This window comes from Pseudovibrio sp. Alg231-02, assembly GCF_900143565.1.
Taxonomy (GTDB): domain Bacteria; phylum Pseudomonadota; class Alphaproteobacteria; order Rhizobiales; family Stappiaceae; genus Pseudovibrio.
This window is the reverse complement of sequence record NZ_FREX01000001.1, coordinates 807,402-1,035,133: the sequence shown is the minus strand read 5'-3', so window position 1 is coordinate 1,035,133 and position 227,732 is coordinate 807,402. Positions and strand designations below refer to the sequence as shown.

The 227,732-nt window shown below is 52.1% G+C and carries 219 protein-coding genes and 2 tRNA genes (2 of these 221 cut by a window edge); 126 read left to right on the top strand and 95 right to left on the bottom strand.

Annotation, left to right across the window (positions count from 1 at the left end):
* Positions 1 to 76, bottom strand: the beginning of a protein-coding gene (locus DHN43_RS04550) for a glycerophosphodiester phosphodiesterase family protein (RefSeq protein ID WP_108817848.1). 1,145 nt of this gene lie to the left of the window's left edge; the window shows 76 of its 1,221 coding nt (coding positions 1-76); the start codon lies at positions 74 to 76; the stop codon falls past the left edge of the window.
* Between the two features lie 304 nt (positions 77 to 380).
* Here DHN43_RS04550 and DHN43_RS04545 point away from each other — a divergent pair, with 304 nt between their 5' ends.
* Positions 381 to 1,859, top strand: coding sequence for an AMP nucleosidase (locus tag DHN43_RS04545; RefSeq protein ID WP_063293848.1), 1,479 nt, complete (start codon positions 381 to 383; stop codon positions 1,857 to 1,859).
* Positions 1,860 to 1,923: 64 nt separating this feature from the next.
* On the opposite strand, the gene mutY is transcribed toward DHN43_RS04545, so the two are convergent.
* Complete coding sequence (gene mutY / locus DHN43_RS04540) at positions 1,924 to 2,976, bottom strand: A/G-specific adenine glycosylase (protein ID WP_108817847.1); 1,053 nt, start codon at positions 2,974 to 2,976, stop codon at positions 1,924 to 1,926.
* 137 nt (positions 2,977 to 3,113) lie between these two features.
* Here mutY and DHN43_RS04535 point away from each other — a divergent pair, with 137 nt between their 5' ends.
* Positions 3,114 to 3,650 (top strand): DUF721 domain-containing protein, encoded by a 537-nt coding sequence (locus DHN43_RS04535; RefSeq protein ID WP_082826820.1) that lies wholly within the window; start codon positions 3,114 to 3,116, stop codon positions 3,648 to 3,650.
* A gap of 35 nt (positions 3,651 to 3,685) precedes the next feature.
* Here DHN43_RS04535 and DHN43_RS04530 read toward each other — a convergent pair whose 3' ends face one another.
* Positions 3,686 to 4,177 (bottom strand): hypothetical protein, encoded by a 492-nt coding sequence (locus DHN43_RS04530; protein ID WP_159096785.1) that lies wholly within the window; start codon positions 4,175 to 4,177, stop codon positions 3,686 to 3,688.
* 509 nt (positions 4,178 to 4,686) lie between these two features.
* On the opposite strand from DHN43_RS04530, the gene DHN43_RS04525 reads away from it, so the two are divergent.
* From DHN43_RS04525 to DHN43_RS04495, 7 genes are all read left to right on the top strand, one after another.
* Entirely contained in the window at positions 4,687 to 5,328 is a 642-nt protein-coding gene (locus DHN43_RS04525) for a DsbA family protein (protein ID WP_057462890.1), read from the top strand.
* Between the two features lie 93 nt (positions 5,329 to 5,421).
* Entirely contained in the window at positions 5,422 to 8,880 is a 3,459-nt protein-coding gene (gene smc / locus DHN43_RS04520) for a chromosome segregation protein SMC (protein WP_108817845.1), read from the top strand.
* Between the two features lie 196 nt (positions 8,881 to 9,076).
* A complete protein-coding gene (locus DHN43_RS04515; protein WP_108817844.1) occupies positions 9,077 to 9,451 on the top strand; it encodes an AtpZ/AtpI family protein in 375 nt (124 codons plus the stop codon).
* A 52-nt stretch (positions 9,452 to 9,503) separates the two neighbouring features.
* Complete coding sequence (locus tag DHN43_RS04510; RefSeq protein WP_063287232.1) at positions 9,504 to 10,271, top strand: F0F1 ATP synthase subunit A; 768 nt, start codon at positions 9,504 to 9,506, stop codon at positions 10,269 to 10,271.
* A gap of 73 nt (positions 10,272 to 10,344) precedes the next feature.
* Entirely contained in the window at positions 10,345 to 10,572 is a 228-nt protein-coding gene (locus tag DHN43_RS04505) for a F0F1 ATP synthase subunit C (RefSeq protein WP_008549639.1), read from the top strand.
* Positions 10,573 to 10,672: 100 nt separating this feature from the next.
* Entirely contained in the window at positions 10,673 to 11,224 is a 552-nt protein-coding gene (locus DHN43_RS04500; protein ID WP_063302419.1) for a F0F1 ATP synthase subunit B, read from the top strand.
* An 11-nt stretch (positions 11,225 to 11,235) separates the two neighbouring features.
* Positions 11,236 to 11,721, top strand: coding sequence for a F0F1 ATP synthase subunit B family protein (locus DHN43_RS04495; protein WP_057462886.1), 486 nt, complete (start codon positions 11,236 to 11,238; stop codon positions 11,719 to 11,721).
* A 100-nt stretch (positions 11,722 to 11,821) separates the two neighbouring features.
* Here the strand turns inward: DHN43_RS04495 and DHN43_RS04490 are convergent, their stop codons facing one another.
* Positions 11,822 to 12,808: a hypothetical protein gene (locus tag DHN43_RS04490; protein ID WP_208994820.1), complete on the bottom strand. Its 987-nt coding sequence runs from the start codon at positions 12,806 to 12,808 to the stop codon at positions 11,822 to 11,824.
* A gap of 418 nt (positions 12,809 to 13,226) precedes the next feature.
* Here DHN43_RS04490 and DHN43_RS04485 point away from each other — a divergent pair, with 418 nt between their 5' ends.
* Positions 13,227 to 13,490: a hypothetical protein gene (locus DHN43_RS04485; protein ID WP_208981728.1), complete on the top strand. Its 264-nt coding sequence runs from the start codon at positions 13,227 to 13,229 to the stop codon at positions 13,488 to 13,490.
* 76 nt (positions 13,491 to 13,566) lie between these two features.
* Here the strand turns inward: DHN43_RS04485 and DHN43_RS04480 are convergent, their stop codons facing one another.
* From DHN43_RS04480 to DHN43_RS04470, 3 genes are read right to left on the bottom strand one after another with little or no spacing between them, the layout of a single operon-like run.
* Positions 13,567 to 14,628: an FRG domain-containing protein gene (locus DHN43_RS04480; protein ID WP_159096784.1), complete on the bottom strand. Its 1,062-nt coding sequence runs from the start codon at positions 14,626 to 14,628 to the stop codon at positions 13,567 to 13,569.
* A gap of 44 nt (positions 14,629 to 14,672) precedes the next feature.
* Positions 14,673 to 15,326, bottom strand: a complete 654-nt coding sequence (locus DHN43_RS04475; protein ID WP_108817842.1) for a ribonuclease HII — start codon at positions 15,324 to 15,326, stop codon at positions 14,673 to 14,675.
* A 53-nt stretch (positions 15,327 to 15,379) separates the two neighbouring features.
* Positions 15,380 to 16,507, bottom strand: a complete 1,128-nt coding sequence (locus DHN43_RS04470) for a PA0069 family radical SAM protein (RefSeq protein WP_108817841.1) — start codon at positions 16,505 to 16,507, stop codon at positions 15,380 to 15,382.
* Between the two features lie 113 nt (positions 16,508 to 16,620).
* Here DHN43_RS04470 and DHN43_RS04465 point away from each other — a divergent pair, with 113 nt between their 5' ends.
* The 4 genes from DHN43_RS04465 to DHN43_RS04450 all read left to right on the top strand — a co-directional run bounded on the left by DHN43_RS04465 (position 16,621) and on the right by DHN43_RS04450 (position 20,976).
* Entirely contained in the window at positions 16,621 to 17,214 is a 594-nt protein-coding gene (locus DHN43_RS04465) for a glycosyltransferase (protein ID WP_108817840.1), read from the top strand.
* Positions 17,215 to 17,237: 23 nt separating this feature from the next.
* Positions 17,238 to 17,918, top strand: a complete 681-nt coding sequence (locus tag DHN43_RS04460; protein ID WP_108817839.1) for a ceramidase domain-containing protein — start codon at positions 17,238 to 17,240, stop codon at positions 17,916 to 17,918.
* A 118-nt stretch (positions 17,919 to 18,036) separates the two neighbouring features.
* Positions 18,037 to 20,361: an NADP-dependent malic enzyme gene (locus DHN43_RS04455; protein ID WP_063293763.1), complete on the top strand. Its 2,325-nt coding sequence runs from the start codon at positions 18,037 to 18,039 to the stop codon at positions 20,359 to 20,361.
* Positions 20,362 to 20,481: 120 nt separating this feature from the next.
* Positions 20,482 to 20,976 carry an Mpo1 family 2-hydroxy fatty acid dioxygenase gene (locus DHN43_RS04450; protein WP_057464857.1) on the top strand — a complete coding sequence of 165 codons (495 nt, stop codon included), beginning with the start codon at positions 20,482 to 20,484 and terminating at the stop codon, positions 20,974 to 20,976.
* 24 nt (positions 20,977 to 21,000) lie between these two features.
* Here the strand turns inward: DHN43_RS04450 and DHN43_RS27170 are convergent, their stop codons facing one another.
* On the bottom strand, positions 21,001 to 21,171 hold the full coding sequence (locus tag DHN43_RS27170; RefSeq protein ID WP_162531840.1) for a hypothetical protein: 171 nt from the start codon (positions 21,169 to 21,171) through the stop codon (positions 21,001 to 21,003).
* Positions 21,172 to 21,279: 108 nt separating this feature from the next.
* Here DHN43_RS27170 and DHN43_RS04445 point away from each other — a divergent pair, with 108 nt between their 5' ends.
* Entirely contained in the window at positions 21,280 to 22,191 is a 912-nt protein-coding gene (locus DHN43_RS04445; protein ID WP_057464858.1) for a LysR substrate-binding domain-containing protein, read from the top strand.
* A 62-nt stretch (positions 22,192 to 22,253) separates the two neighbouring features.
* On the opposite strand, the gene glyS is transcribed toward DHN43_RS04445, so the two are convergent.
* From glyS to DHN43_RS04430, 3 genes are all read right to left on the bottom strand, one after another.
* Positions 22,254 to 24,491, bottom strand: coding sequence for a glycine--tRNA ligase subunit beta (gene glyS / locus DHN43_RS04440; protein ID WP_108817838.1), 2,238 nt, complete (start codon positions 24,489 to 24,491; stop codon positions 22,254 to 22,256).
* 205 nt (positions 24,492 to 24,696) lie between these two features.
* Complete coding sequence (locus DHN43_RS04435; protein WP_108817837.1) at positions 24,697 to 26,973, bottom strand: beta-glucosidase; 2,277 nt, start codon at positions 26,971 to 26,973, stop codon at positions 24,697 to 24,699.
* A 247-nt stretch (positions 26,974 to 27,220) separates the two neighbouring features.
* Positions 27,221 to 28,177, bottom strand: a complete 957-nt coding sequence (locus DHN43_RS04430; RefSeq protein ID WP_208994819.1) for a glycine--tRNA ligase subunit alpha — start codon at positions 28,175 to 28,177, stop codon at positions 27,221 to 27,223.
* A 291-nt stretch (positions 28,178 to 28,468) separates the two neighbouring features.
* On the opposite strand from DHN43_RS04430, the gene DHN43_RS04425 reads away from it, so the two are divergent.
* Complete coding sequence (locus DHN43_RS04425; protein WP_108817836.1) at positions 28,469 to 30,094, top strand: FAD-binding protein; 1,626 nt, start codon at positions 28,469 to 28,471, stop codon at positions 30,092 to 30,094.
* A gap of 86 nt (positions 30,095 to 30,180) precedes the next feature.
* Here DHN43_RS04425 and DHN43_RS04420 read toward each other — a convergent pair whose 3' ends face one another.
* The 3 genes from DHN43_RS04420 to DHN43_RS04410 form a co-directional block, all read right to left on the bottom strand.
* The gene (locus tag DHN43_RS04420) at positions 30,181 to 30,381 is read right to left on the bottom strand and encodes a hypothetical protein (protein ID WP_208860103.1); all 201 of its coding nucleotides are present in this window, start codon (positions 30,379 to 30,381) and stop codon (positions 30,181 to 30,183) included.
* 72 nt (positions 30,382 to 30,453) lie between these two features.
* The gene (locus DHN43_RS04415) at positions 30,454 to 31,314 is read right to left on the bottom strand and encodes a S49 family peptidase (protein ID WP_108818005.1); all 861 of its coding nucleotides are present in this window, start codon (positions 31,312 to 31,314) and stop codon (positions 30,454 to 30,456) included.
* A 195-nt stretch (positions 31,315 to 31,509) separates the two neighbouring features.
* Positions 31,510 to 32,511 (bottom strand): uracil-DNA glycosylase, encoded by a 1,002-nt coding sequence (locus DHN43_RS04410; RefSeq protein WP_208994818.1) that lies wholly within the window; start codon positions 32,509 to 32,511, stop codon positions 31,510 to 31,512.
* 390 nt (positions 32,512 to 32,901) lie between these two features.
* Here DHN43_RS04410 and DHN43_RS04405 point away from each other — a divergent pair, with 390 nt between their 5' ends.
* Positions 32,902 to 34,581: an electron transfer flavoprotein-ubiquinone oxidoreductase gene (locus tag DHN43_RS04405; RefSeq protein ID WP_108817834.1), complete on the top strand. Its 1,680-nt coding sequence runs from the start codon at positions 32,902 to 32,904 to the stop codon at positions 34,579 to 34,581.
* A gap of 77 nt (positions 34,582 to 34,658) precedes the next feature.
* Here the strand turns inward: DHN43_RS04405 and nadC are convergent, their stop codons facing one another.
* From nadC to DHN43_RS04385, 4 genes are all read right to left on the bottom strand, one after another.
* On the bottom strand, positions 34,659 to 35,525 hold the full coding sequence (gene nadC, locus DHN43_RS04400; RefSeq protein ID WP_108817833.1) for a carboxylating nicotinate-nucleotide diphosphorylase: 867 nt from the start codon (positions 35,523 to 35,525) through the stop codon (positions 34,659 to 34,661).
* Positions 35,522 to 37,156, bottom strand: a complete 1,635-nt coding sequence (locus DHN43_RS04395) for an L-aspartate oxidase (protein ID WP_108817832.1) — start codon at positions 37,154 to 37,156, stop codon at positions 35,522 to 35,524. The genes nadC and DHN43_RS04395 overlap by 4 nt, the downstream gene beginning before the upstream one ends.
* Positions 37,157 to 37,263: 107 nt before the next feature.
* Positions 37,264 to 38,385 carry a quinolinate synthase NadA gene (nadA, locus tag DHN43_RS04390; protein ID WP_108817831.1) on the bottom strand — a complete coding sequence of 374 codons (1,122 nt, stop codon included), beginning with the start codon at positions 38,383 to 38,385 and terminating at the stop codon, positions 37,264 to 37,266.
* 313 nt (positions 38,386 to 38,698) lie between these two features.
* A complete protein-coding gene (locus DHN43_RS04385) occupies positions 38,699 to 39,391 on the bottom strand; it encodes a hypothetical protein (protein ID WP_108817830.1) in 693 nt (230 codons plus the stop codon).
* A gap of 318 nt (positions 39,392 to 39,709) precedes the next feature.
* On the opposite strand from DHN43_RS04385, the gene DHN43_RS04380 reads away from it, so the two are divergent.
* Together DHN43_RS04380 and acuI are read left to right on the top strand one after the other, a co-directional pair.
* Positions 39,710 to 40,972 (top strand): MFS transporter, encoded by a 1,263-nt coding sequence (locus DHN43_RS04380; RefSeq protein WP_108817829.1) that lies wholly within the window; start codon positions 39,710 to 39,712, stop codon positions 40,970 to 40,972.
* Positions 40,973 to 41,079: 107 nt separating this feature from the next.
* Positions 41,080 to 42,099 (top strand): acrylyl-CoA reductase (NADPH), encoded by a 1,020-nt coding sequence (gene acuI / locus DHN43_RS04375; protein WP_108817828.1) that lies wholly within the window; start codon positions 41,080 to 41,082, stop codon positions 42,097 to 42,099.
* 114 nt (positions 42,100 to 42,213) lie between these two features.
* Here acuI and DHN43_RS04370 read toward each other — a convergent pair whose 3' ends face one another.
* The 5 genes from DHN43_RS04370 to ygfZ all read right to left on the bottom strand — a co-directional run bounded on the left by DHN43_RS04370 (position 42,214) and on the right by ygfZ (position 47,084).
* On the bottom strand, positions 42,214 to 43,371 hold the full coding sequence (locus tag DHN43_RS04370; protein WP_108817827.1) for a cell wall hydrolase: 1,158 nt from the start codon (positions 43,369 to 43,371) through the stop codon (positions 42,214 to 42,216).
* A gap of 508 nt (positions 43,372 to 43,879) precedes the next feature.
* Entirely contained in the window at positions 43,880 to 44,905 is a 1,026-nt protein-coding gene (locus DHN43_RS04365) for an NUDIX hydrolase (RefSeq protein WP_108817826.1), read from the bottom strand.
* A 20-nt stretch (positions 44,906 to 44,925) separates the two neighbouring features.
* Positions 44,926 to 45,450 (bottom strand): tyrosine phosphatase family protein, encoded by a 525-nt coding sequence (locus DHN43_RS04360; RefSeq protein WP_108817825.1) that lies wholly within the window; start codon positions 45,448 to 45,450, stop codon positions 44,926 to 44,928.
* Entirely contained in the window at positions 45,450 to 46,091 is a 642-nt protein-coding gene (locus tag DHN43_RS04355) for a YfbR-like 5'-deoxynucleotidase (protein ID WP_108817824.1), read from the bottom strand. The genes DHN43_RS04360 and DHN43_RS04355 overlap by 1 nt, the downstream gene beginning before the upstream one ends.
* A 150-nt stretch (positions 46,092 to 46,241) precedes the next feature.
* Positions 46,242 to 47,084: a CAF17-like 4Fe-4S cluster assembly/insertion protein YgfZ gene (gene ygfZ, locus DHN43_RS04350; protein ID WP_108817823.1), complete on the bottom strand. Its 843-nt coding sequence runs from the start codon at positions 47,082 to 47,084 to the stop codon at positions 46,242 to 46,244.
* 322 nt (positions 47,085 to 47,406) lie between these two features.
* Here ygfZ and DHN43_RS04345 point away from each other — a divergent pair, with 322 nt between their 5' ends.
* Positions 47,407 to 48,669: a DUF3419 family protein gene (locus DHN43_RS04345; protein ID WP_108817822.1), complete on the top strand. Its 1,263-nt coding sequence runs from the start codon at positions 47,407 to 47,409 to the stop codon at positions 48,667 to 48,669.
* 28 nt (positions 48,670 to 48,697) lie between these two features.
* Positions 48,698 to 49,438 (top strand): class I SAM-dependent methyltransferase, encoded by a 741-nt coding sequence (locus tag DHN43_RS04340; protein WP_108817821.1) that lies wholly within the window; start codon positions 48,698 to 48,700, stop codon positions 49,436 to 49,438.
* 64 nt (positions 49,439 to 49,502) lie between these two features.
* Here the strand turns inward: DHN43_RS04340 and DHN43_RS04335 are convergent, their stop codons facing one another.
* On the bottom strand, positions 49,503 to 50,168 hold the full coding sequence (locus DHN43_RS04335) for a hypothetical protein (RefSeq protein WP_208981731.1): 666 nt from the start codon (positions 50,166 to 50,168) through the stop codon (positions 49,503 to 49,505).
* Between the two features lie 170 nt (positions 50,169 to 50,338).
* On the opposite strand from DHN43_RS04335, the gene DHN43_RS04330 reads away from it, so the two are divergent.
* Positions 50,339 to 50,971, top strand: coding sequence for a LysE family translocator (locus tag DHN43_RS04330; RefSeq protein WP_208980490.1), 633 nt, complete (start codon positions 50,339 to 50,341; stop codon positions 50,969 to 50,971).
* A 116-nt stretch (positions 50,972 to 51,087) separates the two neighbouring features.
* Here the strand turns inward: DHN43_RS04330 and DHN43_RS04325 are convergent, their stop codons facing one another.
* The 4 genes from DHN43_RS04325 to DHN43_RS04310 form a co-directional block, all read right to left on the bottom strand.
* Entirely contained in the window at positions 51,088 to 51,363 is a 276-nt protein-coding gene (locus DHN43_RS04325) for a hypothetical protein (RefSeq protein WP_014284380.1), read from the bottom strand.
* A 263-nt stretch (positions 51,364 to 51,626) separates the two neighbouring features.
* Positions 51,627 to 52,106 carry a TIGR02301 family protein gene (locus DHN43_RS04320; RefSeq protein WP_063293782.1) on the bottom strand — a complete coding sequence of 160 codons (480 nt, stop codon included), beginning with the start codon at positions 52,104 to 52,106 and terminating at the stop codon, positions 51,627 to 51,629.
* Positions 52,107 to 52,338: 232 nt separating this feature from the next.
* Positions 52,339 to 52,752 (bottom strand): NUDIX hydrolase, encoded by a 414-nt coding sequence (locus tag DHN43_RS04315; protein WP_108817820.1) that lies wholly within the window; start codon positions 52,750 to 52,752, stop codon positions 52,339 to 52,341.
* Positions 52,749 to 53,258 carry a hypothetical protein gene (locus DHN43_RS04310; RefSeq protein ID WP_057464878.1) on the bottom strand — a complete coding sequence of 170 codons (510 nt, stop codon included), beginning with the start codon at positions 53,256 to 53,258 and terminating at the stop codon, positions 52,749 to 52,751. The genes DHN43_RS04315 and DHN43_RS04310 overlap by 4 nt, the downstream gene beginning before the upstream one ends.
* An 86-nt stretch (positions 53,259 to 53,344) precedes the next feature.
* Here DHN43_RS04310 and DHN43_RS04305 point away from each other — a divergent pair, with 86 nt between their 5' ends.
* The gene (locus DHN43_RS04305) at positions 53,345 to 54,112 is read left to right on the top strand and encodes an SOS response-associated peptidase (RefSeq protein WP_108817819.1); all 768 of its coding nucleotides are present in this window, start codon (positions 53,345 to 53,347) and stop codon (positions 54,110 to 54,112) included.
* A gap of 52 nt (positions 54,113 to 54,164) precedes the next feature.
* On the top strand, positions 54,165 to 54,938 hold the full coding sequence (fabG, locus tag DHN43_RS04300; RefSeq protein ID WP_108817818.1) for a 3-oxoacyl-ACP reductase FabG: 774 nt from the start codon (positions 54,165 to 54,167) through the stop codon (positions 54,936 to 54,938).
* A 3-nt stretch (positions 54,939 to 54,941) separates the two neighbouring features.
* On the opposite strand, the gene DHN43_RS04295 is transcribed toward fabG, so the two are convergent.
* Positions 54,942 to 56,354: an FAD-binding oxidoreductase gene (locus DHN43_RS04295; protein ID WP_108817817.1), complete on the bottom strand. Its 1,413-nt coding sequence runs from the start codon at positions 56,352 to 56,354 to the stop codon at positions 54,942 to 54,944.
* Between the two features lie 174 nt (positions 56,355 to 56,528).
* Between DHN43_RS04295 and fabI the strand changes: the two genes are divergently transcribed.
* The 9 genes from fabI (at position 56,529) to DHN43_RS04245 (ending at position 65,561) form a co-directional block, all read left to right on the top strand.
* Positions 56,529 to 57,341: an enoyl-ACP reductase FabI gene (gene fabI / locus DHN43_RS04290; protein ID WP_057464882.1), complete on the top strand. Its 813-nt coding sequence runs from the start codon at positions 56,529 to 56,531 to the stop codon at positions 57,339 to 57,341.
* Positions 57,342 to 57,538: 197 nt separating this feature from the next.
* Positions 57,539 to 58,165, top strand: a complete 627-nt coding sequence (locus tag DHN43_RS04285; RefSeq protein ID WP_057464883.1) for a histidine phosphatase family protein — start codon at positions 57,539 to 57,541, stop codon at positions 58,163 to 58,165.
* A gap of 350 nt (positions 58,166 to 58,515) precedes the next feature.
* Positions 58,516 to 59,835, top strand: coding sequence for an enoyl ACP reductase FabMG family protein (locus tag DHN43_RS04280; RefSeq protein WP_108817816.1), 1,320 nt, complete (start codon positions 58,516 to 58,518; stop codon positions 59,833 to 59,835).
* Positions 59,836 to 60,190: 355 nt separating this feature from the next.
* Positions 60,191 to 61,282 carry a chorismate synthase gene (gene aroC, locus DHN43_RS04275; protein WP_057464885.1) on the top strand — a complete coding sequence of 364 codons (1,092 nt, stop codon included), beginning with the start codon at positions 60,191 to 60,193 and terminating at the stop codon, positions 61,280 to 61,282.
* Positions 61,283 to 61,395: 113 nt separating this feature from the next.
* Entirely contained in the window at positions 61,396 to 61,641 is a 246-nt protein-coding gene (locus tag DHN43_RS04270; RefSeq protein ID WP_108817815.1) for a hypothetical protein, read from the top strand.
* Positions 61,634 to 62,002 carry a hypothetical protein gene (locus tag DHN43_RS04265; RefSeq protein WP_108817814.1) on the top strand — a complete coding sequence of 123 codons (369 nt, stop codon included), beginning with the start codon at positions 61,634 to 61,636 and terminating at the stop codon, positions 62,000 to 62,002. The genes DHN43_RS04270 and DHN43_RS04265 overlap by 8 nt, the downstream gene beginning before the upstream one ends.
* A gap of 758 nt (positions 62,003 to 62,760) precedes the next feature.
* Positions 62,761 to 64,080, top strand: a complete 1,320-nt coding sequence (ribB, locus tag DHN43_RS04255) for a 3,4-dihydroxy-2-butanone-4-phosphate synthase (protein WP_057464887.1) — start codon at positions 62,761 to 62,763, stop codon at positions 64,078 to 64,080.
* A gap of 39 nt (positions 64,081 to 64,119) precedes the next feature.
* Positions 64,120 to 64,668, top strand: a complete 549-nt coding sequence (locus DHN43_RS04250) for a hypothetical protein (protein ID WP_208994816.1) — start codon at positions 64,120 to 64,122, stop codon at positions 64,666 to 64,668.
* A 155-nt stretch (positions 64,669 to 64,823) separates the two neighbouring features.
* Positions 64,824 to 65,561 carry a class I SAM-dependent methyltransferase gene (locus DHN43_RS04245; RefSeq protein ID WP_108817811.1) on the top strand — a complete coding sequence of 246 codons (738 nt, stop codon included), beginning with the start codon at positions 64,824 to 64,826 and terminating at the stop codon, positions 65,559 to 65,561.
* A 12-nt stretch (positions 65,562 to 65,573) separates the two neighbouring features.
* Here DHN43_RS04245 and DHN43_RS04240 read toward each other — a convergent pair whose 3' ends face one another.
* The 3 genes from DHN43_RS04240 to DHN43_RS04230 form a co-directional block, all read right to left on the bottom strand.
* Entirely contained in the window at positions 65,574 to 65,864 is a 291-nt protein-coding gene (locus DHN43_RS04240; protein WP_108817810.1) for a DUF1330 domain-containing protein, read from the bottom strand.
* A gap of 53 nt (positions 65,865 to 65,917) precedes the next feature.
* The gene (locus DHN43_RS04235; protein ID WP_208994815.1) at positions 65,918 to 66,253 is read right to left on the bottom strand and encodes a hypothetical protein; all 336 of its coding nucleotides are present in this window, start codon (positions 66,251 to 66,253) and stop codon (positions 65,918 to 65,920) included.
* A gap of 140 nt (positions 66,254 to 66,393) precedes the next feature.
* Entirely contained in the window at positions 66,394 to 67,659 is a 1,266-nt protein-coding gene (locus DHN43_RS04230; protein ID WP_108817809.1) for a class I SAM-dependent RNA methyltransferase, read from the bottom strand.
* Between the two features lie 356 nt (positions 67,660 to 68,015).
* On the opposite strand from DHN43_RS04230, the gene DHN43_RS04225 reads away from it, so the two are divergent.
* The gene (locus tag DHN43_RS04225) at positions 68,016 to 70,082 is read left to right on the top strand and encodes a methyl-accepting chemotaxis protein (protein WP_108817808.1); all 2,067 of its coding nucleotides are present in this window, start codon (positions 68,016 to 68,018) and stop codon (positions 70,080 to 70,082) included.
* A gap of 67 nt (positions 70,083 to 70,149) precedes the next feature.
* Here DHN43_RS04225 and DHN43_RS04220 read toward each other — a convergent pair whose 3' ends face one another.
* The 10 genes from DHN43_RS04220 to DHN43_RS04180 form a co-directional block, all read right to left on the bottom strand.
* A complete protein-coding gene (locus DHN43_RS04220; protein WP_108817807.1) occupies positions 70,150 to 70,884 on the bottom strand; it encodes a TlyA family RNA methyltransferase in 735 nt (244 codons plus the stop codon).
* 34 nt (positions 70,885 to 70,918) lie between these two features.
* Positions 70,919 to 71,065: a hypothetical protein gene (locus DHN43_RS27165; protein WP_164845264.1), complete on the bottom strand. Its 147-nt coding sequence runs from the start codon at positions 71,063 to 71,065 to the stop codon at positions 70,919 to 70,921.
* Positions 71,066 to 71,112: 47 nt separating this feature from the next.
* Complete coding sequence (locus DHN43_RS04215) at positions 71,113 to 71,718, bottom strand: SCO family protein (protein ID WP_063293796.1); 606 nt, start codon at positions 71,716 to 71,718, stop codon at positions 71,113 to 71,115.
* A gap of 29 nt (positions 71,719 to 71,747) precedes the next feature.
* Positions 71,748 to 72,221 carry a copper chaperone PCu(A)C gene (locus DHN43_RS04210; protein ID WP_208988769.1) on the bottom strand — a complete coding sequence of 158 codons (474 nt, stop codon included), beginning with the start codon at positions 72,219 to 72,221 and terminating at the stop codon, positions 71,748 to 71,750.
* An 85-nt stretch (positions 72,222 to 72,306) separates the two neighbouring features.
* The gene (locus DHN43_RS04205; protein ID WP_108817805.1) at positions 72,307 to 72,720 is read right to left on the bottom strand and encodes a hypothetical protein; all 414 of its coding nucleotides are present in this window, start codon (positions 72,718 to 72,720) and stop codon (positions 72,307 to 72,309) included.
* Between the two features lie 38 nt (positions 72,721 to 72,758).
* Positions 72,759 to 74,144: an MFS transporter gene (locus DHN43_RS04200; protein ID WP_057465021.1), complete on the bottom strand. Its 1,386-nt coding sequence runs from the start codon at positions 74,142 to 74,144 to the stop codon at positions 72,759 to 72,761.
* A gap of 128 nt (positions 74,145 to 74,272) precedes the next feature.
* A complete protein-coding gene (gene dxs / locus DHN43_RS04195; RefSeq protein ID WP_108817804.1) occupies positions 74,273 to 76,174 on the bottom strand; it encodes a 1-deoxy-D-xylulose-5-phosphate synthase in 1,902 nt (633 codons plus the stop codon).
* Between the two features lie 779 nt (positions 76,175 to 76,953).
* On the bottom strand, positions 76,954 to 77,208 hold the full coding sequence (locus DHN43_RS04190; protein WP_208985567.1) for an exodeoxyribonuclease VII small subunit: 255 nt from the start codon (positions 77,206 to 77,208) through the stop codon (positions 76,954 to 76,956).
* Positions 77,209 to 77,245: 37 nt separating this feature from the next.
* A complete protein-coding gene (locus DHN43_RS04185) occupies positions 77,246 to 78,166 on the bottom strand; it encodes a histone deacetylase family protein (RefSeq protein ID WP_108818004.1) in 921 nt (306 codons plus the stop codon).
* Positions 78,167 to 78,809: 643 nt separating this feature from the next.
* Entirely contained in the window at positions 78,810 to 79,799 is a 990-nt protein-coding gene (locus tag DHN43_RS04180) for an L-threonylcarbamoyladenylate synthase (protein ID WP_108817803.1), read from the bottom strand.
* Positions 79,800 to 80,120: 321 nt separating this feature from the next.
* Here DHN43_RS04180 and DHN43_RS04175 point away from each other — a divergent pair, with 321 nt between their 5' ends.
* The 3 genes from DHN43_RS04175 (at position 80,121) to DHN43_RS04165 (ending at position 83,630) form a co-directional block, all read left to right on the top strand.
* Positions 80,121 to 81,899 (top strand): acyl-CoA dehydrogenase, encoded by a 1,779-nt coding sequence (locus DHN43_RS04175; protein ID WP_108817802.1) that lies wholly within the window; start codon positions 80,121 to 80,123, stop codon positions 81,897 to 81,899.
* A gap of 71 nt (positions 81,900 to 81,970) precedes the next feature.
* Complete coding sequence (locus tag DHN43_RS04170) at positions 81,971 to 82,708, top strand: crotonase/enoyl-CoA hydratase family protein (protein WP_108817801.1); 738 nt, start codon at positions 81,971 to 81,973, stop codon at positions 82,706 to 82,708.
* A 55-nt stretch (positions 82,709 to 82,763) separates the two neighbouring features.
* Entirely contained in the window at positions 82,764 to 83,630 is an 867-nt protein-coding gene (locus DHN43_RS04165; RefSeq protein WP_057464897.1) for an SDR family oxidoreductase, read from the top strand.
* Positions 83,631 to 83,718: 88 nt separating this feature from the next.
* Here DHN43_RS04165 and DHN43_RS04160 read toward each other — a convergent pair whose 3' ends face one another.
* Positions 83,719 to 84,708 carry a DnaJ C-terminal domain-containing protein gene (locus DHN43_RS04160; protein ID WP_063302392.1) on the bottom strand — a complete coding sequence of 330 codons (990 nt, stop codon included), beginning with the start codon at positions 84,706 to 84,708 and terminating at the stop codon, positions 83,719 to 83,721.
* 170 nt (positions 84,709 to 84,878) lie between these two features.
* Entirely contained in the window at positions 84,879 to 85,367 is a 489-nt protein-coding gene (locus DHN43_RS04155; RefSeq protein WP_108817800.1) for an RT0821/Lpp0805 family surface protein, read from the bottom strand.
* A gap of 99 nt (positions 85,368 to 85,466) precedes the next feature.
* On the opposite strand from DHN43_RS04155, the gene pdxH reads away from it, so the two are divergent.
* Positions 85,467 to 86,093 carry a pyridoxamine 5'-phosphate oxidase gene (gene pdxH / locus DHN43_RS04150; RefSeq protein ID WP_373456179.1) on the top strand — a complete coding sequence of 209 codons (627 nt, stop codon included), beginning with the start codon at positions 85,467 to 85,469 and terminating at the stop codon, positions 86,091 to 86,093.
* 368 nt (positions 86,094 to 86,461) lie between these two features.
* Here the strand turns inward: pdxH and DHN43_RS27160 are convergent, their stop codons facing one another.
* The gene (locus tag DHN43_RS27160; RefSeq protein WP_167550269.1) at positions 86,462 to 86,632 is read right to left on the bottom strand and encodes a hypothetical protein; all 171 of its coding nucleotides are present in this window, start codon (positions 86,630 to 86,632) and stop codon (positions 86,462 to 86,464) included.
* A gap of 568 nt (positions 86,633 to 87,200) precedes the next feature.
* Here DHN43_RS27160 and DHN43_RS04145 point away from each other — a divergent pair.
* Positions 87,201 to 87,926 carry an HAD family hydrolase gene (locus DHN43_RS04145; protein ID WP_208994813.1) on the top strand — a complete coding sequence of 242 codons (726 nt, stop codon included), beginning with the start codon at positions 87,201 to 87,203 and terminating at the stop codon, positions 87,924 to 87,926.
* A gap of 192 nt (positions 87,927 to 88,118) precedes the next feature.
* Positions 88,119 to 89,054 (top strand): DUF1499 domain-containing protein, encoded by a 936-nt coding sequence (locus DHN43_RS04140; RefSeq protein ID WP_108817798.1) that lies wholly within the window; start codon positions 88,119 to 88,121, stop codon positions 89,052 to 89,054.
* A 306-nt stretch (positions 89,055 to 89,360) separates the two neighbouring features.
* Here DHN43_RS04140 and DHN43_RS04135 read toward each other — a convergent pair whose 3' ends face one another.
* Both DHN43_RS04135 and DHN43_RS04130 read right to left on the bottom strand, forming a co-directional pair.
* Complete coding sequence (locus DHN43_RS04135; RefSeq protein ID WP_108817797.1) at positions 89,361 to 90,554, bottom strand: MalY/PatB family protein; 1,194 nt, start codon at positions 90,552 to 90,554, stop codon at positions 89,361 to 89,363.
* 62 nt (positions 90,555 to 90,616) lie between these two features.
* Positions 90,617 to 91,534, bottom strand: a complete 918-nt coding sequence (locus DHN43_RS04130; protein WP_108817796.1) for an MBL fold metallo-hydrolase — start codon at positions 91,532 to 91,534, stop codon at positions 90,617 to 90,619.
* A gap of 340 nt (positions 91,535 to 91,874) precedes the next feature.
* Here DHN43_RS04130 and DHN43_RS04125 point away from each other — a divergent pair, with 340 nt between their 5' ends.
* The 10 genes from DHN43_RS04125 (at position 91,875) to DHN43_RS04075 (ending at position 101,947) form a co-directional block, all read left to right on the top strand.
* Positions 91,875 to 92,843, top strand: a complete 969-nt coding sequence (locus tag DHN43_RS04125) for a metal ABC transporter solute-binding protein, Zn/Mn family (protein ID WP_057464903.1) — start codon at positions 91,875 to 91,877, stop codon at positions 92,841 to 92,843.
* A gap of 1 nt (position 92,844) precedes the next feature.
* The gene (locus tag DHN43_RS04120; RefSeq protein ID WP_108817795.1) at positions 92,845 to 93,669 is read left to right on the top strand and encodes a metal ABC transporter ATP-binding protein; all 825 of its coding nucleotides are present in this window, start codon (positions 92,845 to 92,847) and stop codon (positions 93,667 to 93,669) included.
* 9 nt (positions 93,670 to 93,678) lie between these two features.
* Entirely contained in the window at positions 93,679 to 94,914 is a 1,236-nt protein-coding gene (locus DHN43_RS04115) for a metal ABC transporter permease (RefSeq protein ID WP_063293806.1), read from the top strand.
* Positions 94,914 to 95,855 carry a metal ABC transporter permease gene (locus DHN43_RS04110; protein WP_063317897.1) on the top strand — a complete coding sequence of 314 codons (942 nt, stop codon included), beginning with the start codon at positions 94,914 to 94,916 and terminating at the stop codon, positions 95,853 to 95,855. Before DHN43_RS04115 ends, DHN43_RS04110 begins: the two co-directional genes overlap by 1 nt.
* Positions 95,856 to 96,157: 302 nt before the next feature.
* Entirely contained in the window at positions 96,158 to 97,285 is a 1,128-nt protein-coding gene (locus tag DHN43_RS04105; RefSeq protein WP_063287289.1) for an extracellular solute-binding protein, read from the top strand.
* Positions 97,286 to 97,462: 177 nt separating this feature from the next.
* A complete protein-coding gene (locus DHN43_RS04095; RefSeq protein ID WP_057464909.1) occupies positions 97,463 to 98,548 on the top strand; it encodes an ABC transporter ATP-binding protein in 1,086 nt (361 codons plus the stop codon).
* Positions 98,541 to 99,827, top strand: a complete 1,287-nt coding sequence (locus DHN43_RS27360) for an ABC transporter permease subunit (protein ID WP_244306642.1) — start codon at positions 98,541 to 98,543, stop codon at positions 99,825 to 99,827. The genes DHN43_RS04095 and DHN43_RS27360 overlap by 8 nt, the downstream gene beginning before the upstream one ends.
* Positions 99,824 to 100,663: an ABC transporter permease gene (locus DHN43_RS04085; protein ID WP_063306593.1), complete on the top strand. Its 840-nt coding sequence runs from the start codon at positions 99,824 to 99,826 to the stop codon at positions 100,661 to 100,663. The genes DHN43_RS27360 and DHN43_RS04085 overlap by 4 nt, the downstream gene beginning before the upstream one ends.
* Before the next feature lie 18 nt (positions 100,664 to 100,681).
* Positions 100,682 to 101,170 carry an SRPBCC family protein gene (locus DHN43_RS04080; protein ID WP_108817793.1) on the top strand — a complete coding sequence of 163 codons (489 nt, stop codon included), beginning with the start codon at positions 100,682 to 100,684 and terminating at the stop codon, positions 101,168 to 101,170.
* Positions 101,171 to 101,230: 60 nt separating this feature from the next.
* On the top strand, positions 101,231 to 101,947 hold the full coding sequence (locus DHN43_RS04075) for a hypothetical protein (protein ID WP_108817792.1): 717 nt from the start codon (positions 101,231 to 101,233) through the stop codon (positions 101,945 to 101,947).
* A gap of 20 nt (positions 101,948 to 101,967) precedes the next feature.
* Here the strand turns inward: DHN43_RS04075 and DHN43_RS04070 are convergent, their stop codons facing one another.
* The gene (locus tag DHN43_RS04070; protein ID WP_108817791.1) at positions 101,968 to 102,549 is read right to left on the bottom strand and encodes a tetratricopeptide repeat protein; all 582 of its coding nucleotides are present in this window, start codon (positions 102,547 to 102,549) and stop codon (positions 101,968 to 101,970) included.
* A 588-nt stretch (positions 102,550 to 103,137) separates the two neighbouring features.
* Here DHN43_RS04070 and DHN43_RS04065 point away from each other — a divergent pair.
* The 8 genes from DHN43_RS04065 (at position 103,138) to DHN43_RS04030 (ending at position 112,009) form a co-directional block, all read left to right on the top strand.
* Positions 103,138 to 104,505 carry an ATP-binding protein gene (locus DHN43_RS04065; RefSeq protein WP_057464913.1) on the top strand — a complete coding sequence of 456 codons (1,368 nt, stop codon included), beginning with the start codon at positions 103,138 to 103,140 and terminating at the stop codon, positions 104,503 to 104,505.
* Between the two features lie 261 nt (positions 104,506 to 104,766).
* Positions 104,767 to 105,786, top strand: coding sequence for a PstS family phosphate ABC transporter substrate-binding protein (locus DHN43_RS04060; RefSeq protein ID WP_108817790.1), 1,020 nt, complete (start codon positions 104,767 to 104,769; stop codon positions 105,784 to 105,786).
* 89 nt (positions 105,787 to 105,875) lie between these two features.
* Positions 105,876 to 107,264, top strand: a complete 1,389-nt coding sequence (pstC, locus tag DHN43_RS04055) for a phosphate ABC transporter permease subunit PstC (RefSeq protein WP_108817789.1) — start codon at positions 105,876 to 105,878, stop codon at positions 107,262 to 107,264.
* Positions 107,257 to 109,104, top strand: a complete 1,848-nt coding sequence (gene pstA, locus DHN43_RS04050; RefSeq protein WP_108817788.1) for a phosphate ABC transporter permease PstA — start codon at positions 107,257 to 107,259, stop codon at positions 109,102 to 109,104. The genes pstC and pstA overlap by 8 nt, the downstream gene beginning before the upstream one ends.
* 64 nt (positions 109,105 to 109,168) lie before the next feature.
* Entirely contained in the window at positions 109,169 to 109,960 is a 792-nt protein-coding gene (pstB, locus tag DHN43_RS04045) for a phosphate ABC transporter ATP-binding protein PstB (RefSeq protein ID WP_373456178.1), read from the top strand.
* A 33-nt stretch (positions 109,961 to 109,993) separates the two neighbouring features.
* Positions 109,994 to 110,698: a phosphate signaling complex protein PhoU gene (gene phoU / locus DHN43_RS04040; protein ID WP_057464916.1), complete on the top strand. Its 705-nt coding sequence runs from the start codon at positions 109,994 to 109,996 to the stop codon at positions 110,696 to 110,698.
* 73 nt (positions 110,699 to 110,771) lie between these two features.
* Positions 110,772 to 111,467 carry a phosphate regulon transcriptional regulator PhoB gene (gene phoB, locus DHN43_RS04035; RefSeq protein WP_063287300.1) on the top strand — a complete coding sequence of 232 codons (696 nt, stop codon included), beginning with the start codon at positions 110,772 to 110,774 and terminating at the stop codon, positions 111,465 to 111,467.
* Between the two features lie 77 nt (positions 111,468 to 111,544).
* The gene (locus DHN43_RS04030) at positions 111,545 to 112,009 is read left to right on the top strand and encodes a GNAT family N-acetyltransferase (RefSeq protein ID WP_108817787.1); all 465 of its coding nucleotides are present in this window, start codon (positions 111,545 to 111,547) and stop codon (positions 112,007 to 112,009) included.
* A 99-nt stretch (positions 112,010 to 112,108) separates the two neighbouring features.
* On the opposite strand, the gene DHN43_RS04025 is transcribed toward DHN43_RS04030, so the two are convergent.
* Positions 112,109 to 112,669: a GcrA family cell cycle regulator gene (locus tag DHN43_RS04025; RefSeq protein ID WP_057464919.1), complete on the bottom strand. Its 561-nt coding sequence runs from the start codon at positions 112,667 to 112,669 to the stop codon at positions 112,109 to 112,111.
* An 803-nt stretch (positions 112,670 to 113,472) separates the two neighbouring features.
* Here DHN43_RS04025 and DHN43_RS04020 point away from each other — a divergent pair.
* The 3 genes from DHN43_RS04020 to DHN43_RS04010 all read left to right on the top strand — a co-directional run bounded on the left by DHN43_RS04020 (position 113,473) and on the right by DHN43_RS04010 (position 116,663).
* Positions 113,473 to 114,675 carry an aspartate aminotransferase family protein gene (locus DHN43_RS04020; RefSeq protein WP_063293817.1) on the top strand — a complete coding sequence of 401 codons (1,203 nt, stop codon included), beginning with the start codon at positions 113,473 to 113,475 and terminating at the stop codon, positions 114,673 to 114,675.
* Positions 114,672 to 115,610, top strand: coding sequence for an ornithine carbamoyltransferase (argF, locus tag DHN43_RS04015; RefSeq protein ID WP_057464921.1), 939 nt, complete (start codon positions 114,672 to 114,674; stop codon positions 115,608 to 115,610). The genes DHN43_RS04020 and argF overlap by 4 nt, the downstream gene beginning before the upstream one ends.
* A 66-nt stretch (positions 115,611 to 115,676) precedes the next feature.
* A complete protein-coding gene (locus DHN43_RS04010) occupies positions 115,677 to 116,663 on the top strand; it encodes an Hsp33 family molecular chaperone (RefSeq protein WP_108817786.1) in 987 nt (328 codons plus the stop codon).
* 209 nt (positions 116,664 to 116,872) lie between these two features.
* Here DHN43_RS04010 and DHN43_RS04005 read toward each other — a convergent pair whose 3' ends face one another.
* The gene (locus DHN43_RS04005) at positions 116,873 to 118,222 is read right to left on the bottom strand and encodes an anti-phage deoxyguanosine triphosphatase (protein ID WP_108818002.1); all 1,350 of its coding nucleotides are present in this window, start codon (positions 118,220 to 118,222) and stop codon (positions 116,873 to 116,875) included.
* A gap of 67 nt (positions 118,223 to 118,289) precedes the next feature.
* Entirely contained in the window at positions 118,290 to 118,940 is a 651-nt protein-coding gene (locus tag DHN43_RS04000) for an alpha/beta family hydrolase (protein ID WP_057464923.1), read from the bottom strand.
* Positions 118,941 to 119,072: 132 nt separating this feature from the next.
* Between DHN43_RS04000 and DHN43_RS03995 the strand changes: the two genes are divergently transcribed.
* Positions 119,073 to 119,918 carry a sterol desaturase family protein gene (locus DHN43_RS03995; protein ID WP_108817785.1) on the top strand — a complete coding sequence of 282 codons (846 nt, stop codon included), beginning with the start codon at positions 119,073 to 119,075 and terminating at the stop codon, positions 119,916 to 119,918.
* Here the strand turns inward: DHN43_RS03995 and DHN43_RS03990 are convergent, their stop codons facing one another.
* Positions 119,919 to 120,791: a transporter substrate-binding domain-containing protein gene (locus tag DHN43_RS03990; RefSeq protein ID WP_057464925.1), complete on the bottom strand. Its 873-nt coding sequence runs from the start codon at positions 120,789 to 120,791 to the stop codon at positions 119,919 to 119,921.
* A gap of 139 nt (positions 120,792 to 120,930) precedes the next feature.
* Between DHN43_RS03990 and DHN43_RS03985 the strand changes: the two genes are divergently transcribed.
* A complete protein-coding gene (locus tag DHN43_RS03985) occupies positions 120,931 to 123,066 on the top strand; it encodes a glycosyltransferase family 2 protein (protein ID WP_208994812.1) in 2,136 nt (711 codons plus the stop codon).
* A 19-nt stretch (positions 123,067 to 123,085) separates the two neighbouring features.
* On the opposite strand, the gene DHN43_RS03980 is transcribed toward DHN43_RS03985, so the two are convergent.
* Positions 123,086 to 123,529: a DUF1810 domain-containing protein gene (locus tag DHN43_RS03980; protein ID WP_108817783.1), complete on the bottom strand. Its 444-nt coding sequence runs from the start codon at positions 123,527 to 123,529 to the stop codon at positions 123,086 to 123,088.
* 266 nt (positions 123,530 to 123,795) lie between these two features.
* Here DHN43_RS03980 and DHN43_RS03975 point away from each other — a divergent pair, with 266 nt between their 5' ends.
* From DHN43_RS03975 to apaG, 4 genes are all read left to right on the top strand, one after another.
* Positions 123,796 to 124,614 (top strand): ion transporter, encoded by an 819-nt coding sequence (locus DHN43_RS03975; RefSeq protein ID WP_063293855.1) that lies wholly within the window; start codon positions 123,796 to 123,798, stop codon positions 124,612 to 124,614.
* A gap of 559 nt (positions 124,615 to 125,173) precedes the next feature.
* Positions 125,174 to 125,974, top strand: a complete 801-nt coding sequence (locus tag DHN43_RS03970) for an ion transporter (RefSeq protein WP_063287308.1) — start codon at positions 125,174 to 125,176, stop codon at positions 125,972 to 125,974.
* 153 nt (positions 125,975 to 126,127) lie between these two features.
* A complete protein-coding gene (locus tag DHN43_RS03965; RefSeq protein WP_108817782.1) occupies positions 126,128 to 126,754 on the top strand; it encodes a CDP-alcohol phosphatidyltransferase family protein in 627 nt (208 codons plus the stop codon).
* 108 nt (positions 126,755 to 126,862) lie between these two features.
* Positions 126,863 to 127,255, top strand: a complete 393-nt coding sequence (gene apaG / locus DHN43_RS03960; protein ID WP_057465027.1) for a Co2+/Mg2+ efflux protein ApaG — start codon at positions 126,863 to 126,865, stop codon at positions 127,253 to 127,255.
* A 78-nt stretch (positions 127,256 to 127,333) separates the two neighbouring features.
* On the opposite strand, the gene DHN43_RS03955 is transcribed toward apaG, so the two are convergent.
* Positions 127,334 to 127,747 (bottom strand): tellurite resistance TerB family protein, encoded by a 414-nt coding sequence (locus tag DHN43_RS03955; protein WP_063310090.1) that lies wholly within the window; start codon positions 127,745 to 127,747, stop codon positions 127,334 to 127,336.
* A 266-nt stretch (positions 127,748 to 128,013) separates the two neighbouring features.
* Here DHN43_RS03955 and DHN43_RS03950 point away from each other — a divergent pair, with 266 nt between their 5' ends.
* Positions 128,014 to 129,675 (top strand): lysine--tRNA ligase, encoded by a 1,662-nt coding sequence (locus tag DHN43_RS03950; protein WP_108817781.1) that lies wholly within the window; start codon positions 128,014 to 128,016, stop codon positions 129,673 to 129,675.
* Positions 129,676 to 129,709: 34 nt separating this feature from the next.
* A complete protein-coding gene (locus DHN43_RS03945; protein ID WP_108817780.1) occupies positions 129,710 to 130,486 on the top strand; it encodes an SGNH/GDSL hydrolase family protein in 777 nt (258 codons plus the stop codon).
* Here the strand turns inward: DHN43_RS03945 and DHN43_RS03940 are convergent.
* Genes DHN43_RS03940 through DHN43_RS03930 form a run of 3 tightly spaced genes read right to left on the bottom strand, consistent with a single transcriptional unit; the run spans position 130,424 to position 132,994 of the window.
* Complete coding sequence (locus DHN43_RS03940) at positions 130,424 to 131,593, bottom strand: calcium:proton antiporter (RefSeq protein ID WP_108817779.1); 1,170 nt, start codon at positions 131,591 to 131,593, stop codon at positions 130,424 to 130,426. The genes DHN43_RS03945 and DHN43_RS03940 overlap by 63 nt on opposite strands.
* 36 nt (positions 131,594 to 131,629) lie before the next feature.
* On the bottom strand, positions 131,630 to 132,526 hold the full coding sequence (locus tag DHN43_RS03935) for a thermonuclease family protein (RefSeq protein ID WP_108817778.1): 897 nt from the start codon (positions 132,524 to 132,526) through the stop codon (positions 131,630 to 131,632).
* Positions 132,527 to 132,541: 15 nt separating this feature from the next.
* Positions 132,542 to 132,994 (bottom strand): S24 family peptidase, encoded by a 453-nt coding sequence (locus DHN43_RS03930; protein ID WP_208994811.1) that lies wholly within the window; start codon positions 132,992 to 132,994, stop codon positions 132,542 to 132,544.
* A gap of 404 nt (positions 132,995 to 133,398) precedes the next feature.
* On the opposite strand from DHN43_RS03930, the gene DHN43_RS03925 reads away from it, so the two are divergent.
* The 4 genes from DHN43_RS03925 (at position 133,399) to DHN43_RS03910 (ending at position 136,827) form a co-directional block, all read left to right on the top strand.
* Positions 133,399 to 133,740, top strand: coding sequence for a DUF952 domain-containing protein (locus DHN43_RS03925; protein WP_108817776.1), 342 nt, complete (start codon positions 133,399 to 133,401; stop codon positions 133,738 to 133,740).
* Positions 133,741 to 134,847, top strand: coding sequence for a quinone-dependent dihydroorotate dehydrogenase (locus tag DHN43_RS03920; RefSeq protein WP_108817775.1), 1,107 nt, complete (start codon positions 133,741 to 133,743; stop codon positions 134,845 to 134,847). It begins immediately after the preceding gene.
* 214 nt (positions 134,848 to 135,061) lie between these two features.
* Entirely contained in the window at positions 135,062 to 135,661 is a 600-nt protein-coding gene (gene wrbA, locus DHN43_RS03915) for an NAD(P)H:quinone oxidoreductase (RefSeq protein ID WP_108817774.1), read from the top strand.
* A gap of 128 nt (positions 135,662 to 135,789) precedes the next feature.
* A complete protein-coding gene (locus DHN43_RS03910; RefSeq protein ID WP_108817773.1) occupies positions 135,790 to 136,827 on the top strand; it encodes a zinc-dependent alcohol dehydrogenase family protein in 1,038 nt (345 codons plus the stop codon).
* A gap of 73 nt (positions 136,828 to 136,900) precedes the next feature.
* Here DHN43_RS03910 and DHN43_RS03905 read toward each other — a convergent pair whose 3' ends face one another.
* The gene (locus DHN43_RS03905) at positions 136,901 to 138,232 is read right to left on the bottom strand and encodes an MATE family efflux transporter (RefSeq protein WP_108817772.1); all 1,332 of its coding nucleotides are present in this window, start codon (positions 138,230 to 138,232) and stop codon (positions 136,901 to 136,903) included.
* A 282-nt stretch (positions 138,233 to 138,514) separates the two neighbouring features.
* Between DHN43_RS03905 and DHN43_RS03900 the strand changes: the two genes are divergently transcribed.
* Both DHN43_RS03900 and DHN43_RS03895 read left to right on the top strand, forming a co-directional pair.
* Positions 138,515 to 139,354: a histone deacetylase family protein gene (locus DHN43_RS03900; protein ID WP_108818001.1), complete on the top strand. Its 840-nt coding sequence runs from the start codon at positions 138,515 to 138,517 to the stop codon at positions 139,352 to 139,354.
* Between the two features lie 157 nt (positions 139,355 to 139,511).
* Complete coding sequence (locus tag DHN43_RS03895; RefSeq protein ID WP_108817771.1) at positions 139,512 to 140,075, top strand: TetR/AcrR family transcriptional regulator; 564 nt, start codon at positions 139,512 to 139,514, stop codon at positions 140,073 to 140,075.
* A gap of 26 nt (positions 140,076 to 140,101) precedes the next feature.
* Here the strand turns inward: DHN43_RS03895 and DHN43_RS03890 are convergent, their stop codons facing one another.
* A complete protein-coding gene (locus DHN43_RS03890; RefSeq protein WP_057464942.1) occupies positions 140,102 to 140,374 on the bottom strand; it encodes a DUF6460 domain-containing protein in 273 nt (90 codons plus the stop codon).
* Positions 140,375 to 140,566: 192 nt separating this feature from the next.
* Between DHN43_RS03890 and DHN43_RS03885 the strand changes: the two genes are divergently transcribed.
* Both DHN43_RS03885 and DHN43_RS03880 read left to right on the top strand, forming a co-directional pair.
* Positions 140,567 to 142,009 carry a GNAT family N-acetyltransferase gene (locus DHN43_RS03885; RefSeq protein WP_208994809.1) on the top strand — a complete coding sequence of 481 codons (1,443 nt, stop codon included), beginning with the start codon at positions 140,567 to 140,569 and terminating at the stop codon, positions 142,007 to 142,009.
* A 56-nt stretch (positions 142,010 to 142,065) separates the two neighbouring features.
* Positions 142,066 to 142,527: a GNAT family N-acetyltransferase gene (locus DHN43_RS03880; RefSeq protein WP_108817770.1), complete on the top strand. Its 462-nt coding sequence runs from the start codon at positions 142,066 to 142,068 to the stop codon at positions 142,525 to 142,527.
* A gap of 80 nt (positions 142,528 to 142,607) precedes the next feature.
* Here the strand turns inward: DHN43_RS03880 and DHN43_RS03875 are convergent, their stop codons facing one another.
* The 5 genes from DHN43_RS03875 to DHN43_RS03855 form a co-directional block, all read right to left on the bottom strand.
* The gene (locus tag DHN43_RS03875; protein WP_108817769.1) at positions 142,608 to 144,821 is read right to left on the bottom strand and encodes a 3-hydroxyacyl-CoA dehydrogenase NAD-binding domain-containing protein; all 2,214 of its coding nucleotides are present in this window, start codon (positions 144,819 to 144,821) and stop codon (positions 142,608 to 142,610) included.
* Positions 144,822 to 144,835: 14 nt separating this feature from the next.
* The gene (locus tag DHN43_RS03870; protein WP_063292170.1) at positions 144,836 to 146,044 is read right to left on the bottom strand and encodes an acetyl-CoA C-acetyltransferase; all 1,209 of its coding nucleotides are present in this window, start codon (positions 146,042 to 146,044) and stop codon (positions 144,836 to 144,838) included.
* Between the two features lie 21 nt (positions 146,045 to 146,065).
* The gene (locus DHN43_RS03865) at positions 146,066 to 146,704 is read right to left on the bottom strand and encodes a glutathione S-transferase family protein (protein ID WP_057464945.1); all 639 of its coding nucleotides are present in this window, start codon (positions 146,702 to 146,704) and stop codon (positions 146,066 to 146,068) included.
* Between the two features lie 100 nt (positions 146,705 to 146,804).
* Positions 146,805 to 148,601, bottom strand: coding sequence for an acyl-CoA dehydrogenase C-terminal domain-containing protein (locus DHN43_RS03860; protein ID WP_108817768.1), 1,797 nt, complete (start codon positions 148,599 to 148,601; stop codon positions 146,805 to 146,807).
* A 245-nt stretch (positions 148,602 to 148,846) separates the two neighbouring features.
* On the bottom strand, positions 148,847 to 149,527 hold the full coding sequence (locus tag DHN43_RS03855) for an ArsR/SmtB family transcription factor (protein WP_199914767.1): 681 nt from the start codon (positions 149,525 to 149,527) through the stop codon (positions 148,847 to 148,849).
* 135 nt (positions 149,528 to 149,662) lie between these two features.
* Between DHN43_RS03855 and DHN43_RS03850 the strand changes: the two genes are divergently transcribed.
* Positions 149,663 to 149,983: an NIPSNAP family protein gene (locus DHN43_RS03850; RefSeq protein ID WP_108817766.1), complete on the top strand. Its 321-nt coding sequence runs from the start codon at positions 149,663 to 149,665 to the stop codon at positions 149,981 to 149,983.
* 29 nt (positions 149,984 to 150,012) lie between these two features.
* On the top strand, positions 150,013 to 150,321 hold the full coding sequence (locus tag DHN43_RS03845) for an antibiotic biosynthesis monooxygenase family protein (RefSeq protein WP_108817765.1): 309 nt from the start codon (positions 150,013 to 150,015) through the stop codon (positions 150,319 to 150,321).
* A gap of 139 nt (positions 150,322 to 150,460) precedes the next feature.
* Here the strand turns inward: DHN43_RS03845 and DHN43_RS03840 are convergent, their stop codons facing one another.
* The gene (locus DHN43_RS03840) at positions 150,461 to 150,907 is read right to left on the bottom strand and encodes a MerR family transcriptional regulator (RefSeq protein ID WP_057464950.1); all 447 of its coding nucleotides are present in this window, start codon (positions 150,905 to 150,907) and stop codon (positions 150,461 to 150,463) included.
* 477 nt (positions 150,908 to 151,384) lie between these two features.
* Between DHN43_RS03840 and DHN43_RS03835 the strand changes: the two genes are divergently transcribed.
* The 3 genes from DHN43_RS03835 (at position 151,385) to DHN43_RS03825 (ending at position 157,849) form a co-directional block, all read left to right on the top strand.
* Positions 151,385 to 155,980 (top strand): peptidoglycan-binding protein, encoded by a 4,596-nt coding sequence (locus DHN43_RS03835; RefSeq protein ID WP_108817764.1) that lies wholly within the window; start codon positions 151,385 to 151,387, stop codon positions 155,978 to 155,980.
* A gap of 157 nt (positions 155,981 to 156,137) precedes the next feature.
* The gene (locus DHN43_RS03830) at positions 156,138 to 157,067 is read left to right on the top strand and encodes a sulfite exporter TauE/SafE family protein (protein WP_057465030.1); all 930 of its coding nucleotides are present in this window, start codon (positions 156,138 to 156,140) and stop codon (positions 157,065 to 157,067) included.
* Positions 157,064 to 157,849, top strand: a complete 786-nt coding sequence (locus tag DHN43_RS03825) for a TIGR02186 family protein (RefSeq protein ID WP_063287329.1) — start codon at positions 157,064 to 157,066, stop codon at positions 157,847 to 157,849. Before DHN43_RS03830 ends, DHN43_RS03825 begins: the two co-directional genes overlap by 4 nt.
* Before the next feature lie 65 nt (positions 157,850 to 157,914).
* Here the strand turns inward: DHN43_RS03825 and pdeM are convergent, their stop codons facing one another.
* Together pdeM and DHN43_RS03815 are read right to left on the bottom strand one after the other, a co-directional pair.
* Positions 157,915 to 158,586, bottom strand: coding sequence for a ligase-associated DNA damage response endonuclease PdeM (gene pdeM / locus DHN43_RS03820; RefSeq protein WP_199914777.1), 672 nt, complete (start codon positions 158,584 to 158,586; stop codon positions 157,915 to 157,917).
* Positions 158,587 to 158,654: 68 nt separating this feature from the next.
* The gene (locus DHN43_RS03815) at positions 158,655 to 161,183 is read right to left on the bottom strand and encodes a ligase-associated DNA damage response DEXH box helicase (RefSeq protein ID WP_108817763.1); all 2,529 of its coding nucleotides are present in this window, start codon (positions 161,181 to 161,183) and stop codon (positions 158,655 to 158,657) included.
* A gap of 350 nt (positions 161,184 to 161,533) precedes the next feature.
* Between DHN43_RS03815 and DHN43_RS03810 the strand changes: the two genes are divergently transcribed.
* The 3 genes from DHN43_RS03810 (at position 161,534) to DHN43_RS03800 (ending at position 163,519) form a co-directional block, all read left to right on the top strand.
* On the top strand, positions 161,534 to 161,926 hold the full coding sequence (locus DHN43_RS03810; RefSeq protein WP_057464953.1) for a DUF4440 domain-containing protein: 393 nt from the start codon (positions 161,534 to 161,536) through the stop codon (positions 161,924 to 161,926).
* Positions 161,927 to 162,227: 301 nt separating this feature from the next.
* Complete coding sequence (locus tag DHN43_RS03805) at positions 162,228 to 162,851, top strand: 2-hydroxychromene-2-carboxylate isomerase (protein ID WP_108817762.1); 624 nt, start codon at positions 162,228 to 162,230, stop codon at positions 162,849 to 162,851.
* A gap of 143 nt (positions 162,852 to 162,994) precedes the next feature.
* Entirely contained in the window at positions 162,995 to 163,519 is a 525-nt protein-coding gene (locus tag DHN43_RS03800; protein WP_108817761.1) for a hypothetical protein, read from the top strand.
* A 62-nt stretch (positions 163,520 to 163,581) separates the two neighbouring features.
* On the opposite strand, the gene DHN43_RS03795 is transcribed toward DHN43_RS03800, so the two are convergent.
* Complete coding sequence (locus DHN43_RS03795) at positions 163,582 to 164,451, bottom strand: acyl-CoA thioesterase (protein WP_057464956.1); 870 nt, start codon at positions 164,449 to 164,451, stop codon at positions 163,582 to 163,584.
* Between the two features lie 69 nt (positions 164,452 to 164,520).
* On the bottom strand, positions 164,521 to 165,486 hold the full coding sequence (locus DHN43_RS03790) for an alpha/beta hydrolase (protein WP_199914766.1): 966 nt from the start codon (positions 165,484 to 165,486) through the stop codon (positions 164,521 to 164,523).
* Positions 165,487 to 165,690: 204 nt separating this feature from the next.
* Here DHN43_RS03790 and DHN43_RS03785 point away from each other — a divergent pair, with 204 nt between their 5' ends.
* Positions 165,691 to 166,095 (top strand): secondary thiamine-phosphate synthase enzyme YjbQ, encoded by a 405-nt coding sequence (locus DHN43_RS03785; protein WP_199914776.1) that lies wholly within the window; start codon positions 165,691 to 165,693, stop codon positions 166,093 to 166,095.
* Positions 166,096 to 166,108: 13 nt separating this feature from the next.
* Here DHN43_RS03785 and DHN43_RS03780 read toward each other — a convergent pair whose 3' ends face one another.
* From DHN43_RS03780 to DHN43_RS03770, 3 genes are all read right to left on the bottom strand, one after another.
* Positions 166,109 to 166,471, bottom strand: a complete 363-nt coding sequence (locus DHN43_RS03780; RefSeq protein ID WP_108817759.1) for a hypothetical protein — start codon at positions 166,469 to 166,471, stop codon at positions 166,109 to 166,111.
* A 147-nt stretch (positions 166,472 to 166,618) separates the two neighbouring features.
* Positions 166,619 to 168,331: a sodium:solute symporter family transporter gene (locus DHN43_RS03775; protein ID WP_108817758.1), complete on the bottom strand. Its 1,713-nt coding sequence runs from the start codon at positions 168,329 to 168,331 to the stop codon at positions 166,619 to 166,621.
* Entirely contained in the window at positions 168,328 to 168,624 is a 297-nt protein-coding gene (locus DHN43_RS03770; RefSeq protein WP_208994808.1) for a hypothetical protein, read from the bottom strand. The genes DHN43_RS03775 and DHN43_RS03770 overlap by 4 nt, the downstream gene beginning before the upstream one ends.
* 473 nt (positions 168,625 to 169,097) lie before the next feature.
* Here DHN43_RS03770 and DHN43_RS03765 point away from each other — a divergent pair, with 473 nt between their 5' ends.
* The gene (locus DHN43_RS03765; protein ID WP_014284470.1) at positions 169,098 to 169,772 is read left to right on the top strand and encodes a response regulator; all 675 of its coding nucleotides are present in this window, start codon (positions 169,098 to 169,100) and stop codon (positions 169,770 to 169,772) included.
* A gap of 85 nt (positions 169,773 to 169,857) precedes the next feature.
* Here DHN43_RS03765 and DHN43_RS03760 read toward each other — a convergent pair whose 3' ends face one another.
* Complete coding sequence (locus tag DHN43_RS03760; protein ID WP_208994807.1) at positions 169,858 to 173,391, bottom strand: PAS domain-containing hybrid sensor histidine kinase/response regulator; 3,534 nt, start codon at positions 173,389 to 173,391, stop codon at positions 169,858 to 169,860.
* Between the two features lie 160 nt (positions 173,392 to 173,551).
* On the opposite strand from DHN43_RS03760, the gene DHN43_RS03755 reads away from it, so the two are divergent.
* The 5 genes from DHN43_RS03755 (at position 173,552) to DHN43_RS03735 (ending at position 178,035) form a co-directional block, all read left to right on the top strand.
* The gene (locus tag DHN43_RS03755) at positions 173,552 to 174,277 is read left to right on the top strand and encodes a hypothetical protein (RefSeq protein ID WP_063292159.1); all 726 of its coding nucleotides are present in this window, start codon (positions 173,552 to 173,554) and stop codon (positions 174,275 to 174,277) included.
* 533 nt (positions 174,278 to 174,810) lie between these two features.
* Positions 174,811 to 175,917, top strand: a complete 1,107-nt coding sequence (locus DHN43_RS03750) for a two-component system sensor histidine kinase NtrB (protein WP_057464962.1) — start codon at positions 174,811 to 174,813, stop codon at positions 175,915 to 175,917.
* Between the two features lie 52 nt (positions 175,918 to 175,969).
* On the top strand, positions 175,970 to 176,572 hold the full coding sequence (locus DHN43_RS03745) for a response regulator transcription factor (RefSeq protein ID WP_181952038.1): 603 nt from the start codon (positions 175,970 to 175,972) through the stop codon (positions 176,570 to 176,572).
* 172 nt (positions 176,573 to 176,744) lie between these two features.
* The gene (locus DHN43_RS03740; RefSeq protein ID WP_057464964.1) at positions 176,745 to 177,080 is read left to right on the top strand and encodes a response regulator; all 336 of its coding nucleotides are present in this window, start codon (positions 176,745 to 176,747) and stop codon (positions 177,078 to 177,080) included.
* Positions 177,081 to 177,315: 235 nt separating this feature from the next.
* Entirely contained in the window at positions 177,316 to 178,035 is a 720-nt protein-coding gene (locus tag DHN43_RS03735; protein WP_063287338.1) for a Crp/Fnr family transcriptional regulator, read from the top strand.
* Between the two features lie 151 nt (positions 178,036 to 178,186).
* On the opposite strand, the gene hemN is transcribed toward DHN43_RS03735, so the two are convergent.
* Entirely contained in the window at positions 178,187 to 179,536 is a 1,350-nt protein-coding gene (hemN, locus tag DHN43_RS03730) for an oxygen-independent coproporphyrinogen III oxidase (RefSeq protein ID WP_108817757.1), read from the bottom strand.
* A 215-nt stretch (positions 179,537 to 179,751) separates the two neighbouring features.
* On the opposite strand from hemN, the gene DHN43_RS03725 reads away from it, so the two are divergent.
* From DHN43_RS03725 to ccoS, 9 genes are all read left to right on the top strand, one after another.
* Positions 179,752 to 180,864, top strand: coding sequence for an AbrB family transcriptional regulator (locus DHN43_RS03725; RefSeq protein ID WP_108817756.1), 1,113 nt, complete (start codon positions 179,752 to 179,754; stop codon positions 180,862 to 180,864).
* Positions 180,865 to 181,223: 359 nt separating this feature from the next.
* Positions 181,224 to 182,879: a cytochrome-c oxidase, cbb3-type subunit I gene (ccoN, locus tag DHN43_RS03720; RefSeq protein WP_108817755.1), complete on the top strand. Its 1,656-nt coding sequence runs from the start codon at positions 181,224 to 181,226 to the stop codon at positions 182,877 to 182,879.
* Between the two features lie 14 nt (positions 182,880 to 182,893).
* Positions 182,894 to 183,628 carry a cytochrome-c oxidase, cbb3-type subunit II gene (gene ccoO, locus DHN43_RS03715; RefSeq protein WP_108817754.1) on the top strand — a complete coding sequence of 245 codons (735 nt, stop codon included), beginning with the start codon at positions 182,894 to 182,896 and terminating at the stop codon, positions 183,626 to 183,628.
* Between the two features lie 10 nt (positions 183,629 to 183,638).
* Positions 183,639 to 183,797, top strand: a complete 159-nt coding sequence (locus tag DHN43_RS03710) for a cbb3-type cytochrome c oxidase subunit 3 (protein ID WP_037037069.1) — start codon at positions 183,639 to 183,641, stop codon at positions 183,795 to 183,797.
* Entirely contained in the window at positions 183,797 to 184,672 is an 876-nt protein-coding gene (gene ccoP / locus DHN43_RS03705; protein ID WP_108817753.1) for a cytochrome-c oxidase, cbb3-type subunit III, read from the top strand. The genes DHN43_RS03710 and ccoP overlap by 1 nt, the downstream gene beginning before the upstream one ends.
* A gap of 171 nt (positions 184,673 to 184,843) precedes the next feature.
* The gene (gene ccoG / locus DHN43_RS03700) at positions 184,844 to 186,244 is read left to right on the top strand and encodes a cytochrome c oxidase accessory protein CcoG (RefSeq protein ID WP_108817996.1); all 1,401 of its coding nucleotides are present in this window, start codon (positions 184,844 to 184,846) and stop codon (positions 186,242 to 186,244) included.
* 123 nt (positions 186,245 to 186,367) lie between these two features.
* Positions 186,368 to 186,895 carry a FixH family protein gene (locus tag DHN43_RS03695; RefSeq protein ID WP_108817752.1) on the top strand — a complete coding sequence of 176 codons (528 nt, stop codon included), beginning with the start codon at positions 186,368 to 186,370 and terminating at the stop codon, positions 186,893 to 186,895.
* Between the two features lie 12 nt (positions 186,896 to 186,907).
* Positions 186,908 to 189,127 (top strand): cation-translocating P-type ATPase, encoded by a 2,220-nt coding sequence (locus DHN43_RS03690; RefSeq protein ID WP_108817751.1) that lies wholly within the window; start codon positions 186,908 to 186,910, stop codon positions 189,125 to 189,127.
* An 8-nt stretch (positions 189,128 to 189,135) separates the two neighbouring features.
* Complete coding sequence (gene ccoS / locus DHN43_RS03685) at positions 189,136 to 189,324, top strand: cbb3-type cytochrome oxidase assembly protein CcoS (protein ID WP_057464974.1); 189 nt, start codon at positions 189,136 to 189,138, stop codon at positions 189,322 to 189,324.
* Positions 189,325 to 189,480: 156 nt separating this feature from the next.
* Here ccoS and hemA read toward each other — a convergent pair whose 3' ends face one another.
* A complete protein-coding gene (hemA, locus tag DHN43_RS03680) occupies positions 189,481 to 190,758 on the bottom strand; it encodes a 5-aminolevulinate synthase (protein WP_057464975.1) in 1,278 nt (425 codons plus the stop codon).
* A 301-nt stretch (positions 190,759 to 191,059) separates the two neighbouring features.
* Between hemA and DHN43_RS03675 the strand changes: the two genes are divergently transcribed.
* A complete protein-coding gene (locus tag DHN43_RS03675) occupies positions 191,060 to 191,569 on the top strand; it encodes a response regulator (RefSeq protein WP_082597066.1) in 510 nt (169 codons plus the stop codon).
* Between the two features lie 79 nt (positions 191,570 to 191,648).
* Here the strand turns inward: DHN43_RS03675 and DHN43_RS03670 are convergent, their stop codons facing one another.
* From DHN43_RS03670 to DHN43_RS03660, 3 genes are all read right to left on the bottom strand, one after another.
* Complete coding sequence (locus DHN43_RS03670; protein WP_057464977.1) at positions 191,649 to 191,831, bottom strand: hypothetical protein; 183 nt, start codon at positions 191,829 to 191,831, stop codon at positions 191,649 to 191,651.
* A gap of 527 nt (positions 191,832 to 192,358) precedes the next feature.
* Positions 192,359 to 192,433: transfer RNA gene (locus tag DHN43_RS03665), tRNA-Thr, on the bottom strand.
* Positions 192,434 to 192,465: 32 nt separating this feature from the next.
* Positions 192,466 to 192,540: transfer RNA gene (locus DHN43_RS03660), tRNA-Thr, on the bottom strand.
* A 190-nt stretch (positions 192,541 to 192,730) separates the two neighbouring features.
* Here DHN43_RS03660 and DHN43_RS03655 point away from each other — a divergent pair.
* From DHN43_RS03655 to DHN43_RS03620, 8 genes are all read left to right on the top strand, one after another.
* Positions 192,731 to 192,946 (top strand): hypothetical protein, encoded by a 216-nt coding sequence (locus DHN43_RS03655; RefSeq protein WP_108817749.1) that lies wholly within the window; start codon positions 192,731 to 192,733, stop codon positions 192,944 to 192,946.
* 304 nt (positions 192,947 to 193,250) lie between these two features.
* Positions 193,251 to 194,540, top strand: coding sequence for a UDP-N-acetylglucosamine 1-carboxyvinyltransferase (murA, locus tag DHN43_RS03650; protein ID WP_063302329.1), 1,290 nt, complete (start codon positions 193,251 to 193,253; stop codon positions 194,538 to 194,540).
* Between the two features lie 206 nt (positions 194,541 to 194,746).
* On the top strand, positions 194,747 to 195,193 hold the full coding sequence (locus DHN43_RS03645; protein WP_057464980.1) for a DUF2948 family protein: 447 nt from the start codon (positions 194,747 to 194,749) through the stop codon (positions 195,191 to 195,193).
* 126 nt (positions 195,194 to 195,319) lie between these two features.
* On the top strand, positions 195,320 to 196,615 hold the full coding sequence (gene hisD / locus DHN43_RS03640) for a histidinol dehydrogenase (RefSeq protein WP_108817748.1): 1,296 nt from the start codon (positions 195,320 to 195,322) through the stop codon (positions 196,613 to 196,615).
* Positions 196,616 to 196,646: 31 nt separating this feature from the next.
* Positions 196,647 to 197,156 carry a UPF0262 family protein gene (locus DHN43_RS03635; protein WP_057464982.1) on the top strand — a complete coding sequence of 170 codons (510 nt, stop codon included), beginning with the start codon at positions 196,647 to 196,649 and terminating at the stop codon, positions 197,154 to 197,156.
* Between the two features lie 2 nt (positions 197,157 to 197,158).
* On the top strand, positions 197,159 to 197,590 hold the full coding sequence (locus DHN43_RS03630; protein ID WP_208980475.1) for an arsenate-mycothiol transferase ArsC: 432 nt from the start codon (positions 197,159 to 197,161) through the stop codon (positions 197,588 to 197,590).
* 172 nt (positions 197,591 to 197,762) lie between these two features.
* Positions 197,763 to 197,981 (top strand): translation initiation factor IF-1, encoded by a 219-nt coding sequence (gene infA, locus DHN43_RS03625; protein ID WP_008549604.1) that lies wholly within the window; start codon positions 197,763 to 197,765, stop codon positions 197,979 to 197,981.
* A 77-nt stretch (positions 197,982 to 198,058) separates the two neighbouring features.
* The gene (locus tag DHN43_RS03620; protein ID WP_057464983.1) at positions 198,059 to 198,694 is read left to right on the top strand and encodes a Maf family nucleotide pyrophosphatase; all 636 of its coding nucleotides are present in this window, start codon (positions 198,059 to 198,061) and stop codon (positions 198,692 to 198,694) included.
* 11 nt (positions 198,695 to 198,705) lie between these two features.
* On the opposite strand, the gene DHN43_RS03615 is transcribed toward DHN43_RS03620, so the two are convergent.
* The gene (locus DHN43_RS03615) at positions 198,706 to 199,065 is read right to left on the bottom strand and encodes a hypothetical protein (RefSeq protein WP_057464984.1); all 360 of its coding nucleotides are present in this window, start codon (positions 199,063 to 199,065) and stop codon (positions 198,706 to 198,708) included.
* Positions 199,065 to 199,463, bottom strand: a complete 399-nt coding sequence (locus DHN43_RS27155) for a hypothetical protein (protein WP_199914781.1) — start codon at positions 199,461 to 199,463, stop codon at positions 199,065 to 199,067. The genes DHN43_RS03615 and DHN43_RS27155 overlap by 1 nt, the downstream gene beginning before the upstream one ends.
* On the opposite strand from DHN43_RS27155, the gene yacG reads away from it, so the two are divergent.
* From yacG to paaE, 8 genes are all read left to right on the top strand, one after another.
* Positions 199,448 to 199,645, top strand: coding sequence for a DNA gyrase inhibitor YacG (gene yacG / locus DHN43_RS03610; protein WP_108817747.1), 198 nt, complete (start codon positions 199,448 to 199,450; stop codon positions 199,643 to 199,645). The genes DHN43_RS27155 and yacG overlap by 16 nt on opposite strands.
* A 344-nt stretch (positions 199,646 to 199,989) precedes the next feature.
* Complete coding sequence (locus tag DHN43_RS03605) at positions 199,990 to 201,588, top strand: bifunctional metallophosphatase/5'-nucleotidase (protein WP_063301749.1); 1,599 nt, start codon at positions 199,990 to 199,992, stop codon at positions 201,586 to 201,588.
* Positions 201,589 to 201,745: 157 nt separating this feature from the next.
* Positions 201,746 to 202,636 carry a PaaX family transcriptional regulator gene (locus DHN43_RS03600; protein WP_108817995.1) on the top strand — a complete coding sequence of 297 codons (891 nt, stop codon included), beginning with the start codon at positions 201,746 to 201,748 and terminating at the stop codon, positions 202,634 to 202,636.
* A gap of 129 nt (positions 202,637 to 202,765) precedes the next feature.
* A complete protein-coding gene (paaA, locus tag DHN43_RS03595; RefSeq protein WP_108817746.1) occupies positions 202,766 to 203,749 on the top strand; it encodes a 1,2-phenylacetyl-CoA epoxidase subunit PaaA in 984 nt (327 codons plus the stop codon).
* A gap of 13 nt (positions 203,750 to 203,762) precedes the next feature.
* Positions 203,763 to 204,050 carry a 1,2-phenylacetyl-CoA epoxidase subunit PaaB gene (gene paaB, locus DHN43_RS03590; RefSeq protein WP_054664467.1) on the top strand — a complete coding sequence of 96 codons (288 nt, stop codon included), beginning with the start codon at positions 203,763 to 203,765 and terminating at the stop codon, positions 204,048 to 204,050.
* A 7-nt stretch (positions 204,051 to 204,057) separates the two neighbouring features.
* The gene (gene paaC / locus DHN43_RS03585; RefSeq protein WP_084404674.1) at positions 204,058 to 204,816 is read left to right on the top strand and encodes a 1,2-phenylacetyl-CoA epoxidase subunit PaaC; all 759 of its coding nucleotides are present in this window, start codon (positions 204,058 to 204,060) and stop codon (positions 204,814 to 204,816) included.
* A gap of 14 nt (positions 204,817 to 204,830) precedes the next feature.
* Positions 204,831 to 205,340 (top strand): 1,2-phenylacetyl-CoA epoxidase subunit PaaD, encoded by a 510-nt coding sequence (gene paaD, locus DHN43_RS03580; protein ID WP_063301752.1) that lies wholly within the window; start codon positions 204,831 to 204,833, stop codon positions 205,338 to 205,340.
* Positions 205,341 to 205,383: 43 nt separating this feature from the next.
* Positions 205,384 to 206,466 (top strand): 1,2-phenylacetyl-CoA epoxidase subunit PaaE, encoded by a 1,083-nt coding sequence (gene paaE, locus DHN43_RS03575; RefSeq protein ID WP_108817745.1) that lies wholly within the window; start codon positions 205,384 to 205,386, stop codon positions 206,464 to 206,466.
* A 94-nt stretch (positions 206,467 to 206,560) separates the two neighbouring features.
* Here paaE and DHN43_RS03570 read toward each other — a convergent pair whose 3' ends face one another.
* Positions 206,561 to 206,986 (bottom strand): PACE efflux transporter, encoded by a 426-nt coding sequence (locus DHN43_RS03570; RefSeq protein WP_082830970.1) that lies wholly within the window; start codon positions 206,984 to 206,986, stop codon positions 206,561 to 206,563.
* 102 nt (positions 206,987 to 207,088) lie between these two features.
* Here DHN43_RS03570 and DHN43_RS03565 point away from each other — a divergent pair, with 102 nt between their 5' ends.
* The 3 genes from DHN43_RS03565 (at position 207,089) to DHN43_RS03555 (ending at position 209,017) form a co-directional block, all read left to right on the top strand.
* Entirely contained in the window at positions 207,089 to 207,586 is a 498-nt protein-coding gene (locus tag DHN43_RS03565) for a MarR family winged helix-turn-helix transcriptional regulator (protein ID WP_063302323.1), read from the top strand.
* Positions 207,587 to 207,597: 11 nt separating this feature from the next.
* Positions 207,598 to 208,080: a GNAT family N-acetyltransferase gene (locus DHN43_RS03560; RefSeq protein WP_108817744.1), complete on the top strand. Its 483-nt coding sequence runs from the start codon at positions 207,598 to 207,600 to the stop codon at positions 208,078 to 208,080.
* Between the two features lie 223 nt (positions 208,081 to 208,303).
* A complete protein-coding gene (locus tag DHN43_RS03555; protein WP_108817743.1) occupies positions 208,304 to 209,017 on the top strand; it encodes a DNA helicase in 714 nt (237 codons plus the stop codon).
* A 79-nt stretch (positions 209,018 to 209,096) separates the two neighbouring features.
* Here DHN43_RS03555 and DHN43_RS03550 read toward each other — a convergent pair whose 3' ends face one another.
* The gene (locus DHN43_RS03550) at positions 209,097 to 209,714 is read right to left on the bottom strand and encodes a glutathione S-transferase family protein (protein WP_108817742.1); all 618 of its coding nucleotides are present in this window, start codon (positions 209,712 to 209,714) and stop codon (positions 209,097 to 209,099) included.
* A gap of 102 nt (positions 209,715 to 209,816) precedes the next feature.
* The gene (locus DHN43_RS03545; RefSeq protein WP_108817741.1) at positions 209,817 to 210,719 is read right to left on the bottom strand and encodes a LysR family transcriptional regulator; all 903 of its coding nucleotides are present in this window, start codon (positions 210,717 to 210,719) and stop codon (positions 209,817 to 209,819) included.
* A 141-nt stretch (positions 210,720 to 210,860) separates the two neighbouring features.
* On the opposite strand from DHN43_RS03545, the gene DHN43_RS03540 reads away from it, so the two are divergent.
* Positions 210,861 to 211,436 (top strand): cytochrome b, encoded by a 576-nt coding sequence (locus DHN43_RS03540; protein WP_108817740.1) that lies wholly within the window; start codon positions 210,861 to 210,863, stop codon positions 211,434 to 211,436.
* Positions 211,437 to 211,493: 57 nt separating this feature from the next.
* Here the strand turns inward: DHN43_RS03540 and DHN43_RS03535 are convergent, their stop codons facing one another.
* Positions 211,494 to 212,042, bottom strand: a complete 549-nt coding sequence (locus DHN43_RS03535; RefSeq protein WP_108817739.1) for a sugar O-acetyltransferase — start codon at positions 212,040 to 212,042, stop codon at positions 211,494 to 211,496.
* Between the two features lie 201 nt (positions 212,043 to 212,243).
* Between DHN43_RS03535 and DHN43_RS03530 the strand changes: the two genes are divergently transcribed.
* The gene (locus DHN43_RS03530; RefSeq protein WP_063317942.1) at positions 212,244 to 212,783 is read left to right on the top strand and encodes a hypothetical protein; all 540 of its coding nucleotides are present in this window, start codon (positions 212,244 to 212,246) and stop codon (positions 212,781 to 212,783) included.
* A gap of 26 nt (positions 212,784 to 212,809) precedes the next feature.
* Here DHN43_RS03530 and DHN43_RS03525 read toward each other — a convergent pair whose 3' ends face one another.
* Positions 212,810 to 213,439: an NAD(P)-dependent oxidoreductase gene (locus DHN43_RS03525; RefSeq protein ID WP_108817738.1), complete on the bottom strand. Its 630-nt coding sequence runs from the start codon at positions 213,437 to 213,439 to the stop codon at positions 212,810 to 212,812.
* Between the two features lie 68 nt (positions 213,440 to 213,507).
* Here DHN43_RS03525 and DHN43_RS03520 point away from each other — a divergent pair, with 68 nt between their 5' ends.
* Positions 213,508 to 214,095, top strand: a complete 588-nt coding sequence (locus DHN43_RS03520) for a TetR/AcrR family transcriptional regulator (RefSeq protein WP_108817737.1) — start codon at positions 213,508 to 213,510, stop codon at positions 214,093 to 214,095.
* A 16-nt stretch (positions 214,096 to 214,111) separates the two neighbouring features.
* Here DHN43_RS03520 and DHN43_RS03515 read toward each other — a convergent pair whose 3' ends face one another.
* The 4 genes from DHN43_RS03515 to paaG are packed head-to-tail and all read right to left on the bottom strand — an operon-like array spanning position 214,112 to position 217,332.
* Positions 214,112 to 214,723: a TetR/AcrR family transcriptional regulator gene (locus DHN43_RS03515; protein WP_108817736.1), complete on the bottom strand. Its 612-nt coding sequence runs from the start codon at positions 214,721 to 214,723 to the stop codon at positions 214,112 to 214,114.
* Positions 214,724 to 214,737: 14 nt separating this feature from the next.
* The gene (gene paaK / locus DHN43_RS03510; RefSeq protein WP_063310041.1) at positions 214,738 to 216,051 is read right to left on the bottom strand and encodes a phenylacetate--CoA ligase PaaK; all 1,314 of its coding nucleotides are present in this window, start codon (positions 216,049 to 216,051) and stop codon (positions 214,738 to 214,740) included.
* A gap of 34 nt (positions 216,052 to 216,085) precedes the next feature.
* Complete coding sequence (gene paaI, locus DHN43_RS03505; RefSeq protein ID WP_057465005.1) at positions 216,086 to 216,517, bottom strand: hydroxyphenylacetyl-CoA thioesterase PaaI; 432 nt, start codon at positions 216,515 to 216,517, stop codon at positions 216,086 to 216,088.
* Positions 216,517 to 217,332, bottom strand: coding sequence for a 2-(1,2-epoxy-1,2-dihydrophenyl)acetyl-CoA isomerase PaaG (gene paaG / locus DHN43_RS03500; RefSeq protein ID WP_208980473.1), 816 nt, complete (start codon positions 217,330 to 217,332; stop codon positions 216,517 to 216,519). Before paaG ends, paaI begins: the two co-directional genes overlap by 1 nt.
* A gap of 367 nt (positions 217,333 to 217,699) precedes the next feature.
* Between paaG and paaN the strand changes: the two genes are divergently transcribed.
* The gene (gene paaN, locus DHN43_RS03490) at positions 217,700 to 219,364 is read left to right on the top strand and encodes a phenylacetic acid degradation protein PaaN (RefSeq protein ID WP_108817734.1); all 1,665 of its coding nucleotides are present in this window, start codon (positions 217,700 to 217,702) and stop codon (positions 219,362 to 219,364) included.
* 75 nt (positions 219,365 to 219,439) lie between these two features.
* Here paaN and iolG read toward each other — a convergent pair whose 3' ends face one another.
* The 6 genes from iolG to DHN43_RS03460 form a co-directional block, all read right to left on the bottom strand.
* Positions 219,440 to 220,432, bottom strand: a complete 993-nt coding sequence (iolG, locus tag DHN43_RS03485; RefSeq protein WP_063306639.1) for an inositol 2-dehydrogenase — start codon at positions 220,430 to 220,432, stop codon at positions 219,440 to 219,442.
* A gap of 132 nt (positions 220,433 to 220,564) precedes the next feature.
* Positions 220,565 to 221,389: a 5-deoxy-glucuronate isomerase gene (gene iolB, locus DHN43_RS03480; RefSeq protein WP_057465008.1), complete on the bottom strand. Its 825-nt coding sequence runs from the start codon at positions 221,387 to 221,389 to the stop codon at positions 220,565 to 220,567.
* A complete protein-coding gene (gene iolE / locus DHN43_RS03475; protein WP_108817733.1) occupies positions 221,386 to 222,294 on the bottom strand; it encodes a myo-inosose-2 dehydratase in 909 nt (302 codons plus the stop codon). Before iolE ends, iolB begins: the two co-directional genes overlap by 4 nt.
* 5 nt (positions 222,295 to 222,299) lie before the next feature.
* Entirely contained in the window at positions 222,300 to 224,132 is a 1,833-nt protein-coding gene (gene iolD, locus DHN43_RS03470; protein WP_108817732.1) for a 3D-(3,5/4)-trihydroxycyclohexane-1,2-dione acylhydrolase (decyclizing), read from the bottom strand.
* The gene (locus tag DHN43_RS03465; protein ID WP_199914765.1) at positions 224,129 to 226,069 is read right to left on the bottom strand and encodes a bifunctional 5-dehydro-2-deoxygluconokinase/5-dehydro-2-deoxyphosphogluconate aldolase; all 1,941 of its coding nucleotides are present in this window, start codon (positions 226,067 to 226,069) and stop codon (positions 224,129 to 224,131) included. The genes iolD and DHN43_RS03465 overlap by 4 nt, the downstream gene beginning before the upstream one ends.
* A gap of 142 nt (positions 226,070 to 226,211) precedes the next feature.
* Positions 226,212 to 227,063, bottom strand: coding sequence for a MurR/RpiR family transcriptional regulator (locus tag DHN43_RS03460; protein WP_063287371.1), 852 nt, complete (start codon positions 227,061 to 227,063; stop codon positions 226,212 to 226,214).
* Positions 227,064 to 227,405: 342 nt separating this feature from the next.
* Between DHN43_RS03460 and DHN43_RS03455 the strand changes: the two genes are divergently transcribed.
* Positions 227,406 to 227,732, top strand: partial view of a sugar ABC transporter substrate-binding protein gene (locus tag DHN43_RS03455; RefSeq protein WP_057465012.1) — the beginning only. 600 nt of this gene lie beyond the right edge of the window; only the first 327 of its 927 coding nucleotides appear in the window; its start codon is at positions 227,406 to 227,408; its stop codon lies beyond the right edge, outside the window.

Sequence of the window (227,732 nt, the reverse complement as noted above, 5' to 3'; positions counted from 1 at the left end):
ACTGGGCAGCTTGTGCGCTCACAGTAAGGCAGGTGCCAGCCACCAAACCAAGCGCAGCAGTACGAACAAAGTGCATAAAAAGATCCCTCCCGATCATCTGAAGCGTAGTCCTGCAAAGTGCCTCTAGAACTCGCCCATGCAATTTTCGGGATAGTTTTACAGAATAAACTGAAGGAGATAAGGGTAAATATGTAGCTATGAATCTCAATTCTGTGTGCAGAGCTGAATCTGACGCTGCGTGAAAATATCCTCACTCACTAAAAAATAAACCATATTTGTCCGCAGTTTGTCTTGACCCTGTCGTAAACATCCCTCAGATATATAGTGACACGAAAGAGGAGAAACCGAACGTGTCGACTATATCCGATAGCGACGTTGTGATGGAAAGCCGTTCCATCCGTACGCCTGAGACAATTCCCCCACAATCCTTTAAAGATGCCAGTGAAGCTGTTGCGCACCTGATCTATCTGTTTGATCGGGCGACTGACTTTCTACGTGAGAATTTTAAAGAGGCTGCACAGGGCAGCATGTCGGAAACCCGGGTCAGAGCATTTTACCCGGAACTGCGATTTGAAGTTTCCAGCCACATCCGCGTTGATACGCGCCTGTCCTATGGCTTTGTGGCAAGGCCTGGCAAATATAAGACCACAGTCACCCGGCCAGATCTTTTTAAGAACTACCTGGAACATCAGATTGATCTCCTGATCAAAAACCACGGCCTTGAAGTGGTGATCGCTGAAAGTGATCAGCCGATCCCGTTGCATTTTGCATTTTATGATGGCGCACACGTGGAAGGCGCTTTGCCATCCAGCGAAGAGCGCCCGCTGCGTGATGTGTTTGATGTGCCGGATCTTGCCGTCATGGATGATGCCATCTCCAATGGCACCTACCGTTCAAAAGATGGCTTTGAGCCGCTGGCGCCGTTTACGGCTCCGCGCGTGGATTATTCCCTGCATCGCTTGCAGCACTACACTGCAACCGCGCCGCGCTATTTCCAAAACTTCGTGCTCTTCACAAACTATCAGTTCTATATTGATGGCTTTGCGCAGATGGCAAAAGAGCTGATCAATGATCCGGAGAGCGGTTATGTGGCCTTTGTCGAGCCGGGCAATCTCATCACCTATGCAGGTGATAAAGAACCGCGCGAAGGTGTGGCCCCGCCGCGCCTGCCACAAATGCCAGCCTATCACCTGCTGCGGGAGGACAACTCCGGCATCACCATGGTGAACATCGGTGTTGGCCCGTCCAATGCAAAAACCATCACCGACCACATTGCAGTGCTTCGTCCACATGCCTGGTTGATGCTCGGCCACTGCGCTGGGCTCAGAAGCAGCCAGCAGCTCGGTGATTACGTACTGGCTCATGGTTATGTGCGTGAAGACAAGGTGCTGGATGCCGACCTGCCAACATGGGTTCCCATCCCGCCTCTGGCAGAAGTACAGGTCGCGCTGGAAGATGCCGTTGAAAAGACCACCGGTTACAGCGGCTATGACCTGAAGCGTGTAATGCGCACAGGAACCGTAGCCTCCATCGATAACCGCAACTGGGAACTGCGCGACCACCGCGAGCCAGTGCAGCGTTTCTCCCAGTCCCGTGCGATCGCGCTGGATATGGAATCCGCAACCATTGCTGCCAACGGCTTCCGCTTCCGCGTTCCCTATGGAACCTTGCTCTGCGTATCAGACAAGCCGCTGCATGGGGAGTTGAAGCTGCCCGGCATGGCGACAGACTTCTACCGGACGCAAGTGAACCAGCATCTGGAAATTGGTGTGAAGACCATGGAGGTCCTTAGGGAAATGCCGTTGGAACGGCTCCACTCTCGCAAACTCCGCAGCTTCATGGAAACCGCATTCCAATAAGCACCAATCAGCATTTGTAGAAACAAGAAAAGCCGGGCTCCAGACTCGGCTTTTTGCTGCGCACTTAAATCACACCGCCGGCCTTCAGCGCTTTCATCATCACCGTTGGCAGGGCCTCCCCCTCAAGCTCATCTGGTGCTGACCACCAATATCCATCAGGTTCATCGTAATGAGCGGGCGCCTGTGCCTGCCAGACGCTCATTTCTAGATGGAAGTGCGTGAAGGTGTGCTTCACATCCTTCGGCGTACGCACCCAATCCGCAGTGATCGGAGCATGTGAGAGGTCTTCCATCGCTGCATCATCCGCCCAGTGGGTGGTGATGGGCTCACTCATGCCTGCAAGCAGTCCTTTATCTTCGCGTTTGCGCAGAAGAACGCGGCCACGTGCATCGCTGAGCAGAAAGGCCATGCCACGTCGTGTCGGTTTCACCTTCTTAGGGGCTTTGCGTGGCAGCGTGTCCGCAATGCCTTGCTTGCGACCCTCACAAACATCCATCCACGGGCAGATGCCACAGGCCGGAGACTTCGGCGTGCAGATCGTGGCGCCAAGGTCCATGATGGCCTGCGCAAAGTCGCCGGGCCGGTCATGTGGAGTCACTTCAGCCATCAACGGCTTCACTTCAGCTTTGAGAGCAGGGAGCTCGGTCAGCAATGCATGGCGGCGGGATAGAACCCTCTCCACATTGCCATCAACCACAGCAGCATGGCGCCCAAAGGCTATCGTGGAGATTGCAGCTGCCGTGTAAGGACCGATGCCGGGGAGCTTTAAAAGCCGCTCTTCTTCCTCAGGAAAACGCCCATTGTGATGCAATTGGACAAATTTTGCACACTTATACAGATTTCTTGCACGGGAATAATAACCAAGCCCAGCCCACGCTTTTAGGATGTCTTCTTCCTCCGCATTGGCCATATCAGCAAGTGTTGGCCATGTCTTTATGAAGAGATTGAAGTAGTTTTTCACTGCCGCAACAGTAGTCTGCTGAAGCATGATTTCTGAGAGCCAGACATGGTAAGGGTCTGGTTTTACACCGGAAAGTATATCAGCAGGAGCTGTTCGCCATGGCAGTTGGCGAGAATTTCTGTCATACCAGTAAAGAACAACTAGATTATCTTGCATGGTTTTGTGGGTTAACCTTGGTTTTGATCCCTAAATAATTGGGGTTCCCTTGGTAATTCATGGTACCGCGGAAAACGGGACTGAATTAAGACTAATATAAAGCAATGGTCATATATGTGCCTTAATCTAATGGCGTGATGAAGACGATGAAAGCAACTGCGCAAAATCGGGTTTCCAGGAGATCAAGCCATCAGCTAAACGAGCTGATTGGTAAGACCATGCACCCTGTCGCGCGCAAGCGCGGATTTGCCAGTGCCGACCTTCTCACCGCCTGGCCAGAACTTGTCGGGAAGAAGTATCACGGAAAAGTACAGCCCGGTAGGCTTGTTTGGCCAAGAGCCAAAAGCTCTGAGGGAGAGCCGGTTGCAGAACCTGCAACACTTCTTGTTCATGCGGATGGCTCCACTGCTTTGTTCTTCACGCATGAAGCTCCACAACTGCGAGATCGGATAAACGCCTTTTTAGGCTGGAATGCGGTTGGCCGCATCAAGGTTGTGCAGCGTCCGGCGCTCAGAACCAAAAAGATCACACCAAAACCGCTTCGTGAGCTGTCAGAAATTGAAAACCGCCGCATTGAGCAAAAGGTTGCGTCAGTCTCTGATGAGCGGCTGAAGAATGCGCTGGAAAAGCTCGGCAAGAACCTCATTGCCCGCACACCTGCAAGCAACTCCTGATCCATCCTTAAAGACCTGCAGTTCTGAATGAGTGATTACTGGCTGACCACCAGATCATGCCCCTTTGCGGTATATCCTAGCAAAAGGTCAGGGCGCTCCATCAAAAGATAGGCTGTCGTTGTTTCCTGCGCATTCCGCAGCTCAATGGTATCACCATTCACCGCCCACGCCGTCACGCTGCTCAGCTCTTCATTGGTGCAGCCGCTTGTTGCTGCATGTCCGTTTGGAAAACTGCTGGTCACCGCTGGTGTCACAACAGCGGCGCCTGACGGGGTCTTGCTAAACTGAACCCGACAAGGAGCTGAGCTGTTTCCGCTGCCCTCGCTGACGACCCAGTTCGTAGAGGTAAGTGCGCCCAAATCTGCCGTGCCTGTATAAATTGTATTGGATGTTGCAGGTATAGCAGTCGTTTCAATCGTCGTTTCTTGAGTAGTTGTAGGTATAGCTTCGACGAAATCTTCAGATACAGAGGCTTGGCAGGCAATCAGTGGTGTGATGAGAAGCATTAAGGTAGTCAAGCGCTTCATAATGTATCCGTATATCTTGTTAGAGAGTTCTATAAATATTTAATAACTCATTAATGAGGCAAAAACAAAACAACACGAGAAATTATTGTTGTTTTCCATGCATAAATTCTGTGGGTATGTATTAGCAGTGCAAATTTAATCATAGTGAATATCTTGGAACGCTCTCTGCCCGTTTACCGCGAAATGGCAGAACCCCTTTGTTTTAAACGAAGAAAATCGTTTTCTCGCCTAACGTATGCGTCAATCCGGCTGCCTTACCAAAATTTAATATGACTACTCAGGATATTCGGTAGCATCCGACAAGTATTTGCCATAGTTTCCTGAAAACCAATTGTTGCTGGAAAGCGAGCTGTGGGCATGGCTGTATTCTGCGGATGTTCACCAGTTTGTGATCAATGGCTCTTGGGTTGGAGTGGTTATACTCCAGACCAGATGCTGGCTGTCTTTATGGCGATAAACGCGCCGGGTCAGCCAACAGGGCAACACATTTTAACTTGGGATAGAAAAACGTGACACTCTCTCGCCGTAAGTTTCTTGAGCGCACCAGTGCTCTTACAGCCGCTTCTCTTGCCTTTGCCGCTATGCCAACTGTTGCCTCTGCACAGACCTATTCCGAGGCAGACCTGAATAAGGTTGGCCCGTTGGGTGATAAGGTTATCGGCCAGGCAGACGCTCCCGTCACTGTCATTGAATATGCCTCTTTGACATGTGGTCACTGCGCCAACTTCCACAACACCACATATAAAGAGCTGAAGAAGAAATACATCGACACCGGCAAAGTGCGTTTCATCTTCCGTGAATTCCCGCTGGATACAGTCGCCGCAGCTGGCTTTATGCTTGCGCGCTGTGCACCGGAAGACAAATACTTCGACATTATGTCTCTGATGTTCGAACAGCAGCGCAGCTGGGCATTCACCAATGATCCATACAGCGCCCTGTTGAATATGGGCAAGCAGCTCGGTTTCACTGAAGAAGCTGTAAAGGCTTGCTTGACGAATCAGGAAATACTAGACGGAGTAACCGAAGTTCGTGACTACGGCTCAGACACGCTGGGTGTAGATTCAACACCGACCTTCTTTATCAACGGTGAAAAAGTAAGCGGAGCGCTCTCTCTTGAGGAGTTCAGCAAGTACGTGGATAAGAATCTGTAAGACAAGCGGGCAGCCCTCAGGGCTGAATCTCCTGCTCGCAGATCTATGCGCGTATGATCGCTTACACCCTGTTGTAAGAGTAGGGGGCGCTCCATGAAGTTTCAGCGCCTCCGTGTCCTTGGGTTCAAATCTTTTGTTGAACCTATGGAGTTTGTCATTGAAGACGGCCTGACAGGCGTTGTCGGGCCCAATGGCTGCGGAAAGTCCAATCTTGTAGAAGCGCTGCGCTGGGTTATGGGAGAGAGCTCCTATAAGAACATGCGCGCCTCCGGAATGGATGATGTAATTTTCTCGGGCAGCCTCAACCGCCCGGCGCGTAACACAGCCGAAGTGACGCTCTTTCTCGACAACCAAGATCGAACAGCACCCACTGGATATAACGACAGTGACACGCTGGAAGTCACCCGCCGTATCGAGCGTGAAGCTGGCTCTGTCTATAAGATCAACGGCAAAGACGCTCGTGCAAGAGACGTACAGTTGCTGTTTGCCGACGCCTCCACTGGTGCGCGCTCACCGGCAATGGTGCGACAGGGGCAAATCGGCGAGCTGATTTCGTCCAAACCAACCTCGCGTAGAAAGATTCTGGAAGAAGCCGCAGGTATCTCCGGTCTACACAGCCGCCGGAAAGAAGCAGAAATCCGCCTGCGGGCTGCTGAAACCAATCTGGAGCGATTGGAAGATGTGGTTGTTCAGATTGAGGGGCAACTCGACGGCCTGAAGCGGCAGGCAAGACAAGCCACCCGCTACCGCAACCTCTCTTCAGAAATTCGCAAAGCCGAAGCAACGATCCTGTATCTGCGCTGGCAGGAAACAACAGCCGCGCTGGACGCAGCCCGCAAGCAATATGCGGATGCTGAGATCGGAATGCGGGACATCGCAGGCCTGCAGGCGTCTACAGCGAAAGAGCAAGCACTTGCCGCCCATGAAATTCCAAAGCTCAGAGAAGCCGCAGGCGGCGCCGCTGCCGCGCTCCAGCATCTGATTATCGCGAAAAACGATCTTGAGTCAGAAGACCGCCGGATTAAGGAAAAGCTGTTGGACCTTCAGGCGCGTCTTGCTCAGATGGAGCAGGACATCGACCGTGAAGCCCAGCTTGCCAGCGAAAACACCAGTCATCTGGAAGAGCTGGAAGAGGAAAAACAAGAACTCCTCGAAGCTGCCGAGACTTTGGACGAGCGGGCGGCTGAAGCCGAAGAACTGGTGTTGATCGCAGAAGACAATCTCGATGCCAGCGAGATGAAACACTCGCGGATCACACAGGATCACGCCAGCCTTCTCGCCAAGCACACCCAGCTCGACAATCAGATCTCAGGCATTCGCCAGAAGAGCGCCCGCTTTAAAGAAGAGGCAGACCGCTTCAAAGGCCAGCTTGAAGCTGTTGAGGCAGATATTAAAGCGGCCAGTGGCCCAAGCGATAAGCGCGAAGAGCTGGAAATGGCTCTGGAAGAACTGGCAGAAGCAGAAGAAACCGCAGTCGAAGCTGAAGAGACACTGGCAACGGCGCGCGAAACGGAAAACAACTGCCGCACTCCATTGAATGAAGCACATTCAGCTCTTTCCAGATATGAGACAGAAGCCAAGACACTGCAGGCCGTCCTCTCTGCTGGCCAAAGCGGAGACTGGACACCCGCTGTAGACCGCATGAGCGTAAACCCGGGATTGGAAACAGCGCTGGGTGCCGCCTTGGGCGAAGACCTTGATGCTGCAATGGAAGAAGATGCTCCCGTTCATTGGAGCCTGAATGCGGGGGCGGGCAGTGATCCTGCCCTTCCAGCAGGTGCAGCACCACTTTCCGAATATGTGCAGGCGCCCAATGAGCTGGCACGCCGTCTTGCTCAGGTTGGGCTGATTGAGGCTGAACACGGCTCAGCTTTGCGCAAAGAGCTGAAAGTTGGCCAGCGACTGGTCAGCAAGCAAGGGGATCTGTGGCGCTGGGATGGTTTGATCATCGCAGCAGACGCACCAACACCAGCTGCACAACGTCTTGCACAAAGAAACCGCTTGGCGGAACTGGAAGACCTTGTCGAACAGACGAGGGATCTGGTGGAAGAAAAGAAAGAAGCGCTGGAAACCGCGACCGAGCATCGACGTCAAGCCGAAGTTACTGAGCAGGATATGCGTCAGAAACTGCGTCTGGAGCAATCTCGCATTGTCGCCTTGCGGGAAGAGCTCGCGACTGCTGAGCGTGCCTTAACAGAATTGTCTGTTCGTAAAACAACGCTTGAAGAACAGCTCCGCCGCGCAAATGAAGATTATGAAGAGACTGCAGCCTCGCTCGAAGAAGCCGAGAGCGCTCTGGAAGAGCTGCCGGATATTGCAGGCGTAACAGCTGAACTGGAAAGCGCGTCCAAAGATGTTTCCACCTGCCGCAGCAAACTGGCAGAGGCCAAAGGAGCCACCGATGCGCTGAAGCGGGAAGGGGAGCTGCGTGCGCGGCGCCTTGAAACCATCGAACGCGACAGACAGAATTGGGTTCAGCGCGCGCAAAACGCAGACAAGCAAATCTCCGTCCTGCGCCAGCGCCGCGATGATGCCGCAGAAGAACGTCTCATTCTGTTGGAGAGCCCGGAGGAGATCGAGCTCAAACGTCAGGACCTGATGAATGGCCTCACATCTGCAGAGAGTGCACGCAAAGCAGCTGATGACAAACTCGCGGAAGGTGAAAAGCGCCAGCTGATAGCCGACCAGAAGGCCCGTGAAGCCATGGAAGGCTTATCTGGCGCTCGCGAGCGCAAGGTCCGTGCCGAAGAGCGCCTTGAAGCAGCCAAAGAGCGCCGCCTGGAAATTGAGCGCCGCGTGGATGAGGTGCTGGAAGTCAATGTCTCTCGTCTGCATGAGATGGCCGGCCTGTCACCAGATGCGCCTTTGCCGGATGCCGAAGGCGCCGAACGCAAGCTTGATCGTTTGAAGGCTGAGCGGGAACGTCTTGGAGGCGTAAACCTGCGTGCCGATGAGGAAATGCAGGAAATTACGGAGCAGCGAGACACGCTGATCACCGAAAGAGACGACCTGATTGAGGCCATCAGGAAGTTGCGCACAGGAATCATGAACCTGAACAAGGAAGCGCGAGAGCGGCTCTTGAGCTCTTTTGATCAGGTCAACGACCACTTCAAGCGTTTATTCACACACTTGTTCGGCGGCGGAACGGCAGAGCTGAAACTGGTGGATGCGGAAGACCCTCTCGATGCTGGTTTGGAGATCTTTGCACGCCCTCCGGGCAAGAAGCCCCAGACCATGACACTGCTTTCAGGTGGTGAGCAGGCCCTCACCGCCATGGCGCTCATATTCGCAGTTTTCCTTACAAATCCTGCCCCAATCTGTGTTCTGGATGAGGTTGACGCTCCGTTGGACGATGCCAATGTTGAGCGTTATTGTGCTTTGCTGGAGGATATGGCGCAGAACACGGCAACGCGTTTCACCGTCATCACACACAACCCGATTACCATGGCGCGCATGTCCAGATTGTTCGGTGTAACCATGGCTGAAAGAGGGGTCTCACAGCTCGTTTCGGTAGATCTTGAGACGGCTGAACGATTCACCGAACCGGCCTAAAATAGGGTACAATACGGCCTTGAAAGTATCCTTTATACGTATTCTCTGTTAGAAACTCTGGAAACCCTTTAGATATCAGTTATTTAGCTTAAGTAGCTCTAACCTTGACAGTGCAGATCACGAGCATTATGGTGCCCCCGACTTTCAGGGGCATCCATGTCTTTGAACTATCTGCCGGTATCTAGGAAGAATGAACATGTCTCCCGATGAGAATAAGCAGAGTGAAAAAGACATGAAAGAAACTGATCGTCACCTGTCTGAGCGGCTAGAAAAGCTCGGCAAAACGTTGGATACACGCTTGGACGAAGCCTCTGCTAAAGAGGAACCGAACAAGACCAGCGCGATGTCAGGCTTGTCACAGGCTTGGAAGATGTCTTCCGAGTTTATTGCCGCTATCTTTGTCGGGGGGGCACTCGGCTGGATGGCGGATAGCTGGATCGGGACCAAGCCGTGGGGGATGATAATTCTCCTTATGCTTGGCTTTGTTGCGGGAATATTAAACGTCCTTCGGGAGGCGGGCAAAGTCGCCGGTCCTGAAAGACGGATGAATTCCGGCAAGAAGCAGGACTAACTAATTCATCGCGCTCTTGCGCTCGTAAATTGGCACTTCAGGGGTACTACCTGTGGCTGGAAATTCAGGCAACGCGATCGATCCGATCCACCAGTTTCATATCTCCAAGATCTTTCCTGTGGAGATTGGCGGTGTTGATTTCTCCTTTACCAACGCTTCCTTGTTCATGGTTGTCACCGTCGCTGTAGCGACCTTGTTCCTCGTTCTGTCTACCAACAGACGTGGTCTGGTCCCAAGCCGCGCTCAACTCATGGCGGAAATGTCCTACGAGTTTGTTGCTGCCACATTGCGAGGATCAGCAGGCAATGACGGAATGCGGTTCTTCCCGCTCGTCTTCTCCCTGTTCATGTTCGTATTCGTTGCAAACATGCTCGGGATGTTCCCATACTTCTTCACCGTTACAAGTCAGATCATCGTGACATTTGCACTCGCAATTCTCGTGATTGGCACTGTAACGATCTACGGTTTCTTCAAGCACGGTGCAGGCTTCCTTAAGCTGTTCGTCCCAAGTGGCGTTCCTGCTGGGGTTATTCCTCTGGTCTCCGCGATTGAAGTTATCTCTTTCCTTTCACGTCCAGTTAGCTTGTCCGTTCGTTTGTTCGCAAACATGCTTGCTGGTCACATCACTCTGAAGGTTTTTGCAGGTTTTGTTGTCATGCTCACCGGCTTCGGTGCAGTTGGCATCGCATCTGCGATCCTGCCTCTGATACTCACAGTTGCCATCACGGCTCTTGAGTTCCTCGTGGCATTCCTTCAGGCCTACGTCTTTACCGTTCTTACGTGCATGTATCTTGCAGATGCGCTCCATCCGAGCCACTAAGTAACGTGTAGAATCCGGGTTTCAAACCCAAAACAAAGTCATAGACGAATTTGCTAGTTTAGGAGCACTTGTCATGGAAGCAGAAGCAGCAAAATACATCGGTGCCGGTATCGCATGCCTTGGTATGGGTGGTGCAGCTCTCGGTCTTGGTAACATCTTCGGCAACTTCCTTGCCGGCGCACTGCGCAACCCATCTGCTGCAGATGGACAGTTTGGCCGCCTCATCCTCGGCTTTGCTGTGACCGAAGCTCTCGGCATCTTCTCCCTTCTCGTCGCACTTCTGCTGCTGTTCGCAGTATAATCGACGACAACGATTAGAGCGTTTTATGATGACGGTTCCTCATGGTAGGGACCGTCTCTAAAATCATAAAACGTTACGAAGAGCGTTCACGGAGAAGTTGATGTCGAATACTCAAGGCAACCTGAATACAACTGCCGAAGTTGGCATTGTAGAGGAGGGCGGTAGCTTTCCTCCGTTCGACAGCACGACTTACCCGTCTCAGCTGTTGTGGTTGGTTCTTTCCTTCGGCGTTTTCTACTGGGTAATGTCGAAAGTGGTCCTCCCACGCATCGGCGGTATCCTTGAAGATCGTCGCGATCGCATCGCAGGTGATATGGCAGAAGCATCCCGTCTCAAACAAGAGACAGATGAAGCCATTGCATCCTACGAAAGTGCTCTAGCTGAAGCGCGCAAAAAAGCCACTACCATGGCTCATGATGCACGTTCTAAGGTGAAAGCAGAAACAGAAAGCGCCCGCGCAGCGGCTGAAGAGCAGCTGGCAGCCAAGCTTTCCGAATCTGAACAGAGCATTTCCAAGATCACAGCTGAAAGCCTGTCTCATGTTGGCGAAATCGCCGCCGAGACAACAGGCGAGCTTGTAAAGGCACTTATCGGTGGCCGTGCTCCAGCGAAAGCTGAAGTTGCCAAAGCCGTTGATGCTGCACTTAAGTAAGGGGTGACAGAATGTTCGATGCAAGCCTTTGGGCACTCGTTGGTCTCATCCTCTTCTTTGCCCTGCTGTGGTACCTGAAAGTACCTGGCAAGGTTGGTGCAATGCTTGACCAGCAAGCGGACAACATCAAGCAAGAGCTTGAAGGCGCCCGTAAGCTGCGTGAAGAAGCTCAGGCTCTGATGGCCGAGTACCAGCGCAAGCGTAAAGAGGCTGAAGCGGAAGCAGATCAGATTGTTGCTGACGCAAAAGTTGAAGCTGATCGTCTGGCTGAAGAAGCCAAGGCAGCTCTCGAAGAGATGATTGCACGTCGCACCAAAGCAGCCGAAGCGAAAATCGCTCAGGCTGAAGCAAATGCGATTGCACAGGTTCGCTCCCGTGCTGCAGATGTTGCAGTTCAGGCAGCTGAAACCATCGTCGCTTCCAGCACTGCCAAAGAAGAAATTCAGGATAAAGTGCTCAAGCAGAGCATCAAACAGGTTTCTGAAAACCTGAATTGATCCTCAGAATTTCTGACAAGAATATCAAAAAAGGCTCCCGAATTTCGGGAGCCTTTTTCTTTGTCTAAACATTACTTGGCTTCAGCGTCCTGATAACAAACTAGACATGCCATTCAGCAAGTCCCAACCGCTCTGAGGTGTCGATTTTAATTGGCAATGGGCTGTCATCCGGCTGGTGCATCAAAACAACGTCCGCTTCCGTGCAGTGCGTCAACAATGCAATGATGCTGCCTGAGCTGAACGCATCAGCGTGTATGGTGTTCCCGGGCACCAGAATACCGCTGCCATGTGGAACAAGGAAGTTTGTGAGAGCAAACTGATCTTCTTCAAGCTGCGTCCCTACAGTGATCACAATCTCACTCTGTTCAGAAGCTGGCATGAACACATGCGGGAAGTCGTGCGTTTCAATAAAGAAGCCATTCGCAACATCCAGCCGGTATTGTGGGTAGGCCTTGCCGAACTCATACTCAACGGCATTGAGGTTTCCATCAAACTTCAGCGGAACAGTCTGTCCCTCATCAAAGATTTTGACACCAAAGGCCGCTGCGATGTCATCCCTGTTTGGACTGATTGGCGTCACAAGTGGAATATCGAGGCTCGTCTCAGCAGAGGCAAACAACCCGCTTGCGCCAAACACATTTCCAGGCGCAGGCACCTGCACGGTTGAAGCATCCAGCCATCTGCCCTGCGTTTGCAGATATGATCCATCCGGCAAATTCGCGATGTCAGCAGGGGAGGCAGTAACTGACTTGTGTGTTCCGGCTGTTTCCTGAGCTGGTGAGGCGCTGGTTAGGAACGGGGCTTTAGCAGACAACACTGCATCTCTGCCGCCTTCCACGACGTTGTGAAGCGCGTTTGTCGTCATTCCGAGTTTGTCATTCACCATGCGATGCACAGAGACCGCAGCAAGACTGGAATCCACTTGCCGCTCCGGAATAGCAGGATTGTATTTTACGTTGATACCAAGATCTCCAAGATGACGTTCCTTATACGTCTCTTGCAGATCAGCAAGCTTGGCAGTGTTTTGAACCGCCTGTGGTTGGACTGGGAGGGTCTCGTTCCGCACGGCACCTGTGATAGCTGGCATTTCAATGCTCCTGAATTTAGAGTTGCAATGCCGCCATGATGTGAGCTGTTACGCCTCTGGGTTGTGTTAAAATGCACTCAGAGGCGAGTAAGTGCCGCTAGGTCATTCAACTCTGCGTTATAATGCGAGAGCATTGGAAAAGCCTGTGTGCTTGAGTTCAACGCAAGAACTCCTCTTTTTAATTAGCTCTGACGGCTAGTCGATATCATCGCTGACAGTACGAAACACACATTTCCATGCACAATTCTAAGCGATCACATGAACACCAATAGTGGCGTCCCTAAAAGAAGTGCCGACCTCCCACGAATTGCGGAAAATTCTGCCGCGAGGGCTAAATGAGTACTTTAAGAACGCCAGTTTCCTGCACTTTTTAGTGGCATATATATTGCTTTATTGAATTCTGAATTTTGCTTAATTTATGAGTTTTGACCAAATGATGAGCCACGCTAATTTTTCACTCGCCAAACCACTCACTTCTGTTCGCATTGAGGTTGATGAAGGAAGGCAAGTCAACGCCGAAGAAGCGCGCAGTTTTATTAGGTTGGCAAATGCGGAGATAGATAAATTCTACACGAAGGGCGCACCAATCAAAATATCCACGAGCGGATCATCGGCGGAGATGATCGACATACAGCGTTTACTTCTGCAAACGCAGGAAACTTGGCAAAAGCACTTTGGATAAGCTGCGGACAGCTCTGAAATCCTTTTAGTTCAGCTAAGTCATGTCGCACTCTTTCTGACTTCGGAGAGATGCGTGGCTAAATTGTCTCCAAGTTTACCCCTACTGCGAGGCTGTCGAGTTTGCTTTGTACGTGCTTCAATGTGATGGTGTCGTTTACAGCTTGAACGCAACCTTCAAAGCCAGGAAACAGCTTTGCAGAATCCATATTATGCTGCTTCAAAATACGAAGTAGCTTTGGAACTTCCAAAATGGGGAGAGTCACACACTCCAAAATCATTTGGAGGCGATCTGCATTGCTAAGATCCTTATGCACTTCCAAGAAACGATGGCAGCAGAGTATTGCTTCATCAAGAGGCAGGTTTACTTTGTCTAAGTGTGCCCATTTTTCATTCATGATGTGTGGTTGGTGTAATGTAAATGCACCGAGCTGCGCGACGATATTTTTGTTACTTTGTGTCGGAGGTTCAACAAAGTCGATATCAAATGGCATCGCTTTACGTGAGTATTCATTCTTTAGACAAGCCATTGCATTTTTAGAAATCGACTTAGCTCGGTCTCTGTTCAGTACCCAAACATGAATTTGTTGAAATGATAGTTCTTTTAAAAAGTTGTCATCGGCTCTTGCTCTAGGCTGCCCTTCTCTTAGCAGCTCATTAAGTATATTTAACGCGCCTGAAGCGGCAAACGTCATGGCAGCTCCAGAAGAGCGTGTCCAATCTAGTAGCCTGGTTTTCATCCCGTAATGCTGTGCTAAGGCAATCAATTCGCGTAGATTTTCATTTGGAAACCAAGGCGATAAGTTCGTACAAGAGTTCTCGTCAGCCTCCATAAGGCTGCGATGAACTTCACTAGGAACTCTAGGCAGATCTAACCCCAACTCTGTCGCCCTACGATAGAATTCAATAAGGATTGCTAGTTCTTTGTTGCCACGAAATGGTTTTACGTTGTCAAACCACGGCATAGCATCAGGGCGTAAAGCAGATGGAATAAGTTTGAAAGAGGCGTCTTTATGTCCTCTAAAAAGTAAACGACCTTCTTGGTCTGGATCTGCAGTCTGACGTTTGATGAGATAATCGTAAAATTCTTGAGCAGTAAGGGTTGGTTGAGTACGGACAATAGATTTAAGATCAGATTTCATGAAAAAGACCTGCTTCTTTAAGTACAATAATATGATGTCTTTTCTTACCCCTCAATCATCTCCCGAATAGGTCGGAAGGAACAGCGGTGAAGCGGGGTTACGCCGTGTGCTGCCAGTGCTTCCTGATGCTGTTTGGTGCCGTAGCCTTTGTGTTTGGCAAAGCCGTACTCCGGGAAGTACCTGTCCATCTTCACCATCAGACGGTCTCTCGTCACCTTGGCAACGATGGAAGCAGCTGAGATGGCGAGGCAGCGGCCATCACCCTTGATCAGCGCTTGCCCTTCCTGCGGCAGGTGATGGGGCACATCTTTGCCATCAATGAAGAACCGTTTCACCGGAACATTCAGCGAGCGGGCGCAAGTGCGCATACCTTGCAGCGTTGCTTCTCGAATGTTGATCCGGTCAACGGTCCGCGCGCTTTGCACGCACACACTCACATCAGCCATCTCAAGGATCTGCTCAAAGAGCTCCTCGCGCTTGGCCTCGGTCAACTTCTTGGAATCGTTCAGTCCCTCTGGCAGGTTGTCGTAGTCAAGGCTGGCAGCAGCAACCACCACAGGGCCAGCCCATGGTCCGCGCCCGGCTTCATCAATACCGGCAAACCGCCCTTGCAGGTCTTGCTCAACAGAGCGCTCAAAGCGCAGGTCAGGAGCATCAGGAAAGGCGATATCAAAGAGGGAGTTTGCAAAATACGACATGCCCCTCATTGCCATGCAGCCCAGCAGCTTTCAAGCATCAAAACACGCCTCGTCTACAGCAATGAAAGCTGCACACCGCCGCAAGTTGGTTTGATGAAATGGTCACAGGACAACTTCATTGAGCGCGAGGATAAACCCTTGCTCTTGCACGCCAGCTGAAAGCGCTTTGCCAGCTGGTCAGCGTAAGGACCTTTACCCTTGAAGCGCTGCGTCCACTGAGCGTCATAGTCTTTTCCATCACGCATGGAACGCAAAAGGCTCAGCACACGCCGGTAACTGCCCGGAGCTTCCCGCAAAAGCCATTCCTTGAAGAGTTCAGAAACCTCGCGAGGAAGACGCAGCAAAATGTAACTGGCCTCTGTCGCACCATGCTCCTTACAAACCTCAAGAATGCTCTCAAGTTCATGATCCGTCAGTCCAGGAATGATCGGAGCTGCCAGCACAGCGGTTGGAATACCCGCATCAGACAGTGCCTTGATCGCTTGCAAACGGCGAGGCGGCGTTGACGCGCGCGGTTCAAGGCTCCGCGCGATCTTCCGGTCCAGCGTGGTCACAGAAATTGCAACCTTTGCCAGATTACGCTCTGCCATTTCGCTGAGAATATCGATGTCCCGCATGACCAGCGCGGACTTGGTGACAATGGTCACCGGATGGCCCGTCTTGTTCAAAACCTCCAGAACATCGCGCATGATTTTGTGCGTACGTTCAATCGGCTGATAGGGATCAGTGTTGGTGCCAATCGCTATGGGTTTGGGTTGATAAGAGGATGCACCCAGCTCCCGCTCGAGCACCTGTGCTGCATTGGGCTTGGCAAACAAGCGGCTTTCAAAATCCAGCCCTGGCGACAGGCCCATATACGCATGGGTTGGCCGCGCAAAGCAGTAGATGCAGCCATGCTCACAGCCCCGATACGGATTGATTGAGCGATCAAAAGGTAGGTCAGGAGAGCTGTTCTTGGTTATCACATGCCGTGCAGTTTCAATCTGCACTTCTGTCTTGATCGGAGGAAGTTCATCAATTGTTCCCCAGCCGTCATCCATCAGTTCCCGGCTTTCCGCCTCAAACCGGCCAGCCTTGTTGGAATGTGCCGCACGGCCCCGACCTGTCATGTTGACCGGAAGCGAAGATCCCAAAGGATCAGTGGCCTCAGTTTCGGCCCTGTGATTTTGTGCAGTTGACATGGGGCATGCACTTTCATCTTCTTATGAGAACATAAGTGGAACATTGCTCAAAATATCTGGATTTGCAAGCCTTTACTTTCCAAAGCTAAGGCAAATCACTGTAAGCTGTTGGAATGATTAGCGCACTTATTCCCACCTATAACAGCGAGCACCGGCTGGTGCTCACCCTGTCCGCTCTGGTCCCGGCTTCCGCAGAAGGCATCCTGAAAGAAGTTATTATCACCGACGAAGGCTCATCTGATGGGACAGAGATCGTCGCGGATGCCAGCGGTGCGGATTTCGTCAGCACCACCACAAAATCTGGCTCCGCTCTGGCCGAAGGGCTCAAACGGTGCACCCGTTCCAACTGGGTTTTGCTCATCCAACCCGGCGCTATTCTGCAAGCGGGCTGGCAGGCAGAAGCCGCATCCTTCATAGAGCGCGCGGAGCGGGTCGGAACTGAGCAGAATCTGGTCGGTGTGTTTCCCAGTCGAACAGAAGAATTCGGCACTGTGGCACAATTCAAGCAGAAACTTATCACCCTCAGGCATCGCTTGCTGAAAGCGTCATGCCACCAGCTCCCCATGCTGATCTACAAAGACCACCTGCAACAAGCTCTGGCGAACGAGTCAGGAGTGAACCGGCAGGCTCAGCTCCAGAAGGTTTTGAGGGCTAGCCGGGTCCATTGGTTGAACGGTACAGTGATCTTTCAACATACGGCGAGATAACGCGGTACCAGCTTGGAGGGCTCATGGATTGGAATCGACACCTGAACCAATACTGCGAGCGCACCTCCGCTGCATTCTGGTCTGAGCCACTCAATGCAGTGAGCAACGCTGCTTTTATCATTGCAGCGCTGATTGCTCTTCAATTCTGGTTGAACGCACGTAGCAACGCAAAAAAAACGCATTCAACGCAAACCAACGCACAAGATAACGCAGCTTTGGTTCTCATTGCTCTGTTGACCATAATTGGGATCGGGTCGTTCCTGTTCCACACCTTCGCAACCTTCTGGTCTATGCTGGCTGATGTCATCCCGATTGCGATCTTCATGCTGGTTTACTTCTACCTTGCCACGCGTCGATATATGGGTGCCAACCTCTTGATATCACTGAGCGCAACGCTGCTCTTCTTTGGGGCAATGGCATTTGGCCCAAGGCTGTTTGAGGGGATACTCGGATCCACCGCTGGCTACTCCCCGGCACTCCTCGCAATCCTGCTTTTTGCATGCCTGACCCGTAGCAAAAACAGGCAAACATCCAACGCTCTGTTAGCCGCAGGCGTGGTCTTCGCACTTTCTATGAGTTTCCGGATTTTGGACGAACCAATTTGCTCGATTTTGCCAGTTGGAACACATTCCTTGTGGCATATTTTGAATGCAATTGTTTTGCTTATTCTAATTCGCGCATTTATACGCTTTAAGACGTATTGAGATACTGCAAAATCCTAGGCGATGGTCTAGGTTTTGCAAAACTGCGACATCTGAACCGGAAGTCATAGTGATTCCCGGTGGCGAGCCGCTCATTCACTCGGTCAGGCAAGAATAGACGATGACGGACAAAAAACGCCCTACCTCCGGCGAACTCGATGAACAAGCGCTCTTTTACCATGAGTATCCGCGCGCGGGTAAATTGGAAATTCAGGCAACTAAGCCATTGGGGAACCAGCGAGATTTGGCGCTTGCCTATTCTCCGGGCGTGGCAGCTCCGTGTTTGGCAATCCATAAGGATGAGTCAAAAGCGGCTGACTATACCGCACGTCAAAACCTTGTTGGTGTCATCTCCAATGGTACCGCGGTTCTGGGTTTAGGCGCGATTGGTCCTCTGGCATCCAAGCCGGTGATGGAAGGTAAGGCTGTCCTCTTCAAAAAGTTCGCTGGCATTGATGTATTCGACATCGAAGTCGACGAGACCAACGTTGATAAGTTCGTTGATGCAGTTGGCGTTTTGGAGCCAACCTTCGGCGGCATCAACCTGGAAGACATTAAAGCGCCAGAGTGTTTCCAGATCGAGAAACGCCTGCGCGAAAGAATGAATATCCCGGTTTTCCATGATGATCAGCACGGTACCGCGATCATCGTGTCAGCTGCGGTGCGCAATGGCATGGAGCTCTCCGGTAAAAAGCTGGATGAGATTAAAGTCGTTGCTTCCGGTGCGGGCGCTGCAGCGCTGGCCTGTCTTAACCTGCTGGTGTCCTCCGGTGTAAAGCGTGAGAATATCTGGGTTTCTGACATTGAGGGCGTTGTTTATGAGGGCCGCGAAGCCCTTATGGATGAATGGAAATCCGTGTTCGCGCAGAAAACCGACAAGCGCACGCTGGATGATATCATCGAAGGCGCTGACGTCTTCATCGGCTTGTCAGCAGCTGGTGTGCTGAAGCCGGAGATGGTCGCCAAGATGGCAAAACGCCCCTTGGTGATGGGCCTTGCCAACCCGAACCCGGAAATTATGCCGGAAGATGCACTGGCTGTTCGTGACGATGTGGTCATGTGTACAGGCCGTTCGGATTACCCGAACCAGGTGAATAACGTCCTCTGCTTCCCATACATCTTCCGCGGTGCTCTGGATGTTGGAGCAACGGCCATCAACGAAGAAATGAAGCTGGCTGCTGTTGAGGCAATTGCTGCTCTGGCACGGGAAGAACCAACCGATGTGGTGGCCAAAGCCTACGGCGGTGTCACCCACACATTCGGCCCGAACTACCTCATTCCATCCCCGTTCGATAACCGCTTGATCCTGCGCATTGCTCCTGCTGTTGCAAAAGCTGCCATGGAAACTGGCATCGCAACCCGCCCGATCGAAGACTTCGACGCCTACATGGATAAGCTGAACCGCTTCGTGTTCCGCTCCGGTATGGTGATGAAGCCAATCATTGCACAGGCAAAGGCAGATAAGCAGCGCGTTATCTACGCTGATGGTGAAGACGAACGTGTGCTGCGCGCCGCTCAGGTGGTGCTGGAAGAGGGCCTCGCAACACCAATCCTCATTGGTCGTCCGCAGGTTCTGGAAAACCGCTGTGAGCGCTTCGGCCTGCGCATTCGCCCGGGCACAGATTTTGAGTTTGTGAACCCGGAAGACGATCCACGCTACCGTTCCTATGTTGATACACTGGTGCAACTGGTTGGCCGTAAAGGCGTAACGCCGGAAGCTGCCAGAACGATGGTGCGTACAAACTCCACTGTCATTGGTGCACTGGCGTTGCATAGAGAAGAAGCTGATGCGCTGATCACAGGCCTCGAAGGCCGCTTTGACAAGCATCTGCGTGACATCAACAACATCATTGGTTGTTCCGAAGGTGTAACGGATTTCTCAACGCTCTCACTGCTGATCAACTCCAGCGGCGCGTACTTCCTTGCAGATACTTATGTCACTGAGTGTCCATCTGCTGAAGAGATCGCAGAGATAACACATCTGGCGTCTGAGCAGATCAAGCGCTTCGGCATCACACCGCGTGTTGCGCTGCTGTCCCACTCCAACTTCGGCTCCCGTCCGTCAGAAACCTCCAACAAGATGCGGGAAGCCCTGCAGATGGTTTGGAAACAGCTGCCAGAGCTGGAAGCTGAAGGTGAAATGCATGGTGATGCTGCGTTGAAGCCGGAAATCCTGAAACGCTACATGCCAGATGCGCATATCTCCGGTCCTGCCAACCTGCTGGTGTTCCCAACTCTGGACGCCTCCAACATCGCATTGAACCTCATCAAGGCAATGACAGACGCGCTTCATGTTGGTCCAATTTTGCTGGGCGCGAAGAAAACCGCTCACATCATCACGCCATCCGTGACCTCACGCGGCATCGTAAATATGACAGCACTTTCAGCTGTTGATGCACAATGTCGTAAGCAGAATGCAGGCGTTTGCCTGGCACCACATAGCTAAAACAACTCCTTCGGCGGGCACTGGTTAATATGCCCGCCGAAGTTTTGTCAGCTTGAAAATACCTTCCCCTTACGGCATGCTGATTGCATTGATACCGCTTGATATTACGGGGAGGGTAGTATGAGCTTTTCAGAAGCAACCGGGCGTCGCATTGATCGCCTGCTGGGCGAGTACGGCGAAAGCCACCAAAATCACAAAAACAAAGCCATTCACTGGATCTGTGTGCCGGTCATTTTCTGGACGGTAACCGCACTGCTGTGGTCTGTTCCAACACCGATCGGGTTGTCGAACATCTCACCGTGGCTGAACTGGTGCACGATCGGCCTGGGGCTATCGATCATCTACTACCTGTCATTGTCCATCACGCTGGCAATCGGCATGGCCGTTTTCTCAGCATTGATGATCTGGATTAACATGACTTATCAGCAGTTTGGGCTTGGCATCCCACTCTGGCAGACAGCATTGGCAGTGTTTGTGATTGCTTGGGTCGGCCAGTTTATCGGCCATCATATTGAGGGGAAAAAGCCGTCTTTCTTTAAAGATCTGCAGTTCCTGTTGGTTGGACCTGCCTGGCTCATGCATTTCATTTTTAAAAAGATTGGCATCCCGTATTGAGGGACAAAATAAAAAACGCTGCTCTTAAGGCAGCGTTTTTTCTGGGTTGATGTAAACATCACCAATTTCGCGCGTATCCATCCGCTGAAGAGCAGGGTGTGAAAGTGGGTCAGCACAATAAGGCTTTGAGCCTGCAGCTGCTTTGGTCTTTCTGGGGGATTTGCCGCGCAACAGATCTTTAAAAAGATTTTTCATTGTCATTTCCTTTGTGACTTGATGGAGCGACAATGCGTCAATTGCATTGCAAGTGCTATCTGGAATAACTAAACCCCGGTTTAGATTTACTGCTCGGAACTGTCCTCGATGAAAAATCTCAATCAAGTCAGCCTCGCTGGCCTTCGCGTTGTTGAAGCTGTCGGGCGCCTGGGCTCCCTGAAAAATGCGGCTGAAGAGTTGGGCATTACGTCCGGCGCCGTCAGCCAGCAACTGCACAAAACCGAGCATCAGCTGGGCCGCCCGCTGTTCACTCGAGAGACAGGCGGATTGAAGCTGACAAGCCTTGGTGCCGAGATTTGTCACGAGCTCACATCGGGCCTGAAGCAAATCTCAGAGGCTGTCGCATTGGCAGACCGGGACAGAGAAGAAAGCCTCTTTCTATCTGTAGCTCCGCTGTTGGCTGAGAAATGGCTGGTCTGGCGCCTGAGCAGCTTCATGAAAGCCAATCCGGACATCAACCTCAGGCTGGATGCCAACGACCAGTTGGTAAACCTCAATCACTCCGATGTAGACGCCTGTGTCCGCGTCCATAAACGAGCACCTGATGATGTTTACTCAGAGCGCCTGTGTGAGCACTTCATCTATCCGGTCTGCTCTCCTGAGATCGCGGAACGCCTCAAAGAGCCACGGGATCTTCTGAATGAAGTGATCATCCGCGACTATAACTCCTATTACCGTTGGAGCGACTGGCTGGCCCCGTTTGGTCTCAAAGAAAGCCAGCTTCCAAGAGGTCATGGCTTCTCCAACGCATCGCTCTGCATGGATGCTGCAATTGCAGGCCACGGCGTGTTCTTGGGCTGGGATACGCTGGTCGCCAATGCTGTGAAGCAGGGTCAGTTGAAGATTCCGTTCGGTCACCGCTGTTCAACAGGGCGATCCTACTGGTTCATCTGCAGGGAAGGGGCCTTGCGCAGTCCTAGTGTTCGCAAGCTTCGGGATTGGCTGAAAGAAGAAATCGCACAAACAGCGGTTGAATACGAAAAAGCTGTCAAAGTCTAATCAAATAAAAAGCCCGGAAACTCAGCAAAGTTCCGGGCTTTAAAGTGTCTTATGGTGTTAGCTTAGCCAGCGATCTTTGAGAAATCAGCGACCTGATGAACAGCTGCACGAATTTCAGACAGGATCTTCAGTCGGTTCTCGCGAACCTCCGGCTTTTCAGCATTCACGTGGATGTCGTCAAAGAAGCCGTCAACTGGGCCGCGCAGTTTGGCAAGAGCAGCCATTGCAGCGGAGAAGTCAGCAGCATCAAGCAACGGTTTGATTTCAACCAGAACGCTATCCAGCGCAGCTGCCAGGTCTTTTTCTGCCTGTTCTTCCAGCAGAGCAGCATCAGGCTTGCCCGTAAAGGCCTTGCCGTCCTTCTTCTCTTCCGCACGCAGAATGTTTGCAGCACGCTTGTAACCTGCCAGCAGGTTGACGCCGTCTTCGCTGCCCAGCAATCCAGCAAGAGCTTCTGCCTGCTTCACGATCAGATTGATATCATCCTGACCACCACGAGCCAGAACCGCGTCAACCAGATCATGACGCACGCCTTTGTCTTTCAGAACCACCTTCATGCGGTCTGCGAAGAAGCTGAGCAGATCATCAATCAGACCTGATTCCAGAGAGGTCTCAGGGATCTTGTCGGAAACGTTTGCCAGCACCACGTCAGCTGCTTTGGAAACCATGGAGAAGATGTCTTTAACAACGCCTTCGCCGGTTTTGCCTTTGCCGATGAATGGAAGATCGGAGAGCGCACTTTCACCGCGTGCAGCTGCAATGTCTGCAAGGTTGCGGCGCAGGCTCTGAACCAGAACATCACGCAGTGGCAGGCGCAGGTCGTTCTCCAACACTAGGCGGATAACACCCAAAGCAGCACGGCGCAGCGCAAATGGATCTTTGGATCCAGTTGGCTTCTCGTCGACTGCCCAGAAGCCAGCAAGAATGTCCAGTTTGTCTGCCAAAGCAACAGCGATGGAAACAGGTGATACTGGTACATCATCAGACGCGCCAGCTGGCTTGTAGTGATCTTCAATCGCCTGAGAAACAGCAGCATCTTCGCCCTGTGCTTCTGCATAGTAGCGACCCATCAAGCCTTGCAGCTCAGGGAACTCGAAAACCATTGCAGAAACGAGGTCAGCTTTCGCAAGACGTGCAGCACGCTTGGTCTGCTCGATATCAGCACCAACAAGTGGAGCGATTTCCGCAGCAAGACGCTCAAGGCGATCAACACGGGCAGCTACAGTACCGAGCTTCTCGTGGAACACGATGTCCTGCAGCTTGGAGACGTTGCTCTCCAGCTTGGTCTTAAGGTCCGTTTCCCAAAAGAATTTGGCGTCGGAAAGGCGTGCAGAAACAACCTTTTCGTTACCAGCAATAATCTTGGTACCACCATCCTTTGCAACGATATTTGTAGTCAATGCAAACTTGTTGGAGAGGCGAGATGTTGCTGGATCGCTCAGCACGAAGTTCTTCTGGTTCACCTTAATGGTGAGCTGAATGACTTCGTCAGGCAGCTGAAGGAAGCTCTCATCGTAGGAACCGATAAGCACGGTCGGCCACTCGTTGAGGCCGGATACTTCGTCAAGAAGGCCAGCATCTTCAACCAGTTCAAGACCAAGCGCCATAGCCGCGTTTTTCGCATCTACATCGATGATGTCTTTGCGGCGGTCCGCATCAAGCACAACCTTGGCAGCTTCCAGCTTGGACATATAGTCTTCCAGACGGCGCACTTCGATTGCCTCAGGTGCCATAAAGCGGTGACCATAGGTGGTCTGGCCTGATTTGATACCATCAACTTCAAACGGAATAACTTCTGGCTCTTCAGTCTCTGGGCCAAAGGTACAAACGATTGAGTGCAGCGGGCGAACCCAGCGCAAGCTGCCAGAACCCCAGCGCTGAGATTTCGGCCAAGGGAAGTTGCGAATGATGTCTGGCATCACGTCAGCAACAATATCCTCGGTCTTCCGACCTGGCTTTTCGATAACAGCGACGTAAAAATCACCCTTTTTCGGGTCATTTTGAATTTCAGCGTCGTCAATAGAAGAAAGGCCTGCGCCACGCAGGAATCCGGCCAATGCTTTCTCAGGCGAGCCAACGCGAGGGCCCTTCCGCTCTTCACGGGTTGCTTTGGAGCCTGCAAGCAAGCCAGCAATGTGCAGTGTCAGGCGGCGTGGAGTGGCATAAGCCTTCGCGCCTTCATAGGTTACACCTGCATCAACAAGAGCATTGGTCAGGAGGGATTTCAAATCCTCAGCCGCACGACGCTGCATGCGGGCAGGAATTTCCTCGCTAAAGAGTTCGAGGAGAAGATCTGGCATTGGTGAACGACGCCTTTAACTGGTCAATCAATCGCGAATTTCTAAGGTGGATAGTGCCTAGCAATACTCAAGGGCATTGTCACCCCCAATAGGCAGCGCGGAACCGTAATTGAGCAAAAAACATCAGCCGGGCACAACCAATCAACAGGGGTGTGAACAGCTGCCTTGCATCAGACTTTGTAGTGCTGAGATAATCTAAGCCCGTCTACGCAGGTTCCTCAGTAGTTTCATTGAGTTCACCAAACAGGTCGAGTTCCAGTCGCAGGCTGTTGGGATCCTGACTAGAGCTGCCCACAACCACTTCGTAGACGATGCGCTCAACCACCATCTGGTTGCGTTCACTATCAAATATCGCAAGCTCCTCAATCGGGATGGAGACAGTCACCTGCCTGCTTTCACCTGCTGGAATACGAAGACGCTGGAAGCCCTTCAGCTCCTGTTTAGCGCGTTCTACTGCGGACCCTTTAGGGGCAATATAAACTTGCGAAACGTCTTCCGCCTCAACCTGCCCGATATTGGCGATGGAGAACTGAACGTCAATGCTACCAGTAAGGAGCTCATCAGGAGGTGTAACAACAAGTTCCGAATAATGGAATTGAGAGTAGCTCAGACCAAACCCGAATGGATACGCTGGTGTAACATCATCTTTGTCCAGTTTTCTGTATCCATGCCAAAGGTCATAGATCACTTTACGCGCATTGCGATCAAAGTCAGGCAGGTCACTCTCTCGCCTTGGGATGACAAACGGCAGCTTGCCACTGGGGGAGACTTCGCCGGATAGAATGCGGGCAAGTGCAGTTCCTCCCTCCATCCCTGGATACCAATGCAGCAAGATGGCAGCAGGCTTATCCTGCCATTCGTTCATCAAAATAGTGCCGCCCCCCATAACAACCACGACACAGTTGGAATTTGCGGCACAGACCTGCTTGATCAATTCGACATCGTGCGGAGGCAGACGAAGGCTCTGCCTGTCGCCGGAACCATAACCGTCTTCAACTCCTCCGGACTCTTGAGGTTTGCCCGCAGAACCTCCACCACCAAATGCGCGTAAAAACTGAGAGGCAATCTTCGCTTCTTCGCGGTTCCGAGGTTGAGGAAGAACTTCATGAAAGCGTGCTGCCAGATCAGCGGAAACCCATTCACCTTCACGGCTGTGGTCATTCCCAACCACCAGCACAATTGCATCTGCTCGTTTTGCGATCTGGAGGGCACGATTGATGTTCTGGCCTCTGTCCTGCCAGATGTCGATCTTGTGTTTGTAGTAGGAACGAAGGCCTGCGAGCGGCGTGGTTATATGTGTCGGCTGTGTATCACTCGTTCCTTTGTCGCCTGTATTGGCGACACTCGCCAAACGCCCAATAACACCAATACTTTGAATGTCCTTAAGAGGTAGAAATCCACCTTCGTTCTTCAGGAGCACAGTCGACTTCTCAGCGGCCTCCTGCGCAACAGATCTAAATTCAGCGCAGCCAACGCGGGTCTTCTCATAACGGCCTTTCCGCAGCACTCTGAGCTGTTGCAGAATAAGCCTGTAACAGGCGTCATCCAATGCTGCCTCGGAGATCTCTCCATCATCGATCAGCTCTGACAGGTGCTGGTGAAAGTGCAGTTGGAACGGCATCTCCAGATCCATGCCGGCAAGAGCAGCCTCCCTCGCATTGCGTATGCCGAACAGGAAGTCACTCAGCACAAACCCCTTAAACCCCCAATCTGTTTTCAGCAGTTGGGTGAGAAGCTCTTTGTTGTGTCCGCAAAGCTCGCCATTGATGGAGCTGTAGGACGTCATGACAGCCGCAGCACCTGCCTCAACCGCCTTCCTGAAGTGAGGAAGATACACCTCATAGAGTGCTCGCTGTCCCACTGTAACATTGAGGGAAAGCTTGGAGTGTTCCATGGATGCCAGAGCAAAGTTTTTGATGCATGCCATGCCATGTTGCTGAACACCGCGAACGAGGGCTGAGCCCATTGCGCCGATCAGGAAGCTGTCTTCACCATAAGATTCCTGTGCTCGTCCCCATGCCGGATGGCGCATCAGGTTAAGTGGCACGCCCCCAAACAACGTGCCACCAAAGGCGCGCATCTCATATCCAATGATTGCGCCAATCCGTTCTTCCAACTCAGGGTCAAAGGTTGCCGCTCTTGCTATCACTGTAGGAAACGTTGTGGCGCCCTTCAGCACGATCCCGCGTGAGCCTTCTGTGTAATGAACACCCGGCAAGTGATGCTCTGGCAACGCCCCCGCTGCCCACGGACCTGATTGAGAGCCGCTCTTCATCATCTCCCGAACGCCCGGCCAGAAGGCCTGATCACCGTCTCGCATGGCCAGTTTGTCATCACGGCTCAACCGCGAAACAATCGCATTGGCGATCTGCTCATCACTCAGGTTTTGCGTGGAGGAAGGTTGAGCAGTCATCTCAGGTGGAGGGACGGAAGAGGCTGCTGCAGTGCCATCTTCATGCGCTTCGGTACTTTCGACAGTCATGGAACAGAGAACTCCGCGAATGCACCCCAATTTGGATCAGCGCATAGATACGCAGGCAGCTGGCAATGGGGGAGTGATTTGCAAATCAAACAGGATATCGCTTTAAAAATATCCGTTTGATTGCAGTCCTGAAAACCTACTGATTATCAGCAGGCATCTTTCAAGGAGTCGTAGGGCAGAGAAGTGACAACAAAAAATGCCGAGGCATTTCTGCCCCGGCACTAAGAATTCATCATGTTGACTGGGACTAGCCTTTGTAGCCCACACCACCAGCTTCGGTCTGCAGGAAGGCTGCACCACAAGCTTTGGAAAGTTCACGCACACGCAGAATATAGCTCTGCCGCTCAGTTACGGAAATGACACCGCGCGCATCAAGCAGGTTGAACACGTGGGAACATTTAAGCGCTTGGTCATAAGCAGGCATAACAACCTTCTGCAGGCCATCGCCAGCTTTCTCCATCGCTTCTGCGCTTGCTACCAGCAGGCGCTTACACTCGCGCTCATGATCCGCAAAGTGGCGGAACAGCATTTCAGTGTCGGAATGCTCGAAGTTATGACGGGAATATTCCTGCTCGGCCTGCAAGAACACATCGCCATACGTGACCTTCTCGTCGCCTTCAAGGCCATTGAAGTTCAAGTCGTAAACATTGTCGACACCCTGAACATACATGGCAATGCGCTCAAGACCGTAAGTCAACTCACCAGCAACTGGCTTACATTCAAAACCAGCTACTTGTTGGAAGTATGTGAACTGAGAAACTTCCATGCCGTCACACCAGCATTCCCAACCAAGACCCCATGCGCCAAGTGTCGGGTTCTCCCAATCATCCTCAACGAAGCGAATGTCATGGATTTCTGTATCAATGCCGATTGCACGCAAGGAAGCCAGATACAGCTCCTGAAGGTTCGCAGGAGAAGGCTTCAGCATAACCTGAAACTGATAGTAGTGCTGCAAGCGCATTGGATTTTCGCCATAGCGACCATCGGTAGGACGGCGAGATGGCTGGACATACGCCACTTTCCATGGACGAGGTCCGAGCGAACGCAGTGTTGTTGATGGATGGGATGTGCCCGCGCCGACTTCCATGTCATATGGCTGCACAATAACGCAGCCCTGATCGGCCCAGAATCTCTGGAGAGTCATGAGGAGACCCTGAAAGGACTTGGTTGGCTGCATATGTGCCGGAACGGCTTCACTAGACATGGGAGTGTTTCCTGAAAATCCAAAATGTACTGCACCGAAACGGCGCAAAATCCAAGTTGAGGCACAGGTGCCACGTCAAACAGGGAAGGTCAAGCATTCCTGAAAAATCAAAGATATTTTGTGAAAAAGACGGGGAGTAAGGCGGATTACTCTTCTCATGCTCATTTCCGGAATCGCAGCTGTGTTTCGGCGCAGGCCCATACCCCACAATATCAGGGATATTGAGCCCGGGAAAAAGCTTATTTAGTGGCAGGGTCATTGTAGTCTGCATAAAAGCTGGAGAGCGTACCGATGGTGATGTCCCGCCTGCCTGTTCTGAGTGATCGTCAAGGATTTGACCGCCGCTGGTATGCGCCAAGTCTGAAACGCGTCTACGCCCCTGCCTCAGCTGCAGAAGTAACAGCCGCTTGGAGAGAGGTGATTGCGTCAGGAGCAAAAGCAGGCGAACTGCAAATCACCTGTGGTCGCCACTGCTATGAGAACTTCGTCTACAATGCGGGCACAAAATACATCATCGATCTGACCGGGCTACGCGGTGTGGGCAGTGATCCAAACTACGGGTATTACATCGATGTCGGCTTTGGAAACTGGGATATGTATCGCATGTTCAACAACATGTTTGATACCACACTACCAGCAGGCAGCTGCTATTCAGTCGGACTAGGCGGGCACATCACTGGCGGAGGGTATGGTCTCTTTTCCCGCGCATTTGGATTGACCGTTGATTACCTGTCTGCAGTGGACGTGGTGATCATGCCTCAAGGGGCTCCAACGCCTGAACTCTATGAGAAAGTTTCTCCCGTGAACCACCCGGATCTGTTCTGGGCGGTCTGTGGCGGTGGCGGAGGAAACTTCGGCATTATCACCCGCTACTATTTCCAGGACACTCCGAAAGCACCGCAATATCTTTACACCACCGCGTTTTCATTTGATTGGCAGGATGAAAATGGAAACCTGCTCATCACAGAACCTGTCCTCAGGCAACTGCTGGACATCTTCACCCGGTTCTCACAGGAAGGGCAGGACGGAGACAAATCCAAGTGGCCCAGCTTTGGCATATTCCATGCGAACCATCTTGCTGCTGGGAAAATGGTTTTCGCATCCTATTATTTTGATGCCCCATCACTCGGGGTTCAAGGTCAGGAGTATGAGGCCTATCTGAATGACAGGATCAAGGATCAAAAAAGAACACTGGGCGAGATAACAAGACTATCAACCGAGCCGGGTCCCATAAACGGACATCCATGGCACGGCACTGCAAAGGCTATCAGTCCTGTGAGTGCAACGGCCCAGCTTCGCCGTTTTACGTTTCTGGAAGGCGTTCAAAACACAAATGGTTCTGGCCCAAATCAGTTTGGAAAATACAAATCAGCTTATATGAAGAAAGGCTTCACTGACGACATGGTCGCCGCGCTTCATGAACATCTGCAGAAGGTCCCGGATGGAGTGTCATTGAGCGATATGAGCCAGAGCCTGTGCCAGATTGACAGTTACGGCTGTGCAATAAATCAGGTCTCCAGCACAGCAACGCCAATCGCACAACGCAGCTCAATCATGAAACTGCAATACCAAACCTATTGGGATAATGATGCGGCAATTGGACAAGATAACAAGCAGCTTGAGAAAGCCCATGTTGGCTGGATCAACGAAATGTATGCTGACGTTTATGCCAAATATGACGGTTTTCCTGATCCACGAAACGATCCGGACGACATTGTCGACGGTTGTTACTTCAACTATCCAGATTCATGTTTGGGAGTAAATGGGGAGAACTCACCGGGCATAGATCATGCCATGTATCTCTATTTTCTGGAAAATTACGATATAGGTCCGGCAGATCGAAACCTGCGGACAATAAAATCAAACTGGAATCCGCAAAACTGGTTTGCTAGCGCGCAGTCTATTCCTGTTAAATAGGGAATACGTGCAATATTACCACGACGCCAGGCCCGCAGACCAAACGTCATGCGGGCACCTGTCAGTCAAAGACTAGAGCACGGCTCTTAGTAGTTGCTTACAGGGCGGTATTTGCCAGTGGCCGGATCTTCAACCAGACGCGTATATGCTGGGTCAACCGGACGCTTGCGAGCAGTTGCATAGGCAGGCTGTTTCTTGAATGCCATATTGGAAATTTCTTTCTTTACGGCTTTGTAAAGAGCATATCCACCTGCAATCAAAGCAACAGTTCCTAATACCTCAGTCATCTGCATTTTCCTTCCATCACTTATGTGAAGCATTGTTATTTCTGGCAATTTAGGCAATCCTATGGAGATTACTTAAAGACCAAACTTTGCCCAAAGGCTTTTTTCTTCCAGGGTCGCAAGTGTAGCAGCAGGCAATGTGCCAGCAGCCTCATTCAGACCTCCCTGAAGGTTCGCACCGGGAATAAAGCGGCTAAGAAAGCGCTTTTTGGTGCCAACAAATTTCACTTTGGTTTCTTTGCCGTACCGTTCATGGATCGTGGAGTGAAGATCGCCCAGACCATCTACGAGGCCCAGATCACGCGCTTTGGCTCCAGTCCAAAACAAGCCGGAAAATAGGTTTTCGTCATCGCTCAGCACGTCACCGCGGCGGCTCTTCACCATGTCGATGAACATCTCATGGATTTCGTGCTGCAATGTTTTGAGGTGCTCAATGTCCTCTTTTATTTCCGGTGAGAACGGGTCCAGTGTGACCTTCTTGTCTCCACTTGCATAAACACGGCGCTGAACGCCGGTTTTCTCCAGAAGCTCCGTAAAGCCAAACCCGGCAGATACGACACCGATGGATCCAACGATAGAGGACGGATCAACAATGATGTCATCACCAGCCAGTGCAATCATGTAGCCGCCAGATGCAGCAACATCTTCTACAAAAACAAGGATTTGCTTATTGTTTTCATCAGCCAGCTGACGAATGCGTTTGAAGATGAGATGAGACTGAACCGGCGAACCGCCAGGTGAGTTGATGGACAAGGCAACAGCCGGAGCTTCTTTAAAGCTGAAAGCTATTTCTAGCGCGTCTTCAACACTGCTCAGGTTCAAACCTGATTTCAATGGAGATGCAGCACCAATAGCACCATGCAAACGGACGACGGGTACGATAGGTCTTACTTTGCCCAATTTGCCCGGAAGGTAGCTGCGCAGCTTGTTCAACAACTCAAAATTCTCCTTTGCGTCGATAACTTGTATGTCGTTGGGGTAACCAACTTCATCCAATATAGGCAGCAATCATCAGGAGAGAAGAGCTTTTGCCAAAAGAAATGGCAATTTACGCAATAAAACGCAACAGTGTGATCCTCATAACAAATCTACACCTTGAGAACTCAGAGAGCCTCATCAAAACAGTGGGGATTACTCGGTTGTTTCAAGCTCGGCACGAATCTGGAGCATGTCTCGCCAAGCATATCTTTTCTCAGCAGGACTGCGCAAAAGATAAGCAGGGTGATAAGTCGCAATCGCCTTGCGTTGAGTGCCGTCGCCGCCATAGCTCAGCCACTTCCCGCGCAGCTTGCGTATGCCATCACGGGCACCACTGAGCGTCTTGGCAGAGGCCGCCCCGAGGAAAACAACAATCTCCGGATCAACCAGCTCAATCTGCCGCTGAATGAACGGACGGCAAATTTCCGTTTCATGCGGAGTAGGGGTGCGGTTTCCCGGTGGACGCCATGGAACCACGTTGGCAATGTAAACCATGGAACGATCAAGTCCGGCAGCTTTCAACATCCGGTCCAGCAGATGACCCGAACGCCCCACAAACGGCACGCCCTGAATGTCCTCTTCGCGTCCCGGAGCTTCCCCAACAAACATGATGCGTGCTTTGGAACTTCCATCCCCAAACACAAGGTTCTTTGCTGTCAGTCGCAGATTACAGCCCTCAAACCCTGCAAGGATTTTCCGTAGCTCATCAAGTGACTGCGCCGAACCTGCGGCGGTTCTGGCCGAACCAACTGTTTCCGCATTCGGAATAACAGCATTCGCGTCTGTCTCCGCAGTTGGTGTAGACGTCGTAATAGCCGCTTCCTTGGCAGCGCGCTGCCGTTCCAGAATCTTCTTCGCTTCCTGCTTGGCATCTGCGGAGACGCCATTCTCGCGCAGGTTACGTGCCATTTCAGCAGGTGAAACACTGAGATTTTTGGACTGTGACGGCGCTGGCTCTGGTGCGCTGAACGAGCTGACTGGAGCGATGTTCTGCTGCGGAGCAGGGCGGCTCTGCACCTGCTTTTCCATCTGGCTCTGAGTTTGCGCAAAGCGGTCCACTGGAGCATCTTCCAACGCACAGTCGACGCCGACGGCGCTTAAAAACTCCAGATAAGCCTCCAGCTCGGCGGCATTTGCGACAGGAACTTCAGACATAGCCATTTACTAGTTGTGGCACACAGGTCGGCACAGGCGAAAGGGAATAACTCTTTTGCAATGCACCATGGATGGGCAGCAGCCCAGTCCGCCCTATATTCATTATGAAAGCGCAACTGTCCAATAGAAAAACGAGAATGGGCTAACTCAGTGGGGAACAGTGTAAAGTGGTTCACGTTAACTTGGGGAAATTACAATAATTCCTTAAGGTGTAGATAGTTTTTTTGCTGGGGTACCTGACGGAATGCACCTTAAAACGCATTGCGCTATAGTATCCGCTCAATTACACAGAGACTAAATAAAGTTTTGACACTTGAGGTGCTGGAAAATAATGCGCTGCCACATCATTTGACGCGAAATGAAGTGGATAAAGTGTAGAGGGAGAATAATATGTCTGAAGGGGAAACTCTGGCAGAGCGCGAATCCATGGAATTCGACGTTGTGATTGTAGGCGGAGGTCCTGCAGGTCTATCAGCGGCAATCCGGATTAAGCAGCAGGCTGCGGAGAAGGGAGAGGAAATCTCCGTCGTCGTGCTCGAAAAGGGCTCTGAAGTTGGCGCTCATATTCTGTCTGGTGCTGTGATTGATCCAATTGGCATTGATCGCTTGATCCCTGACTGGCGTGAAGACGAGAGTGCTCCGATCAAGACACCTGTCACAGCAGACCATTTCAATCTGCTTGGCCCTGCGGGTTCCCTTCGTCTGCCAAACTTCCTGATGCCGAAGCTCATGAACAACCACGGCAATTACATTGTGTCTCTGGGCAATGTCTGTCGCTGGCTTGCAGAAAGAGCAGAAGCGCTCGGCGTGGAAATCTATCCAGGCTTCGCAGCAGCTGAAGTGCTTTACGACGATTCCGGCAAGGTGATCGGCGTTGCAACGGGTGATATGGGCGTTGCGCGTGATGGATCTCACAAAGACGGCTACATGCGTGGTATGGCGCTGCTCGGCAAGTACACGTTGATCGCCGAAGGTGTCCGTGGCTCGCTTGCAAAGACGCTGGTAGACAAGTTTGATCTTGATCGCGACAGTGATCATCCGAAATTCGGTATTGGTATCAAAGAGCTGTGGGAAGTAGACCCATCCAAGCATAAACCGGGTCTGGTTCAGCACTCCATGGGTTGGCCGTTGGACGGTAAAACCCAGGGCGGGTCTTTCCTCTACCATCTGGAAGACAATCAGGTTGCTGTTGGGTTTGTTGTGAACCTCAACTACCAGAACCCGTATATCTCTCCGTTTGATGAGTTCCAGCGTTTCAAAACTCATGCGGGTGTAAAGGACGTGTTTGAAGGCGGTAAGCGCATTTCGTACGGTGCACGTGCCATCTCCGAAGGGGGATATCAGTCCGTACCGAAGCTGTCTTTCCCAGGTGGTCTTCTCATCGGGTGTTCCGCTGGCTTCGTCAACGTTCCGCGCATCAAAGGCTCTCACAACGCTGTTCTCTCCGGTATTCTGGCTGCGGATATGGTCGTTGAATCGCTGGGCCGTGGTGAAGCACACGAAGAGCTGGATCAGTTCGATGGTGCATGGCGCAATTCCGAAATCGGCAAGGATCTCTGGAAGGTACGCAATGTAAAACCATTGCAGACCAAGTTCGGCAGCTTGCTGGGTATGGTCTTCGGTGGCCTCGACATGTGGACCAACGAGCTGATGGGCTTCTCTTTCTTCGGCACCATGAAGCACGGCAAAACCGATGCTGCGAGCCTGAAGCCGGCGAAGGAATGCAAGAAGATCAATTACCCGAAACCAGACGGGAAGATCTCCTTCGACAAGCTGTCCTCTGTCTTCCTCTCCAACACCAACCACGAGGAAGACCAGCCGATCCATCTGAAGCTGCGCGACGAGACTTTGCAGAAGCTTTCCGAGCACGATGTCTACGCTGGTCCGTCGAACCGTTATTGTCCCGCTGGTGTGTATGAGTGGGTAGAAGAAAACGGCGAACCACCCCGCTTCCAAATCAACGCTCAAAACTGCGTTCACTGTAAGACCTGTGACATCAAAGACCCGAACGGCAACATCACCTGGACCGTTCCGGAAGGCACAGGCGGACCGAACTATCCAAACATGTAAGGTGTTGGATAAGATCAGAACAAGAAAAAGGCCCGGTCATCAGATCGGGCCTTTTTCATTTCAATTTTCCAAACGCTCTAGCCGATCTCAATATCGAGCCCAAGATCCAGAATAGGAGCGGAGTGCGTGATCCAGCCGGAGGAGATGATATCAACGCCAGCTTCGGCAATCGCCTGAATGGTCGAAAGCGTAATCGTACCAGACGCTTCCAGCACAGCTTGACCCTTGTTGATCTCAACTGCCTGCCTCAAAAGATCAGGCCCCATATTGTCCAGCATCACCACATCAGGTTTGGCTGTGAGGGCTTCCTTCAGCTGATCGAGTGTATCCACCTCAACCTCAATGCGCACAAGGTGTCCGGCGAAAGCACGAGCACTCTCAATAGCGGGGACAACTCCGCCTGCAACAGCGATGTGGTTGTCCTTAATCAGGATCGCATCATCCAGACCAAACCGGTGGTTCATACCGCCGCCACAGCGCACCGCATACTTCTCGAAACTACGCAGTCCCGGAGTGGTTTTTCGGGTGCAAACCACTTTTGCGTTGGTATGTGAAATTTTGCGTTGAAATGCGTTCGTAGCGCTCGCAATGCCCGAAAGGTGGCTCAAAAAGTTCAGGGCCACACGCTCCGCCTGCAGCAGTGCACGAGCGGGACCGTGAATGCGGGCGATGATGGTACCCGGCTCCAACTTATCCCCGTCCTGCGCCAGCACGGTAACATCGAGAGTAGGATCAACCTGACGAAATGCGGAAAGAGCCAGATCAATGCCAGCCAGCACGCCATCCTTACGAGCCGCAATCACACCCGTTGCAACAGCATCAGCCGGAATGGTTGCTTGCGAGGTGATATCACCTGCGCGGCCAAAGTCCTCAAGCAAAGCAGCTTTGACGGCATCATCCACCATGATCAACGAAAGCTCGGGCAATGAAGACGGGCGGCTCATAGCATATCTTCCTCTTCAACAGCCTGCTGGCCAACATCGCTGGCAGCAGCCTCGCTCGCCAGCTTCTCAATTTGTGCAAGCTTCACAAAAGAGCGCTTGGCAGCCTCCGCCTTCTGCGGGAAGTCAGAACGGAAATGACCGCCTCGGCTTTCTTCGCGAAGCAGAGCAGACCCTGTAATCAGCTTGGCTGCAATCACCATGTTGAGAATGGAGTCGCGGCGGCACAGCGTCTCAGCGTTCTGCAACCGTGCAAGCGTCCTTGTCAGCCCTTCTGCATCACGAACCACACCAACATGGCGGGACATAGCAGAGCGAACCATGGAAACAACGGCACGTTCTTGCGGGTTGCGTGTGGAGGCCTGATCATCAACATCATCGATTTCAGCCCAATGATGCACCCGGTGATGCGGCATGAGGGCCTGAATGTCTTCTGCAATGCGACCTGCAAACACAACAGCTTCAAGCAAAGAGTTGGATGCCAGACGGTTGGCACCATGGGCCCCCGTCGCCGCAACTTCACCTGCCGCCCAAAGGTTGTCGACAGAGGTCCGGCCAGAGGCATCGGTCAGCACACCACCCATGTGATAGTGTGCCGCCGGAGCAACAGGGATCAGACCATTGATCGGATCAATACCAGCCTTCTCGCAGGCTGCATAAACGCGGGTAAAGTGCTCAGGGAAGCTTGCCCCAATGGCCTCGCGGCAATCAAGGAAAGCACCACGGCCAGCCGCAAGTTCTGTATGGATCGCGCGCGCAACAATATCACGAGGGGCCAGCTCAAGATCAGGATGGATGCCATCCATAAAGCGATGACCGTCATTATTGATGAGGATCGCGCCATCACCGCGGATTGCTTCACTTGCAAGCGGAGCAGGGTCCTGCTCAACATTGAGAGCTGTTGGGTGGAACTGAACAAACTCGGCATCAGAAACCAGCGCGCCTGCACGGGCAGCCATCGCAAGGCCATGTCCGTTTGCTTCACCTGGATTGGTGGTTGTTGAATAAAGATGGCCAACACCACCGGAGGCCAGAACAACAGCTTTTGCAGGAATGGTAATGCGCTGCGTCCCACCACGGCGACGCGCAGTAATACCGGTGACATACCGGCCTTCTGCGATCAGCTGACAGCCGATGTACCCTTCGATGATGCGGATAGACGGTGTCTTGTAGGCGGCATCAACAAGCGCCTGCATAATGGCTTCACCAGCCATGTCACCACGCACACGCACAACACGGTGGCTGGAGTGGGCAGCTTCGCGGGAAAGGGCCAGCTTGCCAGCAAGGTCTTTGTCAAAGGGTACGCCATAGCCCAGCAGATCGTGAATGCGGTCAGACGCTTCACGGGTCATGCCTTCAACAATGGCTTCTTCGCAAATGCCGTCACCTGCTGTCAGCGTATCCTGCGTATGGGCAGAGTGGTGATCACCCTCGGCCACAGCAGCAGCGATGCCACCTTGTGCCCATGCAGAAGAGGTGCCACCGCCAATGGGCGCGTTGGTCACAATGGTCACTGGCCGCGGCGCAAGCTTGAGCGCGCAAAACAGGCCAGCAAGGCCACCACCTAAGATAACAACATCATCCACGCCGTTCAGAGCAACAGCAGGGGCGAGAGAAGAACCGAACTGAGACATTTCAGAGATTATTCCAGACTATGGGGACCTGATCTAAAAGGCCCGCTGCCGTTAAAGGCAGCAGGGTGCACTGAAGACTTTTCAATATGCCAGCTACACGAAAGCCTCTAGTTCTTCAAGTTGATCATGCGTTCTACGGAGGCACGAGCGCGATCCGCCACACTTTCATCAACAATCACTTCACCAGACATATCGAGCAAACAGTCCAGAATTTTGGTGAGGGTGATACGCTTCATGTGTGGGCACAGGTTGCAAGGGCGAATGTAGTTCACGCCAGGTGTGGAGGAGGCAACATTGTCCGCCATGGAGCACTCGGTGATCATCATCACCTTCTCAGGGCTGTTGTCCTTCACCCAGTCAATCATATGAGAGGTTGAGCCAGCAAAGTCAGCTTCTGCAACAACTTCCGGCGGGCACTCAGGGTGCGCAATGATCTTCACATCAGGGTCAATGGCACGGTAGTCGCGCAGCTCTTCCGCCGTAAAGCGCTCGTGGACTTCGCATGAGCCGGCATAGGTCAACACATCAACATCAGTCTGGTTGTTCACATTGGCTGCAAGGTATTGATCAGGGATCAGCAGCACCTTGTCAGTGCCCATGGCTTCAACAACCTGAACTGCGTTGGAAGAGGTGCAGCAAATATCGCACTCAGCCTTCACATCGGCGGAAGTGTTTACATAAGTGATGATCGGAACGCCTGGATTGGCTTCACGCAGCTTTCGTACATCTGCACCTGTGATGGATTCTGCAAGGGAGCAACCTGCATCCATATCCGGGATCAAAACGGTCTTTTCCGGAGACAGGATTTTGGAGGTCTCAGCCATGAAGTGCACACCGCACTGAACGATAACCTGAGATTCAGTCTTCGCAGCTTCTTTCGCCAGCTGCAGGCTGTCGCCAACAATATCAGCCACGCCGTGGAAGATATCCGGGGTCATATAATTGTGCGCCAGAATAACGGCGTCGCGCTCTTTCTTCACTTTGTTGATCGCAAAAATCAACGGAGCAAGAGCAGCCCATTCAATCGCAGGAACGAAGTCCTTTACCTTCTCATAGGCCTCTGCTGTCGCTTCTGCGACCTCAGGCGTGTAGGCAAGGTCTGGACGCTCCAAAGGGGCATACTGTTTGGGCGCTGGTGCGCCAGCTTGAACAGCAGCACCCTCAATGCCGGCAGTAATGTCATTGACAGCAAGGCTGTCTGCTTCAGCGAATGTAGTCGTGGCGGACATGCGCTATCCCTTATTCTGCCGGCCTGAAACCGGATTATACTCAATGTGAGTATAAGGGGTCCATAAAAAAACACGGCCACAATGCCGATGCCAACCCTTATGCTCATTTTGAGTTTTTATAGACCTCTTCCCTCGCGTCGACAACCTATTCTTTTGCCGGATGCATATGATTGCTGCGTTTAAGCTCGATTTAGCCTTACTGAGTAATCACTTAATTTCCTAAATTTGCAGGGTACAAATGAGAAAAGCCCGACATTTCCGCTTAATCAGAGGAAACGCCGGGCTCAAATCACTTGAGAGCAGAAAAGGGCTCTTACTTGGCTGGGACGTAGCTGGATGGGTTACCATCAGCGCCCTGATTGACCATGTAGTACTGGTTCTCACCGCTGTCGAACACGAGGAAGCCATCCTGATCAGCAGGCTTGGTCTGTGTGCCCCATGGAGATTGAATGATCACTTCAGCAGCTGGGGCATAACCGATGGCAGACATGCGAACCATCTCAACGGGAACGGTCTTCAGTGCTCCCGTCAGGCCTGCGTCTTTTGCATTAAACAGCGCAAGAACTTCCGGAACCATATCCAAACGCTTTACAAGGCGGGTGTTTTTGGCAGCGACGTCTTCCAGACCAACCATCTCGTACTTGGAGGTGAACGTCTCTTTGCCAATCACGTAAAAATCAGGGCCGGTCTTGCTCATTTGCAACGCAACCACAGAACCAACGTTCTTGGCGATGTAAGCATCATCGTAGCTGGTGGAATCTACAGAACCCAACGGGCCACGGATCGCTTCTGGCAGGTCTGCCAGTGTGTCGCCGATAATCTTCCAGCCGAGGATTGGGCGGTCCTTGATGTAAAGCTCTTTGGCAGGTGCATGCTTTTCAACGCGTGCAGTCAGCTCAGCTTGGCTCTGCACATCGTCCTGCGCAGAAGCTGCCAAAGGTGCGCTTACAGCAAAGGCAAGCAGGCCTGCAGCGAGTGTTTTTCCGAAAGAAAATGAGTAGGTCATGGTTGGCCCCTAAATGTTGACGGGGGAATTAGGTCAGGACCCAAATCAAAGTCAAGCGACTCCGCCAGTTTCGCTAGCAATTTGAAATATATTAGTATTCTCACATATGCCTGCATTTGATCAGAGAGAGCTTTCCAGCAAAATGCCTTAGGGATAAAGACTCATTCCAATTGCTGATGGATGACCTAAGTAATTTCAATTATTGCAGAACGGAAAATTAGATTAAACCTGATTATTCCCCGCTGCTCAGCGAAAAACGGACACCATTGGTCCAGCGTCTGGCCGAAATTCTCTGCCGGATGCAGGAAAGGAAATTGCATGTCTCAAGCGACCCAGGTCGAGAACCAATCCTCTGTCCGGCGGGGCCCCAACGTCCCGCTCATAATCATCAGCGGATGTATCATCGGCATTCTCTCGTTTGGACCACGGGCAACCCTTGGATTGTTCCTGACGCCTATGTCCTCAGAGTTTGGCTGGGGCAGGGATGTGTTTGCCTTTGCGCTGGCACTTCAAAACCTTGTTTGGGGTGCTGCGCAACCTTTCGCTGGGATGATGGCAGATAAATTCGGCACAGGAAGAACTCTGGTGCTCGGTGCGATCATCTACGCCATCGGCCTCTATCTTATGAGCCTGTCAGACACGCCGCTCTTACTGCAGGTCTCCGCAGGTGTTTTGATCGGTCTGGGTGTCGCCTTCACATCCTTCTCGCTTGTTTTGGCTGCCTTCGCCCGGTCTGTTCAGCCCCAATACCACGGCATCGCCTTTGGCATGGGCACAGCTGCCAGCTCTTTCGGCCAGTTTCTCTTTGCACCGCTGGGCCTGGGCCTGATCGAAAACTATGGCTGGTCCAGCGCGCTGATCTATATGGCAGCTGTCGTCGCCATCGTACCCCTGTTCGCTTATATCCTGCGTGGCCGTTCCGCAGCTCCAGCTGCTGGCAACTCTGCGAACCCGCAGGACAGCATGACCCTTTCTCAAACATTGGGTCTGGCCTTCAAAACCAGAGACTACATCCTGCTGGTCTTCGGCTTCTTCGTCTGTGGTTTCCACGTGGCGTTCATCACCGTGCACATGCCGACCTTCATCGTGGATCAGGGTTTTGACGTTTCCGTGGGTGCATGGGCGCTGGCTTTGATCGGCCTGTTCAACATTGTTGGCTCCATGTCCTCCGGTGTGTTGGGGTCACGCGTTCCGAAACAATACTTGCTGTCATTTATCTATATTGCCCGTGCCATCGCCATCACGCTTTACATCACACTGCCAATCTCAGAGATGTCGACACTGATCTTCGCGGCCACCATGGGCATTCTGTGGCTCTCCACCGTGCCACCAACATCAGGGCTCGTCGCTGTCATGTTCGGCCCACGTTATATGGGAACGCTGTTTGGCATCGTGTTCTTCTCTCACCAGATCGGCTCCTTCCTGGGAGTATATCTGGGCGGTGTGCTCTATGAGCGCAGCGGCAACTACGATGCCATCTGGTGGCTCGGAATCGCGCTCGGCATTTTCGCAGCCATCGTGCACTGGCCAATCCGCGAACAGTCCGCCACCGCAGGGCGTCTGGTCGCCAAGCCTGCGTAAGACGCCTATTAGGTGAACTAGCTAGGTTTGTCAGTGTGTTACACCGGAATATTGCCTAGCGTTATTTTCTTGCCTTATGGCCCTCCTTCTGCCAGCTTTCATGCAACATGAATTGGCGAGAAGGATTGGCCATGAGCGAGTTTGATGCCCTCTGGATTGAAGCAGATGAAAGCGGCCGCAAGCCACTGCCTGCCAAGTGGAACAAAGTCAGTGTTGATCAGCTCTCTGCAGGAGACGTGACGGTCAAAGTCACGCACACCACCATCAACTACAAGGATGGGATGGCCCTTGCAGGCGCACCGGGCATCACCCGCAAGTTCCCGATGGTGCCGGGCATTGACGTCGTTGGCGAAGTTCTCACCAGCGAAAGCAACCGCTTCAAACCGGGTGATCAGGTCCTCCTCAACGGCTATGGTGTTGGTGAAGTCCACACCGGTGCCTACGCGCAAGTCGCCCGCTTGAAGTCCGAGTGCCTTCTGCATCGCCCGGAAGAAATCTCTGCCGCCCGCGCAGCTGCCATTGGCACCGCAGGTTACACCGCCATGCTCTGCGTTATGGCGCTGGAGAAATACGGCCTGACACCTGACCACGGACCAATCGCAGTCTCCGGCGCATCCGGTGGTGTTGGGTCCGTTGCCATCAGCCTGCTGTCCAAACTCGGCTTCGAGACCATCGCCTTCACAGGGCGCACCGAGGAAGCTGACTTCCTCAAGAGCCTCGGCGCAACAGAAGTACTTGATCGGGCTGAGTTGGTCGAAAAGGGCAAACCGTTCGGCAAGGAACGCTGGGCTGGTGCGGTTGATGTAGCAGGCAGTCATACACTCGCAAACTTGCTGGCACAGACCAACTACGGCGGTGCTGTTGCTGCGTGTGGTCTGGCGCAGGGCATGGACCTGCCTACATCGGTTATGCCGTTCATTTTGCGCGGTGTAGCGTTGCTCGGTGTGGATTCCGTTATGGCGCCAATGGCCCTGCGCGAGCAGGCTTACCGCCGACTGGTGCAGGATCTCGATCTAGCCAAGCTGGACACTCTGTCTGAGACAATCAAACTGGCAGATGTGGAAGAACGCGCTGCCAAACTGATGAAAGGGCAAGTACGCGGTCGTACCATCGTGGAAGTCGAATAACGCCACAACAAGCAGGTTTAGACAAAAAGAAACCCCGCATCAGCCAGTCGCCGGTGCGGGGTTAAAATTGGAGCGGTCAGGCCACCAAATTCTTCTCACATATGAGGTCGTGGATTAGCTCCAGCCACCTCGGTAGGTCTTGTAGAAGATGTGCTTACCAATGCGCTTCTTACGCTGCATGGTTGGTGCCCAGTTCGGGCGAACATAAGTTGCATGGTAATGAGTAGAGGCATCAACAGCCGGAATGCTGACCTCACCCTTTACAATCTGCTGCGCGATCTTCTTCGCTTTGGCCCATGGACCAGCTTCAGTCACGCGCTCTGGAATGCCATCACAAGCAAACGAGAACTGGCAGGCGTTCTTCATGCCTTTGTTCTGATAAACCACACCACACACTGTGTTCGGATAAGCTGGGTTCTTCAGACGGTTGAGAACAACCTGCGCAACAGCAATCTGCCCGTCACGCGGTTCACTGCGTGCTTCAAAATAGATAGCCTCAGCCAGACAGCGCATTTCCTTCTTGGATTTTCTCACAGAGCTCGGCAACTGGCGCATGTACCACCAGTGCGGATTGGTCTCTGAAGTCGAGGCCAGCTCCTTGTCTGAAAGAGTTGGCTTGCCGGAAGGCGTAATCGAAACTTTAGGCTTGCTCAACAGCGCATCAAACGGTGCTTTGTTGGTTTGCGGTGTGGCTGGAGCATAAGCAGTTGCCAAAGCAATCTCGTTTTGCTTGGCGATGGAAAGGGTCGCTGGCTTAACTGTCTTCTGCGCAATTTGCTTGCGGGCAGCAAGTGCTGCACGGCGTGCCGCTTCGCCGAGTGGAGACGTGTCCGCCTGCCCATTGTTGTCGGCAAGACCGGCCAGCGCATCCCCACCATAATGGCCGTTGAAAGCCATTTGCGGCAGCTGGGAAACAAATCTGTCGGAGCTTTTCGGTTTGCCTGCATTTTGAATGAAAGCCACAACACGGCTCGGCAGAGTAGTGACGAGCATGTCACTCTTGCCAGTGCGGTTCACCGCATGGCGCTGTGGAGTTTTCTTCTCAGGGGCTACGAAGTACTTTGCAAATTTCTGGCTATCCCGTGCGGAGACAGATTGCATCCATCGCGGCGTTTCCTCGTCGAGGTTTCCGGTCAGTGCCGGAATATCCTGCAACGCTACTGGAGATGCAGCAAAGGTTCCAACTGCAAGCCCTGCAGCTAGAATTGGGTACTTAAAGTACATGAGGACAGCACGGCGTCCTGCATTCTTCTTCATCCCATGGCCCGACATACGCAATCTACTCCAAATCAACGCCCAAAAACTCAGCGTCTCTCACTCCCTGAAAAGGGAACCCCAAACTCTGAGATCGACAGGATGAAGAAGCCCGATAAAACACTCCCGCCCGTCACTTTTCCGGATGAGTGCATTTTTCGCTTTTAACCTTGATATAAAGTTAAGCCCGCCAAAACCCCAGTTATTCTGCCACAGTTCACGCCGCTGACAGCCAGCATATGGTTAATATGCAGGGACGGTACTCACCAAAAAACTAGGGCTATTTCATGTCTGGGTGGATTTTTCAGTTGGCCAAAAATCATAGGAAACAAAAGGCTTCATGCAGGAAATGACACCTGTGATATCTTGGTGTGGCTGTAGGATATCAACACAATCAAAATCTTAACAAGATTAACCATAAGGCTCCCTGTTAAATCCACAACTCCGTTTTTCCTATGAATTTTTGCCGAGAAAAAACTCAAAAAAATTGTAGATAACCTTACGTCACTTAAGGCGAAAATGTGAATCAGAGCAAGCTAACGCGCAATCCCGGGGCCGGGCGCTCTTTCAAAATGTCTCTTCTGAATTGGTAAAGAGCCGCTGGACGCCCGCCCGTCGCGGTTGAAGTTCTGCCCGTCTGCTCAACCAGCTGTCCCGTTTCCACCAGACGGCGGAAGTTCTGTTTGTGAATATGCCGGCCAGAAATCGCCTCTACCGTCTGCTGCAGATCGGTCAGGGTAAACTCAGGTGGCATCAATTCGAAGACAACGGGCCGATACTTCAGTTTTGCCCGCAACCGGGAAAGTGCCGTTGCCAGAATACGGCGGTGATCATGGGCAAGGCCCTCGCCAAGGTCTGGCAAGGTGCTGCGTTCCAGCGCAGTTGGCTGCTTATCGCGCAAGGCCTCACGCATAAGACCGGAGCCATAAAGCAACTCGTAACGGTCCAGAACGCGTTCCTCATCCCATTTCAGAGAGCCCACACCAAAGGCGAGCTGGTAACGATCTTTCCGGCTCAGCTCATGGTAGGTCTTGGCATCATCGTCCGGGGCCTTGCTGAAGGTCTCCATGCTGGGATGAATAATCTCTTCCAGCATCTTCGGCTGACCGCCACGCCAGTCTTCCCAGGGAAAAAAGTCATACCAGGGACGCCAGCGAGCACCTTGTCTGGCAAGCAGCCGTTCAGATTCTGGTGTCTGACGCGTCAACGCCAGATAGCCGACAGAAACCATATGCGGCTCACCAATCCGCGCCAGAGAATATCTGTCGCGGTCACCAAAGGTGTAAAGCTGTTCCACATGGCCAATATGAAGGGCAGTCTGTTCTTCAACAAACGCACGCAAACCCAACTCAAAGGTGCGATGTACGCGTGGGTCAAACGGGCCGGAGGGCAGGCCAGACAACTCGTCAGGCACTTTTTGCGGCACAGTCAAAACAAAGGGCACTTTGTCTTTTACGGAAACAATGACAGCACTCAGACCAATGCCAAGCTGGACAGGCTCCATGTCAGCACCGCGTTGGGCTGCATTTCCTGTTTCCACTGCATTGCTCATCAATGTTTGCTCCGTATCCGTCATGCCAGTTCAACAAGTGCGGCAGGATCAAGCGAGAACAGGTTGCCCTCAAAAGTCTCTGCACCACGACCAAGCTCGATGATTGATTGTATCATGCGCCCATTTCGCTGCAAAAGAGTGTCTGCCAAAGAGATAAGCAGCGGATTGGGTGTGGCTACAGGAGAAACCTTGCGCAAATGTTGGGCCAGCGCACGTTCATCTGTATCCGGCATAATCGCACAGGCAATGATGTAGGCAGCAGCTGTCGACCGGCTGACACCGGCCCAGCAATGCACCAGTAAAGAGCCGTTGCGTGCAGCATCACGGGAAAAATCCAGCAGTTGCTCTGCATGCGTCCTATTGGGGGCAAGCAAACCTTCACGCGCCTCAGTAATGTCGTTGAACTCCAGCACCAGATGGTGAGCAGGCTTTGTCTCAGAAGGCAAGATCACCTCTGTTCCCGGAGAAACGAGAGAAAGCACATGGCTCGGCCTTGCTGAGGTCAACGTGTCTTCCAGCTTGGAAAGTGGACAGACATGCAACATCAGCGGCCTCCAACTTTCTTGCGAGCGTCATCAAGCTCAGCAAACCGGGCCAGAAAGACCTCTTGCGCATCCTTGGTTGGCAGCGGCTCAATGCTTGCTGCCAAGGTGTCCAGTTGCTCCGCAGTAACCTTTGCAGGCTTACCAAAAATCTTGTCTGCTTCGTCCTTGCTAAAGCCCGCCAGATGGATTGCTTCCAGATAGGCACTGATAATGTCAGCCTTCTTGGCAAGCTTGGCAATGCTGACTGGCAAGTCGGGGGGCAGATTAAATGCTCTGTGAATGGCATGGTGCAGCCGTTCTTCAACGGCCTTGTAGGTGCCACCCATCACGTTCTTGAAAGGGGAGATCATATCCCCGATCACATACTCAGGCGCGTCATGCAGCAAGATTGCCATACGCCATTGAATATCAAGATCAGGCTTGAGCATCAGCGCAATCTCTTCCACCACCACACAATGCTGGGCAACAGAGAACGCATGATCGCCAATTGTTTGCCCGTTCCACCGCGCAACCCGCGCCAGGCCGTGCGCTATATCAGAGAGTTCCACATCCAACGGAGACGGATCAAGAAGATTAAGTCGTCTGCCAGAAAGCATCCGCTGCCAGGCACGGGGGGAAGATGAGGAAAGCTCTGCACACATTAGTCAATCAAGCCAGTCGTCAAGGTTAAGGTGATGTCTACAGTGTATCTCCGAAAAGTGGAAACTGGTTTTCGGATAAAGATACGCAAAACAAAGACTAAAGCAGTTCATGTGTTCCAGCTTAAATGCGAACTGCTTTAGCTGTATCTCTTAATCAGATGAAGGCCAGTTGAAACTTGCCCATTCTTGAATGGAAGGGGTGAGGGCAACACCATCACATGTCAGCGATACACCTGCATCCATCGCAGTTTTCACACGGTCCAGTCTCAGCAGGGCGAGCCCATCGGTATCCTGCGAAGAGCCCAATGTTCCAACGCTCTTCTCTCCAGCCAAAACATCGCTACCAGCGGCGGGCAGCGCGCTTTCAGCGGAAACTTTGATGATGCGCTTGCGGGCCGTTCCGCGGTGCTTCATGCGGGAAACAACCTCTTGCCCGATAAAACAGCCTTTGGAGAAAGCCACTCCATTGAGACTGTCCATGTCTGTATCATGCGGAAAGACGTCTGCCAGCTGAAAGTCCAGCCCACTCTGCGGAATGCCAAGTTTGATGCGATGCGCATGATAGTCAGCTTCTGAGGCAGTCTCTGCAACTTCGCCGGAGGAAACATAACGAACACCCATGTCAGCATGGCGAGGATCGCGCGGTTTATCCGCTGGCAAATCATCTCCCCATTCTGCGATCACATGCATGGTCTCATCAGCAGGTTCCACAGTCACCTTGGCGCGAAGCTTGTAAAAACCAAGACGCTTGGCAAACGCATCAAGTTCATCGGCGCTCACATCAATCAGGAAGCCACCCGTGTTCTCATCTGCAAAAACAATGAAGTCCCAGAGGATCTTCCCCTGAGGCGTAAGAAGAGCACCAAATGCGCTGGAGGTCGCACTAATCTCGCTGATGTCACAGCTCACGAGATTTTGCAGAAACTCCTTGGCATCTTCGCCAAAAACCTTCACGAGCCGACGCGAAGTGAGAATGGTACGTTGTGATGCCATGGGTCCGTCCTTCCAATGAATAAAACAACAAGAGTGTTTCATAACCCATCAGCTATGCGCACACCACGGAAAAAGAATAGTTTCTGTGGGTGACGAGGCAACTCCTCGCCTGCGCCCTGACACCTGTATGTGGGAGGAAAATCGCAAAATATGAGGCAGGTAAATAGAAATGTAAGTGCACTGAGTTGTTTACCAGAACATTCCAGTATTGCCGCGTTTTCAAGATCTTTCTGCAATTACAATCAATGTTTCGACGTCGCAAAACTGTCGTGTGCGTGAACTAACTCTTTCTCTCGATTGATTTCAGTTCTTGATTCTGGAGATGCACGTGACATCAACTATCAGGCAGTCAAAGAAACGTTTGGATCGTGCAGTACATCGTTCAAAACTGATCTCCATGGAAGGCGTGCTGGAGCGTCTGTTCACCTTCGCATTTAAGGGGCTGGTTTATCCGCAGATCTGGGAGGATCCGGAGGTGGATATGCAGGCACTGCAACTCAAACCCCATTCGAAAATGGTGACAATCGCTTCTGGTGGCTGCAATGTCATGTCCTACCTCACAGCAGACCCGCAGGAGATTACGGCAGTCGACCTCAACCGCGCGCACGTGGCTTTGAACCGCCTGAAATTGACCGCGCTGGAAGAGTTCCCCGATTACGAGACGTTCTATCGGTTCTTTGGTGAGGCTGATGAAAAAGCCAATATTGCCGCCTATGAGAAGTATCTGAAGCCCGCCATCGATCCGGAAACCATGGCCTACTGGGAAGGGCGGGACATGACGGCGTGGGGCCGCAAGCGCATCACCCTGTTCTCACGAGACCTCTACCACCACGGAATGCTCGGCTACTTTATCGGTCTTGGTCACTTCCTTGCAAAAATCTACGGCGTTGACCTGAGCAAAATGGCAGACGCACGTGACCTGAACGAACAGCGATCATATTTCGACAAGGTTCTGGCGCCGCTCTTTGATAAACGCCTGATCCGCTGGGCGACCTCTAAAAAGATGTCGCTCTACGGCCTCGGCATCCCCCCAACGCAATATGAGAGCCTCGCCGCAGAAGGCGGTGGCAACATGGCAGGCGTTCTCAAACAACGCCTGGAAAAGCTGGCCTGCGACTTTCCAATGGAAGACAACTACTTCGCCTGGCAAGCTTTCACTCGCGGATACGCGCCCTCTCATACACACAGCGGAACCGGTCTTTCCGGCCCTTTGCCGCCCTATCTGAAGCCGCAACACTTCCCGGAAATTCGGAAAAGAGCCTCTTATGTGCGCGTTGTTAATCGGTCTTTCACAGAGCATCTGGATAATCAGGATGCAAACAGCCTTGATGCCTACGTCCTGCTGGATGCGCAGGACTGGATGACAGACAGGCAGCTGAACGATCTATGGGCAGGAATATCCCGAACGGCACGGCAAGGAGCGCGCGTCATCTTCAGAACGGCTGGCGAGCCAAGCATTCTGCCGGGGCGGGTCAATAACGAAATACTGGGGCAGTGGACCTATGAGGCGGCTGAAAGTGCACGCCTCAACAAGCTGGACCGCTCCTCTATCTACGGTGGTTTCCACCTCTACATCTATAACTGAACAAGAATAAGTATGTGAGGGAAGTGAAATGGCGAATGTAAAGTCCTCAGCCTCACTGATGGATAAACTCTATAAGAACCAACGGCATTTTTATGATCTGACCAGAAAGCATTACCTTCTTGGCCGGGATCATTTGATCAAACATTTGGCAGCACCGCGTGGCAGCACAGTGCTGGAGCTCGGCTGCGGCACTGGTCGCAATCTGATTGAGGCAGCAAGGGCTTACCCAACTTGCCAGTTCTTTGGCGTCGATATCTCGGCAGAAATGCTGAAGACCGCAGAGGCCAACATTCACAAAGCGGACCTGTCTCACCGGATTCATCTGGCTCAGGGCGATGCAACGAGCTTTGATCCGTTTGAGAAGTTCGGCATCGACACCTTCGACCGTGTCTTCCTGTCCTACTGCGTTTCAATGATCCCGCCATGGGAAGACGCTCTGCGCAACGGGACAAAGCTTCTGGCAAAAGGCGGTCAGTTGTCTGTTGTTGATTTTGGTCAGCAGGAAAAACTGCCCGGCCTGTTCAAGCTGATGCTCAAAAAGTGGCTCGGCAGGTTCCATGTTTTACCGCGTGAGAACTTTCATGACGTCATGAAAGGGCTGGCCGACGACAACAGAGCCAAACTGCGGTTCTTGCCTCTGTACCGCGGTTATGCCTATTACGCGGAACTCGACAGCAGCTTTTACACCCGCTTCATGGAAAAGCCTGAGCAGATGGACCTGCTGAAAGCGGAAAACGAAAGCCACCGTGAAATCCGCAAGGCGGGGTAACTGAGCAAAGAAAAGCCCACCAGAGCATCTGATGGGCTTTCATCAATCGGTCACTGAAGACAACTTAGTCTCCGGCAATAAAGCTCCGCACATCCCCATCCTTGGAAATGCCAAGGCGATAGAAGGTCCATGCGCCATAATCCAGCATCTCAAAGTAATCGGCTGCAGTGACGATCTGGTACATCTCAACCTTCTGCGAAGGCGTCAGGTCATGCAAAGGGTAGCGGGCAAAATAAGGCCAGATGTAAGTCTCTTCTTCCGTTCCCTCATTGAGCCGCAAATATCCGGCTGTCACAATATCCAGTAGGATCGCAAGGATCTCGTGCCCTTCACCATCACCAGAGCTGTCTTTCAAAAAGCTGACCGGATCGCGCACAGGTGTGAACGAGAGTTCCGGTGGTTGCTCTTGCTTGGCAAACAAAGGCGCCAACGCAGCAACATTGCCGCTGCGAGCAATCTTGATCAGCGTCGCACGGGTTGCTCTGACAGCCTCCGGCAATTCTGTATCGTCATAAAAGACGTCCAGCTTTGGCAGCGGAGGTTCCTCTGCAAACTCACTGTCCAGCGCATCTTCACTGCTGGTATCTCTGTTGAAACCTTCATCAAGCAGAGGAAATTGTTCAGCCTTGGGGCGTTGGATGCGAATCGTTTCGGTCTTGATTGCCTGTGTTGCAGCCATAGCCGGAGCTGTAGTGCAAAGTAACCCTATGATGAGTAGGCGAAAATACATGAAGTGCTCCGAAACGGATATGAGGCGCGTGCTTTGCACTTAGTTTAAGGGCTTGTTGGGAATCAAGGAAGAAACGGACCCTAACCTATGCACAAGCTAGAGAGCCTTTAGAAAATTTATAGGAAGATCTGACAGGTCTTCTGCGCAGTTGGGAAGTATGGATTAAAGCGTTGAATATTGAACTCTTCATTACAGGCATGATTATCGGGCTCGTCACGTCTGCTCCGATTGGCCCTGTAAACGTGTTGGCGATTAGGAGGGCAGTGCATTACGGCTTCCTTCCGGGCCTCATCGCAGGCTTCGGGGCAGTTCTGGCCGATGGTGTATTTGCAACCGCTGCTGCCTTTGGTGTGACGGCAATATCGGAGTTCGTTGAACGCCATGAGTTCTATATCCAGACGATAGGCGGGTTTCTTCTGATCATCTTCGGCATCGTCGTGTTCCGGTCTCACCCACATTTAAAAGGTGGCAGCGATGGTGGTCCAACGATTTGGCGTGGGATGATTGTCTCTTTCGCCATGACTGTGACCAACCCAGGAGCAATTCTTGGCTTTATCGCTATTTTCGGTTCACTGGGAGAGCATGCGCCCGAGAAGGGGGACTATGTCGGCGCTCTGGCACTCGTGCTGGGCGTGTTGAGTGGTGCTCTTCTATGGTGGGCTTGCCTGTCTGCGCTTGTGTCCAAGCTGCGAAATCGCATGAATGACAACTGGCTTTCCACCATCAACCATGGGGCAGGCATTATCCTGCTGCTCTTTGCAGCGCTCATCCTTGCCAAGGTTGCAAGTGATTTGATTTTCTAGAGCGTGTTCCGTTTGGTTGGATGCAAGCAAACGACAAGAAGTCGCTCCAAAACACCGGGCCGGAATCAAAAAAGCCCCGATCAATCGGGGCTCTTTGAAAAACAGCAGTGCTGAAATTAGTGCAGACGACGTTCCAAAGAGTAGTCACCGCGCTCAACGCGCTGTGGCAATTCCTGCGCAAATTTGGAAACAGCTTCTTCTCCATAAAGAGAAACCAGATCCATCATTGCTGAGAACAGCGCTGCATGCGCAAGAGCTGTACTGTCGATGCCGTGGGAAAGACCATCCTCCCAAGCTTCCTGAATGAAGCTTAGAGCCAGTCGGCGGATGTCTGCATCAGATGCATCGATCTCTTCTGTGAATTCGCCGGCGATAGCGTCGTCCTTGATCATGCTGGCTCTCATGTCCCTCTATGTGCTGCTTCTTGTTATTTGCCGTTACATGTAACGGGCAAACGAAAACAAATGAAGCGTCGCATGCCTTATCTGTTAAACGGAAGTTAACACGCAAAACGGCAGGAACAACCGACTCACTGATGTTTTGGTAAACTCGTCCAGAGCTTCTGTAAGTTATGGTTAATATTTGTGGCGAAGCCGAGTTATCCAAAAAACACGCAATAATTGTCTGTGGAAAACGGTTGCAACCGGCTTTTCTATCAATCGCGGCTGTACTTGCCCGTTACTTCTTGGGTGATAATTACACCTTCATCGGCGAATCTGCGGGAGGCTTCAATAGCCGCCGGAGTGCAGGTTTGATAGACCGATGCGAACCCCCGATAGCTCTGATTAAACCGCTCAACAAGACGCCGGCGTCTCAGCTCATTCTGCACTTCTGCACCCAGCAAGGAGTACATGCGCTGACGCCATTCATCTGCTTCATCATGACCGCAAAGCGGGCGTAAATAATGGAGGGCACCAAGTATTTCTGAGAGGCGAATAAGCTGTTGCTCGTAGGGAGGTTCTTTCAACTCTGGCTGTACAGGTTGACCCGGAGATTGCGGGGAACTCTGAGCAAATGCAGCAGGGGCCGCCGCAACACTCAAAAGCATCAGACCAAGGCAAATCCCCCGGCCTGTCGGCCAGGCAGGTTTCGCGAAGTTACGTGTCCAAGCTTTAAGTCTTGCAATGTCAGTCAAGCTACATCCCACAGCATGCTGGTTGCTTCAGATTCTGTAAGGATGGCCGTCTCCCGGCACTCTGTCCACTATGGAACCTTGGGGATTTCCGGTTTTCCCTTGTTGCACAGCAGGCTGCAGGACTGATGCTTGTGCGTATTCTAAAAAAGTAGTTCCGGTTTTCGGATAAGAACACGTGTAAAAATTAAGAAGTCAGAGCTTGAGGCGTCAATGTAAATGCACAGGTTCTGCTCTAACTACATCTTAGAAGATTCAGAATGTGCTGTTGCATGCCGGGTGCGAGAGGCAGGTTCATAGCCTCTTCCCAAGTGTACCATCCCAGTTCAGCAGCATCAGAGCGTGCTTCTTCCTCACCCTTGACCTGCGTACAGCGAAAGACATGGATGCGATATTGCTCCTTGCAGTCTTCCGCAGAAGGGTAGGACACCGTCCATTCCTTCAGGTCTGAGGCGCACAAAGATGTTTCTTCTTTAAACTCTCTTTGTGCGGCATCCTTAAGGTTTTCACTGGGAAGAACCTTACCGCCAGGAAAACTCCAAAGGCCTTTGGAGGGCGACTGGGCTCGTATTACGAGCAGAACTTTTTCGTTCTGCACACAGGCAACACTGGTTGCCTCAATGTATTCCGGAATAATTTTTTTGCTCATGAGAACAGGGCGTCAACGTCCGCTTGCGTGCTTTCCTCAGTGCTGATTGTCTCATCCGGTAGATGTCCATGGATGATTGACCCGGCTTGCGAAAGCAGGGGCCTGATGACGGTAACGGCTTTATCCTGAACGATTTGCAGCAGTTCACCTGTTACTTCAGCGGAGCCTAGCATTTTTTGTAAGGAGATAACTTCCTGATCAACTTCGCCAATACACTTCTCCAGAGCATTCCGCAGCGGTAAATCAACAGCTCCGTATGCACGGATCGCCAATTCTTTTGCTGAGAATTTAGAGGCACTGAAATGTGTGATATAGTCAGCTGGTTCCCAGGCCAGAACATCTTCTGCGCAATCGGGAATATCAGGAAGCATTTCAAGAAGCATAACAACCTCATTGAAATGATTAAGATAGTCAGTTGCAAGGCCCGTGGATGGATTGATGTTTGCATGCGTCAAAAGCTCAGGAGAAAGTTCTCCTACGCCGATTTTATCGCAGTACATATCCATTGCAGCCTCCCAGCTTCCTATCTGTCGCGCGGAACCTATCTCTCGATTGGTTGCAATTTTACTAAAATGCGAACAGAGTAATCTGCATGTGTGGTAGATATAGCCTGTCAGCGTCTCCGGAAGAAGTCAAAGCGTTGTTTGATTATATCGAACAGCCAAATTTTCCACCGAGATACAACATAGCACCGACTCAGCCAATTGCACTCGTAAAACACGAAAATGGTGGGCGCCACTTTGGGTTAGCACGATGGGGCCTGGTCCCGTCATGGGTCAAAGACCCAGCAAGTTTCACGCTTTTGCTCAATGCCAGAGCCGAAACTTTGGAGGAGAAACCCTCGTTTCGTGCAGCGGTGCGTCACCGTAGATGCTTGATACCTGCAAACGGTTTTTACGAGTGGCAACGCAAAGGTGCGGCAAAGCAGCCCTATTGGATTGCCCCAGCGGATGGACGCCTTCTGGCCTTCGCTGGCCTGTGGGAAACTTATTCCCATCCTGATGGCGGAGACATTGATACCGCTGCTGTAATCACCGTCGAGTCGAATATGACAGTGAAACCGGTTCACCACCGGATGCCCGCAATCATCGCGCCGGAGCATTTTGACGACTGGTTGAGCAACGGCACAATCATGGCTCGAGACGCTATAAAGCTCTTACAACCTGCAGATGAGGGACTGTTAATCACCACGCCTGTTTCAACGCGGGTGAACAGCGTTGCCAATGATGACCCGTCATTGTGGGAACGAGAGGTCATTCCAGTTCCTCCTGAGCCAGTCAAACCTCCTGCCAAGCCAAAACCTCAAAAGAAGGTTGCAGGTGGCTCTTCAAGAAACAACGGGCAGTTAGACTTGTTTTAGCCTCTGAGCAACATACTGGACACCAACATGATGAGACGATGAGGGATCAAGCATGCTGGCGTCGCTTAAAGGTAAATCTGTCATTGTGACGGGTGGTTCCCAGGGGATCGGCTTGGGCATCTCGCTGGCTTTTGCTCGCGCCGGAGCCTTTGTCACCATTGCAGCGCGCGGAGAAGAAGCTGGCGCTAATGCTGTGGAGGAAATCGCACTGGCTGGCGGAGCAGGGCAATTCCTTCAATGTGATGTCACCCAGTGGCAAGCGGTAAAGGCCATGGTCGATGAGACCGCAGAAGAAAACGGGCTGGATATTATATGCGCCAACGCAGGCATCTTCCCCAAGCAGACGATTAAGGAGATGGAGCCCGAGCAGTGGGATCATGTGCTTGAGACAAACTTGCGCTCCTCCTTCTACTGCGTAAAGGCAGCCCTCCCGCATATGAAACAAGCAGGGCACGGGCGGATTATCCTTATCTCGTCAATAACGGGCCCAATTACAGGGGATGCTGGCTGGTCTCATTATGCAGCCTCCAAAGCGGGGCAACTGGGCTTCATGCGAACAGCCGCCTTGGAGTTGGCCTCGCACAAGATCACAGTGAACTCGGTTCTGCCCGGCAATATCAGGACAGAAGCGCTGGATGACCTCGGTGATGAGTATCTGAAGAAGATGGGGCAGACTATTCCACTTGGCCGATTGGGTGCGCCACAAGACGTGGCAAGTGCTGTGCTCTTCCTCGCCAGCGAGGAGGCTGGCTACATCACCGGACAGCAGATTGTCGTTGATGGAGGACAGGTACTCCCGGAAGGACTGGAAGCACCTGAGCAGTAATGTCTAGAGAACGCGGCCCGGATTGAACATGTTCGTCGGGTCGAGAGCCTTCTTAACAGAGCGCATCATGTTCATCTCTGTGGCGCTCTTTACCTCTGCCAGCAAATCACGCTTCAAAATGCCGATGCCATGCTCTGCAGAGATTGAGCCGTTGTAACTGGCAACAATCCCATGCACGACACGGTTCACATCATCCCATTTCGCAAGATACTCGGCTTTGTTGGCATCCTTCGGTTGGGTGATGTTAAAATGGATGTTGCCATCGCCCATATGGCCAAACGGAACCGGACGACATCCCGGCACAGCCTCTTTAACAGCGGCGATCGCTTCTTCCAGAAACTCGGGAACCTTTGCAACAGGCACAGAGACATCGTGCTTGATGGATCCGCCCTCAAATTTCTGTGCCTCAGAAAGCCCATGCCGCAACCGCCAGAAGTCAGCAGCCTGCGCTTTACTCTGCGCCAGCAATCCGTCACGCAGCAGATCAGCCTCAAAAGCCTCAGTAAAGATGGTCTCTGTCAGGCTGACAATGTCAATGTCTTTTGTACCCGCTGAGATCTCGATGAGCACATACCATGGATGCTGTTCTTCGAACGGATAGCGCGACTGTTCCATATGCTCACAAACGAACTGCATGCCGGATTGCGGCATCAATTCAAATCCAGTGAGCATGTTCCCGGCGTGACTTTTTGCCAATGAAAACAGTGAAAGTGCCTTAGCAGGCGAATCTAGCGCGACCAGAGCCACCTCCACCGACGCCGGAGCTGGGTATAATTTGAGGCTGGCACCCGTAATGATCCCCAAAGTGCCCTCTGAGCCGATAAATAATTGTTTCAAATCGTAACCGGTATTGTCTTTGCGCAGGGTCCGAAGCCCTTCCCAGACCTCACCATTTGCGAGCACAACTTCAAGCCCGAGAACAAGATCTCGCGTGTTCCCATAGGACAGGACGGCAGTGCCTCCGGCGTTGGTTGCAATGTTGCCACCAATCTCACAGGAACCTTGCGAAGCGAGCGTCAAAGGGAACAATCGATCATGCTTTTCAGCCGCGTCATGAACAGCCTGCAGCGTAACGCCTGCATCTGCTACCATCGTATAACCTTCAGGGTCGATGTGGCGAATTTTATTTAATCTAGAAAGGGATAGCACGATTTCGCTACCATCTGGATTAGGGATTTGCCCCCCAACCAAACCCGTGTTGCCACCCTGTGGAACCACAGTAAGACCGTGCTGAGCCGCAAGCTTCACGCACTCTGCAACCTCTGATGTGGAACCGGGCCGCAGCACCATGGGAGTGGCGCCTCGAAATTTGTCCCTCCACTCAACAAGAAATGGGGCCTTGTCATGGTCGCTGACAAGCACATTTGCGTCCCCAATGATCTTTTGAAACGCGTTCACCAAATTTGGAATAGTCATGTTTCCGTCGCAGTGTTGGAAGTTGATCTGGCTCTAACTATCAGATAATGGGAGCGCAAGAACACGTCCATGTCTGATTGGACTTTTTTCGACGGCTTGAAGCCAAATGAACAGTATGCCATAGCATTTTGGGGCTGTTCACTAGATTAAGTGATATTCACTCAGGAGAAAAACATGGCAGAAGCGCAAGGATTGATGGCCGGCAAACGTGGTCTCATCATGGGACTGGCCAACAATCGGTCCATCGCTTGGGGTATTGCAACAGCACTACACGATGCCGGAGCTGAAATCGCACTCACCTATCAGGGTGAAGCGCTGAAGAAGCGTGTTGAACCATTAGCAGAAAAGCTCGATGCACTTGTTGTAGGTGATTGTGACGTTACGAACGAAGCAAGCATTGATGCAGCATTTGAAGTTCTGGAGCAAAAATGGGGCAAGATCGACTTCGTCATTCATGCGATCGCTTTCTCTGACAAAGAAGAACTGACTGGCCGTTATCTGGATACCAGCGCAGACAACTTTGCAAAGACAATGCAGATTTCCTGCTACTCGCTGGCATCCGTTGCCCGCCGTGCAGAAAAGCTGATGACCGAAGGTGGTTCCATTGTAACTCTCACCTACTACGGTGCTGAGAAGGTCATGCCAAACTACAACGTCATGGGCGTTGCAAAGGCTGCATTGGAAGCAAGCGTCAAATATCTCGCGGTTGATCTTGGTCCTAAGAAGATCCGTGTGAACGCGATTTCTGCAGGTCCAATCAAAACATTGGCAGCAGCTGGTATCGGCGATTTCCGCTACATCCTCAAATGGAACGAGTACAACGCACCACTGCGTGAAACCGTAACCATCAATGATGTTGGAAACTCTGCTCTCTACCTCACATCCGACCTGTCCCGCTCTGTCACTGGTGAAACTCACCACGTTGACAGCGGCTACCATGTGGTTGGCATGAAGGCAGTAGACGCCCCGGATATCTCCGTCGTCTAAATTGCTTCAGCAATTAGGTTTGAGAAAAGGCGCTTCTTGGAGCGCCTTTTTGCGCTTAAGAGGCTGGTAAAGGTACATATGACTTAAATCAAGAATGTGTGCATAACTGTTGTTTTCTAACGAGGAATGACACATGTACCTCGTAAGAAGCCGCTACAAAACGGTTGCCGACTAATCTCCTGCAGAAGGCCCATGGAATGACTGGCTCGTTGATGCCCCTTGCGAAAACCACACCAACTCCGCTTCTGTATGTCCGTCATGGACAAACAGACTGGAACCTGGAAGGGCGTATGCAGGGCGGTCAGGATATTCCGCTCAACGACACCGGTCGCAAGCAGGCCCGGCGCAACGGTATGGTGATGAAGGACTTCCTCCCAGACCTTGGCAAGACCGCAGATGATTTCATCTTTGTCAGCTCACCCATGATCCGCGCGCGGGAGACCATGGAAATTCTGCGCAAGGAAATGGGGCTCGACCCATACGACTACAAAGTGGATGAACGCCTTCGTGAAATCACATTTGGCAACGTGGAGGGAATGACGGTTCCTGAAATGATGGTTGAGCGTCCTGAAGTGGTTCGCATGCGGCGCGAAGATAAATGGGGCTATGTGCATCCCGAAGGGGAGAGCTACAAAATGGTCTCTGATCGCATCTTCGATTGGATGTCAGAGCAAAAGGATCCCATGATCATCGTTGCACACGGCGTGGTCATGCGGGTACTGCGTGGTTTGCTCTGCGGATATGCACCCGCAGAAATCCCGGATCTGGAGACGCCACAAGACCAGTTCCTTCTCTGGCGAGATGGTTCTGAGGCGTGGATCTAAAGCTCGCTGTCTAAAAGACCTCGCAGACACGCAGGTCCATTCTGATTAATGGGCGCATCAATGCGTGCTCTCACGTCCAGCGCTGTACCAAGCCTTTAAGATTGGGGGCTTACAACGCATTTCCTGGTCGTTAAATTGATCAGGTTTTTGCGTCAGCGATAAACTGTGACACATAAAGTGAATACTACAGCAAAGGCAGTCCACGACATTTTGGAGTGCTTTGCTACAATCTGCATAAAGACCAGCTAAACAGGCTACCTAAATCAGTTGTAACTCGTTATTTTTAGGCAACAAGAGCAGAACGCTCACCTATGAAATCTCGACACTCTTAAACTTTTTGGAAGATCTTGATGAAGACGTCTCGACCACTCAAGGCAATCAGCAGCAATACCGTTTTTGGAGAGGGCGATGTCTTCGTACTCTTCGGCGAACTTTTTGGTCGCGGATATGCGACTGGCTTGATCGATCAGGCAAAGGCAGCCGGGATGACTGTGATCGGCATTACTGTCGGTCGTCCCGATGAAAACAACAAGCCACGCGCCCTGACACCAGAAGAGCTCACTGAAGCAGAAGCCAATCTGGGCGGCAAAATCATCAACGTACCTCTGCGTGCGGGTTTTGAACTGGATGCACCGGAAGGCACAGCGACGCCGACTGATCTGGTCAACGAAATGACCATTAAAGACTGGCAGGACCACAAGCTCGACTGGGATCATGTTGAGATCTGCCGCGGTCTTGGCTCCAACCGGTTTAAAGACGCTCTTTCTCAGGTCATGGACCAGCTGGATACCATGATCCCAGCGGGTAAGAACGTCTTCTTCGCCCACACAATGGCAGGCGGTATTCCGCGTGCAAAAGTGTTTATGGCAATCGCGAACCGCATCTATAAAGGCCGCGGTGCACGCTACATGCCGTCTCAGTCTCTTATCGAGAGTGATCTGGGCAAACTGATCCTGCAAAACTTCGAGGAAGTCACCGCAAACAGCTTCGGTTACCTGCTGGAAGCCAGTAAGACGCTCCGCGACCGCGTGGAAGCTGCTGGCGGCGAAGTGCGCTACACCGCATATGGCTATCACGGCACTCGCATCCTGATCGAGGACGAGTATCGCTGGCAGACTTACACCAACTACACGCAGGGCTACGCTAAAATGGCTCTGGAGAAGTTTGCTGAAGACGCGTGGAAAGACGGCGTGAAGGCAACAGTGTTCAACTGCCCTGAAATCCGCACCAACTCTTCAGACGTGTTTGCTGGCATCGAGCTGTCTCTCCTGCCACTGCTGCAAGCCTTCAAGAAAGAAGGTGGTGGCGCATGGGTGGATGCACTCTGGCAGAAGTGCGAAGGCATGCTCAAGCCGGAAGCGTCTCTGGAAGAGGTGCTGCAAAAGGTATCCGACTACCAGACCAGTGAGGCAATGCAGCCGTTCTACAACTTCGAAGCTTGGCCAATGCCAAACTCAGCGGAGCAGGTAGACAAGACTGTTGGCACCTCGCAGGAAATCGTAGACCTGCATAAAGAGCGCAACGTTCTGGTCAGCGATGAACTCAGCCAGCATGTTGTTGCAGCAACTGGCATGCTCATGTTTGGCGAAGCCAGCCAGCCAGAAGGCCCGGCTCTGTGGCTGGACCATGATCTGGTTGCAAAAAGACTTATTCAGGAACACGGCGCCTAAGGTTTATCCAGGGCCAACGTTCTCTATGAAAAGTTTGAATGAATGAGGAAAGTCCGGGGACGTGACCACCACGTTGCTCGGGCTTTTTGTATGAATTTGAGCTTACGCATTAAAATGGCGGTGCCTGAATGCGCTTTTCACGCCTTGAGATCCCCCATTTACAGTCCTGAATCTGGGAACAAGCCTAAATCCAGTTTGTTCATTCGGGAAAATTACGCAAGTGCTGCAAGGCTCTCAATTGACCTCTCGCCTGAACCCACCTAAAACCACTAGAATTCTCAGAGCGCGTTCCGTTTGATTGAAGAGAGTCAGCCGGACAGGGCGTGCTCATGCTCTAAAAGTGAACTGCTAGAACATGTCCCACAACACCTTTGGTCATCTGTTTCGCGTAACAACATGGGGCGAAAGCCACGGACCAGCGCTTGGCTGCGTTGTCGATGGTTGTCCGCCTCTGCTTCCAATCACAGCAGAAGAGATTCAGGTGTATCTGGACCAGCGCAAGCCGGGGCAAAACAAGTTTACGACCCAGCGCCGCGAACCGGATCAGGTCAAAATTCTCTCCGGTGTGATGGTGGATGAAGACGGCGTACAACGTACGACCGGCACGCCCATCTCTCTGATGATCGAGAACACTGATCAGCGCTCCAAGGATTACTCCGAAATCAAAGAGCGCTACCGTCCGGGCCACGCAGATTACGCCTACGATGCCAAGTATGGCATTCGTGATTATCGCGGTGGTGGTCGCTCATCAGCACGCGAGACAGCATCCCGTGTAGCTGCTGGTGGTTTGGCGCGCAAAGTCATTCCAAACATCCTGATCCGCGGCGCTCTGGTCCAGATGGGCCCGCATAAGATCAATCGCGACAACTGGGATTGGAACGAGGTGGGCAACAACCCGTTCTTCTGCCCGGATGCGGAAGCTGCCAAGTTCTTCGAAGAATACCTCGATGGCATCCGCAAGGAAGGCTCTTCAATTGGTGCCGTGATTGAAGTGGTAGCTGAGCACGTCCCGGTGGGGCTCGGTGCTCCGCTTTACGGCAAGCTTGATCAGGACCTCGCATCAGCCATGATGTCCATCAACGCCGTGAAGGGTGTTGAGATCGGCAACGGTTTTGAAGCAGCATGTTTGACTGGTGAAGAAAACGCTGATGAGATGCGTATGGGCGAAGATGGCAAGCCTGACTTCCTGTCCAATCAGGCAGGCGGCGTGCTGGGCGGCATCTCTTCCGGTGCGCCGGTAGTCGTGCGCTTTGCTGTAAAGCCAACCTCTTCCATCCTGACACCACGCAAATCCATCACTCGCAGCGGGGAAGAGGTGGATGTAATGACCAAAGGTCGTCACGACCCTTGCGTTGGCATCCGCGCAGTCCCGGTTGGAGAAGCCATGATGGCCTGTGTTCTGGCTGACCATGTCCTGCGTGACAGAGGCCAGTGCGGCGAACGCTAAGAGGCCGGAAAGCGGGCCGATTATACCTCCAATTACCTTGGGTTGTATTTTTCCCTTACGTTAACTAGGTTTACTCCATAGTTTTATGAATTGACCTAGTCGCGAGGAAGAATATGGAATTGTTTATTCCAGTGTCAGGATTGGCAATTGGACTCCTCGGCTTGAGTTTTTCTGTTTTTACAAGTCTGCGAGGTCTGGCTGAAAGCCGGGCTATCGATGTGAGATTCGGGAAAGAGCTTGGAGATAAGCGCTTGGCGATTCAAAACATTGATAAGATCACAAAAGCAGAAATTGAGGAGATTTTGACTACTCTAGGAACGGCGAGCGGCGAGCTGGATGTGAGGCGACCTGGTGGCTGATGAGCAGGCCGGGCTGAAAAATAAAGCCACCGCTGCTGGTGCAGCCGGGACTGGTACGATTTTAGCTTCATTGTTTAGCCTGATCGGAGACGGCACAGTCAAATCTATCCTTCTCATATTTGCCCCGGCTATTACCATCTTATTGGCTCAACTTTGGGAGGTGCTAGGAGCGATTTTCAGAGATAAAATTGCTGATTGGAAGATCTCTAAATCAAAGAAAAAACTACAAGAAATCATTGATCTCCATGAGGATGACCCCGAAACCGTAGCTGAAGCGAAGCAAGCGCTGAGTGCTCTGACAAGCTTAGAGATTGCAACAACTTCTAAGAAAGCCCATGCTGAGCTGCATGTTGAGGCTTAATTTTTAAGAGCTTCAAGCATGCAGCTGTCTCCATAAAACTTATTCCCCTCCTGAATTCATCCCATATTCTGAACTTATGCCTACGTAACGGGCTGCTGGCGGAGCGACCGTCAGTTTGTCGTAGGCTGGGTTGGGCTATTGGGAGACGTAACGCACCTTTCAGTGGTCCGGTGAACCGAACTTCAAACGTGACCGCATGGTTTGAGGGGAAGGGCCCAGGACTATAGGGTATCACGCGGCGACGGATGCAGATGTACCGGATGGAGAAATCCACTTTTGCAGATGTGTCTGTCAAAGACGGAGGAACTGTTTGGGCATGGAAACGTGTCTGGATAAGCCACTTTCTTTCCGGGAAACCGGCTATCGTGCCTTATAGGCAAAAGAGGCGACGTTGTTCATTACAAGAAAGCCCGGGCAAGGCGTGTAGCCAATGCCGAAGAAACTAACTTAACAAACAGCGCAGGTATTGCCTGCCGCCTTGCTCATCCCGACTATCGGGAACTCTGGTTCAACACTGCATGGAAGGCCATGTGGTGCTTTAAGTGCTTCTTTGATCAGTTTGCGAACTCGGGGCAGGCCCAAAGCATGCAATCGAGCGTGTTCGTACAAAGCCGCAAACCGTTTATTCACCTCAAGATCACCCACAGATACGACCTAGGTAGAAAGCGGCAAGCTTTTTTCGATTTGCCCCTTGATTTCCGAGTTCAAAAGCGCGATTTCAGTATCACTGAAAATTGCAAGGCCAAGGGGCTAGGATTATGCGCTTGACTGAATGGTTAGAAGACGCTGGTGAAAGCAGGAGTGCCTTTGCACGCCGCGCTGGTTTGTCTCCTGCATCTGTAACGGCTCTGTGCAATGACCCAAGCGCATGGATTTCTCGAGAAATGGCCCAAAAAATCGCTGAAGCGACGGGCCATCAGGTGACCCCCAACGATTTTCTCGGACTAAAAGAAAACAAGGAGTACGTCGTGTCTCAAACAAGAGTAGCCGAAGCCCTGCGCGCTTTCGAAAACGGCGAGATGGTTGTTGTAACCGACGATGATGATCGCGAAAACGAAGGTGATCTCATTGTAGCAGCCAACATGATCACCCCTGAGCAGATGGCATTCATCATCCGTCACACCTCCGGGATCGTGTGTGCTCCAATGACGCTGAAAGAAGCAAAGCGCCTGCACCTTGAGCCGATGGTCGCCAACAACGACGCTCCACTGGCGACTGCGTTCACCGTCTCCGTTGACTATGCGCCAGGCCTGACAACAGGCATTTCAGCTGAGCAGCGCTGTGCAACAGTTCGTGGCCTTGCCAATCCAAATGCTGGCGCAGCTGATTTCGTCCGTCCGGGCCACATCTTCCCATTGGTCGCAAAAGAGGGCGGCGTCCTCATGCGCTCCGGTCACACGGAAGCTGCAGTCGATCTGTGTAAGTTGACTGGTCTGCCGGAAGTTGGCGTCATCAGTGAGTTGGTCAACGATGACGGCACCGTAAAGCGCGGTGAGCAGGTTGAAGACTTCGCCCGTGAGCATAACCTGAAAATGGTTTCTGTCGCGGATCTCATCGCATGGCGTCAGCGTCATGAAAACCTTGTGAGCCGTATCGACGAGTTCGATGTAGAGACAACAGCAGGCAAGGCACGTGCCATCGTGTATTCTACTCCGTTCGACAATGTTGGCCACTTGGCGCTGGTTTACGGCGACGTGCGTGATGGTCAGGATATTCCGGTCAGGCTCCATCTGGAAAACGTTCTAGATGATGTGTTTGGGCAAACCAAACCTCTGGAAGCAATCATGGAAGACTTTGCGGAACGAGGCCGAGGCATTATTGTTTACCTGCGTGAAGGTGCGGTAGGCGTCGCAAGCAAGTCCAACCGTCATCGTGATAATCTGGAAGCTGCTGAGCATGAGCAACACGATTCCGCTCAAGGCCGGTCTGAAGACTGGCGCGAAGTTGGTCTCGGTGCGCAGATCCTGAAAGATCTGGGAGCCAATTCCATCCGGGTTATTGCATCGCGTGAGCGCCACTATGTTGGCCTTGAAGGCTTCGGCTTGAAAGTTGAAGCAACAGAAACTCCGGCGGACTAATCAACAGGCCCCCGGCGCAATATGGAAAGTGGCGGGGGCATGTCTCAGTTTGATCTTGATCCATGGCAGGAAGAGCAAAGCTCGGCTGAACCATTCACACTGGGCTATCGAAAAGGGACGGGCGAGCCCGTTGTCTACGGCAGTCTGCTGCTCGGGGCAGCTCTTCTTGGTACGGGCATTGTAAGTGGTTCACTGATCCCTGCATTGGCATCACTACCCGTTTTTCTCAGCGTTCACTGGCATTACCCTTTCGTCGATAAACGGCCTCAAATCGCAGCCAATGAGACCGGGCTCTATCTGGAAAGGCTTGGCGTTCTGCGCTGGTCAGCAATTGCTGAGCTTTCCCTTTACAAAACAGCTGTCCGCACCATGGAATTCAACCAGCTGCACATCAAACTCAAAGACCCGATTGATGACTGCCTCGTAAAGCGAGAGCCCCAGTCTATGCCGCGACGGGCCATGAGAAAGAACTGGCGCTTGAAGCAAGCCAAGTCGAACGCACCAGTACTTGAAGTGGATTTACATCTCCTTGCGTGTGACCCTGAGATCCTCTTGCAAAGAACTAGACAGTTCTGGCGGGGCCAATGATGTTTCTCTGCAACACTGATCTATAAACAATCATTGGGCAGATTAAATACCTCAGAATTCTTTGTTTGGCCGCAAATCCGCTTATCCTGTTACAAGACGTTAACACTCTTAACCTAACTTTTATTAGGAAGGACAGCACCCGGAAGGCAATTATCATGCAGCTGAACCGCACGGAGACAAAGGGAAACACATGCAGCTTTACCAGTCTGGATAAAGATTGGGGGGCAGATGATGACTATCTTTTCAACTTCGCTTGCACGCCGGGTGGAAGCGTTTTGCAAATTGCATGCGGCACAGGTGCGCTGTCCAACGCGCTTTCCAAACAAGGTGTAAACACTGTTGGTGTTGACCGAAATCCGAAGAAAATTGCGCAAGCTGTTAAACGATCAGAGACAGTAACGTGGTTGGAGGCAGATGCCCGTACGGTGCATCTCAATCAGAAATTCGACCGCATCATCATCACTGGCAATGCTTTCCAGGCCTTCGCAACCAACACGGACCAGATCCTCGTCCTCCAAACCATCGCTGCTCACCTCAAACCAAATGGCAAATTCGCATTCGGCATGGAAAACCCGAAAGCGCGCCCATGGGAGAAGTGGGGTCAAAAAGGCAAACCGCTTTTGGTGCGCTCGGTTGAAGGGCAAAGAGTATCGCTGTGGCAGGACACAGCAGGGCCAGACAAAAACGGTCTCGTGTCCATGCAGACCCACTACGACAGCGACGGCCAGCATTACTCCAGAAACAACATGCGCCGCTTCGTGCATCGCGATCATATCCGCGACCTGTTGGAAGCCGTCGGCCTGCGGGCAACAGCCTCCTATGGAGATTGGTCAGCACTCAACCTGAATGATGCCGCACCTTTCATTATCGTCAGTGGCGGCCTGAGCACCTAATGCTCCCAGAACTTACACCCCATCGATAATTGTCAGGCTACACTTAGCTGCACCATGACGGATTTTGGCGACAGGTGCATATTCAGGGCAGTTCAAAAACGCCTGTGCCTTTTCCATGCTTGGAAATTCCACGATGACGAGACGGCGTGGTGTCCATAAGTCACTCTCGACCACATCCATATCACCGCCACGCGCTCTGTAAACGCCGCCATAGCTCTCTGCAATAGGACGAGCCTGAGCCTTGTAATCTTCATAGGCGACAGGATCTTCAATTTTTGTATCAACAATGACGTAAGCCGGCATATACTTCTCCTGTAATTGGAAAAGATCCTATCTGATTTGCTTGCTCTGGGAAATTATGCAGCGGACTTAGTATTGTTATCTTTAGGCGAAGGCTGACCTTTACCCTGACGCTTCCTGAAATAGCGTGGACGCGTTCGTCTGATGATCTTCTTAAACCGCCCGCTGGAACGCACCTCAATCCAATGCAGAGCCTGATTGAGCCAAACAAAATTTTTCCGATGCCGCCGCACGAACTTGGCAAACCTGCGGCTTGTAGCGATCAGCAGAACCGTCCCCAGCGCCAGCAGCGGTACGCCGGTAGGAATAGGCGTCCAGACCGTCAGCAGGCCCAGCACAATGCAAATGATAGCTGCAAAAACCGAAAGGCCCTTGATCAATAGCTCGGCCACCTGTTCGCGTTAACAACAGGTGAGAGTATATTCAGTACTCGTGAAACTTACGTAACACGGGCTTCCAAACTTAGGGCAAATATTGAAAATTCAGGGAAGACTGCAAATTACTCGCAACTTGTCGCCTGCATAATTACCGCTTATGCGCCGCGCTCCAGCAAGGCAACCACTTCAACATGAGGGGAATAGAGGAACTGATCAATCGGTACTACGCGCTTGATCTGATAGCCACCGTCCAGCAGCTCTCGAATGTCACGAGCAAAACTGGCAGGGCTACACGAAACAGCAACGATCTTCTTGACTGGAGACTTCGCAAGTTCCTGTGCCTGGGCAAGCGCACCAGCACGCGGTGGATCAAACACCACGCCATCAAACCCCTTGCCGAAGTTATCGAGCTCTTTAGCAACAATTGGTCGGCGGAACAGATCCCGGCGTTCAGTCGTAACCTTCTTAAGGCCCTTGGCACGGCGCAGCCCAAGATCAAGCGCTTTCAGTGAAGTTGCTTCACCTTCCACCGCATGCACATTGGCAAACTGCCCGATCTTGAAAGTCAGAGTACCCGCACCGCAGAACAAGTCAGCCACGCGTTTGCAACCACTCAGACCTTCTGAAAGAAGATCACCCATGGTTTTTTCGGCGCTCAAGGCTGCCTGAATAAACCCGCCTGACGGAATTGGAACAGCCGCACCACTCATATCCAGCAGGGGAGGGCGGATTTCGATAATTGTTTCACCATCGACAGTCAGGCGTGCAAAGTTATTTTGAACAGCAGCCTGTGAGAGTTCAAGGTAATGCTTGTCTTTGTTTTTGCCCAACCCACCAATAGCAACATCAAGGCCGCTCTGTGTTGTCGTCACGGTGAACTTCAGTTCGCCCTTACGCGGCAGAATTTCACCAGCAAGCTTGCGAAGTCCTGGTACAGCCTTCATGAGCTCAGGCGCAATCACTGGGCATTCTTCAATGTCGACAAGGCGGTTGGATTTGGCTGTGTGATAGCCAAACAGCACTTTATGGCTTGCCTTCACAGCTGCAAAGACTGCACGGCGGCGACTGCCCTTGCCGCAAACCACGACATCTTCCACTGGCGTTTCGATGCCACGGGAGGCCAGAGCGTCAACCACTTGTTGGCGCTTGAAGTCCTTGTAGGAAGCCTCATCCATATGCTGCAAAGAGCAGCCGCCACATGTACTGAAATGCTTGCATACGGACGCAATGCGATGCGGGCTCGGCTCGATGATCTCGTTAAGTTCCGCACGTGCGCCTTGCACCTGGGCGCTGACAAGCTCGCCCTCCAGTGTATAGGGAACAAAGATCTGTCCGGCATCGGTCTCAGCAACACCATCACCCTTATGGGCAAGGCGTGCAATACGGAGGGTTTCTACAGTGGCTTCAGGCTTCTTAGACATGGCACTGCGTTTACAGCGCCGCTCCGATACATGCAATGCTTGATGTCGCGAAGTTTGGCATTCCGTTGGAGCGTGATTGAGCAGCGATGTTTAGTCTTCGATTTGATCTAGGGGAAGCCATCGTCTGTGACGCAAAGGTAATGTGGAAAATTACTGTATAGGTGTGCTGTGCGACACTTTATACTGAGTTTCTGAATAGATTTTGCCGATCTATTTAAAATGTTCTCTGAAATAAACTTTTTGTTTGTCTATTTGATCGATTTCCCAACGGAATATGCGGGTTGCATGCGTATGGTGATACATTCTATGGCTGCAACTTTCCCAAAAAAATCGGCGATGTTCTGTAGGAGTTTTCAATGCCGTCTTTAAAATTAAAAGGGAAATTGACATTTTGGGTTGTCGTGATTGCACTGGTGTCGATGGTTGCCTCATCGGGGTCTGTCTTGTTCATTGGGGCAGGAGTTATCGAAGAACAAGCAATCAGGCTCTCAAACGAAATTGCCAAGGAAAGTGCAGCCGTCGTTAAAGCTGAACTGGATCAATCTTTTGCTGTTGCGCGCAATACAGCCAATGCATTGGACGCACTCAGAAAAAGCGGGGACGCCAATCGCGCAGCTTCAGCTGAGATCCTCAAAGGTGTCCTTCAGAGCAACGAGCAGCTGATTGGCAGCTGGGCCGCTTGGGAACCTGATGCGTTTGATGGCAAGGATCAGGACTGGGCCAACAAGCCGTTTCATGACCAGACTGGACGATTTATCCCATATTGGTTCCGCTCAGGTGGACAGATAGGCCGGGAAGCACTCGTCGATTATGAAAAAGATGGTGCAGGTGACTACTACTTGCTTGCTCAAAGAAGTGGCGATGAGATCATCCTCGAGCCCTACATCTATTCTGTTGGCGGCGTCGATACCCTAATCACGTCTCTTGTTGTGCCAGTGGATGGCTTTGGAGCCAGAGACGGTGTTGCTGGTGTCGATATTGCTCTTTCTGACATTCAGGAGCGGCTGAATGGAATGCATCCTTATGAGGAAGGCTACCTCACGCTGATCAGCTCTTCCGGAACAATTGTTTCCAATCCAGACAGTCTGCTTGTGTCCAAAGCTGCAGGTAGCGCTGGGTTTTCAAAAGCAATTCTTGAGCCGTTAACCTCTGGAAAAACGCGCATTCTAACCAACACGCAAGTCGGTGATGTTGAAATGCTACAAGTGGGTGTTCCAATCAGCATCGCAAAAACCGAAGAGCCATGGCTGCTGGTCATAACCATCCCACGCAGCAAAATCCTTGAGGCATCTAATCAGATGTTCTCACTTGTCTCTGTCTTGGGCGTTGTACTCGCGCTCCTTGCAGCTCTGGGCGCATGGATATTTGCCAGTTCGTTGAGCAAGCCAATTTCTTCTCTGACCCGGGTAATGGGGGAATTGGCATCAGGAAATCTGCAGGTTGATATCTCGGAGCGCCGCCAGAAAGATGAGATCTCTGACATGATCACAGCGGTGCGTGTGTTCAAAGACAACGCCATCAAAGTCAAGGAGATGGAGGCAGACAAGAGAGAGCAGGAAAGCAAGCGCATAGCTGAAGAAAAGGCGACACGCACGAAGATTGTCTCTGATTTTGAAAAGAGTGTAGGCAGCGTTGTTCAAACTGTTTCATCTGCTGCCACAGGCATGAAGTCACATGCAGAGGTGCTGGAGCCAGCTGCCTCAAGAGCACAGTCGCGTGCCCAGGCGGGGGCAAATGCAGCTGAGGCGACCTCTGTTAACGTACAAACCGTGAGTTCTGCTGCGGAGGAGCTGACAGCATCCATTCGCGAAATTGGGATGCAGGTCGACCTGGCCTCAAGAACGGTTGCGGTGGCTGTCTCTAAGTCTGAACAAACCAACATCACCGTGCGTGGTCTTTCCGAGGCCGTGCTGAAAATTGGCGAAGTGATTGACATCATCAATGCGATTGCCGATCAGACCAACCTTCTCGCCTTGAATGCAACCATCGAAGCGGCCCGAGCAGGGGAATCTGGCAAAGGGTTTGCCGTTGTTGCCAATGAAGTGAAGGATCTGGCCAATCAAACAGGGCGGGCAACCCAAAGCATTGCTGAACAGATCAGCGGCGTTCAGGAAGCAACGCAGGGAGCTGTTGATGAGATCGCAGGGATCTCCAAAACCATCAGCGAGCTAGATGAAGTGGCATCCAATATTGCCGCTGCAGTTGAAGAGCAAGGCGTGGCAACCAGTGAAATTGCCCGCAGCGCTGAGCTTGCATCCAATGGGACCAAAGAGGTTTTTGCCAGCGTGAATGACATTGGCAAAGCGGCTGAAGACACCAGCAACTCTGCTTTGAGTGTGAAAAAGGCGTCTGTGGATCTCACGGATCTAGCAGATGAACTCAAAGATCGCGTGGAAGGCTTCGTGTCTCAGCTACGCACATAACTTAAAAGCACACAGGAACACCTTCTCCCGAGCACCTCTGTGCCTCGGGAGAAGGTGTTCACGAAAACTATAATTGCGTTTTATGGCAGGCCATCAGGTACTCTGCATTTCCATCACCACCCTTGATCGGGGAGGAAGTAATACCAAGCACGGACCAGCCCGGCTGTGTATTCATCCACTCTTGCAGCTCTACAGAGATCTGTTCCGCAATCTCTGGTGCAACAAGACCACCTTTCCCAATCCGCTCACGCCCAGCTTCAAACTGTGGCTTGACGAGGAAGACCCCTAAGGCACCATCAGCAGCCAGCTCAAGAGCTGGTGGGAGGGCAAGCTTCAGAGAGATAAAGCTCACGTCGGAAACCAAAAATGCCGGATGCTGGCTTTCAAGATGCTCAAGCGTCAGCTCACGGGCATTCAGGCCGTCTTTACGGACAACGCGTGGGTTGTTGGAGATCTTATCTGCCAGCTGATCATGCCCAACATCAATGGCATGAACGATCTGAGCATCATGCTCCAGCAGAACCTGCGTGAAGCCTCCTGTCGAGGCGCCAATATCGAGGCAAACCTTACCAGCAGGGTCGAGCTCAAAATGCTCCAGGCCTTTGATGAGCTTCAAAGCGGCGCGGGATACATAGTCAGAGGCCGGATCATCGACAGTGATGTTGGGTTTGCCTGAGATCTTCTGCGAAGGCTTCTTTGCAGGCGTACCATCTATAACGACCGTGTTCCGCAAGATTGCATCACGAGCACGGGCACGCGTTTCAAAATAGCCATGTTCGACGAGGAATTGATCAAGCCGCATATGTCACCTGACTGGAATATGGATCAAGCTTAGCCTAAAGGCCGAAGCAACCAGCCAGTGCATTTAACAGTTTGTCTGAGAAAAGCAAATTGCCATAACGCATCCAAAGGAATGCGGTGGCTGCGATCAGCAGAAGTCCAACGGCAGCTGTGCCAGCATAGAGAGCTGCATGATCTTTCATATCTTCATCCAAAAAAGGGTGCCTGAATTCTCAGACACCCTAAACTTTTATGAGCTACCAAGCAACTTTCTGATTTTTGGAAGCGCTGTTTCTTCAGGTTCTTGATAGCTGATGGTTCCCACGAAATCCAAGTCACCATTCAGCATATAAACCGCTGCGGTGTGGTCCATGGTGTAATCACCGTCTTCCAATGGTACTTTTCTCGCATAAACGCGGTAGTCTTTAACGACTTTTTTAACCTGGTCGACGGAGCCAGTCAGTGGAACGACGTGAGACCCAAACGCAGCAACATAATCTGCAATAACGTCCGGTGTATCGCGTTCAGGATCAACGCTGACGAAAACGAAGTTCAGGTCATCTGCCTTCGGACCCAGATTATCAATCCATCCCTGCATATCAGAGAGGGTTGTTGGGCACACATCAGGACAGTATGTGAAGCCGAAGAACATCAGAGTTGGTTTGCCATCAAGGTTTTTGTCTGTAAAGACTTGCCCCTTGCCATCAACCAGCTCAAACGGGCCACCGATCTGCACAGTAGCAGCCTGCGGGACATCCTCTTTCACAAACTTCATTACTGTTACAGCAGAAACTGCGGCAACGAGCAATGCGACTGCAGCCCACGCTCCATATCGAATTGTTTTCGCAACGTTCATCTTAATCCACCCGTGCACAGTTCAATTGGTTAGTGGTGCATTTTGCCGGATTTTGCACCCATTTTCATAACTGGGAATGTTACTTCAACTGGACCGGCTTTTTCGAATTCCAGAGTAACTTTGAGCTCTTCGCCCATTTTGAATGCTTGGTTCAGGCCCATGAACATGACGTGGTAGCTGCCAGGCTTCAACTCAAGTGTTTCGCCGGCAGGAATAACTACGCCATCGTCCAGCTTACGCATTTTCATGATGCCATCATTCACAGCCATTTCGTGAATTTCAGTGCGCTTGGCATAGCCGGAAACTGCACCTGTCAGGCGCGCATCTTCGCTGCCATTGTTGGTGATAGAAACGAAAGCCCCGCCACCTTTTGCTTTTGGTGGAGTAGCGCGTGTCCAGGCATCTTTAATGGTCAGATCACCGTGTTGAATGCTGTCCGCAAGAGCAGCAGAACCGGTGAATGCAACAAGAGCTGCTGCAACAAGAAGAGCACGTGTTTTCATAATAATCATCCAAGGAATAGCTCCCTACCTGTAAACTCAGGCAGATGAGATCAGTCAAATCAGGTTTTGTTGATCAAGGGAAAACCTAGGCGACTGGAGGAGCTCGGATGAGGAAATTATGACCACGGAGGCTTCTGTCAATTACGAGAGCACTATCAAGGGAGAGAGAACCAGCAACCACAAGGGTAGGACTCTGCCAGTTCTCGGGCTCTATCGAAAAATAAGTCGCCTGTTTGGACGTATGCGGGCACATGAACGTGCAATCGCAGCCTATTCCCAGCGGATTTTCGGTATGCGTGGAGCCTTCAATCTTTGCAATCTGTGAGCCGCCCGAAGGGGCACACAACTGCATGAGCGCAGCGGCTGAAGGATCAACAGCTGCGCTGGAAAAACTCAGGACAAGCAACAGCACTCGGGCCAGCATCGCAACGCCAGCAAGCAAAACGAGCGGATGCCGCTCGCTTCTGAGTACATGTAATGTATTACTCGGCTTGACCATGGGTCTTTCTTAGTTGCTTCCGCTGAGTGTGTCTACACTCAGCCAGAAGGGAATCTGGAATTATCCTGAGTCTCATCAGTTGTAGGCGGATTCTCATCCTCATCATTGCGATTTGGCAAATCACCCACTTCTTCTGAGGCCATGCCCTCATCCTGCTCGTAGGCAGGGAACTCTTCAGGCGGAATAACGTAAGGATCTTCGATATCTAGCGGATCAGGCGTAAGCACGGCACCCATGTTGGATGTTGCACCGTATTCGAAGTCTGTCTTCTCCAGATCCTCGTCCGCAGGGCGAATAACCAGGCGGCTGACAACGAAGAGCGCAAGAGCGACTTCAACAAGTGCCACCCATATGAATAGCCCTTCAGGGCCGATACTGAACATCAGGCCTGCTGCAACGGTCGGTCCAATCATCGACCCGATTCCGTTCGACATCAGAACACCAGAAGATGTCTCGACGTAGTCTTCTGCTTCCACATAGTCGAAGGCGTGGGCAGCAACAATCGCGTATGTCGGCTGACTGGCCATGCCCAGGATCAGGAATACGGTGAATGTAGTCCAGAAGTTTCCGCTCTCAAGCGTAAAGAGCACTAGAGCTGCCGCTGCCGCGGCGAAGCCCAAAAGCAAAATAATGATACGACGGTCAACACGGTCAGACAGACGACCAATCGGCCACTGCGTAATCGCACCACCCAAAACGATGGCCGCTGCAAAATATGCTGCCTCGTTGGTGCTGTAACCGATCTGCTTGGCATAAAGCGGAGCCAGCGCCCACATGGAGCTGTTGGCAAGACCAATCAGCAAACAACCAATCAGGGCCACAGCGGAGGTCTGATAAAGGTTGATCGGGCGGAAGCGCACTAGCGTAATAGGAGCTGGCTGTACTGCTTTGGTGAGCACAACGGGAACCACGGCAACGCTGACAAAAATGGATGCAATTGCAAATGGCACAAAGGTACTAACGTCAAAGCCAACAATCATCAGCTGGCCACCCATGGTCGCACCCAGGTAGCAGATGATGTAAAGCGACATGACTGTGCCACGGTTCTCATTAGTTGCCCGGTCATTCAACCAGCTTTCGACAACCAAAACGATGCCAGCAAAACACACACCAGTAATGATGCGGAAAAGTGCCCACGCCAAAGGGTCCACCAGAATAGGGTGGAGCAGCGCGGCGCCAGACATCAAAGAAACCAGTGCAGCAAATGCACGGATATGACCGGCCCGTAGAATGAGAAACGGACCAAACAGACACCCAATCACAAAGCCAATGTAAAAACTGGACGAGATCAGACCAATCTGGAGGTCTCCAAATCCGGCCAAATCAGCTTTGAGGGGGATAAGCGTCGAAGAAAGTCCATGCCCTGCAAGAATCAGGGCGGTGGACAGCATCAAGGACGCAAAGGTTGCAAGCAGCAGTATCATGCGCGCACCAGCCAACGATGTAAAACTGAGTTCACACTACATATCATATGCAAAAAGAAAATAAGGAGAGCAGCGAAAGCTGCCCCTCATTTAATTTTTTGATGAGTTATGAACACAAATACAATGTTCTACACCAGCCTTAACGGCAAATCCTCTGCTTTACCAAGGGTTTCAAAGACACGGCGCACAATCCCTGATGCATCTAGTCCCGCATCTTTGTACATCGTCTCCGGCTTCGCATGGTCCTGGAAAACGTCCGGCAGGATCATACTGCGAACTTTAAGAGACCCATCAAGCAAGCCGTTGTCAGAGAGGAACTGAAGCACCTGGCTTCCGAAGCCGCCAATGGAACCTTCTTCGATGGTGACCAGCACATCGTGCTCTTTGGCAAGGCGCCCGATCATCTCAGTATCAAGCGGTTTGGCAAAGCGTGCGTCGGCAACTGTTGTTGAAAGACCGGCCGCATCAAGCGTATCAGCAGCCCTCAAGGCTTCCTGCAAGCGGCCACCCAGTGAAACCAGAGCAACGCGGGAACCTTCTTTAACGATGCGGCCTTTGCCGATCTCCAAAGGCATGCCAACTTCCGGCAGATCAATGCCAATGCCTTCACCACGCGGGTAACGGAAGGCAATTGGACCTTCATCATAAGCAGCAGCGGTGGAAACCATATGGACCAGCTCTGCTTCATCACCCGGTGACATAACAACCATGCCCGGCAAGCAAGAGAGGAACGCAGTATCAAATGAACCTGCGTGAGTCGCACCATCCGCGCCAACGAGACCAGCGCGATCAATCGGGAAGCGTACAGGCAGTTTCTGGATCGCAACATCGTGGACAAGCTGATCGTAGCCACGCTGAAGGAAGGTCGAGTAAATTGCACAGAACGGCTTGAAGCCCTCAGAGGCAAGACCAGCGGCGAATGTCACAGCATGCTGTTCAGCAATACCCACATCGAACATGCGGGTTGGGTGAACTTTTTCAAACACATCCAGACCAGTTCCGTCCGGCATCGCGGCTGTGATGCCAACGATCTTCTCGTCTTTGTTTGCTTCTTCAATCAACGCATTGGCAAAAACGCGAGTGTAGGCAGGTGCATTCGGTTTCGGTTTGGACTGTTCACCTGTCACAACATCAAACTTGGCAACAGCGTGATACTTGTTGCTGGCGTTCTCAGCAGGCAGATAGCCTTTACCCTTTTGGGTTACCACATGAACGAGGATTGGACCTTCTTTAGCGTCCCGAACGTTTTTCAGGACAGGCAAAAGGTGATCCAGATTGTGCCCATCAACGGGGCCAACATAGTAGAAGCCAAGTTCTTCAAACAAAGTGCCGCCGGTAAAGAAGCTGCGGGCAAACTCTTCTGCCTGCGCTGCTTTTTCCTGCAGCGGTTTTGGCAATGCGCTTGCGACCTGCTTAGCTGCCTCGCGGAAGCCCTTATAAGTCTTGCCGGAAACAAGACGCGCAAGACTCGCGGAAAGGGCACCAACAGGTGGAGCAATTGACATGTCATTGTCGTTCAAAATAACGATCAGGCGGGAGTTCAGCGCGCCTGCATTGTTCATGGCTTCATAAGCCATGCCAGCGGACATCGCACCATCACCAATTACAGCGATCACATTGTTATCGCCGCCAGCAAGGTCGCGGGCCACAGCCATGCCAAGGCCAGCTGAAATAGAAGTGGAAGAGTGTCCGGCACCAAATGGGTCGTAATCACTCTCGGAGCGCTTGGTGAAGCCACTCAGGCCGCCATCCTGACGCAGTGTGCGAATACGCTCTTTGCGGTCAGTCAGAATTTTGTGCGGGTAACACTGGTGTCCTACATCCCAGATCAACCGATCTTTGGGCGTGTCGAAGACATGGTGGAGCGCAACGGTGAGTTCAACAACACCTAATCCAGCTCCTAAATGCCCTCCTGTAACAGAAACAGCATCAACCATCTCCTCTCGAAGCTCTTCAGCAACTTGTTGAAGGCGGTCCTCGGGGACCTTTTTGAGATCAGATGGGTTTTGAATTTGATCTAGCAGGGACATCAGGGTCTTCTTAAGTCTTTTGACTATTTGGCAGCTTAACACAGAACGACCCGACCATGGCATATGTTCTAAATTATGGCCGAAACGACTGTCTTCCGTAATTGACCACGATTATAGCAAGCCTGCCCTCTGTGCAATTGCCTGTCATGAATAATTGATCGTTTATGCTAGGTCCTTTTGTAGGGATGCCTCTTCAAAACCTGTGTCAATAGGGGATGAGAACGTATTTTTTTTCATTTGCTAGTATTAATTGCGCTTTTGTCACCCCATGGGGTGATGCAATCTGCGACGAAACGTCCTATGTCGAATGTGTGGTCGATGGGGCCACGTGCACAGTGATCGACTTGGGGCTACGGTTTTCGTAGCCCCCTTTTTTTTGCCTATACCAATATCCGGCGATAAATGAAGAATACTTGTCGATTTAAACTAGACCGTCCGGTCGGTTATACGATCTATCCAGTGCTTTGTATTCTCTGCCTCGAAATAATATTCTGTGAAATATCTCCGGTTAAGTATTGTTCCAATTAAAACTTATCGGCTCAATAGAATAACGGGTGTGCTATGTGCTCAATAGTTTTTGTCCAGTTTTATTTAGTAGGCTAAATAATAAATTATCACGAAATTTTTATCATTTAAGTAAAACAGCGTTCCTGTTGAATCAGGTGCAAACAAAAACCCCGCTCAAGGCGGGGTCTGTTGAAAAAATGAACGCGTGTACTGGAGAGAGAATTCTAGTTATTGTGTTTAGAACTAGAATTTCAATTCCATATTGGCTGAATTTATTGCTCGTCCAGCGCTTCTGTGCCAACTGCGTTTCCAGATGTGTTCATCTGGATTTTCTCTACCTTCTCTTCAGCAGCTTTGAGCAAGCCATCGCACTTTTCACGCAAGGCTTCTCCCCGAGCATAAAGCTCAATGCTCTTTTCCAGAGGCACGTTGCCTTGCTCCAGATTGCGAACAATGGTTTCCAGCTCAGCTAATGCTTGCTCAAAGGAAAGGTTTTCAATGGAACCGGCTGCTTCTTCTGTCACCAAACTGTCCTCGCTCAGTCGGGAGTAGGTGCACTCCCAATTAGTAATCCATCAATGTCATTACATGAGCGGCGGCAGATCGCGCAAGACCTTCCAGATCATACCCACCTTCTAAAAGGGAAACGACACGTCCCTGACAACAATCATCCGCAATTTCGATGAGTTTGCGGGTCGCCCACGCAAAGTCCAGCTCTGTGAGGCGCAGGCCGCCAAGTGGATCACGTTCATGAGCATCAAAGCCCGCGGAGATAATGATCAGATCCGGTGAGAATTCACGGATGCGCGGCAAAATCGCGTAATCAAGGGCCTCGCGGAACTGAGTTCCATCATCGCCTGCCGTGAGTGGGGAGTTGACAATGTTGTTGTGCTCACCCGTTTCATTCACTGCACCGGTGCCTGGAAACAGCGGCATTTGGTGAGTGGAGGTGTACATCACGGTTGGGTCGTTCCAGAAGATTTCCTGAGTGCCGTTTCCGTGGTGAACGTCAAAATCCATGATCGCCACACGCTCAAGCCCATAAACGTCCTGTGCATAGCGGGCTGCAATTGCCGCATTGTTAAACAGGCAAAAACCAGAGGTAAGAGCTGACTCTGCATGGTGTCCTGGAGGCCGGCATGCCGCAAAAGCGTTGGAAACGCGTTTACTCATCACTTCATCGACACAGCGTGTTGAGCCGCCAACAGCCCGCATCGCCGCCTCCCAGCTGCCCGGAGACAGATTGGTGTCTGGCGCAAAGTCGATAAGGCCCTCTTCAGGGTTAATATTGTGGATAGAGTTGATGTAGTCAGAGCTGTGAACCCGGGCAATATCCTGAAACGTTCCAAATGGTGCAATATCGCGATCCAGCATGAAGAACCTTTCGTTCTCCAGCATACGATCAATAGCCCGCAAACGGTCGGGACGTTCTGGATGACCAAGCGGAGTAAGATGATTTAAAAAAGCCTGATGGTGCAGCAGCAAAGTACTCAAGATATTGAACCCGTTAAAAATGAAGTCAGATACACAGCCAATTTTAGAGCTCGTTCCAGTAGCGAAGTTGGAGCGTGAAGTGAGCACACTTACTCTAGTGTGATGGCACCTAAATCCAATCCTGTGAAAAATTGGGCGAATTACATATACAAGTCCACATTGCCGAGCAGTCTGTCAATTGTACACCCCTCCAGTTTATCTCGGTAATTGGGATGAGGTGCTGATAAATCTCAGTGGTTATGCCTGCGTGGAATGCCCAGCTGTCCCGTGAGTAAGACAAGAAAAATCCGGAGTGCGTGTATAACACGCAACCCCGGATTAAAGGTGCGAGCAATCTGTGTTGCTCGTGGGGGAGGTCCGCTGCATCTCTAAGAAATACATGACTGTAATATTGGGCCAATTCTTTAAATTTGCACGCTGATTATTCCCCCACTCCTTGAATTCATACTGAGCGGAAAGAGAAAAGGTTAACACCTATTCTTTAGGTGTTGCATAAATACAAGGAATTCTACAATAAGCCCAAAGTATTCAGGGGTAGTTATCCTGTGCTCTCAACGGGTTGCGGCAGAGAGGTCTTGGGAAAATACAAAGAAGAAGGCAAGGCGCGGCCTGTTTTCAGCGTTCTGAACAGCGTTTAATCGCGGGGAGCAGCAGCACGGGCGAGCCGGTCATTAATAGCTTCCCCCAGTCCATGATGAGGGATTGGCATGACTGCAATTTTTCCGTTTTCTCCAAGGTCGGCCTGACGCAATGCAGTAAACAAGCGTGCAGCAGCCTCGGTCAGATCTTCTGAGTCGCTGAGAGGAACCAGCTTGGCAGCTTTATCGGAGCCTTTGGGCAGATTAGCACCAAAGGTAATCAACGCTTCCCCTTCCGCCACATCCTCTGCATTCAGGCGAATGTGGGAGTTGGGAGCGTAGTGGGATGTCAGCATCCCGGGTGCCATTGGGGCGCTGTCGTCTGTTCCCGCACGCACAAGTGTTTCACCAAGCACAGCTTCAATGTCTTCACGGGCCAGACCACCCGGTCGCAGAAGTGTTGGGCGTTTCCCCACAAGCGAGACGATTGTTGATTCAACGCCTACAGATGTCGCCCCGGAATCGATGAGGTAAGACAAGTGGTCTTTAAGATCGTTGATAACATCTTCTGCAGTCGTGCCGCTGATCCGCCCGGAAAGGTTGGCCGAAGGTGCCGCCAGCGGGCGCCCGGTATGCTTGCACAATGCCCGCATCACATCGGAGCGAGGCACCCGAAGTGCGATTGTCTCAAGACCTGCCACAGCAAGATCAGAGACCGGGCTGGTTGGCCGCTTCGGCAACACAAGAGTCAACGGCCCCGGCCAGAAGGCTTCGGCCAGCTTGAGAGCGCGGTCATCAAAAAAAGCGTGGGTTTGTGCTGCTTCCAGACTGTCTATATGAGAAATTAAGGGGTTGAAACTTGGACGCCCTTTCGCCTCATATATACTCGCACAGGCTTTGCCATTGGTTGCATCTGCAGCCAATCCATATACCGTCTCAGTAGGTATCGCGACGAGTTTTCCATCGCTCAGCGCATCGCAAATATCCTGGAAAATTTGCGTGTCTTCCAACTGGGTGTCAGATGGGTGTAAGCGCCAGAGTTTCATACCTTTTCTTTCTTACTAAGACGAATGTAGGGGGCTACCTGCCTCTAAGGGATGCTTGACGTATAGGTTAATCACACTACTGTCCCAAACAGGAAAAATTCTGTAGCGGCCTTTTGATGGGCAAAAGCCAATTCGTCAAGTCGCTATAGCGTATTCCCGAGACGTGAGCGTCGGTTTTCGGATGAGAGTATGCGCAAATATACGCGTATTTCCGAGGAGTGGCCGCCAGGTGTCGGTGAGGACTACGCGTAAATACATATCTAAGGCGGTTTGCTGGCCCTATATGGAAGGTAGGCGGCTTTAGAAGGGGAGGAAAACAAAATGTATCGTGCACCACTGAGTGAAATTGTATTCACGCTGAAAGAAGTAGCCGGTTTAGGGCAGCTTCAGGCGCAGCCGGGACAGGAAGAGCTTTCAGACGATTTGATCGAAGCTATTCTGGGCGAGGCCGCAAAGTTTGCTGAGGAAGAGATCGCGCCTCTCAATAGGGTTGGAGATGAAAATCCGGCACAATTGATCGATGGAAGCGTCAAAACCTCACCGGGCTGGAAAGAGGCTTACACCAGTTGGCGTCAGGGCGGTTGGAGCGCGCTGACAGGTGATCCGGAGTACGGAGGACAGGGCCTTCCAAACATGCTCCACGTCGCTGTGTTCGAAATGTGGAATGCGGGCAGTATGGCTTTTACCTTGTGCCCAACACTCACCACAGGTGCTGTAGAGGCTATCGAGAAACACGGCTCCCCGGAACTCAAAGCAAAGTACCTCGAGAAGCTCATTAGCGGCGAGTGGACAGGCACCATGAACCTGACTGAGCCACAGGCGGGCTCAGACCTGAACGCTCTACGTGCCAAAGCAGAACCTGTGGGAGACGGGTCCTACAAAATCTCTGGTCAGAAGATTTTCATCACCTATGGCGATCACGATATGACAGACAACGTGGTCCATCTGGTGCTGGCTCGCTTGCCGGACGCGCCTGCTGGAACACGTGGCATCTCACTGTTTGCAGTGCCAAAGTATTTCGTCAATGACGATGGCAGCCTTGGCGAGAAGAATGACGTGACCGTAGCTGGTGTGGAACACAAGCTCGGCATCCATGGCTCTCCAACCTGCACCATGTCTTTTGGTGATAGGGGCGGTGCAATCGGTTGGCTCATTGGTGAGGAAAACAGAGGCCTTGCTTGCATGTTCACCATGATGAACAACGCCCGCCTTGCAGTGGGTGTGCAGGGTCTCGGCATCGCAGAGCGTGCCTTCCAGGAGTCTCTGGCGTTCTCACTGGATCGCAAGCAGGGCCGCGGTATCGGATCTAAGACCGATGGTATGGACCCGATCGCAGTTCATCCGGATATTAAACGCACCCTTCTCTCCATGAAGTCGCAGACACAGGTTGCCCGCGCAATCTGTTATGCCTGCGCACATGCACTGGACATGGCGAAAGTCGCGCCGGATGCGGATCAGAAGAAGTTCTGGGCAGAGCGTGCTGGCTTGCTCACACCAATTGCAAAAGCCCTCTCCACTGATTTTGGTGTCGATGTGGCCTCTCTTGGTATCCAGATCCACGGCGGCATGGGCTTCATTGAGGAAACCGGCGCAGCCCAGCATCTGCGTGATGCGCGCATCGCTCCGATCTATGAAGGCACCAACGGCATTCAGTCCATCGATCTGGTGATGCGCAAGCTGCCAATGTCTGGTGGTGATCAGGTCCGCAGCCTCATCGCTGAGATCAAAGAGATCGCTGCAAGTGTAAACGCAGACAACACCGGTGAACTGGGTGATCTTGGTGCCAAGCTGGATGCAGCTGTTGCTGATCTGGAAACCGCCACCGAATGGATGTTGAGCGCACAGGCTGACGGGAAAATCCCGGAAGCGCTTGCAGGTGCGACACCATATCTGCGTTTGGCAGGCATCACTTTGGGCGCTGGCTTACTGGCAAAAGGTGCTCTGGCATCCAAAGATGCACCAGAGACGTTGAAGAAGCCACGCTACCTGATGGCGCGCAGCTTTGCAGAAACTGTTCTGGGTGAGAGCGCACCGCTGAAAGACGACGTAACACGCGCAGCTGAAGCAATCCTTGCATTCGACGCTGCTGAACTTGCCTGATCCAAGAGGCAGTCAACCGTATTTAAAAGGTGAGGTTGAACAGGCCTCACCAATCAGTTTGGGAGGGACACATGATCAGTATTGAACGGAACGGCGCAGTCCAGATCATCCGCATGGACCGCGTAGAAAAGAAAAACGCACTGACACAGGCCATGTACATGGATATGGCAGATGCGTTGAAGACAGAAGACGAAAGCATCCGCTGCCATGTCATGCTTGGCCGCCCAGGCGTATTCACCGCAGGCAACGACATCGCAGATTTCCTCAAGGCAGCAATGTCAGGCGAAGGCCTGGAAGCTGGCGGTGTTGGCAAATTCCTCGGCGCACTTCATGAACCATCCAGACCTGTAATCGCAGGCATTGATGGTCCTGCTATCGGCGTGGGTACCACCATGCTGTTCCACTTCGATATGGTGTTTGCGACAGAAAACGCGCTCTTCAAAACGCCGTTCACCGACCTTGGCATCATTCCAGAAGCGGGCTCAACGCTGATCGGCCCAGAGACAATGGGCTACCACAAGGCGTTCGAATTGCTGGCACTGGGTGAGAGCTTCACCGCCGAGATGGCAAAGGAAGCAGGCTTCGTAAATCACGTGGTCTCTCCTGATGAGCTGGAAGACCGTGTGCTTGCGATCGCGCAGAAGGTTGCATCCAAGCCTCAAAACGCCCTGCGCATTTCCAGAGAGCTGCTGCGTGGCAAGCGTGAGCCGCTTGAAAAGCGCATTTTTGAGGAAATCGGCCTCTTTGCTGAACTGCTTAAGTCTGATGAGGCCCGCGAAGCCTTCATGAAGTTCATGAGCAAAGCTTAACTCGTTCAGATGCGGTGTTCAGCACCGCATCTCAATTCAGGAATTTGGGGGAAACATGGGAAGTCTGAAGGGTAAAACACTGTTCATTACCGGTGCATCTCGTGGAATTGGCCTCGCGATTGGCAAGCGGGCAGCACAAGATGGTGCGAACATTGTGATCGCTGCAAAAACGGCAGAACCGCATCCTAAGCTGGAAGGAACGATCTACACAGCAGCCAAAGAGATTGAGGATGCCGGAGGTCAGGCGCTCCCGCTCGTGGTTGATGTGCGAAGCGAAGAGAGCGTTGAGAATGCAATGAAGGCGGCGGCTGAAAAGTTCGGTGGCATCGATATTGTGGTCAACAATGCCAGTGCGATCAACCTGACACCGGTTCAGAAAATCGACATGAAGCGCTTTGACCTGATGCACCAGATCAACACGCGCGGCACCTTACTCTGCTCTAAGCTGGCGATCCCGTATCTGAAAGAAGCAGAAAACCCGCATATCATGATGCTTTCTCCGCCGCTGGATATGCAGGAGAAGTGGTTTAAGAACCATACACCGTACTCCATTGCCAAATACGGCATGAGCCTTGTTGTACTGGGACTTGCCGGAGAACTGCGCTCTAAGAAGATTGCTGTAAACGCTCTTTGGCCGCGCACGACCATTGCCACGGCTGCTGTTCAGAATCTGCTTGGCGGCGATATGATGGTTCAGGCAAGCCGGACACCAGACATTCTGGCAGATGCCGCGCATCTGATCTTCACAAAACCGGCAGCAGACACCACCGGCAACTTCTTCATTGATGATACATTGCTGGCGGAAAACGGTATGACCGATTTTGACAAGTACCGCGTGAATCCGAAAGTGAATCTGCAGCCAGATTTCTTTGTTCCAGATGACAGCGTAGCGCCAGTCAGCTTAGCTGCAATCGAAGCTTAGCTTTGCTAGTTGAAGCACATAGCTTTTGAGAAATTCAAAGCGTGGCAAAATAAAAGGCGGGGTGACCCGCCTTTCTCATTGGTAATGATCAGTCGAACTCTGGACCGCGTGCCGAATACGGCTTCACTTCTTTCCAGACGCGCATCAGATTTTCAAGTTCTTCATCTGTCTGTTCTGGCAAGACAATCTCAAGCCCAACAAGAAGGTCACCGTGACCGCCTTCTTTCTTCGGCAGACCCTTGCCTTTCAGGCGCATGGTCTTTCCGCTGCTGGTGTTGGCAGGAATTGTCAGGTTAACCGCACCACTGAGAGTTGGAATGCGTACTTTGCCACCAAGAACGGCTTCATAAAGGGTGAGGGGGACATCTACACGAACATCCTCTCCATCCACTTTGAAGAGCTTGTGTGTGGAAATGCGAACTTCCACCAGCGCATCCCCAGCCTGACCACTCTTGGCAGAGGCAAAACCTTGCCCTTTCAGGCGGATCTTGTCGCCGCTCTGCGTGCCAGCCGGAATTTTTACATTCACAGTCTTGCCGCTTGGCAGCTTCACCTGAACCTTGCCATGGTGGGCAAGGTCTTCAAGTGTCACCCGTGCAATGAGGTTGGCATCAGCTCCCTTGGTAGGGCCAGCATGGAAATGAGATTCTCCACCGCCTGCGCTGCGGCGTTTGCCGCCGCCAAAGCCACCAAGAATATCATTGAGGATATCGTCAAAACCGCCAGCATCCTGAGGGCCGCCGGCACCGCCGTGGCCTTCGCCAAAGCCCTGCTCAAACCGGAAACCACCACGACGCCCTGAATTACGGAAACCTTCGAAGCCACCGCCGCCACCCGGGCCGCCATAAAACTTGGGTTTGCCATCCGCGTCTATCTCACCGCGATCAAACTGTCCGCGCTTATCTTTGTCGCCCAAAATTTCATAGGCTTGGTTCGCTTCAGAGAAGCGCTCCTTAGCCTTTGGATTGTCTGCATTCTGGTCTGGGTGGAACTGTTTGGCCAGTTTGCGAAACGCTTTCTTGATCTCTGCCTCACTGGCATTTTTGCTAACACCAAGAACAGAATAGGGATCTCTCATCGTCATCCATCAAATTGAAATAAGGGCAGTTTATAACTCACCCATTACATAACCTTGAGTTCGATGGGGCGCAAGCAGCCGTAGCCGAACTTAGCTAATCAGACGTGAGTATTTCAGTGGTTTTAATCTAGTAGGACACGTCGCATTTGCGAAACTGAAGCGAGGAAGAGTTATTCAGTGACAGTTGCATCGGTTTGGAACGGAGCAAGCTGGACAATCTTCATTTTACGATTGGTATCCGGGCAGCTGCGCCCCTGATAGGCTCTGACACCGCCAACAGTGTTCGCGCTGGTCACAAAATCGGTACAACCCGCAATGCTTTCTGTTTTATCAACAGACATGAGAGAGGTGATTGTGCCGCTATTGCCGCTGACAGGATTGGTCCAGGCCATAGGTGCAAACCGGTGCTTGGTTTGCCCGCTCTCGTTCAGAGCTTCCTCAATGGTATTCGTAATAACCGTACGGTCGGTGCGATGAATCTCGCTATCCGCGACCTTTTGCTTGGTATCAACTGCTTCTGTCAGGTTCAGAGGTTCTTGATACTCACTGTTGTTCACAGATATGGACATTTGAGTGCAGGCAGGAAGTGTCAGCAAGAGCGCAGCCGAGACAGAACACGACTGGCGTAAACGGGTTTTCTTGCTATACAAAACTGCCATATTACTACTAGAGCCTCAGGTTGAATCCGTTGTTTTAACGAATTCCGGTTCATCCACAGTGTGAGGATCCTAAAGGGACTATTAACTATGAATGGTGACATCCAAAATCTGGAAGAAAAGTTTACAAATAGTTACTCTGAAAGCGTAGAGGTTCCTTTTCAACTATTTGGTGAATGGCTTGCGCTTGCAGAAAAGAGCGAGCCCAATGATCCTAATGCCATGTCAGTTGCGACTGTAGATGAGAATGGCATGCCCAATGTACGGATGTTACTCCTTAAAGGTTACAGTCCACAGGGTTTTGTGTTTTATACAAACTTTGAAAGCACAAAAGGCCGCGAAATTCTTGCTCACCCTAAGGTTGCTTTGTGTTTTCACTGGAAAAGCTTGCGCAGGCAAGTCCGGGTACGTGGCAATGTTATCCACGTAACTGAAGACCAGGCTGACGAATACTACAACTCACGGCCACGAAAAAGCCGCATTGGTGCGTGGGCGTCCAAACAATCCCGCCCATTGGAAAGCCGCTTCGCGCTTGAAAAAGAAGTTGCCAAATACGCTGCTAAATATGCTGTTGGTGATATTCCGCGTCCTGGGTATTGGAGCGGTTGCATTTTGCAACCATTGGAAATCGAATTCTGGCACGATCGTGCCTTCCGCCTACATGACAGATTTGTCTTCAAAAGAGACAGTGCAGAAGACCAGTGGGATAAGGTACGTCTGTATCCATAATGCATTTCAGATGAAGGCAGAGCGCATCACAAACATGGTGCGCTTGGTCATTTATCAGCGCTAGAACATGAGCCGCTATTGAAAGCAAAATTAGATATGGGGCAGGGCCGTGGGATCGTCATGCAGAAGACATAACGGTTGATGCTTCTACAGGCTCGGCAAGAAATAAGGCGGCTCGCAATCCTGCGGGTCGCCTTCTTTGTTCAGATAACCAGACGCCCGTTCAGGTCATCAAGTCTCTGTAAAGCCATGCCCTAATAAGGCGTGGCTTACGCATTGAAGCAGTCATCAATGTGATTGGAATACATAATCAAGCAATTCAGTTCTTGAAAAACAAGCTGGAATCTCTGATTTGTAGCCCTGACGCATCAGTCCGTCGGAAGAGGATATTCTTCCTGAACCTTAGGCTGATATGCCTCTTTCTGCTTGCCGTTACAGCAGTTCGCAGCATTGACAGCCTGAATGCCCACTGGACGATAAAGTTTGTCCAGATCAGGTTTAGCGTTTTTCTTTTGTTGCTCAGTCGTTCCGAAGGCCATTTTAGTCCGTCCCCTTGGGACAAGTTGTGTTGCAGAAATCGCGATGCTTATCCGGAATGAGTAGCCGGATAACCCGATATAAGCGTCAGCTCATATGCAGGAGTGATACTCAAATCGGGCATGAATATGTTAGCGCCAAAAAAACTAAAAAAGCCAATCTAATTTCGAGGGGGGAATTTCCCAATAAACTCAGCAATTTGAATGCATGAAACATGACGTTAACTAATTGCTCAGCAGGCTTTCCGGAAATTATTATTATTATACAAAAGGATAGGATCTCAGGTTGTGAGCTAGTTAAAATTATCGCGACTAAACCATTAATGTATCAGGCTATTTTGAGTGACATTTGGCCGCGATTTCCCAGACTGCGAAACTGACAAAAAACTGTGTATTTAGTGTGCCAAGAAGCTTGTGGCCGAATGATTAGCATCGCTCATAGTGATTGGTGCTCGTAATGCTCTGTATAAGTGCGTAGATTGAGCCGCTTGCATAAGAACTATTCTGCTCGGGTAATCGCCCGACGACGGTCTCCCATATAAACCGTCATATGCGCTGAAGGAAAATGACAATGAACGTGCGCGCCGTACTGTTTGATCGCGATGGAACTCTCATTGATTTCAATAGGACATGGGGCACGGTGCTCCAACATGTTCTGATGGACCTGGCAGATGGAAATCTGAAACTGGCCACTGAGCTTGGCCATCTCGTGAAGTTTGATTACGCCAGCTGTGCCTGCCAACCAGGTAGCCCAATTCTGACCAATCCGCCAAGCGATTACAGCGAACCATGGGCCAATCATCTTGGTGTTGAGTTTAACCGCGCGTTCCTGGACCGTATTGAAGACCTTATCCTGGACCATGCGGCAGACTGTGTTGCAGCATTTGATGATACAGCATCATCGATCAAGGCTCTGGCTGCAGCTGGTTTGCCGATCGGTCTGGCGACAAATGGCACAGAAGCAAGTGCCGTTGCACAGCTGAAGCGCCTTGGTATTCTCGACTACTTCACTTTCGTTGTGGGCTACGACAGCGGACATGGTGAAAAACCAGAACCGGGCCAGCTTTTTGGATTTGCAGAGCACACAGGTATCGAGCCTCAGCACATCGCCATGGTGGGTGACAGCCTTCACGATATGCATGCAGCCCAAAACGCGGGCATGGTGCGGGTCGCCGTAACAACCGGCGCTTTGACCGCTGAAGAGCTGAAGGACCATTGTGATCACCTGCTCGACAGCCTGACTGATCTTGTGAACCTGGTTGGCCTGAAGGCGACAGGCGAGGGCGCTGCTGCTTAATAGCGTCTCCTGAATGCGGCGGTTCATCCGCCGCAACTCCCTCTCCTAAAATCTGCGCGAAAATAATAGCAGTATTCAACCCTCGGTAATTCTGAACTGCTAGTATCTGGTATCGTAAAGTAAAGAGCTGTAACCTTCATGCTGAATGGTTACGTTAAACTCTGAGCTGCAGATTGAAGAGAGTGGGATAGAATGACCCTGCAATTGCCCTTAAGACATTCCCGCACTGCCTTGCGCAGTCGTCGTATCGGCGCAATTGCGATTCCGTTTCTTATTCTCTCCGTTGCAGGCCATTACTTCGAGCTGTTCAACACAGAGGTGCTGCTCGTTCTCTTCGTGATCGGCTTTTTCATGGGGGCTGCTGCCATTGTGCTGGCCGCCATGGCCGTGGTTGATCTGTGGAACAACGGCGGCAAAGGGTTTGGCAACAGCTTTCTGGGCACGTTTTATGGTGCCATCGTCCTCGCCCCGCTTTTCATCGCCACACTGGGGCTCTACCTGTTCCCGCCACTCAATGATGTCTCAACAGATATGGATGAGCCGCCTGCGCTGATTGCCGGAGATCGTATTGATGATGAAATCGGGCAGGACAAGCAGCTCATGCAAAAGGCCAGCTATCCAGACATCGTCCCGCGCCGGTTCCGCCTGCCTCCTCCTGAGCTGCATAACGCTGTTTCCAGCGTCGCCTCCAGCATGGGGTGGAAGGTGATTTACGAGTTACCCGCGGGTTTCCCGGACGAGCCCACCTACCTGCTCATGGAAGCACGCATGCCATACTTCTCTTTGAAGGATGATGTCGCCATTCGCATCCAGCCGGATAGGGTCGGTACACTTTTGGATATCCGCTCTGCGTCCCGCTTCGGCAGTCATGATTTTGGCACCAATGCCCGCCGTATAAGAGGATTTCTGGCAAGTCTGGATAAAGTGCTCTTGCAAAACTACGGCATCACAGCCCGGGTTGAAGAGCCAGAGCTGGTCCTGCAGGACGAGGCTGAGGAGCCGCCTCGGCTAACAATCTCAGAGAGCGTGCCACTGCTGGAAGCTCCGCTAGAACTGCCACCTTCAATTGCATCCATGTTGAAAGAGCGTGGGACCGCGCCAATTCCCTCACAAAAGCCTGCACAGTAAACTGCCTGCACCTGTCAAAGGAGCTGCTGCCAGTTTGGTAGAGTATGATCCGGAGATAAAAGCAGGCCCAGAAACGACATAACCAGCGCCGGGGAAGCACTGGTTATGAAAGCTTGCGTGAACAACGAGTACCGCTTTAAGGCTATCGCGAAACTCAGAGAGTTCTGAAGCCGGGGAAGCCGTTGAACTCTGTAAATTCAATATGACTCATTTTATAGCATGTGTGTGTGATAATTGTCACGCCCCCACAAAAAAATACGCCCAGAAATGGGCGTATCTTTGATAACTCAAAATATAGCTTTGAAATCAAGCGTTTGTTTGGATGCGAAGATCTGCAAAAACATCCTCCAAACGTTTGATAGCCTCTTCAACGGTCGATTTTGGACAGGCCAGATTGAACCGCAGGAACGTTTCTCCGCCTTTTCCAAATGTGCTGCCGATGTTGACAGCGACCTTCGCCTGCTTCTGGATTCGAGCGACGATCTCATCAAACGGCAGGTCAACATTTTTAAAGTCGACCCACTGCAAATAGGTGCTCGCCATGCGCATCACTTTAGCGCCGGGGATAGCAGCTTCCAGCCCCTCAATCAGCAGCTCTTGATTAGCCGCAATGTAATCGCAAGCCTCAGTGAGCCATTCATCGCCATGGTTGTAAGCCTCAGTTGTGGCCTGCGAGCCGAGCGGGGTGGCGTGAACTCCACAAGCAGTAAAGACCTTGCGGATTTGATCACGCAGCTCTTTGTTGCTGATGATGCACGCAGCTGTCGCAAAACCGGCCAGATTGAAGGTCTTGGAGGCAGATGTAAATGTAATCGTCCGCTCTGCAATCGCCTCAGACAGGGTCGAGGTGACCACATGCTTGGAGCCATCCAGAATGAGATCGTGGTGGATCTCATCAGAGATGATCAAGATGTTGTGCTCAAGGCAGAACTCGCAAATGCGGGTCAGTTCCTCTGCAGTCCAAACACGGCCACCCGGGTTGTGAGGGCTGCACAGCAACAGGATCTTGGTGCGTTCATCAACCTGATCAGCCAGATTGTCGAAGTCCATGTAATAAGCACCATCACGCTCAATCAGCTGGCTTTCTACAAGGCGGCGGTTGTTGTCCCGCACAGCGCGGCCAAATGCGTGGTAAACTGGTGAGAACACCAGGACGCCATCACCTTCCTCAGAAAACGCCTGAATAGCCATGGAGTAACCAGCCACAACACCCGGCACTGTTGTGATCCAGTCTGGAGAGACATCGAACTGGTGACGACGCTTCATCCAGGAAATGACAGCCTCTTTGTAAGGCGCATCATTACCGTAATAGCCGTTAATGCCGTGCTCCGCAGCGCGGGCAACCATGTCGTTCACGGCTTGCGGTGGGCGGAAATCCATATCTGCAACCCACATCGGCAAACCGTCATCAGGACTGATGCCATAGCGACTTTCCATCTCATCCCATTTAAGAGAATGAGTGTTTCTGCGATCGATCTTCTGGTCAAAAATACTGGTCATTACGTCTCTAAGTGTTGGAGAGATCGGTTTCTCTGGGGTGTCCTGACAGTGTGTAAGCTGAGCTATGTCAGCTCACGCAACGTGAATTTTGCGGAGAGTGTAACCTTCGCATCGCACATGACAACCCCTTGAGCGATGAGATCATCCAGTTGTGCAAGAACATTGAGCGCCGCTGCCCCATGCAGCTTTGGGTCCACATCTGTGTAAATGGCTTTCACCATGGTCATGACCTCATCATCCCCCGCACGCAAACGCTCAAGAATAGCATCGGAGCGCATCTGACGATGCTGCTTCAACTGGGGGAGAAAGACCTTCGGGTTGTTTACCTCGCCGCCATGAGACGGGAAGTAGCGGGTTTCACTGCGCGCCATGAGCTTGTCCAGTGACTTCATATAGGCGTTCATGGACCCGTCTGGCGGCGCCACAATGGTGGTCGACCAGGCCATCACGTGATCACCGGGCAGCATCACACCTTGCTCAGGAAGGGCGAAAGACAGGTGATTCTCTGTGTGTCCCGGCGTTGCAACCACTTCAATTGTCACACCATCAACAGAGATTTTGGTGCCATCTTCCAGCTCGTCGTCGGGCACAAAGTCCTTCTGAGAGCTCGCATCCATTGGCGTTTCTGCCATATCAGAAAATGAAACAGCTCGTTTGTGAGGTCCGCACCCCATCACAGGAGCACCCGTCTTTTCCTTCAAAGGGCCGGCAAGTGGGGAGTGATCCACATGGGTGTGGCTGACGAGAATGGCCTTCACGGGCCGGCCATCAATGGCCTTCATCAAAGCGTCCAGATGCTCCAGATCCATCGGGCCCGGATCGATGACAACAACCTCGTTTTTACCAACAAGGAAAGTGTTAGTTCCTGCAAACGTTAGGGCACTCGGGTTATTGCAGGTTACGCGCGACAGCTCATCGGTGATCGCAACAAGCTCACCGTGTCGTGCATCAAATTCGCGATTGAAGTCCATCTTGCTCATGTCAGGTCTCTCCCATTGCTCTTATAAATAAGCCTTTGGCAAATAAGAGGCAATGGCAACTAGGCCTGATTGATGGTCGACTTTCTGCTCACGTCCCACAGTTCATCCAAGAGGCGGCAAAATACCGATTTTCAGAAACTTTCATTTTTATATTGCAATTAAGAATGAGTTGCAACTAGACTGCAGGAAGAAACAGGATGCCCGCAGAAATTCTGATGGTATCTTTATTTAAAGAGCTCAGGGCGAAGATATTGGCCAGGAACAAAGTGGCTGGGTCGGAGAACTGCGAAAGATGAAGAGCCTGAAAGTTTGCTCTAGTCGTTTTAGAAAGTTGGATTTTATGCGCTACTTCAAAGCTGCTGTGTTTGCAGTGACAGTGATGGTTCTCGCAGGCTTTTCCAGCCTGTCAGCGGCACTTGCAAAGGCTCCGATCAATGCGGTTGCCACAGTGGGCATGGTTGCTGACGCTGTGCGTGCCGTTGGCGGTGACAACGTCACTGTGGAAGCGCTAATGGGAACAGGCATTGATCCGCACTCCTACCGCCAGACCCGCTCTGACGTGGTGAAGATGGGCCGCGCAGATGCGATTTTCGCAAACGGTTTGTTTCTGGAAGCGCAGATGGAAGATCTGCTGCTGAAGCTTCAAAAACGTAAACCTGTCTTCTTCATCGGTGAAACCATCGACTCTGCCAAGCTGGAAGGTTCAACCGCATACGCTGGTCGCTATGACCCGCACGTCTGGATGAGCCCGACCCTTTGGCAAGGCGCGATCAATGGTGTGACCGAAGCCTTCGTCTCCATGGACCCTGAAAATGAGCAGGACTATCGCGACAACGCAGCAGCCTATCTGGCGCAGGTGCAGGAGCTGGCAAATTATGGCGATAAGATCCTCCAGACGGTACCGCAGGAGCGCCGTGTTCTTGTAACAGCGCATGATGCGTTCACCTATCTTGGCCGAGACTTCAATTTGGAAGTGGTTGGCATTCAGGGCATCTCCACCAACTCAGAAGCTGGTTTGCAGCGGATTGAGACACTGGTTGACCTTCTCGTCGACCGCAAAGTCACAGCAGTGTTTGTTGAATCGTCAGTATCAGAGCGAAACATACGTGCGCTGGTCGAAGGTGCCGCAGCCAAAGGCCACAAGGTCGAGGTCGGCGGCGAGCTCTTCTCAGATGCGATGGGCCAGTCCAATACCTATGAAGGAACGTATATCGGTATGATCGACCACAACATGACCTCGATTACACGCGCTCTGGGTGGAGAAGCACCTGCTCAGGGTATGCAGGGTAAACTTGGAGCAGGTCACTAAGATGCATGATAGAAGTTCCTCCGGTCTGCACTTGTTGCATGACACCGAAAGCTCAAAAACTGTGAACCCGCAGGACCTGCCGTTCACCGTGCAGGGCATGACGGTCGCTTACCACCACAAACCTGTGCTTTGGGGCGTGTCGTACTCAGCTCCAAAGGGATGCCTGACAGCCATCATTGGCCCCAATGGCGCTGGCAAGTCCACATTCCTGAAAGCAGCTCTTGGCCTGATCCCGAAACTCTCTGGTGACACCAAAGTCTTTGGTGCGCCAATTGAAAAGGTCCTCAAACGCATCGCCTACGTTCCGCAGCGCTCAGCCGTGGATTGGGATTTTCCGGCAACGGCCATTGATGTGGTTCTGATGGGCCTTTACGGGCAAATCGGCTGGTTCCGTTGGCCATCCCGCAAGCACCGTCAAAAGGCGATGGACTGTTTGAAATCCGTTGGCATGCAGGACTTTGCAAACCGTCAGATCGGTCAGCTCTCCGGTGGCCAGCAGCAGCGTGTGTTCCTTGCAAGAGCTCTGGCGCAGGATTCTGAAGTCTATCTCATGGACGAACCTTTCGCCGGTGTGGATGCTGCAACAGAAAAAGCAATCGTGGCCGTGCTCCGCCAGCTGGTAGCAGATGGTAAGACCGTTCTTGTGGTGCACCACGATCTTGAAACCGTGCGTGATTACTACTCTCATATTCTGCTGCTCAATGGGCAGCACGTGGCAGACGGCCCGGTGGAGACAACCTTCACCGCTGAGAACCTGCAAAAAGCGTATGGCGGACGCCTTGCCAGCACGCAGCTGGATGGTCTCTCTGAAGCCTCAAACGCGTAAGGCAACGTCATGGAACAGTTCTTTGCCGCCCTTACTTTGTCCGCAGGCTACAACACAGCGCTGGTTTGCATCGGCGCAGCCCTTCTGGGGGCGGCCAGTGGTGCCATCGGTGTCTTTGTTTTGCTCAGAAAGCGGACACTGATCTCGGACGCCGTCAGTCACGCAACACTTCCCGGCGTCGCGCTCGCCTTCATCATCGCACAGGTTTACTTCGATTCAGGTCGCTCCCTGCCAGTGCTCCTGTTTGGTGCGGCCTTGTCTGCTGGTATTGGCGTTCTCGCCGTAGATTGGATCAAAACCCACACCCGCCTCACAGAAGATGCAGCCATCGGCACCGTACTCTCCACCTTCTTTGCCGTGGGTATGGTGCTGCTGACGATCATCCAGTCCATGTCAATTGCAGGGCAGGCGGGTCTGGAAGGCTTCCTGCTTGGTGCAACCTCCGGCATGCTCAAGTCTGAAGCGCTGACCATCTCAGTGGCAGCAGCACTCGTTGGCCTTGCCGTTGTGCTGCGCATGAAAGAATTCTCACTGCTGTGCTTTGACGAAAGCTTTGCAGCAGCCTGTGGCTACAACGTGCGCTGGCTGGACCGCACACTGCTTCTGCTTTTGCTGGGCATTGTGGTGATCGGCCTTAAAACAGTCGGCCTCGTTCTCATTATTGCTTTGGCAATCATCCCACCTGTGGCTGCCCGTTTCTGGACAGACCGCGTGCCGGTGTTGGTTGCCATTGCAGCAGGTATTGGCGCCTCGGGAAGCTACATCGGAGCTGCTCTCTCAGCCAGTGCACCAAACATGCCAACAGGCGGTTTGATCGTGCTGGTGCTCTTCAGTTTCTTTGTAGTTTCCCTGCTGATCTCGCCTGTCAGAGGCATTCTGGCAGCTGCGCTCAAGCACTATCGTTTCCAACGCATCGTGCACTTGCGTCAGGGTTTGCTTGCCATCGCACACGATGAACCAGTGCTGGAACCTCTCACCCGCTCCATCCTCCGCCGCGGCGGATTCATGGGCGGTGACGGTCAACCAACGGTCAAAGGTCAGTCTGAGGCGCGTCTCATTGAGCGGGACCAGAAGCTCTGGAACCTCTACCGCGAAATGCACCCAGAAGAATCCCATGCACTGGCAGACTGGTCTCTGAAGCCAATCGGAGAAGTTTTGCCGGCTGACACAGTCAGGGTGCTGGAACAGGAACTAAGCCCGCATGTTGTGCGCGGTGGTGAAACAAGCAAAGGAGGAGCAGTCTGATGGATATTTTCCTGCAATTTGACCTCCCAAGCATCCTGCTCGGATCTCTGGCAGCACTCGCCTGCGGTCTTCTTGGCAACTTCCTCGTTCTGCGCAAGCAGGCGCTCATGGGCGATGCAATCTCCCACGTGGTTCTGCCAGGTATCGTGATCGGCTTCCTGTTCACCCATGAGACCAGCTCCTGGGCCATGATGCTCGGAGCAGGGGGAGCTGCAATCTTTGCAGTCCTCCTGATTGAGCTGATCCGGCGTATCGGCAATGTGGAACCGGGGGCAGCCATGGGCGTGGTGTTCACCACCATGTTCGCAGCAGGCGTTGTGATTCTGGAGCAAACCGGGACCGCTGGCGTCCATCTGGATGTGGAGCACGCGCTCTACGGCAATCTGGAAAGTGCAATCTGGCTGGACGCCTATTCCCTCTCAGACCTGTGGAACTGGCAGGTGCTCATGACCCTACCGGAAAGCATCAAGCAGCTGTTTGTTGTTAACATGCTGGTGATCGTGTTTATCGTGCTGTTCTTCAAAGAGTTGAAGATCTCCAGCTTTGACCCGTTGCTCTCTGCAAGCCTGGGCTTTTCGCCTAAATGGCTTGGCCTTTCACTCATTGTCATGGTGGCAATCGCTGCTGTTGCTGCATTTACAGCTGTAGGGTCGATCCTTGTGATTGCTATGTTTATCTGCCCGGCAGCAACGGCTCGCATGCTGACAGATAATCTGAAAGTCCAGCTCTTCATCTCCGGCATCGCATCCCTGTCCGCTGGCCTGTTTGGTTACCTGCTGGCAGCGTTCGGTCCGGGCCTGCTTGGCTATGAATTCTCCGTGTCCGCAGCCGGTATGATTGCGGTTGTCGCTGGTCTGCAGCAGGTGCTTGCCATGTTGTTTGCTCCGCAGTATGGCGTCGTTATGCGGCGTCGCCGGCAAAGAGCGCACGCAAGCGTCTGATAGAGCCTGTAGCCTTCGACAATTGAAAGGGAGTACCTGAAAAGGTGCTCCCTTTTTAGTTTGCCAAATAAATAACAGATTGAAATTACCTAGAGTTTTCAGGTCAACCTATAGAAATATAAATACAATATTGCCTAGCCCGCTAATAATGAGCTACGCTCCATAAGTTAATATACGTAAATTGTCATGGGTCTGTCACAGGTTGCAGTTAGCTGCCTAGGTGATGGAACCGGAGGGGCGCCGATTCTAAGTATCGCGCCTCGGTTGCTATTAAGAATTCTTTGTCTCTTGAGGGTCCGTAAATGTCTATCTCTCGTCGTTCGGTTATAAAAGGCACTGCCGCAGCCTCCGCTGCTGCGATTGCTGCTCCTGCAATTTTGAAGGCCTCTGATGCGCTGGCATCTTCTGGTCAGGTGAATGTGTTCGCATGGGGCGATTACGTTCAGGACAACATGATCAAGAAGTTTGAAGGTGACACAGGCATCAAGATCAACCTGTCCACCTTTGGTTCCAACGATGAAGCTGAGCAGAAGCTGAAAGCAGCTGGTGGCAAGGGCTTTGACGTAATCTTCCCGTCCATCACCAACGGTGCCAATTACTATCCGGATGACCTGCTGGCACCTCTCGATGAGAGCAAGCTCAAGGTTGATGCTGTTGTGCCTTCCATGCTGCGCGACAGCGTGAAGCTGGGCGGCACCTACCGCGGCAAGCGCATGCTGCTGCCATTCGACTGGGGCACAGAGGCAATCACCTTCGACAGCTCCGTGTTCCCGCTCTCAAACGACGAAGTTTCCTTCGGCTCCCTCTGGGCACCGGAAGCAAAAGGCAAGGCTGCCTTCCGCCAGAAATCCGCTCTGATCGGCACCGGCCTATACCTCGATGCAATCGGCAAAGTGAAATCTGACCGTATGCTCGATGTTTACAAGACCGAGGAAGACGCCCGCCGCGTTTGGGACGAAGTGGCCAAGTTCATCATTGAGCGCAAAGAAAATATTGCTGCGTTCTGGAACAACGCAACCGAAGCAACAAACGCCTTCAAACAGGCTGGCGCGTCTATCGGTCAGACATGGGACACAACCGGTCTGCTGCTCAGCCGTGAAGATGCAAAATGGAAGTACCGCATGCCAAAAGAAGGCGGTATGACCTGGATGGATTCCATGGGCATTCCAAGCGGCGCGGCCAACACAGAACAGGCCTACGCCTTCATCAACGCCATGCTTGACCCGCAAATGGCAGGCATGTTCAGCTCAAACACCGGTTACAACTCCGCTGTTGTTGGTGCTGCAAACCATGCAGGCGAAACCTACAAGAAGCAGTTCCTGGAAATCTACAACAACGACACGCTGGCGAACCTGTGGTGGTACCCGGCAGATACGCCGTGGTTCGCTCCGCTGCGTCAGGAATACGTTGACAAGATCACCAACGCTTAAGGGTGTTGAAAGCAAAGCGCGGCATCAGCCGCGCTTTGCACATCCGCTCCTAAGAAATGCAGCAGCAAAACTGCGCACCTTGCGAGCACGGACTGTGCACTGGTCAAAATGTCAGGCACGCAGAAAACCTCTGAATTTCCAATCTTTAAGAGATTGAAGCGAAGCAATAGGCACTTCATGCACGGCAATGATGTAATTCTTGAAAACCTCTCCATGAAATTTGGCGATTTCGTCGCCGTCCAGCCCACTGACCTTAAGATCAACGCTGGTGAGTTTTTCTCCATCCTCGGCCCGTCTGGTTGTGGCAAAACAACCATTTTGCGCATGATCTCCGGCTTTCTTACTCCCTCACAGGGCCGTGTTGTGATCGGCGAAAAAGACATGTCCGGCATCCGTGCAAACGCCAGACCAACCGCTCTGATCTTTCAGAACCTTGCGCTGTTTCCGCTCATGAGCGTACGAGACAACATTGCCTTCGGTCTGGAAGCACGCGGCATCGCAAAGAAGACCCGGCTGGAAAAGGCGCAGGAGCTTTTGTCTCTGGTCGCGCTGGATGGTCAGGGCGACAAACTGCCAACAGCATTATCAGGCGGACAGCGCCAGCGCGTTGCCATTGCCCGCGCCCTTGCAGTTGAGCCCTCTGTGCTCCTGCTCGATGAGCCGCTCTCCGCACTTGATCTCAAACTTCGCCAGCACATGCGCGCTGAACTGAAAGACCTGCAGCGTAAAACGGGTGTAACCTTCATCTACATCACGCACGATCAGGGTGAAGCACTGACCATGTCAGACCGTGTTGCGGTCATGAACAAAGGCGTGGTGGAACAGGTCGCCACCTCTGACGAGATTTACGCGCACCCCAAAACGCCATTTGTGGCAAGCTTTGTGGGTGAGCAGAACATCTTCAAAGGCAAAGTCATTGGCAAAGAAGGTGACTTCGCAATTCTGGAAACATCGCAAGGCAAGCTCTTTGGCCAGAACGCACACGGCTTGAATGAAGGAGAGGAGGCCATCCTCTTCGTGCGTCCTGAGCGAATGACCCTGGAAGAAAAGCAGGGCCAGCAAAACGGCCTCTCCGCAATTCTGGAGCGCCGCGACATGGAAGGCCCTTTTGTGAACCTCCATATGCGGGCAGGGGACCAGCCCGTCGCAATCCATGTGACCAATGTTGAGCAGACCCACCAGCCTCTGGGCGCAGACCAGAAACTCTGGTTTGCCGCGCAAGATGCCGTTGTGATGCGTCCGGGAGAGCTGGCCAGTGAATAGTCTGATCAAGAGTTATGGCAAAGGCCTGACCTCACTCTTTATAGGCCTGGCTGCGATCTGGATTGTGGTGCTGATTGTGCTGCCACAAATATCCATGATCGACCGCGCCTTCACCTATGAAGACAGGGGCGGAGCGGCTGCAACGCTGGCTCTGGAAATTGACCGCGCCTATGAAGACGTGTTCCAGATCAACACCAGACTGGTAGAGCTTCAGGCTGAAAAAGAAGATCTGATTGCTGGCACGTCTACTGCTCCCCAGCAAGACAGTGCCTCCGCACTCAATCCGTTTGGTACACCGTCACCCTCTGATGATACCACCGGCCTCAATCCATTCGGAACGCCGTCAGTACCAGAAGCAAACGATACATCAGGCCTGAACCCGTTTGGCGCACCATCAGCAGGCAACACAAGCGCGGTAAACCGCAGCCTTGCCGAAATTGAGGCCGAAGAAGCACCGTTACTAGCGCAAAAGGGTGAACTAGAAACCCAGATTGCTGCGCTGGAAATAACCGAGAAATCCACGACAGACGCTGTCGGCTTGGACACCTCTTATTCGCTCAAGAACTTCACCATGATGAGTTCTGTGCATTTCCAAATCTTCCTTGCCACCATCATCTATGCGCTCTGTGTGACCATTCTGGCGTTTGCGCTGTGCTACCCGGTGGCCTACGCCGTTGCGATGACCACGAACCGCAACAAGCTCGCAATCCTGATGCTTGGCCTGCTGATCCCCTACGCAATCAACGAGCTGCTGCGCATCTTCTCGTGGATTATGATCCTGGAAAAGCAAGGCGTGCTCAATGGTCTGCTGGATCTGCTGGGCATTATCAACATGGAAGCTGGCGAAGGCTTCCGCTTTGTCGCCTCCAATGGTGCCGTGTTCACCGTAATGGTCTACGCCTACGTGCTCTTCATGGTTTTCCCAATCTACAACACGGTTGATACGCTCGACAAAAACCAGATCGAAGCGGCAAAGGATCTGGGCGCGTCCACATGGCGTATTCACTGGCGCGTGGTTCTCCCGCATGCCAAACCCGGTATTGCCGTTGGCGCGATCATGACCTTCATGCTCTCTGCGGGCTCTATCGCCGTTCCAAGTGCTGTGGGCCGTGGCCTGCACCCTGACTGGTTCTCTCAGGTGATTTATCGCCGTTTCTTTGAGGCAGACAGCTGGAACCAGGGCGCCGCCTATTCGCTGGCATTGCTGGTGGCCTGTATCGTCTTCATTCTGTTCAACATGTGGGTCTTCCGCGTCGGCATTCGGGACATCGCGAAATGACAACAACAACACTTGAAAGCGGCGCCATGAAAGAACAGGTGAAATCTCCTATTGATTGGGCCGCTGCCATTCTCAATGGCTATCTGGTGATCTTCTTCGCCTACATGTTCCTGCCCATGATCTTCATGGTGATTGCAGCCTTCAACGCATCGCCGACTCCATCTGTCATCGACTGGCAAGGCTTCACGCTGGACTGGTTTCGTGCACTGCCAGAGGATCAGCGTTTCATAGACGGGTTATGGCATTCGCTGATTATCGCGCTGGGCGTCATCGTCATCTCAATCCCACTTGGATTGGCTGGGGCTTTGTTGCTCACACGCCTGCAATCCCAAGCCACCACGTTCCTCTACACCGTGTTGGTGTCGCCCATGCTCACTCCGGGCATCGTGCTGGGGGCAACCACGCTCATCTTCTGGCGGGATGCCTTCGGGGTGGAAGGTGGCCTGCTGACCGCAACTATTGCGCAGTCCAGCTTCATCGCCTCCTATTGCATGCTCATGTTCATGGCACGCCTGCAACGGCAGGATATCGTGCAGGAAGAAGCGGCGTTGGATCTGGGAGCCTCCTCGTTCTTTGTGTTCCGCAAGATCACACTGCCATTCCTCATGCCGACCATTCTCACAGCTGCTGCAATCTCGTTCCTGCAGTCTATTGAGAACTACAACACCACCTTCTTTGCCATTGGCCCAAGCTGGACACTGGTTACGGAGATTGGGGCGCGCATGCGGTTTGGCATATCCCCTGTCATCAATGTCATCGGTGTTCTCTTTGTAGCAATTACGATAATTGCTGCTACAGTCTACGTGATGGCTCGCCGTAGGAAGGGACGCGGTTGAGTGTAATTGGGGGATGCGATGACATCAGGCGAAACGGGCGTCTTGGAGCAATTTTCACTATGCAAGGCAGAGGTGCTTCTGCCTGCATCAACTCAAAGCGCCTATGCGTGCTTTCTGGAGAAAATCGACGCCTGGTGGCCCGCAGAATACAGGTTCGCACCTGAGGGTGTACTCGGCATCGAGCCACTGGTGGGCGGTTCGTGTTTTGAAGATGTGGAAGACGGCAGGCGCTTGCATTGGGGCACCATTCAGGAGCTGGAGGAGGGCAGCAAGATTGTCCTTGCTTGGCAGATCTCGCCCAAGCGCCTGCTGATTGAAGACCCGCTAAAAGCTGGCATCGTCACAATTCAGTTTTCAGATGTTGAGGGTGGAACGCAACTCAAACTGGTGCATAGTCATTTCGAGCGCTACGGAGACGGCTGGCGGGAGTACCTGCGTGCCATGAACTCCAGCGCCGGATGGGCCTACTGCCTGAACAAGCTGAAAACTGCCATCGTGAAACTCTAAGGCGTATCACTGAGAAGTGGGCGCTGGATTTCAGATTAAGAGACGCATTTAGGAGCCTTCATGAAGCTCAAGTTTCGTTGCCTGCCAGAACTTCACGGACATATTCCTGAGCCGGTAGAAGCAAAGGCATCACTGCCTGACTGGTTGAAAGATATCCCTTCAACGGCTGAAAGTGAGTTGCTGGGCAGCGAACAGGTGCGCACACTCAAACACTGCCCACCAATCATCGACGGCTTTTCAACGGGCATCCTCTTCAAGCTGCCCTGTGATGTGACGATGAAAGGCGGCGAGTTTTCATGGCACTGGCCAAAGCCAGTCTCACCTAAAGCACAACAAACCCGATCACCCATCGGCCTGCATGTGCCAGAACAGGCAACCGGTGCTCCGCTGGGCACGAATCCGGGTGATTTCATCATCAAGCTCAACAATTTCTGGAGCATCGAGGCCCCTGAAGGCATCTCACTGCTCTTCACCCATCCGCTTAATCGCGAAGAGTTGCCGTTCAGAACACTGGCAGGTGTGGTGGATTGTGACCGCTTCAAAGGCGGCTTCGTTCATTTTCCAGCGCTTTGGAAAGACCCAAAATTCGAAGGCACGTTAAAAGCAGGCACCCCGATCGCGCAAGCTTTCCCATTCAAGCGAGAGGCGTTGGAGCTGGATTGCGCTCCGATGGATGAAGCCGAGTTCGAAACCCATCTGGACACACAAGGCAAACTACAGGCAGAACCGGGCCACTACCGCAAATCTGTCCGTGCCAAGCGCTCCGTTGAGGCTTAAGAGGCCAGTCAAAGGCCGTCTTATGGAAGCATAGCTTTCGAGTTCAATGGCACGCGCCCGAAGGATCCCTGGCTCATAATTTTCAGCAATTCAGGGCGCACAGGCGGATTGTTGGCAAACAATCGTCGCAACATATTGATGCCTTCATCATTGCCCTGCATCTGCATGGCTTCTGCTGCACCAAGAATATTCTCAGCATCATTTTCCAGCTCGGCCCGCTTTTGGAAGGCTTGCAGGGCCAGGTCCGGAACCTCCATGTGCAGTGCGATGCGGGCAAGGTTCAGCAATCCGTCGCTATCATCAGGGTAGGCGGCGGTGAACTCGGCAAAGTCATTGAGCGCTGAGGCAAAATCCTCCATGTCTAGACAAGCCGCAGCCCGTTCAAACATCGCGCCTTTGTGTTGCGGATTGAGGTCCAGTGTCTTCTCGAAATTCTCAAGGGCCTGCACATTGTTGCCCGCACGGCGGCGCACAAGGCCAAGGTTGTACCAAAGGCTCGGGTTGGTCTCATCCTCCTCCAGCATGAGAAGAATGTACTTTTCCGCTACCGCCCAATCCTCCTGTGCAATCGCAGCTTCCAGCTTTTCGAGAATCTCTTCCATCGTTCGCCCTTCGTTACACCCCACATAAGCGGTCCAATCATAGATGCCGAACACCGCTCGCAAGACCTATTTAAAGACGCAGGCCATTTAAATACAATTACCAAAGGTAAGAGGGGGAGGACACTGCACTTCAATTGAGCACTACAGCGTATCTCCGAAAAGTGGAAACCGATTTTCGGATAAAGATACGCAAAAACAAAGAATAAAGCAGTTCAGGTGTTTCAACTTAAATGCGAACTGCTTTAGACGCCAAACATGATAGTTGCATGACGTCTGCACTGGCGCAAATGAAGGTTTGCCGATTAATTATTATTCCTCAGCTTCTCTTCTGCTTGATTTGTTAAACCTGCTAAATATATAACCGCAGCAACTCGTCGATACGATCTCAGCGGATAAACATTGTTTGCCCTTGGGCGCAGGCCCTCTAAGATCCTTGGTTTCGCTACGTCTTTGACAATCTCCAGTTGGGAAAACTGAAGAAATGAGGTGCCGCCGTCGCGAGAATGTCATGCTGGCCCTGTTAAATTCTCGGCCAGTCTTGAAAGAAAAACAACGTAAACGCACAGCGGCGTTTAGAGAGTGGCACGTATGTCCCTGGATACCGACAAGGAAGAAAAGCAGGCCAATCAGGAGCCGTTGAGATTAGGTCTCAACCGGCGTGCGGTTTATCGCAAACCCGTTGATGTGCGCTGGATCCTTCTGGCATCTGCCGGCATTTTTGCTCTCTTCTCCATAGCCTTCGACGTACCCGTCTGGGCCTCGTTCTTCGCATACGCCCTCATTTTTGTTCTGGTCATCGGCGGCGGTATGAAAAGCCGCACCAAGGTCAAAGCACCAAGCGGTGTCAGCCGCAAGGAAGCCAGCGAGATTGTTGACCGCGGCATGAAGTCTGCCGTCAACGCCCTGCCAGACCCGTGCTTCGTCGTCGATTATCGTGGCACCACTCAATACGTGAACCTCGCTGCACAGCGCCGCTTCGGCACCATTGCAGTTGGCGATCCTCTGTCCTTCCGTATCCGCGCGCCATCGCTGCTGGAAGCGCTGGACCGTGTCTCCAATGGTGGCTCTACAGAAGTCATCGACTGGACCGAGAAGGTGCCGATGGAACTCTGGCTGGAAGCGCACATCGCGCCGCTCTGGTCCGTTTCCAGCGGAAACCTCGCCGTCCCTCGCGGACGCCCGGGTCTCATTCTCGTTGTCATTCGCGACCTGACCGAAGCCCGCCGTCTGGAGCGGATGCGGGCTGACTTTGTCGCCAACGCCTCCCATGAATTACGCACCCCGCTGGCATCACTGACAGGCTTCATTGAAACTCTGCAGGGCCCAGCCAAGGGCGACCCGAAGGCACAGGACCAGTTCCTCGGTATTATGCTGGATCAGGCAGAGCGCATGCGCCGCCTCATTGACGACCTTCTGTCTCTGTCCCGCATTGAGATGAAGGTGCACGTGCAGCCGGAAACCCTCGTGGATCTCAGCCTGATCATGCGTCATTCCGTAGAAACTTTGCTCCCGGTCGCGAAAGAATCGGGTGTTGAGGTGAATGTGAATGTGCCTGAGGAACCTGCCGAGATTCGCGGTGAGAAAGACGAACTCGTACAGGTCTTCAGCAATCTCATCGAAAACGCGCTGAAATACGGCTCAAGCGGGGGCCGAGTCGATGTCACATGCCGCCTCGACCCTGATTCCACCGAGACACCACATTGGATTGCAGAGGTCCGCGACTTCGGTCCGGGCATTGATCCTGAGCACCTGCCGCGGTTAACCGAGCGTTTCTATCGGGTTGACGTGGTCACGAGCCGTCAGATGAAGGGGACAGGCCTCGGTCTGGCCATCGTAAAACACATTCTGACAAGGCACAGGGCTCGCCTGGAAATTGAGAGCAAACCAGATGAAGGCGCCTGCTTCCGCGTGTTCATACCCGGCGCTGTTATTTATGATGAAAATGATATCGATTAAAATAATCTAATAAATTCAAATGCTTGCAATGTCATAAAACTGATACGCAACGTTCATATAACCATCACAGCCAAACGCTAGGTTACAGCCAGCTCGCAGCCGGGGCGCTGTGAGGTGAACGTAGTTAAACAGTTTAGAGCGCGTTCCGTTTGATTGGTTTCAATCAAACGAAAAGAATTCGCTCAAGCAAAGATGAGAGCACGTTGTGTGAATATTATGAACGCAACGCGCTCTTAAACCAAGACTCCCAGGAGACTTCAGGTGAAAATCAAGGCATTCGCAAGCGTTGCAGCGCTCGCTCTCGCAGGTACCATTGCTGCTGGTTCCGCACAGGCTCGTGATCAGATTCAGATCGTTGGTTCTTCCACTGTTTTCCCATTTGCAACAGCTGTAGCTGAGCAGTTTGGTCAGAAGACAAACTTCAAAACACCAGTTGTTGAATCCACTGGTTCAGGTGGCGGCATCAAGCTCTTCTGTGAAGGCGTTGGCGAAAACACTCCTGACATCACCAATGCTTCCCGCCGCATGAAGGGCAAGGAGCTGGTGAAGTGTAACGAAGCTGGCGTAACCCCAGTAGAAGTTACTGTCGGTTTCGACGGCATCGTTCTTGCGAACTCCAAGGCTGGCACTCAGCTGGACCTGACACTGGCTCAGATCTTCCTCGCGCTTGCGAAAGAAGTTCCAGTGGACGGCAAACTGGTTGCAAACCCATACCAGACCTGGGCAGACATTGATCCTTCCCTTCCTAACTCGAAGATCGAAGTGCTTGGCCCTCCACCAACATCCGGTACCCGTGACGCATTTGCCGAGCTGGCAATGCAGGGCGGCTGTAAAATGGTACCAGGTGCTGCTGACCTCGGTCTGAAGAAAAAAGCGTGTCACGAAGTTCGTGAAGATGGTGCGTACATCGAAGCTGGTGAGAACGACAACCTGATCGTTCAGAAGCTTGATGCGAACCCGAATGCACTCGGCATCTTCGGTTTCTCCTTCCTTGATCAGAACGCTGACAAGATCCAGGGCGCAAACATCGCAGGCGTTGCACCAACATTTGATGCAATTGCTGCAGGCGACTACCCAGTGTCCCGCTCTTTGTACTTCTACATCAAGAAAGAGCACGTTGGCGTAATCCCAGGTATCGCTGAATACCTCGGTGAGTTCACCAATGAAGACACATGGGGTGACGAAGGTTACCTGGCTGACAAGGGTCTGATCCCGATGCCAGCAGCTGACCGTGCAGCAGTTTCCAAATCTGCAGCAGCGCTGACACCACTTGCATTCTAATTGCAAACGCTAAGAGAGCGGTCAGCATGTCCAGCTGACCGCTTTCCTGCATCCTTCAAAAATTAAAGCCAGATAAGGCGACACAACAAATGTTCTGGACTTACGCTGCCCTTCTTCTACTGGTCTTCGTAACCGCTAATGTCTACGGGCGTTTCCGGGCTATGCAGGTTGCTGGTCATCAGCTCTCTGCACTGCATTCCCGTCCAAGCTACCATGGTGGATACCTGGCCATTCTGGCCGCTCTTCCAGCATTTGTCCTTTTGATTGCATGGGCAATCGTTGAGCCGCGCTTGCTTGATACAATGGTAATCAGCGCGAAGGCCGAGAGTGTTGCAGGACTGTCGAAAGCAGAACTTCAGGCATTCTTGCGGGACGCGCGCGCCATCGCATTCGGCGGCATCGTGGCCTTCTCTGATGCCGGCAAAGAGCAGGCGGCTGAAGTGTTCAGCTCACTTGCTCAAACATCATTCATTCTTAAAACAACGCTGATCATCGCTTTGGTTGCTGGTGGTCTGTGGTACGGCAATCGCACCATCACACCGACAATGCGAGCCCGTCATTTTGTAGAGCGCACCGTCATGGCACTGCTGATCCTGTGCTCCGCTGTCGCGATCTTCACCACCATTGGCATCGTTCTCTCGCTTATCTTCGAAAGCTTGATGTTCTTCCGCCAGATCCCAATTCTGGATTTCGTCTTCGGCACTCACTGGAGCCCGCAAAGCGCCTTTGAAGGGGCAGGGGCCGAGCACGGCGAAGCCAATACAGAAATCTTCGGTGCAATCCCGCTTCTGGTTGGCACCATGCTGATCACAGCAATTGCTATTTTCGTAGCCGCGCCCGTTGGTCTGCTCTCAGCAATTTACCTCTCCGATTATGCAAGCACGCCAGTGCGCGCCATTGCAAAGCCGGTTCTGGAAATTCTGGCTGGCATTCCAACCGTGGTCTACGGCTTCTTCGCGGCGCTGACTGTGGCACCCTTTATCCGTGGCTGGGGCGAAAGCATCGGCCTGTCAGTCAGTTCAGAATCTGCGCTGGCAGCTGGCCTTGTCATGGGCATTATGATCATTCCGTTCGTCTCCTCCCTTTCTGACGATGTGATCAACGCGGTACCACAGTCACTGCGCGATGGCTCTGCCGGTCTTGGTGCCACCAAGTCGGAAACAATCCGCCGGGTTGTTCTGCCAGCCGCTCTTCCGGGCATCGTGTCCGCTCTCATCCTCGCTATCTCCCGCGCCATTGGTGAAACCATGATCGTGGTGATGGCTGCAGGGCTTGCCGCAAACATAACGGCAAACCCGCTGGAAGCTGTAACAACCGTGACCGTGCAAATCGTCACCTTGCTGGTCGGTGACCAGGAATTCGACAGCGCGAAAACACTCGCAGCATTTGCACTCGGTCTTCTCCTCTTCTGCATCACACTTGCTCTGAACATCTTCGCTCTGCGCGTCGTGAAGAAATATAGGGAACAGTATGATTGATATCGCTCAGGACACTGCCGGTACTGCCATTGACGGGCGTGTCAAAGGCATTCCTTCCGGCGTCCATACGACAGACGAAGCTCGCAAACGCCTGAAAAAGCGCTACAGCATGGAAGCGCGCTTCAAAGCTTACGGCATGGGTGCCATCGCACTGGCTGCAACGTTTCTGGTTCTGCTGCTCTTCACAATTGTCGGCTCAGGCTTGCCTGCCTTCACTTACAACTACGTAAGTGTACCGCTCAATCTGAGCGCAGAAAAGGTCGATCCTGCCAATCCGGCTGGCGCAAGCTACAACAAGATCATTCGCGACGGACTGAAGGCAGAATTGCCATTCGCTTCCGACCGTAAAAACCGCCGTGTGCTTTATTCTCTGGTGTCCTCCGGTGCCAATGTCACGCTGCAAAAGCAAGCAATAGCCGATCCATCCATACTGGGTGGGACCGGTCCGGTTGCAATCCCGCTCTCCGACTTTGCCGACCTTTATGTCAAAGGTCTGATCACAAAGAAAACCGAGATCGCCACCTCAAGCGCAGCAACAGTTTCCGGCACGGACGGTCAGGTGACCATCAGTGCGCAGAAGCCTGAGTTTGAGCAGGTCCTTGCGGCGTTGAAGACCTATTATGATCGTGAAATCGAACTTCTGACAGGCAAGATCGAAGCGCGTGGCCGATCAGAAATCAGCGTGAAAACCAAGATCGCAGGCTTGGAGACCCGCTTGGCCAATGAGAAAGACCCTCTCGTTGCACAGCGCCTGACCTCTGAGGTTGAAGGCAATAAAGCCGCTCTGGTCAAGATCATGAGTGCGCTGGAAAAGCAAAAAGCTGAACTGGTTACTCTGCAGGGCCGCCTTGCCAACATTGGCACGGGCGGCACACTCAACGCCAACATGCCAAGTTTCTTTGTAGAGGTGAACGGCGGAACCATTAAAGCGGAGAAGGTGACACCAACCAGCGTCACCGGAACAGCCTTCATTCCGCTGTCTACGGATGCTGCCGTACCAGCTGGCCAGTGGGGCATTGAAGAGCTGGAAACGCCGGAAAGTTTCCGCAAGTTTTCAGACAAAGAAATCGCCTACACCGACTATCTGGTCTCCAAAGGCACTGTTGCAAACGAGTGGAACTCTATCTTCTTCAAGTCCGGCGCAAGCCGTGAGCCGGAGATGGCAGGCATTTGGGGCGCAGCCGTTGGTTCCTTCTGGACCATGCTCGTTACCCTGTCCCTCTCGTTCCCAATTGGTGTGTCTGCCGCAATCTATCTGGAAGAGTTTGCACCAAAGAACCGCTGGACACACCTGATTGAGGTGAACATCAACAACCTCGCAGCCGTGCCGTCCATCGTGTTCGGCTTGCTTGGTCTGGCGGTGTTCCTTAACGTCTTCGGATTACCGAGATCGGCGCCCGTTGTTGGCGGTATGGTGCTGGCGCTCATGACTCTGCCAACCATCATCATCGCCTCCCGTGCAGCGCTTCAGGCCGTGCCACCAAGCATTCGCGAAGCCGCGCTCGGCGTCGGAGCCTCCCGCTTGCAGGCCGTGTTCCATCATGTGCTGCCACTGGCAATGCCGGGCATCCTGACCGGAACCATCATCGGCATGGCACAGGCACTGGGTGAGACCGCACCGCTTCTCATGATCGGCATGGTGGCCTTCATTGTAGATATCCCGGCAAGTCCGGTTGATCCCTCTACCGTGCTGCCAGTTCAGATCTTCATGTGGGCAGACTTTCCCGAACCTGCCTTCCAGCAGAAAACCTCTGCCGCGATCATGGTGCTGCTCGGCTTCCTGATCTCGATGAATGCAATCGCAATCGTCCTTCGTAAACGTTTTGAGCGCCGCTGGTGATTTGAAAGGCAAGATCATGGCATTGGAAATGACCACAGACACCGAGAGTGCAATGGATACAACAATGAGCGCCCCTCCAGCCGTTTCAGCTGAAGGCGAAACACTCAAGATGCGTGGCCGCGATGTAAAAGTGTTTTACGGCGACAAGCAGGCCCTTCATGGTGTCGATCTGGATGTCCGCAAAAATCAGGTGACAGCGCTGATCGGCCCGTCTGGTTGCGGCAAGTCCACCTTCCTGCGCTGTCTGAACCGCATGAACGACACCATCGACATCTGCCGCGTGCAAGGCGACATTCTCCTCGACAATGACGATGTCTACGACCCGCGCATTGATGTGGTGGAACTGCGGGCCCGTGTTGGCATGGTGTTCCAGAAGCCCAACCCGTTTCCGAAATCAATCTTCGAGAACGTGGCCTACGGCCCACGCATCCACGGTCTGGCACAAGGCAAGTCGGATCTGGAAGATATCGTCGCAAGTTCCCTGCAGCGTGCAGGGTTGTTTGAAGAAGTGAAAGACCGTCTAGACGAGCCGGGTACAGGCCTTTCCGGTGGCCAGCAGCAGCGCTTGTGCATCGCGCGCGCAATCGCTGTGTCTCCGGAAGTGATCCTGATGGATGAGCCGTGTTCTGCGCTCGACCCGATTGCCACCGCGAAAGTGGAAGAGCTGATGGACGAGCTGCGCCAGAACTACACCATCGTTATCGTAACCCACTCCATGCAGCAGGCCGCACGTGTATCCCAGCGCACCGCGTTCTTCCATCTGGGTAATCTGGTGGAAGAGGGGTTGACCAACGACATCTTCACCAACCCAAAAGACCAGCGCACGCAGGACTACATCACAGGCCGTTTTGGTTAAGAATAAAAGAGCGGTACTCTAAGGAGATATCCGATGAAAGATCATATTGTCTCTTCCTTCAATGAAGAGCTGAAAGAACTGGCCGGACGTGTCGTTGAAATGGGCGGACTGGCAGAAACCCTTGTTCATGACGCTGTGACCGCACTGCTGAGGCAGGACCGCGAACTGGCAACCCGCACCATCGCTGCCGACCAGCGCCTGGACAACATGCAGGCCGAGCTGGAAGAGCTGTGCATCTCCGTGATCGCACGCCGTCAGCCAATGGCAAGCGATCTGCGCGACATCATCGCCGCCATGCGCATCTCCAACGATCTGGAGCGCGTCGGTGACATGGCCAAGAACATCGGCAAGCGGACGCTGGCGATTGAATCCGAATTCAACAACAAGCAGCTCGCTGTGGGTGTTGAGCACATGTCTGATCTGGCGCTTGAGCAGCTCAAAGCCGTTCTGGACGCCTACACCTCTGGTGATCTTGAAGTTGTCCAGCGCGTACATGTTCGCGATGACGAAGTGGATGCGCTTTACACCAGCCTGTTCCGCCAGCTGCTCACCTACATGATGGAAGACCCGCGCTCCATCACCATGTGCGCGCACTTGTTGTTCTGCGCAAAGAATATTGAGCGCATCGGTGATCATGCAACCAATATCGCAGAAAACATCTACTACATGATCTCCGGAAGCCACCTTCCAACAGATCGTCCAAAGACGGACGAGCTGGCGCAGAGCACAACCGTGTAGAGTGTGTTCACTTATAACGAGCAGAACACACGCAATTGCTTTATAAGAGAAGGTGCAAAGAGAGCACTTTAATATGCCTAAGATACTGATTGTAGAAGACGAAGAACCGCTAAGCCTGCTGCTGCGCTATAACCTTGAAGCAGAGGGCTACACTGTTGACGTGTGCGCAAGAGGAGATGAGGCGGAAGTCCTGCTGCAGGAAAGCCAGCCAGACCTGCTGTTGCTGGACTGGATGCTTCCGGGCCTCTCTGGCATCGAGCTCTGCCGTCGTTTGCGGGCACGCTCAGAAACCGAGCGCATGCCGATTATCATGCTGACAGCGCGCGGTGAAGAATCCGAGCGCATCCGCGGTCTGGCAACCGGGGCTGACGATTATGTCGTCAAACCGTTCTCCGTTCCGGAACTTATGGCCCGTGTTCGTGCGATCTTCCGCCGTGCATTGCCAGAAGTTGTCTCCACAATGCTCAAGTCTGGCGACATCGAGCTTGACCGCGAAACCCACCGCGTGCGCAGAACAGGCCGCGAAATCCACCTCGGCCCCACAGAATACCGCCTGCTGGAGTTCCTCATGAGCGCACCTGGCCGCGTTTACTCCCGTGAACAGCTGCTGGATGGTGTCTGGGGCCATGATGTTTACGTAGATGAGCGCACCGTGGACGTCCACGTAGGCCGCCTGCGCAAAGCCATCAACAAAGGCCGCATGAAAGACCCGATCCGCACCGTTCGCGGCGCCGGATACGCTTTCAACGACCAGTTCGCTGTTGGGTAATTGATCTCTGCTATATACGCATTGTGAAACTGCATCTCCCTTCCAGAGGTGCAGAATAAAAACAATGCGGATAACAAATGATAATCAAGACGGTTGATCGAGCGACCGCTCATATCTACGACAATCTCTGTCAGGCCTATGAGGCAGAGTTCTCACCTCTCACACACAAACATCCAAACGCGGATGGTTTGTTTGCCAAAGACACGCTCCTTGAAGGCAACATCACCGGCTATCTGGCTTTAAATGATGACCTCCCCGCAGGGTTAGCTGCAATCAGGCAGCAAGATCATCACGACTTTGAAGTCTGCGAGTTTTACGTGGTGCCAGTGTTCCGCAGACATAAATTGGGACAGCGCTTTGCGGCTGCGTTGTTTGATCAAATGCCCGGTAACTGGCAGGTCAAGCAGATTGAAGGCGCTGATCAGGCCATTGCCTTTTGGCGTTCTGTTATCAGCACTTACACCTCAGGTCAGTTTTTGGAAGAAAACTATACGGACCCATATTGGGGTGCCGTCACCCGCCAAACCTTTAAAACACACTAGTTCTCAGGCCAGAGCGACAAGCGCCAGATCAAGACGACACGCAAACGGTAAAAAGCCGGGCTTTGGACCCGGCTCAATACGTTGCTTTTTCAGCTCAGATTAGCTTGCGCGGCGGTTGCGGCGGTCGCTGACGGGCTGATAGGCAATGCTGCGGTGATGCGCACAATAAGGTGTGCCTGCATCTGACTGGCGCCCACAGAAATAGAAGTCATCAGAACTCGGATCACCAATCGGCCACTTACAGGTGCGCTCATTCAATGTCAGGATGGAGGCGCGCTCTGAAACCGGAATAAAGAGATCGGAGGTTGGGACTGGAGAAATTTCTGGTTGGATAGCTTCAATCGGTTCAACTTTAAGGGCGTTGGCACCGGCTATCGTTGGCTGAATTTGTCGGGGACTTGGGGAAGGCGCAACAGCTGCAATCGCTTCAGCCACTGTTGGTTTGGTTGAGGTGACGACCCTTGCCGCTGGGGCAGGTGCCTTTCTCGTTTTGGTTGCACCACCTCCCGATTTGGCGCGACCTGAAAGACCAAGGCGATGAACCTTACCAATCACCGCATTACGGGTCACATTGCCAAGTTCCCCCGCGATTTGACTGGCGCTTAACCCGTCTGCCCAAAGTTTGGTTAGTAACTCTACACGTTCTGCTGTCCAGCTCATTAAAGGGCCCCGTCTTCCTTCAGTGGCGCGCAAAACAGCATTCGCTCAGTTCGGACGCATCCGAAAGTGCCGCTTACCTGAGCGTGTGTGCTTGCAGCGTTCAGTAACTACGAGATGGTGTATAACTCTTATCACACAGTACTATATGGGCGTTGATACGAGCAATAACCTCAAAGAATTGAGGTGGGGAAGACTCTGGTTTTCCCCAGAATTGCCGTACTACTACTTACCTATAACAGCCTTCTTGTGGTGGGAGAAGATTATCAATCTAAAGAATAGGAGCTGTTTGTTAAACCAAGTTCCACCGCATTCTTTCCAACACAAAGTAAGAGCTGATAGCGTTACCCCGTTGATATTTAATACATATATTTACCACTGAAAAACAACTAGTAAAAAACACTAGTAAACTACAAATTGCATAACACAAGAACTAAGCGCACTCCTCTCTCATATGCCGTAGTACACGCTAGAGGTGTATTGAATAAACCTTAAGAACCGTGGAAAAAAACTGGTCATAGAGCATGGGATTTAATCTCTACTCTATCCTCTAAAAATGCCACAATGCATGCTTCTTCCGGTAGTAGCCTGTTTAAGCTGCACCAGAGGGAGAGACACAAGGCTGGCAGCCAATTCCTGAACGGGAGTAAGGTATTGCTGGCAATACGTGTTATTGACTGCCCTGAGGGAACGCGGTTTATATGTCGCTTCTCTTAGTTTCAAAACGCCACACGGCGTTTTTTTGTTTTTGTAGCAACCAGGACTTTTGAGCATATCGAGAAAGCTCAATCCATGAGGAGTAAGAAATGACGACTTCGTCGCTAATGCAGACTTATGCACGCTCAGACCTCGCGTTCGAGCGTGGGGAAGGTGTCTGGCTGATTGCGGCTGATGGTCGACGATACATGGATTGTGCCTCGGGTATTGCTGTCTCCGGCTTGGGTCATGCACACCCAAAGCTCGTTGAGGCGCTGAAGTCTCAGGCTGAAAAGCTGTGGCACGTCACCAATCTCTATACAATTCCAGAGGGTGAGAAGCTTGCAAAGCTGCTGACAGACAACACCTTTGCTGATGTTGTGTTCTTCACCAACTCCGGGACGGAAGCAACCGAAGGGGCCATGAAGGCCGCACGGCGCTATCACTTTGCCAAGGGCAATCCGGAAAAGAACCGCATTATCACCTTTGAAAATGCGTTCCACGGCAGAACCATGGCAGCGCTCGCCGCAGGTGGCCAGCAAAAGTACCTCGAAGGCTTTGGCCCCGCGCCAGAAGGGTTCGATCAGGTGCCCGCTGGTGATCTGGACGCGGTTAAGAAGATGGTTGGACCGGAAACTGCAGCCATCATGCTGGAGCCGGTTCAGGGTGAAGGTGGTATCCGCACCATGGACCCGGCCTTCCTGAAAGGTCTGCGCCAGATCTGTGATGAGAATGACTTGTTGCTGATCTACGATGAGATCCAGACAGGCGTTGGCAGAACCGGCAAACTCTTTGCCCATGAATGGGCAGGCGTTGCACCGGATCTGATGGCGATTGCAAAAGGCATCGGCGGCGGCTTCCCAATGGGGGCGTTCCTCGCAACCAATGAAGCAGCCAGTGGCATGGTTCCGGGCGTTCACGGCACCACCTTCGGCGGCAACCCGCTGGCGATGGCTGTTGGGAATGCTGTTCTGGAAACGGTTCTGGAACCGGGTTTTCTGGAAGCTGTGCAGGAAAAAGGCTTGCAGCTGAAGCAGAAGCTGGCCTGCGCTGTTGATCAGCACAGTGATGTGTTTGAGCTGGTGCGCGGTGAAGGCCTGATGCTTGGCCTGAAGTGCAAAGTGCCGAACACGCAAGTTCTGGCACACATGCGCAACAACGGCCTGCTGCCAGTTGGTGCCGGAGACAACGTGCTCCGTATTATGCCACCAATGATCATTACCGCTGAAGAAATTGACATGCTCGTCCAAAAAATCGAAGCCGCTGCTGCGGATGTGGAAACCGAGCTGAAAACTGCCGAGACTGCCAAATGACCACTATGACAAAACCACAGCACTTTCTCGATATCAGCGATTTTTCCGGTGATGACCTTCGCCAGATTATGCAGGTCTCCAATCAGATCAAAGCCACCCGCAATGGCGTTCATCGCGGGCAGGGGCCATTGGCAGGCAAAGTGCTCGCCATGGTCTTTGAGCAGCCTTCCACCAGAACCCGCATCTCCTTTGATGTGGGCATGCGGGAACTTGGCGGCGAAACCCTGATGTTGACGGGCGCAGAGATGCAGCTTGGCCGCGGCGAGTCCATTCCAGATACCGCCCGCGTGCTGTCTCGCTTCGTGGACATGATCATGATCCGTATGCTGGACCATGATGCTGTGAGAGAACTGGCAGAGTACGCTACCGTGCCGGTCATCAACGGCCTGACCAAGGTTTCGCATCCTTGTCAGATCATGGCTGACATTATGACATTCGAAGAACACCGCGGAAGCATTAAGGGTAAAACCGTTTCCTGGGTGGGCGATAGCAACAACGTTCTTTACTCTTGGATCGAAGCGGCAGCAAAGTTTGACTTCAAAATTAACGTCGCCGCACCAAATGAACTGACAGTACCTCTTGAATGGATCGAAAAGGCCTATACATCCGGTGCTGAACTCGTCGTGACAGACGACCCGTTTGCTGCTGTGAAAAACAGTGATTGTGTTATCACCGATTGCTGGGTGTCCATGGGAGATGACGAAGCACAAACGCGTCATAACCTGCTGGCTCCCTATCAGGTCAATGAACGCCTGATGAGCGAAGCCAACGATTCATCTTTGTTTATGCACTGCCTGCCTGCGCATCGTGGGGAAGAAGTGACAAATGAGGTAATCGACGGCCCGCATTCTGTGGTATTCGACGAGGCAGAAAACCGACTCCACGCCCAAAAAGGCATTATGGCGTGGTGCATGGGTGCTTTGCCTGAAGGATAAAGCATATCGCTGAAAAGTGGTTTTCCGGTTTTCAGACAAAGATATGTGCAAGGATAAAAGAATAAGATGACAAATACACCTGCTCAACCGACCGCCGCTGGCGTTGACGCTGTTGTTCCTTTTGCTGTTGAAGCATTGGACGTTCGCGGTCGGGTTATCAATATGGGGCCGGTGCTGAACTCTATGCTGGCGCGGCACAAGTACCCTGCGCCAGTCAACAAGCTGCTGTCAGAGGCAATTGTCCTGACAGCCATGCTTGGCAGTACCCTCAAATTCGAAGGTCGCCTGACCTTGCAAGCCCAGACCGACGGTGCAGTCTCCACGCTCGTTGTTGATTTCAACGCGCCTGACGGGCTGCGTGCTATGGCGCAGTTCAGCGAAGACAAGGTCGCCGAAGTTGCAGCCAAAGATGGTTTCAAACCAGACCACCTGCTCGGCAAAGGCCATCTGGCCTTCACCATTGATCAGGGCGCACACACCAGTCGCTATCAGGGGATCGTGGTCCTGAACGGCACCACCTTGGAAGAGGCTGCTCACGAGTACTTCCAAAAGTCAGAGCAGATCCCGACATTCGTCCGCCTTGGCGTGGCTGAAGTGTTGACCAAAGCCGAAGAGGGTGGCGCTGATCACTCCTGGGCTGCTGGCGGCATCATGGTTCAGTTCCTGCCTCAGTCTCTGGATCGTCTCAAACAGGCCGACATCCATCCGGGCGATGCACCGGAAGGACATGAAGCTCATGAGATTGACGAAGATGACGCCTGGGTTGAAGCGCGCTCGCTGGTCGAGACCGTAAAAGATGATGAGCTCATCGATCCAAGCCTTACTGTCGAAGGTCTTCTGTACCGCTTGTTCCACGAACGTGGTGCATCCGTCTTCTCCCCGCAGGAGATGTCAGATAAATGCACCTGCTCTGAAGAAAAGATCACTGCCATGATGCAGAACTTTTCTGAGGCAGACAAAACCGAGATGAAAGCGGAAGGAACCGTCCACATCAAGTGCGACTTCTGCTCTAAGGATTATGAGCTGGACGCGAACAAGGTGTTCGAGGACTAAAGCGCGTTCCGCTTGGTTGGATTCAATCGAGCGACAAGAATTCGCTCAGACAAAAAGTTGTGGCAGGCAGTGTGAATGAACATGAATGCTGAATGGCACAATAGCTCAGGAAAAGCGTAAAAAACGCAAACCAACGCACAAAAAAACGCTGCCAGAAAATCACTGGCAGCGTTTTTCTTTAACTCGTTGATATTGAATGAGAACCTTGACTAAACGCGGTCGAATATCGATCCCATGCGCGGGCTGAATAACCGGTCGTAGGTTTTTAGAAGCATCATGTCGGTCATGCTGGCAACGTAATCACAGACGATCCGTGAACCGTCTTCAGTCTCAACGAAGTCAGCATAAACATCTTCCGGTAAGAACGCCTTGGGCTCGCTCATAAGCGTCTCAAAGACAGCCACCACCATAGTCTGCCCTTTGAACTCAAGATGCTGAACATTCGGCGCCTGAATAACCCGTTCAAACACAAAGCCTTTCAGCGCATCCAGTACCTTGGCATGCCCTTCTGGCAGAACAGCCTTGTACTTCAAAAGTGGTTCGCTGAAAGCCTCCTGCGCCTTGATCTGAACAGCCACAATGAAGAAGTGAACGAGCTTTCCGATGAACTGCTTTCGCCGATTAGCATTGCCGAACAGCCCGGCAATCATTTGTTCGTAGGCATTGCCAGAATATTTCTTCGGATTGCTCTCGATCAGATCATCCAAAAATGCCGCGCAAACGTCTGCAGAGATATCCTCCCGGAACTGCTCTTCCCGAACCAGCCCCAAAGCAATTGCATCTTCAAAGTCATGGACCCCATAGGCAATGTCATCAGCCAGATCCATGATGGAACAATCCCATGATTTAAAACGAGATTTCCCGTGCTTACCGTCCTTGCGCATAAAGCTGCAGAACAGTGAGCGATCCCGCTCAGAGAGTGGTGTCAACGCCCAGTCGACGATCTCTTGTTCCCCATCCATAAAACACTTGGGCGGAGCAGAGCGCTTCCGGTCAATCAGGCTCACTGTGGAGGTGTTGGGGTTAAGCCGCGGGGATAACTCAGGATTATGGACCTTTGAGAACGCCACCGGATACTTCATCATGCCAAGCAATGCCCGCCGCGTCAGATCAGCCCCATGCTTCTCCGACATCTTCTCCAGCTTTGAAACAATGCGCAGGGTCTGGCCATTGCCTTCATAGCCACCAGCCTCGCGCATGCAGTAATTCAGTGCCACTTCACCCCCATGCCCAAAAGGTGGATGTCCGATGTCATGGCAATAACTGATTGTTTTTACGAGGCTTTCCTCAGGAATGTAGTCGTAAGCCGGATGATCCTTGAAGAACGCCCGGAACTGCCGGGTAATGCCCGAGGCGATCTGTGCCACTTCCAGCGTATGTGTCAGGCGCGTGCGATAAAAGTCGCTATCACCCAGATTGAGGATCTGGGTTTTCCCCTGCAGGCGGCGAAAGGCATGAGAATGAACGATGCGGGCATAATCCACGTCATAGGGTGTCCGCGCATCATCCGACTTGGGAACCCAACCGCTTTGACGCGCCGTCCAAACAGCATCACTCACTTCAACCACTCCGCAATAAATCGAGCAAAAAAAAGCCCCGCACAACAAGGTGAAGGGCAAAATACTATCAGGAAATCAGTGACTTAAAGAACTCTGCGGTCTCTCTGGCAGATTGTTCAATATTGCCTTTCCAGGTCGCGGGAGAAGCACCGCGCGGGGCAAGGTCGTGGTTTCCATCCTCCAACCAGAAAAGCCGAACAAACTCAGGTAAATCAACAGCTTCCACCTCAGCCTGGTGCCCCATCTGATCCCGGTCACCCTGCGCTATCAAGATAGGACGAGTCGATTTCTGCAACGGCTCAAGCCGCCAGTCCGCCAGCTCTTTCTTCGCTTCTGTATGGAACGGATACCCAAGGCACACAACGCCCGCAATACGCTTCGGCAGGCTCTCTCCACCAGCCAGCATAGCTGCAACGCGCCCACCCATGGACTTGCCCCCAATCAGGACAGGGCCTTGAGTTTGTTCAAGAATATCCTGCATAGCGCTCTGAAATTCGCCTATGAGTTTGTCCGCCCGCGGAGGAGGAGCCTTCTTGCCTGTCTCTCGGCGCCTCGCCATGTAAGCAAACTCAAACCGTGCAACAGCAATGCCATTCGCAGCCGCAGCTTCCGCAAACCGGTTCATAAAATTGGCATCCATCGGCGCACCCGCACCATGAGCCAACACAAGAGTGCCATGGCACTCACCTTCAGGACGTGTCCATAAAATCTCAGTCATGAAGCTATTTTAGCGCCTCTTTCACGACAAAAGTGACAGGAAATTTACTTGTCCCCGTCTTCAATAAGACCCATATTCAAATTATCTAATATAAATGCGTAGGAAATACGCGCTAATCGAACGGAATTCATCATGGAAGAAGGCGTCATTCGCCTGGGAATATTTGCGGGCGCATTCTTAGTGTTCGCATTCTTGGAAATCTTCATTCCAAGGCGTTCAGAGAGCCAGGAGCGGCCACGACGATGGTCAACCAACCTTCTCCTGTCGATAATCAACACTCTGATGCTACGGTTCGCTTTGCCTTTTGCAGCAGTATCAACGGCTTACTGGGCACACGTGGAGGGGTTTGGTCTCGCGCACTGGCTGGCAGTTGACCCAGTTATAGCGGGCGTAATCGCGTTTTTTGCGCTCGATTTTGCGGTCTGGGCCATGCATGTCGCGAGCCATAAAGTCCCGTTTCTATGGCATTTGCATAAGGTTCATCACACAGATCCACGCTTTGATGTCACAACGGCTCTTCGCTTCCATCCGCTGGAAATTGCAGTCTCCATGCTCTGGAAAGTGATCGTCGTCGCACTCCTCGGCGCACCTGTTCTCTCTGTGGTGATTTTTGAAGTTGTCCTCAACGCAGCCGCCATGTTCAACCACGCCAACATCAAACTCTCTGACAAAGCAGATCGCATCTTGCGCTGGATGATCGTGACACCTGACATGCACCGCATCCACCATTCCACCCGACCCATCGAAACCGATAGTAACTACGGCTTCAACTTCCCTTGGTGGGATCGTTTGTTCTCCACTTATGTGAATGATCCTAAGGGCGGTCAGGAGAATATCACCTTCGGTCTGAGTGAATTTCAGGGCAAAGAACCTCGCCAGTTAGGCTGGTCATTACTGTTGCCCTTCAAAGCCTTAGCGCATGTGCAAGGCTGGCTTTCCAGTCGTGTCAATAAAGATGGCACGCCGAAACAAGGATGATCAGAAGAAGCCACGCGGGAAATATCTGAGATAGAGTTCCCCGAGACGACCGTTGGATTGAAGGCGGGTAAGACCAAGATTGATCGCATTCAACATCTTGGTATTGCCTGCCTTTGTTGCAATCGCCAATCCACCGCTAAAGTAGCTCGGGTCCAGCCACGGCCCTCCTGCAAACTTGCAGCATCCGTCGGCAGTCCGCGTATCCAACCAGAATGACAGCCTCATCCCATCGCCAAACAGAGCGTCCACATTTGACCTGGACAAAGCATTGCGGGCAAGCTCTTCATTTTCAAATGGGACTGCAACTGCGTCTGTAAAGAACCGCTCCAAAAATGCCTCATGGCGCGAGCCTTCCACAACTGCAATGCGCTTTCCACCCAGTGTTTCTGGCAGAGGTTCCAGTGTGCTGTTCCTGCCCACGACAAAGCGCCCCGGAAATCGCATGTAGATCTGAGAAAACGACAGTTTCTCAAGGGTTTCTGGTGTCATGCTCACTCCGGCAATGACAGCGTCTGCTTCGCCATTAAACACAGTATTGGCCAAGTGGTTAAACGGAATGATCTTGAGACTGCAGGCAGCCTTGAGGCTCTGACAGATCTCGCGGGCAAGATCCACATTGTAACCCATCAAACGCTCTTCACTATCTCGAAAAATGAAGGGTGGAAAGTTATCTGCAGCAATGAAACGGATCCGCTCCGGCGCCTTGCCGGTTGTCGCTAGACCAGACTGTCCGCCAGAAAATAAAGGGATAACTACCGATGACGGGTCTGATCGGGACTTTACTCCAATTTCCGAGCCACTGTTTCCCCCTCCCAACAATGGAGAGCTCTGGGAAACCTCCCAGCTATCCGAGCCATTTGCATTCTGTGCCATAGCATTTGACGCCGCGAAAATGAGCGGCTGGGCACTACATAAAATCAGCAATATGAAGAATACGGGGAAACGCAAAAGTTATCCAATCCAGTTTGCAACAGAGCGTAAGCCTAACGGGAAGTTCTCAAGGAGATACTAAGTGAATGTCTGCGTAAGGGGAAGACCTGTAACCGAAGATGAGCCTCCTAGATTAACAGGGAGAGATCAGGAATATAGCGAGATATCAGCAGCTAACGGGCTGCCATTTTCTGTGCGTCAGGCGAACACTCTACGCTCTTTAGCTCTATCGATTGGCCGCATTGAAAGCGCACGTTCTGTTGAAGCGGGACAAGCTCTGCGAAGCCGTATGACAGCGATTACCCCCCTTGAGCAGTCCGCCGATGATCCTTCTCCTTATGAAAGAGCTGGGCCTCTTATCAAGAGTGTCTCCAGATCTTCACTCAAAGAACGATATGTTCCTGAATTTGTACGCTTGAAGAACGCGCTGGAACGCGACGTGCTGTTGCAATGCAATTGCTCTGATGCCTTGATTGATTTCGCAAAGTCGAGGATCTCGAAGGAAGACAAGTGCATCAGTAATTACCTGATTGAACAAGGATTTCTGGATGCCTCAGTGTTCTACTGGGGAATTTCCGGCAAAATGAACATTCGCTATGCGTCTGATGGCAGCCTGTCAGCAATCGCTCCAATCGATGAGAAGCTAAAGCCATTTGAAACTGAAGGAATTTTGTTCGTACCGGCACTGGACCTCAATCAAAAGGTCGTCTTCGCAGCAGCCCCACTTGGCCACCAGCTTGAGGCTTTTGAGCGGGCTCTTGGTTATTTCGATGAAGCCACGAGCAAGATTGTGGTGGTGACACCGCAATACCAAAAGGCATTGACGGTAACGACTGCCAGCTCCAACGCCTTGGCACAAGACGATGTTTCGATGTCGGCAGTGTATCGCTTTTTGCCTTCGCAACGAAAGCTGCTGACAGTCACCCCAATCATCTTCCTCGGTGCAGCCGGCTTCGCGTTTGATGCATTTTTATGGGGCCTTTTTATCCTGCTGACCTTGTCACTCGGTGTCACAGGGTTGCTTCGCCTTGCGTCATTTTTCACTTATTCTGACCGGCAAGAGTTTACGGTCCCAAAGCTGGATAAATGGCCGCACTACACCGTCCTTGTCCCTCTTTACAAGGAGGCAGCAATCTGTCGCCAACTGGTCGATGGGTTAGATGCGTTGGATTACCCGAAAGACGCGCTCGATGTGATCTTTCTGGTTGAGCAGGACGATGAGCTGACACAGAAAAATCTCCGCAAACTGCTGAAAAAATCAATGCGGATGATCATCCTGCCTCCCGGAAAACCCCAGACCAAACCCCGTGCGCTGTCCGTTGGTCTTGCCGCGACGAAAGGTGAGTTTGTGACGGTATTTGACGCCGAGGACAGGCCTGAGCCACAACAACTAAAAAAGGCCATCTGCCAGTTCGCTCTTGAGGGCCATGATGTCGCTTGCTTACAGGCCGCATTGTCCATTGATCATGCCGAAGAAAGCTGGTTGGTCCGCCAGTTTGCCTTTGAATACGCTGCACTTTTCGATGTCTTCCTGCCATTCTTGTCCCGCAAAAACCTTTTGCTGCCTTTAGGCGGGACCTCCAACCACTTCCGTGTCAGTGCATTGCGGAAGGTTGGTGGCTGGGATCCGTTTAATGTGACTGAAGATGCTGATCTGGCAGTCAGGTTTGCGCGGCAGGGATTTAAGACCCGCACGCTAAACAGTTCCACCTTTGAGGAAGCACCGCTTACGCTCACAGCATGGCTCCATCAACGCACACGCTGGCATAAAGGTTGGATACAAACGCTCGCTGTGCATCTGCGCAATCCAATGTTGACCTACAAGCAACTCGGCGTGACAAACTTTGCTTTACTGCTCCTGACGTTCTTTGGCGGCATGCTGTGCCTTTGGGCAGCTCCCTTGACTGCGCTCATGTTTGGAAAGCTTAGTTTGAACTTTTACAACACCGGACTGCAGGCATTTGATGCCTTCAGTATCTATGCCATGTTTTGTTTTCTCTTTGGTCTCGGTGGCACTGTTGTCACGGTCCTACAAGGTAGTGCAAAGCGTGGCTTTCGGGCACGCACCTGGGAGATTGCAAGCATTCCATTCTATTGGGTTCTTGGTTGCATTGCCTCTTACAAAGCTCTCATTGAGTTTGCCATAAAACCGCATTACTGGCGAAAAACGGAGCATGGCATTGTGCGTCATCGGGGAGAAAGAAAGAGCGCCCAATAGTGATAGGAACGCAGAGAAACTAAGCGTTCCAAGGCAACCCGAGAGCGTCCATCGTGAGGTTGCACGGCTGCCCGTTATAGAACTGATCGAGTAATTGATGAAACACTGTTGGATCATCAGCAACATATGCAAAAAGGGTTGCACAGCTGCGCACCTTCAAGCGGTCTATTTCGCCAAGGATTTGCTTGGAAGTGAGATCGGTATGCTTGAGAAGCAACCCGCAGCAGCCACGTAATCGTGCGGCCAGCAGAGGATAAGCAAGATATCGCTGAGCTTCTTCAAGATCGGTAATGCCAAAGAAGTGTGCGGTTGAAGAACTGCCCAGTTCACGTAATTGAGGAAAGATAAACCAGATCCAATGTGAGGTCTTCCGGCCTTGTGAGAGCTCCTGCACCACTTCTGAGAAAACCGGGTCCTGCGCAATTACAAACCGGGTTATGTCATCCTTGGTCGTTTTTATCATTTGATACTCGCTCTCAGGTCACCATCATTGCAGTTATCTTCCGCCAATCAGCCTTTCATATTGGTTCTCCAAGTAGTACGACAGAAACAAAAATGCTTACTCGAACTTCAGAGTTGTCTAAGAGTGAAGTATATTTTTAGACCCAAGCATAATGAACTGTTCTCTTTCCTGATGTTTTTCTGAGTTCGTTATTGAAGAAACATAAAAACAACTGGTTTCAGAGTTTAAATCGTCATTCCCTAACGTAATGTCTGGACATGTGGACGATGCGAAAAAAACTTCGTGCGATCATTGAAAGTAAGGCTTGGGAATACACGATCATATCTATCATCGCCCTGAATGCGATAACTTTAGGGGTTGAAACCAGCCAGACTGTTCAACAACATTACGGCCCAATACTCCGCACATTGGACGATATCGTAGTCGGCATATACGTGATTGAGATTTCTCTTCGCGTGTTTGCATATGGCTTCCGCTTTTTCCGAGGAGCCTGGAATCTCTTCGACTTCTTTATCGTAAGCATTGCGCTTATTCCGGCCACGGGTCCGGCAGCGATACTGCGGTCACTGAGAATCCTTCGTGTTCTGCGGCTCATCTCGGTCGTCCCATCGCTGAGGCGCGTGATCGGAGGGCTGGTCTTGGCATTGCCAGGGATGGGCTCAATCATGTTGCTTCTCTCTCTGGTCTACTATGTGTTCTCTGTCATGGCGACGCAGCTCTACGGCGAGACCTTCCCGGAATGGTTTGGAACGATCGGCGCTTCCGCTTATTCTCTGTTCCAGATTATGACGCTGGAGGGGTGGAGTGATGCAATCGTCCGCCCAGTCATGGATGTCTATCCGAATGCCTGGTTGTTCTTCATACCGTTCATTCTGACCACTGCATTAACAGTCCTGAACTTGTTCATCGGCGTCATTGTTGCAGCAATGGAGGAAGAGCATGAGAGGGATGTGGAAGAGCATCACCATTATGTGCGAATGGAAGCAAATGCGATTATGAAAGAGCTCAGGACTTTGCGGCAAGATGTTGCGAAGCTGAGACGCAATCGTAAGGCCCCTCATAAGAAAACAGCAGAGTTGACCTAGTGCGGACTCCCAGATCGTAGACGACGGTCTTTGTGCAACATGGAGGCACCTCAGCGCACCAACACCAGCACTTGGTGCGCAGTCCTTCAGAAGGCGTCTCTGCCGCTTCTCAAAATAGCCTAGGTTGTATCTGCCAGTAGGCATACAGAGTTTTATGAGTTGCAGAGAGTGCTCTAAACAAGATCATCCATGTACCAAAGCGGCATGAGGAGAGGGAGAAGCTGCAATTGCAATGGTCAAGCCAGGGTCATTTGACGGGTGTCAACCTCAGCCTTTTAACTCTTCAGATCGTACATTCAGGAGGTTTTGGCTCTGGTGTTGAGCAATACCCGCAATTTCTACAAAATTTATGCAATTTTTTGTTAGTTCTTGTGGAAATGATCAAGCCCATGAAAACTATAAGTTAATTTTGGTAGTGTTGTTTTGATTTTACTACCTGAAGTTCTTGGCGATTTCTTCATCTATACCAGTCAATATTTTGCTGGCCCCTTTCAACTTGAAACCATCAGATAATTACTTAGGGTGGGCCCAAATTCGAAATGTGAGGTCAAGTGTCGAAATGCGGGCGAAGTTGCGATCCATCATTGAAAGCCGCCAATGGGAATTCACAATCATAAGTATAATCGCGTTGAACGCTGTTGTCCTTGGCTTGGATACAAGCCAGATGCTTATTGCCAAGTACGGCCCCATACTGCGCTTTCTTGATGAGTTGATCCTTGTAATTTTTGTTGTTGAACTGACACTGCGTATCATCGCGTTTGGTCCGGGTTTCTTTAAGGGGCCATGGAACCTCTTCGATTTCTTCATCATCACGATTGCAGTCATCCCGGCAACTGGCCCGGCGACCATTCTGCGTTCGCTCAGGATCCTGAGGATTTTGAGGCTTATTTCGGTTGTCCCGTCTCTGCGAAGTGTCATTGGTGGGTTGATCCTAGCACTTCCGGGCATGGGCTCAATCGTCCTGCTCATGGCTCTTGTCTTTTATGTCTTCTCCGTAATGGCCACGCGCTTGTACGGCTTGGTGTTTCCCGAATGGTTCGGCTCAATCGGAGCATCGGCCTACTCGCTGTTCCAGATCATGACACTGGAAAGCTGGAGTATGGGGATCGTTCGGCCAGTTATGGAGGTCTTTCCCAATGCATGGCTGTTCTTCATTCCCTTCATATTGTGCACCGCCTTCACCGTTTTGAACCTGTTTATCGGTATAATCGTTGCAGCAATGCAGCAGGAGCACGATAAGGATATTGAGCAAGATCGTATCAACGTGCATGAAGAGACAAAGGTTGTCTTGAGTGAACTCAAAGACCTGAAACTTGATCTGATGGTTGAGTTGGAAAAATTGCGGAAAAACCGCGAGTAAGATTACCCGTCGGCAGAACTACTTACGCTGAAGATCATGATCAAGTTCTGATGAAGTAATCTTGATCACCGCGCGTGTGGATTGCGAGCGGGCTGTTATAGGCACCTTGGAAAAAAAGCCCTAAGACGAAAAGCATATCTGATAGGATACGATATGTTTGATGCAAAACTCCGCGGCTATATAGACCCACTTCTCAATAGAATGGGAAAAGCGCTGGCAGATCTGGGGATTACTGCAAATGCAGTGACCTTGGTCGGGCTTGGGTTTGGCCTTGCGGCGGGGGCGGCGGTGGCCGCTGGGCAATTTAATACAGCTCTGCTGTTTATCTTGCTCAATCGCTTTGCAGACGGGTTGGATGGTGCCATTGCCAGAGCGGCGGGGTCCACACATCTCGGCGGGTTTTACGACATCACATTCGACTTCATCTTCTACGGTGCAATCCCACTGGCCTTTGCCTTTGTCGCGCCTGAGCAGAACGCTTTGGCTGCGGCAGCCCTGCTTTTCAGCTTTTACATTAACGGTTCCACATTCCTTGCATTTGCAACGCTGGCACAGAAGTTGGGCATGCAAACCTCATTGCGAGGCAAAAAGTCCTTCTATTATCTGGGAGGGCTCGCTGAAGGCTTTGAAACCATTGGTGTCTTCGTCGCATTTTGCTTGTTCCCCACTTACTTCTCATGGGTTGCGTGGACTTTTGCTGCGATCTGCACACTTTCGGCCATTTCTCGCGTTTTTATGGTTCGACATATGGTTTTGAACCACCCAGATCCTTCGGTGTGAGATCGCTGCTCTTGCGAAGATCGGGGTGAAAAGGCTAGACTTATTAAAAATAGGATGCGTACTGCTGTTGTATTTGCAGTGGAATTTTCCTTAGAAATGGGTTGTGCTATGTATCGTGCCGTTACCCGAAATATACAGATCACTGTCGAACCGTATTATCTTGCTGAGGAGTCCACTCCCGAAGATGAGCAGTTCTTCTGGGCCTATACGGTCTCAATTGAGAACCTGAGTTCTGATACCATCCAACTGCGCTCTCGCCACTGGCATATTATCGACGCCAACGGCAACACGCAGGAAGTCAACGGTGCAGGTGTGGTTGGTGAGGAGCCAGTCATCGAACCCGGTGGGTCGTTTCAGTACACGTCGGGCTGTCCACTCAATACCCCTTCAGGCATCATGACGGGCAACTACCGCATGCAAACTGAAAAGGGGGAGTCCTTCGCGGTGAAGATACCAGCCTTCTCGCTGGATCTGCCGGATATGGTCAAGACTGTGCATTAACAGCTGCAGACAATGTCTTGCAGCGCAAAGAGCAGGATTGCGGGCAGTCGCGCTGCCCGCCAATCAGATTGAACTAAATTATTGCGTGCGGAAGCGGGCCTGTGCGCCGCGCTCAATCGCTGCAATCGTCAGCTTGTCCAGCTTCAGGTGGTCGCGCAGCAACTGCAACATACGCACTTCTTCAGGGCTAACTCGCAGATCAGCCGCGGCAATTTCAACACCAAGAGCATAAGCCGTGTCATGCAATTTGGTTGGCAAAGACTCTGCCACAAGTGCCAGTGTTGTGTTCATGCCGTTTTCGCCAGAAAGACGCTCAGCGCACTGCTGGGTAATCTTGATCAGGTTATTGTCGTCAAAATCTTTGAAGACAGGGAGAATGCCCACAATATCGCCAAGCTGGCGAAGCTCAGCATCGCTCATTGCGCTATCTGCGGCGGAAACCATCACCATCACATGAATGAGGGCTTCTTCTACGCTCAGTAATCTATCTATTGTACCCATATCTCCCCAAAGCGAAAAGCTTTGCCTCTTGGTTTGCTTTAGTTTTTCGCTCTGCCAAATGATCTGGCGGCGGTTAATGATTGCAAAGGTAAGGGGGCTTCCGGCCTCATACAAGGGGGTAGAGCCGAAAACCCGAGAACTGTCATTGACGCGGGCGCTAGTTTTACATAAGTTCGCGCAGCTTTCCGGCATTAAATCCTGCTGAGGAAAGCGAAACTCAGTTACAATTTAATCTCCAAATACGGATCTCAAAATCCATGTCTATGAACAGTTTGCCTCAACTCGATCTCAGCCCAGAACTTATCGAGGCGGCACAGGTATCTAAAGCCTGGCCGTTTGAAGAAGCACGCAAACTGGTCAAACGGTTGGAGAAGAAACCCAAGACCGGGCCGGTCTTGTTCGAGACCGGCTATGGTCCATCTGGTCTGCCTCACATGGGCACCTTTGGCGAAGTTGCACGCACTACCATGGTGCGCACCGCTTTTCGTGTGCTGACAGAAGACAAGATCCCGACCAAGCTGATCTGCTTTTCAGATGATATGGACGGCTTCCGCAAAGTGCCAACCAACGTGCCAAATCAGGAGATGATGGCGTCATTTCTTGGCAAGCCACTGACCAGCGTGCCGGATCCATTTTCCAACGAATACCCAAGTTTTGCAGCAGCCAACAACGCAAAGCTCATGGCGTTTCTGGATAAGTTCGGCTTCGAGTACGACTTTGTCTCCTCTACCGACTACTACAAGTCTGGTGTGTTTGATAAAGCGCTCCTGCGCATGCTGGAAGTCTACGATAAGATCATGGCGATCATTCTTCCAACTCTGGGTGAAGAGCGTCAGGCCACATATTCTCCGTTTCTTCCAGTCTGCCCGCGTACAGGTATCGTGCTGCAGGTGCCAATGGTCGACCGCAATGTCGAAAAAGGTACTGTGACTTACATTGACCCTGAGACTGAAGAGCGTATTGAAGTGCCAGTGACAGGCGGCAACGTCAAATGTCAGTGGAAAGCTGACTGGGCGCTGCGTTGGTACGCGCTGGGCATCGACTATGAAATGGCTGGTAAGGATCTGATCGACAGCGTGAATCTGTCTGGCAAGATCTGTAAAGCTCTGGGCGGTCCTGCTCCGGAAGGTTTCAACTACGAGCTCTTCCTGGACGACAAAGGCCAGAAAATCTCCAAGTCCAAAGGCAACGGCCTGACCATGGAAGAGTGGCTCCAGTACGCCAATCAGGAAAGCCTGTCCCTGTTCAACTTCCAGAAGCCGAAAACTGCGAAGAAGCTGTATTTTGACGTCATCCCGAAAGCGGTTGATGAGTACTGCACCTTCCTGTCCAAGTTCGACAACATGGATGCAGCGCAGAAGCTGATGAACCCGGTCTGGCACATTCACTACGGCACTCCGCCAAAAGAAGAGATGCCGATCTCCTTCGCAATGCTGCTCAACCTGGTGTCTGCATCTAACGCAGAGAACAAGGACGTGCTGTGGGCGTTCATCTCCCGCTACGCACCGGGCTCTTCTGCTGCAACACATAAGATGTTGGATGAGTTGGTTGGCTACGCCATCCGCTACTACGACGACTTCGTGAAACCAACGAAGAAGTTCAAAGCAGCTGATGAAGTTGAGACAGAAATGCTCACCAAGCTGGATGAAGTGCTCGCTGGCCTGCCAGCAGAGACTGACGGCGGCGATATCCAAAACGCAATTTACGACATTGGTCGTAATATTGAGCGTTACCAGAACACCGCAAAGCCGGGTCCAGATGGACGCCCTGGTGTCGCACAGACTTTTTTCTCTGCGATTTATCAAGTACTTCTGGGGCAAGAGAAAGGTCCACGCTTTGGTTCCTTTATCGCCCTCTACGGTATTCCGGAAACTCGTAGTTTGATTGCAAAAGCACTTGCAGGAGAGCTTGCAGCGTGATGAATTAGCCCCCTCAAACGAGGGGGCTTTTTTAATGTCTTTTCCTAGCTGGCTAACTTGGGCGCTTTTACCCGTCTACATTTTCGAAGGCTTACGTGCCCGTGCTAATTCCTTAAGGCTGTCACCAGCACCAGGACCGCAATTTGGTGCGGTTCCCGGTCAGGGCCAGTTGATCAACCTGCTTGTTGTTGGTGATTCTTCCGTTGCCGGAGTGGGGCTGGACCACACGACAAATGGCTTGACCTGCAAGATGGCTCACAAAATGGCAGAGGTATCCGGACGACCTGTTAAATGGCGGGCTGCTGGCAACAACTCTGCAACTTCCAGCCAAATCCGTGATGTGGTCGTCCCAAATCTGCCGCACGCCGATTACACACACATTTACATCAGTATCGGTTTTAATGACCTGAAGAACTTCCGTTCTGGCAAAGCCTGGAAGAAAGGGTTCGGCGAGCTGATTTATGCATTGCGTAGCAAGTACCCTCATGCCCGGATTTACTGGTCCAACCTCATGTCACCAATGAACGTGCCCGCGCTCTCGTGGGGACTAGGCGCTGTTCTGGAACCTCGCAGACAGATGATCAATCGTGTCGGTACACAGCTGTGCCATGAGCGCGGTGCCATTGCTATCTCCGTTACACCGGGGATCACGGCTGAGGGCTTCTGCGAGGATGGAATCCACGCAGCGCCGATTGGTAATCAGCACTGGGTGGATCATGTGATCAACGAGTTGGTCGAGCGTGATCTGCTAGGGCTGGAAGATCAGAATGAAGTAAAAGATAAACAACACCAGATGGACAGCGCCCTGTAGGGCGTTCGTTCGGCTGCCGGTAAACGTGATCATACTCAAAATGAGTGTCAGGAGGAGCAGGATCATGTCCGTATCTTTCACACCCAGCACAATGTGAATGTCAAAGATCCCGGCTGCGATCAGGACAGCCGGGACTGTCAAACCGATGGTCGCCAGAGCTGATCCAAGACAGATGTTCACGGAGCGTTGTAACCTGTTTGAAAGTGCCGCACGGAAGCTGCCCAAGCCTTCAGGAGTAAGAACCAGAAGCGCAACGAGAACACCACCAAACGCAGCAGGCATATGAAAGCTGGCAATGCCAAAGTCCACCAGCACCGCGAACTTTTTGGAAAGCAGAACAATCGGCAGCATGGTCAGGATTAGGAAGATCGCGTGATAGCTGGTTGAATAGATCTCCAGATCATGATGATCATCATCATCGTGAGCATGCTTATCGTCTTCAACTTCATCCTTCGCCATCAGGAAGGACAGAGCCACACCAGAGTGTGGTTTAGGCTGAATGAAGAAAGACTTATGCCGGATGCTCTGAGTGGCAAGGAAGATCGCATAGAGCAGGCTGATCATCACCGCAAATGAGATCTGCTGTCCCGTCGAAAGGGAAGGGTCAGCTGTTGAGGTCGTATAGCGGGGAAGGATCAGAGAAAAAGTAGCGAGCGGAATAAGGACTGAAAGGAAAGAGCGGGCGCCCTGTGTGTTGAAAGGCTGTTCCCCGTACTTGAGCCCTCCCAGAAGCAGACTGATACCCACCATGCCATTCAGCACGATATTGAGCACCGCCAGCATCGTATCCCGGGCCAGAGGCTCATTCGTCCCACCTGTAAGCATAATGGAAACGATCAGGGAGACCTCAATGCCGATCACCGAGAGCGTCAGGATCAACGTTCCATAGGGCTCACCAAGAATGACGGCCAGACAGTCTGCATGGCGCACCACGCCAAAGGCGCACCACAGCATGACACCGAAAAGCCAGATGAAACAGAACATCTGCACAAAGAGACCGGAGGTGGGCAATAAGAGATCCGCCCCAGCCAGAAAGAAGAAGGCTGTGGTTGCTGCACCTGCAAGAAAGCAGGCCTCTCGTTTAAGTGTATTCCAAAACCCTGACATTATGTTTTTATTCTCCAAGGCCCTGTAAAAAATGAATTATTCGGTGGCAGACGTCTCCGCAGTCGCGCTGTTGCGTGGACGCCAGATTATTGCTGGCTCTCCTTCCATCACCAGCGGTGTGGTTGAGGTGCTGTCATCATCCAGCTCCTCCCAGGAGTTTACCAGTGTTGCGGTTTCATCCTCGCTCAGCTGAACCAGCTTGGAACGCCAGATGCCTTGCTCAGACCGCCGAGCCCGTGCCGCGATCTCTTTCAGTGAATCTGGCGCATCCCGTTCAGCCTTGGCCCAGCCATTTTCAATCAGCCAAGTGGCAAGATCATGTTTGCCCACACTGCAGGAAGCAGCATATTCATCTGTTTGCACTGATTTCATATCTGAGCAGGTGACACGCTTCTGGCGGATAAAAGCACGCAAAGCCGTCCGTGCTCTGATACCGCACGGCCATCTTTCACCATCTTCACTGGGGCATGTTGTGCTGAGCGGTACAGGCTGAATGTGATGAAGGGATATTCTCTTCTTTTTATCACTTAGAGTTGCACCGTCAACGGCAACAGGGCGATACAGCACGAGTTCCTTCGGAGGAGGCTGCTTGGATTTGCGAGGTACTTTAACATGTGCAACGCGTTGGAGCTGCGTCGTTACAGGAGGAGGGGGCGTGCGACTGCCGCCAACATTACGAAGTGTTTGAGGATGCTTGGGCGGCGTCTTGGGAATTTTTGCCTCAGCTGCAACACGGGCAGCTTCAAGCGCTGCCAGTTCCCGCTGCTTCTCTTCTGCTGTCGGCTTATGCTCAACAGGAAACGAGGAAGGGCGGTACAATGTGCGCGCATTCCCACGTAGGGCTGTCGCTGCATTGTATTCTGTCAGCGTATAAAACCCGGCGCCAAGAAGCAAAGCTCCAAAAAGAATACTTGTGGTCTTGGTAATCCGCATAAGCGCCCTGTTTGCTTATTGGCTCACCCATGAAACTCTTGCTGTCCAAACCAGATCTGCAACCTGAACCACCCTTGGTTTATCGTCAGGAGTGTCCCGTCGAAATTCAATGCGCTCGTTTGTTTGCCGTTGCAAAGCACCGCAATGAAGATCTCCGGACGTGGTTGCTATCAAAACATGATCATGCCGCCGCAAAGAAGCCTCGGGAGAGACGATGAGAATTTGTCCTTCCCTGTAGTATGGTTCAAAACTATTACTCGAAACTTCAAGCGCGAAGAATTTCTCACTCTGAGAACTGGGGAAAATGAAGCTATCGCAGAATTTATCCAACTGAAAATCGGAAAGCTGTTGCGGATCAACCTCTCTCAACTCATCGCTCGTGCAAAGAAAAGCTGGAAAAGACCTGAAATGTGTACTTGAGATCTCTGCTTTATCTTGCAGCAAAGCGGCAAAGTCCGAGAAAGACATCTGGGTGACTTCCAGCACCTTGGCAAGCGACTCCGTAGAAGGCCAACGCGGACGACCATCCGCAGCGAACCGCTTGGAAGGATTGAAAGAGGTTGGATCAAGCCCAGCTCTGCGCGCCAATCCTGACGGCGTTAATTGATGCTGCACAGCCAGCTTATCAAGTGCGGCCCAAAGGTGTTCGTGATCCAGCATATATCCTCCTGCGGCAGCACCGGCGTCACCTGAAACGAACGCAGATATGACTTAAAACGCCAACTGCGCCCGCATCTCAAAGAGATCTTATATGTGGTGAATAAAATCCTATTGCAAGCTCTAGACGAAAGAGAGGGGTTGCCAGCCACTAATTTGTGGATGTAAGAGCATGACTTCAGTTGAGTAGACGTCTCTCCTGAAAGGCAAGTCCCATGTCCCTCATATTCAAGATCGCCCCCAAGGCGCTTTGGCAAGAAGCTGAAGCAGCCGGTTTCTTTGCGGGTGCACCGATCGATCTGGCCGATGGTTATATCCACTTTTCCAGCGCCGAGACCGTGAAAGAAACAGCAGCGCTGTACTTTGCGGGACAAACCGACTTGCTGCTGATTGCCGTCGAAAGTGAAGATTTCCCTGAAGACCAGATGAAGTGGGAAGCCTCCCGGGGTGGAACGCTCTTCCCGCATTTCTATGGCAAGTTTCCCGCCTCCAAAGCTATATGGGTCAAACCTTTGCCATTAGATGCAAATGGCAATCACGAGTTTCCGGAGCTGTAAATGTCGATTGAAAACCTCATAAACAAAGTCGGTATCCGGGCACTGCATTGTCTGGACCCGGAGACCTCCCACAACGCAACCATCAAGATGCTGGCCTCAGGTCTGGCGCCGACATTCGGCCAGATCGAGGACAAAGCTCTCGAATACAAGTGGGGTGATCTGACTTTTAAGAACCCGGTGGGCATGGCAGCAGGCTTCGATAAAAATGCCGAAGCCATCGCGCCGCTGATGAAACTTGGCTTTGGTCACGTTGAAGTGGGAACGGTCACCCCTCTGCCGCAGGAAGGTAATCCAAAGCCTAGGAATTTCCGCCTGAGTGCAGATCGCGCCGTTATCAATCGTTATGGCTTCAACAATGACGGCCACGATGTCGTCTACGAGCGCATCCGCAAAGCTGGCCGCACACCGGGAGTGCTTGGCATCAACGTTGGTGCCAACAAGCTCTCAGAGGATCGTGTTGCGGACTATGTTCTGGGTGTAAAGCGCTTTGCAGAACTGGCGGATTACCTGACGGCCAATATTTCCTCTCCCAACACACCCGGCCTGCGGGACTTGCAGGAGAAGGATGCACTGGGGCATCTGCTCACCGCCATTATGGAAGCGCGCAACGAGCAGGAAGACCGCTTAGGCCGTAAGGTGCCTGTCATGCTCAAAATCGCCCCAGACGTGGCAGACGAGGCGCTGAAAGAGATCGCAGAAGTCGTCCTGACCAGCAACGTCGATGGCATGATTGTCTCCAACACCACCATCGCCCGTCCAGCCACGCTGAAGGATCAGCAGCAGGCCAAAGAGGCAGGCGGGCTGTCAGGCGCACCGCTGTTTGAACGAGCCACCATTGCATTGGCGAAAACCCGACGTGCAGTCGGTCCGGATCTGCCGCTCTTTGGCGTTGGTGGTGTAGACACACCAGAAAAAGCCGCAGCGAAGATCTTTGCAGGCGCAAACCAGATACAGCTCTATTCCGGCATGGTTTATGAAGGACAAACGCTGGTGAAGAAGATCAACCACCACCTGTCCCGCCTCGTTGCTGCCCGCAAGGTTGCCAACTTGCAGGAACTTGTCGGCATCGACAATGACATCTGGGCCGATAAATCGCTGGAGAACTGAGGCTCACACCTATCGATAAGTGAGGCCGGGCTTCGCAGGAAGTCTGGCCTTTTTCTTTGTGAGAACACCAGCCAAAGATATCCGCCATCCACTGAGTGGCACGAAAATCTCTACGACTGTCAATATATAATGAACAGATATTCTATTTAATGTGATATTGTTCATTTATGTCGGTGCTTTACCTTCACTGTAAGAGCAACATGAAGGAAGACCCATGACCAAAGTTCTCGTTTTATATTACTCAAGCTACGGCCACATCGAAACCATGGCAGAGGCCATCCGTGAGGGGGCTGAAGATGTCGCTGGAACAACTGTGGTTGTGAAGCGCGTGCCGGAACTTGTGCCGGAAGAAGTTGCTGTAAACGGTCACTTCAAGCTTGATCAACAGGCGCCAATTGCGCAGCCGGGTGAGCTGGCGGATTATGACGCCATCATTTTTGGTACCCCAACGCGCTTTGGCAATATGGCATCGCAGATGCGTAACTTTCTGGATCAAACCGGAGGGTTGTGGGCTGGTGGCAAGCTGATTGGTAAGGTCGGCTCGGTGTTCACATCCACCGGAACAGGCGGTGGTAACGAGACAACCATCACCAGCTTCTGGTCGACACTGGCGCACCACGGCATGATGATTGTTGGCCTGCCGTACTCAAGTCCGGAACTCTTCAATATTACAGAAGTGCGCGGCGGTTCCCCATATGGCGCGAGCACCATTGCTGGCCCGGATGGCTCTCGCCAGCCAAGTGTGGATGAGTTGAAACTGGCCCGCGATCAGGGGCGCCACGTCGCAACAATTGCAAGCAAACTGACCAGCTAAAAGCAGGTGCCACGCCTGATCACATCAAGCAGCACGTTGCCTGCGCCGTGTGATCAGGCGCATCAACTCAACAAAACCTTCAAGGCAGCCAAGGCCTGCCCCATATAATTTCATTAAGAGATCATTCAATGACCGTTCCTAATCACGCGCAAAATCATCATCAGGGCATCGTTTTAAACGGCAATACATTCAGCTCCCATAAGTTCCCTGCAGAACCGCTTGGACCATTCGAAGTGAAGATTGCTCTGCAGTCCGCAAGCCTGAATGCACGAGATCAGATGATCCGAAAAGGCCAGTACGGTGAAATGCCAGCGGATCTTGTGCCTTTGTCCGATGGGGCAGGGGAAGTCATTGCTGTAGGTGAGCAAGTCACAAAATGGTCTGTTGGAGACCGTGTCATGCCAACCTTCTTTCAGGACTGGCTCGAAGGCCCATTCCAGCCAAGCGCATTATCTTCCGCAATCAGCTCAGCTGATCAGCCGGGCGTTTTAAGAGAGCAAGCGAAATTTCATCAGGATACTCTTGTGGGTGTGCCAGATCATATGAGCTTTCAGGAAGCCGCAACACTCCCTTGCGCTGGCGTCACAGCATGGCATGCCCTTTTTGAGCAACACAGGGCTTTGCGATCAGAAGATACCGTTCTGATACAAGGCACGGGTGGTGTTGCCATCTTCGCTCTGCAACTCGCCAAAGCGTTTGGAGCCCGCGTTGTCCTCATCAGCTCTTCAGATGAAAAGCTGGAGAAAGCAAAGGAGATGGGAGCGGACATCACCATCAACTATAAAACAACACCAGATTGGGATGTCGAACTGAGAGAACTGACAGATGGGCATGGCGCTGATGTGGTTCTGGACCTTGGCGGGAAGGAAACACTGGAGCGATCCATACGTGCTGTTGCCGCACATGGCCTGATTACACAAGTGGGTGTTCTGACTGGTTGGGCACACGCCCCCGAGAATATCAGCCAGCTTGTCCTGAATAACTCGTCGCTGTCGGGTGTTCTGGTCGGCTCCCGTGTTTATTTTGAGAACCTGTGTGCGTTTGTTTCCAAGCACCAGATCAAACCGCTCATAGACAAATCTTTCTTCATGTCCCAGATCGACGAGGCCTATGCCTACATGGATCAGGCACAGCACATGGGCAAAGTCACCATCGACATTGCTTAGCATGTGACTTGCGTCTTGCCCGGGTATGCATATCGGGCAAGACAATCTGCTTTCAGCTGAGGAAGTCCTGAAATTATGCCTTTTGGAGTGCTCCAAAATACTGGCGTTCGCGAACCACGCAGAGATAACTAAGGGTCAAACCACGCGCCCCGAAGAACACCAGCAATGAGAACCACAGACCGTGGTTTCCGTAGAGCGGATAAAGCAGGTAATAGCTGGCAAGGAACAGGATGGTGGAGACCACAACAGAGTTTCTCATATCCTGAGACCATGTCGCGCCAATAAATATGCCATCCATCTGGAAGGCCAATGTGCCAATGATCGGCGTCAGTACAGCCCAGATCATATAAGTCCGCGCTGTTTCTCGCACCTCTGTATGCGTTGTCAGCAGGTCAATAACCGGTCCGCCAGCTACCCACAATACAACCGCAGCACCAAAGGAAAGCCCAAAGCCCCAGCCGATGGAGAGCCGCAGGGCTTTGCGGAAGGCAGTCCTCTGTTTAGCCCCGATTGCTTGCCCAATTACCTGTTCTGCAGCTGATGCCGTACCATCCAGAAAGAATGCTGCGATCAGAATGAACTTCTCAAGCACAGCATTGGCGGCAAGCACCACTTCTCCCTGAGCAGCACTGCGAGAGGTAAAGAAGCCGAAGGCAAACAGCATCACCATGGACCGGATCATGATGTCCCGGTTCAGCGCCAGCATCGGCTTCAGTTTCTCCCAAATGATGATCTGAGAAAACGAAGGCAAACGTGCGCCGCGGAGTTCGCGCTTGATCAGAAAAAGACCAAGGCCAAATGTCAGCATTTCGGCAATAAAGGTTGCCACAGCGACACCGGGAATGCCCCAGTCAAACCGGAGCACAAACACAACAGAAAGCACCATATTGATGACATTCAGGAAGGTTTGAATAAGCAGTCCGATACCGGCTTTGCTGAGGCCCAGATACCAGCCAAGAATAGAATAGTTGGCAAGCACAAACGGTGCTGAAAACGCACGGATCGCAAAGTATGTCGCCGCAGCTTCCTGCACCGCATCCGTCCCGCCAATAATGGGCAAGCCAAACGTCAGAAGCGGCCACTGTAAAAAGATGACGACAATGCCACCAATAATACCCAGCAAAAGGGCACGGGCGAGCACTGCACGCAGTTCATTGCCATTGTTGGCACCAAGAGCCTGTGCGGCAAGGCCTGTCGTTCCGGCTCGCAAGAAGTAGAAGAAAGCGCCAATTACATCAAAAAGGATCGTACCAACAGCCAGACCACCCAAAAGGGCAGCATCATGCAACTGTCCAATCACCGCGGTATCAACCAGCCCCAATAAAGGAGTGGAGATATACGCCAGTGTCATAGGAACGGCGAGCGCAAGGAAAGAGCGGTTCGTCACCTTGAAACTTGTAGACACGCGGGAAACCTTCAAACGCACGAGTGCAGCACCAGCAAGCAGCTCAAAATGGATTGGATAATCAAAGTATCATTTGCATATTTGTTTGTTCTGCGTTTGTCCATACCATATCGCGTAGAACTGCTATAGATAAGAATGTATCTCCGAAACGTGGGAACCGGTTTTCGGATAAGGAAACGAGAAAGTAAAAGCGAATTCTAAGAAGGTACTGCCCCTGTGAAGCTCCCAATCGTGCACCATCCTGCTTACACGGCAGACATTCCGGAAAACCACCGGTTTCCAATGCGCAAATATGCGGAAGTAGCTCAGTGGTTGAAGCAAACCGATCCAGATGGTGCACTCTATGATTTCCACGAGCCGGAACCAATCTCCAGACAAGACCTGCTGCGGGTGCACGCAAAAGACTATGTAGATCAGGTCCTCAGCTGTAATGTTCCTCACGCCGTCGCGCGTGAGATCGGCTTTCCCATGACCCAAAGCGTTTCCTTCCGTGCGCAATGCGCAACAGGTGGGTCTCTGCTCACGGCAATGCTAGCGCTGGAGTATGGCGTCGCCTGCAACACCGCCGGTGGGTCGCACCATGCCCGCATTGCACAAGGAGCAGGATTTTGCGTGTTCAATGATGTGGCCGTTGCAGTGAGGGCGGTACAGGCCATGCGCATGGTACGCCGCGTGCTCATTATTGATCTGGATGTCCATCAGGGAGACGGGACTGCCGATATCTTCGCCCATGACACCAGCGTCTTCACCCTCTCCCTCCATTCAGAAAAGAACTACCCCGTCCGCAAGAAGGCCTCCACACTGGATGTACCCCTGACCGATGGCATGGAGGATGATGAATATCTTGAGATCCTGGAGGACACGCTCAAACAGGTTCTCACCAGTTTCAAAGCCGATCTGGTGTTCTTCAATGCAGGCGTTGACCCTCATCATGATGACCGTTTAGGGCGCCTTGCACTCTCTGATGAGGGACTGCGAAAACGAGAGGAACTGGTCTTTAAACTGGTAAGGAATGAGGGGCTTCCACTTGCAGGTGTGCTGGGAGGTGGTTATTCGTATAATCTTCGACTATTGGTTAACCGGCATTCAAATCTGTACCGAGTGGCAGCGAAGTACTTATGATTCAAAAACAAGTCCTATTTATATAAAATTTTAGTTAAATGTAATATTCCACCATTAAGAACTGAATAGGTAAATGTGTCTTGCCATTTTATGAAAAATGCGCAGTATCCCCTCCGTAAAGTGCAAATAAAATGCCTCGGAAGGCTAGGAGACACATATGGGTGTTGTAGTCACCAATAGAAGCGTTGTACTGGATACTGCGGATTACATGATCCGGGAAAGCGGGCTGTTGGGCTTGGATGTCGACCAGCTTGCCAGCAGTACTGGAACAAGCGAGCAGGATATCTCGAAAATGTTCTCTTCCAATAAGGGGGTAGAGCATGCCGTGCTGCAAAGGTATATCGACCGCTTCCTGCAGATCCTGGGTGACCCTGCCACGCAAACTCCTCACTTTCGCAGAGCGCTGGATACCTACATTGCCGCCTTTCAGGCAGGCATGGCAGACGGTGGTGAGCTGTTCCTCTCAGCAGTGCTGGGCGACAAGGATGAAGAGCTGCCAGATGAGCTTCAGGAACTTGCTGCGACTTTCGCGCGCCGCAACCGTGTCTGGTTGGCGGACCTGTTGGAATACAGTGGCAGCTGGTCCTCTGAAGAAGCGCTGGTGAAATCCGATTTCGTGCTTGCAGCACTGGAAGTTGCCGTTTTGATTGGCAACACGAGCGAAGATCCGGAGATCTTCGACAACCTGTCAACCAACATACACAACATCTGTATGCAGTAGTGGTTTCTCTGCCGGAGCAGGCGCGGTTAACGCCCGCGCCAGTTCATAAGGCGAGTAATGAACCACAGTGGCACCACGACGATGGCTCCAAGGAAGAAGTAGGAGCCAAAGCGTTCAATCGCTGAGAAGCCCATATTCCAGATCCTGACAAAGAAATCCTGCACAGAATAGATCAGGCTCAGCGGTGAAAAGTCCAGCGCGGACAAAACAATCCCGACAATCAAAGATAGAAAAATCAGCCGAATGAGAACGCGCCCCGGCGAGTCTCCAAGAAAACGGTTGAACTTATCGTTTGACATCAAAATCTCCGCTACACCAAAGCGTATCCCCGAATGCTGAAAACCGCTTTTCGGATAAGGAAACGCACTGCAATAAAAGGTCAAAGCAGTTTGACTGTCCTAAGTTTAGTGCATACTGCTTAACATTGATTTCTATATAGGAAGCCTGAGGGATATTGCATAGATGCAAATCCAAATTGTACGCTCAGGTTATTGCTGAAAGTTATTGGTGTGCCGTTTATTGTCTACGCTGCGGAATCGGAAGACGCAGACCTCCTCGCAAACATCCGCGTCCAGTCCATGCGCGAAAGCCTTGAAGCGCTGGGCCGTTTCGACCCTGACCGAGCGCGCAAACGTTTCCTGAACAGCTTTGTCTGTGAAGACACCTTCAAACTCGTCTCAGGACAACAGATTTTGGGGTTCTATGTACTGCGGGACCGCCAGGATTACATCTGGCTCGACCACCTCTACATCCACCCAAGCGCTCAGGGAGGTGGCATAGGAGCCGCCGTGATCTCCCGGATCAAAGCGCATGCGTTCTCAAAAGGAAAGCCAATCCGCCTCGGTGCGTTGAAACAAAGCAAAGCCAACGCCTTCTACCAGCGCCACGGTTTCCAGCACACCCACAGTGCAGAGTTCGACAACTACTACGAACTCCCGCTGGAAAGCATGCCGCAGAGTGCACCAACTTTCATTCTGAAACGCGCTGAACCGGAAGACATCAAACAGCTCGCAGACCTGCGCCATGAAGCGATGAAAGACGAATGGGCAGCTAATAATCTCACAGACTATGCCCTTGCCCGCAGACATTTCTTTGAAGACTACAAACCGGAAGCCACACTAAAGATTGTGCTAGACGAAAAGTTGCTCGGCTTCACAGCAGTGCATGAGTACGAAGATCATATCCATTTAGACATGATCTACCTGCACCCAACAACCCAAGGGCAGGGTATCGGTGGGCAGATTGTTACAAACATCAAAGAACAAGCTACGCAGCTGAACAAGTCAATCCGGCTTGGAGCGCTGCGTATCAGCAACTCCAACAAGTTCTATCTGGCGCAAGGCTTCAACTTCACGCACAACGTGGACTTCAACAACTACTACGAGTTCACACCCAACGATATTGAGCAAACGAAGCCTTCTTTCAGTTTGAAACCAGCTGAACAGGCCGATGCTGAGCAACTAACAGACCTGCGACATGAGGCTATGAAGGAGGAATGGGCTGCCAATGGTCTGACGGACTATCCACTTGCACGCAGTCATTTCTTTGAAGATTTCAGACCGCAGGTAACGACAAAGATTTTTCAGAATGAAAAACTCTGCGGATTTTATGCATTCCATTCCCATCCGGACCATTTCTATCTGGACATGCTGTTCCTGCATCCCTCTGCGCAGGGGAAGGGGATTGGCTCAAAAGTACTTCGTCAACTGAAAGAGATTGCCGTGGGAGCCGGTAAGCCAATACGCCTTGACGCTCTCAGGATCAGTCGCTCCAACGAATTCTATCAGACCCATGGTTTCTCAGTGATCCATTCGGAAGGCTACGAGAACATTTACGAGTTCACCCCTGAACCAGCCTTCCAACTCCAAACCGCCTCGAAGTCCTCCCCCAAAGCCGTGCCAACGCATTCTACCTCCGCCATGGGTTTGAGCTGATTGAGGAGAGGGAAGAGGAGAAGCTGTATGAATGGGTGCCTTTGCAGTGCTCATGTGTGGTTAAGAGTTTTACTCTGGAAGCTGCGGCCAAGTCCGATTTCGGTCTACTTGCGGACATTCGGCAGGAGGCCATGAAAGATGAATGGGCTGCGAATGGAATGTTTGACCATGCGCTTTATCGGGAGAAGTTTCAGAGCACGTTTGATCCAACATCCACACGAAAGATCATCATGGAAGGTGAGACCCTAGGCTTCTACGTTTTGTGGGATCGTGAAGACCACTTGTATCTGGAGCGCCTTTATCTTCGGCCAGAAGCTCAAGGTCGTGGAGTTGGAAGTGAGGTTCTGTCGCAAATGAAACGCCTTGCAAGAGAGCAGGGCAAGCCGATCATCCTCGAAACTTTTCCAGAAAGTCGAGTAAACGCTTTCTATACTCGAAATGGGTTCCAGTTGATCGAGGCTAATAGCCGTGAAAAGAAATACGAGTTCAAGCCTGTTAGTCTAGATGTTTCTGCATAGAAAACGCCGATGAGATTTCTCCCACCGGCGGTTCAATCTCAAACCAGAGGGCTGAGCAATAAAGCCCAGCCAAATCTGTCTTACTCAGCAGCTTCTGCGACAGCCTCGGCAGGGGAGAACTTACCGTAGTAGGTCTCGCCAGCGTCGGCCATTGCGCGCAGCTGTTTGTTTGGTGCGAAGCGGTCGCCCCATTTTGCAGCCAGCCTGTCACAGCGCTCTACAAACTCTTTGGTGCCGATGCCGTCGATGTAGGACAGCGTGCCACCGGAGAATGGTGCAAAGCCGAAGCCGAGGATAGAGCCAACGTCTGCTTCACGAACGTCCGTCAGGCAGTTCTCTTCAAACACGCGCGCGGTTTCAAGAGCCTGAATGCCCAAAAGACGGTCCTTCAGTTCTTCAATGTCAAACTCATCGGCAGACTTGGAAGGGCCTGTGATGTCAGTAATGCCAGGCCACAGAGCCTTGTCCTTGCCTTTGTAGTCGTAAAAGCCCTTGGTGTTCTTACGGCCAAAACGCTCGTTCTTAACAACCATTGCATCCAAAATGGTGTCAAAACCGCTGGTAGGATAAGCATCGCCAAGGTCTTTCTTGGTCGCTTCCTTAATCTTCCAGGCAAGGTCCAGAGCAACTTCATCACCCAGAGACAGCGGACCAACAGGCATGCCTGCCATCTTGCCAGCATTCTCGATCATCGCTGCCGGAACGCCATCGGAAAGCATCATGATGCCTTCACGAACGTAAGTGCCGACCACGCGGGAGGTGTAGAAACCACGGCTGTCATTCACAACAATCGGGGTCTTCTTGATGGCCTTCACGTAGTCCAGTGCAACAGCTGTTGCCTTGTCCTCAGTCTTCTCACCCAAAATGATCTCAACAAGCATCATCTTGTCCACTGGGGAGAAGAAGTGAATGCCGATGAAGTCAGCTGGACGCGATGACGCTTCTGCCAGAGAGGTGATCGGAAGCGTAGACGTGTTGGATGCGTAAACTGCGGAAGCTGGCATTGCTGCTTCTGCTTTCTCGGTCACAACGCGTTTCACTTCACGGTCTTCGAACACAGCTTCGATTACCAGATCTACATCGCTCAGGGCGTTGTAGTCAGTCGTCGCAGTGATCAGGCTCAGCAGTTTCTCTTTTTTCTCAGGAGTAGACTTGCTGCGCTTGATAGCTTTGTCCAAAAGGCCTTCAGAGTAAGCTTTGCCTTTGTCAGCAGCTTCCTGAGACTGGTCGATCAGAACAACCTCAAGGCCAGCTTTTGCTGTCACGTAAGCAATGCCTGCACCCATCATGCCAGCGCCAAGCACACCAACCTTCTTCAGTTGTGTCTCAGGCACACCAGCTGGACGGCGAGCCCCTTTGTTCAGCTCCTGCATGGAACCAAACAGGGAGCGAACCATGGCGGCAGCTTCCTTGCTCTGCAGAACATGGGCAAAGTAACGGCTCTCAATGGTCAGGCCAGTGTCCATTGGTACCATCAGGCCTTCAACAACAGAGTGCAGCATGTAGCGTGCGCCCGGGTAGTTGTCGTAGGTGTTCTGACGGTAAATCGCGTTTGCAGCAGGCCAGAACTGCATACCGGATGGGGAGTAAACCTTACCGGTTGGGATTTTGAAGCCCTTCTTGTCCCAAGGCGCAACTGGGTCAACACCTTCGCTCAGCATCTTCTTGGCAGCAGAAACCAGCTCAGCTTCAGGCGCAACAGCGTCAATCAGCTTCAGGCGCATGGCCTTCTTCGCATCAAGGTTCTGACCCATCAGCAGGAACTGCAGACCGCCCTGAAGGTCACCAACCAAACGCATAACACGCTGTGTGCCACCAGCACCTGGGAACAGGCCAACCTTCACTTCAGGAAGAGCCATCTTCAGGCTTTCCTCAGCGCCGATACGCTTGTGACAGGCCAACGCCAGCTCGGTGCCACCGCCCATGGAAACGCCGTTGATCGCAGCCACATATGGCTTGCCGGAGGTTTCCATTTTACGGAACACGAGAGAAAGCTTGCGAGTGCCTTCAAACAGTTCTTTCGCAGCGCCTTCCGGATCAACGCTCTGACGCTTTTTAAAGCCGGCAAGAGCTTTGCCAATCATGGAAAGGTCAGCACCAGCGGAAAACGCTTTCTTGCCAGACGCAACCACAACACCTTTGATGGCGTCATCAGCGGTGATGTCGTCGATGATTTTGTCCAGCTCGTTAATGACGGACTCGTCAAACACGTTCATCGGCTTTTCAGACGAGTCCCATTTCAGAACTGCAAAGCCGTCCGCATCGGTTTCAAGGGTAAAGTGTGTGTAAGTCATGTTCGTCTCTCCCCTTAAACGCGCTCAATGATGGTTGCTGTGCCCATGCCAGCACCAATACACAGCGTAACAAGAGCAGTGTTTTTGTCCTGGCGCTCCAGCTCATCAAGAACTGTACCAAGGATCATTGCGCCGGTTGCACCAAGTGGGTGACCCATTGCAATTGCACCACCGTTTACGTTCATGTTGGCGTGGTCAATCTCAAACGCCTGCATGTAGCGCAGAACAACAGCAGCAAAGGCTTCGTTCAGTTCAAACAGGTCGATATCGCCAATTTCCATGCCAGCGTTTTTCAAAAGCTTCTCGGTCACGTCAACCGGGCCTGTCAGCATCAAAGCCGGATCAGAACCGATGTTTGCAAACGCTTTGATGCGTGCGCGTGCTTTCAGGCCATAAGCCTCACCAGCCTCTTTCGTACCCATCAACACAGCCGCAGCACCATCCACGATACCGGAGGAGTTACCAGCATGGTGCATGTGGTTGATCTTTTCGATCTCAGGATGTGCCTGAATACCTACAGCGTTAAAGCCACCCATACTGCCCATCATTTCAAAGGATGGGTTCAAACCTGCAAGGGACTGCATGTTTGTTTCAGGGCGCATGTGCTCATCACGGTCCAAAATGGTCAGGCCATTGATGTCGCGCACAGGAACAACTGAGTTCTTGAAGCGGCCTTCATCCCATGCCTGTTTCGCACGGCGCTGGCTTTCTACAGAATATGCATCCACGTCATCACGGGAGAACCCGTATTTGGTGGAGATCAGGTCAGCAGAAACACCCTGAGGCATGAAGTAAGCAGGAATAGCCACCTGCGGGTCAGCAGGCCAAGGGCCACCAGAAGCACCAAGACCAACACGGCTCATCGCTTCAACACCACCGGAAATAACCAGTTGGTTTTGACCGGCCATGATCTGCGAGGCACCCATATTCACCGCATCCAGACCAGACGCACAAAAGCGGTTGATCTGCATACCAGGGACTGAGCGGTCATAATCTGCTGCGAAGACAGCAGCGCGTGCAATGTCAGAGCCTGCGTCACCCACTGGGTCAACACAGCCAAGCACAACATCGTCTACAAGCTTGGTATCAAGCTCATTACGGTCTCTGATGGCTTCAAGAGCGTTCGCTGCAAGGCGCGCTGTCGAAACTTCATGCAAGGAGCCGTCTTTCTTGCCGCGCCCGCGTGGGGTGCGCACATGATCGAATATAAGGGCGTCTGCCATATTGTCCTCCGCAAAAATTGGTCAGGCTGGTGTAGGCAAGGGGTGGCCGGGCATCAGGTCATAAGGGGCTACCCAATGGGGCAGGGCCTTAATCCGCTCAAGCCATGCATTCACATTTGAATAAGGGCCGAAGTCCACACCAATCTCTTCTGGCCAAAACAAGTATCCGCACACCGAAAGGTCTGCGATTGTCGGGCGATTTCCAACAAGGAAGTCACTGTTCGCAAGGCGCTGGTCCAGCACCTTCAACGTGGCGATGGTCCGGCCTTCAAAAAAGCGGGTCACATCGGTTTCACCGGTCTTCACCATGGCTCGCATATAGCGCAGGGTTGCCACATAGCTGGTCAGCTTGTGGTTATCCCAGAAAAGCCAGCGCAAAATTTCCCGGCGTTCTTCCTCGCTCTCCCAGCCAAATGTGCCAAGCTGCTGGGAAAGGTATTCCAGTATCACGGCAGACTGGGTCAGCCGTGTTTCCCCGTGGATCAGCACGGGAATCTCCCCCATCTCGTTCTGCTCGCTGCGGAACTCAGGATCGCGGGTTGCACCATTGAAAAAATCAACCCACGTCGGGGTCCATGATGCCTGGGAAAGCTCCAGCATCAGCGCAACCTTGTAGGCATTGCCGCTTTGCGCAAAACACTGAAGTTCATATTCCGCCATATCGCACTCCTAAAATCTGTCAGCTTAATATATCAGATTGAGAATAGGGCAGGACAAGAGCCCGGGATAGGTCCTGGGCCCTTGAGTTGCGATAAAGTGATTAGAACGCTTCTGCGTCCAGGCTCATCATTGTGTCCGCACCGGTGGAGATGCGGGCCAGATGAGCAGAAGATTCCGGCATGATACGCTCCATGAAGAAGGTACCAAGGGTCAGTTTGGTGTTCAGCCAGTCTTCCTTGCCGTTTGCGCCTTCAGCAATTTTTCCTTTTGCTGCAATCGCAATCTTGGTCCACATGTAACCAAGGGCAACAAGGCCAAACAGGTGCATGTAGTCGTTGGATCCGGCACCCGCATTGTCTGGGTTCTTCATCGCGTTCTGCATAAACCACATGGTCGCGGCCTGAAGGTCCTTCAAAGACTGCTTCAGCGCTGTGGTGTAAACGGTCAGCTCTTCGTCGCCTTCATGCTCTTTGATGAACGCGCCAACTTCTTTGAACCATGCCTGAATAGCGCGGCCACCGTTTGCTGGCAGCTTACGGCCAACAAGGTCAAGCGCTTGAATGCCGTTGGCACCTTCATAGATCATGGCGATACGAGCGTCGCGAACGAACTGCTCCATACCCCATTCCTGAATGTAACCATGACCACCGTAAAGCTGCTGAGCCATCACAGCGTTGTCAAAGCCTTTATCGGTGATAACGCCTTTGATCACTGGGGTCAGGAGACCCATGATGTCGTCAGAAGACTGTCTTTCAGCTTCATCCTCGGAAAGATGAGAGACATCGCCATGCAGGCCAGTCCACATGTAAAGAGCACGCGCTGCCTCATTAAAGGAGCGGATGGTCATCAACACGCGGCGCACATCCGGGTGTACGATGATCGGGTCAGCTGGCTTATCTGGTGCCTTAGGTCCGGTCAGGGAACGACCCTGCAAGCGATCCTTCGCGTAGATAACTGCGTTCTGGTAAGCCACTTCTGACTGGGACAGACCCTGAATACCAACGCCAAGACGCGCTTCGTTCATCATCACGAACATGGCGCGCAGGCCTTTGTTTTCCTCACCAACGAGGAAACCAGTCGCATCGTCATAGTTCATGACACAGGTTGCATTGCCGTGGATGCCCATCTTTTCTTCAATGGAACCACAGGAAACGCCGTTCATTTCACCCGGATTGCCGTCTGCATCGAGCTTCTTCTTCGGCACAACAAACAGGGAAATACCCTTGGTGCCGGCAGGAGCGCCTTCGATACGAGCCAGAACGAGGTGAATGATGTTCTCGGAAAGATCGTTATCACCTGCAGAGATGAAGATCTTTGTGCCGGAAATCTTGTAGGAGCCATCCGCCTGCGGTACAGCCTTGGTGCGCAGCATGCCCAGATCCGTACCACAATGCGGCTCGGTCAGGTTCATGGTGCCAGTCCACTCACCCGTTGCCATCTTAGGCAGGTAAGTGTCCTTGATCTCGTCACTTGCATGCGTATGCAGAGCAGCCATCGCGCCAGCTGTCAGGCCCGGATACATGGCAAACGCCATATTCGCCGAACAGATGTACTCATTCACAATGCCGGAGAAGATGGACGGAAGGCCCTGACCACCATACTGCTCAGGAACGGACAGACCACCCCAACCAGCTTCAACATAGGCGTTGTAGGCCTCTTTAAAGCCTGGAGGCGTTGTCACAGAGCCATCATCATGGCGGATACAACCAGCTTTATCGCCAGAATGGTTCAGCGGCTGCACGATCTCCTCAGAGAACTTTGCGCCTTCTTTCAAGATGGCTTCAACCAGATCCGGCGTCGCCTCGGAGAACCCAGGCAAGTTGGAATGTTTTTCGTAACCCAAAACATCTTTGAGCAAAAAGAGAGTGTCTTCGACGGGAGCACTATAACTCGGCATAGCAATTTTTCCTTCCGACCAACCCTAGAGGTATGGCTTTAACGTTTGCGTAAACGTCAACTTGTGACGGAATATAGAGCGCCCTCGCGCCTGCGGCAAGTTATACCCAAGTGTAATTTCTTAGGGGTAGGTACGTATCCGCGGAATCCTGCGGGTTTGCACCTGATAACTTCCCTGTGAAATCTTAGTGGACCCTGCCTCTAGCACTATGAAAGTGACGGGTAAGCTTTGTCTGCCCCTCAATTTTAAAGGGAAAATATGGCGTGAAAGCGAGAATCGCCGTTTTTGGAAAACTCGATTATCCGGCTCCCGTCCACACGCTTGGCCCAGCCTTGCTCCAGAAAGAAGGAGAGCAGGGAGGTGCCCGCAATTCCTGCCAGATGAGACCGCCGTGCACTCCAGTCCAGACAGGATTTGCACAAGGGCCGCCGCTTGGTCTCCTTGTCCGGTAGCGCCACGCCCAGCTCACTCAGGAAGGATCGGCCATCTCCGGTCAGATGAAGCTGCTCGCCATCTTCCACCAAAAACTCTCGCGCCAGCAGACTGTCATAGGCCTGCACCCCATACTCTCCGGCCAGATGGTTGTAGCAGATACGGGCTTTGCGCAGGGCGGGCTCCTTTGGCCCGGTCCGCACACGCGTCATGCCAGAGCGCATGGCAATCCCGCTCATGGCCTCCAGCAAAGCCGCAACATCAGCATCCGCCAGGTTGTAATACTTGTGCCGTCCTTGTTTGCGCAGGGTAACCAATCCGGCCTCCGCCAGCCGTCCCAGATGAAAACTGGAGGTCTGAGGCGTGACACCAGCCTCCTGAGCCAGCTCACTGGCCGTCAACGCCACGCCGGTCATAAGAGCCTGCAACATGTTTGCCCGTGCCGGATCTCCAATGAGCGCGGCAATCCCGGCAATATTTGGACCTTCTTTCATGTGGGGCTCCATTCTTGAATTCTGCCCGATGACTATAGCACACACGCAAAATTGATAGTTCGATCACGATCGAAACAACAGCGCAGGCCAGCTTGTTACACCGGGGGCATTGATGAACTGAACCGGAGATTTGTGATGCTCACCTGTGTCATCCGCTACCAGATAGACCCGACGAAAAAGGCAGAATTCCAACAATATGCGCGCGATTGGGGGCAGGCGATCCCGCGCTGTGGAGCGGACTTGATTGGCTACTATGCCCCTCATGAAGGTTCCACCACATTGGCCTATGGCATCTACAATGTGCAAAGCTTGGCTCACTATGAAGAATACAGAGCCACTCTTGCAAATGACCCGCTCGGGCGCGAAAACTATGAGTTCGCTATGAGAGAAAAGTTCATCCTGAAAGAAGACCGAACGTTTCTCACTCTTGCATCCACGCCGCATGCAAAGCCGTAATCGCCAAATAAGCCGTGAAAGTTCCCAGCATGATTGCCGTTATTTTTGAAGTTGAACCCTTCGCAGACCACAAAGCCAGTTATCTGGATGTGGCCGCCTCAATTAAGCCTGAACTGGAGAAAATTCCGGGGTTTATCTCTGTTGAGCGATTTCAGAGTCTCACCAATCCTGAGAAAATTTTGTCACTGTCATTTTTTGAGGACGAAGATGCCGTGAAACGCTGGCGCACTCAGGAAAAGCATCAGGAAGCGCAGCAACTGGGAAAAAATGAATATTTCCAGAAGTATCGCATCCGCGTGGCAAGCGTTTTGCGAGATTATGGCTTGGATAACAATTAAATTAAGAAAGTTCGGGAGATGTGCCGGTATTTTATAGGTGAAAAATATTGAACGTATTCATCATGAATAAATTCAGGTGCCTATAAGTGGCTATAAATCAAAAAGGTGGGGTAAAAGCCCCACCTGACCGGACTGAAAATCAGCCTCTTTTTTCGCGCAGCATACCTTCAACAATCGTGACGGTTCTCTGCAGGTCTTCAATCGCTTCATCAATATTGGCGCGCTGACCTTCAAGCACTTTAATCTGCTCCTGAAAGCGGCTCAGTGCCACCTCAAGCTGGGTGACCTGACCGTCACGCAGATCATAAAGATCCAGCATACTGCGGATTTCAGTGAGAGAAAAACCAACACGTTTTCCCATCAGAACCAGCTTCAAACGCGCACGATCCCGACGGTTATAAATGCGATTAAGCCCGTCACGCTTAGGATTCAGGAGGCCCTTGTCCTCGTAAAATCGAAGAGTGCGGAGGGTAACATCAAATTCTTTTGCCAGGTCGCCAATGGTAAACTGTGTCTTCTTTCCCTTACCCAGCTCATTGGCAACAACATCAACAATCATCTCATTGATATGTAGGGCTTCGCTCATCTGCTTGACCTGTTCTTCTTTTCTCTCACGACACTGCCTCTAATGTACGACATCCGTACTTAAGTACATGCTAAATGATGCACCGCGCAATTTCCATCAAGTTTATACATTGGCAAGAACACGTAGGTCCAGCGTGCGCGGCTTGATAACCCTTAATTCGAGTAAATCGGGACACGAATTATTTTCATGAGTTTGTTCCGTACTCCCTGAAATAGCAGGGTATCTGCATGATAACCGCCGTAATTCACATTCCTTAAGGGCTCTTCACGCAGAATTCGAGCTATTAACCCGCTATTTACCCTAACGAGTAAAAAACTAGTCCTACGAGTTTTAAGACCGGTGCAAAACCGCAAAGTGATTCGTTTCTTGACCCGCTCACAGACCACGTAAAGTGGTTGACGTTTATTTTTATAATGTGATTTGGGCAGGGAAAGACGACATGGCGTGGTCCGGACAGTTTTATGAGGCCCTTCAGGCATGTCTTGGAATAAACCAGAATTTGGAAAATCCGCTTCAGACAAGTCCTTTGGTGAAGGGCTGGATGCAGACCACGTAAAGTGGTTGGAGGAAAGTGGAATGGCGCAACATAATCCTGCAGCAGCAAGGCATGCGGCCCATTCTCCCTATTCTGATGAATTTGGTACAGCGGCGCAGCAACCTTACGGACAACCTCATCCCACGTCTCAGGAAGCGGCGATGAACGAAGTTGCGCAGGCACTAAGCCGCCTGATGCAGTCTGAAGGCCGTACACCCCTCGCTCAGGCAGAACCACAGCCACGTGCACGTGATCAACACATGCATGCGCCGCATGCGCGTGATCCTCATGTTCGCGACCCACATACTCGTGACGCCCAAGTTCGTGATCCCCAAAATCGTGATCCATGGCACCGCTCTGACCTGAGATCCGGTCTCGACCAGTCAACAAGCCCACATGCCTATGAGGATCAGTACGATCCGTCTGCCGACCAGCACCTGTATGCACGCGCTGGTATTTCTCGTGATCCGCTCCTGCATCCGCGCCCACCAGTTATGCGCAGGCAGGAACAGGCTCCTTTACCACAGGCACCTGAAGCCTATGCGCCGCAGCGCCGCGCCCAGCAATATGCTGAGCCTGCACCAATGCAGCCGCGTGCGCACCAGCCATCCGCACATCCTGCTGCCCCTATGCAGCCGGAAAATCAGGAATGGGCCGCACCAGTGGCCAGACAGGACGAAGATCCAAACGCGGAGAATTCCAAGGTAAAGCGCATCAGCTCTGTGCTTGATGCCTTGAACGCCCTGGATGAACGCTTGAACTCCCTTGCTCATAACGAAAATGAAAAAGGGAAGGGTGTTCCGCCAAAAGCTGAAAATGCTGCGCCTATACAAGAGCCAAAACCAGCTCTTATGGAGCAGAACTGGGCACCCGCCGCGCAAGACTATGCTCGTCCGCCGGTCACGCAGATGGAGCCTCGCTTCAACGCAGGTGCAATGCCGCACGGTGTGGAAGCACGGCAGAGCCAGAGACCAGCAGCACCGCAGCCAGCACAAACTGCGGAATATTCTGAACTCAACACAATGATTGACGGCCACTTCAAGCAGCTGGCCAGTCAGCTTGATACGTTGCGCGAGCCGGATGAGGCGCGCTTTGAGCAGTTGCACGATGGCATGCAGACACAGCTCAACAGCCTGCGCGACGAAATGATGGACCGCACCTCCGACAATCGCTCGCAGCTCTCCGAGATTATTGGGCGCCTGCGCGATGAAGAGGGCAACGGCCTGCTGCTCAAAGAACTGCGCCACGAACTGGAGCAGATGAAGTCAGCACTGTCCCGCTCTGACATTGAGGACAGCCTCAATGCTTTGGGCATGGCGCACGCATCCATCCAGTCTCGCTTGCAGGAATTGGCAGAAAAGAATGTCGATCCGGCGATTTACGAGAGCCTGTCTGAGCGGATGGCCGAGGTGGAAAACCAAATCCGCCAGCTGCCTCGTGTTGATCAGCTCAACTCGCTGGAAAACCGTCTGTCCTCCATGGGCGACCGTCTGGAAGATGTTTTGCTGCGCTCCGGCACCGCTGGTCTGGAAGTTGTCCGCGATGAAGTTGCTCAGCTGAGACAAGTTATTGATCGTCTGGATTCAGGCCGCATGATCCATGATGTGGATCAGCGCATCCGGTTCCTGACAGCCCGTATGGATGAGCTGGACCACTTCTCTGCAATTCAGCGTGATATTCAGTCTCGCCTCAGCAGCGTTGAAACGCGCATGCCTGATGGCGAAGTGATTGACCGTCTGCATGGCCGTTTGGACTCCATCTCCAACATTCTGGCTGAAGGCCCGGAAAAAGCAGGCAACAACGATCAACTGAACCGTTTGGAAGATCGCCTTTCTGATATCGGCCAAAAGCTGGATCGCATGGAGAAAAGCCCGGAAGCCACAACAGGCTTCGATCAGGCTTTCTCGTCCATCGAAGGTCGCCTCGACCATCTCTGCAACAAAGTGGATGACATTGAAGTCCGCCTGACGGAAACCTCCTTCGAGGTTGCTTTGAACGAGAACGAAAGTGCGGCCCTTGCCCGTCTTGAACAGCGTGTGATGACGCTGACACAGATGGTTGAAGACAGTGCCCATGCCGGTTCCTCCGACAAAGCAATGTCCATGATCCGCGCTGAGATCGCAGAACTACGCGGTCACATCGGTGCATTGGCAACCTCAGGCGACATTGAATCCCAACTGCAGGAGCTGGCAGCAACCATCTCCAGCCCGTCTGGCCTGTCCTCAGATGTTGAGATTGATCGTCTGGAACAGCAGATTGCAGACCTTTCTCAAAAGCTGGATATGTCTCAGACCCAGTTTGGCGCGATCGGCAATCTGGAAAACAGCTTCGGCACCATCGAGCAAGAGATCAAAGGCCTTCACACCGACATGGTGGATAAGGCGCAGCAGATCGCACAGGATGCGGTAAAGGCTGCAACGGACAATCTGGCTCTGGGCAATGGCGCGGAGCAGGGTGAGGCTGTTGAAGCCGCCATTTCTGCGCTGCGTCTCGACCTGCAGTCCCTGCTGGAAGCATCCGGCCAGAAAGACGATGTAGACCAGCATGCGCTGCAAGATGTGCGCGATGTGCTGGGCACCATTTCCCATCGTCTGGAAAATCTGGAAAGCATCCGTAACGCCATTGGCAACACAGAGATTTCCAACGAACACCAGAAACTGGTTGGCGACACGCAGATCAGCAGCATTCTGGGCGCCTTCAATATGGGGCGCAAAGGAAACTCAGCGGAACAGGCTGCTGCAGCTGAACCCGAAGGCCCGCGTAACCGTAAAGCAGACTTCATAGCAGCGGCCCGCCGTGCTGCAAAAGCGGCTGCCAAAGAAGCGAAGACAGCCAAGCAGGAAGACGAAAAACCTGCATCCGGCACGAGCAAAGCACCAGAACGGGCACGCCGTCTGCGTGATTACATCAGCCCGAACCGGACCAAAAATGTTGAGGTTCCTGAAAACCTGCGCGCCAAAAAGGCAGCTGCAACGGCTGAGGTTCTCAGCAAACTTCAGGTGGCCGAAGAGCCTATTTCTTTAAGCTCAGAAGACATCGTAAGCGAGACAGAGACTGCGGTGAAAGAGCCGATCAATCTGTCTGCTGCACCAGTTGAGCTGGGCAAAGTTGAAACTGAAACAAAATGCAAGAAGAAGGAAAGCAAATCCAACCGCCGCCGCGCAATCATGCTGGCAGCAGCGGCTCTTCTTCTGACCATCGGCGCGTTGCGGGTGTTCGACACAGGTCTGTTCTCCAGTTCAGACGGCGTAGACACAGCAGGATCTGACACAACGCCAAGCATCATGGCGCCAGACGCACCAATGCCAGGCAAAGACAACTCCTCCCTGCTGAGCGGTGGTGTAGACGCAATTGCAGCGCCTGATGTTGTCAGCCGTGTATCCTCCATGCCCTCTGGGGTAGAGTTACCTTCACCCGTCAGTTCCACAAGCATCTGGCAGTCTGGCTCCGCCACCGCACCGTCCGAGCCAACCAAAGAATTGATCTTTGGTCAGGCAACCGACATTGGCGGGGGAAATAGCAAAGCACAGCCAGCTCAAAAAGTTGCTTCCAATGTGGCCGCAGATCCGATCACAACGGCAAGCGTCCCAACCACGCAGGCAACCGCCTCTGGGTTTGGAGAGCAGGTGACACCAATCATTCCGCAGCAGCCAGTTCAGCAGGTTGCTCCAAAACAGTCCGCCTACGATCTGCCATATGCAATCGGCCCGATTGATCTGCGCACAGCCGCCGCCACTGGCGATGCTGCCGCCCAGTTCGAAGTCGCACGTCGCTACACGGAAGGCAATCTGGTTCCCGCCAATCTGGGTGCAGCAGCGGACTGGTACCGCAAAGCAGCAGCGCAAGGTCTGGCGCCAGCGCAATACCGCCTCGGCAGCTTCTATGAAAAAGGCCGCGGTGTTGAAAAAGATCTGGCACAGGCACGGGACTGGTATTCTCTGGCAGCCGCGCAAGGCAACATCAAAGCCATGCACAACCTCGCTGTTCTCTTCGTAGAGGGCATCGATGGCAAACCGGATTACACCTCCGCCGTCAAATGGTTCCGCATCGCTGCTGACCATGGCGTAGCAGACAGCAAGTTCAACCTTGCCATCCTCGCAGCGCGTGGCCTTGGCATGAAGCAGGATCTGGTGGAAAGCTACAAGTGGTTCGCCCTCGCAGCCCTGCAGGGAGACGATGACGCCGCCGGAAAACGCGACGAAGTCGCCGCCAGCCTGACCAAGCGACAGCACGGACAGGCTCTGGAAGCAGTTGCGACCTATCAGATGAAGCCGGTTGATCCTGCTGCCAACAAGGTCATGATCGACACCAAGTGGTCTGGCAAGCCGAAAACCACAGTTTCACAGGCCGGTTCTCCATCTGTGAAAAAAATACAGCAAGCCTTGCTCGATATGGGGTATGATCCAGGCAACCCAGATGGTGTAATGGGACCTAATACACGGCGCGCGATCAAGAGTTTGCAAGCGCGTTTGGGAATGGAAGCAACGGGTGAACCTGACCGGCGTCTGATGACGGCGCTGGCCTCTCAGACCATATAATTTCACGTTACTAGGGGATTTCTGGTTAGATTTGCACTTGCTGCTCCGCGTAGATTGACAGAGCGTCTGGAATGGCGCTTAACACTCTACAATGTTGTTGGATAAAAGGTGACTCGGGGCGCACTGTCAGGTCACCTGAGTGACCCGCGGTGCCATTTTGCAGATCTATCTACCCATCGCAGAACTGCCGATTAATGTCTTTATGATCTTCGCCATGGGCGGAACCGTCGGGTTCCTCTCAGGGCTTTTCGGCATTGGTGGCGGCTTCCTGCTCACGCCACTGCTCATTTTCTCCGGAATTCCGCCAGCGGTCTCTGTTGCAACCGTCACCACACAGATCGTTGCCTCCTCGGCCTCCGGCGTTCTGTCGTACTGGCGCAAAGCGGGCATTGACTTCAAACTCGCGGGTGTTCTGCTGTGTTCGGGTATCGTCGGCTCGGCAATCGGCGTCTGGATCTTCGGCATCCTGCGCAGCCTTGGGCAGTTGGATCTGGTGATCTCGCTGGCCTACGTCACCTTCCTCGGCACCATCGGCGTGCTGATGCTGGGTGAGTCCATGAAGGCCATCATGCGCCGCAAAAGCGGGAAAGCACCTGCTGGCCGCAAGCCCGGACAACACAACTGGGTGCATGGCCTGCCGTTCAAGGTCCGTTTCCGCCGGTCTAAACTGTATGTGAGCGTCATCCCGATCTTCGGTATCGGCAGCTCCATCGGTTTCCTCGGCTCAGTTCTCGGCATCGGCGGCGGCTTTATGATGGTGCCGGCGCTGATCTACCTGCTGCGCGTACCGGCCAACATCGTCATCGGCACCTCACTGCTGCAAATCCTCGGCACCATGGCCGTGGCGACCTTCCTGCATGCCATCAACACCCAGTCCGTTGATATCGTGCTCGCCCTGACGCTCATGATCGGCGGCGTGATTGGCGCCCAGTTCGGCGCTCAGGTGGGGCAGGGCATGCGCGGTGAACACCTGCGCCTCGGCCTCGGCCTGCTGGTGCTGCTCGTCGGCCTGCGCTTCGCGTTCAATCTGATTGTGGAACCGGAAGACCTCTATTCCGTCAGCGTGATTGAGGAGCCAGTCAAATGAGACGAGCGCTCCACTCACTCACTACACTGCTGACAGTCCTCTTTCTGGCACTCATCTCTGGTGCACCCGCTCTGGCTGAAAAGCTCGTGTCTGCCGTCTCGTCCTCTCACGTGGCCATCACCTCCAACTTCACCGGAACGCAGATCCTCGTTTACGGAGAGATCGCCAGAGACGCAGAAACCGTCTCCAGAACCGGCAATCAGGATGTGGTCGTCGTTGTGGAAGGCCCACTGGAACGCGTCACCACATGGCGTAAGGATCGTATCGTTGGCCTCTGGATCAACGCCACCTCACAGACCTACATCGCTGTCCCAAGTTTCTACGCCGTCCATGCAACGGATGACCTGCGCAACATCGCATCAGACGACTGGCTCAAACAGTACCGCATTGGTTTGGAACACCTGCCGCTTGCAGCCCTGGGCACCCGTGCGCCAGCGTTGGAGCGCAATGCGTTCAAGGCAGCGTTCCTGCGCTCCCGTGTCCAGCACGGCCTTTATTCGCAGATGTCCAAGTCCATCAACTTCCTGAGCCCGACCCTGTTCTCCACCACAGTGGACCTGCCAGCCACCATCCCGACAGGCGACTACAAGGTCACGACCTTCCTCTTCAGCGGAGGCGTATTGCTGGACCAGCAGGAGCAAGTCCTGACCGTGGCGAAAACAGGCTTTGAGCAGGTGACATTCAACCTGTCCCGGCAACATCCGGCAGTCTACGGCGCACTGGCCATTATTCTGGCCCTGTTCACCGGATGGCTCGCAGGCGTGATCTTCAAGAAAGATTAGGAAGCGAAAGCGTTCAGCGACGGTAGACAAAACAAAAGGCCCTCAAATCAGAAGGGCCTTTTTTGTTAATCGCTGAGGAGCTTGGAGGCAGTGAATGGGAACAATCGCCCGTTGCCCAGCATGAACACCGAGAACCGCTTCTCGGCAAACACATCAGAAAAAGCTCTGTCCATCACATTTAGGCCACCTGTCAGCGCACCAAAGGCTGGCAACACAAGGCGGTTGCCGTTGGTCGCAAAGCAGGCTCTGCGAATGGTACGGCCCATCCGGCGCACTTTGGCAGCTGGGTGCAAGTGCCCGCAAATCTCGCCGCGCTCAGCCTCTTCATTCGGCTCATGCCGGAAACTGAGGGATTTGATGGAGAGCTCTTGATAGCGCTCACCGCAAATGTGCCGGGCAATCTCAGGGTCGTGGTTGCCGGTGATCCAGATCCACTCCCGTCCCAGCTGCATGGTCGCCAGCATGGCGAGATACGCCGCAGGCATGCGCTCGGAGCTTTCGCAGTCATGGAAACTGTCACCAAGACAGATCACGCGACGCGGATCGAACAGATCGATCAGGGCGGAGAGCTTTTCCAGTGTGGCAGCTGTATCATAAGGAGGCAGCATCAGGCCCTTGCTCTTGGCAATGCTGGCTGCTTTTTCCAGATGGAGATCGGAAACCACAAGGGTCCGCTCATCTGGCCACCACAGGGCTCCACTGTCGTGAAGGCCAACAAGTTCTCTTGCGAGAGACAAGTCGTGGCATACAGGAATAGGTTGACGATAACTCGGTTCTACTCGTGGCTGCAACTGACTGTTAAGTCTCACAATTGGGCCTCCAGTAATAAATCATCTGCTGCGTCTGCCAGCAGCTCTTCTGTCGCACTTCCAAAGATAGGCTCTTTCCCAATTTCAAGAAGAACCGGAATAGCCAAAGGAGAAACGCGACCCAAAGCACTATGCGTGATTCTTTTGTCGATACGAGAAAGAAAGTGACCTAAACGAGAGATATCCAGAAGTCCTGTAGCGGCATCCGTCCAGGTTGCTTGTAAAAGCAGGTGATCGGGCTCGTGTTCGTGCAGTACGTTATAAATAAGATCCGTATTTATAGTTATCTGCCGCCCGGTTTTCTCTTTGCCAGGGTGCCGTCGTTCTACGAGACCTGAGATCATAGCGCAATTTCTAAAGGTTCGTTTCATCAAACTACTTTCAGCAAGCCACGCTTCAAGGTCATCACCAAGCATATCTTCTTCAAATAGGTCATCCAGCTTCAAACGCCCGCTTTTTATGGCAGCGCCCAAATCTGTCAGCCCCCACAGGGCCAGTGAATACTCAGTTGCCACAAACCCCAGAGGATGCAGGCCAGCGCGCTCAAGACGGCGTGTCAGCAGCATTCCCAGCGTTTGGTGAGCCAATCTGCCTTCAAACGGGTAGCACACAAGGTAGTGCTTATCGTTCCGCGGAAAGGTCTCTACCAGAAGACGTTCATAATCTGGTAACTGTGATTTCTCTTTTTGTAATTCCAACCATTCACGAACCTGACCTGGCAAAGAAGACCAACTGTTAGGATCAGAAGCAAAGTTGCGCACACCCTCAGCAAGATAGGTGCTGAGCGGAAACTTGCCGCCTTGATAACTCGGGATCTTCGGGTCTTGCGAAGCACTGCGGGACACATAGGCCTCGCTCTCCTTAAGGCCTTCAAACTTAAGCACCTGACCGGCAAACACAAAAGTATCGCCTACAGCAAGCTGCTCAATAAACCACTCTTCAATCTCTCCCAGCATCTTGCCGCCAAACCCAAGAGGCCGTTTGCTGTTGGCTCCGCGTGGTTTCACCTGCCGTACTTTGAGCGTTGCCGCATCTAAAATTGTACCGGAGTTGAGGCGATATTGCTGGGCAAATTGCGGGTGGGAAACGCGAAACAACCCCTCTTTGGTCGGGCGCAACTTGGCGTATCTGTCATAGGCTTTGAGCGCATAGCCACCTGTTGCCACAAACTCCACGGCCTTCACAAACAGATCATAATCCAGATGCCTGTAGGATTGACTGCTGATCACCTCTTCATAAAGCTGCTCAGGCTCAAACGACGCAGCACAGGCAACGCACATAATGTGCTGGGCCAAAACATCCAATCCGCCCTCACGAAGAGGAGGGGTATCTTGCTCACCTGCTTCAGAGGCTTCCAGGGCTGCCTGACATTCCAACACCTCAAACCGGTTGGAGGGTACTAAAATGGCCTTGGAGGCTTCATTCATGCGGTGATTGGCGCGTCCAATACGCTGCGCCAGCCGGCTTGCCCCTTTGGGAGCGCCCACATTGATCACCAGATCGATATCACCCCAGTCGATACCCAGATCCAGCGAGGAGGTACACACTACGGCTTTAAGCTGACCCGCCGCCATATGGGCTTCCACCTTGCGGCGTTGTCCCACATCCAGCGAGCCATGGTGAAGCGCAATAGGCAGCGTATCTTCATTGATGCGCCAAAGTTCCTGAAACAGCCGTTCTGCTTGCGAGCGCGTGTTTACAAACACCAGTGTGGTGGTGTGGGCTTTAATCTCCTCATAGATCTCCGGCAGGGCGTAGATGCAGGAATGACCAGACCACGGTAGCCTTTCCTGCGTCTCCAGGATGCTGATATGCGGCTTGGCCCCACCTTTGGCCTGCACAATTTCAGCATGGCGAACCTGTTGCGATAAAGGTTGTTCCACCAGATAGGCACGCAGATCATCAGGGTGCGCAATGGTGGCCGAAAGCCCGATACAGCGCAGGTTAGGTGCTAGCTTGCGCAAACGGGTCAGAGCCAGAGCGAGCAGGTCCCCGCGCTTGGAGGTCACCAGCTCGTGCAACTCATCCAAAATGACATAGTGCAGATCAGCAAACAGCCGCTCGGCGTTCTTGTCAGAAAGCAGAAGTGAGATCTGTTCCGGCGTGGTCAGCAAAATATCTGGTGGAAGACGTTTCTGGCGCTGCTTCTTGTGGCTGGGCGTATCGCCGGAACGGGTCTCCAGCTTGATGGAAAGCCCCATCTCCTCAATTGGCACCTCAAGGTTCCGGTGAATATCCGTCGCTAGTGCTTTAAGGGGAGACATGTAAAGCGTGTGCAGACCGCCTGTCCCAGCAGCTTTTGCTTCTCCGGCCTTGCGCTTGTCCGCCTGACGTTTGTGATGCAGGTCCACCAGTGACGGCAAAAAGCCCGCCAGTGTCTTACCGCCACCAGTCGGAGCGATCAGAAGGGCGGAGTTGCCAGCGGTCACCTTGTCAAACAGCTCCAGCTGGTGAGCACGCGGTGCCCAACCACGGCTGCCAAACCAGTTGTTAAAGACTGAGGGAAGGTGAGAGGTGTCTGTCATAAACGACGAAAAGGTCCGATCCTGAAAACAGTTGAGCGCACTTTGCCACCAATGATCACATGTGCCAATCAGAAATGGGGCAAACCAAGAACATTTTAGCAAAGAGGAGAAGGGAGGGGGATAAACCGATCTCACTCAACCCATTGGTGTCAAACCATGAGATTTATTCTGTGAGGTGGTCGGGATATCGGCATAAAAAGCGGAAAATACCCATGAAATTTGTTTCCTTCTGAAAAAAGGACTGGCAAACTGAGCCCTATCCACGGCATATAAGGGAAAACGGGCTCCAGAAGCCTTACCTTCGTGAAAAATGCTGGCACATCAATAAGCTGGGAAAAGGGGCAGTCACTATGAGTGTTCAGGACGAAACAGAACTAATGCTCTCCGAGTTGTTTGATAGCTATGCAGATGCCTATGAGGATTATGACGCCGGGCTGATTGCAGATTGCTTTGCATTTCCCTGTGTAATCTGGCAGCTGGAAGAAGGCCATGTCTTCAACGACAAGGCAGAGCTTTGCGAAAACATCGAAGCACTCTTGGAAGTGCACCGCGAGCATTATGTAACCTCTTCCATCTACGAAGTGGTGTCCTCTCACATCTCCGGCTCCACCGCGAGCGTCAGCCTCGACTGGCAGCAGGAAGATGACGAAGGCGAAGCAGTCTTCGATTTCACTTGCCACTACCTGCTTATCAACATCGAAGGCCGGTGGAAGATCGCAAGCATTGTGAACGAGCCTGCCTGATTGAATTCGGCTCAGCAATGAAGAATGAAGCTCCCGACTGCGAAGTTTGGGGGCTTTTTTGTAACCAACGCACAAAAAACGCCTTTAACGCAAACCAACGCACATAAGAACGCAAAGCTGATTTCTGATGTGTGTCCCGCTCTAATATGACCCGGTTTTCAGATAAACAGCCGTAAAAACAAAACTCTACAGCTGCTCATACGGTCTGCGCGTTTTTGTGAACGCCAACACAGGGCTTTCTCATTGAAATCTATCTGTTTTTGCAACAGGATAGGCTGAGTGTATACATTGGGGAACAATCATGACTGCACAGATCGATTACTTTTATACGCACCTGTCGCCATGGGCGTATCTGGGCCATCAGGAATTTCTGCGCATCGCGGAAAACTATGATGTCACAGTAACCTTTCGGCCAGTCAATCTCGCTGTCTTGTTCCCGCTGACAGGCGGTTTGCCTCTGGGCAAACGCCATCCGGCCCGCCAGAAGTACCGGTTTATTGAGCTTCAGCGCTGGGCAGAAAAGCGCGGCGTTTCAATGAACTACAAGCCAGCCCATTTCCTGGCGGACATTGCACTGGCAGATTCCATCGCAATTCGTCTGCAGGAGCAGGGCGGTCCGGTTGGCACTTATTCCCAGAAAGTCTTTGAAGCTGTCTGGCAAAAAGACCTCAACGCAGCCGATGAAAACGTCCTGACAGCCATCCTGAACGAGCTCGGTCTGGACGCGGATAACCTCATCGCAGCTGGAAAGTCTGATGAAATGCTGGAAGCTTACACAGTCAACTCCCGCATGGCTGAAACGGCAAATGCTGTCGGTTCACCAACCTATTTGCTCAACTCCGAGCCATTTTGGGGACAAGACCGCCTCGACCTTCTGGAAGATGCGTTGAAAAGTGGCCGCGGCCCTTATCAAAGCCTCGAGTAGTTCCCATTTCACACCTATGTCTGATCGGATGGTCAAGGCGCTCTGATTGCTGCTAAACTGAAAGCCATATCTGCCAGCAGGTATGGCTCTGCAATCTCCAGAGGCTTTAAGTCGTTGATTTGAAACAGAGATGGGAAGAAATCGTGAAACAGTCTTATCTGGCCAGTGGAATCCTTGCGGTCACCTTTGCGATGAGTGGACAAAGCGCATTTGCCCAAACTGAGCAGGATGTTCCCGTTCGCTTTGAAATGCAGCAGACGGATAAAGGGCTGATCCGCCTCGATACCCGCACGGGGATAGTATCACTCTGCGCCACTAAGGCCGAAAAACTCGTCTGCCAGCCTTCCCTTGACGGCATCATGGTCTACGAGGACGAAATCACCCGTCTGGAAGCAGAAAACAACAAGATGCGTCAAGAACTTAGACGCATCTCCGAAGCACTTGCTACCCTGACCGAAGACGCTAGCATCGCCGCCATCAAACCCGAAGCAGGCCTCGACCTCTCCATCGCCAACCAACAGGAAGAAGGCTGGTTCGGCGATGAAGAAGAGCAAAAACTGGAAGAAGCACTGGAGTTCACCGAAAACGCCATGCGCCGTTTCTTCTCTGTTGTCGAAGAAATGAAAGACGATTTCCAGAAGGGCGAAAACGAACAGCCAGCGCAGTAACAAGCGGGCATAAAAAAACCGCCTTCAAAGGAAGGCGGTTCTTAACGCGTTGGTCGCAAAGCTTACTGTGTTTGTAAGGCCACCAGTGCTGTGCGGAAATCTGCAGTCAGAGGGACAGTCTTACGGCTATTCAGATCCATGCTGATAGACACCTGATCACACACCGCCGCCAAACGCTTGGTACGAGATTCAAACAGATGATGGCGGATTGTGAAGGTGTTTTCCTGAACGCTGGTCAGCGTAGAAATCACCAGACCCATATCCCCCAGCTTCAGCGGGCTGATCCAGGATAGCTTCTGCTCCAGCGCAACCCGGCCGTATTCATTCTCATCCAACCACGCCGTGTTCATCGGAGTCCGCTCCCACACATGCGCCGCAGCATCAGAGAAGCAGGCAAGTGCAAATGCGTCTTCAGCTTTCTGTTCAGCATTCAGATTCCGTGGCAGAACTGTTGAGCGGCCAGTAATCTGCGCGCCGCTCTTGAGCAAATCATCAATAGTTGGTTTGCCAGAGAACGGGCTTGGCGAGATGCCACGTGGAACCGCTGGCTTGGAGATATTCTCCTCAACATCTTTGAAGCGCGCCCGCAACTGCTTTGCAGAACTAGGATTTGGCGTATAGCCATCAATCGCGGTTGCGCAGATCTCCCCGGTGGAGCCTTCAATCATTTCATGCACAACAGAGAGCATGTGCGGCCCGTCAAAGGCCACATAAGACTTCACGGTAATCAGGGATGCAGCAACCAGCTCTGCATGGTAACGCACGTGCCGAACACGGCGCGCACCAACCAGTGCTTCGCTAAATCCGGTCATCATTCTGAATTGACGGTCAGCTTCTTCAAATTTAGAGAAGTAAAACTGCACGTTCAAATGGTCGTTCTCGTCGCATTCCCATGTATTCACAAACGAGAGAAGTGTTTCTAAGCTTGCCATATCCAACCCTTTGTGCAGCCTCGGTCCATAAGCGCTACTGCGATAACCCACTAATTATTAATAATTAGGTCAGGTCGAACCGAATTTCGTCCGAAAAAAACTATCTATCCTTTGGGTGCTCAGCTTGGCAAGAGCAAGATCAAAACTTTGAAAAACATGACATCCATGGGGATAAACCTCAAGTGAAGTCTCCACTTCAGCAGATTTCAACCTGGACGCGAGAAAACAAGTATCATCCAGTAGTGGGTCTTCTGTACCTACACTTAGCAGTGCTGGCGGCAATCCTTCCAGCCGGGCATACAAAGGAGAAACAGCTGGATCCTCCGCGTTTTCCTCTCCAAGCAGAAAATGCCTCCCGAACATTTGAAGGTCACGGGTTGTTGGAAAAAGCACCTCTTCACCCCAAAGGCGGGCAGATGGCGTAAGCCCGATGTCATACCAACCTGACAACAAAACCAACGCCTTAAAGGGGATCATCCCATGCTTGTCACGCAGGCGAAGGGCGGTCGTCAGGGCCAATGTCGCACCCGCACTTTCCCCGGTCAAAGCAAAGGCATCCCAGCCATATTGGCTCGCGCCTTCATTCAAAACCCAATGGCAAGCCGCCTCACAATCATCAGGTCCTTGCGGGAAAGGATGTTCCGGAGCAAGGCGATATTCAACTGAAACTAGGTCAAGCCCAGTGTTGTTTGCCATGCTCTCCAGATAAGGATCCTGAAAGGAAGCTGAGCCGAAAACAAAGCCTCCACCATGGAAATGAATTATCACACCTTTTGATGAGTTTTTATCAGCTTTGAAGAGCCGTAGGGGAATAGAACCATGCTGCCCTTCAATTTCCAGATCTTCAGCCTGCTCCGAGTAGGTTGGGATAGGAAACGCACCAAGCCCCTGTAACCGGCGTTCACGGGTGACAGTAGGGGGGAAACTCCATGGATCAGGAAGCGCGCGCAGCTGCTCCGTCATTTCCTTGTTAAATGCCTTTGCTTCAGCGACGGCCTCTTGACTTATCGACAGAGGAGCGAAATTCTCAGACATGTAGTTTCTCCGGAAGCGACAATAAAATGTTGCCAATATATTTGTTATAGAAGTTGTCGCGCAATCTCGCGTCAATGACAACGACACGATCTTAATTAACGAATAATAAGGGGATGGATTTCGAGCATGTCGGGTTGGTCAAAAACGAAGAACAGCTGCGAAGTCTGGACCATTGATAGTGGTCAGACGCAGCTTTCTCAGTCCATGGGACGACTGGTGTTCATGACGGAGGGATTAGGCTTTTATGAAGTCACCAAAGAGATCCGGGAATGGGCCAAGTCGCTCCAATTAAAAGATGGATTGCTCACATTATTCGTTCGCCACACTTCGGCCTCTGTCACCATACAGGAAAATGCTGATCCGACCGTTCTGCAGGACCTGCAAAAGGCTCTGGCAAATCTTGCGCCTGAAAATGGTGGGTGGCTCCATTCTTATGAGGGCCCGGACGATATGCCTGCGCATATCAAAACCATGCTCACAGGAGTATCTCTGCAAATACCGGTGGTCGACGGGGAGTTGGATTTGGGGACCTGGCAGGGTATTTATTTGATCGAGCATAGAAGAGCGCCGCATCGACGCTCCATGACCCTGCATTATCTTGGTTCCTGACGACTGACAGCAGTCAGTCAGAAATACTAGCTACAACGCTGACGAACCAGAGCCCCAGAGCGATAACCATCGCCCGCTTGGAATACTCATGATAGGCGGTGCGTAGCGCGTCGCTTTGCATTCTGTTTGGGTCTTGCCCGCTGCTGTCCTGTCCCTTGATCAAGGCCCACGCATCATCGCCGTCATGCTTACCGTTTGGCATAATCCAGGCTTTGTAAACAAGAACAGCACTCAGAGTGATTGCAAGCATAGCGCCTGTACGGAAAGAACTTGCCGGATCAAAGCTGAGCGCTGCCATAATCAGGAGCACGCCGAGGCAGTAAAATCCGCAGATACGAGCAACACTGGCACGGGCAGCACGTTGTAAAGCGTCCATAGGTTTCTCCTAGGCTTCTATTGGAGATAAACTATAGACGCAGCTCTATTGAATTCGACTTAGCGGAAGTTGTAAATTTGAATCGGCGTAAATGGACTACAAACGACGGTCAGTGCTTGTAAGAGTTTACTTACAACTTTCTGAAAATTACATCTTAATCTCTATGAGTTCTTCCGGTTCATCCTTGTCAGAAGTGTCAGGTAGATCTATCGAGAGGTCTCGTTCGCCTGGTTGCTCCAATAAACTTGCCAGATAAAAATGACGCTCATCCTGGGAAAAAGTAACGTAGGAAAGTGAGATTCCGACGGCAAATCCTAAGAACACACCGAGCAATCCGCCCATCTCAGCAGGAAAACCAAACCAGAAGCCCGTGGAACCACTGGTCACGGCAAGAGCGTAAAACAGGGTTGCCAAGCTGCCTGAGAGCATCGCGCTGTATGCCGCTGTTGCGTGAAATCTGCTCCACCAGCATGAAAGTACAAGCACAGGAAAGAAGGCAGCCGCTGCAAGGGAGAGCGACAATGTCAGCATGTCTAAGAACAACAAACTCTCGCTATAGGCAAGATAGGTGACAAAGGCACAAATCACCAGAACCACAACACGTGCCAGCACGATTTTCTGGTTGAGAGAGGCACGTGGCAACACCAAAGCCTCAACGAGATCTCGCGAAACGCTTGTTGAAAGCGCCATCAAGAGTGCAGAACTTGCAGCAAGTGCTGCTGCAACAATCCCGGACCTGATCAGCGCAGCAATGAGACCGCTTTGATGGCCCTGATCAAGTGCATTCGGTCCAAGCAGGTTCTGAAGCCGTTCATCCGCCAGCAACAGGAAATAGGCCGACCCAACAACCACCAGGAGCAAAAGGAAAGAAAGAGAATATCCGGCAGCGCGACGAGCAGATGCTGAACTTCCTGTTCCCTGAAACTTGCTGAGAAGGTGGGGAAGGCTAGCCATGCCAATGGCAAAGAAAAGAGCAGTTCCAATCAACGGCCAGAGACCACCAGCATATGGCCCTTGCATCAAGAACCAGCCGATACTTGTATTCTCAATATCAATGATCGCGGCGAGTTGCTCTGTGAGCGAAGTACTGACGACACTGGTGAAACCAACATTTTCGGAAACCATTGGTGAGGTTAGCTGGTCCAATCCAAGCAGGATGACTGGTGAAAGGCAGGCAAACACCATCAGCACACCTTGCAGAGCCTGTGTCCACACAGCTCCGCTGATACCACCAAGCACAACAGAAATGAGCAACACCATTGAAAAGAGCAGAATGCCCGTCGTTGAGGTCGCGTTGAGAGATGTTGCCAGAACCTGACCACCAATCAGCATCTCGGTGCACAGGAGAGGAATACCAACGAGAACAACCAGACCACTGGCAATCAACCGCACCAAATTGCTCTGCAAACGGACACCCAGAAACTCCGGAACCGTCGCCGAACCAAACTTCCTGAGAGGAGAGGCAAAGAGCACCGCACATAAGACAAGACTGCTTACCCATCCTAAAACAATTGGGAAGCTGATGTATTCAGGCAAGAAAACCACAGAGAGGAACAGGGGAAAGAAGCTGCCACCAACAAAACACGCAGCTAAGGTCACACCTGTCAGGCCTGCCGGCACATTCTTGCCGCCCCAATGATACTCAGAGAGCTTCATCGTCCGCGCCAGAATACCCACCATGGCAAATACCAGCAATGGCAGCAAAGCCATCAATGCTTCGATAAGCACGACAACAACGCCCGCTTTTTCCATAACGGCGAGTAGACCGGTCAGCAAAAAGAGTGCGAGCGTGAACAGACAAAGCGCAAGCGGAAGACCTTTGTATTGTGAAGGATGAGGATCGAGGCTGGAGAGTGTCATGATGTGCTCCCCTGCTTCTGAGAAGAGCCTGTGTTGCTTTCATCAAGCCTGTCCTGTGCGCCGCAAAACCACGAGATCAGGATACTGGCGACAAAAAATAGGAGGCATCCCCACACATAACTGTTTGATAGAGAACCCAAAAGCCCACTCAACTCATTTTGAGGCGCATTTGGATCAGAGCCGGGTGCTCCATAATAGACAGCGATGCCAAAGAAGATGAGCCAGAGAATGAGCGTTGCAGCCATGAGCGCACGTGTTTTGGTCCAATAGGCGACTCTATTTGGTGTACGCACTCCCACCTCCAGTAATGATTACCCAACGTATACATACTCTACAGTCCCCCAAGCGAACCGCTAGACTAAAATTCTACTACCTAATACTAATCCCCAATCCTCGAAGTTCAAAAAACAGAAAAACGCAGGATTTGGGAGACCCATACTTTGGGAGCAACTCTTGAGTTCTATGCATGCCTTCTTGCAATATCTTAATGATTACTGACGGTTTTGTGGTAAAAGTGCGTGAGATGAGTGAAAACAATCAACTTCATGCTTGCCAGCACCTCCCTGTTTCGCATAATGCTTTTGTATAGGGGGATGCGACCGGTTGAGACTCTGCGGAGTTCTAAGGTTGTAAAATATCTATCGTGGCGTTTTGGGAGAGCTGCGAAAATCTCGTTCAAGCTCCCGAGGCGTCGAAAACTGTACATCTGATGATCTTATTTCGACGAGACGGATCGAAGGTCATTGGAGGCAGTCCACGACAAGAAATGGAGGAGCACAGCGTGCACAACGCGGTCCACCGCTTTATTATCGCTGATGACCACCCGCTGTTCCGTGGTGCAATGCGTCAAACAATCGAGAAACAGTTCGCATCGGTAAAGATTATCGAGGCTGGGAGCCTTGATGAAGTCACCGCTGCTCTCGATCGGGAGGAAGACGTAGACATGATCCTTCTGGATCTGTCCATGCCGGGCATGCGAGGGTTCTCTGGATTAATGTACTTGCGTGCTCAATATGTGGGTGTGCCAATTGTTGTCGTTTCCGGAACAGAAGATCCGACTACAATTCGCAGTGCCATTGAGTTTGGCGCGTCCGGGTATATTCCAAAGTCACTTGGTATTGATGTTATTCAGGATGGTGTTTCAGTAGTTCTGGAGGGAGGTGTTTGGATTCCACCAGACATTGACCTGAACACCGTTGATGAAGCAACCAAAATGGCTCAGCGTCTGGCCTCTTTGACACCGCAGCAAGTGCGTGTGTTGATGATGCTTTCGCAAGGTTTGCTGAACAAGCAGATCGCCTATGAATTGTCTGTATCGGAAGCGACTGTAAAAGCGCATGTTTCTGCTATTTTGCAGAAGCTTGGCGTTGAAAGTCGGACACAGGCAGTCATTGCAGCGGCAAAGATCGAAGCTGGTCAGTGGCAAAGCATTGCTGGCTAGGTATTCTTCGAGTTGATCTACGAAAAAAGGCGCTCTTTGGAGCGCCTTTTTTGTTGGCAGTGCCAAATGTGAGGCTCCTGAAAGGTCATGTGTCTCCTAGAGCTGCCTTGCACCGCATCAGGTGTGCTCGCAGTACAGCTGGCTTCAGCGGCTTATGGATCATCTCCATATCTTTGTCAGAGGCCTCTGTACGCACTTCTGCCGTTCTGTCTGCAGTAATAAGCATAGCAGGGAAGTGCACGCCAAACTTCCAGCGCAAGTGCACAACGGCTTCAATGCCAGTTCCCTGATCCAGATGGTAGTCTGCCAGAATGATGTCTGGTTGCGTCTTACTGGCATAGATTGCCTTGGCAGCATCCTGCGCATTTGGAGCCGTCAGCACGTTACATTTCCATGTACGCAACAAAGACTCCATACCCTCCAGAATCTGCGGTTCATTATCGATAGCCAGCACATTGAGGCCAGCCAGCTGACTGACGATAGCACTGGGCTGAGCTTGCTTTGCAGCAACTGGTACACTCATGGCCTCTTTAATGGCAAGAGAGAAGCGAGAGCCTCTCCCATCCTGAGATTTGAGTGCCACGTTGAGCGCCAACACCTTACTAATGCGTTCCACGATAGAAAGGCCCAGCCCAAGCCCGGAGGCAATGCGTGCGCCATCATCAAGGCGGCGGAATTCCTTGAAAATCAGCTCCTGCTGCTTTTCTGGAATGCCGATCCCGCTATCGTAGACCTGAATATTTGCCATATTGTTCTTCGTCTTGCGAACACCGACTACGACGCCACCTTTTGTAGTGTACTTCAGTCCATTTGAAATGAGGTTCTGCAGCAAACGCCGCAAAAGACGTCGATCTGAGCGCACACAAACATCTGTGCTGCGGATTGTGAGCTTGAGCCCTTTTTCCTTGGCAATTGGAGTGAACTCTACGCGTAATGGATTGAGAATATCATCCAGGCGGAATGTCGAGATCTCTGCTTTGAACGCCCGGGTATCCAGACGGGAAATATCGAGAACAGCACCAATGATCTCTTCTACTGACTCCAGTGAGGCCTCGATATTGCTAACCAGTTTGCGGTCTTCCGGGTCTCCGTCCATGAAACGATCAGTCAGAGTAGAAGAATAAAGTCGCGCTGCATTCAACGGCTGTAAAATGTCATGGCTTGCAGCAGCCAGGAACCGCGTTTTGTCCTGATAAGCCAGCTCAGCCGTCTTCTTGGCAGCTTCAAGTTGCTCATTCACCTTCGTCAGCTCTTCGGTCCGGTCCCGAACCCGCTGCTCCAAATTCTCATTGGCTCGGGCAAGAGCTTCCTCTGCAAAAACACGCTCAGTAATATCAGTGTAACTGGTGACCAGCCCACCATAAGGCATTGGGCTGGTGCGCACTTCCAACACCGTTCCAGTGCTGACCAGATGCTCCTGATAGGTCTCTTGGCGATTAATGAAGTTGTGCATGCGCAGACCGACAATCTCGTCTACATCGCCATCTCCAAACTCGCCTGCTTCTGCAATATGGCGGATCATCTCCTCAAGCGAAGTGCCAACTTGTCCAAACTTGGCCGGCAACATCAGCATCTCGCGATACTGCCGATTCCAGCAGATCAGGCGCAAATCCTTGTCATAAACAGAGATACCCTGCCGCACTTGGTCCAGCGCGATCTGCAAAAGATCGCGGTTATATTGGATGGCCTCGGTCGCATCATCCAGCAGTTTGATGGCTTCCTGTGTACCCGGGTCTCGCCGTTTGAGCAGAAGAGAAAGCACCAGTCGTGCGGACGCTGATCCGATTGCACTGGCAAGCAGTTGCTCGGAAAAACGCAGGATCACGGCATCGGCTTCTTCGCTGCTGTCAATCGTGATGCGATGCTCCGCAGCATAGGTATCAAAGGAACGCTGCGTCCGCTCTTCTCCAACATAACGAGAAATCGTTGCTTGCAGATCTCCGATCGTCACTGTTGTCCGCAGCTTCCGCAGGGCAGGGGCCTGTGCAATCCCAGTGGGCACAAAAGTGTTGGCCTGAATGCGCTCAATCGCAGTCGGTTGCCGCGTGAGCGAGAAGACCACGTAAAACAGCAGTCCCGACAAAAGGCTCCAGAGTACACCGTGCACAAACGGATCCATATCAAGGTAAAGCAATGCTTCAGGCTTCAGGAACTCTATGCCGAACGGGCCGTTACTAAGGATGTTTGAGCCAAAGATACTCTCCCGCGCAAAGACAGGAAGCAGCAGAGTGTAGAACCAAACTGCAAATCCAGCTGTCATACTGGCAATCGCGCCGCGCGCCGTCGCTCTGCGCCAGATTAAGCCACCGATAAAGGCAGGAGCGAACTGTGCAATTGCTGCAAAAGAGAGAAGGCCGATGCTCGAAAGAGCCGCACTATCACCCGCAACGCGGTAGTAGACATAACTTCCTAGAATGACGAGGAAGATCGACATGCGCCGAATGCCCAGCACCAGCTGGCTCATGTCTTCGCCTGAAGTCGAAATGATCTCGTCTTCACTACGCCGGCGCAGAATAATCGGCATCACCAGATCGTTGGAAACCATGATGGAAAGCGCAACGGTGGTCACAATCACCATGGCTGTTGCTGCGGAAAGACCACCAATAAACACCAGCAGGGTCAACCAGTCAGCATCATAAGCACGAGGCAGCGCCAGCACGAACATGTCCGGGTCGACCGTGTTGCCCAAAATGGTCATACCTGCAAGGGCAATGGGCACGACGAATAGATTGATGGCGATCAGGTAACTTGGAAACAGCCATGTCGCCCGTTTCAACTCAGCTTCACTGTTGTATTCCGTCACAGTCACATGGAACTGGCGCGGCAGAAGCACAATCGAGAACAAAGACAGGAGCGTGATAACTGCCCACTTGCTGGCGTTGATATTCGTGAACAGGTCCTGTGAGCTGTTGGTGTTAGCAAAGGAAGCGTGCAGGAGATCCCATGGCCCATCAAACAGCATGAAGGTAACCCAAATACCGATTGCGAGAAAAGCAACGAGCTTAACAACGGCTTCAGTCGCGATGGATAGCATCAAGCCTTCTTGGTGCTCTGTCGCATCAATATGGCGGGTGCCGAATAACCACGTAAACACAGCCATGAAAATGGCGATCATCAGTGTCTCATCACCAAAGATCGAAATCTCTGCATCATCAAGCGACAATAGAGGGTGCAGCACAATCGTGCCGACAGACAGATCCAGCGCCTTCAGTTGAAGGGCGATGTAGGGGATCATGCCGATAAAGGCGATCAATGTGACAATCGCGCCGACCATAGGGTTTTTGCCATACCTAGCGGCAATAAAGTCGGCAACGGATGTAATCTTTTCTGCCTTCGCAAGTTGGATCACCCGCAGGATCAGCGGAAACCCAAAAGCGAACACGAGGATAGGCCCGAGGTAAATGGCAATAAACTCGAAACCATTTCTCGAAGCAGATCCGACAGATCCAAAAAATGTCCATGATGTACAATAAACGGAGAGCGAGAGGGCATAGATGAGTGGCCGCCCTCTTGTCTTTTTAACGCGGTTCTTGGCGACTTTGTCACCGTAACTCGCGATAACAAATAAGAGCAGTATATATGCCAAAGCGACAAGGACTACGATCCAACCTTGAAGCATGCTTCCCCCGCCGGACTGGTAGGTCCGTTACTTCCATTAAGTGTTTTTTGTCTCTCAATGTTGCACAGTTGACCGATCTTTTGTGAAAGGCAAGAGTTCAATACGAGTTATTGCGTCTTTGTAACCGTAGATTTTTCCGACCGCGACGAAAGGCTATGAGTTGGGACAACAACGCAATTCTACCAAAGAGAACCTGCTAGGTGCCTTTGAAAATATCGAGAATGTATCTCTCGACAGTCCAAGCTGGCTGAAGCGCATCTATGCTTTCTTCTTTTATAGATCCGACTTGGATACCCTTCTTAAGTTAAAGGGGTATCTTGGGCGCAGTGCGGCGTATCTGACTTATAAGAATGTGCAGGAATACTCCCGCTCTCGGGCTGGTGTTCATTGGAAGACACTGCTTGACGAGGAAGATTTTCAGCAGGCTCTCGAAGCCTCCCGTTGGAGCTCCTTCTCCATCACTGTGGAGCTTGTGGGCGAAATGGCTCTCATTGTGTTGCGGCAAAAAACGAGAATGGACCCGCAGGATCTTGCTGGCATGATCGGGCAACTGCTCAAGGAAATCTTGGTTGAGCATCAGGAAGCTTCCGTTTGCTCTGCGCAGGAATGGAATGCCTTAGCTCAGAACATGTCGACCAAAATGCGTACGGATGCTTTAGTGCCAGCCCGCAGTGTTGCAGACATTGCGGCTACACAAGTCTCGAAGATCTTTTGTAGCCTACCGGTTCACAAACGTTTGCATGGCCATGATGAGCTGTTGCTTCTCAACGGATTGCGATTGAACCTTTTGCAACTGCAGCATGAGTTTTCAATACGTGCCAACTTCAAAGCACTTACAGAACTGGCACAAAACCATCAGATCCGATCTCCTGACCCCGATTTGTGAGTGCGAAATAAAATTTCAATCGCCGCACACGACTCAAGGAAGGGGCTTCGATACCGGGCGAAAAGAGCCTGAAACGTTGTGCTACGGTGGAAAACCTGGGCTCAGAGTATGATATATCCTGCGACATATACGCGCCGTATAGGTGAACACGCTTACTACTTTTGGTTTACTCTACTTAGTCTTATTCCAAATTCCGCAATGATTTTGCGTCGTGACCCAAAACTCGTAAAATAATATTTTACATAAACTAACCTAAGGGTTCTCTGGGTTTTACAATAGGTAAATGCATTATCTAGCCGGAGGGCAGCCTCGCTTCCGATGTCTTCAAACTCTAGATTTACACGCTCAGGTTTAGAGAACGCTCGTCTCCTACATAATATATCAATGAATTAGCGGGAATTAATCGTTAAATCAGTCGCAGGCTAGGTGATTGACCTAGCTCAGGCCATGGGATAGCTGATTAGTCAAAATACCCATCTAGATACCCGTTTAGATAAGCGTACGGGTGCGCCTACAACAACTAGGAAACTACTATGGTCTCCTCTTCATGCTTGCACAGTGTTCTGGATACAGCCGTTAATGGCATCATCGTCATTGATGATAACGGAACGATCCTGATCTATAACCGTGCTTGCGAGAATATGTTTGGCTACAAGAGCGCCGAAGTCGTTGGCAAGAATGTCAACACACTGATGCCGAGCGCCACTGCTAAGCAGCATGACCAGTTCATTCGGAACTATCTGAAATCCGGAGACCCGAAAGTTGTCGGCATTGGCCGCGAAGTCGTTGGTCGCCATAAAGACGGAACCGAAATTCCAATAGAACTGTCCGTTGGTGAAGCTCAGACAGAAAGCGGTCATCAGTTCATCGGCGTCCTGAAAGATCTTCGGGCAACCAAGGAATATGAAGAACGCCTTCGTGTGCTGCAATCTAACCTGGTGACGATGACCCGCGTGAACGCGTTGGACGAAATGGGCGCTGCGATTGCTCACGAGGTTAATCAGCCACTCACGGCTCTGATGCTCTATCTGCAAACGGCAGCGCGCCGTGCAAGAGCTGCCGATCAGCCTGATGATCCTATGATCAGCCTGATGGATAAGGCTGTGGTGGAGGCTGAACGTGCTGGTCAGATCATCCAGCGAATGCGTAACTTTGTCGAACGGCAGGCTCCGCAATGCATCGGAACCGGTCTTGCAACACTCATTGATGATTGCCTTGAACTCGTTCGGGTAGGGCACGAAGCGGATGATGTCGAGTTCATCTCTACTTTCGTGGACTATAACTACCAGCTTGAGTTGGACTCCGTACAAATACAACAGATTCTTGTAAACTTGATCCGAAATGCAGGCGAAGCCGTAAAGGATCAACCTGTTAAGCAAGTAGTTGTTTCTGTCGAACGTGACGATGACAATGTGTTTGTTAAGGTTATGGATACCGGACCAGGGCTGGATGAGGAAGCAGTGTCGCACCTTTTCAAGGCCTTTACTGGGACAAAGCGGCGCGGTTTAGGTATTGGACTTGCGATTTCTCGGAGTATAGCCCAAAACCATGGTGGCGATTTACTTGTTGAGCCATATGAGGAAGGTAAAGGTGCAACCTTCACTTTGAGGCTCCCGGTAAACTCAAAAGCAACAAGCTAAGCTGAAGCTGTTGTTTAGAACAACAAGAATAAGGACCTGAGCAATCATGACCATGCCGTCTGTGATCCATATTGTTGACGATGACCCAGCGGTTCGCGACGCGCTTTCTCTGCTGTTTGAAACAGAAGGGTTTCGCGTAAAATCCTTTGCGAATGCTGAAGAGTTTCTTGGTGGGGTAGAAGAAGAAACGCCGAACTGTGTTCTTCTTGACGTTCATATGCCAGGACGCTCAGGCATTGATATTCTGAAAAGCCTGAATGGTGAGAACTTCCCTGCACCAATCTTTATCATTTCCGGTCAGGGCGATATCCCAATGGCTGTTGAAGCGATCAAATCAGGCGCTTACGACTTCATTGAAAAGCCATTTGATGTTGAATCCATCATCTCTCGTGTGCGTGAAGCTGTTTCCAGAAATGCACAGGCGAGTGGTGCAAATACACTGACATTCCCTGGCGCAGAAACTTTGACGCCACGCGAACGTCAGGTGTTGACTGAGATCACTGCTGGTTCCTCCAACAAGGAAGCTGGTAGAAACCTCAAGATCTCTCCACGTACTGTTGAAGTTCACCGCGCGCGCATCATGGAAAAACTTGGTGCACGTAATGCTGCGGATCTCGTCCGCATCGTCCTTACAGGTGAGCCTCCAGCTGCTTGATGTAGCGCAACTTCATTGGGAATGACTGGCTATACTTTCGGCCAATCTTGTTATTCCCGAGTGTTACTACGCATTACAAGACCCCGGCGCTTGGTTATGGTGACTGGTGAGACAAAGTGCTGCACCTTTGTGCTTTGTCTCATGAGCTACGAGAACAACGCTGGGGTTTGTTGTGATCTATATTGTCGAAGATGATGTATCTGTGCGAGATGCAATTGCTAGGATGTTTGAGAGCCTCGAACTCTCATGCGCCGCTTTTGCAGATGGAGAATCGTTTCTCTCAGATGCTTCACCTCGTATAGATGACACTGTCTTTGTTGATCTGCACCTTCCCGGATTGGCGGGATCTGATTTGATTGAGAAGGTTGCTGCTTTGGATGAGGCGCCACAAATTGTCGCAATCAGCGGCCAGCCTCTCTGGAAGATTACGCGAGATTTGCCAAAAATCACCACAACGCCTGTTGTTCGTAAGCCATTGAAAGAACAGGATTTATTGGTGTACGTGTAAACTTGATCTAACGCAAAATTTTGATTGTTTCAGATCAAATTACTAAGATATGAACCTGCTCAATAAGTTTTAATGCGTATTTTGACGTTGCATTCTAATCAGTAAATCTGCATCAACAGGTCAGGCAAGCAATGACGGATGTTTGCCATGGCCAAGCGGCATTTAGAGAATAGACGAATAGTTCTCGCTACTTGCCCAGGCACGATGTTTGCGGAGATATCCGCGAGGAGGGATTATGGTATCGGCCACATTGACAAAGCTTAGCGATCTTGATGGCCAGGCACCATTCAACGGTTGTCAGGAAAACTTCAAGCAGCCAGAAGCCGCGGGAAAGCATCTTGGTCGTAAGCAGCGATTGTCTGCGCATGACGTGCTTTTCTATGAGGGTGATAAGGCAGAGCGCCTCTATGAAGTCGTGCGTGGGGTTATGATGCTCTACAAGCTGCTTCCGGACGGACGTCGCCAGGTGGTCTATATTCTGCGTGAAGGCGATATGCTCGGTTTCTCCAACCGTGATTTCTTTGACTGCACGGCTGAAGCGCTGACCGAAGTTGAGTTGCAGGTTTTCGAAAGCCGCGAGATCTCTACTTCTCCGATGATGCAGCACTATGTAAATCGTTGCTTGCTCTCCCAGATGGAGATCCTTCACGAACACACAGTTCTGCTGGGCCGTAAATCCGCACTGGAGCGCGTTTCTACCTTTCTGATGAGTTTGGTGCCAAACCGTGGTGGACACGGCTGCTCAGGCCCGAATGAAGAGGGTCGACCAGATACCAAGACTGTTGCTCTGTCCATGACCCGTCAGGAAATCGCTGACTATCTAGGTCTGACCATTGAAACCGTAAGCCGCGTGATTTCTCAGTTGAAACGTCGCGGTCTGATAAAGGTTGAAAAGCAGGACAGCATCCACATCACCAACATTTGTGGCATCTGTCAGCTGACTGGTATGCACTAAGAAGCTCACTTCTAGAGCAAAGATGACCTGATAAGGCATCCGCAGTACATGAATGAAACAGGCGCTGAAAACTCAGCGCCTTTTTTGTTGTCTGGACAAAAGAAAAGCGGCCCATAAAGGCCGCTTCTTTCATCTTTGGATCAGATCGGGATTAAACCGCGACAGAGTGCCGGGCTTGCTGAGTTGCAAGGTAAGTATCAAACGCCGCTGCCACCACGCGAACATAGCGTCGGCCTGCATCTGTCACTGTAACAACCGTTCCCTCAAGGGTTGCAACGCCATCATCGATCATTTCCTGCATCTCAGCTGGAATGCGGTCAAACTCACTGACTGGCAATCCGTGCTTTTCTGCTGTGGCTGCGTAATCGACCTCATAGTAGGTCATCAGCTGCATGATGATTTCAGCACGACACAGATCAACCTGATCAACGGCAATGCCTTTCTTGATCGGCAGTACATCATCAACAACCATACGCTCCCATTCGCGAGCTGATGGTGTCGTTTGCACATAGCCCTGTGGCAAGAAGCCGATGGAGCTGCAACCGAAGCCGATCAAAGTATCAGCCGTGTCGGTGGTGTACCCTTGGAAGTTCCGGCGTAGGCGGCCTTCCTTCAAAGCGATTGCCATCTCATCCGTTGGCAGAGCAAAGTGGTCAAGACCGATCACTTCATAGCCAGCATCGACAAGAGCATCGCGAGAAACGTCTGAAAGGCGAATGCGCTCATTCGCGCCCGGCAGGTTCTCTTCCTTGATCAACTGCTGGTGCTTCTTGAACCAAGGCACGTGCGCGTAACCGAACAGAGCAACACGGCCCGGCGCAAGTTCTTTGGTGTACTCAACTGTCTCGCGAATTGTCTGCTCAGATTGTCCTGGCAACCCATACATCAAATCAAAATTGATATCGTTCAATCCAACATTGCGAAGAGCAGTAACAGCCTTCATCACTGTTTTGTACGGCTGAATGCGGCCAATCTGTTTTTGAACGTCTTCATCAAAGTCCTGAACGCCCAAGCTGGTCCGTGTGATGCCAGCCATCTTAAGTGTCTCGGCCAGATAATCACCAACGGTTCTCGGATCGAGCTCGATCGCGTGCTCAATGTCCTCGGAGAAAACGAAGTTGTCCTTCAGCTTTTCGACAATCTTCAGAAATGCTTCGCGCGGAACGAGGCTTGGTGTGCCGCCACCCCAATGGATGTGGTGCACCAGACGGCCTGTACCAAGGCGCTTCAGCACAAGGTCAATCTCTTTGAGCATCAACTCCACATACGCAAGCACCGGCGCCATCTTGCGTGTCGCCTTGGTGTTACATCCGCAGTAATGGCACATTTCCTGACAAAACGGCACATGCAGATAAAGCGACAGAGGAGTGTCATGAGGAATACTCTCCAGCCAGTCACCATAGAGAGATGGTGTCACAGCTTCACTGAAGTGAGGAGCTGTTGGATAGGAGGTATAACGGGGTACGTTCAAGGACGCATATTTTTGCTCTAGATCGGTCATGACGCTACCATACGCAAATGGACTAATTGAACTTTGATCCCTGTCAACAACACTGAGTTTTTAAAAAACTCAAGTCCCTTCAAGCAATTCGTGGCTGTTTGCGAACAGTTCTAAACTCTCTGGTTGAAATTATATATTGATTGGTTCTATCAAGATTGATCATATGAATTGCGATTTGTACTTCTTGTGTCGTGACGACATGAGGAGGTAAAGCCGTGAGCGGAAAAGACATTCTGAGTTTAGTTGGAGTTCTTGCGCTTGGAGGGGCAGGAGCAGCTGTTTTTGAACTGCTTTCTCTTCCTGCTGGTTTTCTGGCTGGGCCTATGGTTGTCTTGGTTCTGGCGAAATCTCTTTCTCTACCTTTGATCGCTAATCAGGATCTCACGTTTCCTAAGCATCTAACCTCCACAAATTCCATATTTATCGGCGCTGCAATGGGGACTGCAGTCTCTCCAGATTTCTGGGAGGGGGCCTCTTTGTGGCCTTTGTCGATGTTAGCACTGGGTGCTGTTGTCGGTGGCATCACCACAACGGTCTACCTTTACGCATACAAGAAATGCAACTGGGGTAGGGATGAGGCATTCTTCGCAGGTTTGCCGGGTGCACTGGGAATGACGGCTGCGCTCGCCTTGGAGAGGGGAGCGCCCATGGACCGAATTATGATTGTCCAGCTTGTGCGCCTCTTCCTTTTGATTGCTGTTCTGCCTTTGATTGTCACAAATATGGTCGATTCAAATGGGGCAACCGACGTTATGACTAAAGATGCCGAAGTGGCGTTCAGTCCAACGGTTGCAGTTGAACTCATAGCTGCTCTTCTGATCTGCACGATCTTTGCAATGCTGGCCTTAAGGCTGAAGGCGCCTGCTGGGCTGCTCACCGGGGCATTCTTTGCCAGTGCTGCCCTTAACTCAACGGGGATTTTAGAGTTTAACTTGCCTGCTTGGCTTGCCATGCCTTGCTACGTAATCATGGGAACCAATGTAGGCCTCTATATTGGGAAGATGGAAAGCAGTACCCTAAAGCCCATGCTTGGCACGTCTCTTGTGGTGTTTGCGATCAGTCTGTCAGTTGCGCTAACAGGGGCGCTGGTGACGTCTTGGGCTCTGGACGTCTCATTCGATAAGGTTTTTCTGGCCTTTGCTCCCGGAGGCATGGAAGCAATGCTTCTTATATCGATCCTGCTGGACATTGATCCGGTGTTCGTTGCCACCCACCAGTTAGCTCGCTTTATGGGACTTTTAGCATTCATGCCAGTTGTGACCAGATACGTACTGGGGCCAATCTCCGCGCAAAAAACAGATCCCACGGAAAATTCGGTTGCGACCTAGGTCAAATTTCGCTGCGAGAGTTTGGTGCGCTGCGGTATGGAATTGAGAACTTATCTAGCTAATCATGATTCTATGTATGCGTGCCGCCTCCGCTTCACCTATCAAATTACGCTAACTTTCTCAGGAACCAGTGAAACTCGCTTCAAGCTGCGCCAAAACAACGCATCTTGCCCTAAATTCATGTAATATATGACGAAAACCCAATAATGGGGGGTGTAGTTGCGAATTAGAGTAATTTTATTTTTTTTGTTCGAGTTCTTTTTGACATGTATCAAGGGCGGGGCAATTTGCCACCCATAGAACTACGCTCAGGTAGTCCTATCTGGACGAACTTGTTTACTTTATATGGGGCGAACATCATGGGTGAGCGGAAAGTCAGATATCTGTCGCTAGAGGAAGGTGGATTTTCCCTCCTTCTTCTCGCGGTAGCGATTTTCTGTCTGGTCATTGCAGGTAAAACCTGGGATCAGGTCTTGGCATTTCATACCGCATTGATTGCACTAGCATCATTGGCCGGTATTTTCTTCATTTTTCGCCGATACTTCGACGGAAACAACACACCTGCGCCGCTGGAAATTAACGGTAAGCCAAACTACAATATGGCTCCTGTTAAATTCGCGACGTGGGCATCTGTTTTCTGGGGTATCGCGGGTTTCACGGTAGGTGTGATCATTGCATCTCAGCTGGCATTCCCAGCTTTGAACTTTGACCTGCCATGGATCAACTTCGGGCGCCTGCGTCCGCTGCATACATCTGCCGTTATTTTTGCATTCGGCGGTAACGTTCTTATCGCGTCTTCATTCTACGTTGTGCAGCGCACCTGTCAGGCCCGCTTGCCTGGTTCAATTGCCCCATGGTTTGTAGTCCTCGGTTACAACCTCTTCATCGTTGTGGCAGGTACTGGTTACCTCCTCGGTGTAACTCAGGGTAAAGAATACGCTGAGCCAGAGTGGTATGCGGACTGGCTTCTGACCATTGTTTGGGTCGGATATCTGTTGACCTTCCTCGGTTCCATCTGGCGCCGTAAAGAGTCGCATATCTATGTGGCAAACTGGTTCTACCTCGCGTTTATCGTAACAATTGCAGTTCTGCACCTGTTCAACAACGCTTCTCTGCCTGTCAGCATCTACTCCACCAAGTCCTACATTGTTTGGTCTGGTGTTCAGGATGCGATGGTTCAGTGGTGGTATGGTCACAACGCAGTGGGCTTCTTCCTGACAGCTGGCTTCCTGGCAATCATGTACTACTTCATTCCGAAGCGTGCTGAGCGTCCGGTCTATTCTTACCGTCTGTCTATCGTTCACTTCTGGGCGCTGATCTTCCTGTACATCTGGGCTGGCCCTCACCATCTGCATTACACCTCACTGCCACAGTGGGCGTCTACTCTTGGTATGACCTTCTCCATCATCCTCTGGATGCCGTCCTGGGGTGGTATGATCAACGGTCTGATGACGCTGTCCGGTGCTTGGGACAAACTGCGGACTGACCCTGTTCTGCGTATGATGGTTGTTTCCGTGGCATTCTACGGCATGGCGACCTTCGAAGGTCCTTTGATGTCCATCCGTGCTGTGAACGGCCTTTCACACTACACTGACTGGACGATTGGTCACGTACACGCTGGTGCGCTCGGCTGGGTTGGTTACATCTCCTTCGGTGCTCTGTACTGCCTCGTACCTTGGCTCTATCACAAGAAGTCTCTGTACTCTCTGCGCCTCGTTAACTGGCACTTCTGGATCTCTACGCTTGGCATCGTGTTCTACATCTGCGCGATGTGGGTATCCGGTATCATGCAGGGTCTGATGTGGCGTGCTTACGATAGCCTTGGCTTCCTTGAGTACTCCTTCATCGAAACAGTGGATGCGATGTATCCGTTCTACGTCATGCGTGCATTCGGTGGTCTTCTCTTCCTCGCAGGTGCTCTCATCATGGTTTACAACCTCATTATGACAGTGCGTGTAGGTGAGGCAGTCGAAAGTGAAGCTGCAGGCCAGCCTGCAATGGCGCCAGCGGAATAATCGGGAGATCACGAATGTCTGCTTGGAAAAAACACCAAATCTTCGAGAAAAACTCGCTGATCCTGATTATTGGCATCGTCATCATGATCTCAATCGGCGGTCTCGTTGAAATCGTTCCTCTTTACTACCTGAAGAGCACGATCGAAAAAACTGAGGGTATGCGCCCTTACACTCCGCTCGAGCTTGTTGGACGTAACATCTACGTGCGTGAAGGCTGTTATGCCTGTCACTCACAGCAGATCCGTCCAATGCGTGACGAGCTGGAGCGCTACGGCAACTACTCACTGGCAGCGGAATCCATGTACGATCGCCCATTCCAGTGGGGCTCAAAGCGTACCGGTCCTGACCTCGCTCGTGTAGGCGGTAAGTACTCTGATGAGTGGCAGCGTGATCACCTGATCAACCCACGCTCAGTGTCTCCGACCTCAGTGATGCCTGGCTACCCATTCCTGATGGATGCCAAGCTCTCTACAATCGAGATCGAGAACCATCTGAAAGTGAATGCATTGTACGGTGTTCCTTATTCCGAGGAACAGATTGCAAACGCAAAAGTGGATCTTCTCGCTCAGGCAGAGCCTGACAGCGATGCAGCAGAAGCGTTCGAAGAGCGTTACCCTGATGTTCTTATTCGCGACTTTGACGGCAACGCCAAAGAAGTGACTGAGATGGATGCACTGGTAGCTTACCTGCAGATGCTTGGCACGCTCGTAGACTTTAGCCTCTACGACGAAAAAGCCAACTTGCGCTAAGGAGAAGATGATGGACGCGACTTACACCGCTCTTGCACACTTCGCGCAAACTGGTGGCCTGCTCTATTTCATGGCAATCTTCGCAGGCGTAATTCTTTACGCTTGCTGGCCAAGTAATGGGGAGCGCTTTAACGATGCTTCACAGATCCCGCTTCGGGAGGACGATTAATGGCTGAGCACAAAAAGGAAATCGACCAGGTAACGGGTGTTGAAACCACTGGTCACGAATGGGATGGCCTCAAGGAACTCAACCACCCGCTCCCTAAGTGGTGGCTCTACATGTTCTACGGCTCCATCGTATGGTCCGTAATCTACTGGATCCTCATGCCAAGTTGGCCTCTGGTCAACGGCTACACAAAGGGTCTTCTGGATTACAGCCAGCGTGCGGTTGCAACGGAGAACTTTGATGTAGCGGCTGCAGAGCGCGCAGAAACCGGCAAGATGCTTCTCGAAGCATCTCTCGAAGAAATTCGTGATACTCCGGAACTGCTCGAGTTTGCTATGGCTCAGGGTGAAGTGGCATTCGGTGACAACTGTGCACCTTGTCATGGAACCGGCGCGACAGGCTTTGAAGGCTATCCAAACCTTCAGGACGACAGCTGGATCTGGGGTGGCGATTTGGACACCCTCTCAACCACTATCTCTTATGGTGTTCGTTCAGAACATGATGAAACCCGGTATGCGGAAATGCCTGCATTCGGCCGTGATGAGCTGCTTGAAAAAGAAGAGATTGTTCAGGTTGCGAACTATGTTGGTTCTATAGCAGGTCTTCCAACACAAGAAGGCGTTGATCTGGAAGCAGGCAAAGTGATCTATGAAGAGAACTGTGCTGCCTGTCATATGGAAAACGCTAAGGGTGATCTGGAAACAGGTTCTCCTAACCTGACAGCACCAACCTATCTCTATGGCAAGTCCGTAGAAGACATCATCGCGCAGGTGAATGCACCACGTCACGGTGTGATGCCTGCATGGATCGATCGTCTGGGTGAAACCACAGTTAAATCATTGGCTGTGTACGTTCACTCACTCGGTGGCGGTCAATAAGATCTCTGAATATTTTTGAGATGACGACACAAGCGAGGACGCGTAAGTGCCCTCGCTTCACTTGCACAAAGCACATCGCCAACTGAGGAAGACATTATGTCTAGCCAAGTTGAACCCATCGATAAAGAAGAGGACGAAGCCTGGTTCGCGTCAGCGGCTAAAGTTTACCCTATGGAGGTAAAAGGCCGTTTTCGGAAAATCAAATGGGCAATCCTTTTTATTACTCTTGGGATTTATTACTTTACCCCCTTTATTCGTTGGGACAGAGGGCCTTTGCTCCCTGATCAGGCTGTTCTCGTCGATTTTGAGAGAAAAAGAGGTTACTTTTTCTTTCTCGAAATCTGGCCACAGGAAGTCTACTATCTCACCGGATTGCTCATCATTGCGGCTGTTGGTCTGTTTTTGATGAATGCTATCGCAGGTCGTCTCTGGTGCGGTTATCTTTGCCCGCAGACAGTTTGGACAGACCTGTTCTTCCGCGTAGAAAGCATGATTGAAGGCGATCGCCGCAAGCGGATTACGCTGGACAAACAGCCTTGGAATGCAGAAAAGATTCTCAAAAAGGGAACGAAGCATTTTCTCTGGTTGATGATTGCCTGGTGGACCGGCGGAGCGTGGGTTCTTTACTTCGCGGATGCACCAACGCTTGTATATGATCTGGCAACAGGTCAGGCTGCATTTTCTGCTTACGTCTGGATTGGTATCCTGACGTTCACCACCTATTCGCTGGCTGGTCACATGCGTGAGCAGGTCTGTGTGTATATGTGTCCTTGGCCACGTATTCAGGCAGCTCTTACGGATGAGCATGCGCTCAATGTGACGTATCGCTACGACCGTGGTGAACCTCGTGGTCACTTGAAAGAGAGCAAGAAGCGCATCGAAGAAGGCTTGCCTGCTGGTGATTGCATCGATTGTAATCAGTGTTTCTATGCATGTCCGACAGGTGTCGATATCCGTAAAGGCGCGCAGCTCGATTGTATCCAGTGTGGTCTGTGTATTGACGCGTGTGACTCAATCATGACCAAGGTTGGCAAGCCAACAGGTCTGATCGCGTATGACACGGACGTCAATATTGAGCGCCGTGAGAAAGGTGAGGCTGCAGTCTATCGCCTGGTTCGCCCTCGTACAGTGATCTACACAGTAATCATTTTGATGATCGCAGGTGTGATGTTGTACGCGCAGCTTAACCGTTCCATGACGGATTTGTCTGTCGTTCATGATCGCAACCCGCTCTACGTTCAGCAAAGTGACGGTTCTTTCAGAAACGGCTATTCGCTTCGCCTGCTAAACAAGCACAACAACGAACAGTCCTTCACGCTGAGTGTTGAGGACATGCCTAAAGGGGCGACCCTTGAAGTTGTGGGCATTCACAAGAATGCGGCTGACGTGACAAAGGATACTCAGCTGAGCTTGTCGGTAGATGCTGATACGACCCGTTCTGTACGAGCACTGGTGTTCTCTCCAGCTGGCGTTGAAATGCCAAGCTCTCTGCCTATGAGCTTTAAGCTGGTGGACACAGAGACGGGTGAGACAACAGTGATCAGCGACTTCTTCCGGGCACCCGGTAAATAGTCGTCACAGGCTGTAAAAGCACCTAATTAAACTTGCGTGATAAGGGGTACGCCCCTTATCACTTAAATGATCAAAAGGCGAAGCTCACCCCCATCTTATGAGCCGCCAAAAAGGAGCTAGGATATGACAATGGCTGTAGACCACAAGTCTCCGCGCAAACCTCGGCAGATTACTGGCCGCACGGTTTTGTTCAGCCTTATCGCGTTCTTCGGCGCTATCGCTGCGATGAATGCTGTTATGATCTATATTGCGATCGATACCTTCCCAGGACTGGAAGTCGATAGCTCCTACAAGGTGAGCCAGCGATACAATAAAGAAATAGCTAAGGCGAATGCTCAGGCTGCTCTGAACTGGAGCGTAAATGCTGCCATTGAACGCAACGGTGATGGCTCTGCCCATATTCGCGTACTGGCAAAAGACAAAGCTGGTGCTCCAATCACTGGCGAAATGGTCACCGTTAAACTGCACCGCCCAACAATCACCGCAGCTGATCAGGATCTTGTTCTGTCTGAGCGCTCCGCGGGTGAATATGTAGCCAATGCATCTGGCATTGGTGCGGGCAACTGGAACGTGGTCGTAGAAATCGCGGATCGAAGTGACAAAACACTTCCGATCTTCCGTTCCAAAAACAAGATTTTCTTCGCTGAGTAAGGCGGTAATAGCATGTCTGCGCCTGAAAGGGATTGGGCTGCATTCGTAACAAATACCGATGATGGCAAGGCTCATATGGACCTTGCCGTTGATGGTATTACGTGTGCCGCATGTATGTACGAAATTGAGCGTGGCCTCCAGAAATTGGATGGTGTAGAAAAAGCACGCGTAAACCTGTCATCCCACCGTCTTTCAGTGGACTGGGATGGAGAGAAGACCAATCCATCTCCTATTGTCGATCTTCTCCAAAGGCTGGGCTATAAAGCGTATCCTTTTGATCCTGCTCAGGTAAAATCCCGCGGCGATGCTGTGGGCAAAGAGATCTTGCGCGCATTGGCCGTTTCTGGCTTTGCAGCAATGAATATCATGCTGTTGTCCATCTCAATCTGGTCTGGCAACGCATCAGATATTGATCCTGAGACCCGGTCTTTCTTCCATTGGGTTTCCGCACTAATCGCACTGCCAACCGTCGTTTACTCTGGCCGTATTTTCTTCCGCAGTGCCTACATGGCTGTGAAGACAGGCCGTTTGAATATGGACGTGCCGATCACAATCGGGGTGTTGCTCGCAACTGGCCTTTCCATGTGGCAAACCGTTCAGGAAGCAGAGCACGCTTATTTTGATAGTGCAGTGATGCTGTTGTTCTTCCTGCTCGTTGGCCGTTACTGCGATCATCTCATGCGCAGAAAAACGCGTTCTTTTGCGGAAAACCTCGCGACTTTGAAAGCCGAGAGCGCTGCTAAGATACAAGAGGACGGCAGCGCACTCGATGTGCCTTTGTCCAAGTTGTCTATTGGTGATCGCGTTCTGGTCAGAGCTGGCGAACGCATTTCCGTCGATGGCAAAATCTCCACGGGCACATCAGAAGTCGATCAGAGTCTGGTGACAGGCGAAACCTTGTTACAGCCCGTTGGGGAAGGGGACCTCGTCTACGCTGGTACCATGAACACCTATGGCGTATTGGAAATTGAAGTCACAGCTGCTGCAAAAGGCACACTGCTTGATGAGGTGAACAGACTTCTGGAAACGGCTATGGAAGGTCGGTCCAAATACGTGCATATCGCAGATCGCGCCTCACAGCTTTATGCGCCCGTTGTGCATGCGGCTGCACTTCTGACGCTCGTGGGCTGGATTATGCTCGGCATGGCATGGCAGCCAGCTTTGGTCATCGCGATCTCCGTTCTCATCATCACATGCCCCTGTGCTCTAGGCCTTGCAATTCCGGCAGTTCAGGTTGTGGCAAGCGGCTTGTTCTTTAATGAACGAGTGCTGCTGAACGCTGGTGATGCGATTGAGCGTCTGGCGACAGTTGATACCATTGTGTTCGACAAAACCGGCACACTGACATTACCAGAAGCGTCACTCTCAAAGGAGCATGGTCTCTCAGCGGAGCAGCTAGAACTGGCGGGTCGTCTTGCTCTGTCTTCTTCACATCCATTGTCTCAGGCCATCGCAAAAGCAACCGGCGCACAACAAGCACTGCCAGATGCAAAAGAGAGTGCGGGCAAAGGGGTGGAAGCTGTCGTCGATGGAATGTGTGCGAAGCTAGGCTCTCCCGCATTTTGCGGTGTTTCTGATGAGCAGCTCGAACAAGCAAAAACGCAGCAACCGGATGCTTCCTTTGTCGCTTTCCAATCTGGAGACAAGCCTGCACAATTGCTTCCCGTTGGCCAGTTTATGAGGGAAGGGGCAACTGAAACGATCCAGAAGCTCAAAACTGCGGGCTACACAATTGAAATTCTCAGTGGTGACCATAAAGGTGCAGTCGAACACGCAGCGCAGATGCTTAGTGTTGAAAGTTGGCAAGCTGCTATGAAGCCTCAAGACAAGATCGACCATATCGAAAAACTGAAAGCACAAGGCAAGAAGGTTCTGATGGTTGGTGATGGCCTCAATGATGCCCCCTCGCTCGCGGCAGCAAACGTATCCATCTCGCCCGTTTCAGCGGTTCACGTCAGTCAGGCAGCTGCAGATGCAGTCTTCCTGGGAGATAGCCTTGCGCCCGTTATGAGCGCACTGACAATCTCGAAGAAAGCGCGCTGGGTGATGAACCAAAATCTCGCCATTTCTGTTGTCTATAACTTGATTGCAGTGCCGTTTGCAGTGCTAGGTTTTGTCACACCTCTTGTTGCAGCCTTGGCTATGTCGGGTTCTTCCATTATTGTGACGCTCAACGCTGTACGCCTGAGAATGCTCGCAGGCTCATCTACTCAGCCCAATCTGGAGGTCTGAACAGAACTATGGAAGTCTTAATCTACCTCATTCCGATTGCGTTGTTTCTTGGTGGCGCAGGTTTGGTAGCGTTTTTATGGTCCCTCCGCTCTGGTCAGTATGATGATATGGAAGGGCCGAAATGGCGTATACTGGATGATGGTGATTTGCAGGAAAACAGTACACCGGTAGAAGCTGCAAAACGCAAGGTTTCCTGAGTAGGGACCTCAGCGTCACGAACTGTATTTAGCGATAAGAGATATGAAATGAGAGGCTTGTAAGCGACCCGCTTCAAGCCTTTTTCTATGCAGCTTTGTAAGCAACAAAAAAGGCCAGCAAATTTGCTGGCCTTTTGCAATGAATTGAGGTGGCGTTTAGCCGCCAGCAAACTGATAAACAGCCTGGCCTTGCGCAGCATCCAGATCTTCTTCCGCTGGAGCATCGGTGAATGGCAACTCAAGAGTCTGCCATACATCCACCAGAGCATCGCGCAGATGATCAATCAGGGCATCGTTGTGGACTGGGCCCGGAGTGATGCGCAGACGCTCAGTGCCGCGTGGAACTGTTGGGTAGTTGATTGGCTGAATGTAGATGCCATGCTTATCCAACAGCAAATCGGTTGCCTGCTTACATAGATCAGGATCAGCAACAAGCACTGGAATGATGTGCGTGTCAGAAGGCATCACAGGAAGGCCTGCTGCTTTCAGTACATCTTTTGTACGCTGTGCCTGACGCTGCTGACCTTCGCGCTCTACACCGGATTCTTTCAGATGCTTGATGGAAGCTGTTGCTGCCGCAGCAAGTCCTGGTGGAATAGCAGTGGTAAAGATGAAGCCTGGAGCATAGGAGCGAACCGCATCAATGATAGTCTGAGAAGCAGTGATATAACCGCCCATCACACCGAATGCTTTCGCCAGTGTACCTTCAATGATGTCGATGCGATCCATGACCGCGTCACGTTCAGCAATACCTGCGCCGCGTGGACCGTACATGCCAACAGCATGCACTTCGTCGATATAGGTCATCGCATTGTACTTGTCAGCAAGGTCACAAATGCGCTCGATCGGTGCGATATCGCCATCCATGGAGTACACGGATTCAAACACGATCAGCTTTGCGCGGTCGTTTCCAGCAGACTTGAGTAGGTCTTCAAGGTGCTCAAGGTCATTATGACGCCATACTTTCTTAGAAGTCCCTGCGCCGCGAACACCCGCAATCATGGAAGCGTGGTTCAGCTGGTCAGACAGGATCAGGCAATCAGGAAGCAACTTTGCAATTGTCGAAATGGACGCTTCGTTGGAAACAAAACCACTTGAGAAAACGAGGGCGCCTTCTTTTCCGTGGAGGTCTGCGAGTTCTTCTTCAAGCTGTACCAGAGGGTAGTTCGTGCCCGAGATGTTACGCGTACCGCCTGCGCCAGCTCCCATGCGCTGAACGGTTTCTGTCATGGCATCAATAACTTTAGGGTGTTGGCCCATCCCCAGGTAGTCGTTTGAACACCAAATGACGATTTCACGGAGGTTTTGATTTTCTTTACGCCACAGTGCGTGTGGGTGACGCCCTGCAATGCGTTCGAGATTAGCAAATACGCGGTACCGTTTTTCATCCTTCAAAGAAGCAATCGCCTCATTGAAGATATTTTGGTAGTCCATTTTTTGCCCCTTATATTGCGGCGGTATTATTCGGCGATACTTTAGAGTTAGCCTAAACTTAGCGATAATCCTTATCCCTGTCGAAGGACACATTGACGCGGTCCATGGAATTGCGGATTTATCAAAGGATTTTTTCACCTAACGCATATCAGCCTACATATATCGCAGACATAGTCTTTGACATAGAACTATAATTGGGCAGTCTTGCAATTTGTTATGTTCTCTGCCACACCTTGTAACTAATAACTGAATTTCTGTTCTAATTTAATTGGGTTACATCAAGTGACCGGGGCATGACTGCGTGAGTATAGACCTCTCATCCTTATCGTTTTTGGTGGTTGAAGACAGCGCTTATATGCGCACAATTCTGCGTACAATGCTTCAAGGTTTTGGAGCCCGGAAAATCGTCGAAGCGGAAGACGGAGCGTCTGGTCTGGAAGCGATGGACCGCGCTAATCCGGATATCCTGATTCTCGACTGGGTTATGCCAATTCTCGACGGGGCAGACATGGTACGCATGATCCGTACCCAGAATAATCCGTACGCTTATATCCCGATCATTATGGTCACGGCCCATACCGAACGCAGCCGCATTATCGAAGCGCGAAAACTGGGCATCCACGAGTTGCTGTGTAAGCCGATTTCTGCCAAAGCGCTCTATCAACGCATTGCATCGATTATTCTTCAGCCAAGAGACTTTGTGAAAACAGCAGGTTATTTCGGCCCAGCACCGCGTGAAATCCGCGGACACAAAAAGAACTGGGACGGAAACAGCATCATTGGCGAGGCGAACTCAGCCACGATGGTCTGAGCTTTCTTTTTCGCAATGAGGCATGCAACAACCTCCTCGGAGGCGTTGAGTTGCCCCCAAGGTGGATCATCTATGACACCTACAGAGCGGAGAGGGCCTTGATCGCTTGATCCCATTTCTCTGATGGAAGACTGGATACCAATCGAATGAGTTTGGCGAACTCTGCTTCCTCAAGTTGGTAGCGAAGCATCTGTAGCTCTGCTTCGGAAAACTTTCCGTGTGCTGCTGTCGGGACATCTGCGTCGATGACTGCCTGATCCATTTTTACCTCCTGAAACTCCAACAAAATGAATATCAGCGGACACTTGCGCGAGAGCTCATGCAAGTGCGCTTGGGAGGCATACCCTCTTCCCCGATCCGCAAAACGGTTGGTTGGAAAACTACCCCAATACGCCCCCAAGACCACAGAAACGTCGCAGGACTCCCATCACATGTAAACCAACTCCAAGATGAAATTTGGTCGAATTGTGGCACGTTGCATCTCAGGCACAGTGCCGCAAAGGCATGTAGAGCTCAGCTCAAGAACGTGGAATTTTATTTCATTGAGCTGATATTTATGTGTTCGGGTGAGTTTGTTTGTTTCGCGACCGCTTTGGATTATCGATGGATTACCGTTGATAAGTGCGATTGCTTGCCCTCAGAAAAGTCTGCGCGTTAGAGAGGGCTCACGGCAGAGTTGTAAATTGTTCTAAAATTCAGTGATTTTTTAAAATCAGATTTCACAGAATGCGCAACAAGAAAGCAGTGTGCATGGCGCAAATCAGCGAAATGATCAGTTATGGAGGAGAATGGTGCTGCCGGAGAGATTTGAACTCTCGACCTCTCCCTTACCAAGGGAGTGCTCTACCCCTGAGCTACGGCAGCGCGCCGAAATTTGTGCAGTGCTGTTAGAAGAATGGTGCTGCCGGAGAGATTTGAACTCTCGACCTCTCCCTTACCAAGGGAGTGCTCTACCCCTGAGCTACGGCAGCATCGCATAAATATGAAGCACTTAAGCGCTTCTCGTATCTTCCAAACCAGCGTATTTTGCAACGAGGTAAGTGCTCCGCAGGCAGCGCCCTCGGAACGAGGAGGCTTATGTCATAACCCTTTTAAACCTGCAAGGGGTTTTATTGGCAGTTCTGTGGAAACTGAATAACACAGTGAAATGAGAGCATTGCCATGCACTTGTCGTATATTAGGGCACTTGGCTTCAATCCCGTCCTCGTGTACCTGTTGAGCATGACAGATTCAAAGAAAACCGAAACGACGGGCAACCAGTCAAAGTCCGTAGCAAAGCCAAAAAACGACCCGAAAGCAGATCGTTTGGCTGAAGCCTTACGCGCCAATCTGCGTCGCAGAAAACAGGCAGCTAAGAAGAACACTGACGAAGCCTAGAGATTGCTGCATGCGCTTTGCTCAATCGCGAGGGCGTTAAGTAAAAATCTAGCATTTATCGCTAAATTAGAAATATATGGAAATCTCGCCGAAAACTTCAGGTTTTGGGCGGAGTAGGATGTTGCGGTCCTTGTAAGTCCTGCTAATGCGAAATATCAGCAGGATCTATTGGGGAAAACCGTTGGGGAAGAAACTAGGCAGAAGCGCTGCCTTGCTTATGCCACAGCCCTGATGTTAGTGGACACGATCAATTCTTCTTCAAATTTGTGTTTCCCGCCGCGGGCTTTATTGGGGTTATAGAAGTATGGACAAAATTCGTATTGTTGGTGGCAATCAGCTTAATGGTGTTATTCCGATCTCAGGCGCGAAGAATGCTGCGCTGCCTTTAATGATCGCGTCACTGCTCTGCGAAGATACGTTGACCCTTGAGAATGTGCCCCGCTTGCGTGATGTCGCACTTCTCACTCAGATTCTTTCCAATCACGGTGTAGATTATTCGGTCGACGGCAAACGGGCAGGTCAGGATACAATGACCGGCCAGACCATTCACCTGAATGCCAGCAACATTGTCGACACAACAGCTCCATATGAGCTGGTGTCCAAAATGCGTGCAAGCTTCTGGGTGATCGGTCCGTTACTCGCACGTATGCATACAGCCCGTGTGTCTCTGCCAGGCGGTTGCGCAATCGGGACGCGTCCGGTTGACTTCTTCATTGACGGACTGAAGGCACTTGGCGCTGATATAGAGATGGATCGCGGCTATGTTCAGGCAGATGCCAAGGGTGGCCTGAAGGGTGGTCGGGTCGTTTTCCCGAAAATCTCCGTGGGTGCAACACACACAGTCATGATGGCTGCGACACTGGCCAAGGGCGAGAGCGTGATCGAAAACGCCGCTCAGGAGCCAGAAGTCACCGATCTCGCAAACTGCCTGATTGGCATGGGTGCAAAGATTGAAGGTGCTGGCACCGACACAATCCATATTCAGGGTGTAGACAGCCTGGGCGCACATCGCCATCCGGTTATTCCCGACCGTATCGAAACCGGGACCTATGCCATGGCAGTGGCAATGACGGGTGGTGAAGTAACTCTGGAAGGCGCGCGCGGCGATCTTCTCGAAGGTGCACTGGATGTCCTTCGTCAGACCGGAACAGAAATCACTGAAACCAATATGGGTCTCAAAATTAAGCGCAACGGTGCTGGCATCAGCCCGGTAGACGTTTCCACTGAGCCGTTCCCGGGTTTCCCAACAGATTTGCAAGCGCAGTTCATGGCGCTCATGACCCGCTCCAAAGGTGTGAGCAAGATCACTGAGAACATCTTCGAAAACCGTTTCATGCACGTTCAGGAACTGGCACGCCTTGGCGCTAAGATCACACTGGACGGGCAGGTGGCTTCTGTTGAGGGCGTTGAAACCCTGCGCGGTGCTCAGGTCATGGCAACAGATCTTCGCGCATCTGTTTCTCTCGTCATCGCTGGTTTGGCGGCGGAAGGTGAAACGACTGTCAGCCGTGTCTATCACCTTGATCGCGGCTTTGAGCGGCTGGAAGAGAAGCTGTCTCGCTGCGGTGCGGTGATCGAGCGTATCTCGGCCTAACGAAACCGAAGCAAATGATTTGAACCCGGTCTGTTTTTCAGTCCGGGTTTTTTCATGGAGATATTCTCAAAGAAACTGGATCAGAGCTTCATGCTTGAAATCTGCTGCGTTCATTCATAGATGTTTTTCTGTAAATTGTTGTAATAGTAAGGATGTCTCGCGCTATATACGGTGCGTGAGGCTAGGGAAATCTGCAAGGGATTAATATGGAACAGGTAAAACCAATGAAGCTGATGGCGCTGGATCAGGAAGATTTGCAGATCATCTCTTCCATGGTGCAGGACAGTGTTCTGAAACTCGCAGATATCAAGTACTTACCTGCTGAGCGCCGCCTGGTGCTGACAATGAATCGATACCTTTGGGAAACAGACGAAAACAACCAGAAACGAAGAATGCGGGCGCGATCCGTTCTTTCTGTGTCGCGGGTGGATGCGGTCAAAGCTCAGAAAATCAACCAAACAAACAAAGACATGGTCCTGTCTTTGCTCTGTGTGCTGTTTGAAGAGACAAATGCACCGGCTGGTCAGTTGAAGCTTGAGTTTTCCGGTGGGGCTGCTATTGCAGCAAATATCGAGTGCATCGAAGCGCAACTGGCAGATCTGGGCTCCGTTTGGGAAACTGAAAGCAGACCTGAACATGATCTAGAAGGCTAGTTGGAAAGCGCGGGATAGTTTCGTAAAATCCCGGCACAACCTGAAGGCTTGGACTGCATCTCTAAGAATCTGACATCATCTCGGGAAGAACAGTCCCGGGAATTATAGTAAATTGGGAACGATAACGTGGCGATTAAGCTCTCCTCAAAGTCTGAAGGTTTCGAAGAAGAAATTCGTGCCCTGCTTGGAAGCAAGCGGGAAACTTCAGAGGATGTGGATCATATCGTGCGCGACATTCTGCGGGATGTCGAAATGCGCGGTGATGCAGCTGTGCTCGAATACACCAACAAATTTGACCGTATGTCGGCCAAATCTATGGACGAGCTGAAAGTAACTGAAGCGGAGATTGAGGCAGCTGTTGTGCAAATCCCTGCTGAAACACTGGAAGCCTTGCAGCTTGCCCACGATCGTATTCGTTCCCACCATCAAAAGCAGCTGCCCGAAAGCTACACTTACAAAGATGCCATCGGCGTAGAGCTGGGCGCCATCTGGACTGCAGTGGAAGCTGTTGGTGTGTATGTCCCTGGCGGTCTTGCCAGCTATCCATCCTCTGTGCTGATGAATGTCGTGCCTGCAAAGGTTGCTGGCGTTGAGCGCATCGTGATGGTGGTTCCAAGCCCTGATGACGTACTCAACCCACTCGTGTTGGCAGCAGCTAAAATGTCTGGTGTCTCTGAGATCTACCGCGTAGGCGGCGCTCAGGCTGTTGGGGCGCTGGCATATGGCACAGAAACAATTGCACCGGTCTCCAAGATTGTTGGTCCGGGCAATGCCTATGTTTCAGCAGCAAAGCGCCGCGTATTCGGAACTGTCGGCATCGATATGATCGCTGGCCCATCCGAAATCCTCGTCGTGGCTGACAAAGATAACAACCCGGATTGGGTTGCCGTCGATCTGCTCTCTCAAGCAGAGCATGATCCGGTTGCGCAGTCCATTCTCATCACGGACAGCGAAGAACTGGCAGCAGCTGTAGAAGAGGCCGTGGAGCGTCAGCTCACCACGCTGCCACGTGCAGACGTTGCACGTCAGAGCTGGAATGACTTCGGAGCGATCATCACCGTTGACAATTTAGATGATGCAATGATGCTCTCCAACCGTTTTGCACCAGAACATCTTGAGCTGTGTGTTGAGGACCCTGATGCACTGCTGCCAAAAATGAGAAATGCTGGCGCAGTTTTTGTTGGACGTTACACACCAGAAGCGATCGGCGATTATGTCGGCGGTTCAAACCATGTGCTGCCGACGGCTCGCTCGGCGCGCTTCTCCTCTGGTCTGTCTACGCTGGAGTTCGTAAAGAGAACTTCGCTTCTGCGCTGTAACCCGGAAAATCTTGCACAAATCGGCCCTGCTGCCGTCACACTGGCAGAAGTGGAAGGTCTGCAGGCGCATGGACGTTCAGTCTCTATTCGCTTAAACCACTAGTTAATTGATCCAGGACGGAAAAGATCGCTTGATGAATAAGGAAGTCCCTGTAAACGAAGAACAGAGACAACAAGGAATAGAACGCCTTTTTGAGGTGGTCCTTGATCCGGATTCTATTGTGCGCGCCGACAAAGACGTCGAGCGGGAGCGAAAAATTGCGATCTTTGATCTGGTAGAGGAAAACATGTTTTCTCCGGTCGGGCCCGATCAGGGCCCGTACCGGTTGGACCTGGCTATGATCAAGCGTAAGCTTGTGCTGGGAGTTCGGGATGAAATGGGCAGCGAAATCGCAACCCACATCCTCTCGCTCACCCCTTTCAGGAAGATCATTAAAGACTACTTCATGATCTGTGAGAGCTACTACGATGCAATTCGCAGTGCCTCACCAAAGCAGATCGAAGCAATCGATATGGGGCGTCGTGGACTACACGACGACGGCGCCTGCATATTGGAAGAGCGCCTGAAAGGGAAAATCACCATCGACCATCAAACCGCCCGACGACTGTTTACGCTCATTTGCGCCTTGCAGCACCGGGGGTAAGTATGGCCGAGTTTATGTCACGGCCAAGTTCCATCCTGTTTATCTGCAGAATGAACGCCGTACGTTCTCCGATGGCAGAGGGCTTGACCCAACTGCTCTACCCCAAACAGGTCTACACGCGCTCATGTGGCGTCTTTGCAGGCGAACGTGATCCGTTTGTCGACTCTGTTATGGATGAGCTTGGGATGGACCTGAGCAATCACCATCCAAAAACATTTGAGGATCTGGCCGAAGACGGGTTCGACCTCATTGTTACGCTTGCTCCGGAGGCCCACCACATGGCATTGGAGCTGACACGCGCACAGCACGTTGATGTTGAGTACTGGCCGACGATTGACCCGACAGTGGCAACAGGAAGCCGTTCACAGATCATGGATGCGTACAGAGCGGTGCGTGATACGCTTAAGAGAAAGATAGAACAACGTATGCAATAAGCTGCTGAAAATACTCTACGCGTGGCCTTTGCATGTGTTTTCCACCCCAAAACAAGGAATAAGCGGTAAAACTCGTCAAACTGCCCTCCAAGAAATGGAGGTAGCCTGTTCACTTTTGGCGAGTTATCCGGTAGGTTCCGCGAAAATTCCATTTAACTAATCAGGAATCCTAATGGCTAAAGAAGAAATGCTGGAGTTTCCAGGCGTCGTCGTCGAACTCCTTCCTAATGCGACTTTTCGTGTGAAACTTGAAAACGATCACGAAATTATCGCTCACACTGCTGGTCGTATGCGTAAAAACCGTATTCGCGTTCTGGCTGGCGATAAAGTGCTCGTGGAAATGACACCATATGACCTGACAAAGGGTCGTATCACCTATCGCTACAAATAAGCGATCCACTGAGCGCGGGTTCATGATGAGCCTGCCTTAGTTGAGCTCTGGTCTGTAATTCATCGGGGAACTGGCATATGACCAAAGAACTGCCGTTAGTATTGGCCTCAGGGTCACCACGTCGTCTGGCGTTGCTTCAGCAGATTGGTATAGAACCGGAATTCCTCCTGCCTGCAGACATTGATGAGACGCCTGTGCGTGGGGAAAGCCCGCGCGCGCTGGCTCAAAGACTTGCACGTGGCAAAGCAGCCGCTGCACGTGTTCTGATCGACCGGGATGACGAAAAAGCGCATTCCATCATCCTGGGGTCTGACACAGTTGTTGCAGTAGGACGCCGCATCCTGCCAAAGGCCGAGAGTAAGGAGCAGGCCAGCGTCTGCCTTCAACTGCTTTCCGGTCGCATGCACAAGGTTTACACCGGCGTTTGCGTGAATATGCCTGATGGCGTGGTTCGCACAAAACTGGTTGAAACCCGCGTACGTTTCCGTCGTCTGTCTTCTCATGACACTGAAAAGTACCTCGCCTCAGGGGAGTGGCGTGGTAAAGCAGGCGGCTACGCTATTCAGGGCCTTGCTGGCGCGTTTATTGCGCGTGTGATTGGATCTTACCCAAGCGTTGTCGGTTTGCCTCTGCTGGAGACCGCAAGCCTCTTACAGTCAGCTGGCTATCCAACCCAAAAAACATGGGACGAAGATGCCGTACCTGCTGCATAAGCAGGAGAAGGCTAACGCGCAAACCCACCAACAGTTTGCACATATCGTGGTGACAGGCTCGCAAGTGCATTGCGCAGCTCCTGAGTTGGTTTGCCATAAACTGTCATGCCTGTTGGGTGCAATGTGTCCATAAACTGCTTGGCATAGGTGTTGGAGAACCACGTCAGGTGCAACATTGCTGAGTTGCTGTCCTTGAAGCTCGTAAAAATCTCGCAGGATTGCCCGTCTTCGCTCAGGTACCAGACATAAGCTGTGGTATCACCCTGCATTTGCTGGACTGCTTTCACCATCTCCACCATCAGCCCTTCAAAGACTTTTGGTTCTGCGGTGGCCAGGTGCGCTGTCAGGATCCAAGAAACTTCATTGTTCATTATACGCTTCCCCGGTGTTCGCGAGATACTTTCAAATCCATACAGAACTCAGAGTTTATCCCTGAAACGTGGTTCTGGTATTCGGATAAAGATACGAGCATGTTCAAAAGTGCCTGCCTATGGCTAATCTTAGTCTGAACTCTAATTGCTGCAAAGTTGTTTGCATCTAAACTGTTTAACGCCTTAAATTTAGGAGATAATTTGTAGTTGTGAAGGGGTGGCTGACGCTCCGTTACACCAAATTCGACAAAACCATCAAAATGATCTGATTTTATCTCTTGATGTCCTGTAGGTTTCTGGCTAGAGGCACTGGCAGATGCTCTGCTGAGCCGGATAGGTGAACAGCCATATCTGCGAAGATCAAAACTAGCAGTTGAGAGAGATGATGAAGAAGCCATCAGTAAAATGCCCGATCTGCGAGAGACCAGCGCAAGAGGCAACAAAGCCGTTTTGCTCAGACAGGTGTAAACAGGTGGATCTCAACAAGTGGTTGAGTGGTCATTATTCCGTACCCGCGGTTGAGGAAGAGTTCTCTGAATCTGATATCACTGACCTAGAAAATTCACGTATTCTGCACTGAGCATTTGGGGATAAATATTTCGAGAATCTAAGGGTTTTTTCGATAAATTTTACCAAATTCGGGTGTTTTCTACCTCTGATTTATTGAGCCAACAAGTTGATATATTATAAGGATTCTCAACAATCCTACCCCTTGTAATAGGTACTAATAGGGCTCGCGATTAAAAAGTCAGGCTCTGAATTTTTTTTCAGTTAGATGGCGAAATATATCTCCTTTAGTCTTGTGCCTGTCACAGTTATGGGCAATTGTACCGAGCGTGTTCTTGGGAGGTTTGCGCGGATATAGAGATTCTCGCGTAGCCGTCTCGTTAAATTGCTTGGGGCAATTGAATAAAGGCAAGACCTATGAAAAAGCATCTCTTGGGCGCAACTGCGCTTTTGTTGTCTTTTGGCGTTTCCGCGCCGGCTATGGCAGAATTTGATCTGACCATTTTGCATACGAATGATTTCCATTCCCGCATTGAGCCAATCAACAAGTACGACTCGAATTGTTCCGCAAAGGATGATGCAAAAGGCAAGTGTTTGGGTGGCACTGCCCGTTTGGAAACAGCAATCAAAGAGCGCCGTGCGGCTGCTAAAAACTCTATCCTCGTGGATGGTGGTGACCAGTTCCAGGGTTCTCTGTTCTACACTTACTACAAAGGTAAGGCTGCTGCTGAGTTCATGAACACTCTTGGTTACGACGCAATGACCGTCGGCAACCATGAGTTTGATGATGGTCCAGAAGTTCTGCGTGGCTTCATGGATATCGTGAACTTCCCGGTTCTTCTTGCAAACGCTGACTTCTCCAAAGAAGGCAAGCTGATCGGCGTTCTGAAGCCTACCTCCATCGTTGAGCGTGACGGCGAAAAAATCGGTTTCATCGGCCTGACGCCAGATGATACTCATGAGCTGTCCAGCCCTGGCGATCATGTTACATTCTACGACCCAATCGAAGCAGCTAACAAACACGTTGCTGAGCTTCAGGCGCAGGGTGTGAACAAGATCATCGTTCTGTCTCACTCCGGTTACGACGTTGATAAGAAAATCGCTGCTGCTGTAGACGGTATTGATGTGATTGTTGGCGGTCACACCAACACGTATCTGTCCAACACGTCTGACCGTGCTGAAGGCCCATACCCAACTTGGGTTGAAGCTCCAAACGGTAAGAAAGCAGCGATCGTATCTGCATACGCTTACGGCAAATTCCTTGGTGAGCTGAACGTGAAGTTTGACGACAACGGCAACGTAATCGAAGCTGTTGGCGAGCCAATCATCATGGACGCGAAGGTTGCTGAAAACGAAGTAACCAAAGCACGTATCGCAGAACTTGCTGGTCCGCTTGACGAAATTCGCACCGAAGTTATCGGTGCAACTGCAGCACCAGTAGATGGTGACCGCAAGTCTTGCCGCGCACGTGAGTGTGAAATGGGTGTTCTCGTAGCTGACGCTATGCTTGCAGCAACCAAAGACAAAGGCGTTGAAATCGCAATCACCAACGGTGGTGGTCTGCGTGCTTCTATCGACGCTGGCGAAGTAACCATGGGCGAGGCTCTGGCAGTTCTTCCTTTCCAGAACACTCTGGCGACCTTCGAACTTCAGGGTAAGTTCATCAAAACTGCTCTGGAAAACGGTCTGTCCAAGATCGAAGAAGGCGGCGGACGCTTCCCACAGGTTGCTGGTCTGAAGTTCACCTTCGATGCGTCCAAGCCTGCTGGTGAGCGTGTTGTTGAAGTAACCTTGGAAGACGGTTCTGCAATTGAAGCAGACAAAGTTTACAAGCTTGCAACCAACAACTACGTTCGTAACGGTGGTGACGGTTACAAGATCTTTGCAGCAGAAGGTAAGAACGCATACGACTACGGCCCAGGCCTTGAGTTCGTACTTGCTGACTTCCTGAAAGCGCAGGGCGGTGCATACGAGCCTAAACTGGCTGGTCGCATCACTGATGCAACTGCAAAATAAGCTGGCCTTGTTGAGTAGATGAATTTAAGCCGGAGGCTCACGCCTCCGGCTTTTTCTTTGCCTTGCTCATTATTGCTCTTTTCAAACAGAGACTTGCACAAAAGTGCATTGACCCCTTACAAATATGCAGCTTCTGAACTTCAAAAGGCGTGTGAACGTGAGCATTCTCGAAACGGAACAACAAAAGCTCATTGATCGCTTTCACGCGCAAAAGCCAATCCGCTCATGGTCCATGATCATCTCGATCTTTGGAGACTGCGTTGCTCCGCGTGGTGGCGAGCTCTGGATGGGAAACATCACCGAGATCATGCAGATGGTTGGGATCAACTCCGGAGTGGTCCGCACCGCCATGTCTCGTCTGGCCACCGATGGCTGGTTGGAGCGCACACGCATCGGTCGCAACTCGTTCTATCGCCTTACCAAAATGGGCCGCGAGGCTTTTGATCAGGCAACGCCGCGCATTTATGCCCGCGGTCCGGCGAACGGGAATGGCAACTGGATCACGGCAATTCTGAGTGAAGGGGAGGGGCGGGCTGAGCGCCGGGAACACCTGACAGATCAGGGCTTTGGCGTGATTGCTCCAAACGTGTTGATTAAACCGGACATCGGCCAGCAATTGCCCAAATCCTCAGAGAAGATCGTGTTTATGCAATCCACGGCGCCACCTGACAAAGCCGTGCAGCTTGCCCGGCAAGCCTGGAACCTGGAGAGCCTGCAGCAGGGATACCGCGAGTTCATTGAGAATTACAGCGGCTTGCAAGCACTTCTTGAATGTGGAAGTCGTGCTCCTATTGCTCCAGAAACAGCTCTGATCATCCGCATCATTCTGATCCATGACCTCCGGCGACTGGTTCTCAGAGATCCTGAGCTGCCTTTACAAGCCCTGCCAGATAAGTGGGAGGGAAGCGTCGCACGAGAACTTGCAGCGGGCATCTACAACACCCTGAGAGATCACGGTGAGGTCTGGCTTGATTCTAACGCCAAGAATGCAGAGGGCGCTTTGCCATCTCCTGAACCTGCTTTTTTTGAACGGTTCCAACCTTTGTAATCATTAGCGAATTTAGAATTGTCCTAAAATGCACCCTTAAATGTTACAGAAAATACTTGTGGGAATGGTATTCTGTGACATATTGAAGCGGAAACGAACATTGGTGTGCTCTTGGGAGGGACCTTACCTATGTACACGCAAGCATTGAACAACCCGGCTGTTGAAGCTGGCGTTGAGGACGAAGAAAAGCTTGCTGCTTTTCAAGCTCGCATTGATCGTGAAGAGAAGATTGAGCCCAACGACTGGATGCCAGCAGCCTATCGCAAGACGTTGGTTCGGCAGATCTCTCAGCATGCGCACTCCGAAGTGGTCGGCATGTTGCCAGAAGGCAACTGGGTGACGCGGGCTCCGTCTTTGAAGCGCAAAGCCATCTTGCTCGCCAAGATTCAGGACGAGGGGGGACACGGCCTCTACCTTTATTCTGCCGCAGAAACTCTGGGCGTTTCCCGCGAAGAACTGGTCGATCAGTTGTTGACCGGCAAAGCCAAATACTCCTCCATCTTCAACTACCCAACCCTCAACTGGGCTGATGTCGGGGCTGTTGGCTGGCTGGTTGATGGTGCCGCGATCATGAACCAGATCCCGCTATGTCGCTGTTCTTTCGGGCCATATTCCCGTGCAATGATCCGCATCTGTAAGGAAGAAAGCTTCCATCAGCGTCAGGGCTACGATCTTCTCGTTGCCATGATGAAAGGCACGGCAGAGCAGCAGGAGATGGTTCAGGACGCCGTCAATCGCCTCTGGTGGCCTGCATTGATGATGTTTGGTCCCTCTGACAAGGACAGCAAGCACTCAGCCGCCAGCATGAAGTGGAAGATCAAGCGCTTTACCAACGATGAGCTCCGTCAAAAGTTCGTCGATGCCACTGTGCCTCAGGCAAAGGTTCTTGGCATTTCTCTGCCGGATGCAGATCTCAAGCTGAATGAGGAAACTGGGCACTGGGAGCATGGCGAGCCGGACTGGGACGAGTTTTACAACACCATTCAAGGCAATGGCATCTGCAACAAGCAGCGGATGAAAGACCGCATCAAAGCACATGAAGACGGTGCCTGGGTGCGCGAGGCTGCGCAGGCGTACGCTGCAAAGCAAGCCGCAAAGAAATCAGCTGCTTAAGGGAGGGCAGAACATGAGCGAACAAGCAACACCACTTTGGGAAGTATTCATCAGAGCGCGCAATGGCATGTCTCATAGACATGCAGGTTCTGTCCATGCAGCTGATGCGGAGATGGCTCTGCAGGCAGCGCGAGACGTTTACACACGCCGCGGAGAAGGGCTGTCTATCTGGGTTGTTCCATCAGCAGCAATCATCGCGAACGATCCGGACGAGAAGGGCGAGATGTTTGAGCCAACAGCTTCAAAGATCTATCGCCACCCGACGTTCTACGAGTTGCCTGACGAAGTCGCGAATATGTAAGGAGGCCATGATGACAGATACGGCACTATTTACATATTGCATGCGGCTGGCTGACGATTCCGCAATTCTGAGCCAGCGACTAGGCGAATGGTGTGGTCACGCTTCTCACCTGGAAGAAGACATCGCACTCACCAATATCGCGCTTGATCTCATAGGCCATGCCCGTGAGCTCTACACCTATGCAGGGCAAATCGAAGGCAAGGGCCGCGACGAAGATGCCCTGTGTTTCCATAGGGTTGAGCGGGAGTTCAATAATCTTCTACTGGTCGAACAGCCCAATGATGACTTCGCCTATGCCATCATGCGCCAGTTCCTCTTTTCCGCGTTCATGCACCCGTTCTGGGAAGCGATGATGAACTCGAAAGACGAGCAGCTGGCTGGTCTGGCAGCGAAAGCAGAGAAAGAAGCAGCTTACCATCTGCGCCATTCTGCTGAGTGGGTGATCCGTCTGGGAGACGGCACCGAGGAAAGCCACAATCGCATAAGTGATGCGTTGGAGTTCCTCTGGATGTACACCGGCGAGATGTTTGAATGTGACGAGGTTGTATCATCATTAGTTGCCAAAGAAGTTGCTGTAGATCCTATGTCTATCAAACACTTATGGGATGAGACGGTGAACACGGTTCTGGCACGCGCCAATCTGGAACGTCCAACTGAAAGCTGGATGCAGACAGGTGGTCGTAAGGGCGAGCACAGTGAGCATCTGGGACATATCCTGTCGCCAATGCAGTACCTGCAGCGCTCGTTCCCACAAGCCCAGTGGTGATCGGGAGCTAACCCATGGCAGTTGCAGCGAAAATTCTGAGATCTGAGTTGGATCAAAAGGCCTGGGATGCGGTGTGCGATGTGCCCGATCCTGAGGTGCCGGTGCTCACCATTGAGGACCTTGGTGTCTTGCGCGATGTGCATGTGCAGGCAGATGGCTCTGTAGAGGTGACCATCACACCAACCTACACCGGTTGCCCGGCCATGAGCATGTTCGCTTTCGATATCGAAGCGGCTCTGCTCACCGCTGGTTTTGAGAGGGTGGACGTCAAAACCGTCCTCACTCCAGCCTGGACCACCGATTGGCTCTCAGAAAAAGCGCGTGAAAAACTAAGGGTTTACGGCATTGCGCCTCCAAACGGCAAGGCCTCGCGCCGGGCCTTGTTTGGTGAGGAGCAAGTCCGTTGCCCCAAGTGCAACTCTGCCAACACCAGCCGTATTTCCGAGTTTGGCTCTACTGCTTGCAAAGCGCTTTACCGCTGCAACGATTGCTCCGAGCCTTTTGATTATTTCAAGTGCATCTGACCCGCTCGGCTGAAAGGCTCCGGCAGATGTAAGGGAGGAAACCATGTCACCACGGTTTCATAGATTGAAAATCAAGTCAGTCCATCAGGAAACAGAGGAAGCTGTCTCTATCGCCTTTGAAATTCCTGCGGACCTGAAGTCAGATTATTCTTTTATTCCAGGGCAGTATCTCACCCTGCGCGAATTTATTAATGGCGAAGACACCCGCCGATCCTACTCCATTTGCTCGTCTCCCAAGGATGATGACATCCGCGTTGCGATCAAAAAAGTAGAGGGTGGCCGCTTCTCAAGCTTCGCTCTGGATCATGTCTCTGTTGGCAATGAGATTGATGTGATGACTCCGATGGGCCGTTTCAATCTTCCAAGAGGAACCACTGAAGAAGCAAGGGTTTACGCCGCTTTTGCAGCTGGATCCGGCATCACACCGATCATGTCCATGGTGCAGGCTGTGCTGGAAGATGAGCCGAACAGCCACTTCTTCCTGTTCTACGGCAACAAGAATTCCCAGAGCGTGATCTTCAAGGATCAGCTGGATGACCTGAAGGATAGCTTCCTTGATCGCTTGAGTGTCTATCATGTTTTGTCTCGTGAAGAGCAGGAATTGAGCCTCTTCAATGGTCGCTTAACCTCTGAAAAAATTGAGGAATTCATCACCAAGACCGTTGGTGAGAACAGCATCGACCACGTCTTCCTTTGTGGCCCGGGCGATATGATTGAAGCAGCCAAACAAGCCTGTCAAAGCCATGGCATTCCGCTGGAACACATCCATAACGAGCTCTTTGTGCCTGCTGATGGCGGTGATCCGCACGCAGCCCATAAAGCCAAGGATTCCAGCGCTGTAGACCATAAGGCAAAGGTCTCCATGATCGTTGATGGTGCACGCCACGACGTCACTCTGGAGCCGGGTGAAACCATCATTGATGGTGCCCTGCGGTTGGGCATAGAAGCACCGTTCTCCTGTAAGGGCGGAATGTGCTGCACCTGCCGCGCCAAGGTGGTCTCCGGTAAAGTCGACATGGCCGTCAATTACTCGCTGGAACCTTGGGAGATTGAGGCAGGCTACGTGCTCACTTGTCAGTCCAGACCGAAAACAGATGATGTAACAGTCGATTACGACGATATCTGATCTATCAAACAGCCAGTTTGCGTTGGTTTGAAAGGAAAAGCCGGAATTTGCGTTATTCCGGCTTTTCTTGCGTTCTTATGTCAGCACCACACGTTCAAACGGCTTTTGCAACCGGAACGGGGAACACCAGATCGTAAACCCAGTTGTAGACGAAGGCGTAAACCAGAAAGAACATCGCAAAGCCGATATCAAGCAGCAATGCCTGAACAAAATTCATCTGCAGAAGCCACATGATTGCGACAATGCCAAATCCAAGCAGCCCGCCTTCAAACAACAGGGCGTGCACAATACGCATGGCAACAGTCCTTGGCTTGGTACCACGGTTGGCCACATACCATTTGTCGAAGAGCCAGTTGTAAAGAAAGTTCCAGCCCATGGCGATCAGGGACATGACCAGTCCAAGAACACCAATCTCTGAAATGGAATGACCAGTAATCCAGCTTCCAAACACTGCGACGATGGAAAGGGCGATCCCTTCAAACAGCACGGAGTGTCGAACTCTGTCCCAGAAACTTCTCATGTCACACCTATCTATCTAAGTAGCTTTCTGGATAGATATATTCAAACTATCTTTCTGGCAAGGTTTAATTTAGAAAACCGATAGAGTTGTGATGAGGATCTCATGTCGAAAGCCTACCCAATGGGCAAAGCCCTGGAACAGATGCGCCAGAACTGGCCAGAAGCTGTCTCTGTAGAAACCGAGCTGTTTCTGAGTATGAACCGGTTCAGCGAAATCCTCGATCAGAACTGCACAAAAGAGCTGGAGGTCTATGGCCTGACCAACGGTGCCTTTGAGGTGCTGGTCGCACTGCGAGGCCGTCCTGAGCCATGGGAAATGTCCCCCAGTGATTTGTACCGCGCTCTGCTGATGACTTCAGGCGGCATGACCAAGATCCTTAAGCAGCTGGAATCTGATGGCCTCGTCACGCGCATTGATCACGATACCGACAAACGCAGCAAGATCGTACGCCTGACCAACAAAGGCAAAACCACCGTCGAAAAAGCCATGGAAAGCGTCATGGCCGGCGACCGCCGCGTCATCTACCAAAACCTCACCAAAGAAGAAGTCCAATCCCTCCGCGATATCCTCCTCAACGTGGTGGTCAAGCTGGGGGTGTAGGGGAGGGGACGATGTATCTTGCCACCAAACGTTGCTCACTCTCCCAGCCAACGCATTCAGATAAAACCGCACTCCGACGACTGTTCGCCAATGAGCAAACAAGAATGTTTCTGGGAGGAAAGCAAAGCCCTGAAGCTATCGAAATCCGATGTTCAAGGATGGTTGCTGAAGCAGGGGTGTATCATGCTGTAGTGCGATCCAGCAGAGCCAACGAGTTCCTCGGCCTGCTCAGTCTAGCTCCTTATCATCAAGGAGAAGACATAGAAGTCTCCTACGAATTCCTGCCGGAGCATTGGGGGCAAGGTTATGCCGAGGAAGCCCTCAAAGCCTACCTGCCAATCGCTATGCAGGAGCTGAATCTGACATCTCTTCTCGCTGAAACCCAACTTCAAAACACCCGCTCCATCCGCCTGTTACAAAAGCTGGGCATGCAACAAACCCGGCAACTTGAACGATTTAACGAGCAGCAAGTTGTCTATCGGCTTGATCTTTGAGCAACCGGCTGCAGCTGGGTCTTCTCAGCAGCATGTTGAAAAACACATCTGCCTCTTGATTGCGGTAAGCCGGATTTCTATCCTTGCAGCAAGGCTAAGTCCAAGCCTCCGCCCTCCAATACGGGAAGCATTGCACATGTAGGACGTCAGGATCAGAACCATACTGTTCGAGCAAGCGCATAAGGAGGGACTGCAATGTATGCTCTGAAGAGAGGGTTCTTCAATGAAACTGTCCAGTCCCGTTCACCAGCTGAAAAGACAAGCAAAGTTAACCGCACGCGAAAGTGGCATGCCGCTGCATGCGGCGCTGGATCAGCTCGCGCAAAAAGAAGGCTATAGCAGCTGGAGCCATCTGTCAGTTTCTGGCTCACGGTCTGGTCGCGCTCAAAAATGCCTTCGCCATTTAGACTGCGGAGACCTTGTTTTAATTGCTGCACGTCCGGGCCAGGGCAAAACTCTGTTTGGATTGGAACTGGCCATTCAAGCCAGTAGAGCAGGGGGCGAGAGTTACTTTTTTACCCTTGAGTATACGCCTGCAGATGTTTTGAAGCGTGTATCCCAGCTCGGCTATAATCCTGCTCAGCTGAGGGAGGCTTTCCATCTGGATTGCTCGGATGAGATTTGTGCCCGCTACATCATCAATGAACTTCGGCATGCGCCCTCAAAGACGCTAGTTGTTATTGATTACCTGCAGCTGCTTGATCAGAAACGCCAAAACCCCGAACTCTCCTTGCAGCTGAATGAGCTCAAAGAGTTTGCAAGGAAAACAGAGATTATCATCACCTTGATATCGCAGGTTCAAAGGGACTTTGATCTGGCAATGAAACCCTTGCCGGACCTGTCTGATATTCGTCTTCCCAATCCGGTTGATCTGGCGGTTTTCACCAAATGTTGTTTTCTCCATAACGGAGAAATTGCATTTGAGGTGGTCAACTAAAACGCTTAATTGGTATTGAGCCAATGCAAAGCAGCTGCCTCGGATGTAAAGCGGCAGCTGCCCTGTTTGGGTCAGGAACCTAACCCAGCATCCCCGCAGCTTTCACCGCTTTCACGCAATCCCGCTCTTCCATCAGCTTCTGGAAGGCGTGGAACTTTGGAAATGGTGTGATGTCCACTCCATCGCCTTTGAGCCAGGTGCTGACCACGTAAAGGTAGGCATCAGCAATGCTGAAAGTGTCGCCTAGCACGTAAGGGCCGGTGACGATGTTCTCTTCCACATAGGCACAGCAGGCAGTCATGGTTTCCGGCACCTTGGCGCGCATGTCGTCCCAGCTGGCTTCCTTGTCTGCCCAACGGGCACCACGCAGTTTGTGGGCATGGTTCACATGCATGGTGGAAGCCAGATAGTACATGGCCTCCCGCATCTTGGCGGCCTTGTAAGGATCAGAAGGCTTCAGACTGTCATCCGGGGCAAGATCAGCAACGTAATCGAGCAGCGCACCGGCCTCTGTCAAAACGCCATGGTCTGTCACCAGAACAGGAACACGTCCCTTCGGGTTCACCTCTAACAGCTGCGGACGGCTGACGTCAGGGTTCCTAAAGTCAATTTTGTGTGTGGTGTAGGGTACACCGGATTCTTCAAGAGCAATGGCAACGGCAATCGAGATCGTGCCGGGGGCATAAAACAGTTTCATAGGTCACTTATGTTTGCTGGAATGATCAGATGCCCACAGCCTATACGCAGCTTTACCAACCTGCAATTGAGCTTATTGTGACCAGCACTTAAGCGAACTGCTTTAGCGCCTGTAAAGCTCGCCTTGCATGTCCTCCCGCAGGGCCATGAGTTCCTCAGCCAGAAAATCCACAAAGCGGCGGATGCGGATGGTTTTGCGCAGGTCTGCATGAAGCACAATCCAAAGCGACTGCCCCAACTCAGTCTTGGTGCCGGGCACGCGGCACAAATCAGGAAAGAACCGTTCAAAAACCACAGGGAGGTAAGAGAGACCGCAGTGCTCTCTCAACAATCGGAGGCGCATATATCCATCGGACACCATGTGCCGGATGTCAGCATGAGGGAAGGGGCTTTGAGCGACCCAGTTGGTCGTGTGTGCGTCACCTGGCCAACCGATCCAGGAAAGACCAGAGCCTTGCGGTCCGGATTGAGCAAACGCGGCGTCAATGTAGGCCTGGCTTGCATAGATGCCGATGGCTATGGGGTAGAGTTTGCGGGCAACCACATCCTCGCTCACTTCATAGGCCGCACGCAGAGAGACATCTGTCTCGTCCTTGTTGATCTCCTCAACGGCAGAAGTCAGCCTCAGCTCCACCTGAATATCAGGATAGGCCTCCTGAAACCTGCTGATGATTGGAGAAATCACATCATAGGCAAACGTGGGCGTGACAGAAAAGCGGAGCGTCCCCGCTTCGCTCTTGTCCAGCCCCTCAACACGTTTGCGCGCATTGATGATCACCTGTTCTGCCTGCTCAGCAAACGGAAGCACGGTTTCGCCGGCATCAGTCAGCTTGAAGCCTTTGGTGGAGCGACTAAACAATGCCACGCCATAACTGGCCTCAAGAGCCTGAATATTGCGGTTCACAGTGCCATAATTGGTATGAAGCAACTCAGCGCCCGCTCTCAAACTGCCCGCCCGCGCAACAGCAAGAAAAGACGGCAACAGCTCCCAGTCCAGTGACCTCATGGTGTCTCTCTTGTTACATCAGAGTAATGCCTTGTTTCTTATTATATCATTCTTGTTCTCATTAGGTAACGTAAAATGCACTCCAGACATAATCAGGAACCCACCGCCGGTTCCGTTGAAGATTGATGATTGGAACACCCGATGACAACACGCTATCACCCGGCCTTAGTAGCCCTGCACTGGATCCTCGCCCTGATGATATTTATGGCGCTGGTGGTGGGAGGGCCCATGATGGCAGCTATGGAAAGCACCGACCCGCAAAAACTCACTGGCATGACTGGGCATATCATCTGGGGCATGACCATCGGCGTGCTCATCCTTCTGCGCCTCATCACCCGTTTTGTAACAACAAAGCCTGCAAAAGCAGACACGGGAAAAGCCGCACTCAACACTGCCGCTGGGCTGACCCATTGGGCGATGTATGCGCTGGTTGCAGGTATGGTGCTCTCCGGTCTCGTTATGGCCTATAACGCAGATCTCTTCGCAATAACGCTGGGTGGGTCCGGAGCGCCACTCCCCGCAGATCTCACAGTGTATCCGGCACGTATCGCCCATGGTGTCATCGCGAACGTGCTGACCGCTTTGCTTGTGCTGCATGTTGTTGGATGGGCGTTTCACCAGTTTATCCTGCGAGATAACCTCATCAGCAGAATGTGGTTTGGAAAGAGACAAGCAGCCCCAAAGGCAGAAGCCGGGCAACAAACGCTGGAAGCCTGACCCCGACCCAAACTGGCTGCATGGGAACACCGGCAGCCAGTTTCTCTCTTTGGAGAGTTAGCCACTCACCCGCGCGGGGTTACCTACCACGGTGGCTCCGGCGGGCACGTCTTTGGTCACCACGCTGCCTGCGCCCACAATGGCCTCATCGCCAATGGTCACGCCCGGCATGATGATCGCAGCCCCACCAATCCACGCCCGCTTGCCAATGGTCACCGGCTTTGCGATTTCCAGTCCCGCACAGCGCTTTTCTGCATCTTTGTGGTGCTGGGCGCAATAGATCTGCACATTCGGCCCAAGCATGGTCTGGTCACCAATTCGCACAGGCGCTGTATCCAAAATGGTGCAACCCGTATTGAGGAAAACCCGTTCTCCCAAATGAATGTTGATGCCATAAGCGCAATGAAACGGTGCTTCGATGATTGTGCTGTCGGTGGAGCTGCCAAGCAGTGCACGCAGGGCAGGGCTTATCCATCCACGCTTGCTTGGGTGCAGTGTACGATGCTCATGTACGGCGTGATAGGCCGCTTGCCGCAGCGTTTCCAGCTCGTCATCGATGCAGGTGTACCATTCACCCGCTTCCATCTTTTCGCGTTCTGTTTTCATGATGGGTCTGTTCCTTGAGTCTTCCCGTAACTCTCGGAAAAATAGAAGAGTCTTGCAAGCTGCATTTTTACTGCAGAGCTCAATCCGGGCAACACACAGGCATCGTACAGGGTGAAACCTTCCCTCGCTCAGTACATTCTACTGGCTTGTTTAAACGTATTTGCTGATGTAGAACATAAAGTGAACATATGGAGCGGAAGCATGCAATGGCTACCTGGCTTCTACTGGAAAGAGAAAGACGGCAAAAGAAACACTTTCATCGGCGGCTCCTTTCAGTCCCTTGAAGTGGCAATCTTGCTTTGGGAAGAGTTGGCGATGCCCCCATCCCTTATGTGGCAATGGCAGATTTTGCATGAAGCTCTTGTGAGAGCATCCGGAGGGGAAGCAACAAAGGCGCTTGGCACAATAGCCTCTCAGATTGCTTATTCTCGTTATGTTGGTGCTCTCATGGCAAAGGTATCAGAGGGAGAGAAAGTGGGAAAACTGAAATACATCTGGGGTCCCGCCGAAGGAGCAAAGGTTGGGGACGGGAAAGGCGTGGGCCGTGTACCAGACGACCCCAAAGCACTCATGCAGGTGAACAGATACACAGAGGAGGGAGGTCAGATTGTCTGGTACTTCCTTGTAAGTGATGGCTCAGAGTTCATCGAGGATGGACAGCGCGCCAGCAAAGAAGAAGCTGTTTTGGCAGCTGAAGAGGTCTACGCAAGCAGCGGCTTATGCAAGAAATCTCTGATTTAATTCCGATTGCACCCCGCTATAAGACCTCAAGTGGAGATCCCCACAGCACGGTGAAGGTACTGCGCCTCTGAGAGCTGACGGCTGAGAAATCCGGCAATGTCTGAAGGCGCAATCTTCAAAGAAAGACGGTGGTCTGTAGCTGGGAAGTCCTCTTTATAGCTGCCAGTTGCAAGCTCTGGAGCAAACGCGCTGGGCCGCACGATAGTCCAGTCCAGACCGCTCACCCGCACCAGCTCTTCCTGCAGTTCATGGTCCTTGAACACAGGTCGCAACAACGCGCCAAACATGATCCGCTTCCAGAAGAAGTTGAGGTTGGACCAGCTCTCATGTGCTCCAAGTGTAGACTGACAGACCAGCCGCTTCACCCCATGTTGTTGCATCCCCAAAATGACATTGCGCGTACCAACAGACCGGATGGTGCTGTTGCGCGACATGCCGGCGCCAAGCGTAATCACCACGGCATCATGGCCCTGAATTGCGGCTGCGACAGCATCGCGGGACGTTGCATCACCAGCTCGGAGCGTCAGGCTTTCATGCTCAATCTGCAGCTTGTTCGGGCTGCGGGCAAAGGCCGTCACCTCATGCCCATCTGCCAGCATCTTCTCCGTGGCAAGCCTGCCAACAGTGCCCGTTGCACCAAATACGATAACTTTCATGGCTCTATCCTTTCCTGCTTTACATGGTGTAAAGTTGACATCGTGTCAATCGCATCTATATTGACATCGTGTCAAGTCAGAATATTCCCACTCGTGATCGCATCCTAAAATCCACATGGCAGTTACTGGAGGCCGGAAATGGCAGTGCTGTGCGCATGTCAGACATCGCAAAGGCGGCAAAAATCAGCCGCCAAGCGCTCTATCTGCACTTTCCCAATCGGGCAGATTTGCTCACCGCTACAACGCGTTATCTGGATGAGGTGCACGACATAGACGCAAAGCTGGCTAAAAGCCGAAGCGCTGCATCCGGTACGCAAAGGCTGGAGGCCTGGGTCGAAACCTGGGGCAATTACATCCCGACGATTTTTGGTGTGGCCAAAGCTTTGATGGCCATGCAGGAGACCGATGAAGAGGCAGCTGCTGCTTGGAATGACCGAATCTGCGCCATCCGTGACGGCTGCGAAAAAGCGGTTCAGGCGCTCAAGGCAGATGGCGCACTGACAGACAGCATGAGCGAGGTGGAAGCAACTGATATACTCCTCACAATACTCTCCGTCCGCAATTGGGAACAGTTGCGTATCGACTGCAACTGGACGCAAGCCCGCTACATAGACATGATGCAGCAACTTGCAGCGCAGGCACTGGTGAAATCGTAAGAGCGGCAGGCGAGGCTTAGCTCGCCGCCGTACCTTGTATGGATTGCGAGCCGTTCAGCAACAACTGCACCACCAGATCCGCGTAACCTTCGCGGGTCAGGTCGCCGCCCGGTTTAAACCATAGATAAGACCAGTTGAGCATGCCAAACAGGCTCATGGTGACGGGCTTGATCAGGGCACTTCCATCGCCAAACTGCGGGTTTGTGGCCGCAACTGCCTTGGCGAAGATGGCAACAAGTTTGCGCTCCAGTTCAATGATGTCCTGCTTTTTCTCTGTTGGAAGAAAGGACAGCTCGTTGATCTGCAGCTTATGCTCAGAATCTGCGTCCTCATAAGCCAGCAGTAAAGCACGGCACAGGCCGCGTAAGCGCTCCAACGGGTCCTGCTCTGCCTGAGCAACACTTTCCACCGCATCAACCAGCTCTTCAAGGTGAGCGCTGATGATGTCGATCAGCAGCGTCTCCTTGTTCTCGTAGTAGTGATAGAGCAAAGCCTTGGAGAACCCACAGATTTTGGCGAGCTGCGCCATCGAGGTTTTGTCATAACCTTGCTGCGCAAAGGCGCGCGCCGATAGTTTCAATATGGATTTGCGTTTGTCGTCATAATCCGCTGCTCTGGTGCGCGCCATGCTTTTTAATTCCGTTAATCTTCTTTAGGCCGCAGGTCGATAACCCGCGTGGCCTTGCCTTGGCTTCGTTCTATGGAATTTGGCAGGCCCACGTCTACCCCAACCGAAATTCCGATGTTGTTTTTCACATGAACCGCCAGTTCCTTGGCACTTGCCAGACGATCAGCGTCAGATGTTGCATGTGCAGCGGCTTCCACGTTGACGGTCAGCTGGTCCATGCGTCCCTTACGGGCAATCTGGATCTGGTAGTGAGGGGAGAGCCCGTCACAGCGCAGCATCTGTTCCTCAATCTGGGTCGGGAACACATTCACACCGCGTACGATCATCATGTCGTCAGACCGACCGGTGATCTTTTCCATACGCCGCATCTTGCGGGCTGTGCCCGGCATCAAGCGGGTTAGGTCGCGGGTGCGATAGCGGATGATCGGCAGACCTTCCTTGGTCAGCGTGGTAAACACCAGCTCACCTTCAGATCCATCCGGCAGAACCTCACCAGTTACCGGATCAATGATCTCCGGATAGAAGTGATCCTCCCAGATGTGCAGACCGTCTTTGGTCTCCACACACTCCTGCGCCACACCTGGACCCATCACCTCTGAAAGGCCATAAATATCAACCGCATGCATGTCGAAGGCTTGTTCAATCTCCTCGCGCATGGAGTTGGTCCATGGCTCAGCTCCAAAGATGCCGATCTTGATGGAGCTCTTGCGCGGGTCCAGCCCTTCTTTGCGGTACTCATCCAGAATGGAGAGCATGTAAGACGGGGTGACCATGATGATCTCAGGCTTGAAGTCCTCAATGAGCCGCACCTGCCGCTCTGTCATACCGCCAGACATTGGAATAACAGTACAGCCAAGCGCTTCCGCCCCGTAGTGCGCGCCTAAACCGCCTGTAAACAGCCCATAACCATAAGCGATGTGCACTTTGTCACCCGGCTTGCCACCTGCTGCACGAATGGAACGCGCAACCACACCAGCCCAGGTTTCAATATCCTTCTTGGTGTAGCCAACAACGGTTGGCTTGCCTGTGGTGCCAGAGGATGCATGTATACGGCAGATATCCTCTTCCGGAACAGCAAACATCCCGAACGGATAATTGTCGCGCAAATCCTGCTTGGTGGTAAATGGAAACTTCGCCAGATCAGCAAGACTTTGCAGATCATCAGGATGCACGCCAGCTGCATCAAAACTGTCTTTGTAGAACTTTACGTTCTCATAGGCGTGCCGCACTGACCAGCGCATGCGCTCCAATTGCAGCGCTGCCAGGTCTTCCCGTCCTGCCGTTTCAATAGGCTCCAGATCGGGCCTGCGTTCTTCAACCTCCAACATTTTCTCCTCCTCAAATGCTGGTCATCCATAAAAACTAGGTGCTTAACTCGATATGCGTCCCTTTGATGGTCCTCGAGTTTCCGCGAAATTCTGCAATATGCGCGCCGTCCTGATTGCGCACATGAATGTCGTAAATGCCGGATCGGCCTTGCACGGTAAGTTCCTCGGCTGTTGCCGTTAAAACATCATCTTCAAAAGCAGGGGCGAGATACGTGATGGAACACTGGAAGGCGACAACACGTTGGTTATGGCTGTTGCATGCAAACGCAAAGGCACTGTCTGCAAGGGTAAAAATGTACCCGCCATGACAGGTCTTATGCCCGTTGGTCATGCGCTCCATCACCTTCATGGAAATCACAGCCCGTCCGGGTGCAATCTCGTCCAGCGTCATCCCAAGCGCTTGTGTCGCCTCGTCTTCGTCCCACATGGAGGCCGCAACGGCCTCCGCTAATTCCTGCTTGTTCATCAGCGCTTGCCTGAATACTTTGGAGCCCGCTTATCCATGAAGGCCGTCACGCCCTCCAGATAATCCGGCGTACGGCCCGCTTCACCCTGATAATCCCGCTCCAGATCAAGCTGTTCATCCAGTGTGTTGCCTTCAGACGCATTCAGCGCTTGCTTGATCAGACCAAGGCCGATGGTTGGCCCAACAGAAAACTCTTGCACCATAGCAGTGGCTTCTTCCAGAAAGGTCTCGGCAGAAGAGCACTTCCAGATCATGCCCCATTCCGCGGCCTGCGCAGCGGTGATCGGCGTGCCCAGCATGGCAAGGCCACGTGCACGGGCAGAACCCACGAGACGCGGCAGGAAGTAGGTGCCGCCAGAATCCGGCACCAGCCCGATCTTGGCAAACGCCTGAATAAACTTGGCTTTCTCAGAGGCAATCACAATATCGCACGCCATGGCAATGTTGGCGCCTGCGCCAGCTGCCACGCCATTGACCGCACACACGATCGGTATGTTGATCGATTTCAGCTTGCGGATGAGAGGATTATAAAAATCACCGATGGTCTGGGTCAGGTCCGGTGGAGGGGAGTCTGGTGTCGGCTTCACGCGGTCACCAAGATCCTGACCAGCGCAGAAGCCTTTGCCTGCAGCCGTCAGCAAAATGGCGCGGCAGTTGTCATCTGCGTCCGCAGCTTCCAGCGCCGCATAGAGCGCACGGTGCATCTCGTCGTTGAACGAGTTCAGCTTGTCAGGGCGGTTCAGCGTAATCACGTGGTAGGTGTCATTCACATCCACCAAAATGCTCTGCTCGGAAATGACTGTGGTCTCGCTCATGGTCTCTCCCTCCAAATAGATCAATCATCACTCACCAGTGAACCACCAATTTGCTCCCAATGAACTTCCAAATTCATGAGGAGAGCCCTCTGGAAAACCTAATCATTTCGTAGGCTGGGCGATGGTTTCAGCACTTTTTGCTTGAAATGACTGACCGGTCGGTAAATTATTGTCTGGAAGTGAAACCGCTGTCAATTGGAATTCAGAGCGTATTCGCCAAAAGTGGAATCCGGTTTTGGGAAGAGAATACGCAGGAAACAAGAGACCTTAAAGTGTTCGCGCGATCTGGAGTAATTGTGGAGCGCTTTAAGGTCACACATTGGTCGAAGAAGCACTGCGGTAGGCGCAGGTTTTTCGAGGAGGAACAATGAGTAACTTTTTTGAAACGCATAAAGACACGCTCTTTCAAGCAGTAAAGACAAGTAAATCAAGAGATTACTGGTCCGCTTATCCTGAGATCGCATCCGGTAAGATCTATGGTGAAACAGCAAAAGACGATCAGCTTGCAGAATTTGAGGGGATTCTCAGTAAGCCATTCGCACTGGGCCAGCCAACCAACGGCAACTGGACAGGCGCAGAATCGTCTCCCTATGGCAAAGAGCTGGGCGTCACCTATGAAGATGCCGACCCGGCAGAGCTGGTCAAAGCAGCCTCAGAAGCTGGCAAGAGCTGGGCGAAAGCAACCGTTGAAGAACGCGTTGGCGTTGCGCTGGAAATGCTGAACCGCATCAACAAAAAGTCCTTCCTCATCGCCAATGCAGTGATGCACACCTCCGGTCAGGCGTTCATGATGGCGTTTCAGGCAGGTGGCCCGCACGCGCAGGACAGAGGACTGGAAGCCGTCGCTTATGCCTATGACGCGATGACCCAGACTCCAACCGAGGTGACCTGGACCAAGCCGCAGGGCAAGCACGATCCGATCGTGCTCGACAAGAAATTCCGCGTTGTGCCACGCGGTGTTGCGCTGGTCATCGGCTGTGCGACCTTCCCAACCTGGAACACCTATCCAGGCATGTTCGCAAGCTTCGTCACTGGCAATCCGGTCATCATCAAACCGCACCCAATGGCGATCCTGCCAATGGCTATCTCCATTCAGATTGGCCGTGAGGTGCTCAAAGACGCTGGCTTTGATCCAAACGTACTGATGCTGGCTGCTGATACCGCAGAAGCGCCAAAAACCAAGGAGCTGGTCACCAATGATGCTGTGAAGATCATCGACTTCACCGGCTCCAATGCCTTTGGTGCATGGGTGCGTGAAAACGCAGGTGATGCATTGGTCTACACCGAGGAAGCTGGCGTCAACGCGATCACCATTGAATCGACTGACAACCTGCGCGGCATGGCCAGCAACATCGCGTTTTCCTTGTCGCTTTATTCCGGTCAAATGTGCACCACTCCGCAGAACATCTTCGTTCCCCGTGACGGCATTGAAACCAACGACGGCAAGAAGAGCTTTGAGGAAGTGGCGCAAGCCATCAAGATCTCACTGGACAAGCTCCTCGGCGATCCGGCTCGTGCCGCTGCCATCCTCGGCGCCGTGCAGAACCCATCCACACTGGAACGCATTTTTGCAGCCGGAAAACTAGGCAAAGTGATCCGCTCTTCTGAGCCAGTGGAAGGCATGAACGGTGCTCGCTCTGCAACGCCTACCGTTGTGGCGGTCGATTCCAAAGAAGAAGAAGCTTACATGCAGGAGCGCTTCGGCCCGATCTCCTTCATCATCGCCTGTGATGACATCGACGATGCCATCGCCCGCGCAGCAGGCTCAGCCAAGAGCCACGGTGCAATCACCGCAGCGCTGTATTCAACCAATGAAGATGTGATCGACAAGGCCACTGATGCCTACGCATGGGCAGGCGCACCGCTTTCTGTGAACCTGACTGGAAACATCTACGTGAACCAGTCAGCAGCGTACTCTGACTTCCACGTCACCGGCGCTAACCCGGCAGGCAACGCCAGCCTCACAGACGGCGCCTACGTCGCCAACCGCTTCCGCATCGCCACCGTCCGCCGTCAGGCAGCCATGGCGTAAAGCGAAGGCTTTAGACCAATAAAAAAGGGCCGTTGCAATGCATCGGCCCTTTTCATATTCAGTTTTTAAAGCAGCTTAAGCGTTTGCCAGATCGCGTGCTTTGGCAACTTCTTCAGTTGCAGCTTCAGCAAGTTCGAGAGCCTTCAGGCCATCAAAGCCGTTTGGAGAGATCTCGGAACCACTGGTCAAGGCATCAACGAAGGCAGCAAGCTCAATGCGATAAGCTGCTTCATAACGCTCCATGAAGAAGTCCATGAGTGGCTCAGCAGTGTAGCCGTCACCATTTGCAACAGTTACTGTGGTGGTGCGCATGTTTTCTGCAGACACCATACCCTTGGAACCGTGCACTTCCACGCGCTGGTCGTAGCCATAAGTGGCGCGGCGGGAGTTGGTGATGGTGCAGATCTTGCCGCTTGCTGTCTTCAGCGTTGCAGTTGCCGTGTCCACGTCACCAGCAGCACCGATCTCCTCAGATACGATTGCGCTGCCCATGGCGTTCACTTCAACAACTTCTTCGCCAAGCAGGAAGCGAGCCATGTCAAAGTCATGGATCATCATGTCTTTGAACAGACCGCCGGAGCGCTTCACGTAATCGACTGGTGGCGGGGAAGGGTCACGAGAGGTGATCTGAACCATCTCAACGTCACCAATCACTCCAGCTTCAATCTGGCGCTTCACTTCAGCGAAGTTCGGGTCAAAACGACGGTTGAAGCCAACCATCAGTTTTGCGCCAGTCTCTTCAACAACCTTGAGGCATTCGCGCACACGGTCGCCGTCCAGATGGATTGGCTTTTCGCAGAAGATTGCCTTACCAGCACGCGCAGCCTGCTCAATCTGCTCAGCATGCAGATCAGTTGGGGTCGCGATGATCACAGCATCAATAGCCGGGTCATTCATGATGGCGTCAAGGCCGTCAACGCGTGCACCTGTCTGAGCTGCAATCTCTTTTGCAGCATCTTCAAACGGGTCGAACACAGCAGCCAGCTTGGCATTTTCAAGCTGGCTTACAGCTTTTGCGTGGGTCTTGCCAATACGGCCAGCTCCCAACAGGCCAATTGAAACAGTCATAGCTTATCTTTCACAACAGCGTTTATATCGCGCATCTCCAACGAATGCCTGGTGGTTTCCGCAGAACCTACGCGCTTATTAAACGCGTGCTCCCAAGGACATATCAGTGGGAACACGCGGATATCAGGTGCCTTAGGCGTCCGCAGGTTTTGCGTCGCGCTGTGCAATCCAGTCGTGGTCAGGGTGGTTCTGGAAGCGCCATTTGCGCATCGGGCCAGCCATCACATTCAGGTAGTACATTTCGTAGCCATACGGAGAGCCGCAAGGGTGGTGCCCTTTTGGAACCAGCACAACATCCCCGCTGGACATAGCAATCGCCTCATCCAGCTCACCATCTTCAGTGAACACACGCTGGAAGCCGAAACCCTGGTCCGGGTTGAGACGGTGGTAGTACGTCTCTTCCAGATAGGTCATTTCCGGGAAGTTATCTTCATCATGACGATGCGGAGGATAAGATGACCAGTTGCCCTGAGGGGTGTAAACCTCAGTCACCAGCAGGCTCTCTGCAAAGTCCTGGTCTTCCATGGCAATCGGGTGGATGTAGCGGGTGTTGGCACCAACGCCGCGCTCAACGCTAGGGATGTCATCCGGGCCAATCACGCGGGCAGGGTAGCTGCCGTCTTTTGCAGGAGCAGTACACACAGCCAGTGTCAGCTTGGTAACAGCAGTTGCGCTCCACTCAGCTCCGGCAGGAACGTACACACACCATGGCTTGATGCGTTCAAACACGTTCTTGCGCTCACCAAGCACACCAAAGTCCTGACCATCAGAAGTGATTGAGGCTTTGCCTTCCACGATAACCAGAATGGCCTCGCGGCCCTTCATCAGCTCCTTGGCGTTTGCGCCCGGTTCCAGATGATAAAGGCCAAAACCAACGTAGCCCCAACCGGCAGATTCAGGCGTGATGTCATGCACCTTGCCCTCTGTACCATTGGGTTTTACGAGAAGCTTGCTCATGCGACTACCTTTTTATCAAGACCAGCGCTGATAGCCATCTCACGCAGTGCTTTCAGGCCCATGCTCTGGTATGTGAACGGATTGCGCTGATCAGGGTCCTGCTCTGCTTCAATCACCAGCCAGCCTTCATAGCCATGCTCGGCTGCAACCTTCAGCACAGGTTCAAAATCAACGCCGCCTTCTTTATCGCCAGGAACGGTGAACACACCGCGGCGGACGCCTTCCAGGAAGCTCAGGCGCTCGCCTTCAACCTGTGCGCGGACAGTCGGGCGAACGTTCTTCGCATGCAAATGGCGTACACGCGCCATATGCTTCTTGGCAACTTCAACCGGATCTGCTCCACCAAACCATGCATGGCCAATGTCCAGCAGCAGGTAGGTGTTCGGTCCGGTCACGTCCATAAAGCGATCAATCTCTTCACCGCTCTGTACCACAGTACCCATGTGGTGATGGTAAACGAGCGAGATACCCTGTTCAGCACAATAGGCAGCAACTGCTTCAACATCAGCGCCAAACTTCGCCCACTGGTCATCAGCCAGCACAGGCTTGTCTGCCAGCGGGGTATCATCAGCGCCGTGGATCGCGTTGGAGGTCTCACAGGTGATGCAAACCTTGCAGCCCATGGCTTTGAGCAGATCGAGGTGCGGCTGGATCGCCTTCTTTTCCTCTTCAACGCTGTGAGCCAACAGGTTCAGGGAATGCCAGCCAGAAACAAAGGCAAGACCATGCGGGTCGAGCGCAGCTTTCAAAGCAGCTGGCTCGGTTGGCATCTTGTGGCCCTTTTCAATGCCGTCGAAGCCGATTTCACCGGCTTCTTTGAGGCACTGCTCCAGAGAAATGTGCGCACCAAGAGTACGGTCGTCGTCATTGCTCCACGCAATTGGGTTGGTTCCGTAACGGATCATTGGCCTTAGTCCCCCAAACGCTGATTGGTCAGCGCATGCTCATAGCCCTTACGAGCTTCATTAACTTCTTTTCTTTTTGATACTTCTGGCACAGCTACATCCCACCAGTGGCCACCTTCCGGCATGGTTGGCAGCGGATCCGTGTCGATCACAATGCAGTAGGACTTGGTGCTGGCTTTTGCGCGCTCCAGAGCTTCACTCAGCTCTTCAATGCTCTTCACGTGCTCAGAGGTTGCCCCCATTGCACCCGCATGTGCAGCAAAATCAATGTTGGATGGCTCAACGTGGTAGGCATCATCCAGCAGGTTGTTGAAGTTGTCACCACCGGTTGCCATCTGCAAACGGTTGATGCAGCCGTAACCGCGGTTGTCCAGCAGAACCAGAATGATCTTGTGACCCAGCATGACGGAGGTCGCCAGCTCGGAGTTCATCATCATGTAGCTGCCATCGCCAACCATGACGACCACTTCGTTCTCTGGCTTGGCCATCTTCACGCCAAGACCACCTGCAATCTCATAGCCCATGCAGGAGAAGCCGTATTCCAGATGGTAACCACCCGGCTTGTCGGTCTTCCAAATCTTGTGCAGCTCGCCCGGCAGACCGCCAGCAGCACACACAACAGTGGTGTCTGCATTGGACGCACGCTGAACAGCGCCAATCACCTGCGCATCAGTTGGCAGCTCATTGCCACCCTCAGGGGCTGCCGTTGCATTTTCAACAGCTGAGAGCCAGGTCGCAAGGTGAGACGCAGTCTCGGTCTCGGCCTTCCAGCTACCCAGGTTTTGGCTGAGAGCCTGCAGGCCAACACGCGCGTCGCACACCAGCGGCAGCGCATTGTGTTTGCCAGTGTCATAAGAAGCTGCGTTCAGCTGCAAAATACGGCGATCCGGGTTCTTAAACAGTGCCCAGGACCCTGTCGTGAAGTCCTGCAGGCGTGTGCCAACTGCGATGATCAGATCAGCATCTTCAGCAACAGCGTTTGCAGCAGAAGAACCGGTCACACCAACGCTGCCCAGATTCAGCTCATGATCCCATGGCAGAGCGGACTTGCCAGCCTGCGTTTCCGCAACGGGTACGTTGTGCGTCTCGGCAAAGCTCTTCAGATCATCCGTTGCCAGAGAGTAGTGCACACCACCACCAGCAATGATCATCGGCTTTTTCGCAGCGCGGATGGCAGCAACCGCAGTTTCCAGCTCAGCTGCATCAGGTGCAGGGCGGCGGAAGTGCAAGGTGCGCTCTTCAAAGAAGCTCACAGGCCAGTCATAAGCTTCAGCCTGTACGTCCTGACACATGGCCAGTGTAACAGGACCGCACTCGACCGGATCAGTCATAACCGCCATGGCGCGTGGCAGAGCTGTCAAAAGCTGCTCAGGGCGCTGGATACGGTCATAGTAACGGCTTACAGGGCGGAAACAATCATTTGCGCTGACAGTGCCATCCTGAAAGTCTTCAATCTGCTGAAGCACTGGATCCGGTGCACGGTTTGCAAACACATCACCTGGCAACAGCAGAACCGGCAGGCGGTTCACGTGAGCCAGCGCAGCAGCAGTCACCATGTTGGTCGCGCCCGGACCAATGGAGGTCGTCACAGCCATCGCACGGCGACGGTTGGATGCCTTGGCATAGGAGATAGCCGCATGGGCCATACCTTGCTCGTTGTGACCGCGATAGGTCGGCAGCGTGTCCTGCGTGTGATAAAGCGCTTCACCAAGACCCGCCACGTTGCCGTGACCGAAAATAGCCCAGACCCCAGCGATAAAGCTGTCTCCCTCAGGCGTTTTCTGGGCTGCTAGATAGCGAACCAGAGCCTGCGCGGCTGTTAATCTGATCGTGCTCATGCAACTTCTTTCTTATCCATTCGGGCCTGCTCCCAGACAGATCCGAGGCCTTCAAATTTTGCAACCATGTTAGCGATGGCTTCTGCGTCAGATATGTTTCCGCCAAGCCACTTCTCAGCAGCCTCAGCAAAAATAGTGCGGCCCACAGCAAAACCTTTCACAAGGTCATACTTGCCTGCAACCTTAAAGCTCGCGCTAAGCTCTTCAGCTGGTGCATCAAGGCCAAGAACAACAATACCGCGACACCAGGGATCATTCGCCTTGATCGCGTCACACGCTTTCTGCCAGCCTGCATCGGTCTTCAAAGGCTCCAGCTTCCACCAGTCAGGGTAAACACCCAGATCATAGAAGCGCTGAATGATGGTCGCGGTGGTATCATCATCAACCGGTCCAACCTTGGACGGGATGACTTCCAGCAAAAATTCCAGATTATTTTCGCGGCATGCATGCGCAAGGCGTAAAATGGTCTCTTCCTGACGGGCCTTCATCTCAGCGCTGTCATCCGGATGGTAGAAGCACAGCACCTTGACCACATGCTCAACCGGCCATTCCGCCAGCTGCGAACCAAGGTCTGGGCCGATCTCCAGCTCCAGTGGGCGAGAGCCTGGCAGTTCAACCGGACGGCCAATCCAAAGACCAGAACCCGTTGCTTTGAACAGAGCTTCCTCACCAAGGCGGCCATCACACAGAATGCCGTAGTCGTCACCACCAGCACGAACCTGCTGAGCAGCTTTAAGGCAAAGCTCTTTAAACTCAGGGATCTTGTCTTCGGATGCGCCAACTTTGGCTGCCATGTCTTCCAGCTGAGAGCGGTGATCGAAGGCAAACACCTTCATGTTGGACCATTCACCCTTGCGGTTGGTAGACCAGTGGATCTGCTCCAGCTTCTTGTCTTTGCGCAGAGCATGCTCGGAGGAACCGTTATCAAGGAACCACTGCAGCTCTTCCCAGCTTGGGTAAGCAGGGGCACAGCCGTGACGGGAGACCGCAAACGCACCACATGCATTGGCATAGGTGAGTGTGGTTTCCCAGGTCTCATCCTTCAGCCAGCCGCGCAGCAGACCAGACATAAAGCCATCGCCCGCACCAAGCACGTTGAACACTTCAATCGGGAAACCCGGACCGGACTTGCCATCATCAAGGCTCGCACCAATCTCGTCTTCAAACACCACAGCGCCCATTGGGCCACGCTTGCAAACCAGAGCAGCCTTGCTGACCATGCGCACAGCATTCAGTGCTTCAAGAGTGTTGGTGGAACCGCCTGCGATATGGAACTCTTCTTCCGTGCCCACGATCAGATCAAACAGGTGCAAGTGCTTTTGCAGCTCAGTGGTCACCTTTTCAGAGGCGATGAAACGCTCTTCGCCATCACCATGACCTGCAAGACCCCAAAGGTTCGGGCGATAGTCAATGTCCAGAGCAGTGCGGGAGCCGTTCTCTTTTGCAAGACGCAGCGCTTTTAGAACAGCAGCTTCCGTGCGTGGGTGCGAGAGATGGGTACCGGTAACAGTCACACAACCAGCTGAGGCGATGAATTCAGGATCAATATCATCTTCGCACAGCGCCATGTCGGCACAGTTTTCGCGATAGAAAATCAGCGGAAACTGCTCTTTGTCGCGAATGCCAAGAATAACAAGGGCGGTCAGGCGATCCTTGTCAGTAACAAGACCATCAACGCAAACGCCTTCTTTAACCAGTTGCTCGCGGATGAAACGGCCCATGTGCTCATCCCCTACGCGGGAGATTAGGGCAGATTTCAGCCCAAGACGGGCTGTTCCGACTGACATATTGGTTGGTGAGCCGCCGACATACTTATTGAATGAAGACATGTCTTCCAGTCGGCTGCCAACCTGCGTTCCATACAGGTCGACCGATGACCGGCCGATTGTGATGACATCAAGTGATTTCAACGGATTCTCCCAATCAGGTAATAGCATTTCCTGAAAGATTACATATTCCAAAAATAATCACAAGTGGAATATCTGTTCAAAATAGAATGAGCTTTGTTCCAAAATTTTAAACAAGCTCACTTCCAAATTCAGTCCTTTGCCGGCTTCCTATTGATTCCTTAGAGATACTCTAGGAGAGGGACGTCCACTTTCGTGCATCGCCAACCGCAACAGCGATAGAAGTGGCAAGACACATGGTTGTGGAGAGTGATCTGAACGCGCCATGCTCCGCCTCATTAACCTCCAGAACGGTTGAAGAAACGCGGGCAATTGGAGACAGAACGCTGTCGGTCAAGGAGATAACAGAGACACCCCGGCCAAAGGCCTTGCTTGCAAACTCAACCACCTCAGGAGAGTAGGGGCTGAAGGTCGCCACAAACAATGCGTCGTTCTCGTTGATGAACTGAACGCGTTCCTCCAGAATGCCACCCGTGTATTCCAGCAGGTTTGTTCTCACGCCCATCTTGCCCAATGTATAGTGTAGGTAGCTGACGACCGGATATGCACGCCGCAAGCCTAATAAGTGTATGTTTTCTGCAGCTGACAGCGCTTCAATGGAGCGCTCAAGAGCGACCGTGTCGACCTGGCGCAGAAGATCATCAAGCGACTGTTTGGACCGTTCTACAAAGTTGCCAAGAATGCTGCCTGGAGTGTTTGTTCCACTCTCGCGGATCTTCGTCAGGCGCTCCGTATATTCAGAGTTGCGGCCAACCAGCTGCCCCTGAAAAATCTGCTGCATCTGCGAGAAACCGTCAAATCCCAGCGTTTGGGCAAAGCGAACAAGAGTAGAAGGCTGCACGCCTGCAGCGCTGGCAATCTCGGCTGTGGTGCCAAGAGCGATTCTGTCCGGATTCGCCAAAGCATATCTTGCGCACTGCAAAAGGCGCTTGGGCATGCTGTCCGAAAGAGTACTTATTCGAGCTTTCAGGCTCTCGTAATCCGAGGGAATGTCTGGGCTAATTGCGTCTAAATTCTGTGTCATGAAAAAAATCTATTCCAAAACTTGAAAAACCGCAATGTACGTTCTATAAATTTGGAATGAATTTTCCGAATTGCTCAAATTTGGATGAATTCTACGATTGTAGGGCCGGTAACACGTGCTCTGTCCATCACCCTTTTAAAGTGCTGTTTCAGCACGGATTTGCCGCAATCAGGCTTGCGTTGATATAATGGGGTGATGGGTGCTTTTGCCCGTGGGACGGCTGAGCACTACAATTCGTGCGGAAACGCATTCGAACTCCAGTGTTTGTGGACGAGATAAACACCGGATTTCTAGGGGAAACCCTGACTTAAAATTGGCATCCGCCAATCTTGGGAGGTTTATATGAAAAAGACTTTACGCGCGTTCGTAGCTGCTGCTGCGATCATGACTGCACCTGCTGTAATGGCTGCTGACATCATTGTTGTGAGCCATGGCCAGGCAAACGACCCATTTTGGTCTGTTGTTAAGAACGGTGTAGACAAAGCAGCAAAAGACAGCGGCGCTAACGTTTCTTACCGTGCTCCAGAAACTTTTGACATGGTGGCCATGAGCCAGCTGATTGATGCAGCAATCGTTCAGGAGCCGGACGGAATTGTTGTGTCCATTCCTGATGGTGACGCGCTCGGCCCATCCATTACCAAAGCAGTGGAAGCTGGCATTCCAGTTATC

What these genes read in the sequence shown, in the direction of transcription:
- DHN43_RS04545 (WP_063293848.1), top strand. Translation starts at nt 381, where the DNA reads ATGGAAAGCCGTTCCATCCGTACGCCTGAGACAATTCCCCCACAATCC.
- mutY (WP_108817847.1), bottom strand. Translation starts at nt 2,976, where the DNA reads ATGCAAGATAATCTAGTTGTTCTTTACTGGTATGACAGAAATTCTCGC.
- DHN43_RS04535 (WP_082826820.1), top strand. Translation starts at nt 3,114, where the DNA reads ATGAAGACGATGAAAGCAACTGCGCAAAATCGGGTTTCCAGGAGATCA.
- DHN43_RS04530 (WP_159096785.1), bottom strand. Translation starts at nt 4,177, where the DNA reads ATGAAGCGCTTGACTACCTTAATGCTTCTCATCACACCACTGATTGCC.
- smc (WP_108817845.1), top strand. Translation starts at nt 5,422, where the DNA reads ATGAAGTTTCAGCGCCTCCGTGTCCTTGGGTTCAAATCTTTTGTTGAA.
- DHN43_RS04515 (WP_108817844.1), top strand. Translation starts at nt 9,077, where the DNA reads ATGTCTCCCGATGAGAATAAGCAGAGTGAAAAAGACATGAAAGAAACT.
- DHN43_RS04505 (WP_008549639.1), top strand. Translation starts at nt 10,345, where the DNA reads ATGGAAGCAGAAGCAGCAAAATACATCGGTGCCGGTATCGCATGCCTT.
- DHN43_RS04500 (WP_063302419.1), top strand. Translation starts at nt 10,673, where the DNA reads ATGTCGAATACTCAAGGCAACCTGAATACAACTGCCGAAGTTGGCATT.
- DHN43_RS04495 (WP_057462886.1), top strand. Translation starts at nt 11,236, where the DNA reads ATGTTCGATGCAAGCCTTTGGGCACTCGTTGGTCTCATCCTCTTCTTT.
- DHN43_RS04490 (WP_208994820.1), bottom strand. Translation starts at nt 12,808, where the DNA reads ATGCCAGCTATCACAGGTGCCGTGCGGAACGAGACCCTCCCAGTCCAA.
- DHN43_RS04485 (WP_208981728.1), top strand. Translation starts at nt 13,227, where the DNA reads ATGAGTTTTGACCAAATGATGAGCCACGCTAATTTTTCACTCGCCAAA.
- DHN43_RS04480 (WP_159096784.1), bottom strand. Translation starts at nt 14,628, where the DNA reads ATGAAATCTGATCTTAAATCTATTGTCCGTACTCAACCAACCCTTACT.
- DHN43_RS04475 (WP_108817842.1), bottom strand. Translation starts at nt 15,326, where the DNA reads ATGTCGTATTTTGCAAACTCCCTCTTTGATATCGCCTTTCCTGATGCT.
- DHN43_RS04470 (WP_108817841.1), bottom strand. Translation starts at nt 16,507, where the DNA reads ATGTCAACTGCACAAAATCACAGGGCCGAAACTGAGGCCACTGATCCT.
- DHN43_RS04465 (WP_108817840.1), top strand. Translation starts at nt 16,621, where the DNA reads ATGATTAGCGCACTTATTCCCACCTATAACAGCGAGCACCGGCTGGTG.
- DHN43_RS04460 (WP_108817839.1), top strand. Translation starts at nt 17,238, where the DNA reads ATGGATTGGAATCGACACCTGAACCAATACTGCGAGCGCACCTCCGCT.
- DHN43_RS04455 (WP_063293763.1), top strand. Translation starts at nt 18,037, where the DNA reads ATGACGGACAAAAAACGCCCTACCTCCGGCGAACTCGATGAACAAGCG.
- DHN43_RS04450 (WP_057464857.1), top strand. Translation starts at nt 20,482, where the DNA reads ATGAGCTTTTCAGAAGCAACCGGGCGTCGCATTGATCGCCTGCTGGGC.
- DHN43_RS27170 (WP_162531840.1), bottom strand. Translation starts at nt 21,171, where the DNA reads ATGAAAAATCTTTTTAAAGATCTGTTGCGCGGCAAATCCCCCAGAAAG.
- DHN43_RS04445 (WP_057464858.1), top strand. Translation starts at nt 21,280, where the DNA reads ATGAAAAATCTCAATCAAGTCAGCCTCGCTGGCCTTCGCGTTGTTGAA.
- glyS (WP_108817838.1), bottom strand. Translation starts at nt 24,491, where the DNA reads ATGCCAGATCTTCTCCTCGAACTCTTTAGCGAGGAAATTCCTGCCCGC.
- DHN43_RS04435 (WP_108817837.1), bottom strand. Translation starts at nt 26,973, where the DNA reads ATGACTGTCGAAAGTACCGAAGCGCATGAAGATGGCACTGCAGCAGCC.
- DHN43_RS04430 (WP_208994819.1), bottom strand. Translation starts at nt 28,177, where the DNA reads ATGTCTAGTGAAGCCGTTCCGGCACATATGCAGCCAACCAAGTCCTTT.
- DHN43_RS04425 (WP_108817836.1), top strand. Translation starts at nt 28,469, where the DNA reads ATGGTGATGTCCCGCCTGCCTGTTCTGAGTGATCGTCAAGGATTTGAC.
- DHN43_RS04420 (WP_208860103.1), bottom strand. Translation starts at nt 30,381, where the DNA reads ATGACTGAGGTATTAGGAACTGTTGCTTTGATTGCAGGTGGATATGCT.
- DHN43_RS04410 (WP_208994818.1), bottom strand. Translation starts at nt 32,511, where the DNA reads ATGTCTGAAGTTCCTGTCGCAAATGCCGCCGAGCTGGAGGCTTATCTG.
- DHN43_RS04405 (WP_108817834.1), top strand. Translation starts at nt 32,902, where the DNA reads ATGTCTGAAGGGGAAACTCTGGCAGAGCGCGAATCCATGGAATTCGAC.
- nadC (WP_108817833.1), bottom strand. Translation starts at nt 35,525, where the DNA reads ATGAGCCGCCCGTCTTCATTGCCCGAGCTTTCGTTGATCATGGTGGAT.
- DHN43_RS04395 (WP_108817832.1), bottom strand. Translation starts at nt 37,156, where the DNA reads ATGTCTCAGTTCGGTTCTTCTCTCGCCCCTGCTGTTGCTCTGAACGGC.
- nadA (WP_108817831.1), bottom strand. Translation starts at nt 38,385, where the DNA reads ATGTCCGCCACGACTACATTCGCTGAAGCAGACAGCCTTGCTGTCAAT.
- DHN43_RS04385 (WP_108817830.1), bottom strand. Translation starts at nt 39,391, where the DNA reads ATGACCTACTCATTTTCTTTCGGAAAAACACTCGCTGCAGGCCTGCTT.
- DHN43_RS04380 (WP_108817829.1), top strand. Translation starts at nt 39,710, where the DNA reads ATGTCTCAAGCGACCCAGGTCGAGAACCAATCCTCTGTCCGGCGGGGC.
- acuI (WP_108817828.1), top strand. Translation starts at nt 41,080, where the DNA reads ATGAATTGGCGAGAAGGATTGGCCATGAGCGAGTTTGATGCCCTCTGG.
- DHN43_RS04370 (WP_108817827.1), bottom strand. Translation starts at nt 43,371, where the DNA reads ATGTCGGGCCATGGGATGAAGAAGAATGCAGGACGCCGTGCTGTCCTC.
- DHN43_RS04365 (WP_108817826.1), bottom strand. Translation starts at nt 44,905, where the DNA reads ATGAGCAATGCAGTGGAAACAGGAAATGCAGCCCAACGCGGTGCTGAC.
- DHN43_RS04360 (WP_108817825.1), bottom strand. Translation starts at nt 45,450, where the DNA reads ATGTTGCATGTCTGTCCACTTTCCAAGCTGGAAGACACGTTGACCTCA.
- DHN43_RS04355 (WP_108817824.1), bottom strand. Translation starts at nt 46,091, where the DNA reads ATGTGTGCAGAGCTTTCCTCATCTTCCCCCCGTGCCTGGCAGCGGATG.
- ygfZ (WP_108817823.1), bottom strand. Translation starts at nt 47,084, where the DNA reads ATGGCATCACAACGTACCATTCTCACTTCGCGTCGGCTCGTGAAGGTT.
- DHN43_RS04345 (WP_108817822.1), top strand. Translation starts at nt 47,407, where the DNA reads ATGCACGTGACATCAACTATCAGGCAGTCAAAGAAACGTTTGGATCGT.
- DHN43_RS04340 (WP_108817821.1), top strand. Translation starts at nt 48,698, where the DNA reads ATGGCGAATGTAAAGTCCTCAGCCTCACTGATGGATAAACTCTATAAG.
- DHN43_RS04335 (WP_208981731.1), bottom strand. Translation starts at nt 50,168, where the DNA reads ATGTATTTTCGCCTACTCATCATAGGGTTACTTTGCACTACAGCTCCG.
- DHN43_RS04325 (WP_014284380.1), bottom strand. Translation starts at nt 51,363, where the DNA reads ATGATCAAGGACGACGCTATCGCCGGCGAATTCACAGAAGAGATCGAT.
- DHN43_RS04315 (WP_108817820.1), bottom strand. Translation starts at nt 52,752, where the DNA reads ATGAGCAAAAAAATTATTCCGGAATACATTGAGGCAACCAGTGTTGCC.
- DHN43_RS04310 (WP_057464878.1), bottom strand. Translation starts at nt 53,258, where the DNA reads ATGGATATGTACTGCGATAAAATCGGCGTAGGAGAACTTTCTCCTGAG.
- DHN43_RS04305 (WP_108817819.1), top strand. Translation starts at nt 53,345, where the DNA reads ATGTGTGGTAGATATAGCCTGTCAGCGTCTCCGGAAGAAGTCAAAGCG.
- fabG (WP_108817818.1), top strand. Translation starts at nt 54,165, where the DNA reads ATGCTGGCGTCGCTTAAAGGTAAATCTGTCATTGTGACGGGTGGTTCC.
- DHN43_RS04295 (WP_108817817.1), bottom strand. Translation starts at nt 56,354, where the DNA reads ATGACTATTCCAAATTTGGTGAACGCGTTTCAAAAGATCATTGGGGAC.
- fabI (WP_057464882.1), top strand. Translation starts at nt 56,529, where the DNA reads ATGGCAGAAGCGCAAGGATTGATGGCCGGCAAACGTGGTCTCATCATG.
- DHN43_RS04285 (WP_057464883.1), top strand. Translation starts at nt 57,539, where the DNA reads ATGACTGGCTCGTTGATGCCCCTTGCGAAAACCACACCAACTCCGCTT.
- DHN43_RS04280 (WP_108817816.1), top strand. Translation starts at nt 58,516, where the DNA reads ATGAAGACGTCTCGACCACTCAAGGCAATCAGCAGCAATACCGTTTTT.
- aroC (WP_057464885.1), top strand. Translation starts at nt 60,191, where the DNA reads ATGTCCCACAACACCTTTGGTCATCTGTTTCGCGTAACAACATGGGGC.
- DHN43_RS04270 (WP_108817815.1), top strand. Translation starts at nt 61,396, where the DNA reads ATGGAATTGTTTATTCCAGTGTCAGGATTGGCAATTGGACTCCTCGGC.
- ribB (WP_057464887.1), top strand. Translation starts at nt 62,761, where the DNA reads ATGCGCTTGACTGAATGGTTAGAAGACGCTGGTGAAAGCAGGAGTGCC.
- DHN43_RS04250 (WP_208994816.1), top strand. Translation starts at nt 64,120, where the DNA reads ATGTCTCAGTTTGATCTTGATCCATGGCAGGAAGAGCAAAGCTCGGCT.
- DHN43_RS04245 (WP_108817811.1), top strand. Translation starts at nt 64,824, where the DNA reads ATGCAGCTGAACCGCACGGAGACAAAGGGAAACACATGCAGCTTTACC.
- DHN43_RS04240 (WP_108817810.1), bottom strand. Translation starts at nt 65,864, where the DNA reads ATGCCGGCTTACGTCATTGTTGATACAAAAATTGAAGATCCTGTCGCC.
- DHN43_RS04230 (WP_108817809.1), bottom strand. Translation starts at nt 67,659, where the DNA reads ATGTCTAAGAAGCCTGAAGCCACTGTAGAAACCCTCCGTATTGCACGC.
- DHN43_RS04225 (WP_108817808.1), top strand. Translation starts at nt 68,016, where the DNA reads ATGCCGTCTTTAAAATTAAAAGGGAAATTGACATTTTGGGTTGTCGTG.
- DHN43_RS04220 (WP_108817807.1), bottom strand. Translation starts at nt 70,884, where the DNA reads ATGCGGCTTGATCAATTCCTCGTCGAACATGGCTATTTTGAAACGCGT.
- DHN43_RS27165 (WP_164845264.1), bottom strand. Translation starts at nt 71,065, where the DNA reads ATGAAAGATCATGCAGCTCTCTATGCTGGCACAGCTGCCGTTGGACTT.
- DHN43_RS04215 (WP_063293796.1), bottom strand. Translation starts at nt 71,718, where the DNA reads ATGAACGTTGCGAAAACAATTCGATATGGAGCGTGGGCTGCAGTCGCA.
- DHN43_RS04210 (WP_208988769.1), bottom strand. Translation starts at nt 72,221, where the DNA reads ATGAAAACACGTGCTCTTCTTGTTGCAGCAGCTCTTGTTGCATTCACC.
- DHN43_RS04205 (WP_108817805.1), bottom strand. Translation starts at nt 72,720, where the DNA reads ATGGTCAAGCCGAGTAATACATTACATGTACTCAGAAGCGAGCGGCAT.
- DHN43_RS04200 (WP_057465021.1), bottom strand. Translation starts at nt 74,144, where the DNA reads ATGATACTGCTGCTTGCAACCTTTGCGTCCTTGATGCTGTCCACCGCC.
- dxs (WP_108817804.1), bottom strand. Translation starts at nt 76,174, where the DNA reads ATGTCCCTGCTAGATCAAATTCAAAACCCATCTGATCTCAAAAAGGTC.
- DHN43_RS04180 (WP_108817803.1), bottom strand. Translation starts at nt 79,799, where the DNA reads ATGAAACTCTGGCGCTTACACCCATCTGACACCCAGTTGGAAGACACG.
- DHN43_RS04175 (WP_108817802.1), top strand. Translation starts at nt 80,121, where the DNA reads ATGTATCGTGCACCACTGAGTGAAATTGTATTCACGCTGAAAGAAGTA.
- DHN43_RS04170 (WP_108817801.1), top strand. Translation starts at nt 81,971, where the DNA reads ATGATCAGTATTGAACGGAACGGCGCAGTCCAGATCATCCGCATGGAC.
- DHN43_RS04165 (WP_057464897.1), top strand. Translation starts at nt 82,764, where the DNA reads ATGGGAAGTCTGAAGGGTAAAACACTGTTCATTACCGGTGCATCTCGT.
- DHN43_RS04160 (WP_063302392.1), bottom strand. Translation starts at nt 84,708, where the DNA reads ATGAGAGATCCCTATTCTGTTCTTGGTGTTAGCAAAAATGCCAGTGAG.
- DHN43_RS04155 (WP_108817800.1), bottom strand. Translation starts at nt 85,367, where the DNA reads ATGGCAGTTTTGTATAGCAAGAAAACCCGTTTACGCCAGTCGTGTTCT.
- DHN43_RS27160 (WP_167550269.1), bottom strand. Translation starts at nt 86,632, where the DNA reads ATGGCCTTCGGAACGACTGAGCAACAAAAGAAAAACGCTAAACCTGAT.
- DHN43_RS04145 (WP_208994813.1), top strand. Translation starts at nt 87,201, where the DNA reads ATGAACGTGCGCGCCGTACTGTTTGATCGCGATGGAACTCTCATTGAT.
- DHN43_RS04140 (WP_108817798.1), top strand. Translation starts at nt 88,119, where the DNA reads ATGACCCTGCAATTGCCCTTAAGACATTCCCGCACTGCCTTGCGCAGT.
- DHN43_RS04135 (WP_108817797.1), bottom strand. Translation starts at nt 90,554, where the DNA reads ATGACCAGTATTTTTGACCAGAAGATCGATCGCAGAAACACTCATTCT.
- DHN43_RS04130 (WP_108817796.1), bottom strand. Translation starts at nt 91,534, where the DNA reads ATGAGCAAGATGGACTTCAATCGCGAATTTGATGCACGACACGGTGAG.
- DHN43_RS04125 (WP_057464903.1), top strand. Translation starts at nt 91,875, where the DNA reads ATGCGCTACTTCAAAGCTGCTGTGTTTGCAGTGACAGTGATGGTTCTC.
- DHN43_RS04120 (WP_108817795.1), top strand. Translation starts at nt 92,845, where the DNA reads ATGCATGATAGAAGTTCCTCCGGTCTGCACTTGTTGCATGACACCGAA.
- DHN43_RS04115 (WP_063293806.1), top strand. Translation starts at nt 93,679, where the DNA reads ATGGAACAGTTCTTTGCCGCCCTTACTTTGTCCGCAGGCTACAACACA.
- DHN43_RS04110 (WP_063317897.1), top strand. Translation starts at nt 94,914, where the DNA reads ATGGATATTTTCCTGCAATTTGACCTCCCAAGCATCCTGCTCGGATCT.
- DHN43_RS04105 (WP_063287289.1), top strand. Translation starts at nt 96,158, where the DNA reads ATGTCTATCTCTCGTCGTTCGGTTATAAAAGGCACTGCCGCAGCCTCC.
- DHN43_RS04095 (WP_057464909.1), top strand. Translation starts at nt 97,463, where the DNA reads ATGCACGGCAATGATGTAATTCTTGAAAACCTCTCCATGAAATTTGGC.
- DHN43_RS04085 (WP_063306593.1), top strand. Translation starts at nt 99,824, where the DNA reads ATGACAACAACAACACTTGAAAGCGGCGCCATGAAAGAACAGGTGAAA.
- DHN43_RS04080 (WP_108817793.1), top strand. Translation starts at nt 100,682, where the DNA reads ATGACATCAGGCGAAACGGGCGTCTTGGAGCAATTTTCACTATGCAAG.
- DHN43_RS04075 (WP_108817792.1), top strand. Translation starts at nt 101,231, where the DNA reads ATGAAGCTCAAGTTTCGTTGCCTGCCAGAACTTCACGGACATATTCCT.
- DHN43_RS04070 (WP_108817791.1), bottom strand. Translation starts at nt 102,549, where the DNA reads ATGGAAGAGATTCTCGAAAAGCTGGAAGCTGCGATTGCACAGGAGGAT.
- DHN43_RS04065 (WP_057464913.1), top strand. Translation starts at nt 103,138, where the DNA reads ATGTCCCTGGATACCGACAAGGAAGAAAAGCAGGCCAATCAGGAGCCG.
- pstC (WP_108817789.1), top strand. Translation starts at nt 105,876, where the DNA reads ATGTTCTGGACTTACGCTGCCCTTCTTCTACTGGTCTTCGTAACCGCT.
- pstA (WP_108817788.1), top strand. Translation starts at nt 107,257, where the DNA reads ATGATTGATATCGCTCAGGACACTGCCGGTACTGCCATTGACGGGCGT.
- pstB (WP_373456178.1), top strand. Translation starts at nt 109,169, where the DNA reads ATGAGCGCCCCTCCAGCCGTTTCAGCTGAAGGCGAAACACTCAAGATG.
- phoU (WP_057464916.1), top strand. Translation starts at nt 109,994, where the DNA reads ATGAAAGATCATATTGTCTCTTCCTTCAATGAAGAGCTGAAAGAACTG.
- phoB (WP_063287300.1), top strand. Translation starts at nt 110,772, where the DNA reads ATGCCTAAGATACTGATTGTAGAAGACGAAGAACCGCTAAGCCTGCTG.
- DHN43_RS04030 (WP_108817787.1), top strand. Translation starts at nt 111,545, where the DNA reads ATGATAATCAAGACGGTTGATCGAGCGACCGCTCATATCTACGACAAT.
- DHN43_RS04025 (WP_057464919.1), bottom strand. Translation starts at nt 112,669, where the DNA reads ATGAGCTGGACAGCAGAACGTGTAGAGTTACTAACCAAACTTTGGGCA.
- DHN43_RS04020 (WP_063293817.1), top strand. Translation starts at nt 113,473, where the DNA reads ATGACGACTTCGTCGCTAATGCAGACTTATGCACGCTCAGACCTCGCG.
- argF (WP_057464921.1), top strand. Translation starts at nt 114,672, where the DNA reads ATGACCACTATGACAAAACCACAGCACTTTCTCGATATCAGCGATTTT.
- DHN43_RS04010 (WP_108817786.1), top strand. Translation starts at nt 115,677, where the DNA reads ATGACAAATACACCTGCTCAACCGACCGCCGCTGGCGTTGACGCTGTT.
- DHN43_RS04000 (WP_057464923.1), bottom strand. Translation starts at nt 118,940, where the DNA reads ATGACTGAGATTTTATGGACACGTCCTGAAGGTGAGTGCCATGGCACT.
- DHN43_RS03995 (WP_108817785.1), top strand. Translation starts at nt 119,073, where the DNA reads ATGGAAGAAGGCGTCATTCGCCTGGGAATATTTGCGGGCGCATTCTTA.
- DHN43_RS03990 (WP_057464925.1), bottom strand. Translation starts at nt 120,791, where the DNA reads ATGGCACAGAATGCAAATGGCTCGGATAGCTGGGAGGTTTCCCAGAGC.
- DHN43_RS03980 (WP_108817783.1), bottom strand. Translation starts at nt 123,529, where the DNA reads ATGATAAAAACGACCAAGGATGACATAACCCGGTTTGTAATTGCGCAG.
- DHN43_RS03975 (WP_063293855.1), top strand. Translation starts at nt 123,796, where the DNA reads ATGCGAAAAAAACTTCGTGCGATCATTGAAAGTAAGGCTTGGGAATAC.
- DHN43_RS03970 (WP_063287308.1), top strand. Translation starts at nt 125,174, where the DNA reads ATGCGGGCGAAGTTGCGATCCATCATTGAAAGCCGCCAATGGGAATTC.
- DHN43_RS03965 (WP_108817782.1), top strand. Translation starts at nt 126,128, where the DNA reads ATGTTTGATGCAAAACTCCGCGGCTATATAGACCCACTTCTCAATAGA.
- apaG (WP_057465027.1), top strand. Translation starts at nt 126,863, where the DNA reads ATGTATCGTGCCGTTACCCGAAATATACAGATCACTGTCGAACCGTAT.
- DHN43_RS03950 (WP_108817781.1), top strand. Translation starts at nt 128,014, where the DNA reads ATGTCTATGAACAGTTTGCCTCAACTCGATCTCAGCCCAGAACTTATC.
- DHN43_RS03945 (WP_108817780.1), top strand. Translation starts at nt 129,710, where the DNA reads ATGTCTTTTCCTAGCTGGCTAACTTGGGCGCTTTTACCCGTCTACATT.
- DHN43_RS03940 (WP_108817779.1), bottom strand. Translation starts at nt 131,593, where the DNA reads ATGTCAGGGTTTTGGAATACACTTAAACGAGAGGCCTGCTTTCTTGCA.
- DHN43_RS03935 (WP_108817778.1), bottom strand. Translation starts at nt 132,526, where the DNA reads ATGCGGATTACCAAGACCACAAGTATTCTTTTTGGAGCTTTGCTTCTT.
- DHN43_RS03930 (WP_208994811.1), bottom strand. Translation starts at nt 132,994, where the DNA reads ATGTCTTTCTCGGACTTTGCCGCTTTGCTGCAAGATAAAGCAGAGATC.
- DHN43_RS03925 (WP_108817776.1), top strand. Translation starts at nt 133,399, where the DNA reads ATGTCCCTCATATTCAAGATCGCCCCCAAGGCGCTTTGGCAAGAAGCT.
- DHN43_RS03920 (WP_108817775.1), top strand. Translation starts at nt 133,741, where the DNA reads ATGTCGATTGAAAACCTCATAAACAAAGTCGGTATCCGGGCACTGCAT.
- wrbA (WP_108817774.1), top strand. Translation starts at nt 135,062, where the DNA reads ATGACCAAAGTTCTCGTTTTATATTACTCAAGCTACGGCCACATCGAA.
- DHN43_RS03910 (WP_108817773.1), top strand. Translation starts at nt 135,790, where the DNA reads ATGACCGTTCCTAATCACGCGCAAAATCATCATCAGGGCATCGTTTTA.
- DHN43_RS03900 (WP_108818001.1), top strand. Translation starts at nt 138,515, where the DNA reads ATGCGCAAATATGCGGAAGTAGCTCAGTGGTTGAAGCAAACCGATCCA.
- DHN43_RS03895 (WP_108817771.1), top strand. Translation starts at nt 139,512, where the DNA reads ATGGGTGTTGTAGTCACCAATAGAAGCGTTGTACTGGATACTGCGGAT.
- DHN43_RS03890 (WP_057464942.1), bottom strand. Translation starts at nt 140,374, where the DNA reads ATGTCAAACGATAAGTTCAACCGTTTTCTTGGAGACTCGCCGGGGCGC.
- DHN43_RS03875 (WP_108817769.1), bottom strand. Translation starts at nt 144,821, where the DNA reads ATGACTTACACACACTTTACCCTTGAAACCGATGCGGACGGCTTTGCA.
- DHN43_RS03870 (WP_063292170.1), bottom strand. Translation starts at nt 146,044, where the DNA reads ATGGCAGACGCCCTTATATTCGATCATGTGCGCACCCCACGCGGGCGC.
- DHN43_RS03865 (WP_057464945.1), bottom strand. Translation starts at nt 146,704, where the DNA reads ATGGCGGAATATGAACTTCAGTGTTTTGCGCAAAGCGGCAATGCCTAC.
- DHN43_RS03860 (WP_108817768.1), bottom strand. Translation starts at nt 148,601, where the DNA reads ATGCCGAGTTATAGTGCTCCCGTCGAAGACACTCTCTTTTTGCTCAAA.
- DHN43_RS03855 (WP_199914767.1), bottom strand. Translation starts at nt 149,527, where the DNA reads ATGAAAGAAGGTCCAAATATTGCCGGGATTGCCGCGCTCATTGGAGAT.
- DHN43_RS03850 (WP_108817766.1), top strand. Translation starts at nt 149,663, where the DNA reads ATGCTCACCTGTGTCATCCGCTACCAGATAGACCCGACGAAAAAGGCA.
- DHN43_RS03845 (WP_108817765.1), top strand. Translation starts at nt 150,013, where the DNA reads ATGATTGCCGTTATTTTTGAAGTTGAACCCTTCGCAGACCACAAAGCC.
- DHN43_RS03840 (WP_057464950.1), bottom strand. Translation starts at nt 150,907, where the DNA reads ATGAGCGAAGCCCTACATATCAATGAGATGATTGTTGATGTTGTTGCC.
- DHN43_RS03835 (WP_108817764.1), top strand. Translation starts at nt 151,385, where the DNA reads ATGTCTTGGAATAAACCAGAATTTGGAAAATCCGCTTCAGACAAGTCC.
- DHN43_RS03825 (WP_063287329.1), top strand. Translation starts at nt 157,064, where the DNA reads ATGAGACGAGCGCTCCACTCACTCACTACACTGCTGACAGTCCTCTTT.
- DHN43_RS03815 (WP_108817763.1), bottom strand. Translation starts at nt 161,183, where the DNA reads ATGACAGACACCTCTCACCTTCCCTCAGTCTTTAACAACTGGTTTGGC.
- DHN43_RS03810 (WP_057464953.1), top strand. Translation starts at nt 161,534, where the DNA reads ATGAGTGTTCAGGACGAAACAGAACTAATGCTCTCCGAGTTGTTTGAT.
- DHN43_RS03805 (WP_108817762.1), top strand. Translation starts at nt 162,228, where the DNA reads ATGACTGCACAGATCGATTACTTTTATACGCACCTGTCGCCATGGGCG.
- DHN43_RS03795 (WP_057464956.1), bottom strand. Translation starts at nt 164,451, where the DNA reads ATGGCAAGCTTAGAAACACTTCTCTCGTTTGTGAATACATGGGAATGC.
- DHN43_RS03790 (WP_199914766.1), bottom strand. Translation starts at nt 165,486, where the DNA reads ATGTCTGAGAATTTCGCTCCTCTGTCGATAAGTCAAGAGGCCGTCGCT.
- DHN43_RS03785 (WP_199914776.1), top strand. Translation starts at nt 165,691, where the DNA reads ATGGGACGACTGGTGTTCATGACGGAGGGATTAGGCTTTTATGAAGTC.
- DHN43_RS03780 (WP_108817759.1), bottom strand. Translation starts at nt 166,471, where the DNA reads ATGGACGCTTTACAACGTGCTGCCCGTGCCAGTGTTGCTCGTATCTGC.
- DHN43_RS03775 (WP_108817758.1), bottom strand. Translation starts at nt 168,331, where the DNA reads ATGACACTCTCCAGCCTCGATCCTCATCCTTCACAATACAAAGGTCTT.
- DHN43_RS03765 (WP_014284470.1), top strand. Translation starts at nt 169,098, where the DNA reads ATGGAGGAGCACAGCGTGCACAACGCGGTCCACCGCTTTATTATCGCT.
- DHN43_RS03760 (WP_208994807.1), bottom strand. Translation starts at nt 173,391, where the DNA reads ATGCTTCAAGGTTGGATCGTAGTCCTTGTCGCTTTGGCATATATACTG.
- DHN43_RS03750 (WP_057464962.1), top strand. Translation starts at nt 174,811, where the DNA reads ATGGTCTCCTCTTCATGCTTGCACAGTGTTCTGGATACAGCCGTTAAT.
- DHN43_RS03745 (WP_181952038.1), top strand. Translation starts at nt 175,970, where the DNA reads ATGCCGTCTGTGATCCATATTGTTGACGATGACCCAGCGGTTCGCGAC.
- DHN43_RS03735 (WP_063287338.1), top strand. Translation starts at nt 177,316, where the DNA reads ATGGTATCGGCCACATTGACAAAGCTTAGCGATCTTGATGGCCAGGCA.
- hemN (WP_108817757.1), bottom strand. Translation starts at nt 179,536, where the DNA reads ATGACCGATCTAGAGCAAAAATATGCGTCCTTGAACGTACCCCGTTAT.
- ccoN (WP_108817755.1), top strand. Translation starts at nt 181,224, where the DNA reads ATGGGTGAGCGGAAAGTCAGATATCTGTCGCTAGAGGAAGGTGGATTT.
- ccoO (WP_108817754.1), top strand. Translation starts at nt 182,894, where the DNA reads ATGTCTGCTTGGAAAAAACACCAAATCTTCGAGAAAAACTCGCTGATC.
- DHN43_RS03710 (WP_037037069.1), top strand. Translation starts at nt 183,639, where the DNA reads ATGGACGCGACTTACACCGCTCTTGCACACTTCGCGCAAACTGGTGGC.
- ccoP (WP_108817753.1), top strand. Translation starts at nt 183,797, where the DNA reads ATGGCTGAGCACAAAAAGGAAATCGACCAGGTAACGGGTGTTGAAACC.
- ccoG (WP_108817996.1), top strand. Translation starts at nt 184,844, where the DNA reads ATGGAGGTAAAAGGCCGTTTTCGGAAAATCAAATGGGCAATCCTTTTT.
- DHN43_RS03695 (WP_108817752.1), top strand. Translation starts at nt 186,368, where the DNA reads ATGACAATGGCTGTAGACCACAAGTCTCCGCGCAAACCTCGGCAGATT.
- DHN43_RS03690 (WP_108817751.1), top strand. Translation starts at nt 186,908, where the DNA reads ATGTCTGCGCCTGAAAGGGATTGGGCTGCATTCGTAACAAATACCGAT.
- ccoS (WP_057464974.1), top strand. Translation starts at nt 189,136, where the DNA reads ATGGAAGTCTTAATCTACCTCATTCCGATTGCGTTGTTTCTTGGTGGC.
- hemA (WP_057464975.1), bottom strand. Translation starts at nt 190,758, where the DNA reads ATGGACTACCAAAATATCTTCAATGAGGCGATTGCTTCTTTGAAGGAT.
- DHN43_RS03670 (WP_057464977.1), bottom strand. Translation starts at nt 191,831, where the DNA reads ATGGATCAGGCAGTCATCGACGCAGATGTCCCGACAGCAGCACACGGA.
- DHN43_RS03655 (WP_108817749.1), top strand. Translation starts at nt 192,731, where the DNA reads ATGCACTTGTCGTATATTAGGGCACTTGGCTTCAATCCCGTCCTCGTG.
- murA (WP_063302329.1), top strand. Translation starts at nt 193,251, where the DNA reads ATGGACAAAATTCGTATTGTTGGTGGCAATCAGCTTAATGGTGTTATT.
- DHN43_RS03645 (WP_057464980.1), top strand. Translation starts at nt 194,747, where the DNA reads ATGGAACAGGTAAAACCAATGAAGCTGATGGCGCTGGATCAGGAAGAT.
- DHN43_RS03635 (WP_057464982.1), top strand. Translation starts at nt 196,647, where the DNA reads ATGAATAAGGAAGTCCCTGTAAACGAAGAACAGAGACAACAAGGAATA.
- DHN43_RS03630 (WP_208980475.1), top strand. Translation starts at nt 197,159, where the DNA reads ATGGCCGAGTTTATGTCACGGCCAAGTTCCATCCTGTTTATCTGCAGA.
- infA (WP_008549604.1), top strand. Translation starts at nt 197,763, where the DNA reads ATGGCTAAAGAAGAAATGCTGGAGTTTCCAGGCGTCGTCGTCGAACTC.
- DHN43_RS03620 (WP_057464983.1), top strand. Translation starts at nt 198,059, where the DNA reads ATGACCAAAGAACTGCCGTTAGTATTGGCCTCAGGGTCACCACGTCGT.
- DHN43_RS03615 (WP_057464984.1), bottom strand. Translation starts at nt 199,065, where the DNA reads ATGAACAATGAAGTTTCTTGGATCCTGACAGCGCACCTGGCCACCGCA.
- yacG (WP_108817747.1), top strand. Translation starts at nt 199,448, where the DNA reads ATGATGAAGAAGCCATCAGTAAAATGCCCGATCTGCGAGAGACCAGCG.
- DHN43_RS27155 (WP_199914781.1), bottom strand. Translation starts at nt 199,463, where the DNA reads ATGGCTTCTTCATCATCTCTCTCAACTGCTAGTTTTGATCTTCGCAGA.
- DHN43_RS03605 (WP_063301749.1), top strand. Translation starts at nt 199,990, where the DNA reads ATGAAAAAGCATCTCTTGGGCGCAACTGCGCTTTTGTTGTCTTTTGGC.
- paaA (WP_108817746.1), top strand. Translation starts at nt 202,766, where the DNA reads ATGTACACGCAAGCATTGAACAACCCGGCTGTTGAAGCTGGCGTTGAG.
- paaB (WP_054664467.1), top strand. Translation starts at nt 203,763, where the DNA reads ATGAGCGAACAAGCAACACCACTTTGGGAAGTATTCATCAGAGCGCGC.
- paaC (WP_084404674.1), top strand. Translation starts at nt 204,058, where the DNA reads ATGATGACAGATACGGCACTATTTACATATTGCATGCGGCTGGCTGAC.
- paaD (WP_063301752.1), top strand. Translation starts at nt 204,831, where the DNA reads ATGGCAGTTGCAGCGAAAATTCTGAGATCTGAGTTGGATCAAAAGGCC.
- paaE (WP_108817745.1), top strand. Translation starts at nt 205,384, where the DNA reads ATGTCACCACGGTTTCATAGATTGAAAATCAAGTCAGTCCATCAGGAA.
- DHN43_RS03570 (WP_082830970.1), bottom strand. Translation starts at nt 206,986, where the DNA reads ATGAGAAGTTTCTGGGACAGAGTTCGACACTCCGTGCTGTTTGAAGGG.
- DHN43_RS03565 (WP_063302323.1), top strand. Translation starts at nt 207,089, where the DNA reads ATGTCGAAAGCCTACCCAATGGGCAAAGCCCTGGAACAGATGCGCCAG.
- DHN43_RS03560 (WP_108817744.1), top strand. Translation starts at nt 207,598, where the DNA reads ATGTATCTTGCCACCAAACGTTGCTCACTCTCCCAGCCAACGCATTCA.
- DHN43_RS03555 (WP_108817743.1), top strand. Translation starts at nt 208,304, where the DNA reads ATGAAACTGTCCAGTCCCGTTCACCAGCTGAAAAGACAAGCAAAGTTA.
- DHN43_RS03550 (WP_108817742.1), bottom strand. Translation starts at nt 209,714, where the DNA reads ATGAAACTGTTTTATGCCCCCGGCACGATCTCGATTGCCGTTGCCATT.
- DHN43_RS03545 (WP_108817741.1), bottom strand. Translation starts at nt 210,719, where the DNA reads ATGAGGTCACTGGACTGGGAGCTGTTGCCGTCTTTTCTTGCTGTTGCG.
- DHN43_RS03540 (WP_108817740.1), top strand. Translation starts at nt 210,861, where the DNA reads ATGACAACACGCTATCACCCGGCCTTAGTAGCCCTGCACTGGATCCTC.
- DHN43_RS03535 (WP_108817739.1), bottom strand. Translation starts at nt 212,042, where the DNA reads ATGAAAACAGAACGCGAAAAGATGGAAGCGGGTGAATGGTACACCTGC.
- DHN43_RS03530 (WP_063317942.1), top strand. Translation starts at nt 212,244, where the DNA reads ATGCAATGGCTACCTGGCTTCTACTGGAAAGAGAAAGACGGCAAAAGA.
- DHN43_RS03525 (WP_108817738.1), bottom strand. Translation starts at nt 213,439, where the DNA reads ATGAAAGTTATCGTATTTGGTGCAACGGGCACTGTTGGCAGGCTTGCC.
- DHN43_RS03515 (WP_108817736.1), bottom strand. Translation starts at nt 214,723, where the DNA reads ATGGCGCGCACCAGAGCAGCGGATTATGACGACAAACGCAAATCCATA.
- paaK (WP_063310041.1), bottom strand. Translation starts at nt 216,051, where the DNA reads ATGTTGGAGGTTGAAGAACGCAGGCCCGATCTGGAGCCTATTGAAACG.
- paaI (WP_057465005.1), bottom strand. Translation starts at nt 216,517, where the DNA reads ATGAACAAGCAGGAATTAGCGGAGGCCGTTGCGGCCTCCATGTGGGAC.
- paaG (WP_208980473.1), bottom strand. Translation starts at nt 217,332, where the DNA reads ATGAGCGAGACCACAGTCATTTCCGAGCAGAGCATTTTGGTGGATGTG.
- paaN (WP_108817734.1), top strand. Translation starts at nt 217,700, where the DNA reads ATGAGTAACTTTTTTGAAACGCATAAAGACACGCTCTTTCAAGCAGTA.
- iolG (WP_063306639.1), bottom strand. Translation starts at nt 220,432, where the DNA reads ATGACTGTTTCAATTGGCCTGTTGGGAGCTGGCCGTATTGGCAAGACC.
- iolB (WP_057465008.1), bottom strand. Translation starts at nt 221,389, where the DNA reads ATGAGCAAGCTTCTCGTAAAACCCAATGGTACAGAGGGCAAGGTGCAT.
- iolE (WP_108817733.1), bottom strand. Translation starts at nt 222,294, where the DNA reads ATGATCCGTTACGGAACCAACCCAATTGCGTGGAGCAATGACGACGAC.
- iolD (WP_108817732.1), bottom strand. Translation starts at nt 224,132, where the DNA reads ATGAGCACGATCAGATTAACAGCCGCGCAGGCTCTGGTTCGCTATCTA.
- DHN43_RS03465 (WP_199914765.1), bottom strand. Translation starts at nt 226,069, where the DNA reads ATGCTATTACCTGATTGGGAGAATCCGTTGAAATCACTTGATGTCATC.
- DHN43_RS03460 (WP_063287371.1), bottom strand. Translation starts at nt 227,063, where the DNA reads ATGACACAGAATTTAGACGCAATTAGCCCAGACATTCCCTCGGATTAC.